Annotated in this window: 162 protein-coding genes, 7 tRNA genes and 1 pseudogene (1 of these 170 running past the window's edge); 89 read left to right on the top strand and 81 right to left on the bottom strand. The window is 52.8% G+C overall.

From position 1 onward, the window contains the following. The 6 genes and pseudogenes from SH668x_RS06430 to SH668x_RS06455 form a co-directional block, all read left to right on the top strand. Positions 1–926, top strand: the final stretch of a protein-coding gene (locus tag SH668x_RS06430) for a glycosyltransferase (protein WP_437187875.1). It extends 2,671 nt beyond the left edge of the window; 926 of the gene's 3,597 nt are visible here — the last part of the coding sequence; its start codon lies off the left edge, out of view; its stop codon occupies positions 924–926. Further along, entirely contained in the window at positions 923–1,282 is a 360-nt protein-coding gene (locus SH668x_RS06435) for an iron-sulfur cluster assembly scaffold protein (RefSeq protein ID WP_437187876.1), read from the top strand. Before SH668x_RS06430 ends, SH668x_RS06435 begins: the two co-directional genes overlap by 4 nt. Next, entirely contained in the window at positions 1,279–1,761 is a 483-nt protein-coding gene (locus SH668x_RS06440; protein WP_437187877.1) for a hypothetical protein, read from the top strand. Before SH668x_RS06435 ends, SH668x_RS06440 begins: the two co-directional genes overlap by 4 nt. A 1,093-nt stretch (positions 1,762–2,854) precedes the next feature. Then, positions 2,855–7,393 carry an RHS repeat-associated core domain-containing protein gene (locus SH668x_RS06445; RefSeq protein WP_437187878.1) on the top strand — a complete coding sequence of 1,513 codons (4,539 nt, stop codon included), beginning with the start codon at positions 2,855–2,857 and terminating at the stop codon, positions 7,391–7,393. Positions 7,394–7,838: 445 nt separating this feature from the next. Further along, positions 7,839–8,045: pseudogene (locus SH668x_RS06450) on the top strand (RHS repeat-associated core domain-containing protein); the annotation flags it as partial. An 18-nt stretch (positions 8,046–8,063) separates the two neighbouring features. Continuing rightward, positions 8,064–8,648 carry a hypothetical protein gene (locus SH668x_RS06455; RefSeq protein ID WP_437187879.1) on the top strand — a complete coding sequence of 195 codons (585 nt, stop codon included), beginning with the start codon at positions 8,064–8,066 and terminating at the stop codon, positions 8,646–8,648. On the opposite strand, the gene SH668x_RS06460 is transcribed toward SH668x_RS06455, so the two are convergent. The 3 genes from SH668x_RS06460 to SH668x_RS06470 form a co-directional block, all read right to left on the bottom strand. After that, the gene (locus SH668x_RS06460) at positions 8,634–10,016 is read right to left on the bottom strand and encodes a transposase (RefSeq protein WP_437187880.1); all 1,383 of its coding nucleotides are present in this window, start codon (positions 10,014–10,016) and stop codon (positions 8,634–8,636) included. The genes SH668x_RS06455 and SH668x_RS06460 overlap by 15 nt on opposite strands. Before the next feature lie 701 nt (positions 10,017–10,717). Beyond that, positions 10,718–11,056 (bottom strand): hypothetical protein, encoded by a 339-nt coding sequence (locus SH668x_RS06465; protein WP_437187881.1) that lies wholly within the window; start codon positions 11,054–11,056, stop codon positions 10,718–10,720. Beyond that, a complete protein-coding gene (locus SH668x_RS06470) occupies positions 11,004–11,813 on the bottom strand; it encodes a transposase (RefSeq protein ID WP_437187882.1) in 810 nt (269 codons plus the stop codon). The genes SH668x_RS06465 and SH668x_RS06470 overlap by 53 nt, the downstream gene beginning before the upstream one ends. Positions 11,814–12,388: 575 nt before the next feature. On the opposite strand from SH668x_RS06470, the gene SH668x_RS06475 reads away from it, so the two are divergent. Next, on the top strand, positions 12,389–12,880 hold the full coding sequence (locus tag SH668x_RS06475; RefSeq protein WP_437187883.1) for a thermonuclease family protein: 492 nt from the start codon (positions 12,389–12,391) through the stop codon (positions 12,878–12,880). Positions 12,881–13,517: 637 nt separating this feature from the next. Continuing rightward, positions 13,518–13,751, top strand: coding sequence for a carbon storage regulator (locus SH668x_RS06480; RefSeq protein ID WP_437187884.1), 234 nt, complete (start codon positions 13,518–13,520; stop codon positions 13,749–13,751). Between the two features lie 53 nt (positions 13,752–13,804). Here SH668x_RS06480 and SH668x_RS06485 read toward each other — a convergent pair whose 3' ends face one another. After that, positions 13,805–14,434: a PH domain-containing protein gene (locus tag SH668x_RS06485; RefSeq protein ID WP_437187885.1), complete on the bottom strand. Its 630-nt coding sequence runs from the start codon at positions 14,432–14,434 to the stop codon at positions 13,805–13,807. Next, positions 14,418–14,651, bottom strand: a complete 234-nt coding sequence (locus SH668x_RS06490) for a hypothetical protein (protein ID WP_437187886.1) — start codon at positions 14,649–14,651, stop codon at positions 14,418–14,420. The genes SH668x_RS06485 and SH668x_RS06490 overlap by 17 nt, the downstream gene beginning before the upstream one ends. A 508-nt stretch (positions 14,652–15,159) precedes the next feature. On the opposite strand from SH668x_RS06490, the gene SH668x_RS06495 reads away from it, so the two are divergent. After that, on the top strand, positions 15,160–15,402 hold the full coding sequence (locus SH668x_RS06495; protein ID WP_437187887.1) for a hypothetical protein: 243 nt from the start codon (positions 15,160–15,162) through the stop codon (positions 15,400–15,402). Between the two features lie 563 nt (positions 15,403–15,965). On the opposite strand, the gene SH668x_RS06500 is transcribed toward SH668x_RS06495, so the two are convergent. Beyond that, a tRNA-Cys gene (locus SH668x_RS06500) sits at positions 15,966–16,040 on the bottom strand. 115 nt (positions 16,041–16,155) lie between these two features. Beyond that, complete coding sequence (locus SH668x_RS06505; protein WP_437187888.1) at positions 16,156–16,299, bottom strand: hypothetical protein; 144 nt, start codon at positions 16,297–16,299, stop codon at positions 16,156–16,158. 1,052 nt (positions 16,300–17,351) lie between these two features. On the opposite strand from SH668x_RS06505, the gene SH668x_RS06510 reads away from it, so the two are divergent. Continuing rightward, entirely contained in the window at positions 17,352–17,978 is a 627-nt protein-coding gene (locus tag SH668x_RS06510) for a non-canonical purine NTP pyrophosphatase (protein WP_437187889.1), read from the top strand. A 489-nt stretch (positions 17,979–18,467) separates the two neighbouring features. Then, positions 18,468–19,955 (top strand): OprO/OprP family phosphate-selective porin, encoded by a 1,488-nt coding sequence (locus SH668x_RS06515; protein ID WP_437187890.1) that lies wholly within the window; start codon positions 18,468–18,470, stop codon positions 19,953–19,955. A 65-nt stretch (positions 19,956–20,020) separates the two neighbouring features. Here the strand turns inward: SH668x_RS06515 and SH668x_RS06520 are convergent, their stop codons facing one another. Beyond that, the gene (locus SH668x_RS06520) at positions 20,021–21,997 is read right to left on the bottom strand and encodes an ATP-dependent DNA helicase (protein WP_437187891.1); all 1,977 of its coding nucleotides are present in this window, start codon (positions 21,995–21,997) and stop codon (positions 20,021–20,023) included. Continuing rightward, positions 21,994–23,742 (bottom strand): SpoIIE family protein phosphatase, encoded by a 1,749-nt coding sequence (locus tag SH668x_RS06525; protein ID WP_437187892.1) that lies wholly within the window; start codon positions 23,740–23,742, stop codon positions 21,994–21,996. Before SH668x_RS06525 ends, SH668x_RS06520 begins: the two co-directional genes overlap by 4 nt. Positions 23,743–24,130: 388 nt before the next feature. Here SH668x_RS06525 and lysA point away from each other — a divergent pair, with 388 nt between their 5' ends. Further along, on the top strand, positions 24,131–25,402 hold the full coding sequence (gene lysA, locus SH668x_RS06530; protein ID WP_437187893.1) for a diaminopimelate decarboxylase: 1,272 nt from the start codon (positions 24,131–24,133) through the stop codon (positions 25,400–25,402). 105 nt (positions 25,403–25,507) lie between these two features. On the opposite strand, the gene SH668x_RS06535 is transcribed toward lysA, so the two are convergent. Next, positions 25,508–25,723, bottom strand: a complete 216-nt coding sequence (locus SH668x_RS06535; RefSeq protein ID WP_437187894.1) for a DNA gyrase inhibitor YacG — start codon at positions 25,721–25,723, stop codon at positions 25,508–25,510. Between the two features lie 311 nt (positions 25,724–26,034). Between SH668x_RS06535 and SH668x_RS06540 the strand changes: the two genes are divergently transcribed. Continuing rightward, on the top strand, positions 26,035–27,711 hold the full coding sequence (locus SH668x_RS06540; protein ID WP_437187895.1) for an NADPH-dependent assimilatory sulfite reductase hemoprotein subunit: 1,677 nt from the start codon (positions 26,035–26,037) through the stop codon (positions 27,709–27,711). A gap of 226 nt (positions 27,712–27,937) precedes the next feature. Here SH668x_RS06540 and purQ read toward each other — a convergent pair whose 3' ends face one another. Both purQ and SH668x_RS06550 read right to left on the bottom strand, forming a co-directional pair. Then, on the bottom strand, positions 27,938–28,747 hold the full coding sequence (purQ, locus tag SH668x_RS06545) for a phosphoribosylformylglycinamidine synthase I (RefSeq protein WP_437187896.1): 810 nt from the start codon (positions 28,745–28,747) through the stop codon (positions 27,938–27,940). Between the two features lie 174 nt (positions 28,748–28,921). Next, positions 28,922–29,362 carry a VOC family protein gene (locus SH668x_RS06550; protein ID WP_437187897.1) on the bottom strand — a complete coding sequence of 147 codons (441 nt, stop codon included), beginning with the start codon at positions 29,360–29,362 and terminating at the stop codon, positions 28,922–28,924. Between the two features lie 203 nt (positions 29,363–29,565). Between SH668x_RS06550 and SH668x_RS06555 the strand changes: the two genes are divergently transcribed. Beyond that, the gene (locus tag SH668x_RS06555; RefSeq protein WP_437187898.1) at positions 29,566–30,270 is read left to right on the top strand and encodes a DUF2293 domain-containing protein; all 705 of its coding nucleotides are present in this window, start codon (positions 29,566–29,568) and stop codon (positions 30,268–30,270) included. Positions 30,271–30,323: 53 nt separating this feature from the next. Here SH668x_RS06555 and SH668x_RS06560 read toward each other — a convergent pair whose 3' ends face one another. Then, positions 30,324–31,163, bottom strand: coding sequence for a phytanoyl-CoA dioxygenase family protein (locus SH668x_RS06560; RefSeq protein WP_437187899.1), 840 nt, complete (start codon positions 31,161–31,163; stop codon positions 30,324–30,326). Positions 31,164–31,381: 218 nt separating this feature from the next. Here SH668x_RS06560 and SH668x_RS06565 point away from each other — a divergent pair, with 218 nt between their 5' ends. Next, positions 31,382–32,476, top strand: a complete 1,095-nt coding sequence (locus tag SH668x_RS06565; RefSeq protein WP_437187900.1) for an SGNH/GDSL hydrolase family protein — start codon at positions 31,382–31,384, stop codon at positions 32,474–32,476. 214 nt (positions 32,477–32,690) lie between these two features. Further along, a complete protein-coding gene (locus SH668x_RS06570) occupies positions 32,691–33,890 on the top strand; it encodes a T6SS phospholipase effector Tle1-like catalytic domain-containing protein (RefSeq protein ID WP_437187901.1) in 1,200 nt (399 codons plus the stop codon). A gap of 37 nt (positions 33,891–33,927) precedes the next feature. Here the strand turns inward: SH668x_RS06570 and SH668x_RS06575 are convergent, their stop codons facing one another. From SH668x_RS06575 to cls, 3 genes are all read right to left on the bottom strand, one after another. Then, entirely contained in the window at positions 33,928–35,394 is a 1,467-nt protein-coding gene (locus tag SH668x_RS06575) for a DUF1501 domain-containing protein (protein ID WP_437187902.1), read from the bottom strand. Between the two features lie 122 nt (positions 35,395–35,516). After that, positions 35,517–38,624 (bottom strand): PSD1 and planctomycete cytochrome C domain-containing protein, encoded by a 3,108-nt coding sequence (locus SH668x_RS06580; protein ID WP_437187903.1) that lies wholly within the window; start codon positions 38,622–38,624, stop codon positions 35,517–35,519. A gap of 248 nt (positions 38,625–38,872) precedes the next feature. Continuing rightward, positions 38,873–40,321 carry a cardiolipin synthase gene (gene cls / locus SH668x_RS06585; RefSeq protein WP_437187904.1) on the bottom strand — a complete coding sequence of 483 codons (1,449 nt, stop codon included), beginning with the start codon at positions 40,319–40,321 and terminating at the stop codon, positions 38,873–38,875. 307 nt (positions 40,322–40,628) lie between these two features. Here cls and SH668x_RS06590 point away from each other — a divergent pair, with 307 nt between their 5' ends. The 3 genes from SH668x_RS06590 (at position 40,629) to SH668x_RS06600 (ending at position 45,838) form a co-directional block, all read left to right on the top strand. Next, positions 40,629–44,396, top strand: a complete 3,768-nt coding sequence (locus SH668x_RS06590; RefSeq protein WP_437187905.1) for a S8 family serine peptidase — start codon at positions 40,629–40,631, stop codon at positions 44,394–44,396. Positions 44,397–44,625: 229 nt separating this feature from the next. Beyond that, the gene (locus SH668x_RS06595) at positions 44,626–44,766 is read left to right on the top strand and encodes a hypothetical protein (RefSeq protein WP_437187906.1); all 141 of its coding nucleotides are present in this window, start codon (positions 44,626–44,628) and stop codon (positions 44,764–44,766) included. 148 nt (positions 44,767–44,914) lie between these two features. Next, a complete protein-coding gene (locus SH668x_RS06600) occupies positions 44,915–45,838 on the top strand; it encodes a sugar phosphate isomerase/epimerase family protein (RefSeq protein WP_437187907.1) in 924 nt (307 codons plus the stop codon). Positions 45,839–45,879: 41 nt separating this feature from the next. Here the strand turns inward: SH668x_RS06600 and SH668x_RS06605 are convergent, their stop codons facing one another. The 3 genes from SH668x_RS06605 to moaC form a co-directional block, all read right to left on the bottom strand. Continuing rightward, positions 45,880–47,283 carry a bifunctional folylpolyglutamate synthase/dihydrofolate synthase gene (locus tag SH668x_RS06605; RefSeq protein WP_437187908.1) on the bottom strand — a complete coding sequence of 468 codons (1,404 nt, stop codon included), beginning with the start codon at positions 47,281–47,283 and terminating at the stop codon, positions 45,880–45,882. Between the two features lie 80 nt (positions 47,284–47,363). Next, a complete protein-coding gene (locus SH668x_RS06610) occupies positions 47,364–48,356 on the bottom strand; it encodes a polyprenyl synthetase family protein (protein WP_437187909.1) in 993 nt (330 codons plus the stop codon). A gap of 36 nt (positions 48,357–48,392) precedes the next feature. Further along, positions 48,393–48,896 (bottom strand): cyclic pyranopterin monophosphate synthase MoaC, encoded by a 504-nt coding sequence (gene moaC / locus SH668x_RS06615; protein ID WP_437187910.1) that lies wholly within the window; start codon positions 48,894–48,896, stop codon positions 48,393–48,395. Positions 48,897–49,280: 384 nt separating this feature from the next. On the opposite strand from moaC, the gene SH668x_RS06620 reads away from it, so the two are divergent. The 3 genes from SH668x_RS06620 (at position 49,281) to SH668x_RS06630 (ending at position 53,378) form a co-directional block, all read left to right on the top strand. Further along, positions 49,281–51,338 (top strand): thioredoxin-like domain-containing protein, encoded by a 2,058-nt coding sequence (locus tag SH668x_RS06620; protein ID WP_437187911.1) that lies wholly within the window; start codon positions 49,281–49,283, stop codon positions 51,336–51,338. Between the two features lie 254 nt (positions 51,339–51,592). Then, a protein-coding gene (gene prfB, locus SH668x_RS06625; protein WP_437187912.1) for a peptide chain release factor 2 occupies positions 51,593–52,706 on the top strand; the annotation gives its coding sequence in 2 pieces (ribosomal slippage) (positions 51,593–51,661 and positions 51,663–52,706; 1,113 coding nt in all). A 108-nt stretch (positions 52,707–52,814) separates the two neighbouring features. Beyond that, complete coding sequence (locus tag SH668x_RS06630) at positions 52,815–53,378, top strand: DUF447 domain-containing protein (protein ID WP_437187913.1); 564 nt, start codon at positions 52,815–52,817, stop codon at positions 53,376–53,378. A 119-nt stretch (positions 53,379–53,497) separates the two neighbouring features. Here SH668x_RS06630 and SH668x_RS06635 read toward each other — a convergent pair whose 3' ends face one another. Then, a complete protein-coding gene (locus SH668x_RS06635) occupies positions 53,498–54,484 on the bottom strand; it encodes a DUF1207 domain-containing protein (RefSeq protein WP_437187914.1) in 987 nt (328 codons plus the stop codon). A gap of 348 nt (positions 54,485–54,832) precedes the next feature. Between SH668x_RS06635 and SH668x_RS06640 the strand changes: the two genes are divergently transcribed. Both SH668x_RS06640 and SH668x_RS06645 read left to right on the top strand, forming a co-directional pair. Further along, the gene (locus SH668x_RS06640; protein WP_437187915.1) at positions 54,833–58,315 is read left to right on the top strand and encodes an FtsX-like permease family protein; all 3,483 of its coding nucleotides are present in this window, start codon (positions 54,833–54,835) and stop codon (positions 58,313–58,315) included. Between the two features lie 82 nt (positions 58,316–58,397). Next, positions 58,398–58,946, top strand: coding sequence for a flavoprotein (locus tag SH668x_RS06645; protein ID WP_437187916.1), 549 nt, complete (start codon positions 58,398–58,400; stop codon positions 58,944–58,946). A gap of 89 nt (positions 58,947–59,035) precedes the next feature. On the opposite strand, the gene SH668x_RS06650 is transcribed toward SH668x_RS06645, so the two are convergent. The 4 genes from SH668x_RS06650 to lpxD form a co-directional block, all read right to left on the bottom strand. Then, the gene (locus tag SH668x_RS06650) at positions 59,036–60,397 is read right to left on the bottom strand and encodes an ABC transporter permease (protein ID WP_437187917.1); all 1,362 of its coding nucleotides are present in this window, start codon (positions 60,395–60,397) and stop codon (positions 59,036–59,038) included. Continuing rightward, a complete protein-coding gene (locus SH668x_RS06655; RefSeq protein WP_437187918.1) occupies positions 60,394–61,065 on the bottom strand; it encodes an ABC transporter ATP-binding protein in 672 nt (223 codons plus the stop codon). The genes SH668x_RS06650 and SH668x_RS06655 overlap by 4 nt, the downstream gene beginning before the upstream one ends. Before the next feature lie 288 nt (positions 61,066–61,353). After that, the gene (locus SH668x_RS06660; RefSeq protein WP_437187919.1) at positions 61,354–62,259 is read right to left on the bottom strand and encodes an LpxI family protein; all 906 of its coding nucleotides are present in this window, start codon (positions 62,257–62,259) and stop codon (positions 61,354–61,356) included. Positions 62,260–62,281: 22 nt separating this feature from the next. After that, on the bottom strand, positions 62,282–63,361 hold the full coding sequence (gene lpxD, locus SH668x_RS06665) for a UDP-3-O-(3-hydroxymyristoyl)glucosamine N-acyltransferase (protein WP_437187920.1): 1,080 nt from the start codon (positions 63,359–63,361) through the stop codon (positions 62,282–62,284). A 284-nt stretch (positions 63,362–63,645) separates the two neighbouring features. On the opposite strand from lpxD, the gene SH668x_RS06670 reads away from it, so the two are divergent. The 3 genes from SH668x_RS06670 to SH668x_RS06680 all read left to right on the top strand — a co-directional run bounded on the left by SH668x_RS06670 (position 63,646) and on the right by SH668x_RS06680 (position 67,774). Then, a complete protein-coding gene (locus SH668x_RS06670; RefSeq protein ID WP_437187921.1) occupies positions 63,646–64,857 on the top strand; it encodes a GNAT family N-acetyltransferase in 1,212 nt (403 codons plus the stop codon). Next, entirely contained in the window at positions 64,854–66,134 is a 1,281-nt protein-coding gene (locus tag SH668x_RS06675) for an acyltransferase family protein (RefSeq protein WP_437187922.1), read from the top strand. Before SH668x_RS06670 ends, SH668x_RS06675 begins: the two co-directional genes overlap by 4 nt. Before the next feature lie 272 nt (positions 66,135–66,406). Continuing rightward, the gene (locus SH668x_RS06680) at positions 66,407–67,774 is read left to right on the top strand and encodes a sigma-54-dependent transcriptional regulator (protein WP_437187923.1); all 1,368 of its coding nucleotides are present in this window, start codon (positions 66,407–66,409) and stop codon (positions 67,772–67,774) included. 74 nt (positions 67,775–67,848) lie between these two features. Here the strand turns inward: SH668x_RS06680 and SH668x_RS06685 are convergent, their stop codons facing one another. The 3 genes from SH668x_RS06685 to SH668x_RS06695 all read right to left on the bottom strand — a co-directional run bounded on the left by SH668x_RS06685 (position 67,849) and on the right by SH668x_RS06695 (position 69,889). Further along, entirely contained in the window at positions 67,849–68,838 is a 990-nt protein-coding gene (locus SH668x_RS06685) for a DUF3592 domain-containing protein (protein WP_437187924.1), read from the bottom strand. Between the two features lie 353 nt (positions 68,839–69,191). Next, entirely contained in the window at positions 69,192–69,470 is a 279-nt protein-coding gene (locus SH668x_RS06690; protein ID WP_437187925.1) for a branched-chain amino acid aminotransferase, read from the bottom strand. 143 nt (positions 69,471–69,613) lie between these two features. Next, on the bottom strand, positions 69,614–69,889 hold the full coding sequence (locus SH668x_RS06695; RefSeq protein ID WP_437187926.1) for a branched-chain amino acid aminotransferase: 276 nt from the start codon (positions 69,887–69,889) through the stop codon (positions 69,614–69,616). A 359-nt stretch (positions 69,890–70,248) separates the two neighbouring features. Between SH668x_RS06695 and SH668x_RS06700 the strand changes: the two genes are divergently transcribed. The 3 genes from SH668x_RS06700 to SH668x_RS06710 all read left to right on the top strand — a co-directional run bounded on the left by SH668x_RS06700 (position 70,249) and on the right by SH668x_RS06710 (position 76,844). Continuing rightward, positions 70,249–71,133 (top strand): homocysteine S-methyltransferase family protein, encoded by an 885-nt coding sequence (locus SH668x_RS06700; protein ID WP_437187927.1) that lies wholly within the window; start codon positions 70,249–70,251, stop codon positions 71,131–71,133. Positions 71,134–71,568: 435 nt separating this feature from the next. Further along, entirely contained in the window at positions 71,569–75,714 is a 4,146-nt protein-coding gene (locus tag SH668x_RS06705; protein WP_437187928.1) for an inverse autotransporter beta domain-containing protein, read from the top strand. Between the two features lie 263 nt (positions 75,715–75,977). After that, a complete protein-coding gene (locus SH668x_RS06710) occupies positions 75,978–76,844 on the top strand; it encodes a DUF1573 domain-containing protein (protein ID WP_437187929.1) in 867 nt (288 codons plus the stop codon). Between the two features lie 141 nt (positions 76,845–76,985). On the opposite strand, the gene SH668x_RS06715 is transcribed toward SH668x_RS06710, so the two are convergent. Further along, positions 76,986–77,294, bottom strand: coding sequence for a transcriptional regulator (locus tag SH668x_RS06715; protein WP_437187930.1), 309 nt, complete (start codon positions 77,292–77,294; stop codon positions 76,986–76,988). A 256-nt stretch (positions 77,295–77,550) separates the two neighbouring features. Between SH668x_RS06715 and SH668x_RS06720 the strand changes: the two genes are divergently transcribed. Continuing rightward, the gene (locus SH668x_RS06720; RefSeq protein ID WP_437187931.1) at positions 77,551–80,346 is read left to right on the top strand and encodes a hypothetical protein; all 2,796 of its coding nucleotides are present in this window, start codon (positions 77,551–77,553) and stop codon (positions 80,344–80,346) included. A gap of 52 nt (positions 80,347–80,398) precedes the next feature. Here SH668x_RS06720 and SH668x_RS06725 read toward each other — a convergent pair whose 3' ends face one another. Further along, positions 80,399–82,144 (bottom strand): amino acid permease, encoded by a 1,746-nt coding sequence (locus tag SH668x_RS06725; RefSeq protein ID WP_437187932.1) that lies wholly within the window; start codon positions 82,142–82,144, stop codon positions 80,399–80,401. 296 nt (positions 82,145–82,440) lie between these two features. Here SH668x_RS06725 and SH668x_RS06730 point away from each other — a divergent pair, with 296 nt between their 5' ends. Continuing rightward, a complete protein-coding gene (locus tag SH668x_RS06730) occupies positions 82,441–83,841 on the top strand; it encodes an alkaline phosphatase family protein (RefSeq protein WP_437187933.1) in 1,401 nt (466 codons plus the stop codon). Positions 83,842–84,128: 287 nt separating this feature from the next. After that, the gene (gene glpQ / locus SH668x_RS06735; RefSeq protein ID WP_437187934.1) at positions 84,129–85,136 is read left to right on the top strand and encodes a glycerophosphodiester phosphodiesterase; all 1,008 of its coding nucleotides are present in this window, start codon (positions 84,129–84,131) and stop codon (positions 85,134–85,136) included. Positions 85,137–85,411: 275 nt separating this feature from the next. Here glpQ and SH668x_RS06740 read toward each other — a convergent pair. Further along, positions 85,412–85,484, bottom strand: a tRNA-Asn gene (locus SH668x_RS06740). 411 nt (positions 85,485–85,895) lie between these two features. Next, positions 85,896–86,597 carry a GntR family transcriptional regulator gene (locus SH668x_RS06745; RefSeq protein WP_437187935.1) on the bottom strand — a complete coding sequence of 234 codons (702 nt, stop codon included), beginning with the start codon at positions 86,595–86,597 and terminating at the stop codon, positions 85,896–85,898. A 363-nt stretch (positions 86,598–86,960) separates the two neighbouring features. On the opposite strand from SH668x_RS06745, the gene SH668x_RS06750 reads away from it, so the two are divergent. The 3 genes from SH668x_RS06750 to SH668x_RS06760 all read left to right on the top strand — a co-directional run bounded on the left by SH668x_RS06750 (position 86,961) and on the right by SH668x_RS06760 (position 94,940). Then, a complete protein-coding gene (locus tag SH668x_RS06750) occupies positions 86,961–90,032 on the top strand; it encodes a c-type cytochrome (protein WP_437187936.1) in 3,072 nt (1,023 codons plus the stop codon). A gap of 103 nt (positions 90,033–90,135) precedes the next feature. Next, entirely contained in the window at positions 90,136–93,462 is a 3,327-nt protein-coding gene (locus SH668x_RS06755) for a PSD1 and planctomycete cytochrome C domain-containing protein (protein ID WP_437187937.1), read from the top strand. 77 nt (positions 93,463–93,539) lie between these two features. Then, a complete protein-coding gene (locus SH668x_RS06760; RefSeq protein ID WP_437187938.1) occupies positions 93,540–94,940 on the top strand; it encodes a DUF1501 domain-containing protein in 1,401 nt (466 codons plus the stop codon). Between the two features lie 9 nt (positions 94,941–94,949). Here the strand turns inward: SH668x_RS06760 and SH668x_RS06765 are convergent, their stop codons facing one another. The 3 genes from SH668x_RS06765 to SH668x_RS06775 form a co-directional block, all read right to left on the bottom strand. Then, positions 94,950–96,005, bottom strand: coding sequence for a hypothetical protein (locus SH668x_RS06765; RefSeq protein WP_437187939.1), 1,056 nt, complete (start codon positions 96,003–96,005; stop codon positions 94,950–94,952). Between the two features lie 228 nt (positions 96,006–96,233). Next, positions 96,234–98,312: a protein kinase domain-containing protein gene (locus tag SH668x_RS06770; RefSeq protein ID WP_437187940.1), complete on the bottom strand. Its 2,079-nt coding sequence runs from the start codon at positions 98,310–98,312 to the stop codon at positions 96,234–96,236. A gap of 251 nt (positions 98,313–98,563) precedes the next feature. Beyond that, complete coding sequence (locus SH668x_RS06775) at positions 98,564–99,988, bottom strand: DUF1501 domain-containing protein (RefSeq protein ID WP_437187941.1); 1,425 nt, start codon at positions 99,986–99,988, stop codon at positions 98,564–98,566. Between the two features lie 900 nt (positions 99,989–100,888). Between SH668x_RS06775 and SH668x_RS06780 the strand changes: the two genes are divergently transcribed. The 4 genes from SH668x_RS06780 to SH668x_RS06795 all read left to right on the top strand — a co-directional run bounded on the left by SH668x_RS06780 (position 100,889) and on the right by SH668x_RS06795 (position 111,257). Then, positions 100,889–103,327 carry a DUF1549 and DUF1553 domain-containing protein gene (locus SH668x_RS06780; RefSeq protein WP_437187942.1) on the top strand — a complete coding sequence of 813 codons (2,439 nt, stop codon included), beginning with the start codon at positions 100,889–100,891 and terminating at the stop codon, positions 103,325–103,327. Positions 103,328–103,467: 140 nt separating this feature from the next. Then, positions 103,468–106,359, top strand: coding sequence for a hypothetical protein (locus tag SH668x_RS06785; protein ID WP_437187943.1), 2,892 nt, complete (start codon positions 103,468–103,470; stop codon positions 106,357–106,359). A gap of 75 nt (positions 106,360–106,434) precedes the next feature. Next, positions 106,435–110,103: a c-type cytochrome domain-containing protein gene (locus SH668x_RS06790; protein ID WP_437187944.1), complete on the top strand. Its 3,669-nt coding sequence runs from the start codon at positions 106,435–106,437 to the stop codon at positions 110,101–110,103. A gap of 128 nt (positions 110,104–110,231) precedes the next feature. Next, complete coding sequence (locus tag SH668x_RS06795) at positions 110,232–111,257, top strand: bile acid:sodium symporter family protein (RefSeq protein WP_437188519.1); 1,026 nt, start codon at positions 110,232–110,234, stop codon at positions 111,255–111,257. Between the two features lie 128 nt (positions 111,258–111,385). Here the strand turns inward: SH668x_RS06795 and SH668x_RS06800 are convergent, their stop codons facing one another. After that, complete coding sequence (locus SH668x_RS06800; protein WP_437187945.1) at positions 111,386–112,555, bottom strand: serine hydrolase domain-containing protein; 1,170 nt, start codon at positions 112,553–112,555, stop codon at positions 111,386–111,388. Between the two features lie 80 nt (positions 112,556–112,635). Further along, positions 112,636–113,160: a hypothetical protein gene (locus SH668x_RS06805; protein WP_437187946.1), complete on the bottom strand. Its 525-nt coding sequence runs from the start codon at positions 113,158–113,160 to the stop codon at positions 112,636–112,638. A gap of 386 nt (positions 113,161–113,546) precedes the next feature. On the opposite strand from SH668x_RS06805, the gene SH668x_RS06810 reads away from it, so the two are divergent. Beyond that, the gene (locus SH668x_RS06810) at positions 113,547–114,998 is read left to right on the top strand and encodes an MDR family MFS transporter (protein WP_437187947.1); all 1,452 of its coding nucleotides are present in this window, start codon (positions 113,547–113,549) and stop codon (positions 114,996–114,998) included. Positions 114,999–115,010: 12 nt separating this feature from the next. Here SH668x_RS06810 and SH668x_RS06815 read toward each other — a convergent pair whose 3' ends face one another. Then, a complete protein-coding gene (locus SH668x_RS06815) occupies positions 115,011–116,819 on the bottom strand; it encodes a hypothetical protein (RefSeq protein ID WP_437187948.1) in 1,809 nt (602 codons plus the stop codon). A gap of 305 nt (positions 116,820–117,124) precedes the next feature. Between SH668x_RS06815 and SH668x_RS06820 the strand changes: the two genes are divergently transcribed. Then, entirely contained in the window at positions 117,125–118,246 is a 1,122-nt protein-coding gene (locus SH668x_RS06820; protein ID WP_437187949.1) for a hypothetical protein, read from the top strand. A 181-nt stretch (positions 118,247–118,427) separates the two neighbouring features. Beyond that, entirely contained in the window at positions 118,428–118,874 is a 447-nt protein-coding gene (locus SH668x_RS06825; protein WP_437187950.1) for a hypothetical protein, read from the top strand. A 26-nt stretch (positions 118,875–118,900) separates the two neighbouring features. Here SH668x_RS06825 and SH668x_RS06830 read toward each other — a convergent pair whose 3' ends face one another. Together SH668x_RS06830 and SH668x_RS06835 are read right to left on the bottom strand one after the other, a co-directional pair. Beyond that, entirely contained in the window at positions 118,901–120,082 is a 1,182-nt protein-coding gene (locus SH668x_RS06830; RefSeq protein WP_437187951.1) for a GNAT family N-acetyltransferase, read from the bottom strand. 311 nt (positions 120,083–120,393) lie between these two features. Next, positions 120,394–120,795 (bottom strand): 6-pyruvoyl trahydropterin synthase family protein, encoded by a 402-nt coding sequence (locus SH668x_RS06835; RefSeq protein WP_437187952.1) that lies wholly within the window; start codon positions 120,793–120,795, stop codon positions 120,394–120,396. Positions 120,796–121,328: 533 nt separating this feature from the next. On the opposite strand from SH668x_RS06835, the gene SH668x_RS06840 reads away from it, so the two are divergent. From SH668x_RS06840 to SH668x_RS06850, 3 genes are all read left to right on the top strand, one after another. Then, on the top strand, positions 121,329–122,903 hold the full coding sequence (locus SH668x_RS06840) for a 2-isopropylmalate synthase (RefSeq protein WP_437187953.1): 1,575 nt from the start codon (positions 121,329–121,331) through the stop codon (positions 122,901–122,903). A 218-nt stretch (positions 122,904–123,121) separates the two neighbouring features. After that, positions 123,122–123,472 carry a hypothetical protein gene (locus SH668x_RS06845; protein ID WP_437187954.1) on the top strand — a complete coding sequence of 117 codons (351 nt, stop codon included), beginning with the start codon at positions 123,122–123,124 and terminating at the stop codon, positions 123,470–123,472. Between the two features lie 64 nt (positions 123,473–123,536). Beyond that, on the top strand, positions 123,537–124,283 hold the full coding sequence (locus SH668x_RS06850) for a hypothetical protein (RefSeq protein WP_437187955.1): 747 nt from the start codon (positions 123,537–123,539) through the stop codon (positions 124,281–124,283). Between the two features lie 22 nt (positions 124,284–124,305). Here the strand turns inward: SH668x_RS06850 and SH668x_RS06855 are convergent, their stop codons facing one another. The 4 genes from SH668x_RS06855 to SH668x_RS06870 form a co-directional block, all read right to left on the bottom strand. Further along, a complete protein-coding gene (locus SH668x_RS06855) occupies positions 124,306–125,643 on the bottom strand; it encodes a M16 family metallopeptidase (RefSeq protein ID WP_437187956.1) in 1,338 nt (445 codons plus the stop codon). Between the two features lie 39 nt (positions 125,644–125,682). Continuing rightward, positions 125,683–128,214, bottom strand: a complete 2,532-nt coding sequence (locus tag SH668x_RS06860) for a DUF1559 domain-containing protein (protein ID WP_437187957.1) — start codon at positions 128,212–128,214, stop codon at positions 125,683–125,685. A 219-nt stretch (positions 128,215–128,433) separates the two neighbouring features. After that, positions 128,434–129,327: a cell division protein FtsQ/DivIB gene (locus tag SH668x_RS06865; RefSeq protein WP_437187958.1), complete on the bottom strand. Its 894-nt coding sequence runs from the start codon at positions 129,325–129,327 to the stop codon at positions 128,434–128,436. Positions 129,328–129,583: 256 nt separating this feature from the next. Beyond that, positions 129,584–130,627, bottom strand: coding sequence for a D-alanine--D-alanine ligase (locus SH668x_RS06870; RefSeq protein ID WP_437187959.1), 1,044 nt, complete (start codon positions 130,625–130,627; stop codon positions 129,584–129,586). Between the two features lie 450 nt (positions 130,628–131,077). Here SH668x_RS06870 and SH668x_RS06875 point away from each other — a divergent pair, with 450 nt between their 5' ends. The 4 genes from SH668x_RS06875 (at position 131,078) to SH668x_RS06890 (ending at position 139,296) form a co-directional block, all read left to right on the top strand. Next, entirely contained in the window at positions 131,078–131,911 is an 834-nt protein-coding gene (locus SH668x_RS06875) for a hypothetical protein (RefSeq protein ID WP_437187960.1), read from the top strand. Positions 131,912–132,036: 125 nt separating this feature from the next. Continuing rightward, the gene (locus tag SH668x_RS06880) at positions 132,037–135,420 is read left to right on the top strand and encodes an outer membrane protein assembly factor BamB family protein (RefSeq protein WP_437187961.1); all 3,384 of its coding nucleotides are present in this window, start codon (positions 132,037–132,039) and stop codon (positions 135,418–135,420) included. Positions 135,421–135,442: 22 nt separating this feature from the next. Next, positions 135,443–137,899, top strand: a complete 2,457-nt coding sequence (locus tag SH668x_RS06885; protein ID WP_437187962.1) for an ABC transporter substrate-binding protein — start codon at positions 135,443–135,445, stop codon at positions 137,897–137,899. Beyond that, positions 137,860–139,296: a hypothetical protein gene (locus SH668x_RS06890; protein ID WP_437187963.1), complete on the top strand. Its 1,437-nt coding sequence runs from the start codon at positions 137,860–137,862 to the stop codon at positions 139,294–139,296. The genes SH668x_RS06885 and SH668x_RS06890 overlap by 40 nt, the downstream gene beginning before the upstream one ends. Positions 139,297–139,327: 31 nt before the next feature. On the opposite strand, the gene larC is transcribed toward SH668x_RS06890, so the two are convergent. Continuing rightward, positions 139,328–140,599 carry a nickel pincer cofactor biosynthesis protein LarC gene (gene larC / locus SH668x_RS06895; protein WP_437187964.1) on the bottom strand — a complete coding sequence of 424 codons (1,272 nt, stop codon included), beginning with the start codon at positions 140,597–140,599 and terminating at the stop codon, positions 139,328–139,330. Positions 140,600–140,646: 47 nt separating this feature from the next. After that, positions 140,647–141,063, bottom strand: a complete 417-nt coding sequence (locus tag SH668x_RS06900; RefSeq protein ID WP_437187965.1) for an acyl-CoA thioesterase — start codon at positions 141,061–141,063, stop codon at positions 140,647–140,649. A gap of 163 nt (positions 141,064–141,226) precedes the next feature. Between SH668x_RS06900 and SH668x_RS06905 the strand changes: the two genes are divergently transcribed. Further along, positions 141,227–141,997, top strand: a complete 771-nt coding sequence (locus SH668x_RS06905; RefSeq protein ID WP_437187966.1) for an endonuclease/exonuclease/phosphatase family protein — start codon at positions 141,227–141,229, stop codon at positions 141,995–141,997. Between the two features lie 41 nt (positions 141,998–142,038). Here SH668x_RS06905 and SH668x_RS06910 read toward each other — a convergent pair whose 3' ends face one another. The 8 genes from SH668x_RS06910 to SH668x_RS06945 all read right to left on the bottom strand — a co-directional run bounded on the left by SH668x_RS06910 (position 142,039) and on the right by SH668x_RS06945 (position 154,727). Further along, positions 142,039–142,782 carry a hypothetical protein gene (locus SH668x_RS06910; RefSeq protein WP_437187967.1) on the bottom strand — a complete coding sequence of 248 codons (744 nt, stop codon included), beginning with the start codon at positions 142,780–142,782 and terminating at the stop codon, positions 142,039–142,041. A 57-nt stretch (positions 142,783–142,839) separates the two neighbouring features. Beyond that, entirely contained in the window at positions 142,840–144,402 is a 1,563-nt protein-coding gene (aroE, locus tag SH668x_RS06915) for a shikimate dehydrogenase (protein ID WP_437187968.1), read from the bottom strand. A 150-nt stretch (positions 144,403–144,552) separates the two neighbouring features. Beyond that, entirely contained in the window at positions 144,553–145,572 is a 1,020-nt protein-coding gene (gene galT / locus SH668x_RS06920) for a galactose-1-phosphate uridylyltransferase (protein ID WP_437187969.1), read from the bottom strand. Positions 145,573–145,855: 283 nt separating this feature from the next. Continuing rightward, the gene (locus SH668x_RS06925) at positions 145,856–146,215 is read right to left on the bottom strand and encodes a hypothetical protein (protein ID WP_437187970.1); all 360 of its coding nucleotides are present in this window, start codon (positions 146,213–146,215) and stop codon (positions 145,856–145,858) included. A 322-nt stretch (positions 146,216–146,537) separates the two neighbouring features. After that, entirely contained in the window at positions 146,538–148,454 is a 1,917-nt protein-coding gene (speA, locus tag SH668x_RS06930; protein ID WP_437187971.1) for a biosynthetic arginine decarboxylase, read from the bottom strand. A 406-nt stretch (positions 148,455–148,860) separates the two neighbouring features. Beyond that, positions 148,861–149,841, bottom strand: a complete 981-nt coding sequence (locus SH668x_RS06935) for a DUF1559 family PulG-like putative transporter (RefSeq protein ID WP_437187972.1) — start codon at positions 149,839–149,841, stop codon at positions 148,861–148,863. Between the two features lie 135 nt (positions 149,842–149,976). Further along, entirely contained in the window at positions 149,977–151,344 is a 1,368-nt protein-coding gene (locus tag SH668x_RS06940) for a cytochrome-c peroxidase (RefSeq protein WP_437187973.1), read from the bottom strand. A 317-nt stretch (positions 151,345–151,661) separates the two neighbouring features. Beyond that, positions 151,662–154,727 (bottom strand): hypothetical protein, encoded by a 3,066-nt coding sequence (locus SH668x_RS06945; RefSeq protein WP_437187974.1) that lies wholly within the window; start codon positions 154,725–154,727, stop codon positions 151,662–151,664. Positions 154,728–154,972: 245 nt separating this feature from the next. Between SH668x_RS06945 and SH668x_RS06950 the strand changes: the two genes are divergently transcribed. The 3 genes from SH668x_RS06950 (at position 154,973) to SH668x_RS06960 (ending at position 157,357) form a co-directional block, all read left to right on the top strand. After that, positions 154,973–155,773 carry a DUF1570 domain-containing protein gene (locus SH668x_RS06950; RefSeq protein WP_437187975.1) on the top strand — a complete coding sequence of 267 codons (801 nt, stop codon included), beginning with the start codon at positions 154,973–154,975 and terminating at the stop codon, positions 155,771–155,773. 2 nt (positions 155,774–155,775) lie between these two features. After that, complete coding sequence (locus SH668x_RS06955; protein WP_437187976.1) at positions 155,776–156,387, top strand: carboxypeptidase-like regulatory domain-containing protein; 612 nt, start codon at positions 155,776–155,778, stop codon at positions 156,385–156,387. Positions 156,388–156,553: 166 nt separating this feature from the next. Next, the gene (locus SH668x_RS06960) at positions 156,554–157,357 is read left to right on the top strand and encodes a DUF1571 domain-containing protein (RefSeq protein WP_437187977.1); all 804 of its coding nucleotides are present in this window, start codon (positions 156,554–156,556) and stop codon (positions 157,355–157,357) included. Here the strand turns inward: SH668x_RS06960 and SH668x_RS06965 are convergent. Next, positions 157,346–158,119 carry a class I SAM-dependent methyltransferase gene (locus SH668x_RS06965; RefSeq protein WP_437187978.1) on the bottom strand — a complete coding sequence of 258 codons (774 nt, stop codon included), beginning with the start codon at positions 158,117–158,119 and terminating at the stop codon, positions 157,346–157,348. The two genes, SH668x_RS06960 and SH668x_RS06965, sit on opposite strands and share 12 nt — an antisense overlap. Positions 158,120–158,217: 98 nt before the next feature. Further along, positions 158,218–158,925, bottom strand: coding sequence for an esterase/lipase family protein (locus tag SH668x_RS06970; RefSeq protein ID WP_437187979.1), 708 nt, complete (start codon positions 158,923–158,925; stop codon positions 158,218–158,220). 417 nt (positions 158,926–159,342) lie between these two features. Here SH668x_RS06970 and SH668x_RS06975 point away from each other — a divergent pair, with 417 nt between their 5' ends. Continuing rightward, positions 159,343–160,503 carry an ROK family protein gene (locus SH668x_RS06975; protein WP_437187980.1) on the top strand — a complete coding sequence of 387 codons (1,161 nt, stop codon included), beginning with the start codon at positions 159,343–159,345 and terminating at the stop codon, positions 160,501–160,503. Positions 160,504–160,621: 118 nt separating this feature from the next. On the opposite strand, the gene SH668x_RS06980 is transcribed toward SH668x_RS06975, so the two are convergent. Beyond that, positions 160,622–161,008, bottom strand: coding sequence for a DUF4440 domain-containing protein (locus tag SH668x_RS06980; RefSeq protein WP_437187981.1), 387 nt, complete (start codon positions 161,006–161,008; stop codon positions 160,622–160,624). Positions 161,009–161,438: 430 nt separating this feature from the next. On the opposite strand from SH668x_RS06980, the gene SH668x_RS06985 reads away from it, so the two are divergent. Then, entirely contained in the window at positions 161,439–161,813 is a 375-nt protein-coding gene (locus tag SH668x_RS06985; protein WP_437187982.1) for an aldolase/citrate lyase family protein, read from the top strand. A gap of 9 nt (positions 161,814–161,822) precedes the next feature. Then, positions 161,823–162,029, top strand: coding sequence for a hypothetical protein (locus SH668x_RS06990; protein ID WP_437187983.1), 207 nt, complete (start codon positions 161,823–161,825; stop codon positions 162,027–162,029). 101 nt (positions 162,030–162,130) lie between these two features. On the opposite strand, the gene SH668x_RS06995 is transcribed toward SH668x_RS06990, so the two are convergent. The 4 genes from SH668x_RS06995 to SH668x_RS07010 all read right to left on the bottom strand — a co-directional run bounded on the left by SH668x_RS06995 (position 162,131) and on the right by SH668x_RS07010 (position 166,016). Beyond that, entirely contained in the window at positions 162,131–162,934 is an 804-nt protein-coding gene (locus SH668x_RS06995; RefSeq protein WP_437187984.1) for a DUF4198 domain-containing protein, read from the bottom strand. A 72-nt stretch (positions 162,935–163,006) separates the two neighbouring features. Then, positions 163,007–163,552 (bottom strand): DUF2271 domain-containing protein, encoded by a 546-nt coding sequence (locus SH668x_RS07000; RefSeq protein ID WP_437187985.1) that lies wholly within the window; start codon positions 163,550–163,552, stop codon positions 163,007–163,009. A gap of 73 nt (positions 163,553–163,625) precedes the next feature. Continuing rightward, the gene (locus SH668x_RS07005) at positions 163,626–164,279 is read right to left on the bottom strand and encodes a PepSY-associated TM helix domain-containing protein (protein ID WP_437187986.1); all 654 of its coding nucleotides are present in this window, start codon (positions 164,277–164,279) and stop codon (positions 163,626–163,628) included. Positions 164,280–164,738: 459 nt separating this feature from the next. Beyond that, positions 164,739–166,016 carry an adenylosuccinate synthase gene (locus SH668x_RS07010; RefSeq protein ID WP_437187987.1) on the bottom strand — a complete coding sequence of 426 codons (1,278 nt, stop codon included), beginning with the start codon at positions 166,014–166,016 and terminating at the stop codon, positions 164,739–164,741. 351 nt (positions 166,017–166,367) lie between these two features. Between SH668x_RS07010 and SH668x_RS07015 the strand changes: the two genes are divergently transcribed. The 3 genes from SH668x_RS07015 (at position 166,368) to SH668x_RS07025 (ending at position 173,157) form a co-directional block, all read left to right on the top strand. Further along, a complete protein-coding gene (locus SH668x_RS07015) occupies positions 166,368–167,429 on the top strand; it encodes a S1C family serine protease (protein WP_437187988.1) in 1,062 nt (353 codons plus the stop codon). 293 nt (positions 167,430–167,722) lie between these two features. Next, the gene (gene metH, locus SH668x_RS07020) at positions 167,723–171,421 is read left to right on the top strand and encodes a methionine synthase (protein ID WP_437187989.1); all 3,699 of its coding nucleotides are present in this window, start codon (positions 167,723–167,725) and stop codon (positions 171,419–171,421) included. Between the two features lie 1,034 nt (positions 171,422–172,455). After that, positions 172,456–173,157: a response regulator transcription factor gene (locus SH668x_RS07025; RefSeq protein WP_437187990.1), complete on the top strand. Its 702-nt coding sequence runs from the start codon at positions 172,456–172,458 to the stop codon at positions 173,155–173,157. An 88-nt stretch (positions 173,158–173,245) separates the two neighbouring features. Here SH668x_RS07025 and SH668x_RS07030 read toward each other — a convergent pair whose 3' ends face one another. The 6 genes from SH668x_RS07030 to SH668x_RS07055 all read right to left on the bottom strand — a co-directional run bounded on the left by SH668x_RS07030 (position 173,246) and on the right by SH668x_RS07055 (position 180,024). Beyond that, a complete protein-coding gene (locus SH668x_RS07030) occupies positions 173,246–174,241 on the bottom strand; it encodes a hypothetical protein (protein ID WP_437187991.1) in 996 nt (331 codons plus the stop codon). 2 nt (positions 174,242–174,243) lie between these two features. After that, a complete protein-coding gene (locus SH668x_RS07035; protein WP_437187992.1) occupies positions 174,244–174,759 on the bottom strand; it encodes an ExbD/TolR family protein in 516 nt (171 codons plus the stop codon). Beyond that, complete coding sequence (locus SH668x_RS07040; RefSeq protein ID WP_437187993.1) at positions 174,756–175,223, bottom strand: ExbD/TolR family protein; 468 nt, start codon at positions 175,221–175,223, stop codon at positions 174,756–174,758. The genes SH668x_RS07035 and SH668x_RS07040 overlap by 4 nt, the downstream gene beginning before the upstream one ends. Before the next feature lie 43 nt (positions 175,224–175,266). Then, complete coding sequence (locus SH668x_RS07045; RefSeq protein WP_437187994.1) at positions 175,267–176,127, bottom strand: MotA/TolQ/ExbB proton channel family protein; 861 nt, start codon at positions 176,125–176,127, stop codon at positions 175,267–175,269. Between the two features lie 496 nt (positions 176,128–176,623). Continuing rightward, on the bottom strand, positions 176,624–178,309 hold the full coding sequence (ilvD, locus tag SH668x_RS07050) for a dihydroxy-acid dehydratase (RefSeq protein ID WP_437187995.1): 1,686 nt from the start codon (positions 178,307–178,309) through the stop codon (positions 176,624–176,626). A 593-nt stretch (positions 178,310–178,902) separates the two neighbouring features. Beyond that, entirely contained in the window at positions 178,903–180,024 is a 1,122-nt protein-coding gene (locus SH668x_RS07055; protein WP_437187996.1) for an HlyD family secretion protein, read from the bottom strand. 511 nt (positions 180,025–180,535) lie between these two features. Between SH668x_RS07055 and leuD the strand changes: the two genes are divergently transcribed. Continuing rightward, positions 180,536–181,132 (top strand): 3-isopropylmalate dehydratase small subunit, encoded by a 597-nt coding sequence (leuD, locus tag SH668x_RS07060; RefSeq protein WP_437187997.1) that lies wholly within the window; start codon positions 180,536–180,538, stop codon positions 181,130–181,132. A gap of 237 nt (positions 181,133–181,369) precedes the next feature. On the opposite strand, the gene SH668x_RS07065 is transcribed toward leuD, so the two are convergent. Continuing rightward, on the bottom strand, positions 181,370–181,702 hold the full coding sequence (locus tag SH668x_RS07065) for a branched-chain amino acid aminotransferase (RefSeq protein WP_437187998.1): 333 nt from the start codon (positions 181,700–181,702) through the stop codon (positions 181,370–181,372). A 546-nt stretch (positions 181,703–182,248) separates the two neighbouring features. On the opposite strand from SH668x_RS07065, the gene SH668x_RS07070 reads away from it, so the two are divergent. From SH668x_RS07070 to SH668x_RS07145, 16 genes are all read left to right on the top strand, one after another. Continuing rightward, a tRNA-Thr gene (locus SH668x_RS07070) sits at positions 182,249–182,320 on the top strand. Positions 182,321–182,368: 48 nt separating this feature from the next. Further along, positions 182,369–182,450: transfer RNA gene (locus SH668x_RS07075), tRNA-Tyr, on the top strand. Between the two features lie 105 nt (positions 182,451–182,555). After that, positions 182,556–182,626 (top strand) — tRNA-Gly (locus SH668x_RS07080). 79 nt (positions 182,627–182,705) lie between these two features. Further along, positions 182,706–182,778 (top strand) — tRNA-Thr (locus tag SH668x_RS07085). Positions 182,779–182,900: 122 nt separating this feature from the next. Next, on the top strand, positions 182,901–184,097 hold the full coding sequence (gene tuf / locus SH668x_RS07090; RefSeq protein ID WP_437187999.1) for an elongation factor Tu: 1,197 nt from the start codon (positions 182,901–182,903) through the stop codon (positions 184,095–184,097). Positions 184,098–184,185: 88 nt separating this feature from the next. Then, positions 184,186–184,374: a 50S ribosomal protein L33 gene (gene rpmG, locus SH668x_RS07095; RefSeq protein ID WP_437188000.1), complete on the top strand. Its 189-nt coding sequence runs from the start codon at positions 184,186–184,188 to the stop codon at positions 184,372–184,374. A 59-nt stretch (positions 184,375–184,433) separates the two neighbouring features. Then, positions 184,434–184,506, top strand: a tRNA-Trp gene (locus SH668x_RS07100). 161 nt (positions 184,507–184,667) lie between these two features. After that, positions 184,668–185,156, top strand: coding sequence for a preprotein translocase subunit SecE (secE, locus tag SH668x_RS07105; RefSeq protein ID WP_437188001.1), 489 nt, complete (start codon positions 184,668–184,670; stop codon positions 185,154–185,156). A 229-nt stretch (positions 185,157–185,385) separates the two neighbouring features. Next, positions 185,386–185,949, top strand: a complete 564-nt coding sequence (gene nusG / locus SH668x_RS07110) for a transcription termination/antitermination protein NusG (protein ID WP_437188002.1) — start codon at positions 185,386–185,388, stop codon at positions 185,947–185,949. Between the two features lie 204 nt (positions 185,950–186,153). After that, complete coding sequence (gene rplK / locus SH668x_RS07115; RefSeq protein WP_437188003.1) at positions 186,154–186,585, top strand: 50S ribosomal protein L11; 432 nt, start codon at positions 186,154–186,156, stop codon at positions 186,583–186,585. A 70-nt stretch (positions 186,586–186,655) separates the two neighbouring features. Beyond that, complete coding sequence (rplA, locus tag SH668x_RS07120) at positions 186,656–187,360, top strand: 50S ribosomal protein L1 (RefSeq protein ID WP_437188004.1); 705 nt, start codon at positions 186,656–186,658, stop codon at positions 187,358–187,360. Between the two features lie 126 nt (positions 187,361–187,486). Beyond that, positions 187,487–188,020, top strand: coding sequence for a 50S ribosomal protein L10 (rplJ, locus tag SH668x_RS07125; protein ID WP_437188005.1), 534 nt, complete (start codon positions 187,487–187,489; stop codon positions 188,018–188,020). A 168-nt stretch (positions 188,021–188,188) separates the two neighbouring features. Then, on the top strand, positions 188,189–188,596 hold the full coding sequence (gene rplL / locus SH668x_RS07130) for a 50S ribosomal protein L7/L12 (protein ID WP_437188006.1): 408 nt from the start codon (positions 188,189–188,191) through the stop codon (positions 188,594–188,596). 723 nt (positions 188,597–189,319) lie between these two features. Beyond that, positions 189,320–193,027, top strand: a complete 3,708-nt coding sequence (gene rpoB / locus SH668x_RS07135; protein ID WP_437188007.1) for a DNA-directed RNA polymerase subunit beta — start codon at positions 189,320–189,322, stop codon at positions 193,025–193,027. A gap of 105 nt (positions 193,028–193,132) precedes the next feature. Further along, on the top strand, positions 193,133–197,482 hold the full coding sequence (rpoC, locus tag SH668x_RS07140) for a DNA-directed RNA polymerase subunit beta' (protein ID WP_437188008.1): 4,350 nt from the start codon (positions 193,133–193,135) through the stop codon (positions 197,480–197,482). Positions 197,483–197,582: 100 nt separating this feature from the next. Continuing rightward, on the top strand, positions 197,583–198,338 hold the full coding sequence (locus SH668x_RS07145) for an MBL fold metallo-hydrolase (RefSeq protein WP_437188009.1): 756 nt from the start codon (positions 197,583–197,585) through the stop codon (positions 198,336–198,338). A gap of 34 nt (positions 198,339–198,372) precedes the next feature. Here the strand turns inward: SH668x_RS07145 and SH668x_RS07150 are convergent, their stop codons facing one another. Further along, a complete protein-coding gene (locus tag SH668x_RS07150; protein ID WP_437188010.1) occupies positions 198,373–199,602 on the bottom strand; it encodes a glycosyltransferase in 1,230 nt (409 codons plus the stop codon). Between the two features lie 294 nt (positions 199,603–199,896). Between SH668x_RS07150 and SH668x_RS07155 the strand changes: the two genes are divergently transcribed. The 3 genes from SH668x_RS07155 (at position 199,897) to metF (ending at position 203,131) form a co-directional block, all read left to right on the top strand. Continuing rightward, on the top strand, positions 199,897–200,625 hold the full coding sequence (locus tag SH668x_RS07155; RefSeq protein WP_437188011.1) for an OB-fold nucleic acid binding domain-containing protein: 729 nt from the start codon (positions 199,897–199,899) through the stop codon (positions 200,623–200,625). A gap of 264 nt (positions 200,626–200,889) precedes the next feature. Then, positions 200,890–202,020 (top strand): cyclic dehypoxanthinyl futalosine synthase, encoded by a 1,131-nt coding sequence (gene mqnC / locus SH668x_RS07160; protein ID WP_437188012.1) that lies wholly within the window; start codon positions 200,890–200,892, stop codon positions 202,018–202,020. Positions 202,021–202,261: 241 nt separating this feature from the next. Further along, the gene (gene metF / locus SH668x_RS07165; RefSeq protein WP_437188013.1) at positions 202,262–203,131 is read left to right on the top strand and encodes a methylenetetrahydrofolate reductase [NAD(P)H]; all 870 of its coding nucleotides are present in this window, start codon (positions 202,262–202,264) and stop codon (positions 203,129–203,131) included. A 107-nt stretch (positions 203,132–203,238) separates the two neighbouring features. On the opposite strand, the gene SH668x_RS07170 is transcribed toward metF, so the two are convergent. After that, on the bottom strand, positions 203,239–204,888 hold the full coding sequence (locus SH668x_RS07170; protein WP_437188014.1) for an NAD+ synthase: 1,650 nt from the start codon (positions 204,886–204,888) through the stop codon (positions 203,239–203,241). Positions 204,889–205,291: 403 nt separating this feature from the next. On the opposite strand from SH668x_RS07170, the gene SH668x_RS07175 reads away from it, so the two are divergent. Then, positions 205,292–206,803, top strand: a complete 1,512-nt coding sequence (locus SH668x_RS07175; RefSeq protein ID WP_437188015.1) for a prenyltransferase/squalene oxidase repeat-containing protein — start codon at positions 205,292–205,294, stop codon at positions 206,801–206,803. A gap of 41 nt (positions 206,804–206,844) precedes the next feature. Here SH668x_RS07175 and SH668x_RS07180 read toward each other — a convergent pair whose 3' ends face one another. After that, on the bottom strand, positions 206,845–207,120 hold the full coding sequence (locus SH668x_RS07180) for a hemin uptake protein HemP (protein ID WP_437188016.1): 276 nt from the start codon (positions 207,118–207,120) through the stop codon (positions 206,845–206,847). Between the two features lie 206 nt (positions 207,121–207,326). After that, a complete protein-coding gene (locus tag SH668x_RS07185; RefSeq protein WP_437188017.1) occupies positions 207,327–209,969 on the bottom strand; it encodes a tetratricopeptide repeat protein in 2,643 nt (880 codons plus the stop codon). A gap of 286 nt (positions 209,970–210,255) precedes the next feature. On the opposite strand from SH668x_RS07185, the gene SH668x_RS07190 reads away from it, so the two are divergent. The 3 genes from SH668x_RS07190 to SH668x_RS07200 all read left to right on the top strand — a co-directional run bounded on the left by SH668x_RS07190 (position 210,256) and on the right by SH668x_RS07200 (position 213,155). Next, entirely contained in the window at positions 210,256–210,744 is a 489-nt protein-coding gene (locus SH668x_RS07190; protein ID WP_437188018.1) for a TadE/TadG family type IV pilus assembly protein, read from the top strand. Positions 210,745–210,755: 11 nt separating this feature from the next. Further along, complete coding sequence (locus SH668x_RS07195) at positions 210,756–211,253, top strand: TadE family protein (RefSeq protein ID WP_437188019.1); 498 nt, start codon at positions 210,756–210,758, stop codon at positions 211,251–211,253. 96 nt (positions 211,254–211,349) lie between these two features. After that, positions 211,350–213,155: a pilus assembly protein TadG-related protein gene (locus SH668x_RS07200; RefSeq protein ID WP_437188020.1), complete on the top strand. Its 1,806-nt coding sequence runs from the start codon at positions 211,350–211,352 to the stop codon at positions 213,153–213,155. A gap of 102 nt (positions 213,156–213,257) precedes the next feature. Here SH668x_RS07200 and SH668x_RS07205 read toward each other — a convergent pair whose 3' ends face one another. Then, the gene (locus tag SH668x_RS07205; protein WP_437188021.1) at positions 213,258–214,298 is read right to left on the bottom strand and encodes a dihydrodipicolinate synthase family protein; all 1,041 of its coding nucleotides are present in this window, start codon (positions 214,296–214,298) and stop codon (positions 213,258–213,260) included. 316 nt (positions 214,299–214,614) lie between these two features. On the opposite strand from SH668x_RS07205, the gene SH668x_RS07210 reads away from it, so the two are divergent. Further along, entirely contained in the window at positions 214,615–217,449 is a 2,835-nt protein-coding gene (locus tag SH668x_RS07210) for a 2-oxoglutarate dehydrogenase E1 component (RefSeq protein ID WP_437188520.1), read from the top strand. Between the two features lie 200 nt (positions 217,450–217,649). Here the strand turns inward: SH668x_RS07210 and SH668x_RS07215 are convergent, their stop codons facing one another. Further along, entirely contained in the window at positions 217,650–218,864 is a 1,215-nt protein-coding gene (locus SH668x_RS07215) for a serine hydrolase domain-containing protein (RefSeq protein WP_437188022.1), read from the bottom strand. Positions 218,865–218,873: 9 nt separating this feature from the next. On the opposite strand from SH668x_RS07215, the gene SH668x_RS07220 reads away from it, so the two are divergent. From SH668x_RS07220 to SH668x_RS07235, 4 genes are all read left to right on the top strand, one after another. Then, positions 218,874–220,472 carry a DUF4153 domain-containing protein gene (locus SH668x_RS07220; protein ID WP_437188023.1) on the top strand — a complete coding sequence of 533 codons (1,599 nt, stop codon included), beginning with the start codon at positions 218,874–218,876 and terminating at the stop codon, positions 220,470–220,472. A 30-nt stretch (positions 220,473–220,502) separates the two neighbouring features. Beyond that, positions 220,503–221,441: a M20/M25/M40 family metallo-hydrolase gene (locus SH668x_RS07225; RefSeq protein ID WP_437188024.1), complete on the top strand. Its 939-nt coding sequence runs from the start codon at positions 220,503–220,505 to the stop codon at positions 221,439–221,441. Between the two features lie 78 nt (positions 221,442–221,519). Then, entirely contained in the window at positions 221,520–222,023 is a 504-nt protein-coding gene (locus tag SH668x_RS07230) for a GAF domain-containing protein (protein WP_437188025.1), read from the top strand. Positions 222,024–222,117: 94 nt separating this feature from the next. Next, complete coding sequence (locus SH668x_RS07235) at positions 222,118–222,909, top strand: SDR family NAD(P)-dependent oxidoreductase (protein WP_437188026.1); 792 nt, start codon at positions 222,118–222,120, stop codon at positions 222,907–222,909. 40 nt (positions 222,910–222,949) lie between these two features. Here SH668x_RS07235 and SH668x_RS07240 read toward each other — a convergent pair whose 3' ends face one another. The 8 genes from SH668x_RS07240 to trpC all read right to left on the bottom strand — a co-directional run bounded on the left by SH668x_RS07240 (position 222,950) and on the right by trpC (position 230,563). Further along, positions 222,950–224,050, bottom strand: coding sequence for an HlyD family secretion protein (locus SH668x_RS07240; protein ID WP_437188027.1), 1,101 nt, complete (start codon positions 224,048–224,050; stop codon positions 222,950–222,952). After that, entirely contained in the window at positions 224,043–224,843 is an 801-nt protein-coding gene (locus SH668x_RS07245; protein WP_437188028.1) for an ABC transporter ATP-binding protein, read from the bottom strand. The genes SH668x_RS07240 and SH668x_RS07245 overlap by 8 nt, the downstream gene beginning before the upstream one ends. Further along, the gene (locus tag SH668x_RS07250) at positions 224,840–225,982 is read right to left on the bottom strand and encodes an ABC transporter permease (protein ID WP_437188029.1); all 1,143 of its coding nucleotides are present in this window, start codon (positions 225,980–225,982) and stop codon (positions 224,840–224,842) included. The genes SH668x_RS07245 and SH668x_RS07250 overlap by 4 nt, the downstream gene beginning before the upstream one ends. Continuing rightward, a complete protein-coding gene (locus SH668x_RS07255) occupies positions 225,979–226,611 on the bottom strand; it encodes a CerR family C-terminal domain-containing protein (protein ID WP_437188030.1) in 633 nt (210 codons plus the stop codon). The genes SH668x_RS07250 and SH668x_RS07255 overlap by 4 nt, the downstream gene beginning before the upstream one ends. A 284-nt stretch (positions 226,612–226,895) precedes the next feature. Beyond that, positions 226,896–227,957 (bottom strand): beta-ketoacyl-ACP synthase III, encoded by a 1,062-nt coding sequence (locus tag SH668x_RS07260; protein WP_437188031.1) that lies wholly within the window; start codon positions 227,955–227,957, stop codon positions 226,896–226,898. A 416-nt stretch (positions 227,958–228,373) separates the two neighbouring features. Continuing rightward, positions 228,374–229,012, bottom strand: coding sequence for a type III secretion system chaperone (locus SH668x_RS07265; RefSeq protein WP_437188032.1), 639 nt, complete (start codon positions 229,010–229,012; stop codon positions 228,374–228,376). A gap of 104 nt (positions 229,013–229,116) precedes the next feature. Further along, positions 229,117–229,713 (bottom strand): phosphoesterase, encoded by a 597-nt coding sequence (locus SH668x_RS07270; protein WP_437188033.1) that lies wholly within the window; start codon positions 229,711–229,713, stop codon positions 229,117–229,119. A gap of 64 nt (positions 229,714–229,777) precedes the next feature. After that, the gene (gene trpC / locus SH668x_RS07275) at positions 229,778–230,563 is read right to left on the bottom strand and encodes an indole-3-glycerol phosphate synthase TrpC (protein WP_437188034.1); all 786 of its coding nucleotides are present in this window, start codon (positions 230,561–230,563) and stop codon (positions 229,778–229,780) included. Positions 230,564–230,686 lie beyond the last annotated feature (123 nt).

Consider the following 230,686-nt stretch of genomic DNA (forward strand, 5'->3'; position numbering starts at 1 on the left):
AGGCCCGGAATGTCTCGCTCAGCTACGCACGAGGCGAGTGGATCTTCTGGATGGATTCTGATGACACACTGCCCGAAGAATGTGGTCGGCAATTGCGGGCACTGGTGGAGGGCCTTCATCCGGACAATGTGCAGGGGTATATCGTGCAGGTCCATTGTCCGGGAGTCACAGAACATGACGTCACTGTTGTGGATCATGTCAAGCTGATCCGCAATCGCCCGGAACTACGGTTTGAATTCCACATTCATGAACAAATCTTGCCTTCTATTCGCCGGGTGAACGGTGATGTCGCGTGGACCGATTTGTACGTTGTCCATTCTGGATCCGATAAAACCCCCGAAGGCCGCGCCCGTAAGCTGGAACGAGATTATCGACTCTTAAAGTTAGACCTGGATGCTCGCCCAGATCATCCATTTGTGCTCTTCAATCTCGGGATGACCTACGCCGACGATCAGCAACATCAGCCCGCAATCCACTATTTAAGACGATGCCTTGAGGTCTCCGGTTCTGAGGAATCACATGTCCGCAAGGCCTACGCACTGCTCATCGGAGTTCTGATGCAGGCGGGACAGATCGAAGAGGCTTCGCACATCTGCCAGACAGGACTGAAGCACTACCCAGACGACAAGGAACTCCTGTTCCGGCAGGCCATGCTTCAGCATGCGACCGGTCAGCTTCAAGCTGCCGCTGAGACCTACCAGCACCTCATACACCACCAGTCTGACCGACATTTCACGAGCGTCGACCAAGGACTCGCGGGCCACAAAGCTCGCCACAACCTCGCTATTGTCTACGAAGATCTTGGCCGATTCGATCAGTCACTGGAGCAGTGGAATGCGATTCTCAACGACTATCCTGACTATGAACCGGCACTCCAGGCAACGCGAAGACTGCAGTCGATGCCCTCCCAGGAGGTACAAGGATGAATCGGTTTTCGGAAGTCGTCATGGAGCATTTTACGGATCCTCAGAATCGCGGAGAATTGCAAGACCCGACTCATGTCGGAGTCTACGGTCTTCCCGGACAAGGACCATTCTTCATCTTACAGTTACAAGTTCTGGATGATGTGATCGAACGGGCAAGGTTTCAGTGCAATGCCTGCGGGGTCACCATTGCCTGCGGCTCAATTGTGACGGAACTTTTGACAGGATCATTGCTCAGTAACTGCCAGGATCTGACACGAGAAGGATTAGAAGCTCAAGCCGGTGGCCTACCACCAGATAAGCAGCACTGTGCGGAAACGGCGATTCAGGCGATTCGAAACCTGATGGAGATAGAATGAGTCGTGATCCTTCCAATGAACAACCACCTCCTCCTGAATGTTCGTTGCGGCAGGCAACAGAGTGGCAGGGAGTGTTCTTCTGTCAGCATCCCCGCATGCACGTAAAAGATGGGCTGGTGAGCCCAACAATTTGTGGACTGTGCAGCGTCCGGGAGATCCCAGTCCAAACACCCCGTTCTCGCGGAGATTTTCAATCGCCTTGCTCACAAGTCCAAACTCCCCCAGACAACGTGGGAACTCCCCTCTCACCTCCGTCGCTGTTGCAGCAGGGATGGAACCTCGCCCAGACGTTGGCAGCGTTCACAGCGGATGGATTTCAAACGGTGAGTAAAGTTGAGTACGAACGAAGACTACGAATCTGTGATTCCTGCGACCGCCGCGTCGGAATGCGTTGCATGCAGTGCGGCTGTGGACTGGCCGCCAAGGCTAGAGGCCGGGCCTTCAGGTGCCCGCTCGAAAAATGGCCCCACCTGAAGTGAACTTCGACAATCGACTAGCAATGTATCGACTTTAGAATTTTAATCACGCTCGCCACCTGGAAGATTGACCATGTCAGACCAATTCCCAATGCCAGCGCATTTCACCGATTTTTCCCACCAACTGATAGTGTCGATCCCCGAGTTCGAACACCCAGACTTTCCTGGAAATAGGCAGTTGGCGGGGGATTATGTATTAGAGACCGAATCATTGGGGGAAATTTACAGAACGTGGAGCATTGAGTTCCCCGAAACCTGCGGGTTCTTTCACATTAGAGCGATCTCTCTGTTTTCTGTACATCAACCGTACATTCAAGTCATACTTACTGGAAGGCAATCGACTGTTTGCTGGTCTGCCCAGGAAAATAGCAACAAAGACACTATCAACCTAGATTTGCATAGAGATGGCGAAGATCACATTTTCTGGCCACCACGAATAACAGTTCGACGAGACGAAGCGTTCTTGCAGTGTGAGCACCAAAGTCATGTAGAAGCTCGAATTATTCCTTCGCCGTACTGTTCATGCTTAGGGTGGATTACATCCGGATTCAAAGTCAAAATAGACGGAATCGAAAACGGATCATGCACAGACTGCGACAATGCCAATATGGAAGTCAATGTCGCCAACTCTAATCCTTGTGAATGGGATCAATTTACATACTTCTCATACTGCAACAGTACGAGCCCCGGAGGAATGAGTCTTTTAGCTACAGGTATAGAATGTGGAATCAGGGTTTCTTTTAGCCTTGGGGTAATTTACCCTCACTGGATGAATTTTACGGCAAGTGGCGATTTTAAGATTTACGAACTGGCCGGGGCAAATGAAGTTAAGTTAACAAATGTATCAGGAATTTCTGGAACTAGCTGCAACCCTTCAAATGCAACAGTAACCGTTACAGGAATTCCCAAAGTGTCGGCAGAAAGTGTTAATGCAATTTGTTTGCAGAACACGCCTGGCACCTGCCCGCCCCCTCAGACTCCTCCGCCGTCTTCGGAGGGCAGTCCTGGCAATATGTTGGAAATCGCCTGTTGCCCTTGTCTCTCAAACGGCTGCGGCACTGGTGATTGCTCAGTCACGGATAACGGGAGCGTGAATATGAACGCTGCTGCCCCAGGCAGCAGCTCAGGGGGAAGTGAAGCGGGGATCAGTAGTGTTTCCAGTAACTCAGGTACCTGCACATCTACGTTGTTGGACGAACACGTCGCTGTTGATGGCCTTGACGCCTCCGTTAACAAATGCGACTGCGGCATTCATCGATACTATTGTAAAGAGGAGATTGCGGACTCTCTGGGTGGCGAGATGACAGGGAGTTTGTCGTCATTCTTTGCCACACCGGTCTACATGTACCACTCCGTCGGAAACAATCTTTGCTCGCTAGTTCAAAATGACGACGGTACGTTCACCGAGACGCAGGCGGATGGGACCCAGCACGACTACAATTCATCCACGGCGCCGTCGCACCCCGGCAAGATCTTTCGCATTCGGAAAACGATCCCTCAGCCGGGCACCTGGACAATTACCCGCAATGTCGGTAACACGACCATCACTAACCCGGTCAGTCAGGTGACCACCTACGCGTACGATGGCAACGGCAACCTCTCCGGCATCACAGATCCCTATGGCAGGACGACAGCCTACGCATTCAGCGCGGGAGGACTACTGCAGTCCGCAACAACTCCCGAACTCTGCCAGACTCAATACCAGTACGACGCCAACAGCCGCATCAAATCCGTTATCGCTCCGGACGGCCTGCGTACTACCTATGGATGGGATGCGAACGGGCTCTGCAACCGTGTCCAGTCGCCTAACGGTGGGATCACCACATACAACTATGTCAGCGGGGCGGTGACGGAGGTCACCAACCCATTGGGGCAGGTGACCACTAAGATCTACGACGCCATGCGCAATCAGGTCGGCGAAATCGAGCCACTCGGAAACCGCACCACATGGACATACGACCGCCAACTACTGACCGCTGAAATTCCGCCATTGGGTGGTCGCACAACTTACACGTACAAGACGTTCTCTCAAAACGTCCGTCGAATCGAAACCATGCGATCCCCGGTCGGTCGCACCACTTATGTTTACGACGTGAACGAGCGACACGTTGCCACTGTGAATCCACTTGGTCAGCGAACGACTCTGGTCCGTGATGGAAATGGAACTGTCATCTCGGAAGTCAATCCGCTGGGGGATCGGACCAGCTACATCTATAATGGCGCAGGACAGACGATCGCCACTGTGAATCCGCTTGGCCAGCGGACGACTATGCTCTACAATGCACTCTCGCAGGTGATTGCCACGGTCGACCCGTTGGGAAACCGCACCAGCTACACCTATGTGAACGGTCAGCGAACTGTTACACAAGATCCGCTCAACCGTCGAACGACCGTGTTGTACGATCTCTCCAATCGCATCTTGGCGAATGTCGCCCCCACTGGAGCGCGTACCAGCTACACGTATGATGCCGGTTGTCGGCAACTTTCCACGATCAACCCTGCGGGGTATCGCACCACCAATATCTACTCACTCGGTCGACAAGTGGCGGCGATCGACCCCTTTGGCCAGCGGACCAGCTTCAGCTATAACCTGGCCAATCAGCGCATCGCGACGAAAGACCCGCTGGGGAACATTAGCACCACAGTCTACGATACCAATGGACGTACCCTCGCTTCGATCAATCCGCTGCTGGCCCGAACGACGCTGGTCTACAATGCGAACAACGATGTGATTGCGTCTATCAATCCTCTGGGCAATCGCAGCACGAACATCTACGACAACGCCAATCGACAGATTGCAACAAGCGATACCTTGGGCCACCGCACGACCACCGTGTACAACGCCCTCAGCCAGCCCATTGCCCGGATCGACCCCCTCAACTACCGGACGACCACGGTCTATAACGCCAATCAGCAGGTTATCGCCAGCATCAATCCGCTTGGCAACCGGACGACAATGGTCTATGACGCTGCCGGTCGAATGACCGCTCAGGTCAATGCCATCGGTGGACGAAGCACGACGGTCTATGATGCCGCTGGAAGGGCAACCGCTCAAATCAGCCCACTGGGAACCCGTTCAACGACCGTTTACAACACCGCCAGCGACGTGGTCGCCAACCTTGCTCCACTGGGGCAGAGAACTACGCTGGTCTATAACGCCGCTGGTCAGCAAGTGGCGATTGTCAATCCTCTCGGGAACCGGAGCACCAATGTCTTCGATGCCGCTGGCCGACCTTTGGCCCAAATCAATCCTCTCGGTGCTCGCACAACGACGGTCTACGACAAATCCCGCACCATAGCGACGATCAATCCCAACGGAAATCGCTCAACGGCCGTCTACGACCTGAACGGACGACAGCAGGCCACGGTCAATGCTCTCAATTTCCGCACAACCAATGTGTTTGATGCCGCTGGGCAGACGATCGCGAAGATCGATGAACGGGGAAACCGGTATACCTCCACCTATGATGTTGCCGGTCAGCAGACTCGTCAGATCGATCCTCTCAATCGGCGGGTAACGTTCACCTACAATGCAGATGGGAACGTGCAGACCCGCACAGACGCCCGAGGGTTCCGAACGACTTACGCCTACGATCCAAATCACCAACTGATCCATCAGCTCTACCCGGATGGTTCCCGCACGACGTTTGTGTATAATGCGATGGGAGCGCGGACGATGAGTGCTAATGCCACCGGACGATACACGACGACGTTTGACACACTGCAACGGAAACGTGCGCAGGTGACACCAGTCGGCAAGCGGGTGACCTATTCGTACGATGCCAACAGTCGCCGGACTCAGCTGAATGTCGCCAGTGGAGGGGTGTTCACTTACTCTTACGATGCCAACAATCAGCTGAAGACCCTCCGCAACCCGCAAAACGGCAGGACATCCTTCAGCTATGACAATGCTGGACGCAGAACGCTGAAGGAACTGGCGAACGGCACCCGGGCGACGTATCTGTACGATGCTGCCAACCAGCAAAAGCGAATCGCGAACCTGAAGTCGGACAATTCAACCATTTCGAAGTTCGACTACACATTCGATGCAGCCGGGAACAGAAAGACGATCACCGAAGCTTCCGGCAGCGTCACGTCCTATTCATATGATGCCATTGATCGACTGACCGGTGAGGATCGAAGTTCTCCCGCTCTCAGCTTGTCTGGCCTCACTCCTGATGATTGGGACACCCTGTCAGCCGATGAATGGAGCACACTCGATGCCGGGATCTCTTACCGGAACACCTACACCTACGACGCCACCGGCAACCGGCTGGTGAAGAACGAAAACGGCACACTCACCACCAGCACGTACGATGCAGCCAATCAGCTGACCGTCAGCGTAAGTCCCTCCGGGCGAACCACCTCAACGTACGACGCCAGTGGAAACCTCACTGTCATGCTGGAGCCAAGCGGTTCGCGGACCACCGGGACTTATGACTATGAAAATCGCCAAACTCTGATCCAGCTTTCTGGCGGCATTCGAAATACCATGGCGTACGATCCCGATGGGCTGCGAGTTCTACTGCAAGACAGTAGCGGTATGACAAAGTTCCTCTGGGATAGTCAGGCGTACCTGTTGGAGACGGACAACAGCAATGTCATCACTGCAGTTTTCACTCAAGAGCCGACAACTTACGGCGGCACGGTGTCTCAATACCGGTATAATGGAAGTGTCTGGGTTCCAAGCTATTTTCAAGACGAGAGTCTCGGCAATACCACTGAGCTGACCGACGCCAGCCAGAATGTCACAGACACCTATCAATACAATGCTTTTGGTGAGCTGCTTGCCAGATCAGGGACGACACGAAATCCCTTCCAGTTCGGCGGATCCTGGGGCTACTTCACCGATTCTGATACCGGCCGGATCTACATCCGCGCCCGTATTTACATGCCTCGAACCGGCCGCTGGACCACAATCGATCCCGCCGGATTCGTCGATGGCATGAACCTGTACCGAGCCTACTTTGTGCCGAATGAGGTGGATTCAAGTGGACTTTCCACAATCCCAATTATCTATATCTATTATAACACAACAAGCTTCTCGTTGAACGATCAAGTAAAAGACGAAGTTCACAGGATTTTCGCCGAGTGTCTCTTAAACTGTGTCGGAACTCAGTGTCAGCCTTGCGTCGAATGTCAAGGACCTGTTGATCCCATCCGAGTCATTTGGATTAAGACAACAGCAACAAAACTAGATGCGTTTCCACTCGGATCAGTCTCAAGTGGATATGGTGTGTACCTGAAAGATACAAATAAAAACTCCCCTGGAGTGACTGGGAGTAAAAATATTGATGTAAATATATCTCCAACTATCATAAAGAATAAATCAGATAACTCCGGGAAAGACTATGATTTGGCTATTGCCGCTACTATTGCACATGAAGTTGGATTGCATGCAATTGGTGGCATCTCGGGTCACTATCACACTCACGGGTACGTTGACGCTGGGACAGGTCCTCTGCAAATGCTACTTGGAATAAAAGCATCTGGCCAGATAGGTGCCAACTTTTCAAGCACTGCATGCGACGCGATTTGCCGATCGTTAGGGAAAGGAGGGGATAAACGTAAGTCGTCGCTCATTGCCCCTGATCCGAGAAGCGAGGCTATTATCGAGGCCCAGTTCTTGAAATAGTGTTCTCCAATAGATCGTCAGTTTTATTGGTCTACCGTGATGGACATGTTAATGAACAAGAAATATTTAATTTGCATTGCCCTGTATGTGATTGTGTATATCTTTCTTTCGCGAGTTGGAATGCATCATTCTGCTGGTTATGAAGTTGAAGGATACTATTTCTTCAATGTATCGAATGGTGCTGGAGCACTTGCACACTACTTGTGTTGCCTTGTTTTTTATCCTCTTGTTCAGATTGATTGGATTTTACTTGAGAGCCCAGTACCGAATTGGAATGTGCCACTGTTTGACTTGAGTTGGACCTGACTGCTCGCGAGTAGAAACAGGAACCAACTCCTATGAAAATCTAATCAGCCAGTACCGGTTCAATGGGGGTCTCTGGCAGCCAAACTACTACCAGCAGGACTATCTGGGAAGTACCGTCCAGCTCACCGATGCCAGCCAGATAGTCACTGACACCTACCAATATAATGCCTGGGGCGAAACCCTTGCCCAGACGGGCAGTTCAGTTAATCCGTTCCAGTGGACCGGCGCCTGGGGGTACTACAAAGACACCGCCACCAGCCTCTACTACATCAGGCCACGGCACTACCAACCGACAACCGGAAGATGGACCAGCTACGATCCACTCGGGTTTGTGGATGGCATGAACTTGTACGGGGCCTACTTCGTGCCAAGTCAACTCGACCCTTCAGGCCTGGAGGCAAATTGCTTTAGCAATCTCCCAGACGGTACTCCAATTTGGGCGGTAGACTGGAGTGCATACCCCACAGGCACCTTAAATGCAAACATAGCTCACCTCAACTTGTATGATTTCTACTTGGGCGGTGATTTTGCAGGCGGAATCAGGCCAGGGTATTATTCCGGCGTTGAAGAAGGCGTAGTTGTGAGCGGGCAGTTATTGCTGGATATTGCAAATGAACCGGGAAGAATTGCAGTGGCAGATGCAATTCGTGGGCAACTAAAGCAGCAAGCGATGGCAATGTCACCTACAAGCACTTGCGACACTTCGACACAATTTAAATCGTGCGGCGCAGAATTAATGCAGCCAATTCGAAATGACGTATTATCCACAAATCTTGGACTTGCGTTTGGTAAATACTATGTCTACTGGAATGCGACCTGTGAATTGTCGCATGAAGTTAAAGGCGAATCAGGATGCTTCAGGTCGTGGAAATGTTCAGTGAAATGGACATTTTACGACTACTACAATCTGTGGGTTGTAATCCCACCGTTTGGCTTAACAGCCCGTTGAAATTAGGTTGATTTTGTTAAACGGCTGGATGGGGTGTGGGCGGGCGGGATTTTTCGTTGCCGGAAGAGTTCGGGGCTCGGGGTGGTCTCTGAACCTGATACGGAAGCTCCAGGCGACCTTCAGAGCCATCAAAATTGCCCAAAAAACAGCCAAAAAACCCTCTATCCCCCCCTGCAGGCTTCGCGGCTTGCCGATCCCGAACACCTTCCGCATCAAGAGACCCAGGTTCCTCGCTGCCGCCACGATCTGGTAACGCTTGTTGATCTTCTCAATGCCTCGCAACCACGTTCGTCTGGCTCCGCCGGTCTCACACACGTGGGCGAAGCTGCGTTCCACTTTTTCGCTCCGCTGCTTCTGCAGGTCTTTCCCTTTGGATCGACTCGTTCGTTGACGGTTGTTCATGACAGCTTGTTTGACGTCATCCGGCTTGTCGGTCCACCTTCGGTCATGCACTAAATTCGGTTCGGGGATGTACGTTCTGAGTCCCAGCTGCGTGGCCTGCGTGATCGTTTCGTTCTTGTGATACCCCTTGTCGGCAGCCACCTCTTCGATCTCTTCGGGACTGCCTGCGAGGATCACGTTTCGCTGAGCATTCACCACACTCTCCAGGAGGGTATGGGGGTCACTCGCTGTCCCGTGACACACTGTGGCTGACAGGATGACTTCATTCTCCAGATCGATCACATGCTCCGCTTTGTAGCCCAGGTGTGTCCGGCCGTCTTTCATCTTCACGATGCGGGCAGCCGGATCGGTGGGAGACTCCCATTCCTCGTTGGAGACCTTCTTCTTCCCCTGTTTGGCCCGGGTTTTGTCGAACTTGCGGAGGTCTTCATCGCTGGGGTTCTCTCCTTCCTCGATGAGTCCCTGTTCCTGCATCAGCCGCTTGAGGTACGACTTCCAGTCTTCTCCGGAGTCCTGGCGGACGATCGTCTTCATGGCCGCGTTGGCTTCCAGCAGCGTCGAATCGACACCGACGGCCTTGAGCTTGAGCAGCCCGTGTTCATCGATGATCGAGAGGACTTGCTCAAAGACCTGCTCATGAATCTCCAGCGGCAGGCGGTCACGAATGCGGGTGAGGCTGCTGTGATCGGGAGTCTCTTTCCCCAGCGGGATGCCAAGAAATCTTCGCAGCGACAACGAGTCTTCACATCGCCAGGCGATACCTCGCTGGGAGTCGATGCCTTCCAGATACCCGATCATGAGCATGCGGAAGTAAACACCCGGCGGGATCGAGGAACGCCCCGTGCTGGCGTAGACGGGCGAGCAGAGCTCTTCGAGGACCTTGTCGAACCCCGCTTTGGCCAGGACCTGATTGAGTTTGTCGTAGAAGACATGCCCCGGCCCTGCAGAGAGGCTGGCTGTGGGCATCCAGAACTCCTGCTGCCGCGACTGTTCCCGCTTCCCCAACGCCATCGACCACCCTCCCAGAACACTCGAAACCGCAACCGTCGGAAGTCTACCAGGCCCGTCAAGCGAAACGACAATTTTCAACGGGCTGCTAGATGTTTATGAAGAAAATCCGAGGATTAGCGGCATGGTAACAAAAGCGTTTAGAGTGTTTTTTGCATTTTTGGTCACAGCTATATTTGTTGCGGTTCCGCTCATATTGTTCAATCCTTATAACCCAAATTCACTGGAGTCTAATCTGTATGTTTATGGACCTTCTGTGTCGTTTGGTGTTATTGTTGCCGCTCTATCCTTAAAACACGCATAGCTGTTTTGGGCGCCTTAGTTGAGGTAGTCGTTTTTGGACGCCACTGGCAGTAATGGTACGGTGCGTCAAGACACATCAAAAGGAACGAGATAGTTCAATTTTCGGCTCCAATGAGACCGAAAATTGATAGTCATGTAGGGTGCGTCTTGACGCACATGGTTGAATCAGTGTCTTGGCCCTCTGCACGTTCTATTCTCACTGATCAAAAAGAAGGAATGGTTAAGGAGATTTCCGTTCATGTCGATGTGTTCATTGCTCATCTGAGATTCCAATGTTCTTAAAACGCTGCCGAGTTTGGCGTGCCTTCCTCCCCCGGCAGCAACCTGTCAGTGCGGGCCAACGCCGACAGGACTTTTCAGGCCGCGATTCCCTGTGATCTCTGGATAATTTTCCGCACCTTCTGCTCGCAGTCGTTGATCGCGTCCATAATCAGGAACAGCGTTTCGGATGCGGCATTTGAAACCTCTGGAGCGTTAATGGCGTGGATCGCATCTGCAATGGCAGTCAACTTCTCGATGTCCGGTCGCACAGCTTCCCGGTGCAGTCGATCCCGCTCGGCCTGCTCAGCAATCTCTTTGTCTTTTTGAGCCTTGGCAGCCTTTGCCTTCTCAGCTTCATCAGCGTCCCGTTTAGCCTTTTCTTCAGCTTCGATCCGGGCCTTTTCCTGTGCCTCCTGGCGTGCTTTTGCGGCCACTCATGTACGATTCCACCAGCCAGCGTCTGCCGTAGCCTTTCTCCTTGAGTGTGTCTGCAGTCATTTCGGAGCGATACATTTCATTGAGCCCACCATCCGTTCGGTGCACAGCAGGGTTGATCACGCTGTCCACCTGCCAATCCTCCCGGCAGAACCAATGGACCCATTCGGCATCGTATCCTGCATCGGCAAAGAGAGTTTTCGGCTGAGAACTCGTGGCCGCCTTGGACAGGACTTCAGCGGCTTCCGCTTTTTCATTGCACGGCCCCCAACTCACCGCCAGTCCGCTGGGAATCAAAGATCCAGCCAGGACACAGACCGAGAGTTTCACGTGTTTCGTCCGCTGTTTTCCGCTGCGGGACTGGAAATGAGCACTGGCTGAACTGGTCTCCATGCCTGTGGAATCGATGGCGGCTTCTTCTGCATCCAGTGCAAACTTCTGGACCAGTTCATGCAGCATGGTATCGACAATCTCCAGCACGCTGGAGCGGTCAGCGAACTTCTTCAGCGTCGAATCATGCGGCAAGGACTTTGGCCCCAGACGGTCACGCAGGTCACTGGAGACTTCCAGAACCTCGATCACACCCCGGTAGGTTGCCTTCAGATACGCCCGCAGAATCAGGCAGGTGAGAAGCTGCTCCTGAGTAAACTTCTGGGGACTGAAGCGGTGCGAATAGGGAGCGACGTACTTGCGGGCGATCCGCATTGAGAGTGAAGTGACTTCCAGCAGGATATTTGTAGGTGATGACGCGCTCATGCAACCTCTTTTAGCGCGACACAATCGAACATTCAAGAGACGTTTTCAACAAGGCAAACGCCTTTTGCTCTGTTGAAAACCCATTGACTTGTCGTGTTTGACTTAACGCCTCAGAGCGTAGAGCCTGTTATGGACTCAGGGCGAGAAATGGAGCATATTTGAGGAGCAGAGCGACCATGGCGACGTGTCGAGCTGCTGCGGGGCGGTGAATGGGGGGGCGGGAAGCGGTCATCCCCGTGACGTTTGCGTTCGATAACGGGTTCTGGTACGCAGCGTCAGCAATGCGTTGCTCAATACTTGATCGGACGGCCTACCCGATTTCACGGCCTGCAACTTATTATTATGAAGTGATGACTCGCCAGAAGCGCATGCCGATGTTTGTCGGAGATCAGATCTGAACTTACTGCTTCTTGGATCCATGCTTACAAACGCAGCTCGTGCCATCAGATTTACAGTGCTTGCATGAACAGAGGTGAGCGTGAATGTCCCTCGTGGGTGACAGCAGCAATTGCATATGCGATTAAAAATGGTTTCAGCAGCTTCATTTGTTGGCCCTTTGAGTTTGGACAAGCGAGATGCGGGCAAAGTTTCTCTTCGTGGCACTGGTCGCTATTCAAACATATACGACTGGATTTGCAGCGGGCGAGATTCCAAGGATCGAGCGGGTTGACCAAGGCAAAGTCGTTGCCGTAACTAATGGCGACACCGTAAATGTTCTGATCGATCGAACCGAAGTCAAAGTGCGACTTGAAGGCATCGACGCACCAGAGAGAAAACAGGCGTTTGGATCGCAGGCTAAGCAACACCTCAGCGACTTGGTTTTTGGTGAGACCGTTCAACTGCACGTGACAGGCAAGGATCGCTATCGCCGGATCTTGGGCACGCTGGTGAGCGATGGAGTCGACATTAACTTGCAGATGATCACGGGCGGAATGGCGTGGCACTACGAGTATTACAACTCAGAGAAGCGGTACGCAGCTGCTCAGGTCGAAGCGAAGGAAGCCAAGAGAGGTTTGTGGGCTGATCCGATGCCGCTGCCGCCGTGGGAGTTTCGTAAGCGGAAGTGAGCGAAACGAAGGTGACCGTGGAGGTTTTTTCAGGAAAATTCCGTCGGAGAGAATTTTTAGTCCAAATTTCACGTAAAAGTCGACGTATCAGTGGGCGGTAATTGTCCCGATATTTTTTTAAGTGACTCTGAAGAATTGAGGTTCCATCGCCAACGATCACACAAGATGTAGTGACGCCAGCAACTGCTCTTGATGAGTGTTCAGTTGTACAGTAATGTTCACCACATGCAAAGGAGCAGTCAACAGCGCAATGAGGTGCGAAAGACGCAACGCACGAAATTGGGCAAGGGCATTCACTCGATGATCATCGACGATCATGTTTTCTTTCAGATTGACCCACGTTTCTGTCGCTCAGAAGCCTCTGCGGCTCGCGACGGGAACGCTCTTCGTTCACGTACTCAGCAGTCGAGATAGGCTGCTTTGAGGCGGCTCATCAGCTTGCTTTGCTGATGACTATGGCAGCTGGCGATGTTCCAGGCTGTGTCGTCACGAAATTCACGTCGTCACACCATCACGTCCCGTGACTTGCGTTTTCGCGTCATGGGATAGCTGGTGTTATCGCTTCGTTCCTGAATCTTCCGGGTCCGTGCATACGCACGCCTATTTCTAACTTCCATCACGAACTAGAGGTTTTCAGATGATCACTACAACAGTCTTCAATGATGAGTTGATTCACATCACGTCCGACATCTCTATCAAAGTCCGCAAGACGAGAAACGGTCGCGTTTCAATCCAGGTCAATGCACCGAAGTCAGTGCCAGTTCTCAGGTGTAACGTGGCTGATTTTCGCGAGAACGTCACAACGACTCAGAGTGTTCTTGGAGTCGGAACTGATCGAAAATTCGAGCTGCGAATTGTTCGCGATGAATGAGGGAAAAGCGTCGAAGATGCCCTGGCTAAGAGTCGTGACCTGGCTGGCAAAACTCACCGACGGCATTTGTCGATTAGGCTTTTTACATGCATGGGATTGTCAATTCCGTTGATCTCAATTTCGAATCCGGATTGGCCAGAAGTGGAGAGCTTAATTCTTCCAGAGTTCGCAAGTCTCTGTCCTAAAGACTGAGTGACTTGAATATTTCTGACGTCGCTATGCCGGACTTCAGTCGTTGAAAACGAAAAGAACGAACGCTGAAGAATGGTCTTTGTGTTGGTGACAGTCAGTGTTGTCCTGGATCTGTCTAGCCAGCAGATGGCCGCAATGAAAATTCCTAACGCCCCTCCCACAATGCAAGCAGAAATTGAATTCGCGATGCCATGTGCAATCAGGCCAGCGGCGAAAGCCATCACAACTGACGAGCCAAAGGGACTCTCTCCCAGTAGTGTCGGGCTTAGCCTAACCAAGACTCGTTCGTCTTTTGGTGCAGTCTCCGGAATGCCGGAGTTACGGCTTTGGCTTGTGAGCGGCAAACTGGTCGCGACATATTCCCTGAAGACTGGAGGGACCACGACGCTCATCGCACAATTGGGGCAGGGGAAGCAGTTGCCAGCTTTTCGCGATGGGGCCTTGAGATTTGACCCGCAACCATCGCACGAGAAGCTAATCTGCCCGTTCATCTGGTTGGCCCTTGGTGAAGATAAGTCGCGGAGATGGCCTATTCAGAAGTCGCTCAGCCTCGGTCCGCAGAAGAACAAGCATCCATTCGCTGGTGTTTGTGAAACCAGCTTTACGTGCTGCTTCGTGGAAGTATTCGCGTTCATCCACCTTCACGTTGAGGCTCATTCCCCCACGATCTTGCGATGTCGTTGTCTTCTTGAGCGGTTTCTTCTTCATTCGATTGTTTTACCAACGGTGACAGCACGCATCCACATTGTGCGAGGTTTGACTAGTGATTCACTAGCTGTTGACTTTTTCAGTCACATTTGTAAAAACTTACTCACGAGCATGGTGGCTCTGGCTGGGCACATGTTCAACTCGTACATCTGTAACCGAGATTCGTCTCGGAATAGCAACCCTGCGAAGCGGTGCAGCCAGACGTTTCGCAGGGTTTGCCTTTTCATAGAAACGAAAAAGCCTCAAACGTCTTGGCGGACGAATGAGGCTTGTATTTGGCGGAAGGCAGTTTTGGGAAACTGCCGCAATTGTCGTTGCTGGTCCATTCTTGGCGGAATGAACCAGCGGCGTTGGGACTCCAAACGGTCTAAGTAAAGGTCCAACACCTATGAACAATATGGTGCCTACCGAAGGTGCGTCAAGTGATTTTTGTCGATTTTTGATTCTGGCTGAACGATTAGTGGTTGCGGTCGAATTAATTGCTGCGTCCAGTAATGTTGGGGCCTTCATGAAAGTCCCCAAGGATGATCTCGACGCATTTGCATGTGCGTTGCTCAATGATCAAGACCCGCTCCACACAAATCTGAGCATCATTGCTGAGCGATGCGGGATCAGCCGAAGGTCACTGACTCGGCTTCCTGACTTCTCGGAAAAGTACGAACAGATCAAGCAGTGGAAGAAGTCTGTGAGGCATGCTCCGAGAAGGGGGCACAAGGGAGATGATCGTAGTATTGAAGCTTACGATGACTGAGGTGTCACTGACACCTCAAGGCGTACGATCTGACACCAAGTTGAGCCATCTCAACACACCAAACCCCCTAAAACACTGCGTTTTCTGAGAATAAAAAACAATCAAAAGTGTTTTAAGTCCTGTGCGTCTGCCTATTCCGCCACTCGGCCGAGTGGAAATTCACTGGGTTTTGTATCTTCGCCTCAGTGAGTTTGGCACCTTGACACCTGAAGTAACACCTCGTCGCTTGGATTTGTGCGTTTGTGACACCAGTCAAGTTCCGCGGCGAAGGGGTCAAGGTGGCGGATGATAGCAAAAAGGGGAGGGTCGAGAAACTGATTTTGAAGTTTCCTCTCATCCCTCAGGTGACGCATCGAGCGTCAATAATTCCCTTCAATCGGACGTGTCGTTGCGAGTGAAATGCGAATTTCTCAGTTGTTGAAAAGTTGAAAACTATCCGCAGCGAAAAAGCTAAGAGAAAAATGTGGGTAGAGCTATTGTGGGGCGACGTTTCCCCTCGTCCGGCATGTCTGCCCGATAGTAAAAGAAAAAGCCCGCAAGTCATTGTGACTCGCGGGCTTAGGAGGCGCAGGTCGGATTTGAACCGACGAAATAACGGATTTGCAATCCGTCGCCTTAGGCCACTTGGCTACTGCGCCCTTGGTGTTGCTAAGAATCGGTTTTCATGGCTGCAAACTTTCGCGAAAATCTGTCTTTTCGCTAGTTTGGCTTGGTTCGGCAAAAGTTGCCTAATCAGCAACGTCGCCGCGACCCTTAACTCTGCTGAAGGGTATCTTGAGGACCACGAAGCGTCAAACGTCCCGCTTCCAGTTCTTGTGATTTCTTGGAGCGTTTGAAAATTCTACTTGTCGCTGCGTCGGTGAGGTCGTAGCATTGCGGCGTGAGAAACGCGTTCACTATCGCTCTGGCATTCATTGTATTTTGTGGGGCCATCCCACAAGGTGCAGCGGCGATGGTGTCGTCGAAGTGTGAGATCACCGAAAACCGGGCACCTGCTGCAACAGAGTCGGCGTGTTGTCAACGCGGCTGCTGTTCTGAGACTGATGCTCCTGCTTCCTCGCGAAAGAAGGGGTGCTGCGGCCAATCCGACCTTCCTGCTCAGGAAGAGTCATCAGATTCAGGCTGCCCCTGTTGTCCGGATGGTTGCCGGGCTCCTTCGACTGCTGTCCCGTTGTGGATCGCTTCAAGTGAAGGTGTCTTTGTGGTTCATCCTGCTGGCTTGTTGAGTCAGGTAGATGAATGCTTTTTCTCACGCTCTGATGAGCCGTCAGTCCCACCTCCAAAGGTCGATTCCGTCTGCTAATTGCTTTTGACGGATTTATTTCTTCGTGGCCGGCGTATGCGTTTATGGCCACGATTCTTTCGACCATTTTCTATTTGGAGTGGATACTCATGGTATTTCGTATGACTGCAGTGGCTCTTGTTCTGGTTGGCCTGGTGGCGTTCGTTGTTTCTTCTCGAGTTTCGCAAGCAAATTCTGCGGTAGTGACCGAAAAGAAATCCTGCTGTGAGACCCAGCCTGGCTGCTGTGTCGAAGGTGCAGAATGTTGCGTTCCTGGGGCATCTTGCTGCGAAGTGAAACCTGCTTGCTGTGATGCTAAGCCAGCGTGCTGCGTCGATGGCGCAGAGTGCTGTGTTGAAGGTGCTGCGTGCTGCGAGGCATTGCCATCTTGCTGCGTTGAAGGAGCGGAATGTTGCGTTCCCGGCGCAGAATGCTGTGTCGCTAAGACAACTTGCTGCCTGTAATGAAACCGGTTTGTTTCGCTGATTATTGAGCGATCAAGCTTCGTTTCGATCTCGTTGAAGATGCTTCGTCCTGTCGAACTTCGGCAGGGCGAAGTTTTTTGTTTCGCCACTGGATGGTTGCGGTTTTCGGGAAGTGGTCCGATCATTCGGTTCTACATCCCACGAACTCATTCAACATCATTCATTCAAAAGGCGACCGAAATATGTCTCGATATCCAACGGTGGTCCTGGCAAGTCGCAATCTGAAGAAAAGTGCTGAGATCCGTGCGTTGCTGGCTCCATTTGGGATCCCGTTGAAACCGGTTTCGGATTTTCCCGAGGCAAAGGACGTCGTCGAAGATGGTGACTCCTTTCGTGCGAACGCAGATAAGAAGTCGACGCAAACCGCGATTCAGACGGGGTGCTGGTCGATCGGTGAAGACAGCGGACTGCGAGTGGATGCACTCAACGGGGCGCCGGGGATTTTTTCGGCACGCTTTAGCGGGGAGAATGCGACTGACGCCGCCAATAATGCCAAGCTCATTGAAGAGTTGCGCTCGACGCCATTGGAGAAGCGTGGTGCGGAGTATGTGTGTCATATTTCCGTATCAGACCCGCAGGGAAACGTGCGTCTGAATATCGAAGCGACCTGTCGAGGGCTTATCGCGGAGCAGCCTGCTGGAGAGAATGGTTTCGGTTATGACCCTCATTTTATGGTTCGTGAGTACCATCGAACTTTTGGGGAATTGAGTCCGCTTGTGAAGCAGCAACTCAGTCACCGTGCACGGGCGTTCTCTCGGTTGATTCCATTGCTTTTAAAAACGCTTTCCGCGGCAAACGCAGGCTCGTGATGGCCGCGAGCAGCGTCGGTTTGTATGGGGATTTAGGTGATTCTGTTGAGGTTTTCACCATCGCCGCAATTCACTGTTGTTTTAAGACTTGAGGGTTTCTCGGGGGTTTAGCTGGATTTAAGGAAAGTTTTGGTTTGAGCCTGGATTATCTGCAGAGTCGGCAGAGTTTTTTCAGATAACCATAGTTGAGGGTTTGGCTTTGCTCTCAATGCACCTCAATTCGACTCATCGCCGTGGCCTCTGATTTGTGATTCGGAAGTCCAGAGTAGTGGAGAGAATTTGGGACATCTCCAAACTCCATCCAACTCACCCGGAAACTCCTATCGCTCTCAGGAATTCCAATGACATCCAAGCATTACCAACCGCCAATTCGATTTCGTCGCTGCAGCCTCTCCTGCATTTCGATCCAGCAGGAAACGTTGAATGACATGGTCGAATTCAATCAGAGAACATCACGTGCCATGCAGGGTGATGATATTAGAGCGGAATATGAACTGGAAAATTCTCTGTCTTGCTAGCTTGGTTGTTTCCTTCTCCATCTCACTCACTTTTGCACAGGAGATTGCTCCCCCTTTAAATCCGCCGCTCGTTCCTCCACCGGGGGTGAACGTCGGCGAAGCGGGAAAAGAACCTTCGCAACCCCTCAATGTCGTGACCGAAGAGGTGTTTTCAGATCCAGCGTTTGTCTCTCCGGATGATCTTTCTGGCCAGGATCCTGTCGGGCAGGGTGATGCACCCCCAGCGATCGGTCACTCGATTCCTGCGATGGTTGCAGCGGTCACCGGCGGTGCGTCGGCTCTTCGATATCCAACAATTGCCCTGACCGGCTTTGCCCAGATTGATGCCATCTGGTTCGATCAGAGTGAGCAGAGCATTCTGAACAATGACGACATTCAGGATTACGCGGGGTTTCGTCGAGCACGTCTCGCCGGCAGAGGCATGATTGCGGAAAACACCGGCTACATGTTGGAGATGGATTTTGCTTTTCTGGGACGTCCCAGCTTTATGGACGTATTCGTCGAGCAACAACAGGTGCCAGTGCTTGGAAACATCCGCATCGGGCAGTTTCGGCAGCCGTTGATGATGGATGCAATGAACAGCGTTCGGGATCTGGTGTTCCTGGAACGTCCTTCGATTTTTGCGTTCATTCCGTTTCGTCAAATCGGTGTGATGGCGTTCAATACGGCGATGGAGGAGTCGATGACGTGGGCTGCCTCGGTCTATCGATTTCCGACAGACATGTATGGCAATGCCTATTCAGACAACGGCTACGGAACCAGTTATCGTGTCACCGTGAACCCCATCAACGACGAGTCGAGTAACGAGAACCTGCATCTGGGGGCTGGGTATAGTTACAACACGTTCGGTCGTTTTGGGAACGGAGCTCATTTTTTTGGATTTCGCGCACTGCCAGAAATTGGCATCAACATGGGTGAAGTCGGAGACGGAGCAATCAACACCCCGGTAATGTCCAGTACGGGCACCGTTACCACAGCGAAGGCAAGCAATATTTTCAGTCTGGAAGCTGCCTATTCCCATGAGTCTTTTCTCGTTCAGAGTGAGTTCATGGATGTCATCGTGCAGGACCCAGTCATGGGTAACCAGAACTATCACGGTGCCTACGCACAAGCGAGTTACGTCCTGACGGGGGAGCGACACAAATACGACAAGCGTTCCGGAACGTTCGGGCGAGTTGTCCCAAAGTCTAATCTCGGAGCCACGGGATGGGGGGCTTGGGAGATCGCTGGTCGGTGGTCCTATATCAATCTCAAAGATACTCCCAACGACTTCGTCGCCGGTCAGCCTCCCAATGGTGTCAGTCCGACGCTGATGACGAATCTGACCGCCGGATTGAACTGGTATTGGAACGCATACGCCAAGATGCAGTTCAACTACATCCATGTTCATCAGGACGTTCGGGGAGCACCCAACGCGAATACTGGAATCTTTGCACTGCGGACACAGTTCGATTTCTGAGTGACACTGGTCCTTGAACCGTTGTATTTCTGAAGAGGTCGGATGTTGAGATTCATTCGGCCTCTTTATTTGTTCCGGCTGGCGATCACCCGTCGGCAGTCGGGAAGACTTTCGAGAAAGATGCGACCATAGGGTTTCGTACGAACCCGGGGATCGAGGATCACGACCTGCCCGGAATCTGTCGCACTGCGGATTAGTCTTCCAAATCCTTGGCGCAGTTTGATTGCCGCTTCGGGGACTTGGTATTTGGTGAATGGATTGTCGCCGTTTTCTTTAATCCGTTCGACGCGAGCCTCGAGTAATGGATGGTCAGGGACGCTGAACGGGAGTTTCGTGATGATCACGTTTTTCAGGGCGTCACCGGGGACATCAACCCCCTGCCAGAATGATTCCGTTCCAAAGAGTACGGCGTTTCCATCTTTACGGAACTGGTTCAGCAACGCACCTCGCTGCAGTCCTGTACCCTGACAAAGCAACAACTGATTTCTGGAACTGAACCAGGAAGAGAGCTTTCGGGAACAGTTCTGTAACATCTTGTAGCTTGTGAACAGAACGAAGACCCCGCCATCAGTGTCGTCCACGTGTTGCTTGATCCGGTCGACGACCGCGTTCTCGTAGTCGAACGGATTTTCTCCGGGGTCAGGCATCTGGTCCGGCAGAACAATCGTCGCCTGCTTTTTGTAATCGAACGGGGAGCCAAGCTTCAGGTCATGAGCTTTGGTCAGGCCGATCCTGCTGCGGAAAAAGCTGAAGTCCCGCTGACCTACTGCGAGTGTGGCACTGGCGAGTACGACGGTCGGCACTTGTCCAAACAGTTCATCCCGCAGCGTTGCTCCAACGTCGATTGGGGACGAAACAAGTTTGATTGTCTGTCGTTTTTGTCCGAGAATTTCGATCCAGTACACGGAGTCTTCGTGGCGTTGTTTCAACCAATTGCCGAGGGAGATTCCCAGTGCATCCAGTCGCTCTGCCGAAGAATTCAGGTCGATCTGGTGACCCTCATCTTTGACATCCGTAGCGAATGTCCGGATGGTGAGCGCGAGGTCGTGCAGGTCGGGAGTGACTTTATTTTGGATGTCGATCGGTTTGCGGACTCGGCCATTTTGCGAAGCGTGCTCGTTCCGCCATTGATCGAGATCGTCGAACAGGTCGTCTACGAGAAATCTGAGTCGCGCGACGAGCTTTTGTGCATCGACGAGATTGTGATGGACGAGCAGCCCTTTTTGTGTTCGATCGTTGTAAAGCTTATTGAACAGGTAGCTGAACTGCCCGTTTGAGACCGTCGTTCCCAAGTGCGAGGCCGCGACATCTTCCAGCGTGTGTGCTTCGTCAAAGATTGCGACATCATAGTCGGGGAGCACGCTCGCACCCTCTCGACGCAGAGCAAGATCTGCGAAGAACATCGCGTGATTAACGATTAAGACGTCAGCGTTCCAGACGCGGCGACGGGCTCGATAATAGAAGCAGTCCTTGTGTGTCGGACACTTCTTCCCCAGACAGTTTCCGTGCTCGCTCCGCACCTCGTCCCAGACCTGTGGCAGCGGGGTAAATCCAAGGTCGGACAAGCTACCGTCGTAAGTGTTTTCAGACCACTGGGCGATTTCGTTTAGCTGAGTTTGTTCTTCACTCTCAAACAGCGAACGCCCTTTTTCCCGGGCCGCCTGAAGTCGTCTCAGGCTGATGTAATTCCCGCGGCCTTTCACGAGCACTGCAGAGAATTCCACTGGGAGAATAGAATTCAGAAATGGAATATCACGGCTGATGAGCTGTTCCTGCAAACTGATTGTGTGCGTGCTGATTACAATCCGACGAGTCTTGTTTTCGGATTGCTGGCGTTCAGCAGCGGCGAGAATGCAGGGGACAAGATACGCGAAGCTCTTTCCGACTCCAGTTCCGGCTTCGACCACGAGATGTGATCTTGAAGAGATCGCTTCGGCCACCGCGGCAGCCATTTCAACTTGCTCAGGCCGCGATTCATACTGCGGCAATCGACGGGCGATCAGCCCCCCGAGTTCAAAGACTTCATTCGACGTGGGAATCATACCTGCGCCCTATGTACTCCAATAATGCAGGTGTCATCGCGTGATGTCATGGTTCCCGTAAATTCTTCGACGTCTTCAATGATCTTTTCGACAGTTTCACTGATGTTTCCGTCACATTTCTCGATGAGCGAAATCAGTTTTTCGTTGCCGTAAATTGTTCTGGCAGAACTCATCGCCTCCGTGACGCCGTCTGTATACGCAATGATGGTGTCGCCGGGGGCGAATGGAACAGTGTCAGACTCAAATGTCAAATCGGCCATGATTCCCAGTGGAAGACTGGAAGTTTCACGAGCAAGTGGCGTGACGGTTCCATCGGCACTGCGGCGCAGTGGAGGGAGGTGTCCTGCGTTGACAATCTGGAGTGTTTGAGTGACGGGGTCAATGATCATCACCAGAAATGTGATGAATCGGTGTCCAAGTCCGCTGGATGAGATTTCTTCATTGAGTCCAGCGACTGCTTCCTCGAGAGTCTTCTTGGTGAGAAGTTGAAGTCGCATCGAGGAGTACAGACGCGCCATGAGAAGTGCGGCCGGCATCCCCTTGCCAGCAACATCTCCAATCGCCATTGCCACACGGCCGTCTGCGAGCGTCAGATAGTCGAAATAGTCGCCGCCGACGCTGAGCGCTGCTTCGTAATAATCGTGGAAAGAGTAGCCTGGCAGGATTGGCCGCGACTTGGGGAGAAACCCCAGTTGGACCTGTGTGGCGAACTCGAGGTCGCGTTCGAGTTCCCGGCGATGGACATCCTCTTCGTGAAGACGTGCGTTTTCGATGGCCATACTTGCCTGCGTCGCGAGACTGGCGAGGAGATCAAGATCTTCCTCAGAGAACGCCCGGTCACCATCGCGGGTCACAATCTGAATGACGCCGAGCCCTTCGTTTTCCTGATTGAGCAGTGGGACGCACATCATGGACGTGATCTGCATTTTCGTAAGAGCAGTGCTCTTTCTGAATCGAGAATCGTCTGAAACGTTTCTGCTGAGAATTGACTCTCGCGTCTGCAGGGCGTGCCTGACGACCGTCATGCTGATCGCCACTGTTTCCGCTTCTGATCCACCGCGTGTGCGACTGGCTTTGACTTTCAGTCGCCCCGTTTCCGGGTCCTTCAGCAGCACGAACCCTTGTTCTGCCTGCGGGAAAATGCTGAACAACGTAACCAGCACTTTCGGGAGAACTTTTTCAACGTGTAGCTCTCTTCCCAGAGCGTATGTCAGCTCAAGAATCGCCTTCAATCGAACATGCGGGTCGACGGTCGATTTGAATGTGCCGTCCTGAGGCATGCGACGAATCGCAGTCCCCTGATCGAAATCGGAAGCGTTGTTGGCAGGTTCTCCAAGAATGCGACTCGCTTCCAGGAGTTCAGACTTGAGGGCATCGAACGTGTGCGAAGAGGGTTTCGCATTCAGCTCGACGTCCGAACTTTTCTGGCCGTCGTTAAGGGCAAAGGCCCCGGAAGGGAATTGATTGAAACTCAGTCGAACGTCACAAAGTTGAATTTCATCGCCATCGTTCAGCTCTGTTCGGCCAGTGATGCGACGCTGATTGACGAGAGTTCCGTTTCGGCTACTGAGATCTTCTATGTAGAACGTGCCGTGGTTTTCCAGAATCTGGGCATGTTGCCGGCTGACAACGTTACTGTTCAGAACGACCTGGCAAGTCGGATGGCGGCCAACGATTGTCCGTTCGGCTACGAGCGGGAATTGAGTTCCCTGAGTGTCACCGGTCATTAACAGCAATACAGCCAAGAGACTACCCTTTTTAGGTGACGTTCAGATCGGGAACTAAAGATCATTTCGAGGGGAGGAAGGATCGATCAACAAGGTGAAGCGAACCCAAAGCTGAGCGTACGAAACCGCCCCGTGATTCGCCTAACTCTTTTGCTGCTGTGCTCTCTGCGATATCGGCGTCGCCAGTCTAGTCCGGTGAATGGCACAGGGCAATTCCATCGATTTCGTTGAATCTCTCGAATGATTGTGGGGGGGGACTCCCGGACCTATGATTTGTCATCGACGAAATACGAGTTTGGGTAACATTTTCAAATATACAAGTTGAATTTGCATCCCCCTGGGGCCAATTTCGATATTTTGTGATCTTACATGTATTTTCTGCCTTTAGTATTCCACGCAAATTCTCATGGATGCATTTCAATATCGCGATGGTGAACTTTACTGTGAAGATGTGCGACTGGCCGATTTGGCGCAGGAGTACGGCACTCCATTGTGGGTGTACTCGAAGGCGAAGCTGACATACGAATTTCAGGCAGTGCGAGAGGCATTTGCTGAAGTCGACCCGGTAATCTGTTACTCGGTCAAAGCAAATTCCAATTTGTCGTTGCTGAAGCTACTGAATGAGCAGGGGAGTAGTTTCGACGTCGTGAGTGGCGGCGAACTCTATCGCGTTCGGGAAGCTGGAGCGGACACAACTCGAGTGGTGTTCGCTGGTGTCGGAAAGACCGACGCTGAGTTGCGAGAAGGTCTCGAGAACAACATCCTGATGTTTAATGTGGAAAGCGAAGCGGAACTCAAAGCCATTTCCCGCGTCGCAGCTTCCATGAACCGCGTTGCCCCGGTTGCCCTGCGTTTGAATCCTGACGTCGACGGGAAGACTCACGCGAAGACGACAACCGGTAAAAAGGGGAACAAGTTCGGGATGGATATCGAGCGGCATAACGCGCTCGCTGCCCTTGTTCTGGCGGATCCCCATCTGGAACTTCGCGGCATTCACATGCACATCGGATCGCCGATCAACACGACCGACCCGTATCGTCAATCTGCTGAAAAAGCACTGGCAGTTGTCAAAGAACTGCGTAAAGCTGGTCACAAAACGAACTGGATCAACCTTGGAGGGGGCTTCGGATTGAACTACCGCGGTTCCGAGGCTGCGACAGCTCAAGAGTATGCTGAAGTGATTGTTCCGTTTGTCAAAGAAGCGGAATGTCGCCTCGCACTGGAGCCAGGTCGCTCCATCGTCGGAAATGCAGGTGTTCTTCTCAGTCGAGTCATCTACACGAAACGAGAAGGCGGTAAGTATTTCGTGATCCAGGACGCTGCGATGAACGACCTCGTTCGGCCGGCAATGTATGATTCCTTCCATAAGATCTGGCCGGTTCAGCCAGCATTGCCTGCTCCAGTTGATTTTGAAGCGGAACTCGAAGGTTGTGAGCCAACAGATGTGGTCGGACCGATTTGCGAATCTTCCGATTACCTCGCCAAACAACGTTGGTTGCCACCTGTTGAGCAGGGTGACCTGTTGTGCACTTTCAGCGCTGGTGCCTACGGGACAGCGATGAGCAGCAATTACAACTCGCGTCCACGTGGCGCAGAACTTCTGGTCGATGGAAGTTCTGTGAAAGTGATTCGTCGTCGGGAAACTTACGACGACATCATCGCAGCGGAACGCGTGTAAGCTGGAGATGTGGCTTAACACATCTGAGATATCAAAAAGCACGCTTCAGGAGTCATTCTGGAGCGTGCTTTCAATACAATCCGTGGCCAGTTGAGCCGAGCGGGATTACTGGGCTTCCTCGGGCGGCAGCTCCTGTTGTGCCAGTTGTTCGAAGAGCTTTTCGGGGGTCAGATCTTCTTTGATTGCGTAGTCGCCTGAAAACCATCGGTGAAGATCGACCTGTTTGCATCTCATGGTGCAAAAAGGAAATAGGGCCGATTCGCTGGTCACTTCCAGCGGCAATTCCTTCTCGCAAATCGGGCAGGTCAGGCGGCGGATCATCGATCGAGTTCCTCTACGGGAGAATTCGGCTCTGGAAGTGTCATCAGACGCCGATTTGTTCCCTTCGTCAACCCTACCGGCAAAGAATGGTCGTATCAATCGACGTTCATTTGGGGAGAGTGGTTGACTCTCGACACCCAACTGCCGATCCTGTTACCCTCGCCTTTTTAGTGCTGCCAGAATCGGGAATTTCCTGAGAACATCTTGTTCAAACCGGGGAATCCGTCGAACAATTCCCCAATCGTGACTGTCTGAGTGTCATCTGGACTCACGCAACACATGTTTTGTTTTGAGAAGTAACGGACGCTGTCATGTCGAACGAAAAGCTCAGTAAGGTCGAAGGTTACAAGTCCGAGAGCAATTTTCTGAAAGGGTCAATCCAGGAAGAATTGCACAACGACGAAGTCGTGAGCTTTAACGATGCGAACATGAACCTGTTGAAGTTTCACGGAACCTATCAGCAGGACAATCGCGATGAACGAGGCGGCGGCCAGAAGCACTATTCATTCATGGTCCGTAGTCGCATTCCCGGCGGTAAAGTGACCGCAGCTCAGATGTTGACCGAACTGGATCTGGGCGACAAATACGCAAACGGAACTGTTCGTGTTACAGATCGTCAGGGGTTTCAGCTTCACGGGGTGTTGAAGGGGGATCTCCAGAAGACAATCCGCGAAATCAATGAGAGCAAGCTGTCGACCATGAATGCGTGCGGGGACGTCTGCCGTAACTTCATGTGCTGCCCGGCTCCCTACAAAAACAATCGAGTTTACGAGCAGATGCAGGCGATGGCCGATTCGATGGCCTACCACTTCCGCCAACACTCGAATTCTTACTGTGAAATCTGGATGAACGATGGCGAGCAGAAAGAGCTTGTCAGCGAAATCAAAGACGAGCCAATTTACGGAAAGACTTATCTTCCCCGTAAATTCAAGATGGCGATCGCGCTTCCGGAAGACAATTGCGTCGACGTCTACACTCAGGACCTCGGCCTGATCGCTGTCGTCGAGAACGATGAAATCATCGGATACAATGTGCTTGTCGGAGGGGGGCAGGGGATGACCCCAGCCAAGAAAGACACCTTTCCTGCACTCGCAAAGCGTTTGACGTTTGTCACGCCGGATCGCGTCCTCGATATCTGCGAAGCGGTTGTCAAAGTGCAGCGTGACTTCGGGAATCGCGAAGATCGCAAATTCGCGCGTATGAAGTATCTCATCCACAATTGGGGAATGGAAAAGTTCTCCGCGAAAGTGGCGGAGTACTACGGCAGCCCACTCGCAGAGCCACATCCAGCGGACATTCACGAAGTGAGCGATCACGTCGGCTGGCACGAGCAGGGTGATGGCAAATGGTTCCTCGGTGTCAACGTCGAGAACGGCCGATTGAAAGACGAAGGGCCTCTGCAGTTGAAAAAAGGACTGCGAACCCTGTTGGCGAAGTATCCTGTGCCACTCCGACTGACAGCGTTGCAGGGAATTATTTTCTGTGACATCGAAACCGAATGGAAAGACGATTTCGAGTCAATTCTCCGAAGCCACGGCTTCCAGTTCCCAGAGGAGATTTCTCTAGTTCGTCGGTACTCGATCGCCTGCCCAGCAATGCCGACATGCGGATTGGCGGTGACAGAGTCTGAGCGAGTCATGCCTCAGATTATCGATGCGATTGAAGTGGCGATGGAAGAACAGGGAATCAAGGGGGAGCGCATTGCGATCCACATGACTGGCTGTCCAAACGGTTGTGCGCGTCCTTATACCCCGGACATCGGTTTGGTCGGGAAGGCTCGCGGCAAATACACGCTGTACTTGGGGGGCAATGCTCAGGGCACCCGATTGGCGTTCCTGTATAAAGACATGGTTCCCGAAGCGGACCTCGGTCCAGTTCTTTCTCCCGTATTCGCTCGCTTCAAGGCAGAGCGGCAAGACAACGAAGCCTTCGGCGATTTCTGTCACCGTATCGGGAAAGAATCCCTTCTCGAGGCAGTTCTCACGTAAGCAAAGCTCACGAGAGTCTTGCGTTCCGGTGATGAGAAGCGGTCGACGAAGTTCAATCAGCTGATGAACTTCGTCGAGGCGGCCAGTCTCAAAGCGGCCGTCCAGAAGTGTTACCTCACGTGAAACAAAAAGATCCCGCTCCATTCAGTGAATCGAGCGGGATCTTTTTTAATCGACTTGGACGAAGTAGCGTTCTCAACGCTGCGTTTCGTCTTTGCTTCGAGTCTTACACTTTGAAGTAATTGATCGCATTCTGGAACAACTTGAAGCCTGCTCCCTCACCTCGGAGGCCAAGGCGGGTCCAGTGTGGATGCTGAGTGGCGAACAGGAATCGTTCCGGGTGGGGCATCAAACCGAGAATGCGGCCGGTGGGGTCACCCAATCCTGCGATGTTGTCGATGGAACCGTTCGGGTTGATTGGGTATGGCAATAGTTCGGATCCGGAGTCAGCTCCATCCGGGGTCGCATACCGCAGTGCGATTTGACCTTGTTCAGCCCACGTTTTGAGGATGGCTGGGTCCTTCACGACCAAACGTCCTTCACCATGAGCGATCGGGCAATCGAGTGTGTCGATCCCTTTCAGGAAGACGTTTTCGCTCGATGCAACCTTCAGCTTCACCCACAGATCGGTATACCGTCCGTTCGAGTTCCATGTCAGTGTGGCGTCTCGATCGGAAGCGGAGGCGATTGGCCAAGTGGTTGAACCACCTGGGAGAATTCCTGATTTGATCAGGACTTGAAAGCCGTTGCAGATCCCCAGTGTCAGCGTGTCTCGTTGAAGAAATTCGCCGATTGCGTCTGTCAGACGACTTTGAAGCTGAGCTCCGAAAACGACTCCGGCTCCAACGTCATCCCCGTAGCTGAATCCGCCGGGAATGCAAAGAACCTGATACTCTTTCAGGAGTTCCGGCTGTTCGAGAATCCGAAAGAGGTGCACCCGATCCGCTGCTCCGCCAGACTGGTCGAAAGCAAATGCTGTTTCGTGATCACAATTGGTGCCCGGAGCTCGCAGCACGCAAACGCGGGGTGTAGCCATGAATTCCTCAATCTCAATCAGGGGTCGTGGGCCAACATCTTAGTCGTATCCTTGCGAATGCGAAAGGACGTGGATTTCGGTTCCACTGTCCCGGAATCGCTCACGATGTCGGTTTCAGTTCGAGGGGGAGGTCGGCGAGGCGAACGCTGATGGGATCTCAAGGAAAGTTGCGGATCAAGGCTTGTCGCCCCCCTCCGTCCGGCGTCGAAGCTCTTCCGGCGTTAGATCTTCGGTTTTCGTGGCAATGTGCCAGATATTGCCAAGTGGATCCCTGACGGAAGCCGAGCGTTCTCCATAAAAGTGGTCTTCCGGTTCGAGCAGTACTTCAGCTCCCGCTTTCACACTCCGCTGGAACGTTTCGTCGATGTCAGAGACATAAATGTGCAGTGAAGCGGGCATCGCATTCCACACCGGGGTTTCGTCAGCCAATTCGAGGGGACTGTCCCCGATGAGTAGCTGAGCGTGGGCAACCCCACCGGAAGGGCTGGGCATCCGCAGGATTTCCTGAGCATCGAATGTCGCTTTCAGGAACTCAATCTGGGTCACAGCATCGGAGACAATCAGATATGGAGTGATCGTATGGAACCCGAGTGGACGATGCAGCGGCTGAGACATAGTTGCCCTTTTCAAAGAGGTGTCTGCTGATGAGAGCATTGTAAGGGATCTGTCGCAGTTGATCTAATCGATTGGTTCACGTTTTCTTAGCACGCCGTTCGATACATCCGTGTAAGAAATGATTTCTAACCAGTTCGAGGGAATCCTGTTTCGAACAATGGCGTGAAGCAGGGGACAACGTCGAAGCAGCTCAGCGATTGAACATGCCTGATCAAAACAGAATCGTTACCCCCGGTCCGAATGATAAAACGGTCATCCTGCCCAATGGGGAATTTCTCGCTGTCCCGGAAGGATGGATTGTTCTCCCCCCGGGTGATGCAGCATTGACTCGCAGAGTGAAAGCCGCGGGACCTACTTGGGCGGCCCAGAAGAAAAAAGGGCGAAAGATTTTCTCACTGGGAATCTGGGCTCCAGTCGAGCGGATTGAAGCAATTCGACAGCAGCTTGAGGCGGAACGATCGACTCCTGCATTTGCAAAACGACAGGCTTCGAATGCAGTTCGGCGAGAGAAAAAGCAGAGTGAGTATGTCGAAGATTTCCGTGGAGCCGTCTTGAGCTTTCTGAACTTTGCTCCTCTCTACCGGGACCAGTGCGAACAACTTGCGACTGCGGTCACGGATCTGGCGACGCCGGTCGGGAGTGGCACAGTGGCCCGCACAGAACGAATTCCGATCGAACAGCGAGCAGAGTCAGCGGTGATCGCCTGGTTGCGTCATCAAACAACTGGGTACGACAATATGCCGATTCCCCGCATCAAAGGGAAACGCCGCGAAGTGCGCCGAATTCTCGCTACTCACTCCAGAACGCTTTTGGAGCGTTACCGGAGTGGAGCAAAAATCGATTTCGAAAATTGTCCGCTACAAATCGCTCTGAAGAGGCTTGCAGCTGAGCAGTCTCAATCTGAATGACAGGCTGAAAGATCGGGGCTGCCGGTAGGTCAGCGCTCACCTGAAACACGTCATTAGTCGGAAGTAGGTCGTGAGATATTCGACCAGTGATTCGCGTTGTCCCCGCCGCGTACCCAGACACCTTTTTTGTTCCAGTCCATAGCTGCTCTTACGTCGGCTGCGGCGTAGCGAATCGTGAGTCCGCAGCGACGTCGATCACTCTCGTTCGCTTCCGAACCGTGGAGGAGCAGGTCCGAGTGCAATGAGATCTGCCCCGCTTTCAATTCGTCGTAGACTACCTCTCCATATTGCTCCGGGTTTTCGACCGTTTGGTTGAGAACGTTGTGTTCTTCTGGAGTGCTTTCCCGAAAGGTCAGATGCCCAACGTGATGTGAGCCGGCGATGAATTTCATGCAGGCGTTTTCGCGGTCAGCGTCATCGACCGCAAGCCAGACTGTTACGTTTTTCGATGGAGAGAGCGGCCAGTAGCTGGCGTCCTGGTGCCAGGCGACAGCCTTTCCATCGTGCGGCATCTTGCAGAAGAAGTGGGAACCCCAACCGATGACATTTTCGCCGAGGAGATCGCTGACGCAGTCGACGATGCGACGGTCGGTCAGGATGTCATGGACCTTGCCATATTTCAGGTGAGCAGAACTGATGGAGTAGCTGTTGCCACCTTCTGCGACAACGCGTTGCAGCAGGTCGTCGAAATAAGAACGAATTTCAGCGATTTCCGTGGGAGTGAAAATCGTGACTGGCTTGACGAATCCCAGCTGATTGAACCCCTCGATCTGCTCACACGTGAGAGCGACAGGACGAGTGTTTTGCGTTGGGTGAAAACGCAAATCTCGCCCGAGTTCGTTCAGAGATGTTTGATCAGGTGTAATTTGGAACTTCGGAGCTGCTGTAGACATCTTATTGGCTCGGCTCAGAATGCGGTGAATCTATTTTCGTATAATAATATGTTTCTGCTTGTCCTGCTATCGAACCTGAAGCCTCGCTCCGTGGTTTGCTCCTGATCAGACCATTGACAACAATGTTCTGGAATTCAGCAGTCCTGCCTCAGTTCACTTCTTGCTCTGAATGGCAGTGATCAACGACTGAGTGTCATGGTTGTCCGGAGGTTGATGAAATGGTTTCAGAAAGATTTTTAGGAGGAATGTGTGCAGCATTCCTTTTCGTATTTTTGGCAAATTCAATTGCGATCGCACAGGATGTTGAATGGCGTCAGGCAGGCGAATTTGAGATTGAAGGGATGGGATGGGCGGACACCTCGAGTCCATTCGTCCGTCTGCCAGATTCCGCTAAGGGAAAAGTGAGTGAATCAGTATGGAATCTCAGCCGCGACAGCGCGGGGATCTGCATCCGGTTCCAGACAGATGCGTCCTCTGTGAAGGTGCGTTGGTCGGTGACCAAAGGTGAACTCGCTATGCCGCACATGCCAGCTACAGGCGTGAGCGGAGTCGACCTGTACACCCGCACGAAAGATGGTAAGTGGAGCTTTGTTGCGAACGGACGTCCGCATGTGGCCGATTCTAATGTCGCGACAATGGATTTTGTGGATGGTGCCCGACCAAATCGGGAATGTCTGCTTTATCTCCCCACATACAATGGGACAAAATCGTTGGAAATTGGGGTCGCTGCGGGATCACAACTTGCGAAACCAAGCCCTCGCCCGGAATCCTTGGCGAAGCCGGTGCTGGTCTATGGGACTTCGATTGTTCAGGGGGGATGTGCATCACGTCCCGGCCTAATTTGGACCTCCATTCTGGGCCGGTTGCTGGATCGCCCGATGATCAACCTCGGGTTCTCAGGGAATGGCCGAATGGAGCCACCGACCGGGGAAATCCTCGCTGAACTCGATCCAGCCCTGTTTGTCGTTGACTGTATCTGGAACATTGGTGACGACCCTCAACAGTACCAGGTGAAGGTCCCACTTTTGGTCAAGGCAATTCGGGGCGCTCATCCTGAGACCCCAATTCTCTTCGTGGGCCAGTCTCACATCCGAAATGAACAGCATCCGACTCGAGCAACGAAATCTCAGGAAGAGGTCGTTCAGTCACTGATCGAAAGCGGCGTGGCTGGACTTCATTTCGTTTCTGGAACTGATCTTCTCGGCGACGACGAAGAAGGAACCGTCGACGGCGTCCATCCAAATGATATCGGCATGGACCGACAGGCACGCGCACTGCAACCGGTCATTGAAAAGTTATTGCAGCAGCAGTAGCAGGTCAGTGCAGCGGAAGGATCCTCTATCTGACGCTGCGCAGTGCCGGATGAGATTCTCTCCGGTTCGGCAGTGGTTGACCTTGTGGAGAACTGGCGGATTTTCGACAAAGGCATCTTGCGAAGAGAAATCGATTCGTAAGATGTCTTGGACTGGAATGAACCTGTTTTGTTTTCATTCTTGCGACTCCCAGTCAATGCCAGCATGGATGTGCATGATGAGCAGAAATCTCGTGGTCTGCTGCGACGGAACGACGAACGAAGTCTCGGGTGACGGTACGAACGTTCTGCGAGCGTACCGGTCGCTTGTCCGGAATGAAACACAGATCTGCTTCTACGACAGCGGTGTCGGCACGATTGCCAGTTCAGGCGGACCATCCAGTCGAGTTCGAAGGTTGTCTCGGTGGCTCGATGCAGCGATCGGTGCGACGGTGGGCGTGAATGTCATCGACGCTTATCAGTTTCTGGTCGAGAACTACCAGGATGGCGATCGGATCTACTTGTTTGGATTCAGTCGAGGCGCCTACACCGTTCGGGCTCTGGCGGGAATGATCCATTTTCTGGGATTGCTTCGCCCCGAACTCCATCACCTGCGTGAACTCGCTTGGGGAATCTACAGCGGGGAGGGAGTTCCCGGCGAAGTCTCCCGACAATTTCAAGGAGGCAAACGATTCCGAAAAGTGTTTTGCAGAGAGGGCCCCGTTCGAGTCCATTTTATCGGAGTCTGGGACACCGTCAGTTCTTTCGGCTGGTTCGGTGACTTAAAAACGGTTCCGCATACAGCGAACAATCCGTCCATCGACCACATTCGTCACGCTGTTGCGATTGATGAACGACGAGGTTTCTTTCGACCGAACCTGTTCAGAACGGATGAAAAACGAGCGTCGAAGGAAGAGGCGGGAGAGCAATCTTTTAAAGAGGTCTGGTTCGCGGGAAGTCACGGCGACGTTGGAGGTGGCTACCCGGAGAAGGATGGAACACTCTCCAAGATCTCGCTTGAGTGGATGCTTCACGAGGCAGTCTCACATCAACTTCTTCTCGATCCGGATCTCGCGAGAGAGCGGTTGACGGGTGCCAAGGGGAAGTTGCCCCCCGATGCGCTTGGCACGCTGCACAATTCTCTCATCGGACGCTGGAAACTCGCTGAGTTCGTCCCGATGCGTCGCTTTCATAAAGCCACTTCCAGTAAAGTTTGGCACTGGCCAAATTTCTTTCGACATCGAGAAGTCAAAAGACTTTGTGTGACCTCGAAGCGTACCGGGGCAGCGGACGGAGCGAAGGAAGAGGAAATCGTTCCCGTTCTTCATCAATCGGTCATTGATCGATTGAACGCGACGACGTTACCCGTTGCATATCGACCGTCGGATTTGCCAACGACATACACGATTGAACCGTACCTCCGGCCGGAGATTTGAAACGGGGACAATCGTGTCATTGGACTGAGGGAACTCATTAGCTCAATCTGCTTGGCTGGTTCAGAATGCCAGTCACGATTTGAGCATCGCGCTTGTTCGTGATCATCTGTTCCTGGCCATTGTACTTGTAAAGGAGTTCGCGGTAATCGAGCCCGAACTGATGGAGGAGCGTCGCCTGGAAATCGTTTGGCGTGACGCGGTCCTTGGCGACGTGGTGGCCGAACTCGTCGGTTTCACCGTAGGTCGCTCCCCCTTTGATTCCGCCTCCAGCCATCCAGATGCTGAAGCCTTGCCCGTTGTGGTCGCGCCCCGGCGTTCCTTGACCATCTTCTTCGGTAACAGGAAGCCGGCCAATTTCTCCGCCCCAGTGAACGATCGTGGAATCGAGCAGTCCACGTTGCTTCAGGTCTTTGACCAGAGCCGCTGATGGTTTGTCTGTTTTTCGGCAGATATTAGGAAGCCCACCCAGGATATTCGTATGGTTATCCCATGGTTGGCCACCGTGGAAGAGTTGAACGAATCGGACTCCTCGTTCAACAAGCCGTCGGGCAATGAGACATCGAGCCCCATAATCGCGAGTTTCGGGCTGATCGAGACCATACATTTCATGAGTCTCTTTGGTCTCTTTGGTCAGATCGAGCGCCTCTTGTGCAGATGTCTGCATGCTGGCTGCGAGTTCATAGCTGGCGATGCGGGCTTCGAGATCAGCTTCGCCCGGGTTTCTTTCCAGATGCCGACGGTTCAGTGTACGGAGGAGTTCCAGATTCTGAGCCTGAAGATTTCCTCTGAGGTGCGATGGTGCGTCCAGATTGAGAATTCGTGGTTCTTTGGGACGCAGGACAGTTCCCTGGAAGAGGGGAGGCATGAATCCATTTGACCAGTTCGTCACCCCGTCGACCGGCAACCCGGATGGGTCGGTCAGCACCATGTAAGCGGGCAGATTCTGGCTCTCGGAACCGAGCCCATAGACAAGCCAGGACCCTAATGTCGGTCGCCCGAGAACACCGGGAATACCGCCGTGGAAATAACGGATGGAAACCTCGTGTCCATTGGCTCCGGTGTGCATGGAACGAACCACGCAGACATCATCAACAATCTCTGCAAGGTGCGGTAGCAGTTCAGAGATCTCAGTGCCGCATTGACCATGCTTCTGAAATTTCCAAGGTGATCCCAACAGCTTCTTGCTCGCCCGATTGACGAAGCTGTAATGAATCTCGCCAGCGTAATCAGTCCCGCTCAGGCGGCTGAGTTCTGGCTTGGGATCCATGAGGTCCATGTGAGATGGTCCGCCATGCTGAAAGAGCGAAATCATCGCCTTCGCTTGAGCGGGAAAGTGCGGTTCGCGTCGGGCGAGAGTCTGATTCTGCGTGTTGTGAGAGAGTTTGCTCGGGTTTGCCAGCAGTTTTTCCTGGCTCAGCAACCATGCCAGAGCAACGCCGCCAACGCCCATGGCACTGTTAGAGAGCAACTGACGTCGATTCAAAATGGGTTCCATGATCCACATCTTTCGTGAAATTCCTGTCGGCTGGACAGGGACGACTCCGCTTACGAAGTCGTAATGAGTTTCCGATTGTTTTCAGATTTGATGGCAGATTTGCTGACAGTGGAAATGAACAGATCGGAGAGCTACTCGATGTACAAAAACTCGTTGGATGTCAGGAGGACCTGACACAAGTCTGCCAGCGCCTGTTGCGTGATTGAGGTTCCTGCTGGGAGCTCACGAGGACGAAGTTGCATTTCGCGAATCTGCTCATTGATGAACTTCACTGATAATTGCAGCTCATCAGTTTTCGGAGGGCGACAATACGCCAGTTCCCACGCCCGTGCGACTTTGTCTGGCTGAATCTGGAATGATTGAGTGTCTGGCCCGCCAAAGGCTTCCTGTGAGTTTGTGGAAATTGTCGATCCATCTTCCATTTGCAACGCGATGGAAACGATCCATGTGAACGAGTCGGTATCGGTCGATTCCCGGCGATCAGTCACCAGATCAATGGTGTCACCCGCCTCGACGATGATTTCAGTCACATTGGTTTCAACTTCCTGATTGTGTGCGATCCATTCACCGGCGACCCCGGAGCGAGAGGAAACGACTCGGGAGTGAACTCCGTCTCCATTCGGACTCGAGTGATTCAGCTTCCCGGTGATGGAGACCTTCCCGCGACTGGCAGCAACCCATCGCCTGATGGGGCTCGTCAGTTGAGTATCGCCAGCATGTCCGCCGAACGCGTTTAATTGTGCCCAGCCGATTGTCGGATCAGGCATATTATCGCTGACTCTCCAGAGACCATCCTTATACAAAGCAAACGGAGTGAATTGGACCTTCCCAGAGTCGTCCAGCCCGCCGTATCCGTATTGCCATGTCGGCTGTGGTGGTGGCAGGATGAGTGGAAGTTCACGGCGAACTTTATCTGTCAGTAGCGGGGGAGTATCGGTCATGATCCGGTTCACCATTGCCACCGACTGGGAGAGTGTGAACGGGCTGTTCATCAGCATCAGTGATTGAGTTGCGACGGTTGAAGAAGGGCGCTTCTCACAGTTCACAGTCATGACCGGCGCATCGAATGCCTGAAGCATCGAGATTGGCATGCTGCGACGTTGCTGGATGTAAATACTGCGTCGTTGCAGGTCGCCATCAACGACGACCTGTCCATCATCGTCTTCACGCACAGGAATCGATGGTCCAAAAATCGTGCGGTCGAGTTGTCCTGTCACGGCAAGGACACGGTCCCTGAGAACCTCAGCGTCGAGTCGAATGACATTCTGGCGTCCATAAAACCGGTTCGAATCATCAATTGCGACTTGAGCCGGGTCACGGCGCGAGGATTGGCGGTACGCCGTGGATAACATGATCTTGCGGTGCAGCTTCTTCAGGTCCCATCCGCTTTCCATGAAGTCGACGGCGAGCCAATCGAGAAGTTCTGGATGTGTTGGTTGAGCGCCGAGTCGACCAAAGTCGGCTGGAGTGTCGACCAAGCCGCGGCCGAAATGGTGCATCCAGATCCGATTGACGAGCACGCGGGCTGTAATGGGGTTTTCTCGACTGGTGAGCCAGTGAGCGAATGCCAGACGGCGACCGCTGGTGGCCACCTTTTCCGGAGGAGTAGTGAATGAAACCAACTCGTTTTCAGGGGTGAGGACCATCGGTGCTGCTGGCTCAACGACCTGCTTCGGCTGTCGATAATCTCCACGATAGAACAGATGTGTGTTGGGGATTTCTCCGGCGGGCTCTGTCAGTGCCTGAAGATAGATTTCAGCTGGTTTGCGAGCCCGAATTTCTTCTGCCTTGGCATCGTCTGCTTTCAGATCGTCGGCGTGAGCCTGGTTGTACTGGTACAAGTTTCCAGCGTTGATGTTGACGCTGGGGTTTTGGCTGAGAATCGCTTTCTGTTCTTCGGTGCGTTCCCCGGCTGGAGTTTTGTATGCGACCCTCAGCGCTTCTCTTAATGGCTCTTCGTACTTGGCGAGTTCAATATCGAGAGCAGCAGCCAGATAGGTTTCGAGCTTCTCGGCTTTCTTCGCAAGAACCGCAGCAGCCTCTTCTTCAATTTTGGCTGCGGCTTCGAAATCGGATTGGGTGTAAAGCAGAACGTTTCGCTGCTGAGGAGTACGCCAATCCTTGTAGTTGAGGGAGGGTTCAAAAACCGCTCGCAACGCAAAGTAATCGGTGTGCGAGATTGGGTCGTATCTGTGGTCGTGGCACTGTGCACATGCCACTGTCAATCCGAGCAAGGAGGTGCTGACGATCTGAAGCGTGTCTGCAATGACGAAGTTGCGAGCTTCTTCGCTGTTGTCGCCGCTACCAGTCCCATCCGCTCCCATTCGAAGAAAGCCTGTGGCAGTCAAAAGCGAGATTTGTTCTGGTGTGTAATCTCCCTGCTTAGGGCCAGCGAGTTCATCCCCGGCCAGTTGTTCATGCAGGAAGCGATCGAAAGGCTTGTTTTCGTTGAACGACTGAATGACATAATCACGGTATTTGTAGGCCCAGGGGCGGACGGCATCAGCAGTTGTGCGTCCATCTGAATCCGCATATCCGGAGACATCCAGCCAGTGGCGTCCCCAGCGTTCGCCGTAATGAGGCGATTCAAGAAGCTCGTTGATCAGCTTTTCATAAGCCCGTTCCGCAGCTTTCTCGGTCGCTGCGGAAGTAAACCGTTGCATTTGTTCTGGCGTCGGTGGAAGGCCTGTCAAATCGAAGCTTGCTCGCAACATCAATTGCCGACGATCTGCGTCAGGCGAGAACTTCAATCCCTGTGGCATCGCTGCCTGAAGGAAGGAGTCGATCGGAGTGCGAATCCGCTTTTTATCCTTTAAGGCTGGAATCGCGGGCTTGTTGAGTGGTTGAAAAGACCACCACTCTCGCTCCTCTGGTGTGAGCGGGAGTCCGGGCCCAATCGTTTCTGGTTCAGGTCGGATTGTAGGTGCGCCTGCTGCGACCCAGGCTTCCAGCTTCTGCAGTTCTTCCGGAGTCAACTTACTTGCACCGGGAGGCATTTCACCAGAGCGGATCCGTTCGAGGATCATCCCCTCATCTAAGTTGCCTTTGACGAGACCCGGGCCACTGTCACCCCCTTTTTCCATCAGGTGGACAAGACGCAGGTCCAAGTTCCCTTCCACGATGTCCGTGGCGCCATGGCAGTCGAAGCAGTGCGCACGAAAGATCGGACGAATGTCCCGTTCGTAGCTCAGCGACGTCTCGTCCGCGCGAGAAATCTTCGTGGTCAAGCAGATGGACAAGAGCCATCCACATATGATCACGGAAAGGAGTCGACCGCAATAGGGACGACGAGACACGTGGTGGGCGAGTGTTGAAGGCATCACTTACCTGCGAGGCATTAAGGTAAGAAGGGCGGGAAAGCAGAGTGAGTCAGGGGCAGGGGCGAAATCGATACATTTTGAAGTAATGAACCGAAAATGCAATGTTAACGACGAGTGGAAGGTTTTTTTGGATAGAATGGTCGTGTTGTTTGATATTGTTTGCTGGCTTAAAGATAGGGTGTTGCCAGCCGAGCGATTCCGTCTCTCAAGCGAATCAGAAAGGGCCGGTTCGTCAGGTCTTCCATCCGGAGACGCTTGGCAGATTCGATTCTCTTCTCGGTGATTTCAAAGAGCTCTGCATTCAATGAGCAGTCGTAACATTCGACATTGAACTCGAAATTCAATCGAAGACTCCTGGGGTCCCAGTTGCTCGAGCCGACGAGTGACCAGCAATCATCGACAAGCATCACCTTCGTGTGATCGAATGGTTCCGGGGTGAGATAGACCCTGCAACCTCGTTTCAATACCCGCATGAGTGGATCTGCCGACGCCCACTGAACCGGTTTGATGTTGTTGACCTCGGGAATCACGATCTGAACTTTGACTCCTCGCATTGCCGCGATGTTCAGTGCGCTGATGATCGTTTCGTCAGGGAGGAAGTAAGGAGTCAGAATTTTGATGCGGTGTCTCGCAACGCTGATTGCTCCCAGCATCGTTAAGCGGATGGAATCTAACGTACTGTCCGGACCGTCAGGAATCCCACGCGCGCGGACGTCGCCGGTTCGTTCCGGAACGCTAAACCATGTCCCGCTGTAGAGCTTCTCCTTGGTCGTAAACAGCCAGTCCGTCACGAAGGCTTCTTGGAGGTGACTGACGACGGGACCTTCGAACCGGAAGTGAACATCTTTGACCTGATGGGAGGTGTCGTAATCGGTACTGCAGGAGGCGCGGATATTCATTCCTCCCGTAAACCCGACCAGGCCATCGACGATCAAGAGCTTTCGATGATTTCGAAGATTGGCATACGTCAGCAATCGAGGTCCGAGCGTTGGGAGGAAACGGGCCGATTGGATCCCAGCTTCAGCTAATGCTGTCATGATCGACGGGCGGGAGTATCTCGCCCCGATGGCGTCGACAAGGACTCGGACTTCCACTCCCCGACTCTTGGCAGCTGAGAGGGCCTTAACGAAATCTCTACCGGCAGCGTCATTGTCGAAAATATAAGACGAGAGAGCCACGGATTTCTGGGCTGTTTCGATGGCTGCGATCATGGAAGGGTAAGCTGTCTCCCCTCCATTTAGCACCGTGACGTTGTTTCCACCGACAAGTGGTTTGCCTGTCGCGCTTGTGACGACCTCGTCGAGCCGCCCTTCGTACGGCAACTCCTTGCGAGTGATGCTCGTGTCGAGAAACTGCCCTTCTTTGAGGAGCTGTCGGAACCGAAGATCCATCTTCCTCTGGATCTTTTCCCCCTTGCGCTGGATACGATTGATTCCGAAACAGAGATACAGAAACGATCCGATGACTGGAGAGAGCCAGATCAGGCCGACCCAACCAATGACGCTTTGAGTTTCTCGTTTCTTCATCACCGCATGCATGACCGCGGCGGCGGCGAACGCGCGCTCCACCACCAGAAAAACAAGAACCACCCAACCGGGGATGTACTGCTGAATCATTGAAAAATCGATCAAGCCGCCGACCTATTTTGATTGAGTGAATTGAACGAGGGGTGAGTCTGTACGGATTGTGTTAATTGAGCTGGATGTGGTCGTCAAATCATAGAAGGAGACGTGCCGAATGGGATCAGCAATACGAAAAAAGTGACCGGAGTTTTGGGTGAATGCGTTGTTTGGGGAGAATTGTTGGATTTTAAGGGGTACATTGTGGCAGGCGTGTGGTGGCTGAGGACTCGTTCCTGAACACATTCGCCGCCTCATGTTCAGTGACGATCGTCCGGATTTCAGTGTTTTCAGAAGCAACTCAATGATCAGTCGAATCGCGTTTCTGTTTGCTTTGTCGTTGTCGACTCTCGTATTAGCCGGCGAACCCCACTGGGAAGTCGAATCGGGATTCCCCACAGAGGGGATTCTTCCCAAATCAGAAACCGGCGCAATGCGTTTTCTTGAATCGCATCCGGAATCTGATGGTCGCGGCATCATTGTTGCGATCTTCGATACCGGTGTTGATCCCGCCGCGCCCGGACTTCAGACGACACCTCAGGGTGAGTTGAAGATTCTCGATCTGGTCGACGCGACCGGGGATGGGGATGTTGCGATGACTCCAAACCATGAGGCGGTCGATGGCGAACTCAAGGGGCTCACCGGGCGCAGTCTGAAGGTGGGGGCGGATTTCAAGAATCCGTCAGGGAATTACTTCCTCGGTATGAAAGCGGGATACGACATCTTCCCAGAGGAACTCGTTTCCCGTCTGAAGAAGGAACGGAAAGATGAAATCACACGAACGCAGCAGGGACGCATCGTCTCGCTTCGTGATCAACTCAAGCGGGGCGAAACCAAGTCTGAAGAAGAGGGCGAAATTTCAAAGGCAGAACTCGAATCCCGTCTGAAAGCCCTTCAAGAGGCTCTCGACTCTTTCGATGATCCTGGCCCGGTTTATGACTGTGTCGTGTTTCACGATGGTGAGCAGTGGCGCGCTGTGATCGATACCAATGAGAACGGGGACCTAGGGGATGAAGTCGTTCTCGGAAATTACTCGATCGAACATCAACATGCTTCTTTCGGGCAGCAGTCGCTGATGAACTTCTCGGTGAACATTTACGAAGAAGGTCACATCCTTTCGATCGTCACGACGAGTGGTGATCACGGAACGCACGTTGCTGGAATTGTGGCAGCCTACGACGAACAGCGACCAGAACGAAATGGACTCGCTCCTGGAGTCCAGATTATCTCCGTCAAAATCGGGGATGGCCGCATGGGGAGTATGGAATCCGGGACGGCATTGGTTCGCGGGTTGCGGGCAACGCTTCAGAATCGATGCGACATGATCAACATGAGCTACGGCGAAGCATCCGGGATCGCGAATCACGGGGCGGTGATTGAGAAATTTAACGAAATTGTTCGTGAACACGGTGTCATCTTTGTCGCAGCGGCAGGAAATAACGGTCCTGCGCTGACCACCGTTGGCTCACCGGGCGGAACCACATCTGCAGTCATCGGCGTGGGAGCGTACGTGTCACCCGCCATGATGGAAGCGGAATACGCGCTGAAAAATCATGGCGAGGGACAGGCTTACACATGGACTTCACGGGGGCCGACAGTCGATGGCGACACGGGAGTCGATCTCTTTGCACCGGGCGGAGCATTTGCTTCCATTCCTAATTACTCTCTGAGCCCGTTCGCTCAAATGAACGGAACATCCATGGCGTCCCCGAATGCCTGCGGAAATATCGCGTTGATGCTCTCTGCTCTCAAACAGTCAGAACAGACTTACTCGCCGATTTCTGTGTTGCGAAGTTTGCAGGCGACCGCCGAAAGACTCGATGGAATTGAGGAACTCGCGCAAGGTCCCGGACTCGTTCAGATTGACCGGGCGTTTGAACACCATTCCGAATGGCAGGCCGCAGCGGCTCAGCACGTCGAACTCGAAGTTTCTGTTTCCGGACCAGTGACCGGGCGAGGTGTTTTGCTTCGAGAGAAGAGTCAGGTGAGTCGAGTGTTGTCTTCGAATGTCAGTATCTCGCCATACTTTGCCCGCAGCGTTTCCACAGAAATCAAGTTAGGATTCGAGCTTCCTGTTCGCCTTGTTTCATCTGCTGACTGGGTTCAATGTGGAGATTTTCTGCTGCTGAATAGCGGGGGTGAGAGTTTTCCGATCACGGTGGACCCCATCGATCTGGAACCGGGTTTGCATGTGGCAGAAATTGTCGGGCTCGATGCCGAGCATCCAGAACGCGGCCCGCTGTTCCGAGTCCCTGTCACAGTAATCAAATCTGAAGATGTAGACGAAGAATTCCGTTTTGAGGCTGAATTTGACTCCTCAATCGGAAGTGTCAATCGTCGTTTCATCTCCGTTCCTGCCGGCGCTACAACCGCGAAGATTCGGCTCAAGCAGAACGGTGGGAGCGCCCCGACGGTCTACAATATACACGCTCTCCAGATTGTCCCCGGACGAGCATTTACGTCGACTGAATCGGAATTCCGGGCGAGCCTCGTCGATGGACGTGAAGTGGATCGCATGATTCCGGTGATTCCCGGTCGGACGCTGGAAGTCTGTGTGGCACAGTGGTGGGAAAGCCGCGGGGAGGCAAGTTTGCAACTCGAAGTGTCGTTCTCAGGAATCCAGTCTGATGCTTCCCGAATTGCTCTCTCCTCTCGTGGAGAAGCGTTTCCGGTCGTCGCATCTGCAAACCTTGGAACAGAACGACTTCAGCCATCCTGCTCACTCACGTCGTGGACTCAGGGGCTTGCTCCCGTTTCCAGTAATTATGAACAGCTTGACGAATTCAGGGATGGTTTGTGGGATTCATTGAGAACAACAGAACTGAGATTGGACTATCGCCTCGAACAGGTCGCAGATGGACAAGTCACTGTTTCCGTTCCCGCTTTTGAGGAGTTGCTGTACGACTCTCCGATTGATTCACTTCAGGTCTTTGTCATCGATCAAAATCAACAGGTGATTCACTCCGACGATTTTCGCCCTGAATCATTTCATCTCAAAAAAGGGACCTACACGGTTGTTGTTCTGTTGCGGGATACGGACCGATCGGAGCTGGAATTGTTCGAAGAGCTCAGCGTGGCTGTCAAACGCAACCTTTCCGAATCGATCAAAATTCCGGTGTCGTCGAATCTCGCCGAGAGTCTGCTCGGGGAATCGGATGTCGGCGAAACGACACTCTTCAATGGAATGATATCCCAGTTTTATTTGCGGTTGCCTCTCGACTCGAACTTCCCGAAAGAGATGGCATCGGGCGATCAGCTTTCGGGAATGCTTTACCTCACCAACTCCAGAGTTACGGGTGTCCCTGTCACAGGTTTCTATTCTGGGGGAACTGGAAGCGAAGCGGAGTCGACCAAGTCTGAACATCATTCGAGCGAGCCGGATTTGGACAAGGCCCAGTTGAATTTCTGGATGTCGACTCTCAAGGCTCAAGTCTGGCCTGCACAGGAGGAGGCCATCAATCAGCTCTACGGAAAAATTCTGGAGCAGGATTCCGAGAATCGAGAAGCACGAGTGACGCGGCTGCATCTGCTCGATAACGATTCTCGTGAAGAACGGCTGGCCGATGTGATTGCCGCTGCCGATGAAGTCATTTCCAGGGTCGATGAAGAACAGCTGGAACGATTCTTTGGCAAGAAGCGAAACGCAACGACGCCGGAAGAAATCGTAGAGAAAAAGGAACGGGAAGCTGAGAAGCGAGATCTCGTCGATGCGCTGTCGCGTAAGGCTCGCGCACTCGCCTATCAGGAATTGCCCGAAGTGGTCGAAAAGCACCCGATCGAGGATCAGGACGCTCTGAATGAAGCGTTCGAGGCCACCTATCAGGCGCTCACATCATGGGGCGATACGAACGCGCCGAGTTACCAACTGCTCAAGATTCGGCATGAGCGACGGCTCAAAAATTATGGTCAGGCACTCTTGGATCTCAACCAATATTTGAAATCCCAGCAAGCGAGCGAAGAAAAACTCGAAAAGCGAAGAGACCTTTATGAACTGCTCGGATGGGAGGATCTTTCCCGCTCTCAGCAGAACTGGATCCTCAGGCAGTTTCCTAAATCCCTTTCACACCTTTGATTGCGGAGTCGAAGATTCATTTTAACTGACCTCTCAGCAAGGGTTTGGAGCCCATGCTGGGAGGTTCTGTTGCTGAGGGTTCAGTAAAGTGGTTTGATTGTGCGGGTTGTTTTTTCGTGAAGAGTTTTTATCAATCGGTGCTTGCCAGTGAGACGATCCTCTGGTGAGGTCTTGCTGAGTTAGGACGACTCCACGCTATTTCGCATCTTCGCAATCAAGGGGCAAGGGAATGCTCGGCCAGAAGCTTAAGTTGCTCGTCATGATTGCGATGCTGAGTGCTGCTTTCTTGCCGAACGCGGGATGCCGAAGTACCAGCGTCGATGAACGAATCGATTACACCTATGAACGTCCTATCTGGACGGACAGTTGAGCCGAACTTCTCTCTCGTCGATATGCCGGCCCCGAAGCCTGTTCCACTTCTGACACTTTGGAAAAGCTCTCGCTGAAAAGCTATTCTGTATCGATTCACTATTTCATCGGACAGTTCCTTCGGGAGCGTAGCCATGGAGACTGAGTCGATGCAACTTGGTTTCGTCAGTTCCATTCTCTTCGATCTGAATCTCGCAGAAACTCTGCAGGCGGCCCGAGAACTCGATTACGATTCCGTCGAACTGATGTGCTGGCCGGTCGGAAAGGCGTCCCGCCGCTATGCCGGTGTCACTCATATTGATGTGACGACCTTGAATGCCGAGTCGATTCAGCAGATTCGCCAGCAAGTCGACGAGAGTGGCGTCCAGATCAGCGGTCTCGGTTATTATGGGAATCCTCTCTCCAATGACGAATCTGAAGCTCATGCAGCGGCCGCACACGTCAAAGTTGTGATTGAAGCCTGCTCCCAATTGGGGATCACCCGCATGAACACGTTCATTGGGCGAGACTGGAAGAAGAGCGTCGACGAGAATTTCGAGAATTTCGAGACGGTCTGGAAGCCAATCGTGAAACTCGCTGAAGAGAACGGGGTGTACATTGGGATTGAAAATTGCCCCATGATCTTCACGAAGGATGAGTGGCCGGGCGGGAAGAACCTTGCTTCCAGTCCTGCGATCTGGCGTCGGATGTTTTCCGAGATTCCCAGCGATCACTTTGGATTGAACTACGATCCGAGCCATCTCGTCTGGATGCAGATGGATGAAGTGACACCGTTAAAAGAGTTTGCAAAGAAGTTGTTTCATGTTCATGCCAAGGACATGTACATCGATCGTCAGGCACTCAACGATGTGGGAGTCATGGGACTGCCGGGGCTATGGTCGCATGGAAAATTACCCGGCCGAGGTGAGGTGAACTGGCAAGGCTTCTTCCAGACACTGACTGAAGTGGGCTACCACGGCCATGTCTGCGTGGAAGTCGAAGATCGTGATTACGAGAACTCGCTCGACGGTCGCCGCCTGGCTCTCAAGGAGAGCTTACAGTTTCTGCGGAGGTTCATTCCCAGAAAACAGTAACGGTCGGAGGCAGCACAAACACGACTCAATCCCGAGGCGAACTACGTCGTCTCGGGATTTTTTGTGAGCAGCGATCGGGCTTCAGCAGCCAGAAAGAATGACCCCGTGATGCAGATCAAGTCTCGGGAGTGGGCGACTCCGCGGGCTGCTTCAATTGCTTCTTCAATCGTCCCAAACAGCCTCCACGGCTTGGTCAGATTTTGGTCGGCAAGCTTCTTTAGCTCTTCGAGTTCAATGGAACGCGGATTGTTCGTGAACCGAGTCAGGTAGATTTCGTCCATTGAGCCATCGAGAATGCGGAGCATCGCATCCGCTTCTTTGTCGCTCGAACTGGCGAAGAGGAGAATCCTTCGCTCGAAATTCACTCCATTAAGTGTGTCGCACAGTGCAGCGATCGATGCTGGGTTGTGAGCGGCATCGACGATCGTCGTCGGGTGCCGGCTGATGACTTCAACTCGCAGCGGCAGTGATGCCTCTCGCAGTCCAGTGCGAATCGCTTCTTCGGTGATCTCGTAGTCGCACCTGCGCAACAAAAGTGAGACCGCTGTCGCGACCGCTGCGTTACGGGTTTGATGCTCGCCAGCCAGCGACAGCTCGACGTTGAAGAAATCTTCTCCGAGGCCATGAAAATCAAAGCTGTAACAGGGAATCTCCGTCGATTCCACTCGCTGGAGTTGGGTTGATCGAATCTGGAATTCGTGTGAAAGACGGTATTGAGTCGCCCCGAATTGAGAGGCGCTCTGAGCGATCGCCTCATTGGCACTTTCATCGATAACTGCCGAGACGACCGGAATCCCCTGTTTAATGATCCCCGCCTTTTCCCTCGCGATTTCAGCGAGCGTTTCTCCAAGCAAGCGGGTGTGATCGCGACTGATGCTGGTGATCGCCGTTACGAGTGGCTGGCAGACATTTGTGGTGTCCAGGCGACCACCGAGTCCCACTTCAATGACAGCTAAATCGACCTGTTGTTCAGCAAAGTGCAGCCAGCCCATCGCGGTGGCGAGTTCGAAGAAGGTGGGATGAAAACCTTCTGGTCTCGCTTTTAACCGATCGCAGACGGATCGTAATTTCTCGAAGAGATCAGCCACCTGCCTGTGAGTCGCAGCATGGCCATTCACGGTGAAACGCTCTTCGAACGCATTGATGTGCGGGGAAGTAAATAACCCGACTCGATAGCCTGCAGATTGTGCAATGCGGGCGACCATTGTCGCCGTCGAGCCTTTCCCTTTCGTGCCAGCGATGTGCACCGTTGGAACAGAAAGCTGCGGCTGGTTCAGTCCCAGTAGCAGATCTTGCATATTGACCAGCCGGAAGTCATTCAGGTTCTTCGCGGAATCTGGAGATCGCTCGTAATTGAGTTGCTGGTAGATTTCCTGAATTGCGTGCTGATACCGCAACCGGTCGGCGTGAGTTGAGTGCAATTCAGATGCGGACAGATTGCTCAAGGGGATGTCTTTAGATCGAACTGAAAGATAAGGCAAGCAGACTGCCGTTGCTGATTTGTCTTAAATTATTTGAATCACGACTAGCAACTGCGGTCAATAGACATGGATGGAAGCTGCATGAGGACTCGCTTGGCTGGCGAGTCAGGAAGCACGCTCAGGTTCTGCTGAGCAGCTTCTGCAAATTCTCGGGCCGTCTGAATTGCGTCATCAATAACACCGCTTTCGCGAGCAATCCTCAGGATTTCCATGCAGTCTTCCTCGCCGCCGCTCTCAAGCAACGCGAGCAAACGTTCTCGCTGCGGAGCCGGGCTGGAGTTCAATAATCGAATGATGGGAAGAGTCAGCTTCTGCTGACTGAGGTCTGATCCGAGAGATTTTCCGATTGATGTTTCGACTCCAATGAGGTCGAGCACATCATCGGCAATCTGAAATGCCTTCCCGAGGTTGCGTCCGTAGCTTTCCAGAGAGGCGACAATCTCGTCACTCCCATCGGCGAAGCGGGCACCGATTTCACAGGACGCAGCACACAGCTCAGCCGTTTTTCCATTGATGATGGTGAAATACTCATCTTCGGTCAGCTGAAGGTTTCCACGGTTGCGTGTCTGCATCAACTCTCCTTCGCAGACTCGATTGGTCGCGCGACCGATGAGTCGGCACGCTTCTGCGCTGTTGGTCGATGCTGCCAGATGAAACGCGTGGGTGAAGAGGTAGTCTCCGTAAAGGACGCTGGTCTGGTTGCTCCAGCGGACATGCACTGTGGCAACATGCCGCCGAATTTCTGCATCATCTAGAATGTCATCGTGAATCAGCGTGGCTGTATGAATCATCTCAAGTACAGCAGCTAGAATGCGATGCGATTCGGTGATATCCCGCACCGCTTTCGCTGTCAGGAGGCAGAGCAGAGGGCGGAGACGTTTACCACGAAACCGTTGTGTGTGTTCGTTGATATCCCGAACAAACGGGTTATCACTGGCAAGTTCCTGTTCAAATCGATGATCGACGTCCTGAAGCGCATCCCCGAGCACAGCGTCTGTCTGCTCAAGAAGTTCACTGACGTTTTGCAACCTTGCCATATCTCGCCTTTGGACTACGCGGGTGTGCTGCAGCACTCAAACCGCGTTCTCGTTTTCAACTTCACGAATAAAATGACCGCTTTTTCCACCAAGTTTCTCGATTAACTTCGTTTCGAGAATTTTCATACCCCGGTCGATCGATTTGCACATGTCGTAAATCGTCAATGCTGCGACGGTTACGGACGTGAGTGCTTCCATTTCCACCCCGGTTTTTGCATCAGTTCGAACGCACGATTCGATGATGAGCAACGTCTCACCGGCGGGAGTGATGGAGACTTCAACCCCATCCAGGCTGATCGGATGACAAAGGGGAATCAGTTCTGCCGTTCGTTTGGTCGCCATGATCCCCGCGAGTCTCGCGATCTCGCAAACGTCTCCTTTAGAGAGTTGGCGCTGGAGAATTCGTTGCAGGGTGGCTGGCTGCATTTGCACGGTTGCTTGAGCCCGTGCCATCCGTGCCGTCACTGGCTTTTCGACCACCGACACCATGCGTGCAGCGCCCGAGGCGTCAAAGTGAGTGAGAGCAACGTCTTGAGACATGGATATTTCAGTAGAAGGCAGAGTGTGCACTCGGGGTGATCAATGGATGCCCGATTTCGTCGATATGATAAAGGAATTGAGGAGCGAATAAAGACACTTCAGCCCGCTACCTGATTCGAATTGTCACTCATGAGAGATCATTTCCACGCCACTCGATGATTTGACTCTCAATACCTCCCGTTGGCGAAGTTGCCGGGATGTGGTGAACTTGCGAGCGTCGTCAGTCCGGCTCCTTCAGCTGTCCAAGTGGGGAGATTACCGGGTGAGTAGTCTCGATGCATTGAGTTTCGTAAGATCTTATCAAGAGATTTTGTTCTCAACGACTGCCAGACCGCATCGTTTCAATGCAGGTGCATGGGCCAGGCAAAACAAGGAGCGTCTTTTATGAGTCGTGTCGAGGTATGGACGGCGTCGTTTTCCCGCGTACTGTGTCTACTTGTCGCATGGTCGGCTTTTCAATTGGCGATTCCTTCAATGGGATTTGCACAAGCCGACAACAAGGAATCAGCGGGCGAGAATCCGTTCCCCGGTCGATTCCCCGCGCCCAGCTTGGATGGTGGGACGGAGTGGCTGAATACTTCCGGGCCTATCAGCCTGCAGGATCTTCGCGGAAAGATCGTGCTTCTCGATTTCTGGACTTACTGCTGTATCAATTGCATCCACGTGTTGCCAGATCTGAAGTATCTGGAACAGAAATATCCCAATGAATTGGTCGTGATCGGCGTTCATTCCGCGAAGTTCGAGAATGAAAAAGAGAGTGAGAACATTCGTGATGCGATTATGAGATATGAGATCGAGCATCCGGTATTGAACGATTCAAACATGGCCGTTGCTCGAAAATATGAGTTCAGTAGCTGGCCATCGTTTGTGGTCATCGATCCGGAAGGGAACTTCGTCGGGAAAGTGGCCGGAGAAGGGAATCGGGAACTTCTGGATCAGGTCTTCACAAAAATGATCGCATTCCATCGTGCTAAGAAGACGCTGGATGAGACCCCGGTCAAATTCAATCTGGAGCGAGCCAAGGTTGATCCCACTCCGCTGCGTTATCCCGGTAAAATTCTGGCAGACGAAGCAGGCGGGCGTTTGTTTATTACGGACAGCAACCACAACCGCATCGTTATCACTTCGCTCGATGGAGAGTTGCAGTCGATCATCGGAAACGGATCGATGGGCCACGACGATGGAACCTACGAGGAGGCGTCGTTTGATCATCCGCAAGGGGTGACTTTGATTGGAGACACCCTTTACGTTGCGGATACTGAAAACCACATGATCCGCACCGTCGATCTGAAGGCTCAGACGGTTTCGACGTTAATGGGTACCGGAAAGCAGATGCAGACACGGGCTCCCAATGGAACACCAATCAATATCAAGTCGGGATCGTTGAACAGTCCCTGGGCGTTGCTTGAGTTCAAAGGCTACCTCTATGTGGCGATGGCAGGGCCGCATCAGATCTGGCGCCATAAGCTTGGCTCCCAGACGATCGTTCCGTTTGTGGGAAGTGGTCGAGAAGACATCATTGACGGTAATCTGAAGAACGCAGCATTGGCTCAGCCATCCGACATCGTCACGGATGGGAAGTTCTTGTACATCGTCGATAGCGAAGGATCTGCCATTCGTAAGATCGACGTAGCTGGCTCCGGCTCTGTCAAAACTGTTGTTGGTCCTCGCGACTTCCCGCAAGGTCGGTCACTGTTTGAATTCGGGGATATCGACGGGAAGAACGAAGAAGTTCGAATGCAGCATCCGATCGGATGCACTTTCCATAATGGCAAGCTGTATGTCGTTGATACGTACAACGACAAAGTGAAGATTGTCGATCCGGTCGAACAGACTTCGGAAACCTGGTTGGGAACCGGGAATGCTGGAGATGGGCTTGATCCGGTGGAAATGAAAGAGCCGGCGGGACTGAGCGCTGCTGGCGAATTCCTGTTCATCGCTGACACCAACAATCATCGGGTTCTGAAGACCAATCTGTCGACCAAAGAAACGGTAGTTCTCGCAATCGCAGGTTTAACTCCGCCGCCGCCTGTCGCTCCGAAGGAGCAGACTTTCGATGGGAAGAGTGAAGAGCTTTCGGGGGTCAAATTGGCCGCCGGTCAACCTGTGACAGTGACAGTCGCATTTGAGCTTCCTGCGGGAGACAAGCTGAATCAACTGGCTCCTGTCATTTACAAGCTGCAGAGTGCCGATGGAAAAGCAGCTTTCGCAGACGGTGTGCTTGATCAGCGTCACAAAGCCGAAAAGGGGGACGATACTGCAACCTTTGAATTCAATTTAAGAGACACTGCCACCGCAGGTAAACTCGTCGTCACAGTGGAGTATCAGTACTGTTCAGATGGAACTGGTGGGCTGTGTCGATTCGGGAGCCAGCAGTTCAAGGTGCCATTTTCGACTGCTGCTGACGGTGTCAGCGTGATCGAGTTGAAGGCAAAACCTTAACACAGATCCTCTTTCCGAGGGGATTTGTAGCAGGCGTTCAACGCGGCCGAGATTTCCTGCCCGGAAGTCTCGGCCGTTTTTATGCGACGTAGTCCGGTTCTTATTCTTGAGTGTTGGACTGATTGGGTTTACAACGTTTCACCCGGCCGAAACCCACATTCGGAAGAGGAAATGACCGGCTCGCCTGCCCATTTCCATTCGGTTTGCTCTAAACTACAACTTTTCCACCCGAAACAACCGCATAAAGTGTTGCCATGGATAGTGAACTTCGCGAACAGTTACAGAATTTGACAGAGCGCATTCTTCAGCTGAAGGACTCTCTTTGACTACGCTGACAAGCAAAAGAGAATCCTTGAAATCGATGAAGTGATGTCTGCGCCGAACTTCTGGGATAACCAGGAGAAGGCACAAGAGCTGATTTCCGAGATGCGTCGCATCAAGGCGGTAATCAAGCCGCTGTCCGACCTATCCTCCGGGATGGAAGATCTGGACGTGTTGATCGAGTTCGCTGCAGAGGATGAATCCGAGGGGACCCTTGGTGAAGTTCGGGCTGCAGTTGAAGATTTGTATAAAAAGCTGGATGCGGCCGAATTGCAGGCCAGCATGAAGAACCCGGAAGATGCCGGGAATGCCTATCTCACAGTGCAGGCTGGAGAAGGGGGCACCGACTCCGCTGACTTCGCTCAGATGCTGATCAACATGTATCTGAAGTGGTGTGAGAAAAATGGATTTGAAGCGGAAGAGATCGACCTTTCCGAGGGTGAAGAAGCCGGAATCCGGAATGCGACCTTACTCGTCAAAGGGGATTACGCATTCGGGTATCTCAAGGGTGAGACCGGGAATCATCGGTTGATTCGCATCAGCCCGTTCGATTCCGCTGGACGACGTCATACTGCATTCGCCGCGGTAGACGTTACTCCCGATGCGGGGGATACCGGCGATATTGAAATCGATTGGGAGTCGGGAAAAGAAGTGCGGGAAGACGTCTTCAGAGCCGGCGGGGCTGGAGGACAGAAGGTCAACAAGACCAGTTCCGCAATTCGGCTGACTCACTTTCCAAGTGGTGTTGTCGTGCAGTGTCAGAATGAGCGAAGTCAGCATCAGAATCGTGCGCTCGCACGGAAAATGTTGCTCGCGAAGCTCTATCAGCTGGCACAGGAGAAAGAGGAGCAGGCAGTCGCTGCTCGCCGTGGTGAGAAGTCAAAGATTGGCTTCGGTGGCCAAACCATCCGCCACTACGTGCTGCAACCTCAGCAGTTTGTCAAAGACGATCGAACCGAACTCAAGCAGAGCAATCCGTTCGAAGTTCTCGATGGGGATCTCAATCCCTTTATCGAGGCTTACCTTCGATGGAGTATCGCAAAGTAGTTTGAGTCAGTAATCCGCATTCGGGAAAAGTCGATCACGTTATGATCACTTTTCCCGAATTGCTTTTGGAGCCAGCTCGATTCCATGAGCTGTGACTGGAGTTCGAAAATGATTCTCGAAGGATTGTGCACTACCAGAAATGCAGATGGGGCGACGAACGTTGCTCCGATGGGGCCGATCGTTGATCGCGAGCTGACATCCTTCCATTTTCGACCGTTTCAGACATCGACGACGTATTCGAATCTCGCTGCGACTCGCTGTGGTGTATTTCACGTCACCGACGATGTGGAGATGATCGCCCGAGCAGCACTCGGAGAGCTGAAAGAGCTTCCGCCATTCCACGTAGCTGAGTGCATTGATGGCAGCGTCATTGTGAACGCATGTCGCTGGTATGAGTTCGAAGTCGTTTCGATTGACGATTCACAAATGCGGACCGAGATTGCGACCCGGGTAGTGAACTCCGGAGTCATTCGCGATTTCTGGGGCTTTAATCGAGCGAAACACGCGGTGCTCGAAGCAGCGATTCTGGCTACTCGGCTGCATCTCGTTGAGGCTGCAAATATCAGACAGGAAATGGCGCGCCTCGCTGTGATCGTTGATAAGACCGCCGGTGAGCAGGAGGAGAGAGCGTTTGCTTTTGTGAACGACTACATTCAACAGCGATTGACGTGACGGCCATCACGTCGGGATTGAATGACAGTGATCACGGTTCAAGGACCGTTTTTTCATCATGAGGTTGAACAATCACTGAGTTTGTCTCAGCCGAATGCCAGATGTTCGCAGGCTTGGAATCAGTAGTCATACCAGAGGCCCCATCCGACAGATTGCTCGTGGTGCTTGTAAAACGAGAATTGAGGACTGCCGCCGTTGTAGTAGTAGGCTCCTGTTCGCAAGAGGCCTGTCGCAAGGCCTTCGCTGCGCCATGCCCACCCCAGTTGCATATTGAACGAGCCGCCGAAGTCGAGTTCCTGCTGTAGATGCCCGTTCATCGCAACAAACGGGGCTCCACGAATTCCGGTCGGATATGCGGGGGCGAGTTCGAATCCAAGCTGGAATTCCCAGGGATCAGAGATATCACAGTTAAACGCCCATCCCGCTTCTCCGTACAGGCGGAGTTCTGGAATCGGGAAGTATGAATAGCCCAGGTAAAGCGAATCTCGAAGCCAGTTCAGGCGATCGTAGTCTGGATTTTTGATTAGGAACTCATCTCCAAGATGAGCACTAATATGATAGTAGCCGAACTTCCAGGCGTGAGCCCCCTTCCGATAGGTCAGGGCGAGGTCATACCGAAACTGGACTGATTCAACGTCCCATTCCGTTTCGGGCGTTTGGCGGAGATTTGCTCCTCCCAGCAGGTCAAACTGAAATCCCTCTGGAGAATCTTGTCGGCCGAAACGAAGAAAGCCAATGCGGCCTCCAATAAAGGAATCGACGAGTGCCCGATCACCGCTATCAGAAAAGACCTGCACTGCGAGTCGAGGTTCAGGCTGACTGGCGAGATAAGTGTGGTACAGGAATCCCTGTGGCATGAACTTCCAGGTCCACTCGTCACTCCCTTCAAACGGACCTGTTCCGTACGATTCGTAGGATGGGACGTAGATGGAGTTTGATTCGGATCCGTAACCGACTGCCTGCGGAAATTCCAATGGGCCGGTGAGCGGAGGGTTCTGAGCGAATGCCACCTGGGTGCACAGAAGTAGAAATGCAATCACTGCGACAACTCTGCCCATTCGGGAGAGCTGATGTTCTTCAGTGTTGTGATGAGTCAATAACGACATGGTGAGGTCACAGGTTTTAAGCTTTTCGCAATTTTGAGTCGACCCGTTTTTCCGGATGCATCGTGTTAGAAGAGTGTTGAGCGGCAATAATTGCCGAAGCCGACTTCGCGGGTCATAACTGTTTTTTGTAACGTAACTTAGAGTAATCGGTACAAGTTCTTCGCGTGCTTCGAAAACCGTTGCTCTGATCAGGCAGCGGCGGGGCGGAGGCATCTTGCAACCAGCCACATAACTGTCGATCATGAATGTTGTTACAATCAGTTGTTCCGGTTGGACGCGGCCAAATCAATCAGGAGGCGTCTGCCATTGGTCGCACTGAATTCCTGAAACGAAACATGGTTCTGCCAGATGACGTTTGCGCAACTTCTCCTCAAAAACGTGAAATTCTATTGGCGAACTCATCTGGCTGTCGTCCTCGGAGTGATCGCAGCAACAGCAGCGATTGTCGGAGCACTCATCGTCGGCGACTCCGTCCGTGACAGTTTGGTCGAGATGTCGAATGTGAGGCTCGGCAAGATCGACAATGCGGTTCTCGGGGGGAGGTTCTTTCGCGAATCGCTGGCTGATGAATTTCAGGCAGTGATTCGAAGTTCGACCGACAGCGACGCGATCGTGGCTCCGGTGCTGGTGATGCAGGGAACTGTTGAAGTCCATAAGAGTGCAGATCAGGTTGCTCGAGCAGGGCAGATCAATGTTTACGGGGTCACGAATTCCGGATGGGAACTGCTCGACCATGCTCAGATTGCAGTTCCTCAGGCCGGGGAGGTCGTGCTGAATGAACGCCTTGCCAGTCAGCTTGATGCAGGGGTCGGGGCCACGGTCTCGCTGGTTGTCGAAATACCGTCAGCCATTCCTCGTGATTCACTGCTGGGAGAACGAAACGAAACCGTCTCCGAGTTGCAGTTAAAGGTGACAGCGATTGCCCCGGATGAATTAGGACTGGCACGGCTGGGGATGAACCCGACGCAGCAACTACCAGCCAATATCTATCTCTCTTTACCCGATCTTCAGTCAGTCATCGGACTGGAGGCTCGGCAACGCTCCCGTACTCAGCCTGTTGCGAAACTCGCCCGGATCAACAGCTTGTTTGTTTCTGTGCCAGGACTTCCTGTTGACGCTGAAGCTGCAGATCGTCTGAATTCAGTGCTGCATTCTCAACTCGCGCTGTCTGATTTGAATCTCAAGGTCGTAGAACATACAGATCGAGGGTACATCGCTCTTGAGAGTGACCAGATGTATCTTGATTCGGTGGTGACCAACTCTTCATTAGAAAGTGCCAGCAAGCTTGGAGCAGAGACCTCTCCTGTTCTGGTTTATCTGCTCAACGAAATCTGGAATCAGGCATCTCCTGAAAAGCACTCGATGTATTCGGTTATTGCTGGTGTCGATCCCAGTAATTCAGCGCCGTTCGGGCCGTTCCAGTTTGTCGGTGAATCCCACCCTTTGGAAGGGAATGCGGTTTATCTGAATGAATGGCTCGCAGAAGATCTCGGTGTGACGGTCGGGGAGACGATCCGCACGAAGTACCATGTCGTCGGCGATCGTGGCGAGCTTCCCGAAGCAGAGCAGGACTTCGTGGTTGCGGGAATTGTGAAGCTCGAGGGGGTTGCCGATGACCGCGGATATACTCCGGATGTCCCCGGGGTGACAGATGCGGAGACGTATGCGGATTGGCGGGAGCCGTTCCCTCTCAAACGCGATCGTATTACGGACCGTGATGATGAATACTGGGAAAACTACCGCACGACACCGAAGATGTTTGTCTCGCTTTCAATGGCGAAATCGCTGTGGCAGAGTCGTTATGGAGAGCTGACAACATTCCGCGTCGCTCCTGCAAAAGGGGAGTCACTCGATGACTTAAAGAGTTCTTTCGAGCGAGAGTTACTCGCTTCGGTTTCTTTACCGTCGACCGGTCTGGCAGTGCAGCCTGTCCGGTTCGTCGGATTGAAGGCGGCACAAGGGACGACAGACTTTACCGGATTGTTTATCGGGTTCAGTTTCTTTTTGATTCTCTCAGCCACGATGTTGGTCGCACTGTTGTTCAGATTGGGGGTTGAGCAACGTTTGAAGGAAATCGGGCTGCTTAACGCGATCGGTTTACAGCCACATTGGGTGCGGCGAATGCTCCTTTCGGAAGGGGCGATTCTCGTTTGCGTTGGTGGGTTGTTTGGCTTGGCTGCCGCCATTGGATATGCCTCGATCATGATCTATGGACTGAAGACCTGGTGGTATGGAGCGATTGGAACCAAATTCCTGTATCTTTCTGTACATCCACTGAGTCTGCTGATTGGGTTCTTGCTCGCAGTGGTCGTCGCGCTCCTGGCGATCTGGTGGGCCCAGAGACAGGCAACCCAACAGTCTTCCCGCAGCCTTCTCGCGGGGGCAATGCCAGAGAACTGGAAGACAAAGTCTCCGTGGATCTCCAAGTTGCTGGCGTTTGGGGGGCTGGGCGGTTCAGCATTGCTACTGGTATTGTCACTGATAGGATTGGTTCCCGACGTCGAAGCCTTCGGCGGGTTCTCATGGAGAATCGTAGTCTTCTTTCTGATTGGCATTGGAATGCTGACTGGAAGTCTGGCTGCTTTGTCTCTCCTGCTGAAGTTGAGCAGCACTTTGCAGATCAAAGGGGGGCAGCCAATCGGGCAAATGCGACTCGGATTCAAGAACGCAGCCCGCAATCGAAGTCGCAGCGTGATGACCGCAAGCCTGATCGCCTGTGCGACATTCGTAATCGTGGCTGTCGCCGCTGGTCAGATGAATCCAATTGGAGATACTCCGCGAAAGCGATCAGGGAACGGTGGATTCACATTAGTGGCTCAGACCAATGTTCCAGTTCTTTACGACCTCAATACTCCAGAGGGGCGAGGAAAAGCAGGGCTGAATGTCAGTGATCCGAAAAGCCAGCAGGTGTTGAATCAGTCGAGGATTTTTCCATTTCGCATGAAACTGGGGGAGAACGCGAGTTGTCTGAATTTGTATCAGACTCAACTCCCGACGATTCTGGGTGTTCCTGAGGATGTGCTGAATCAGCTCATCGAAGAAGATCGGTTTCTCTTCGCCGATACGCATGCGGAGCACCCATGGGAATTGCTTCGCGAGACTCTTCCTGAGCAGAGAATTCCCGTACTGGGTGATATGAACACATTGATGTACTCGATGCATAAGGGGATTGGAGCGACGGTCAATGTGCCAGACGACGATGAGCCACAGCATTCACTTCAGATAGCGGGAATGTTTGCCAATAGCGTCTTTCAGGGAGTGCTGGTGATGTCCGAGAAGAACTTTCTCAAAGTCTTCCCGGAGCAAGCTGGATTTCGTTATTTCCTGATTGATGTCGACCCAAGTGCTGCACCACAGGTCTCCCAAATTCTGGAGTCGCAACTGGGCGATTACGGGTTCGATGTGGACCGAGTGTCTGATCGACTGGCGGATTTCCTTTCCGTACAGAACACATACCTGTCGACCTTCCAGACGCTCGGGGGACTGGGGTTACTGCTGGGAACGATCGGACTGGCAACCGTGATGCTTCGAAACGTACTTGAGCGGGCAGGGGAGTTTGCTCTGCTGAGGGCGGTCGGATTTCAGGCGGGCCAAATTGGCAAGGTCGTGGTTTGGGAGAATGCTTTTCTGTTGGGAAGTGGTCTGCTGTGCGGCGCCATTGCAGCACTCATTTCGATGGCTCCGCATTTGATGACAACAGTCGCCAATGTTCCCTGGGGGAGCTTGGGAGGGCTGTTGATCGGGGTGTTTATCGTGGGAATGCTCGCCGCGATCGTTGCTGTCCGTGTGGCAGTACGTACCCCGATTCTGTCGACATTACGCGGCGAATGAAGTTGAGAAGAAACCGGGGATGGCGCGGAGTCTGTTCTGTATCCCCGTCGTACTGGAAGTGAAGCTCTGAGAGAGAAACGTTATGGCAGGTGTCGAAGGTCGAGAAATCCTTGTGGGTGTGAGTGGCGGAGTTGCTGCCTTCAAAGCTGCGGATCTCGTGAGCAAACTCGTGCAGCGTGGGGCAAAAGTGACCGTCGTCATGACTCGTTCCGCACATCAGTTTATCGGAGAAACGACGTTTCACGCCCTGACTGATCGTCCTGTTTACACGGAGACATTCTCTCCTAAAGAACACTATTACGGCGAGCACATCGCGCTGGCACGACGGGCAGAACTATTCGTCATTACTCCCGCAACAGCCAATGTAATGGGGTGTATCGCTAACGGGATCGCGGGTGATCTGCTGACAACGCTCGCGATGGCGGTGACGTGTCCCGTGTTGATGGCACCTGCGATGAACAACGAAATGTGGTCTAAACCGCCTGTGCAACGAAATCTGGAACAGCTGAAACAGGACGGGATAGAAATCGTTGGTCCCGGGGAAGGCTATCTCAGTTGCGGAGTGATCGGACCGGGGCGCATGGCGGAACCGGTTGACATTCTCGCTGCGATCGAACGTCGCTTTGCCTGAGATCATGTTGTTCGAGAACATGAACCTGCAAACTAAGAAGCCGCACAGTTTGCTGTGCGGCTTCTTTCATTCAATACCAACAATACCGATCAACTCTGAAGAGATTCAGCGACATCGGTTCGGTACGCTGTCAGTCCAGGAATCAGTCCGATCAACGACGCCATTGCAATCAGGCCGGGAATCACTGCGAGTTCCCACGGATCGAAAGCGACTGGATCAATCAGCAATCCGCTGCGTGCTTCGATGATTGGTGATGCCAGATACACCAGACCATGTCCCAGGATGATTCCCAGAATTCCCCCTAGCACACAGAGCAGAATGGACTCGACGAGGATGATTGAAAGGACCGTTGCCCGACGTGCTCCGAGTGCCCGCATGACGGCAATTTCCTTTTTGCGATCAGCCATCGAGTTGTAGATGCTCACAAAGATCCCGATGCCTGAGACCACGATGATCAGGCCGGTCAGGTACAGAAACGCATCGCGAACATTACCGACGAGGTTTGTCATGACACGTTGCATGACACTGACTGTATTCGCTGCTTGCGCTTGAAAACCTTGCTTGAGCTTGTTTTGCAGGGCCATCGCCGCATTGGCTGAACGGAACCCTTCCCCTTTCATGACCAGCAGGACGCTCGTCACTTCCTTCTGGAGATCCGAGGTCGGACCATGATGATGATCATGCGCATGGTCGTGGCCACTATGGTCATGATGTGCATGCTTGGCGATTTCGATCAGGTCGTCTTTGTAGAACTCTTTGATCTCATCTTCTGATTGGCCGTAGAACAGTGCCTCTCGAGCGATTGCCTGTTCGACAGGGTTGTCGTGCCCGGAAATCGCGAAGAACCCGTCAATATGAACAAGGACCGTTCGGTCGTTGGGCGTGCCAGTCGGAGCAAGAATCCCTTTGACTGTGAATTCTTCATCATGAACGTGCCCGTCATCTCCCGCGTGAACCATCTTAAACTTCGACCCGATGGTCCATTTGTTTTGGCGGGCCACTTGGGAACCGATCACTGAGTCCCAGGTGCCGCGCAGCCCATCCCCCTTGATCTGGAATTGTTTCCCGGGAACGTAATCAACCAGCAAATATTGGGGAGTCGTCCCGACGATCGGGAAGTTTCCGACCTCCGTTGTGTCTCCGATGTTGACCGGGATGGCACGTTCCACTGTCGGGTTGGCAGCGAGTTCTTTGTAGAATCGCCACGGAAGATTCTCGATTGGGTTTTCAATGTGGTAAATGGTGCTGAGGACAAGCTGCAGGTCACTTCCTTTCGGACCCACAACCAAGTCGTAACCACTTCCGGACTGATTGAAGATTCGTGTGATGACACCGTTGAGAATCATCACGGCGATCATCAATGCAATACCGAGCGCGACGCTGATGCTGGTCAGCGTCGAAGCGACCCAACGCTGACGAATACTTTTGTAGGCGATGGTGAACAGGTTCATTGGGTCACCCCCACCTGATTGATCTGACCGAGTTGCTCAACACGGTCGAATTGTTCTGAAACTTCCTTCGAGTGCGTGACCAGTAGTAACGAGACACCGTGCTCGCGGCAGCTATCACGCAGAAGGTTAAGAATCGTCGACTGATTGGCTGGATCGACGCTGGCTGTTGGTTCGTCCGCAAGCATCAGCTTGGGGTTGTTGGCCAGAGCGCGCGCGACGGAAACACGTTGCTGCTCTCCAACCGACAGCTGTGAAGGGCGGTGTTGCAGACGTTTTCCGAGTCCGACCTTCTCGAGGAGCTGCTTGGCGAAGGTTCTGTTGGCGCGTCCGGAAAATGCCATGCCGAGGAGTACATTTTCCAGTGCAGTGAACGCGGGCAGCAAGTGGAAGGTCTGGAAGACGATTCCAATTCGTTCCGCACGGAAACGGTCTCGAGACGGTTCGACGAGCTTGGTCAGGTCGGTCCCATCCACAATCACACTGCCCGCATCCGGAAGGGTGATTCCTGCGATAATGTTTAACAGCGTGGTTTTACCGCCACCGCTTTGTCCGAGGAGAACCGCTTGTTCCCCCTGAGAAAGTGCGAATTCAGGAACATTCAACACGGGAAGAACTCCTCCCGCTGGTTCGCGATAACTCTTTTGAATCTGCTTTAGTTCGAGCGACATACCCCCCCCCCATCGTTGCTGCCGACAAAGATCAGCGTTGGCCGATCCCCGCGGAGACTGTTTCCGGTCGCAATTATCACTCATTGATGAGTGCTGGTCTACCACGCAGGAATGGATTGACAGGGATCGGTTTCAAAGAGATCTCTGCGGTGAGCTGAGAGAATCAGCACCGCGATTCTGAAGCCTTCTGCGAATTCAGAGTCTTCGTGGTAACCCCCGATGAGAACCACGGTAGCAGACGGTCGCCTTTAATGCAATTCAATTGCAAAAGCATGTGGTGTGGGGATGCTATCCCGCAGCGCGAAGCATGAGTTCTTCAGCTTTCACTGAAACAATTGCGATTCCCAGCTTGTCCGCAAGTTTGATCACTTCTGCTTCATCGAGCAGAATTGTCATGCCGGCTTCGAGAGCCAGAACCCGGGCACCCGCTTCACGCATCGTTTGAATTGTCTGTACGCCGACAGTTGGGACATCAAATCGCATGTCCTGGCTTGGCTTTGCGACTTTGACAATTGTCATTCCACCACGGCGACAAAGCGTCCCCGCGCGTCGAATACACTCATCAGTTCCTTCGATCGCCTCGACAGCAATGACGGCAGTATCGTTGACGATGATGGTCTGCCCAATATCCAGTCGGCCCATTTCTTTGGCCAGATCCCACCCAAATCGAATGTCTTTCCACTGAGCAGGAGTTGGATGTCGACGTGTTAAAAAGCCATGTTTCACGAGAATCTCCGGGCAGAAATCGAGCGCAGAACGGAAGTGAACTCCATCTCGTTCAAATTCACGGATGACAGCGAGGAGGAGCGTGTCGTCCTTCTTGTTTTCAGTGCAATACCGAAACCACATGTTCAGTGTTCGCCAGTCCGGAAGCATCTTCCAGAAAAGAAACGGATCAAACAGAACCCGTTTCTCGATCTTTCCTGCCATCACTGCATTGAGCACTTCTCGACGTCGGAAATGCCGAATCGCACGTCCGATCTTGCCCAGTGGGATTGGACTGTAATGGTCGCAAATATCGATCAACTCAGGAGAGGCAAGCCCCTCGATCCCCTGGCATTGAACAGAAAACCCCATTTCCTGGGCTGCTTGTGCAAACACGACAGGAAAACGCCCCCAGCCAGCGAGAAGACCAACGCGGTCTCCCGGTCTGGGGGTTATCGGTAGCAGGCGTTCTCGGTAGGAGTCCGACATGATGACTTCGTATCGATCAGATTCAGGCTGCTGAACGCGCCTGTTGAGGTTCTGAAAGGGAGGAGAGTTGTTGTTGCAATTCGGCGAGTTGGGCGGTCAGTGCTTGAACCTGTTTACGCAGGTCAGGAACCTTACGGATATTCAGGTGGTTTTTTAGAGCGTCTTTCTCTGGGATCGCCGGGATGTCATGGTAAGTCCCCGCTTCGGGGATGTGCCCCATCACGCCAGCTTTCCCGCCGAGTTTGACCTTTGTTCCGATGTAGCAATGGTCAGCCACGCCAACCTGGCCGCCCATCTGAACGTAATCACCTGTGACGACCGAACCAGCTAGTCCGACCTGCGAAGCGAAAACGTTATGCTTTCCGATCTGACAGTTGTGGGCGATCATGACCTGATTGTCGATCTTGGTCCCCTCACCAATCACAGTTGCTTCGATCATGCCGCGATCGATGGTGGCACAAGCACCAACTTCAACATCGTCTTCGAGGATGACAGTGCCAGTGTGCGGGATCTTGTGGAACGCTCCGTTCACGAAGCGGTACCCAAAGCCATCTGCGCCGATGACAGTGTTCGCCTGCACGATGACCCGGTTCTTGAGAGTGATGTCGTGATAAAGAACGACTTGAGCATCGATGATGCAATCGTCCCCGAGGACGCAACCTTCGCCGACAATGGCTCGCGGACCGATATGACAACGGTCGCCCATCACAACATCAGCACCAATGACGGCACCAGCAGCGACGTGGCAATCCTTTCCGAATTTTGCGGATGGATGGACGCTGGACTCCGGAGAGATTCCAGTTTGCGGACGTTCTCGCTGCGGGCGGAATAACAGCATCGCGGAGATGAATGCGAGCTGAGGATCTTTCACAACGATAAGTGGAATACGGAAATCAGGCAGAGCAGATGCAAGATCAGCGTTTACAAAGACGGCGCCAGCTTCACTTTTCTGGAGAAGCGGAAGCTGTTTTCGTGCTTCAGCATATGTGACGTGCTTCGCCCCGGCGGTGGGAAGAGGGGCAACATCCTGAAGCTGAGTATCAGTCTGACTTTTAACAATACCGCCGACACGGTCTGCTAAGTCTTTAACTGAAAAGGACATACGGCGCATCCTTGCTGTGTTGAATTCCATCATGGAAGTCTGGGACAGAGCCTTCTAGTGGATTTCGGAATTTCGGGCAAGATTGGATTTTCCGTCAGGAGTGTTTCTGGCTGCCTAATCCGCAGAAAATGCAGAAGTTGAAGTCGCTAGCGCGAATGTTTTTGCACCTCTAGGTGTTTCACGACGTATGGTTCGGGAACACCCTGAGCCGCGGTGTCTATGGAAAACCGCGACAATTGGGCACCGTGTTCACGAGTAAAATCCATTGGCCGTTTGATGTATCAATGAGTGATCGGTTAGATATTCAGGACTCGGGGATACATGAGTCACCGTTTCGCGCCAAAGGCGCCAATGATTGGAAGGTTCGGGTCCGATCTTTGGGCGAAGTCAACCCCTCGTTTCTGCGTCAATGGAAGGATCTCGAACAGGTTGCCAGTTCTCCCAATCCGTTTCTCTCATCCGGATTTGTCATGGCTGCTGCGGCACAGCTTCGGACTGTCGCAGATCCCCTGATTCTGACCGTCGAACACAATCGAGAATTGCAGTTTCTGGGTGTATTCGAAAATCGGTTCGCTTCCCGCAGGATGCCGCTGCGACACCTTCGGTCGTGGAAAACACCGCATACCTACCTCGATGCTCCGCTGTTCCGACAAGGGATGGAAGAGCATGCGGTCGAGCGGTTCTGGGACTTTTTGATTCACGGCCGGCACGAGTGGCATGCAGTCGATTTTCCGAAGTTTCCCAATCAGGAATCGATCTCCAGAATCTTCGATGAAACATCAATCGAACTAAGCGTCGGGTGTGTCAAAGGAACCTGCTGGTCACGCGCCAGCATGAATTTCTCGGAGTCCTCTCAGGCGGACGTTCAGTCTCATCTCTCGCTGAAACGCATTAAGAGCCTCAGAAGAAGTCGGCGTGAGTTGGAGAAGTTCGGGGACGTTCGATACGAAATCGTGCGAGACTTCGACCGGATCGATACTTGTGCATCTGAATTGGTTCGACTGGAAAGCATGGGATGGAAAATGTCCCACGGGACTGCCATCGCCGCATCGTCAGCAGAGCAACAGTTCTTTCTGTCGATGATTTCCAATCTCAATCAAAACCAAAATGTGTTCTTCACTCGACTCCTGGTAGATGAACGAGCGGTCATAAGCGTGGCCCATCTGGTCTCTGGGGACTCTGCTTACGCCTTCAAGTTGGGATGGGATCCTGCAATGGAGCGAGGCGCTCCGGGATTTCTCATCAAATATCTGACTGCAATGGAAGCAACAGAATCGCTTCCTGAGATTCAGATGATCGACAGTTGCTCGATGCCCGGTTCTTTTATTGAGCGAGTTTGGCCACATCGACGGTCGTTTTGCTCCAGAACGTATTTAACAAGCCCGGTTGCCAGCGTGACCGCCTCGATGCTGACGGGCTTACGCTGGATGAAGAACAGAATGGGTGCCGTTTCGTGGAGTCTATTTCACCCAAGAGAGAATCAGGATCAGGAATGAGTCGTGCAGTCGGTTGGCTTCAGAGGCTTTGGCCGAAAGTTGACACTGAACGTCTGGACTTCAATCAGCACTGTGCTCCGCTCGACGGAGTTCGGGGAATCGCTGTGCTGTTGGTCTTGATGTATGACTGCCTGAAGCTGGATCCCTTAGGCAATCCTGTGACTTTTGCAGCTCGAAAGGTCGCTTCTGCAGGATGGTCCGGAGTTGATCTCTTCTTTGTGCTTTCAGGCTTTTTGATTACGGGAGTTCTGCTGGAAACCCGTGGTCATGCCGGCTACTGGAAGAGTTTTTTGCTGCGCCGCGTCGTACGAATTTTTCCCCTGTACTACGCCACTTTAATAACGGTCTTCTGTGTGATTCCCCTTGGACTTTGGATGTGGGGCTCCACGGGAACAATTGCAGCGGATTTTGAGGCGGCGCGCCAGAACCAGATCTGGTATTGGTTCTATGCACAAAATTGGTTCTATGCGTGGCAGCAGGCGTGGCCTTCAGGGGTACCGATCAAACATTTCTGGTCTCTCGCCATTGAAGAACAGTTCTACCTTGTGTGGCCGTTTGCTGTTGCCTATTTCGCAAGGCGATCGTTGGGGTGGCTATGCCTGGGATTGAGCCTCTTCTCACTCGGGCTTCGTCTCGTTCTGATTTCACAAGGTGTTTCTCCGGTGACAGTTTTCGTCATGACGGTCACACGCCTCGATGGACTTTGCATCGGAGCGCTGTTGGCTGTGGCGCTCAGATCTGCGGGAGTGCGAGAGAGGTTGGCTGCCTGGCTTCCATCGCTGGCAGTCTTCTCGTTTTGTGCAGTTGTGGTCATCGATGCTGTCTTCCCTATTTTGAAAAGTGAGTCCTATCCAGCGACTTCATTTGGCCACACCATTCTGGCATTCGCATTCGCCATGCTGATTGGTGCGGCTCAGGTTGTGCCCAAGCAGCATCTCGTTGCTCAGGTCCTTTCTTTCCGGGTGCTCACGCTTCTTGGGAAATACAGCTACGCAATCTACGTCTTCCATCGATTTGTGTACTGGGGAGTGATGGAGTTCGATTGGTCGCTTCTTCCTGATTCACTCCGTGGGTGGAGCATCTTCGGCGTGACCCTCATTGGGACAATTTTGGCAGCCCGGGTAAGCTGGGTTCTTCTGGAGCAACCATGCTTGTCCTTGAAGAAGTTCTTCCCTCGACCTGATGCGAAAACAGGGGATCTTGACCATGGGATAAGTGAGTTTCACCCTGATAATTGCCACACGAAATCAACTTCAACATCTCCTGAAAGTTGTTGATTCTCATGCTGTGTGATGGTGAGATCCGGAATCGTTTTGCAGTCGAATCTTGAATCTTTTACCAAACGACTCTGAAGATTCTAAAAAATCATCTGAAGCCGCATTGACACTTTTCTGCCGATCAAGATATCACCCCGCCTCCTCTCTCAGACCTACCTCATCTCAATTCCAAATCTCAATCACCCCACGCTGATTCAGCAACGGCCGTAGTCGAAACCCTCTCAGTTCGACGTCGATCGGTTCTTGTCTGTATCGGCATCGGCAGGAATCCCATGTCCTCAACTACTCCAGCAACAATCCGTCCTCACGGAAAAGTTGTCGCCTGTGCCAAGAGCGAGGCGTCGAGACAGCATCTCGAACTGGCGATTCGTCGCGCTGGTTACGATTGTGTTTCGGTCGCAACGCTGGCAGAAGTCCGTGTCCTTGTGATGAATGATCTCATTGCAGCCACGGTCATTGATGAGCCGGAATCGGTTGCCGAAGTCGAACTGCTGGATTCAGAAGCTCGACGTGGTGAACGACCAACTCAGTTCATCCTGCTGCCTTCGATTGGAACACGACTCGCTTCTCCGCGAAGTGCGACTTGTGAAGTCCTTGATCCTCCTCTGACACCAGAACGCATCGGCCGAGCTCTGTTCTCTGCTGTTGCTCGTGCTCAGCTGATTACCGAAAACATTCAGCTTCGCCAGAAGCTGGAAGGCCGCATGTTCGATGGACTGATCGGTGTCAGTGATGCAACACGTGAGTTGCGATCTGCGATCCATGCTGCTGCTGAACATGACCTCCCAGTGCTCGTTTCAGGTGAGTCTGGTTCCGGAAAGAGTGAAGTGGCCCGTGCCATTCATCTCACCCGTTCTGGTCCAGGGCAGCCATTACTGGCGATTCGATGCAGCCTGCTCACTTCTTCCGTCGTCGAGCGTGAACTGTTTGGCGATGAAGGTTCAGAAGGTCGATTCGCAGCCGCTGCTGCAGGAACACTGGTCTTCGAAGAAATCGAAGCACTGACAATTGCTCAGCAGCATCAGCTCGCAGAAATTATTCTCAACAACGCGTTCCCGAACGGTGACAACTACGTCCCGTTGCGTGCACGAGTCATTGCGACCAGCTCTGCTGATTTGCGTGAACTGTGCCAGCAGGACAAGTTCTCTCACCAACTGCTGCGAATTCTTGATCGAAACACTGTGACGATCAAATCGCTGCGACATCGTATGGAAGACCTGCCTGTTCTGGCCGAGCACTTCCTGCAGCAGAGCAGCGTGAAGGAAGGGACAACAATTCGTCGTCTTTCAGAAGGTGCGTTGCAGCAACTCCTCAGTTACAACTGGCCAGGCAATGTCCGTGAACTGGAAAACGTGATTTCACGCTGCTGTTCACTGACAACAACTCCAGAGTTGAACGCCGAAGAGATCCAGCCTTGGCTCGACCACAACGAAGAGTCGACCGAGTTGCCAGGGCTCACGCTGCGTGAGATGGAACGAAAACTCATCGAGGCAACCTTTACACGCTTTGGTGGAAATCGTGAACTGACAGCGAAGGCGCTGCAGATCGGAATTCGCACCCTTTCAGGTAAGCTCCGCGAGTACGGCTACCCACCACGTGGGGGCCCAGGTTCAAACCGCATTCAGGAACGCGCAGCGTAATCGCTTCGCGTGACCATTGGGATCACTCCCACGAAGGCCGCTCAGTTGAGCGGCCTTTTTTATTTGAATGTCGCTTAATAGATCGCAAGTGCGATGGCGAACGCGAAGAATCCAATCGCAAACAGCATGACAATGAAGTTTCCGGTCCCGGACGTTTCCAGCACGGCGAGTGCTGGTTGCTCTGGGTTGTAAAAGACATCCACTTCAGATTCGACTGGATATTTCAGGACAAGGCGATTCATCCATCCGAACGGGGCATAGGAGCCCGCACGTCCTCCTGTGCGATCAATAATGTTGACCCCTTCCTCGCGATGAGAGGAACGAATCGCACCGGTCATCCCGCTCCCAAAGTTGATTCGGTCCCCCTGGTATCGTCTTCCGTCAACCTGATATTCGTATTCCACCCGGGGGCGAAATCGAATCGGTTTGATCGAACCGTTTCCTCTGCCAAGCTCCCGGAAGGCTTCAATGCCGGAACTCAGAATCTTCCCTTTGACAGAAGGCCATCTGCGCGAGCGGGTGTGTTCAATCTGCAAGGCTGCGTAGAGCCACAGAAGAAAAACGCCCGCAGCGGCACTGAGTACGACCAGCCAGCCTCGTTCGGGATGTGGCAACTCTGGAGCGATTCGAGACTCGGCGTAATTCAGCATCCACGGGACACCATATGCGATCGCAAGGATGAACAGGATGAGCCCGACGACTCCGTAGCCAAGCCCCGCTGGCCAATCCCGTTCAAGAACTGCTTCCTTCAGATTCGCAGGGTTGTAGTAGACGGTGACGGGGGTACCGACCGGGTAGCGTTCGAGGACGGTCTCCACTTCAGCGTCCGGGACGTGAGGGGTGACGTTGACGGTATTTCCTCGGTGGACGATGCCGTCCACTTCGTACTCATAGACGACGTTCGGGAAATTCCCTGTCCGTTTGTCGGATGGTCCGCGACGATTCTTCAGTCGTCGATTGATGACGTTGGACTGAGTCACTTTCCCTTGAGTGGGGATCCAGTTCCGCGCACGCCAAACTTCCCATGCTTTAATGGCTGTGACCAAGATCACGACGCCAATCATGAACACACCAAATAAGAGACCTGCGTTCCAAAAGAGATCTGCTTTCAATGAAGTGCCCCCGAATTCCAGTGAAGGAATGCATTGCCATGAGCGATGTCAACGCGTCTCGATCAGAATAAACACGTGATTATATAAAACGGAGTGGTGTTATTTTCAACGAGTCGTGAGGTGTGCGGCTATCTCGGGGGGGCAATGGACAGGTGGATGTGGCCGTAACAGGAAGACGTGATCTCGTTGAAAACAAAAAAGGCTCTGATCGATTTCGACCAGAGCCTTTCAAATTCGTCAGGCAGCCACCCCCCAGTGTCACCTGACGAAACGCTTGTTTGCACTTCAGTGGGGGAGCGATAGCTTTAGTTGATGTCGTTCTGTCCGGCACAGAAGTCGACTTCATCATAGAATCGGCTTCCAGCGGTTTGGCCAGCGTGCCCGTTATGGCAGCGAGCTTTGAATCCCTGGTCCATGCTGGCGAATGCAGAGCCAACATCTTCGAGTTCGTTGTTGACGTTGAGAGCGACTTCGCCGAGTCCGACAATCAGCCCGAGGACCGCGATTGTGGCAATCAGTACAAGTTCGGCAGAGACAATGAAACCGGCTTCGTCGTTAATCAGTTGGTTCAGGCAAGCGTTCATGGCAAATGTGATTTCTTGAGTATTGATTTCAGGTCGAGGGTTCGCAGCACGCGATGAGAAGAAAAACGCTACTTGTTGAAATCCGTTTCAGTCTCGTGAGCCCCGTTGTGTTCCAATTTCGGGACGCCGGGTGATTCAGTCGATTAGTTGATGTCGTTCTGTCCGGCACAGAAGTCAACTTCGTCGTAGAATCGGCTTCCAGCTGTCTGGCCACCATGCCCGTTGTGGCAGCGGACTTTGAATCCCTGATCCATGCTGGCGAAGGCAGAGCCAACATCTTCGAGTTCGTTGTTGACGTTGAGAGCAACTTCGCTGAGTCCGACGATCAGTCCAAGGACCGCGATTGTCGAGATCAGAACGAGTTCTGCAGAAACGATGAATCCAGCTTCGTCATTCAGGAGAGCGTTGAGAGTTGTCATGTTGTTTTCTTTCAGTTGGGGGGTGTTGACTTTGATACTGAAAGACAAAGCAGGGGGTGTGCCAGAACTTTGAACAATGTGTAAATCGAGCGTGTCGGCTTTTACTATTTGTTTTCTAAGTGCTTGGTGCTTATCGTGTTGTGTGATGTAAAGAAAAGTTGTCGGTTTGCTTCGGGGGTTCATTGGGACTGGTTGTGATGTTGCTTTGCGGCAACGGGTGTCGTCGGGTTAGAAGTGACTTTATAAGCGGGTACTTCGCGTAAGTTGTTGTCGCGTCATATGCTGCGTGTGGTGTTGCTTGTGGGAAACGTTGGTGGCATTCGGCAGCAACGTTTCTGGCATTGCGAGAGGATGAGGAAATGAGAGTTCCAATTCGTGAACGACTTCAGCAGAGTCGACCTCTCATCCTCGATGGTGCGACAGGGACAGAGCTCACCCGTCGAGGGATTGACCTGAACGTTCCCTCGTGGACGGCGGGGGTCATCGTCGATCAGCCAGAGACGTTGTGGCGGGTTCATCGCGATTATGCCGATGCGGGAGCCGACATGATCACAGCGAATACTTTTCGCACCCACGAACGGAATGTGCGACTGCTGAACCGTGATGTTTCTGGAGAAGAACTGACACGTTTGGCAGTGCAAATTGCGAGAGACGCATCTGGAGAGGATCGGTATGTCGCGGGGTCGGTTGCACCGCTGGGAGATTGCTATTCACCACAGATGGTCCCGAAGGCTGAAGCACTTGAACGCGAACATTCAGTGATGGTGGATTGCCTGGCAGATGCCGGAGTTGACTTCATTTTAATTGAAACTCAGCTCACGATTTGTGAGGCTCTCGCCGCTGCTCGTGCAGCGGCGAGCACAGGCGTTCCGTTTGGAGTCAGCTTTGTGTGTAACTCGGCAGGGCAACTCCTTTCAGGGGAACCGCTGCTCGCTGCTTACGATGCGATTCTCCCATTATCACCGGACCTTTTCATGGTGAATTGCGTTCCAGCGGAAGACGTTCTCACCCTTCTTGCCCCGGTTCTCAACGAGTCAGTGCGAATTTCATTAGGAGCGTACGGAAATACCGGAAGGCTATTGACAAACGGGAGTTGGGAATCAACTCAAGGCGTTTTTTCGGCAGTTTACGCCGAAATTGCGATGCACTGGATTGACGTTGGATTGAAGTTGATTGGTGGGTGCTGTGGCACTACACCGGATCACATATCTGCAATTTATGAAAAGATTTACAGAGCGCGATGAGCTTGTGCTGTTGCCGCTGCTGAGGCATCCCACGAAAGAATTTTCCGAGATTCCTTCGAGACTCCCTCTTCCCGCAGTTTGAACCTTGAATTAGGTTCCGACGATCTACCCTTCCCCCCATCCCATCAGTTCCTCCAACCGTGATGAGTTTCCTCGCGAAGCTCGAACGGTTTCCCTTCCTTGCCGCATGCCGGTTCAGTCCACGCAGTTTCGAACATGAATCGTCGACCATCGAGTTCACGCGTTTCCGACACGTCACTGCATCGACTACCGCAGCGGGGTTCCACTCCTCGTTTTCCGCAACATCCGCCTCTCGATGAGGGCCATGACATGATTTTTGCTTCGGACAATCAAAAAGCGGGACTTCCCATGCCTGTGAGGCGTCCGTTACCCAGAACTCGTGGTTCTCTGTTGGAAACTCGAAAGTCCTCTTTCATGATCATTGTGAAACGCTGGTCTCGGAGTCTGGCAGCTTGCCTGGCGGTATCTGGTATCTGGGGATTTGAGCAAACGCTTTCGGCACAGGAACCTGCTCCGGCAGAGTCTAGTGCTAGTGGTGCCGAGCAATACACGTTGTTCAACAACCAGTTTTCTGGATCTGCTTCCTATCCAGAGAATGGGAACAACGGCATGTTTGGCTATTCCAACTATGCCGATGAACCGCCGGCAGTCGGTGGCTTCGGTGTGAAAGGGCGATTTGCTGCCCAAGCTGGAACAACAGTCGGACAAAGCCAGCCTATTCAGAGTTTCGACCTCTCCCCTTACATCTTCGTCGATGATCTCTACCTGTTCGGGGAAGGCCGAATCATGGTCGGGAACGATGGGAAGACCGGCGGCTCTCTTGGAGCAGGGGCCCGCTACTACATGCCGCGATTGAATTCGATTATCGGCGGTAGCGGCTGGCTCGATATCGACAACACCCGCGGAAAGACATTCCATCAGTGGGGCATCGGTGGGGAGTTGTTGAGCGAGTTCCTCGACATTCGTGGAAACATGTATGTTCCGTACGGTGAAACCACAAAGATCCTCAGTCAGAGATTTGAGCAGGGATCACAACAGTTCTCGGATCGTCCACTCGGTGACGTTGGACCCGGTGAAGCTCAAGGAACCTATCTCTCGTTCCAGCGAAGAATCTTCGCAGCGACCGCTCTCGAAGGGTTCGACACACTCTTCACGATTCCGCTACCTGGTGATTTTGCACAGTCGATCAACCTTGAAGCCTCTGCAGGTTTCTACGGGTATAAGGCCAAAGACGGCACAATTGATGAAACATATGGATGGCGAGCGCGTTTCGACATCGATCTGTTTGAACGGCTGTCACACATGTTCCTTGAGGTGAATGATGACAAGACCTTCAAGACGACAGTCGCCTTCGTCGCAGATATCAACTACTGGGGCAAGCTGGAACATCGTCCGCGGATCGGTCACAGCCAGTACAACCGATTGGCTGAATGGGTCAGAAGAAATCGTACCGTCGTAGCGAAAGAGACCAGCGCTCTGTCTGCTCGCGAGTTCGCCGTGAATCCGGAGACTGGCAACCGCTATGTCATTTATCAGGTCGATACGACAAATGTTGGCGGGACAGATGGAACACTGGCTGATCCATTCCAGAGTCTTCAGGCTGCCATTAACGCGACTGGAGCAAGTTCTTCCGACTTCATCCACTACGTACGTGGAAACAGTGTGATCAATGAGCAGATCAACTTGAATCGCGATGGAATTCGGGTGATCGGAGAGCAGGCGAATCCAAATGTCTCGATTCCGATCGTTGGTCTGCCGGGTGGTGCCTTCCTGCCGACTGTGACAGCGACTCCATTCAATACACCTCTGATTCAGGGTGTCGCGGGCAACGCGGTGACAATCTCAGCGAATAATACCACGTTCGCCGGGTTCAATGTTCAAGGAACAACAGGCGGGAACGGACTCACGATCTCTCCCGGAGCCACGAACGGAACAATCCAGGACGTCAGGATTTCGGACGTCAGCGGCGGAAATGGTGTGGATCTGAACGGAGCACTGGGAACCTTCACGTTCTCAGATGTCTCAATTCAGAACATTGAAGGGAACGCACTGAATGTGACTGGCGGAAGTGCGAACGTCACATTCGTCGGTGGATCGTCACTCGATAACACATCAAATACTCATGCCTCACACGGCTACGCTGTTAACGTTGAAGATACGAATGGCGGAAATATCAACCTCAGTGCGTTGAACGTCAGCGACACTGGTGGTCAGGGGATCCGAGTCTCTGGGTCTGCTCCGGGAGCATCACGTGCGAACGTGACCTTTGGAGCAACAACTCTGACCAACACTGTTGTTCCGGCTCCTGTCGGTACAGAAATCGAAACCGGTGCAGTCTATATTCGAAATCATAGCGGAGCGGTGACGTTCCTCGATGCACTGAATATCAACGGAATTGACGCTGTGCTCGGAGGCGACGCGATTGTCGTCGAACGACTGCAGTCTGCCGGAAGTGTACTGTTCCAGGGCGACGTGAATATCTCAGGTCGTCGTGGGCACGGCGTCTATGTTGTGGACTCAGCGGACGGTGGTACCGGGGCACTTGCAACAAATCTTGTGAACTTCCGAGGAAATGTGAATATCAACGGGCTGGGAGCCGGCCATGCAGGGACGGAATCTGCAGTGCTGTTCCAGTCGAACTCTGGCGGACTCGCATTCTCCAATGCACTCAACATCAACGGGGGATTGGGTGACGGTGTCGAGATTACTTCAGGTCTGGCCGCTCCGGTTGGAACTGATATTGCTCAAGTGACACTGACAAATGCAGTCATCAACGGGATTAGCAATGGAACCTCATTGAACATTCACGACGTGACCAAAGCGGGCTTCCGCGTGGTGACAGCAGGTGTGAACATCAGCAATCGAGGATCGGCAGGGTCAGTCGGGACAGATGGTGCGGGTATTCGAATCTTCGATTACGCTGGCCAGGCTGCTTTTGCTGGAACGACCGTCGTGAACAATCAGCTCGGCTCGTTCGCGAACGGGGTTGATATCCAGGACAATGCAGCGACTGCTGCCATCGGATTTGTCGGGTTGAACGTGAATAACCAGTTAGGAGCTGGGTCATTCGGTGTTCGCGTCAATAATAATCTGAATGCAACATCCGGTGTCTCCTTCAATACATTGAACGTTTCCAGTACCGATGCTGTTGGTGTCTCGTTCACCGACAACGCGTTTGTGGCTGTCAACAACGGTACATTGGATTCAACGGGTGCTCGAGCCATCGAGGCGTTTACAACAGCCTTGGCGACGACCGCTCAGCGACACAACATCGCTCTGACTTCCATCTCCGCCACAGGTTCAGACTTCGGTATCTTTGTGGACAACAGCGTCGGAGCGTTCCGGGTTACAGGATTGAACTCGGTTGCCGGCAGCGGTGGAACGATTTCCGGAATGTCAGGCGCTGGTGCATTCTTCCAGGATACGAATCTGGCGAATCTGGCGTTCATCAATATGACCGGAAACGAACGTGGTGTTGAAGCCCAACGGCTCTTCACCCGCTCCGGGGCGACAACCGGATTGGTCTTGAATGGAGTCGGGATTAGTGACTCGAATTCCGAGGGAGTATTTGCTCAGAACGTGAACAATGTCAGAATCAGCAACTCAACATTGTCTGGAAATGGCATCGGAGCGAATGAAGAGCAGATCGATCTGGTCGCTACTGTCAGTGATCGTGATACCGATGGAAATGGTTCACTTGACCGACTCGCGTATAACTTCGAGATCTCGAATAACAACATCACCGATGGGACAACTGCTGCGACTGCGGATATGATCAATATTCGCACCGGTCCAGGATTGGTGAACCCGGTCGCCTTGACTCTGGACTTCCTGAACAATGGTCCTGCTGGTGTCGCTTCAAGTCCTAACACCGTGGTTTCCAGCCGTACAAACGGCGGGGCTGCTTTGAATGTGAACTGGCAAGGTGCGACAACTGCTAACATCACTGGAAACCAGTTTGTATTGCAGGGTGGACTTGGTCAAATTGGGGTCGATCTGGCCATCAATGGAACTTCGACCATCAATTACACCGGGAACTCAATGAGTGCAGCGGGTGCCACGGCGACAGGAATTCGGGCCAATATGAGTCAGGCATCGACCTTCAATGTCAGTGGAAACAGGTCACTGAATGCTTTGAATCAACCGATCGCAGGAAGCGGTTTTGCATTCGCGGGAGCTCAGTCTACCGGACTTGATCTCACCTTCCTTTCCTCCGGAAATCGAATCACGATTAACAACAACCTGATGGAGTTCTCCGGGCTTGGAAGTCGAGCGATCGTCTTTCCTCGAATCGTAGGCACCGGTGGAGCGACAACTGTCGGAATCGGTGGAAACACGATCACCCGAACTGTGAATATCGACGATGCGATTACAGAGCACGGGATTCTGTTCCAGGTGGTTCAGGGGTCAATTCTCCTGAGCAGCTCAGCTGGCAACAACGAGATTTACTCAAATGGAAATCTCCTGACCGATTTTGTGCCGTTCTTCTACAACTTCGAAATGCCAGGCGGTTCCTCAGGCGGAACTGTGATCCAAGTAAACGGATTCAACTATCCGTAAGGACTCTATAGCTTTGGATGCGGGTTGAATTGGCCTGAGAGAAGCAACTTTGATTATTCGGTGTGACTGAATAACAGAGGGTTTCTCTCAGGCCGATTCCCTTTTCAGGGGGCTCGATGTTCCTAACGACCTCAGCATTCTTTTGACCTGGCTGTCACTGTCCCGAAGATCGACGAAAAGTATCCAGAGAACACGTCTTGTGTAAATCGCCTGAGATGTCGTAAAAGAGGGAGTCAGTCGACGACTCAGAGGGAACTACGTTCATGGATGAACATAAGAAAGTAAAAACGGGGAAGATTGCGCAGCTACTCTTTGCCGCAATCGCCATGACTCCGTTATTTCTGGCACTCCTTGGAACCTCGTCTGTTCCAGTTGGCCGACCGCTCGAACGTACAAAGGAACTTCCGGCGCTCGCTTTTCGTCAGTACTCGGTCAACATGCGAGAACAGCAGGCTACTGCACGCATTGTGGCGCCATTCGCATTCTGGAATCGCAGTGAAAAGCCTCTCGAAATCACCAAGCTGGAACCGAGTTGCGGTTGCTTGGGACCGAAGCTTTTAGGGAACCGTAAAGAGTATCCGCCAAAGGCGCAGGGAATTTTCGAAGTCCAGGTTGAGACCGCGAATGAAACTCCGGGCTCACATCTGTACTCCGTAAAAGTTCACTACCGAGTGGACGGGCAGAATTTTGAAGAGATCGTGACGTTTCGATGTCAGATTCCGGAGCGGACGGTCAGCTTGAATCCGCCGGAGCTGTACTTCTATCAGCTTTCGGATCTTGCAATGTCAGGCGAGGTTCAGGTTAAGGATCATCGTGACAAGCAATTAACTATTCAAAATGCTACGACGTCGAGCCCCTACCTCAAAGTCAGCGTCGGGGATCGCAAACATGATGAAGATGGGACAACTTCCACACCCGTTCAGGTCGAGGTAACGGGGGCTATTCCGGCAGGATCCCACCCGACGTTCGTTCAGATTCACACCAACGACGAAGATTTTCCGCTGCTGAGGGTTCCTGTCTTCTTACAGGGGAAGCCGAAAATCTCCGGTCTCACTTCAGAGACTGCGATCGATCAGAAAGCAGGGGAACGGAGGAACATCGAATCGTCCGCGTCCTCGGAGCAGCCATGAACGCGATCGCGGCTCAACAGAATGGAACGCTCGGGGCTAAGGCTCGTGCTGCCATCGGCCGACAGAGTCGTTGGGCGCTGTGCGTAAAATTGTTGGGGTCACAGCCTTTAGGTAAACTGGAAACTCAGTCAACCAGAAGAGTTACCACGTCGTTTCAGTATCGCCGGGCTCAGATTCCCCAAGCTGCGCGCGGAGTTCATCTCGCTCTGCTCGAGTTACTTCGAGGTCGAACATCAGGTATTTCACATCGAGTCGCAATTGAGAAAGTGCTTCCTGCACAAGGTTTAGGATGCGTCGACGACGTCGTACGCAGTCGACAACCTGTGCGTACGGCTGCTCGAGAGACTGATACTGCTCCTCAGGGAGGGCTGCGATTCGTTTGCCCAGTTCTACCAATTCTCGTGGGAGTTCATCCGAAGAAGAATCAGGGATTCGAAGGGCATTCTGCATGACAATTACCTTGAGCCGGCGTAAGGCATGAAATCCTATGAAGTTAGGTTTGCCTGAATCTCCGGATGGCGTAATGTGTTTGACTCATGAAGCGATTTTTGACCACAGCAGCTGAATTTGTGTATGTTGCCAAATCGCCACAGGTGATCGCAAGTGACTTTAGGAAATGTTGTGAAATCGTGGGGTTGCTTTTGAAATTGGGTCCGGTTGTAGCGAGTTGGGCCGTTGCAGAGTGATCTACGACAGGTTTGATGTCATGAAGTTTCAATTGAAGCGTGGATTTTACGGTTTTGTGGCTGTGGTGACGTTTTTCAACGTCGCTGTTGCCCAACTGTCACCTCAATTGTTGCAACATGGTTTCGAAGACGAACATCTGATCGCAGTCGTTGCGAGTCAAAATCTGACGCAAATTCAGACCAAGCATCTATCTACGCAGACAGATCCACATTCTGGAGAAAAAGCCGAGCAGTTCGTTTTTCAATCTCGGGCATTGCTTCCGGATGAGAGCCGCGTGGTGATTGCACTCCCTCAATCGCGAGTTTTTGGAGAGCTCCGCTGTGGGATCTGGGTGAAGGCAAACTGCCCTAACCTCAGGTTGGGAATGAGGATTAAGTATCCTCGGCAATTGGATCCTCGCACGAACCAGCCATTGGAACTGGACGTCTTCGGTGACCCGTATTCCACCCCCGGGAAGTGGCAACAGCTAGTTTGCCAGGCTTCTGATGACCTGATCCAGAAGCGACTCGTTCGCGTTCGCAGCCAGTTGTCTGACGGGTTGAGAACGGTGACGATCGATGAACGGGAATCGTATGTCGACCAACTCATCCTGCAGTTTCAAGTGCCTGTGGGGCAATCCTATGTGACGATGGACGACCTTGAATTTGGCCCAATCGTACGGCCTAATCAGGTTGTTGGGGAGTCTGCTGATCAGAAGAAGCTCGAATCGATCCTGACGATCGAGAATGATCGGATCCGAAAGAATGGAGAGCCGTTCTTTCCGATTATGACGCTGTACCATGCGGAGCCGTTGGATTTGATTGCAAAGACCGGCGCCAACATGCTTTGGATCAGGAATTACGACGACCAACCACTGCTGGCAGCGTTGGCGGACTTACAGATCGGCGCTGTCGCGTCGCCGCCTCAGCCCGAGCCGACAGAAGCGATTCTGGGACGCACAGGGATTCCTGCGATGCCGGAATGGACCGCTCCGATCTGGGCGTGGATGTTAGGGATCAATCTTCCGGCCGGGGATCGCCCCTTCATCTCTGCCTGGGCCAATCAGGTGCGATCAGCAGATCGTGACATCCACCGACCGATTATCGCGGATGTCGCAGGCGATGAACGAGATTACCATCGGCAGACAGATCTCATTTCGATCAGCCAGCTTCAGATTCATTCTTCACATTCCAGCTTGAATCACTTCGAGGATCTGCGCGGGAAGCGAGCTTTCGCACTCCCCGGGAAGCAAATGATGACGTTTCTGCAGTCTGAGGCGTCAGGACCGATGCTGGATTATCTGGGAGACCGGACGAATGTCCCGATTGTCGAGCCGGAACAGATTCTTCATCAGGGATTCGAGGCGATTGCCGCTGGGTTCAAAGGGGTTGGATTCTGGAAGCAAATCCCCTTTGGAACGGATGTTCCGGGTCTGCAGGAGCGATTGCACGCCATGCGGATCTTTGCCATACAGGTCAAGTTGCTTGAGCCATTCGTCGCGACCAGCCGAATCATCGATGAGCGACCTGTTCAGATCGAGCAATCTCGACCAACTGGAAAGCGATCCGGATTCGCATCGACACCACTGGCGAGTCGTTGGGATCGGCAGGTGACAGCTGACGGGACACTCGGTTTGGCTGCCGGTGAGAAGCCTGAGATTCGAGCCACTGTCTTTCATACCGACAAGGGGCTGTTGATTCTGTTGGTTTGGCATGAAGATGGGGCACAATGTGTTCCCGGGCCGCAGACCGCGACGAACGTGCGTGTTCTTGTTCGCGAGATCGGTGATGTTGCGACAGCGTGGGAAGTCACGCCGACGAGCGTAGGGCAATCGAACCTTTCCATGGAACGAATTTCCGGTGGCACTGAACTCACGCTACGAGAGTTTGATCAATACGCTGCGATCGTGGTGACGGGAACGGCTGAAGAAGCAGAGTCCTTGCAACGTTTGGCCCGCTCAATGCGGCGCGATGCTGCTGAAGCCTATCTTCAGCTCACTGAATCGAAGTTGTCACGAGTGCGACAGATCCAATCTGAGCTTGAGCAAGTTGGCTCTCCTCCGGTTCCGCATGCTCACTCGTTTTTGAATGCTGCCAGCCAATTTCTGCAGGAAGCCAGAAAGAACTTCGATACCAACCGTCCCGACGAAGCTCGCGTCTCCTGTGAAAAGGCACTTCAACAATTACGGACGCTGCAGCGAGCGCATTGGGATTTGGCGGTCGCACCGCTGACCGCTCCGACGACGACAATGGAAGCAACCAACTTTCAGACGCTTCCTGACCATTGGCGGCTGATGTCGTCGCTTTCCAAATCGCAAGGGTTCAGTGAGAACCTATTGCCTTCCGGGAATTTTGAGAGCGAATATGCTCTCTCGCCCTCGCCCTCAATTGGGGCTATCGAGTCATGGTCTGCGGCAGGGCAAGAGAGTCCGCATACTTCATTGAGGCTGATCAGCAGCGGGGCCAATGGAAACACACATCTCTCGATGATCGTTAAACCGGATGCTCCGCCAAAGCAGCGGGCTGTATTGGTAAGTCCTGAAACTCAGGTTCACGCTGGCGACGTGATTATGATCACCGGACAGATACGCATCCCTCATCCTCTGAAAGGGGCGAACCATCAGGTCGAAATCTTTGACACGATTGTCGGCCGTGAAGGAGCACTCTGCATCAAAGAGAAGTCTGAGGTTTGGAAGCCGTTTCGACTCGTTCGTCAGGTCGAATCCGACGGAGTGTTCCGTGTCCGATTCGAATTACTTGGACCCGGGATCGTTGATGTCGACAACGTGGAGATCCGTGTCAAATCGACTTCCGGATCGGCTCGAGCGAGCCGATGACACCTCCCTGCCGCTACAGGCAGGTGTCCTGCGATCCGGCCACTTGATCGATTCAGTCCTGAGCAATTGATGCCGACACGTGAGGGCTGTGTCGCAGTCGACTGTGGCGAATTCCGTAGACGAGATAAATCGTAATTCCGATGATCAGCCAGATGACCAGTCGTGACCACGTTTGAACTGGCAGGCATAGCATCAACATGACATTGATCGCGATTCCCAGCGGAGCCACTACAAACAACAGCGGGGCTTTGAATGGACGGTCTGCATCAGGGTGACGAACTCGAAGAATCATCGCTGCAGCGCAAACGATGGCGAAGGCCATCAACGTACCGATGCTGACCATCTCTTCCAGCAGGCGAATAGGGAGAAAGCCTGCCACGAGAGCGACGACGGTCCCGGTGAGAATGGTTGAACGGTGCGGTGTTTTGAATTTGGGATGGCAGTCAGCAAAGAACTTCTCCGGCAAGAGGCCATCGCGTGCCATCGCCATGAAAATACGGGTCTGACTGAGAAGCATTACGAGCATCACACTGGTTAATCCTGTGACAGCCCCGACAGCGATGGCGCCTGCTGAATAATTCAGAAAGATGTTCTGGTCGATTTCGGCCTTTCGGCTGAATGCGGCAGCGAGTGCCGCGCGGGTGTCGATTTCGTTGTACGGGACCATAGCGGTAATCACGCCAGCGACTGCCATGTACATCAGCGTGCAAACAATCAGTGACAGAACGATTGCCAAAGGAACATCGCGGGTTGGGTTTCGGGCTTCTTCTGCGTGTGTGGAAATCGAGTCAAATCCGATATACGAGAAGAAGACTAATGACGCCCCAATCAGCATTCCTGAGATTCCATAGGGAAGCCAATTGCTGCGGAGTTTGTTGTCGATTGGTTCGAGCCAGCTTCTTACCCCAATCACTTCCAGTAATCCCCATTTGTGGCCGGGGCTTTGCAGCTTGAGCACTTTTTCCTGTTGGTCAGTCGGGAGAGCCTCGAACAGCTTGGGGTTCTCTTCAGCGAACATCTTTCCGGTTGTGTGTCCGGTAATCGTCTTCGGATCGTACTGGTCCGCCAGTTGTGGATTACGTTCGAGGAAGTCGGCGAGATTGACATCGCGACGTTTTTCTTTGGGCACGTTCGTCCAGTTTGAAGTGTCGATGTAAAGGGCTCCCAGCCCAACGACGAAGAGGACGACCGTCACTTTGATGACGACAAACAGAGTGTTCATCGCAGCACTGTGCCGGATACCGCGAACAAGAACGACGGATAAGGCTGCGATGACCAGAATCGCAGGAAGATTGAACAGGGCATAGGTGTCGACACCGTCAACTGAGACTTTGGTGAACGGGTCCGCAGTCAGCCTCGCCGGGATCGTGATATTAAATAACGATTTCAGTGCCACATTGAGATAATTGGCCCAATGCGAGGCCACCACGCTGCACGCCATCGAATATTCGAGGATGAGATCCCAACCGATGATCCATGCGATGAATTCTCCCATCGTCGCATAGGCGTAGGTGTAAGCACTCCCTGCGACCGGAACCATGGCTGCAATTTCAGAGTAACACAGCGCAGCGAGAAGACAGGCAATCCCGGCGACGGCGAAGGAGAGCATTACTGCTGGTCCAGCATCTTCCGCAGCGACACGACCTGTGATCGAGAAAATTCCTGCGCCAATAATTGCTCCTACTCCAAGAGAGGTTAGAGCGACAGGTCCGAGCACCCGATGCAGGCGGGATTCGTCGCGTGCTTCAGCCTGTAATGCACTGACGGATTTGCGCTCAAAAAGTTGTTTCAAAGCCATTTTGATCGTTTTTCTTTGAGTGAAGAATTGCGCAATGCAAAGCAGATCAAGATTGTGGAGAAATCGCAAGACAAATCAGGTGTTGAGTTACGGCACAATGTGATTTTCGCTTAAGACTCGCGAACTTTCGTGCAGGCTTCCTGATGCCTGCGTGGTTGCTGGACTCAGAATGTCTTTGGATGCGATGATATGGCGCAAGAATTCGTCATCGCCTAGGTCTTGGGAGCAGATTGTTGAGCCGCGTTCGTCCACTGGTTGTCGTCAATGCTGTTGGATTGACTCGTCGGATTCTTTCTATGATGCCGAAAACGTCAGCGAGATTTCCGCTGTCGCAAGTGGCTTGTCTGAAGCCGGTTCTTCCGGCCGTCACGATGACTGCACAGGCCAGTATTCTGACAGGGAGAAAGCCCGGGGATGAACTGATCGCTGGCGAGGTCCGACCGGGCCATGGAGTCGTCGCAAACGGCTGGCTGTTTCGGGAGACGATGGAAGTCCGGTTCTGGCAACAGTCGAATCGACTGATTCAGGGAGAGCCGTTGTATGCAGAATTGAAACGGCAATATCGGGACGCGGGGCAGGAGTTCCGGGTCGCTAAACTCTTCTGGTGGTTTAATCAGGGGGCAGATGTCGACCTGGCTGTCACGCCGAAACCTCACTACGGTTCAGATGGGAGCAAGGCGTTTGACATCGACGTTGTCCCACGGGACGTGAAACCTCAATTCCGTTCTCTAGGGGCATTTCCGTTCTCGGCTTTCTGGGGGCCGATGTCTGGAGTCGCATCTTCGGACTGGATCGCGACCATGGCGGCACAGGTCATTGAGCAGGGGAGTTTGCTTCTCGACTCGAAGCAATCTCGCGAACCGTTCGATTTGACTCTCGTCTACATTCCACATCTCGACTACGACCCACAGAGATATGGTCCTTCAGGTTGTGACCTGCAACGGTGTGCGACCGAGATGGATGAAGTACTGGAGAAAATCTATCGCGCTGCCGATGCTTCAGGAGCGGAAGTTTGGTTGGTAAGCGAGTACGGGCACGTTGACGTTGATGAACCCGTGTTCGTGAATCGCTGGCTCCGTGAACGCAAATTGCTTGAAGTGCGTGATGGACCATTTGGTGAAACGCTCGATACCTTTACGAGTCGAGCATTTGCTGTTGTGGATCATCAATTGGCTCATGTCTACGTTCGTGATCCTTCTGACGTTGCACCGTTGGCGAGTGAGTTGGCCAAACTTTCCGGAGTCGCAGAGGTGTTAACCGGAGATTCCCGGGCTCAGGCGGGTCTCGATCATGAACGCTCCGGGGAAATTGTTCTGATTTCCAATCAGAATGCCTGGTTTGCTTATCCATACTGGATCGATGAAAAGCGGGCTCCGGACTTTGCCGGGTCCGTGGATATTCATCGCAAGCCCGGGTTCGATCCATGTGAAATGTTCTTTAACGAGAAGCTATTGTGGCCGAAGGGAAAGGCTGCTTTGCGTCTGCTTCAGAAAACGCTTGGCTTTCGGACGCGGTTTGATGTCATCTCGTTGGACAATCACCTTGTGAAGGGGAGTCATGGCGCGATTCCCGAGAGTCGTGACGACCTTCCGGTTTTGGCAACACCTCAACCGCTCGGAGAAGTGGCACCAACCGAGTTGACCGACGTGCATCGCTTGCTGTTGGATCGACTGAGAGTGCGGAAAGTGAACGGGTGATTCAATAGAAATTCGCTGAGAAGTGTTGGATGTGCCCAGTGCACCGATGCTTGATGAATTTTGAGTGAAGTTCCGGAGAAATGCTGATCAGGCTGTTGCTTGAACTGTTTTGTGAGAGCGTAATTCCTCGCTAGCATGGCGCGACAGTCGCTTGTTCATTGGACTGGAACTCGAAGCGTTTCGTTCGCCCATCATGGTCGCCGGTTGGCGATACTGTTCGCTGGTTCTGACTTAGGCCGGCGTTGGTGATGAATCTGAGAACACTCAAGACAAGGCTCTCATCGAATATGAAACATCTGCTCATGCTGCTCGCGTTGATGGGGAGTTCAGCTTCATTGGCGTTCGCAGATCATCAAGTTTTTGCCCATCGTGGTGCCAGCGGATATCTTCCAGAGCACAGCCTTCCAGCTAAGGCGATGGCATATGCTCAGGGGGCGGATTTTCTGGAACAGGATGTGGTGCTGACAAAAGATCTCGTCCCCATTGTGCTACACGATATTCATCTCGACACAATTACCGATGTCGCGACGCGATTCCCGGAAAGGAAACGCGAAGATGGGCGATTCTATGCCATTGATTTTACGCTCGCTGAAGTTCGGGAATTGAACGCGACGCAGCGGTTTCACGTCAAAACCGGAGAAGCCGTCCTCCCCAATCGATTCCCAGTCGATGGGTATACTTACAAGCTCCATACGCTCGAAGAAGAGATTCAGTTTATTCAGGGGCTTAATCACAGTACCGGCAGGAACGTCGGCTTGTTTACCGAAATCAAGCAGCCAACGTTTCACAGTCGGAATGGAGCAGATATCCCCAAAGTTGTCTCCGAAGTACTGGCGCGCCACGGATACGGCAAAAGCAAGAACGATGCTTGCTGGGTGCAATGCTTTGAGGAGTCCACTTTGCGTCGATTCCGAAATGACTTTCATTGGAATGGACGTCTGATGATGATTCTGTCAGGGAAAGATCGAGGCGCTGACGGGTCTGATTACAACTACTTATCGACTCCAGAAGGCCTTAACGAATTGGCCATGTTTGTCGACGGGGTTTTTCCAAATTCTGGTCGCGTCGTGAAGTTTGACGACAGCGGGAAGCCTGTGGCGAGCGACTTTGTCCGCCAAGCCAAGGCAGCAGGACTGCGGGTTATCTCTGGGGTGATTGATCGGGACGCACTTCCGAAAAACTGCAGGTCAGTAGGCGACCTGCACGAAGCCATGGTCGCGGTCGCAGGCGTCGACGACCTTTGTACTGATTTCCCGGACCTCACGGTGGAATGGCTGAAACGGAATGCCGAATGACCAGCGAGTCTTGGGGGGCCTGTCATGCAATGGATTCAAGTGACGGGCGCTTCATGTGATCGGTTGGCTCTACAGGACCGATACTTTTGGGGCAATTCTGAAAAGAGTGTCGTCGGCCGCTGACGCTCTGGATATCGGCGGGTATTTAGAACAAATAACTTCCGTCTGCTCGTGCACATAATTCCCCAAACGGTCAGGGCAAGAAAAAAGCCCGGCGTGATTTCTCAACGCCGGGCTTTTTGTTTTGCTTGCCGAAAAAATGACTTCGGCGAAAGCTCCTCGACCAGGGCTCGAACCTGGGACCTGCGGATTAACAGTCCGACGCTCTACCGACTGAGCTATCGAGGAATCTTGTGTGGCGGGTAGGTTAAGTCAAAGTTCCGCTGAGTTCAACCCTGAAAGTAGTTCTCTTTTTCACTTCTTAAGACGGCAAACGGGCGATTTTTCATAGTGGATGCGTGTTCACAGGTCTGTGTCCCCGAATTTGCAGGGATGATCGATCAAATACCGGGGAATTGAGCCCGTCTGTTGGAGTCGATGAACGATCGCCGCTGTTTCAGGCACAGTCCTCATCTACTAGAGTCAATACACGTTCCTGTTCGGAATTGAACAACTCGTGGACACTCTCTAGTGGATGTTGGTTCAGGTATTTTTTAACTAGCCCCTGCCTCAGAGGGGGGCGGCGGCGAATGCAGGCAAACTCTCGTTGAATTGGAGTGATTGGTACCGCTGGAATGCGACACTCTCGCGAGCGGTGATCTAGTTTTTCTGATTGGTAGCAGGCTCAAAAAACAAGCTCTCAATTGTTCTGTCGCAGCTTTGGGAAAGATGTGCTGCCATCGCTGCTTTGGCGCCTTCGATGTCACGGTCGACAATGGCATTTAAGAGATTGAGATGTTCGTGGAGGGTTCGCTGACTGAACTCTTCTGATTCCCTGACGATCATGCGGACGACATGGATGAGTCGGTCGTATCTTCCGAGTTCGATTTTCAATCGCGAATTCCCAGCGGCAGTTGCAATTTCCTGATGGGTCCGCTGGTCGAGAGATGCGATCAACATCGTTCGGTTTGGAATTTCAGCCTGTTCAATGAGATGTTGGGTTGGCTCGATCAGGGCAGCAATGGGGCCCAAATCGTCACATTCACACGCACACCGAGCGGATTCCACTTCGAGAAGCGACCGCAGATGATAGATCTCGCGGACTTCCCGAATTCCAAACGGTGCCACGACGGCTCCCCGGTTTGGATAGATTTCCACAACACCCAATCCAGCTAATTCCATGATTGCTTCGCGGACAGGAGTGCTGCTGACCCCGAACTGTGAAGCAAGCTGTAAGGTTTTGAGCCGAGATCCGGGGGTGATCTGCCCGCCAAAAATAGACATCAGCAGCTGGCTGAAGAGGTCCATTCGCAGCGATTGTGGGATGACTTTGGTAGCTGAGATCGAAGTAATCGGCCGCATGGTGTTTAGGTCTCTTCAGGTGAAAATGCTGATTGTATTTTATGTTAGGCGGTTTTTGCGAAAGCTGGGAGAGGAATTCACATCTAGAACTTCATTTTGGCGCTTGATGCATAAAGACGTGCTCGTCGGAGTGACTGTCGTCAGACTAAACAATATTGTTGGATTGAGTTATTGTTATGGGAGACCAACTCCCGCCCAAAAGTTTAGAAAAAGCAAATTAGCTCCCTGATTTTGCGAGAAACTTGAGTAGTGACTGATCGTTCGGCATTCGGTGAAGTCCCTTTAAAAAATTTGCCCCCACCCGATTCCGCTCAAAATCGCCACCAGATTCTGATTAAAAACCTAAAACGACAGGTGACATCCATGAAGCGATGGAGATCTGCATTTTGCAGTCGCGTTGTGTATTTAATGGTCCTGAGCCTTTGTGTTGCTCAGACTTCTTCCGCACAGGAAATCGCACAATGGATCTGGTCCGGCGACACGAAAGACGACGCAAAGGTCGAACTGCGCAAAGTCTTTGAGGTGACAGACGACGTCGCTTCCGCGACGCTTGTCGGGACAGCTGACAATAAATTCACAGCCTGGGTGAACAACCAGGAGGTGTTGTCGGTGAACGAATGGAAGGAACTTCCTGTCGCAGAGGTGTTGCCACATCTGATCAAAGGGAAAAATGTTCTTGCCATTCAAGGACAGAATGAAGGTGGAATCGCTGCTGTGATTGCTGTTCTTCGCCTCAGAATGAAGAACGGTGAGATTGTCGAAATCAAGACCGATGGCAGTTGGAAGGGAACTGAAAACGCCCCTGGGAATTGGCGTGAAGCGGGCTTCGATGACTCTCCGTGGAAGCCTGTCACTGTCATTGACGACGCGAATTCTGGTCCTTGGAAAGGGTCTGTGAACGTCAGTGCGATTCAGGACGCGTTAAATACGGATCCGCAGGCAGCGTTTCGTCCAATCGTTGCAAAAAATGTGACCCAACGCCCGGACTTTGTTGTCGAGCGGGTCGTTCAGGTTCCGCGGAATCTCGGCTCATGGGTTGCATTGACGAAGGATCCTCAAGGACGCCTGATTGCATCTGCTCAGGGAGACGAAGGGCTCTATCTGATTGTCCCGGGAGATGATGAGAACCCATCCAAAGTGGAGAAACTCCCAGTCGATCTGTCGGGAGCACAGGGGCTATGCTGGGCGTTCGATTCGCTGTATGTCGTGATCAACGGTGGGCCAAAGTCTGGCCTGCACCGAGCCCGAGATACAAACGGTGACGGTCTTGTCGATACCTCCGAGCACATCATGCCGATCGCTGGAGGTGGTGAACATGGACCTCATGCCATCATTCTGTCGCCTGATCAAAAGTCGTTGCATGTGCTCGCGGGAAATCATTCAGCGATGCCTGAGGGGATCACTGGCAGTCGAATTCCCCAAAACTGGAGTGAGGATCATCTCCTCCCACGTCGTTGGGATGCGAACGGTCACGCAGCAGGTCTCTTGGCACCGGGTGGTTGGATTCTGAAAATCGATCCGGAAGCGAAGCAACGTGAAGTGATCAGCATGGGATATCGTAACCAGTACGACATCGCATTTAATGCTGACGGCGAGTTGTTCACGTATGATGCAGACATGGAATGGGACCTTGGGGCTCCCTGGTATCGTCCGACTCGAGTGTGCCATGCGACAAGCGGAAGCGAATTCGGCTGGCGCAGCGGAACTGGAAAATGGCCGGCTTATTATGAGGACTCATTGCCAGCGGTTGTCGACATTGGCCCAGGTTCTCCAGTCGGTATCGTCTTTGGTGAAGGTGCAAAGTTCCCTGAGAAATACCAGCGTGCTCTGTTTCTGCTCGATTGGACCTACAGCACCATTTACTCGGTAAATCTCGTTCCGAGCGGTTCGACATATACCGCGGTAAAAGAGGAGTTTCTTGTTGGTGAACCAATGCAGGTGACCGACGCGATTGTCGGGGATGACGGAGCCCTCTATTTCGCAGCGGGCGGTCGAGGAACTGCATCCTCATTGTACCGTGTTCGATACACCGGTTCAGAATCAACTGCTCCGGTCGATCTGAAAGATTCTCGGGATGCTGGTCAGCGTGCCGTTCGCCATCAACTTGAAGCTTTCCATGGAAAGACAGGTGGAGGGGATCTTGATTTGATCTTCAAACATCTTGGAAGTGATGACCGATTTATTCGGTATGCTGCTCGTGTCGCATTGGAATGGCAGCCCGTTGCAGAATGGCGTGACCGGGTACTGAAAGGGGAAGCAGTCAGTCCTCGTGCTGCGATCAATGGTGCCATCGCATTGGCCCATCAGGGAGCATCTACAGATCTGGAATCTGCTCTAGAACTTCTGGAGAAGATCGACTATTCCGCTCTCGATGAGCAAGGAAAGTTGGGACTGTTGCGAGCGTATGAGCTGCTGTTCGTTCGATTGGGAGCACCGTCCGAGAACGTCCGACTCAAGCTGATCGATCGTCTGGATGCTCTCTATCCTGCTCCAACGTATTCAGAGAATGCAGAACTGGTTCAGTTGCTCGTCTATCTCAACGCTCCAACGGTTGTTTCCAAGACACTCGCTCTCATGCGGGAACTTGGCCCAGAACCGCTTCCGGACTGGGGATACCTGACGACTCGCGGGGGTGGATATGGCGGAACAGTTGGAGCGTTGCTCGCGAATCATCCGCCAGCTCGAGCTGTGCACTTTGCCTTTATGTTGAGAAACAAAAAGGGAGACTGGACACTGGCAGAACGTGAAGAGTACTTCAAGTTCTTCATCGACGCTGCGAAGTATCCCGGTGGAAACAGCTTCGCGAAGTTCCTGGATCAGTTCCGGGAAGATGCGTTCCTGAATAGCACTCCTGCTGAACAGGCGATTTTGGCCCCGATCGCTGGTCAGTCGTTGCTGGCTCCACTTCCTCAGTTTGATCCTCCTGTTGGCCCAGGTCGGAAATGGACTCGAGAAGAAGCGCTCGCCACGATCGAGAATCAGCTTCGCGAGCGAAACTTCGAGCGTGGCCGACAGTTGTACTTCACGACTTCCTGCGGCAAGTGCCACCGGCTCAACGGAGAAGGGGGAGCAATCGGCCCGGATCTTTCGACGGCTGGTAAGAAGTTCCCGCTGGCAGACATGCTGGATAACATCCTCGATCCGAGCAAGGTGATTTCGGATCAGTACGCTTCACACCAGTTGGTGACAACCGATGGCGAAGTATTGTCCGGACGAGCAATGCAGGTGGGCGACGAGTACTACGTTTACACCGTCGATGCCGATGCGCGTCCACGTGTGATCAAAGCCTCGGACGTCGATGAGATCGCTCCTTCTCAAATCTCTCAGATGCCTGTTGGATTGGTGGACACCCTCAATCCGGAGGAGCTGAAAGACTTGATGGCGTATCTGATGTCTGGAGGAAATAAAGACTCCGACTACTTCAAGAAGAAGTAAGATCACGAAGAGAGTTACAAGGTGCTGTGAGCGATCGTCACAGCACCTTGTTTTCTAAAACGCCTTCTCTTTGAAGGATTTGCAGGGTTGGTCGATGACTCAAATGCGAAAAAAATCCTGGGTTGAAATCCGGCAGATATTCGTCTTCTGTCTTGCCGTTGGATTTGGAACGGGACTGGCTTTTGCGGACGAGAATCCCGCTGCTGTTGAACACTTCGAAAAACAGATTCGCCCGCTTCTCGTGAAGCATTGCTACGAATGTCATAGCCATCAGGCGAAAAGGCTGGAAGGGAATCTGTTTCTCGATTCCCGCGAGGGCATGCTCAGTGGAGGAGACTCTGGAGCTGCGATTGTACCTGGCGACAGCGAACAGAGCCTGCTGATCGATTCGGTGAACTATGGGGCCTATCAGATGCCTCCTAAGGGGAAGTTGTCTGATGCAGACGTACAGCTTCTGACTGAATGGGTGAAGAGTGGAGCAGTCTGGCCAGATGAAGTGCCCCCGACCGGGAATGCGGTCAGAGAGGTTTTCGATCTCAAGGCGAGACGTGATGGGCATTGGTCCTGGCAACCGATTCAGGATTCGCCGGTTCCCGCTGTGCAGCGGAGTGATTGGCCTCGGAATGCAATTGATCATTTTATTCTTGAGAAATTGGAAGCGGCGAATCTCTCAGTCGCTCCACAAGCCGACCGCTCGACGTGGGTTCGTCGTCTCTATTTCGACTTGATCGGCTTACCACCGTCCGTTGAACAGGTTCAGGCATTCGTCAACGACACTCGACCCGATGCGAAAGAACGGCTTGTCGATGAACTGCTCAACTCACCTCAATTCGGTGAGAAGTGGGCGAGGCATTGGTTGGATCTGGTCCGCTATGGGGAAACCTATGGACACGAGTTCGATTTTTCGATTCCGGATGCATATAAGTACCGCGATTATCTGATCCGGGCGATTAATTCCGACGTTCCCTACGACCAACTGGTGCGGGAGCACATAGCAGGGGACCTGATTCAACAGCCAAGAATGCACCCGGAAAAGGAGACGAATGAGTCCATCATTGGGACAGGATTCTGGTTCTTGGGGGAGGCATTACACGCACCTACTCATGTTCGCGCAGATCTTTCGACTCGGGTAGAGAACCAGATTGATGTGATGAGTCGGGCATTTCAAGGGCTTTCAATTGCGTGTGCCCGTTGCCACGATCATAAGTTCGATGCCATCTCCATCGAGGACTATTACGCTCTCTACGGTGTCATTAACAGTTCGCATCGCGATATTGCCTGGCTTGATCCGCATCATGCAATCCAGAAAGCCATCCAAGAGCTGGATTCTGTTCAGGTGGCGGCTGATCACCAGCTTGCCAAGTCCATCGCCGACAATGAACTACTTCGAGAAGGGCATATTCTTCGATACTTGTTGGCTGCTTCTCAAGTTCGCGAGCAATCGGAGGCAGCCCCCGCTGGAGAGACAACACCCGTTGAAATCAGTGCTCCATTGTCTGGTTTAGCAGACGGTCTGAATGAGGAGCAGCTCAGGCGCTGGACTGTCGCTTTGCAGGATGCTGCGGTTCAGGAGAACTCGCACCCGGCCTCGATTTTCGCTCAGGCGTACAAACTGCCGGTGGATCAAATTCCCTCCGCGAAGCGTGGTTTCCTGAATCACGCTCACGAGGTCCTGAAGCAACGAGAACGTGATCAAGAGCAATGGTCCAGAGTCGATGAATCGCCCTTTGAAGGGTGGCAAACGACAGGGAATTCTCTCGATGTTATCCCTTTAAAAGGTCTCAAGGGAGATTGGTTACATGATGTGAATCGAGTGATTGTCCCGGGCAGTGCATCAACTGCTCGTCGCCCGCCACAAGCTGTCGGGAGCCTCCGCTCGCCGCTATTCACATTGGAGGATAATCACCTCCACTACCGAATCCGAGGTTCAAAGGTCACGGTCCGCGTTGTGATTGAGAACTATTTTATGGACGCTTTCGCTGCGTTGTTGTTTGGCGATTTACGCCGAAATATCGACAACACGAACGGGGAATGGGTCAGCGTCACTCAGTACGGAGACTTTCTGAATCACATCGGGCGACGTGCCTATATTGAGATTCTGGATCACGGGGATGGAGAGTTTGAGATTGAAGATCTCCATCTGGGAAGCAATGGAAGATCGTCAGGGCGTTTGCCGTCACCGATGGCTTTAGAGATTGCTGGTGACGAAAAAGTTGTGACTCTCGAGGATCTCGCATTACAGTGCGAACAGAAATGGGTATCGGCTCTTCAGCGAGTCGCTGCGGATGATGTGGATGTCGATTCGGCGAATCTGCTGAACTGGATGTTGAAGCACAATCTTTTGGGCATTGATGAAACGCTTAAATCGCTGAGAGACACCGCTCTGCAGGCTGCTCAGAAAGTTGGACGTCCAGAATCGGTTCTGGCAATCGTTGACGGTCCGGGGCTGGATGAGCCGATTCACATTCGTGGGAGCGATGAAAACTTTGGCGACGCTGTTCCTCGAGGATTCCTGACGGCGCTCAAGGATGCGAATCCAATATCGATTTCAACCGGGAGCGGTCGACTTGGGGTCGCAGAGCAAGTGACCTCGCCAGAGAACCCTCTTTTCGCTCGAGTGATTGTGAATCGTCTTTGGCACCATCTGTTCGGGAAAGGGATCGTAGTCTCCGTCGACGACTTTGGCGTCATGGGGCAACCTCCCTCCCATCCGGAATTGCTCGACTGGTTGGCGACAGATTTTCAGAATGATGGGTATTCGATAAAGCGGTCGATTCGACAGATGGTCCTTTCGTCGACTTATGGGATGTCTTCCGAACCATTAGGGGAAGAAACAGAAGAGATTGATCCAGAGAACCGGTTGCTCCACCGCATGTCTGTCCGTCGCCTCCCGTCGGAATCAATCCGGGATGCGATGCTGGATCTTTCGAATCGATTGAATCTTGAAATGTATGGTCCGAGTGTTTCTGTGCACCTGACGGACTTCATGGAAGGGCGAGGACGTCCGGGAGCGAGTGGTCCTTTGGACGGCGGCGGGCGAAGAAGTATCTATCAGGAAGTGCGTCGGAATTTCCTCTCGCCAATGATGCTGGCGTTTGATATGCCAAGCCCCTTTAGCTGCATGGGGAGACGCTCGGTTTCGAATGTTCCAGCTCAGTCGCTGATGCTCATGAACGATCCGTTTGTAATGGAACAGGCAGCATTGTGGGCCAAGCAGATTCTGGAAGCGAAATCGGATTCACGCGCACGGATTGAGCTGGCATTTCATCAGGCGTTTTCCAGGGATCCGGATAAGAGCGAGCTTGAAGAGTGTCTGCTGTTCCTGAAGGAGCAATCTGAGTTGTACCAATGCGATGAAGGGGATCCGCAGGTCTGGGGAGATCTCTGTCACATGTTGTTCAACATGAAAGAGTTCATCTTTCTCCAGTAAGTTTCGGTGAGCCAGATCTTAGAGTACGACGGGGATGTTCAATGGCCGGTACGTATTACAATCATGGAATGAATTTCATGCAGAGCCGACGACAGTTTCTGATGCGGAGTGCATGTGGTTTTGGCGGAGTCGCTGCGACAGCGCTCTTGCAGAAGAGTCTTCCCGCTGCTTCTGCGAATCCGCTGGCTCCGAAAGATCCGATGTTCCCCGCCAAGGCGAAGAGCATCGTCTTCCTTTACATGGATGGTGGGCCGTCGCAAGTCGACACCTTTGATTACAAGCCAATGCTTGCAAAACATGATGGAGAAGACCCGCGTCAGGCGATCGGGAAACTGGAAGCGACGCAGTTCAACAACGTTGGGAAAGTGCTGAAGTCTCCCTGGGAATTTCAGCAGCATGGGGAAAGCGGCCAGTGGATCAGTTCGCTGTTTCCACACCTGTATCAACACGCTGATTCGCTTTGTGTCATTAAGTCGATGACGTCGAAGTTTCCTGAACACACTGCTGCCAACTACTTCCTGCATACGGGGTCTGGTCTGCAAGGACGTCCCAGCATGGGGGCATGGGTTGGTTACGGGCTGGGAAGCCTATCGGAAAATCTTCCGGGGTTCGTCGTGTTGAATGGAGGGCTCATCCCTCCGGGCGGGCTAGATAACTTCAATTCGGGGTTTCTGCCAGCTGCCTTTCAAGGGTCTGTGCTGCGAGCAGGTGAGACTCCTCTGGCCAACATTCGTCCGCTGGAACGCTCTGCAGAGTTTCAGAAGCGGAAGCTGGCATTGCTCAATCGGTTGGATCATGCCTCTCTCGACCGTTTAGGGCGCGATGACGAAATGGAAGCGGCGATTTCCAATCAGGAGCTTGCTTTCAGAATGCAGTCTGCTGTTCCGGAACTGATCGACATCAGTCAGGAAACTGCGGAAATGCAGGAGATGTACGGTTTGCAGGCCAGCTATCCGCAAACTCGAATCTTCGGACGCCAGTGCCTGCTGGCCAGAAGAATGGTGGAGCAGGGGATTCGATTTATCGAACTGACTTGTCCCGGAGGAAATGGAGACCGCTGGGATCAACACAGCGCGCTCGTCGATGGGCATAACAAGAATGCGATGACCGTCGATCAGCCGATTGCAGCCCTACTGACAGACCTGAAACAGCGAGGACTTCTGGACGAAACACTCGTGGTTTGGGCTGGCGAATTCGGGAGAACTCCGTTTGCTCAAGGGGGAGATGGGCGAGATCATAACCCGTTTGGTTTCTCCATCTGGATGGCAGGGGGAGGCATTCGAGGGGGAATGAGCTACGGGGCAACGGATGAGTGGGGATACAAGGCCATCGAGAATAAGCTGGAGATTCACGATCTCCACGCCACGATGCTGCACCTGCTTGGGATCGATCACATGAAATCCACATTCCGGTTCAGCTCACGAGAAATGCGTCTGACCGATGTACATGGTCATGTTATCCACGACATTCTCGCGTAACCCGATTTCTTAGCTCTGGGGGTCTATCGCAGAAGGATCGTTCATCGGGATCGGCGAAGTCGCGAGAATTGTCTGAAAGACCGGGAGCGATTCGGGGGGGAATGTCATGTGCGCAAGTGTATATTTGTGCACCGCATCGTTTTTTTGAATTTTCCAGTTTTCTACCAGCACGTCCACGTCTGACTGGTCGGTGCAACTGGGGCAACTGTGTAACGTGATCATTCCGAACTTCTTGGCATCTTCCATTGCGGCAGGAAACGGGCTGAGCTTTCCCTCTTTGATGTCACTGCTGACTGCCTGAGCATCCGCAAATGGGCCGTAAATTCCTGCAGTCTTCCATGTGTCACATTTGGTGCAGTAGGGCTCGCCGGCAGACGAGTTCATCATGGAAAAGGAGATCCCAGCGACAATGAGGGCTTCGAGTAACCAATACGTATAGGTGCCGGTGTATCCCAGATTAAAACCCTTCCCGTTCCGGTTCCCATTTCCCTTTTTGATCTCGACTCCCTGTTTGGCTTGGAAATCAAGAAACTTCGGGAAAGTGTCGGCAGCCAGTATCCCACGCAGGTCGGGATTGCTTTCAAGCTCCTTAATAAACAACTGAATTTCTTCAGGAATTTCAGTGTCCTTGTCCTTTGCATTAATTTGCTCCAGATTTTGAGCAAGCGTTCTCGCCATTGGCAGCCATCCAGGGAAGGCTTTCTTGAGTTCGTTTTGCGTTTGGTAGTAACTGGTGTAGTGCATTGCCACCATCGTAAATGCACCAGCAAGGAAGCCTGCAAGGCCGCACAGTAACGGGTTGCGGAGGTGGAATTTTTTCACGAGATAACTACCGAAGAAGCCGACGATAAAGCCCATGGCTAATGGGAACAGCATGATCAGGTAGAAATAGTTTGAGATGAATCCCGCGATGACGCCCAGAATGATTCCCAGGATCCCAAGAGCCCCGATGACTTGAAGCGCCGGGCCGAGGTAAAGAGTACCGTCCGCCCGATATGCGGTCGCTGGAAACGTGATTGTTTGACTTGAATTCGACGGCGGATAGGAAGGTTTGGAATCGCTCACGGGTCACGTCCAGTCAAGTGCATCAAAGGCCGGTTCACTTGCTAGCAAGAAGTCTCCAACAATAGAACAGGTTTGATGGACGACGTAAATAGATCAATGCCTGTCTAATTGATCCGGGAGAACCTGAACAGGAATTGCTTATTCGCATGGAGCCATGCGACGGTCGTGCTCTCACTCGCTGAACCTGCGATGGGTGTTTAATCTTCGCGAAAGTCACTGTGACCGGGGCTAGGGAGAGCGAATGACCCGCTGCACGAGCCACCATAGTACGGACAGCATCACCCCAAAAATGGCCAGCAGTGCCAGTGCGTAGCGTAAGAAGATCCAATAGAGGTCTTCCATCGGCCGAATAGCATCATCCTTGCGTTCCTGCACAATGGTGATCCAATCGATGTCGGGAAGTTTGGCAACCGCCGCCAGCCATTCTCCAGCGTAATGCGGATTGATCTCCGCAAACGGATCTTTGAACTTTGCGATTCCCTTCCCATCGCGGATTGCCTGATTCAGCTCGAGTTCTGTGTCTGCTGAGAGCTGAAACGATGACGACGTTCTGTCGGTGCCTGCTGGTACAGGCGTCGCGTTTTGAACACGTGGGTTCAGTGATGGATGGTCAAGAATGAGCGGCGGATCTTCCCGCATATCAATGAGAGAAAGAATGCGATCGTGATCCTCAACGTGTGTGTGCTGATCACTGTGTCCGGCGATTCGTTCTTCCCACTGCTTCAGTAGATCTGAGATGTGGATCGTCCGCGCCAGCACTCCGATGACTTTCGTGTTCTCGCTATCCCAGACCGGTGCAGCGATCGCGACCATGTAGTCGTTCGTATTGGTACTTCGAAACGGGGTGGAAATTCCAGACTTCTGGCGAGGCTGAATTTGCGAGACATCGTCATTGATGCCCAGTTCGCGTCCAAGTCCGTGGAAGTAATCGCGGTAGCTGAAAGATTGCCCAATACTCTCTTTCCAGGGAGCACGGTAGATCTGGATTCCGTTGGCATCTGTCAGGAAAAAGCTCTCGTCGATCGTCCGATGCTGTTGGTCCAGCCGCTTCTCATTGTCAGCGCGCCAGCGGTCGAGAATGTCGACATAATCTGATCGAAGCCCCATGAAATGAGGCGTGCTCTCTGGTGCTGCGAGTCTTCGAGCCAGTCTTTCGAGTTCGGACTGACGATCTGAAAGATCCAGTTGCAGGCTGACCGCCAGCAAACGGGTTGTCGCCATATCCCCTGAAAGTGCGCGCATGGAAAGGTGGTTCTCTGCCTGTCCCACCGCGACATGAATGACGCGGTTTCCCAGCCAAAACAGTGTCACCAGAAATAGGATTGGTCCAAGGAATCCGAGCCAGATCAGCGGACGTCGGGCTCGATTGACTTCTCGACGTTCGAGGAGATCCAGCACCACTTGCGGATTGGGGATGCGATCGATCGGGTTTTTCTGCAGGCAGCGATCGATCAGTTCGATCAACGCTTTGTCGACACCAGAAATCTCGCGATGTTCCGATGGGGCGGGAGATTCTTCGATGATGGACTGATAAATTTCCAGTCGTTCATCCAGGGACTTCGCCTCTTTCAGTCGGGCTTCAGATTCATCTGTTCGATAGGGAGGGACTCCCGTCAACATGTTGTAGAGCAACGCGCCGAGTGCATATACATCCCAGCGGACATCCGGAACGGCATTACGGACAGCCTGTTCTGGAGGCATGTAGTAAAATGTTCCGAATGCTGAGCTTTGATCACTCGCAAGTCGCGACTGTCCAAAGTCGCCCAGTCGTGCATCGTCACCTCGATCGAGAAGCACGTTTCCCGGTTTAATGTCGCAGTGCAGAATCCCCGCGCTATGAGCGTGAACGAGTGCGCGGGCGACGGCAGCGGTGATGCTCAGCGATTGCTGAATTGAGATTGGACCTGTCGTGAGCAGGTCTGCAACGGATCGGTGTGGAAGGTACTCCATCACGAAGTACGGAGGGTCGTGATCGACGCCGACGTCGAGAAGTCGGACGACGTCTCTTGATGCATCCAGAACTGCCAGCTTTTCCACTTCCCGTGTCAGCAGTGTCCAGTCGAGACCGCGGCGTGTCGTGAAAAATTTGATCGCGACCTGCTTACCTGTTTTTCGTTCCCGCCCGAGCCAGACCGTGCCGTACGAACCTTCGCCGATGTTTTTGAGGACTTCGTACCCCCCGACAGACATCGGAATCGCCCCTTGACGCAAGCTCTGCTTGCGTGACTCATCCTGTTCGTTCTGACCTTGAACGGGAGTGTTATCGAACTGGGACGATGTAGAATCAGGCTGCTTCGAACGGTCCATATGTATTGAGCTCGGATTCTGGCGACCTGCTGGGTCGTCGCCGAATTGCTACTGGCATCGATCATCCGTGTGGTCGATGTGGGGGTTCCGGTGCAATTGGGTAGGTTACACCATCTGATCATTTGTCTGGGAGAGCAATCTCTAGACAGGATCTCTGTTGGCAGATTGTCTTCCATTATGGGCAAACGACTCAGCGTCTGTGAAGGAGACACTGAGTCGTCGCGATTGGTTCCAGCTAAACTTACCCGAAACTATGCGATGATCGCATCGACCGGTTTACCGTGAACGTCAGTTAATCGGAAGTCGCGGCCTGCAAATCGATAAGTCAGGCGTTCATGATCCAGCCCCAGGAGCTTGAGCACTGTGGCCTGAAGGTCGTGAACGTGGACTTTGTTTTCGACAGCCTGGAATCCGAATTCGTCGGTTGCCCCGTGAACCGTTCCCCCTTTGACGCCGCCTCCCGCGAGCCAGGTGGTGTAGCCCCAGTGATTATGGTCACGACCATTGACTTTCCCCGCGTTTGATCCGGGGGTAGGCAACTCCACCGTGGGAGTGCGCCCAAACTCTCCCCCCCACATCACGAGAGTATCTTCGAGCATTCCTCGTTGTTTCAGGTCCTTCAGCAGTGCCCCGAGTGGCTTGTCGAGTTCGTTTGAGAGATTTCGATGACCGACTTCGATGTCGTCGTGATGATCCCATGGTTGACCTGCGCCATGCCATAGCTGCACAAATCGCACTCCTCGTTCGACGAGGCGACGTGCGATCAGAAGTTGACGTGCATGGATTCCTTCTCCATACATTTCACGAATGTGTTTTGGTTCGTGATTAATATCGAACGCGTCTGAGGCGTCCATCTGCATTCGATACGCGAGTTCGAGGGACTGGATACGTGCTTCCAGAACGGGGTCCGCATCACGTCCCTCCAGATGTTTTCGATTCAACGATTGGACGAGATCAAGCTGTTCTCGCTGCTGTTCGCTCGTCTGTTTATTGTTCCGAATGTTCTCAATCAGCTTTTCGATCGCTGTGTGCTGAGTATCGATGTACGTTCCCTGATAAATTCCGGGCAGGAACGCGGATCGCCAGTTGGCACTTTCCGTAATGGGATATCCATTCGGACACATGGCAATGAAACCGGGGAGATTCTGATTCTCGGTTCCGAGTCCGTAGCTGACCCAGCTTCCCATACTCGGGCGAGGAAGTCTCGCATCCCCGCAGTTCAGAAGCAGCAGTGACGGTTCGTGGTTCGGAACGTCAGCATGCATCCCGCGAATCACGCAAATGTCGTCGATTGATTCCGCTGTGTGGGCGAACAGTTCGCTGACTTCGATTCCGCTTTCGCCGTATTTTTTGAATTTGAAGGGAGAAGGGAAAGCCGCGCCCGTTTTGCGTTCGGTTGGTAGATTGTTGGGGAGTTCCTTGCCAGCGTATTCGAGTAACTTGGGCTTCGGATCGAACGTGTCGACGTGAGAGGGACCCCCATTGCAGAAAATGTGAATGACGTGCTTCGCCTTCGCAGGGAAGTGTGGCATCTTCGGAGCCATCGGGGAGGTGCTGGCGTGAGCCGTGTCACGCAAGGCCTGCTCACCCATCATGGCAGCCAGTCCCAGCATCCCGAGTCCTTGGCCAGTTTGCTGAAGAAATTTTCTGCGATCGAGGTAATTCGACGGGAACATCGGTGTTCATTCTCCGCAAAAGTGTGAGGAAGCGGGTTCCTCGGGGTCTCAAGGAAGGCTGATTCGCAGGCTCCGTTTCGACCTTCAATGAATTCCTCTGAGTGGAATCCATGGGTGACGAGCAGGAACCGGTGTCTTTCAAATGCGGGGCATTTCTTCGATTTCTCATCGACCTGTTGGCATTTCAGGACAGACGACTTCGAAGGGGAGGTCATACCCGGAGGCTCCTGAGGAGCGCCCAGTTGTCAACGAAAAATACTGTACTGAATTGTACTACCTTGCAACCAATACGTCATCAGACGATCCGATGATGCGTACGGATCGGAAGGATTTGGCTGTTTTGTATCAGGTGTGAGTTCTGAGCGGTCGTGAAGAGAGCGACTTCGGAGAATTCTCGCAGCGACTTCATTTTGTAAACAATCTGACGCCTGGTTTGCTCTCATATTTGATGAGATGCGTAGTGCTTGATATGATTCTACGAGAAATGTGCGTTGTCGAAAGCTGACAGACGTGAATTTCAGAAGAACACTCCCGACGAAAATTGTGATGCTGTTTGAATGGTTCGGCCAGTCAACACCATCGCACCCCCCGAACTCCTTCCTTGTGGCCCTCCCAACGGCCTCAGAAGAACAGACGAGTGCGAATCCCAATCGCATTCCGGAGATTGAACTTTGCAACTCAAGCCCGCGAGCCATGAACACCGGAGTGACAACGCACACAGCGTTCGGCAACTTCGGCTTGTCGCTCGCTCGGGGTTCGTTCATTCTGCCGCATCCAACCTGATCAATTACCTGATTTTGCCCAGTGTCCGTAGTCCTCATTGAACAGGTACTCATGATGAGCGCTCGACTCCGCAGTCTATTTCAACACGCACTTGTCTGCGTTGGTGTAGCGTCAGTGATGGCGCTTGCCGCACAGCAAGCTGAGGCAAATCCGGAACCGGCGTCACTCGAAGTGCAGGCGGGTTCATCACAGGGGACGCTGCAGATCCGCGGCAGCGAAGACCTCCGCCAACTCCTGGTGACCGGGAAATCGGAGCAAGGTGCCGCCTCGGATCAAACTCGGGCCGTGACCTACACTGTGCAGGATGAAGGGGTCGCCAAAGTCGACTCTGCCGGAGTCGTTATCCCGACCGGGAGCGGGGCAACCTCCATTCGGGCCTCGTTGCCAAGTGGTGTCGAAGCATTGATCAACGTTGAAGTTTTGGATTTCGAACAGAATCGCCCCGTCAACTTTCCGAATCAGGTGGTGCCTATCCTGACCAAATATGGTTGTAATGGGGGAGGATGTCATGGAGCAGCGAGTGGTCAGAACGGTTTTGCGCTCTCACTGCTGGGTTTCGAGCCATCAGAAGATCACGAGCATTTGGTCAAGGAGTCTCGCGGGCGGCGCATTTCCTTCAATGCCCCCGATGAAAGTCTCTTGTTGAAGAAGGCAATCGGCGCTCTTCCACATGGAGGCGGGGCACGTATGGAGTTCGACTCTCCAGAATACCGCCTGCTCCGACGATGGATCGAGGAAGGTGGACAACCGGGGGACGCAAAGACGGCTCAGGTCGCTTCGATCGAAGTGTTTCCTCGGCATCGCGTTCTGGCGCCACAATCGCAGCAGCAACTGGTCGTGATTGCGACATACACAGACGGAACTCAAGTCGATGTCTCAGCGACAGCGGTATACGAAGCGAACATTGCTGAGATGGCGACCGTCAGCAAGAGGGGTTTGGTAACAACGACCTCAGAACCGGGTGATGTCGCGGTGATGGTGAGATATCAGTCTCAGGTTGCCGTCTTTCAGGCGACCATTCCTTTGGGGATCCCCGTCGACTCCCTCCCTCCGAGTCGCAATTTCATCGACGATTTGGTCTTTCACAAATTGAAGTTGCTGGGGCTTCCTCCCTCAGGTGTGACGGATGATGCGAGTTTCCTGCGACGGGTCACATTGGATATCGCCGGTCGCCTCCCGACGGAACAGGAAACGCTCGACTTCGTTGCTGATCAGGACTCCGCGAAGCGGGATGTGTTGATTGAACGACTGCTTTCCTCCAAAGACTATGCAGAATACTTCACGAACAAATGGTCAATGCTGTTACGCAATCAGCGTTCGGCAGGGGCGATGGATGCTTCGAAACCGGGAACCTATGCATTCCATAGCTGGATTCGACAGGCGATTCAGGAAAACAGGCCCTATGACCAGTTTGTGCGAGAAGTCTTGACCGCATCCGGAGAGGCGTCTGAGAACCCGGCGGTGATCTGGTACCGCCATGAAAACGACGTAAATAAACAGGTTGAAGATGTCGCTCAGCTGTTTCTTGGCCAGCGCATCCAATGTGCGAAATGCCATCACCATCCGTTTGAGCGATGGAGTCAGGCGGACTACTACAGCATGTCTGCATTCTTCACACAGATCGGTCGCAAGCCGGGCGCATTGCCGACTGAGGATCGCATTTTTCATCGATGGGGAGTGGCTGCCGCGTCGCATCCCCGGACCGGAGAACGCCTGATGCCCGGAGGTCTGGGAGCGAGTCCAGTCGAAATTCCACCTGAGCAAGATCCCCGTTTGTATCTCGCAGACTGGATGACATCGCCAGAAAATCCGTACTTCGCCAAGTCTCTTGTGAATCGGTACTGGAAGCACTTTTTGGGGCGAGGCTTGGTTGATCCCGAGGACGATATGCGGGCCACAAATCCCGCTGTGAACCCGGAATTGCTCGCTGCCCTCGAGAGTCACTTTATTCAAAGCGGATTCGACATGAAGGATCTGATTCGTACGATTTGCCAATCGACTTCGTACCAGCTCAGTTCTGAACCGAATCAATACAATGAAGATGATCGCCAGAACTTCTCGCGATTCTATCCGCGTCGCCTGCCAGCCGAAGTCCTGCTCGATTCAGTCGACAGCGTGACGGGGACGGCCACTCGGTTTTCAGGCGTCGCGTCCGGGGCACGGGCTGTGGAACTGCCTGATTCGAATTTTCCTTCGTACTTCCTGTCGGTGTTTGGAAGACCACAAGGAGAGAGTGTTTGCGAATGCGAACGCGAGAATGACTCGAACCTTTCGCAGAGCCTGCACCTGATCAATTCGAACGAAGTCGCAGAAAAGGTTTCCAGCACTTCAGGAAATGCCTTCCGTCTGGCCAACGAAAAAGAGAGCTCATTAGAAGATCGAATTCAGAAGCTCTATTTGATTGCTTACAGCCGAATTCCGACACCTGAAGAAATGTTAGTCGTGTCAGAGTACCTGAAGAGTCGGGTGATGGCTGACGGCGCTGACAATCCGCAGGCATTCGAGGATGTGGTGTGGAGCCTGATGAATACGAAAGAGTTTCTATTCAATCACTGATCGTCTGAAGATCTGTTCGATGAAACCCAGCGTTGCAAGGGGTGATTTCAAACCCCTTGTGAGCATTTCTTTGCGGAGTCGACCGTGACCGGATTCGATCGCAATGAATTACGAGATGTAGCCAGATCAGGGGCGGTTTGATGCAGTGTAATGGACGAAAGTCGTCGCTGGTGGCGTCCGCAAAAACTCGCGGGCAGGTGAGTCGATGCTTCAGTTGGTGCACGGCGATGATGGTCCTGTTGGCGACTTCATCGGTCTACGCTGCCAGGCTGCCGAATCCTCAATTGAACGCTTGTTATCCGTCGGGGGGACAGCAGGGATCAACCTTCGATGTCTCTATTGAAGGAGCCGACCTCGAAGAGGTCTCTGCACTTTCTTTTTCGCATCCTGGGTTCACTGCGGTGCAGAAGACGACTCCTCCTCGCTCTTTTGAATCACAACCGAATCCGGTTCCAAACCAGTTCACAGTCAGCATCGCAGGGGATGTTCCTGTTGGTGTTTATGAAGTGCGTGCCGTCGGACGCCATGGCGTTTCGACATCCTTGCAGTTCAGTGTGAGTGATGTTCCCGAACTCCTGTGTGATCTAAAGAACACGACACTGAAGACAGCGATGCCAGTGGGGCTCAATTCTGTTGTCAATGTTTCGCAGGCGGGAAGCGACGCGGCGCACTATTTTGCATTTGAGGCTCAAACTGGCCAGTCCGTTACGATTCGGTGCCAGACTCGTTCGATCGACTCACGTATGAAGGGGATGCTGGAAGTTCTCAATCAAGACGGAACTCCGATCGCGTTTGGTCGTTCTACTAATTTGCGAGAGGCAGTGGCGACATTCACACCTTCTGCCGGTGGTCCCTACGTCGTCAAAGTGTATGACGCGACATACGCCGGCGGTTCCGCGAACCGATATCGATTGGAAATCAGCACTCGCCCGTGGATCGATTTTGTCTGGCCACCCTGTGGACAAGCAGGGACGACGGGTCGATTCACTGTGTACGGTTACAACCTCCCGGAGGGGGTGCCCGCAGAGGAATTTGATGCCCGCTTTGGATTGCAAAAACAAGCGGTTGATATTGCGATTCCAACAGTCGCCTCTCCTTTGTGCTTGTTGTCGGCAAGCTCGGTTCGTGCAGTCTCTGAAACAGCAGCGACAGGGTTCGACTATCGAATTCCAGGCGGTACTCTCAGTTCCAATCCAGTCTTTATTGGAATCGTTGAGCATCCGGTCGTATTGGAAAAAGAGCCCAATCAACTCTCGACGACCCCATTCGAGATCCCGGTTCCATGTACAGTCGCTGGACAGTTTTACCCGGAGCGGGATATCGACTGGTTTTCGTTCCAGGGAGTGAACGGAGAAGTTTATTCCATCGATCTGCTTTCGGAGCGACTGAATCTCGCGACGGATGCAACGATGGCGCTCTTTCATGTGTCGCGGGACGCCAATGGGAACGAATCCACTCGCATGATCAGAGACGCAGACGACACCCCGACGAATCTCCGAAATCCGCCTTACGATGTGGCGACTTACGATCCGTCGTACACATTTCAGGCGGATGCTGATGGTGAGTACCGGATTCATCTTCGCGATCAGTACGCCGGAACGAACTCTCACCCGAGAAATCGGTACTTGCTGACAGTGAAACGGGCAAACCCTGATTTTCGACTGATTGTGACCACGCGCGAATTGGTTGAATCCATTTCCGATCCGGATCCTCAACGCCGGGCAAATCCAGTGCTGAGAAGAGGAGGGTGTCAGCCGTTGACGATTCAGGTGTCACGCGTTGATGGTTATTCTGGCCCGATCACATTGAATGTTGAGGGCCTTCCTCAGGGAGTGAGCTGTCCGGATGTCGTTGTCCCGGCAGGGCACAATCACGCTTCTCTCGTGCTGACTGCGACGCTCGACGCTCCTGTATGGAGTGGGCCGATTCAGGTGTTCGGAACAGCGACAATTGAAGGATCAGAAGTTCGAAGAATTGCGACTCCTGCTTCGATCGTCCTTGATAAGAATGGTCCGGGAGAGAAGGCAATTGCACGAGCGGTTGGCAACCTGGAGTTGGGAGTGATTCCGGAAACGGTCCCGATGACATTGGCCCCTCGCGAAACAACCGTATGGGAAGTCAGCCGATTCGGGAAATTGAAAATCGTCGCGGACTTCACGCGGCATCTACCGACGACAGGGAATATCCGTCTTGAGGTTCGCGGTCTGCCGACATCCATTTACCCGTTCGAAAAAGTGCCAGCACAGGTACTCGAACCGCAAGTGAACGAGGGAACTGTCGAAGTCGCGATTGATCCGTCTTTGCCGGCAGGAGACTATCCCGCTTATCTGACAGCACAGAATAAAGTCGCCTACTCGAAAAACCCTGAAGCGGTGGCCGCGGCTCAGGAAAAGAAGCAGGTTCTTGACGCGAGGCTCGCCGAACTGACCGCGGAGTCGGCGAAGTCTCAAGAGGCGAAAGCCGCTCTGGAAGTGAAGTTGGCCGAAATGAAGGGGAGCGAGCCCGCCAACGCCGACCCTGCCGTCATTGAGCAGATCGAAACGGAATTGAATCAGGCCAATGCCTCGGCGACTCAAATTGCAGAAGTCATCGCAGCGGTGCAGGCGGAGATCCCCAATCTCGATACTCAAATCGCCACGCTCACCAAGCAGGCAGAAGCAAAAGAGATCGATCTGTTTGTTTCAAGCGTTCCCATCGTGATTCGGGTTCTTGAAATGCCTTTTCGTTTCAACCTCCCCGCTGAAGCAACAGCCGCGGCAGGGACAGATGCTGAAATTCAGTTGAACGTCGAAAGATTATTCGATTTTCAAGATCCCATTACGCTCGTTCCAGAAAGCCCAGCCGGCGTTGCGGGATTCACTACTGCGGAAGCTAGTGTCGCTGCGGGAGAGTCCACCTCAAAGCTGATTTTGAAGACAACGGCTGACACTCCACCGGGGTCTTATCAGCTTCCAGTGCTTGTGAAAGTGACATACAACGGCCAGGAACTCACGACAAAACGCACAGTCACGTTCCATGTGAAATCGCCATAGTTACTGACTTTTTTCAAGTAAATCAGGCCTGCAGATTTGACGTTCACTGTTGATGAAAGAAGTAAAGGGAGAGGAATGAACAGGACCACGTCGATTCAGAAGGTCGCATTGGCGCCGGGGTGGAGCCTGTGGCAGGCGGCGTTGGTCGCATCGATCATGGGGGTTGTCAGCCAGACTTCTGCAGCTGAACTGGAAGTGGCAGTTCCACAGCGTACGGAGTCTGTTGATTTCGAAACCGAAGTTCTTCCGATTCTCTCAAAAAGTTGCCTGGCGTGTCATAGCTCTACAAAACCCGAGAGTGACCTGATTCTTGAAACGCCTCAATCGATTTTGAAAGGTGGTCTATCCGGACCGGGGCTGATTCCGGGGAATCCGGAAGAAAGTTACATTCTTCAGGTTGCCAGACATCGCGAGGAACCCGTGATGCCGCCGGAGGGAAACGCTGCCAATGCGAAAAATCTGACACCGGAGCAACTTGGTTTATTGCACTTGTGGATTCAACAAGGAGCGACGGGAGAGGTCACTGGAACGAGTAAGATGATTCAGTGGGAACCTCTTGCAGCGGGGGTTCATCCGATTTATTCAGTTGCCATCACGCCTGACGGTCGCGATGTGGCAGCGGGGCGTGCAAATCAGATTTCAGTGTACAACGTCCCGGGGAATCGACGGGTTTCGCGTTTAATTGATCACGAGCTCAACTCGGTTGCAGGATTTGAGAATCAACCACGTGCTCATCAGGACATGGTGGAGTCACTGGCGATCAGCCCCTCCGGAGAATTGCTTGCGTCGGGCAGTTTTCGGGAGGTGAAATTCTGGCAGCGTCCTACGCAATGGAAGCGTCATGAATTGAAGACAGTCGGACAATCGCCCATAGACTTTGCCTTTTCTGCTGACGGTCAATGGGTCGCTTCGCTCGACAAAAATGGAATTCTCCAGGTCGTTTCATTCTCGAATCCGGAGCAGACAATCCGGATTGATCTCTCCGGTCAATCCATTCAATTTCTCGCGCTCAATGCAGATGGTTCGATGGTGGTGACGGGAGATGCTCTGGGTTCGGTTCAGCTGTATCAGTTGGCGACTCAGCAACTCGTTCGAAAAGCGACTTTCCCGGTTGGCGTGAGTTCTGTTCTTGTGAGTGAATCACTTCAGCAGATTGTTGCAGGTTGTGTGGATGGAACCATTCGTCAGTTCCCTATCGCCGCTTCCGGGGGGGAGAATGTTGTTGAGGTTGACCCTGCAGAAATCAAAGTGTTCGCAGGGAACGGCAGACCCATTTTACGGATGATTTCCGGAGACCCGCTGGGGGCAACCATGCTCGTGGCGTTGTCAAACGGAGTGGTGCAGCATGTTGAGTTGGGAACCGGAAATCTTCTGAAAGAATTCAATCACGGTTCTTCTGTCAGCGTTTTAGCTGTTAGCAATGATGCGAAACAACTCGCGACAGGTTCGGATGACGGCAGCGCAAAACTCTGGAATTTGGCGACTGGTGAACTACAGAAAGAGCTCACACGACACGCGCAGTTAGAGGCTGAAATAGCGGCTCTCAAGTTGAGAGCCGCTGTCGATCAACGAAACGTCGGCGCAATTTTGAATGATTATCAGCGGTCCTTGGGCAAAGCAAAAGAGGAGCAGCAGGGGGTCTATACCGCTGCGTTGGATCTTTCGAAGGCGGAAGTGGATTTGAAGGTGAAGATGTCAGCAGTTGCGAAGCCGGCGGAAGAGAAGGCAACCGCCGATCAGGCCGTGGCTAATATCAATGTTTCGTTGGGCGAAGCTGATGCGAAACTCAAACAGCTTGAGTTGATGCCGCCTGCTGCTGAGGATGCTGCGAGTCTGGAGCAACATGCGGAAGCTGTGAAGCAGCAACAGGCTGCCATCGCAAGTCTCAAAGAACAGTTGGTCGCTGCTGAGAAAGAGGCGACCTCAAAACAGGCGGCCCTCAAGAAAGCGAATGACGCAGTCGCGGCCGGTCAACAGGCGATTACAGCAGCACAACGCGCTCTTAAGGAAACGACCGAATCTTCAGCGAAAGCAGATGCTCAAACAACACAGCTGAAAGAGGTTGTGATCAACACTGAGGCAGTTCTTCATGTTTCTCAGCTGGCATTGTTCCGTGCTGAACAGACGCTTCGTCTGAAAAAGCAGGCTGTGATTGAAGCTCGCGGCGAGCTTGGCTCCGTGATGAATCAGTTTGAAACACTCTCCGCTCGTCGGGTAGAGGGGGCAGCAAAGGGCCTTCAATTGGCGGCACTCTCTCCAGAAGCGGAAGCCGCGACCTCTCATTTAATCCAGACAGAAACGAAGAGACGAACGGCACTGGTTGAACGGAGTCGTTTGAACGAAGATGCACTCTATACACGACATGAATTGCAGATTCGCATGTCCTCAACAGAAAATCGGATCGCTGCTGCGTCACGATTGGTGGAAGAGTCGTCGGCTGCCAGAGATGCCGCCGCGATGAACCAGACTGAGCTGGAAAAGAAAGTGGCAGAAGCCGCGGATGACTCTGCGAAAACGTTGGCCTCGACGGAGGTCCGAAATGCTGAACACCGCCGCCAACGAGCAGAGCAGGAACGTTTGAGCTGGCAACAGTTGCTCGAAGAAGAAACCGCGAAAAAGGCTGAGATCGCGGGCCGCCTCGCTGAATTCGAAGAGCAGCATCTCAAACGTATTGAGTCCGCTCAACAGTCGTTTGCTGTTGCTCATGGAGATTTTGAATCCGCGGTTCGACGAACGGAGAATCTTGCTGAGGTCGTAGCGGATCCGGATCAATTGGCAGCTATTCTCGTTAAACGCAAACAGGCCATTCTTGAAGCGTTAAATGGCTTGGAAAGTCCCGTGAGGTCGCTCGTGTTCAGTCCAGAAGGAAATCGACTTCTGCTGGGTGATCCACAAGTCGTGTGGGAGTATGGAACGACCGCAGGAGACCCCGCGGAATCACGCCCGGTCGATCAATCCGGTCTACTTGCTGGCCGCTTTGTCTCAGCGAATGAAATGATTGGTGTGTCGGTGCAAGGTGTTGTTCAGAGAGTCGACACGCAGCCAGAATGGAACCTCATTCGAAAGATCGGGAACGGTCTGGATGGGGACATTCTTGAAGGATCGGTCACGGCGCTTGATTTCAGTTCGGATGGAATTTTGGTCGCTACCGGGAGCGGAGAGGCTTCTCGTGATGGAGAAGTCAAAATCTGGAATGCAAGCACTGGGGAACTGGTACGGAGTTTTGAGCATATTCATAGTGATCAAGTGTTGTCGGTGAGGTTTTCTCCGGATGGCAAGCACATCGCAACAGGAGGGGCAGATCGCCTTGTCAAGGTGTTTGATGTCTCGACTGGGGCTTTGGTGCGAACCTTTGAAGGGCATTCAAATCATGTTCTCAGCGTGAGCTGGCGTTGCGATGGACGAGAAATTGTCTCGGGCGGAGCAGATAAGAGCGTCAAGATGTGGGATTTCTCAAAAGGGGAAGTTGTTCGCAACGTCCCCGGGTTCCCGAAAGATGTCTCAGCAGTGCAATATCTCGGATCTGGAGACACATTCATCATCGGGACTGGGGCAGCCAATCAGGTGATGATTCGCAATGTGGACGGTGGGGCAGGAACAGTCTTTCCTGGCCCGACGGACTTTATTTACTCCGTGAGAGCGTGCCGGGATGGATCTGTCGTTGTCGCCGGAGGCCAGCAGGGAGTTCTTCACGTCTGGAATGGTCAGGGCACGCCCTTGGCAACCTTTGTTCCCGAAGAGTAACGCATCAGCATCTGCGAACATGCTGCTCGATCGAGTGGCGGGTGACTCAATACGGACTATGATTGGCGAACATTGCTTCTGAGCACAGCAGCGATGAACTTCACACGTCTCTGTTGAGTGAGTCGATTTTGGCTGCGAACGCTACTTCACCCCAAAAGAAAAAACGTGACTGGTTTCTTCCCGGAATGCTGGTGGCGGTTGTCTTGGCCTGGTTGTATCCGATACCGGGAGCAAGAGGAGGATGGCTCTACCCAGAACTTCTCACCAAGGGGGGAGTCGCACTGATCTTCTTCCTGCATGGTCTGGCGCTTTCATTTTCAGCGTTGCGGGCGGGAATCTTTCAGTGGCGGTTGCATTTGGTTGTTCAGCTTTGCTGTTTCCTGCTCTTTCCAATGATTGGATTGTTGGTCTACTTCGGTTCTGCAGGGGTGATGCCTGATGAACTGCGACTCGGATTCTTCTACTTGTGTGCGTTGCCATCGACAGTCTCTTCGTCAGTCGCGATGACCGCAGCAGCCCGTGGGAACGTGCCGGCTGCAGTGTTTAATGCCACAATCTCGAGCCTGATTGGCGTCGTGGTCACGCCCCTGTGGATGAGTATGGTCCGGAGCGCTGCGGAGTCCGGAAGTTCGATAGGACGCGTGATTCTGGATCTGGTAATCTGGCTGGTGCTCCCGCTCGTCGTGGGGCAACTCCTGAGACCATTGTTCGGCGAGTGGGCCTCGAGAAATAAGGCGAAGATCAACGTCGTCGACCGATTGACGATACTCTTGCTCGTCTACACGTCATTTTGCGATTCAATGGTTCTGGGAGTTTGGACCAAGTACGGGGTGACGTCGGTACTCGTCACAGGTGCCGCTTCAATTGTCCTGTTTTACATGGTCAAGTTTTGTGTCGGCTTTACGTGTGATCGACTCCATTTCAATTGGCCTGATCGTGTGGCAGCGGTCTTTTGCGGATCGAAAAAATCGCTCGCCTCCGGAGTTCCAATGGCACAGATCATGTTTCGCGGTGATCCCGCGTTGGGGCTGATTCTTCTCCCAATCATGATCTATCACTCGGCTCAATTAGTCATTTGCGGATTTCTCGCAGCGAAGTGGGCGCAGCGAAGCGAACAGGCATCGACTTCAGTCAAAGAAACCGCCGACGCATGAGTCAGATCGACGCCTGACGGAATTGGACGTTCCAGCACCGAGAATCTTGGCGGTAGAGCAAGTAGAGCCCTCACGTCTCGGCACGAACAATTCAGGCCGAAACGGAGAGTGCGTCGTTGTGGCGAAAGTCAGTTTGCGGACGATGGCTGGTTAAATTTTCGGATCGCCGCCTGATTGAACACGTTTTGAGCTTCTCCACCATCGAGAGGAAATCCAGCGTGCTGAATCATGTAGATGGTGATGCGACCATTCTGGCGGTCGATGGTCATGTTGGTGGAATGTGCTCCTCCATGCCCAGCTGAACTGCCGAACGTCTGCCATCCAAGTCCATAATTCTCCTTGATTCCTTCCGGTGTCTGACGGGTTGTCATGGCTCGAACCGACTCTGCGGAGAGGTATCGCTTTCCATTGAACTCGCCATCATTGAGTATCATTTGGCAGAATCGAGCGACATCTTTCGCTGTCGAGAAGAGTCCACCAGCGGGCATCGGAAATCGATGAGCGCGATCTGTCAGCGGGTAATGCAACTGGCCGATCTGGAATGGTACCAGATTGTTCTTCTCTTCGTTTGGATGATACGACTTCGCCAGCCGGGAGACCTGTTCTTCGTTCGGCCAGAACGTGGTGTCGTGCATTTCGAGAGGGGTGAACAACTCGTCTTGTAGAAACTCCTCGTATGGTTTTCCGCTGACCACTTCGATGATGCGACCAGCGATGTTGATGCCAATATTGGAGTACTGATACCGGGTGCCCGGTTCAGCGACCAAGGGAATCATCGTGTAGCTGGCAACCGCTCTGGACAATGGAAGACCGTCCAGAGTGGGGGACTCGACCGCTGTTGCGAAGGGGAGTCCACTGACGTGAGCGAGTACATCGTGGACTGTGATTGCCCGAGTGGGACGCTTAAGAAGTTGATGTTCTTCATCCTGCTCGACGATGAGCCAGCGACCTTTGAATTCCGGGAGGTACTTTTCGATCGGGGCATTCAGATCGACTTTCCCTTGATCGACGAGAATCATCAGCGCGGCCGCTGTGATGGGCTTGGACTGCGAAGCAATCCAAAACATGGAATTCTCTTCCATCGCTTTTCGTGCTTCGATATCTGCCCAGCCAACGGTGTCGATATCGAGTATTGCATCTTTGGTGGCGACCAATGTCACAGCACCAGCGAGTGCTTGTCGATCAACAAACGATTGTAAGTCGTTCGCTGTTTCGTGTGTCTGCGCGATTGCAATTGATGCAGTCATGCAGTGAATGAAAAACAGAGACGCAGCGAATGCGGACGAAATACGATCCATGTCGAGGCTCAATCTGAATCACGAGGGAAAGTCGACTGCTTGGCGGTATAGTCCCGCGAGCGGGGCGTGTTCGCCGATCTTCAGTGCTGGTTGATTTGTGGTGATGCCGTGTCTGTTGCAGCCGCCGCCGGTTTAGCTGGTGCTGGACCGTGCGAGGCATTCATCTGAATCAAAACTACACCCAGGATGACAAGGATAAATCCGACGATTTGAGCGGGTGGAGTATGACGGTGTTCCGACATGAGTGTTCCGACAATCGCAGAGACAGCTGTTGCCCCTCCGAAGACGACAGGCATGACCAGTCGAGCATCTTTCGCGGAGAACATGGCGTAGGTCAACGTCAACGCGCCGAAAGCACCAAGAGTTCCAGCGATGAATCCCCAGCGGGCGATTTCCGGTTTGAATGACAGCGACTGTCCGGACATTTTGACAGCGATCACCCCCCCAACGATTCCCCACAGGAGATATGCCAGACCGATCAAGATGTACGGCTTGAATGGAGACTCTCCGAGCACGCGGGATTTGCCGAGAGCAGGTCCGTACATTCCCCAAAAAAAGGCAGTCGCAATCGCGAACATGAGGCCAATGAGTTTTTCTTTGGGCATAGTCGTCAACCTGAAATTTCAATTAAGAGAGCGATATCGACGTCCGCATTTCATAGTGCTGGTCGATGTGCATGCTAGAACGCTGATGGAATTCAGGAAAGTGAACACTCGAGTTGTGTCGTCGGGGAGAAAACAGAATCTCTATGCGACGCGATTTCGAGAGATTTCAAAGGTCAAGACTCGACGTTTGCAAACCGGGCACAACAATGGATCGGGCAGGGCTGAAAAGAGGGCTTCCAATGACAAATTGCGAGTTGACTGCTTAATAATATAGAAAATTACATGAAGAATTCAGATGACAATGCGATGCTGGTCGACGTCAATGAGTCGGCGCCTGCATCGCATCGACAGATCATGATTATTTTCTGGGTTTAATGCTGGCCTTAATGTTGGCAGCACTTGATTCCACAATCGTGTCGACCGCACTGCCGACGATTATGGGGGAGCTGGGCGGGGTTGATCACCTGTCATGGGTGGTGACTGCCTATCTACTGGCTCAAACAATCGTCACTCCGATTTATGGGAAGCTCGGCGACCTGTATGGACGTAAGATCGTTCTACAGGTGGGGATCGTGATCTTTCTGATCGGCTCCGTGCTGTGTGGACTCAGTCAGTCGATGCTGCAACTGATTGTCTTCCGCTTCATTCAGGGGCTGGGAGGCGGCGGATTGATGGTCACCACGCAGGCTGCTGTGGGGGACGTTGTCTCGCCACGAGATCGCGGAAAGTATCAGGGGTTGTTCGGGGCAGTCTTCGGTGTCGCCAGCGTAGTGGGCCCTTTGGTCGGAGGATACATCACCAATCACTGGAGCTGGCAGTGGATCTTTTACATCAACCTTCCGATCGGAATTGTCGCGATGTTCGTCCTTGCGACAACATTACCATCACGATCGATCAAAGTACGACACTCAATTGATTTCGTGGGTGCGGCACTCTTTTCCGTCTTCCTCTGCACGCTGATTCTCGCGACAGATTTAGGCGGGACAATGTATGCGTGGAATTCACCGATGATCACCAGCATGGCAGCTGTCATCGTCGTGACGTTCATCCTCTTTATTGTCACAGAACGGTTCGCGGTCGAACCGGTGTTGCCATTGCGCCTCTTCCTGAACAGAACCTTCACGATCAGTTCGGTGCTCGGAATGATTGTCGGGTTTTCGCTGTGGGGATCGGTGACGTACTTACCTGTTTACCTGCAAATTGTGAATGGGGCCACTCCGATTGAATCCGGGATGCAGATGCTTCCACTCATGGGGGGAGTCCTGACAATGTCGATCACCTCAGGGCGAATCATCAGCGCCACGGGCCGATACCGTATCTTTCCCATCATCGGAATGGCGGTTATGGGTAGTGGCCTGTGGATTCTCTCTGGGATGAAGCCAGATGTGAGCCCCTTCGTTGCGTCGCTGTATTTCTTATGGATCGGCCTGGGGCTCGGGATGATTATGCAGGTGCTGGTGATCGCGATTCAGAATGCGGTTCCTTACCGGGACCTGGGTGTCTCAACGAGCGGAGCCATTCTGTTTCGGTTGATGGGCGGTTCAATCGGGACAGCAGCATTGGGAACTGTTTTCAAATCACAGCTCCATGCTCAGCTGTCGAAGCTCTTGCCCGCGGGAGAGAATGTCGCGGAACATGTCGTCCGGATCAGCCCGCAAGTGATGCAGACGCTTCCAGAAGATCTCCGTGCGATTTACACGAACGCATTCGTCAATTCAATCAGTACGGTCTTCACGGTGGCAGCGACGATCGCAACATTTGGCTTCGTGCTGGCTCTGATGTTGCCAGAACATCCGTTGAAGCGGAATTCTTCGGAATCAGCGGCAGCGGTTGAGTAACGCTGAAGTCGGCTACTTTGCTGCGGGTGCGACTGGCTGGAGAACCGGTCCGTCCGAGTCATTCGAATCATTCGAGAACAGGAATTGCACTGGAACGATTCCTGTTCCATTTGCGAGCGGAATTTCCTGAAAGGACTCTCGTAATGAAACGAAAGACTGTAGCGCAGCGTCGCCCAGTTCCTCTCCATTGTCCGACGTCCATCCGAGCTTTGAGACGATCATCGGGTCGTGTGGATTGCGGATCACATCTTCGACATCCGGATTCGTGCGGACTTCCTGCAACTGATGATAGGCTGTTGCAACGACGTTTTTCCAAGGCTCGTCGAAAGCGACAATTCCGTTTTCTGTTCCATCAGGGAGTTGTTCGGAGTAGGGAGAAGCTGCGTAATAAATGCTCTCCCCATTTACTGGGACAGAACCGTGAAATCCTCCGAGTCCATTGATTGAATCGATACGAGAATCGGATGCAGCGGCAGACATGAGCCCTGCGCGTTCATCGTCGTCGATGAGCACTGTTCCTTGCGGAAGAAGAAAGTTCAAAACGGTTGTGTCCGGATCGAATTCTTCCAGAAATCCTTGATTCAGCAGTGATTCAACGTAGTACCGAATGTCACCTCGAGTCACTTCTTTGGGCACATCACCGATCAGTGGGTGTGACGGATGGACGATTGTCGAGACCGGATGAGAATCGAAATATTGCTGAACGACATTGTTCAAGGAGGAATCTTGCATTGCCGCTTTGAGCGCGTCGTCAATTTGTTGGATCGTTGTTTGATTGAACTTATCTTCTCCACCCACATAAATATTGACGTAGGCCATTTGCGGGAGAGTTTTTCCTCCGCGGTATCGAAGCTGACTCGAAGCACTCTGGATTTTGGCTGCGGGGACAGGTTCATCGGCAAAGGGATTCGCGAAATTTTCGAGATCATCGCTCTTCGGCTGAATGGCGGCTGAGGCCATCGCTGTCGTCAGCGAAGCTTGCTCTCGAGCCAATTGTGCTGCCGGTGAGTTGGGTCGGGTGGCAACGCTCAGATGGCGGTGTCGACCTCGTTCTTTGGGGGGTGCAGATGCAGGGGCAACTGGAATCGATGACGCTGTGGCAGCATTGGCGGCCGGAGGAAGCGGCCAGGGAGTCCAGGTGAGCGAATTTGACTCGCCTGGGAATGGATCGATCGATGAAACTGGTGGAATTTCGGCAGAAGGTGGTTCGAACTCGGGAATGTCAGCAGCGGGAGCTTCTGCTGGGGCTGGCGACACTTCCGGTGTCATTGCAGGGATCGGTTGGGCGTCTACCTCCTGCATCGGAGCAGGTTGCGGTGGCATCGGCTGAGGTGGGCTGGCAGGAGGTTGAGGGGTTGTGACCGAAGGTGGTGATGTCACAGGGGATTGAGAACGCGGAGCTGAACTGAGTGGAAGTGGAGAATCCTTGGCTTCCGCTTGAGAAATCGCGACAGGAGGAACCTGTGCTTCTGGGGGAGAGGCTTTGGGGACTGAATACGGAGAAGAGACTGGAGGAGTGGATGCAGAACGTTGAATGGGGGGGACGTAATTCGCTCCAGCGACGGGGGATGGAACATAGGGCGTTCCAATGGGGAAGGAGTTTGAAGCGACACCAGCTGAAGAGTGAGATGGGGCAACAGCGGTGATGACCGTAGCTGTGGGAGCGAAGGGCGGGTAGGTGGGGTGAGCGGAGCCAATTGATGCGAATCCTGTCTGAAACGCGACTGGCCCGCTTGGCTGGACTTGTGGAGTGAACGTTCGTTGCTGAAAGTTGCCTGAAGCACCTTGAGGATAGGAGTTATAAAGGGCGGGAGAGGTCATTTGCGCGGATGAATAGTATCCGGCATTGTTTTGGAGGGACGATGCGCAGCCCACTGACCAACAGCTGATGAACAGGCTGAAGATCGTGATAGTGGGATGTGATCGGACTACTGGCATGACATCAACTCCGTGGCTTCGCATCGGTGTCCATCGTGGGACCGACTCATGGCGGGAGGAGATTACTAGGATCTTCACCGGCAGGAATAGCCGATTCTTTTGGATCGACACCGGCAGAATCTGCAGATTGCAAGATTTTCAATAGAATGACGTGGTACAAGAATGCTCCTTTGGGGAGAAACAGTCTGATGTCGCGAGTTTCATATCAGTTTTGGACCCAACTCGGCTTAATCATCGTGGCGTCTTTGTGTTCCTCTTCCGTGGGGGCGGGGGAGGTTGTGACGGTTGCTGGAACAGGTGTTCAGGGGAACAGCCCCAATGGGACAGTCGGGACTTCGGCTCAGATTGGCGAACCATACGGGCTGACGGGGGGGCCGGACGGGGCTCTCTACGTTTGTGAAATCGGGAATCATCTGATTCGTCGCATCGACTTGTCGACCGGTGAGACTCAGGTCGTCGCAGGGACAGGCAAGAAGGGCTACACAGGGGATGGCGGTCCAGCGAGCGAAGCGACGATGTTCGAGCCGTATGAAGTTCGTTTCGATTCCAAGGGAAACATGCTGGTCGTCGAAATGAAAAACGCTGTGGTGCGTCGTGTCGACATGAAGTCGAATATCATTTTCACTGTCGCGGGGACTGGCACACCGGGCTTCTCTGGCGATGGTGGAAGCGCGTTGATGGCCCAGTTCAACCAGCCTCATTCGTTGGTGTGTGATGCGAACGATAACATCTACATTTGTGATATCATGAATCAACGTGTTCGGCGAGTGGATGCCGCGACCGGCATCGTGACAACACTGATCGGCGGTGGGGAGCAGCCATTAGATGACAATGAGGTTCCATTCGAAAGTCGCCATGCAATCGGACCGAGAGCGATGGACTTCGTTGGTGAAAACGTCTTCGTGCTTGCGTTGAGAGAGGGGAATTCAATTTATCGCGGAACACTTGATCCGCAATCACTGACAAAAATCGCGGGGAACGGGAAAAAGGGTCTGTCGGTAGGAAGTCTCCCGGGGAATGAAGTTCCATTGTCAGGTCCGAAAGGCGTGGCTGTCGCACCGAACGGGGATATTTACTTCGCCGATACGGAGAGCCATACCGTCCGCGTCATTCGTGTTGACGGTGGGCATGTTGAGACTGTTGTCGGTGACGGTGAACGGGGCGATGGCCCCGATGGGGATCCTCTCCAGTGCAGGCTCGCTCGTCCACATGGGGTCTACGTCGATGCACAAGGAGTCCTCTACATCGGCGACAGTGAAAATCATCGAGTGCGATGCTTTCAGACCGACAGTGTGCGGACGAGCCCATGAAAAGTTCAAATACTCCTGAATTTCGTGATCCCGCTTCTGTGACGCAACGTTCGGCACAAGGACATCTGGGTGATCGTGGCAGTGTGAAAATCAAACCAACGAAATGTGAATCGGGTGGGCCATGTGGGGATTGGGCTGGAGAAATTTCGATCGGAGTCCTGAGACGCTGAAATTCGAAGCCATGCTATTCGGGATGGTCTTTTTTCTGGTTTCTGCAGTGTTCACATTCAGCGAAGTGAAGTATTTCATCTGGGGCAAAACCGCCGAATGCAGCATCCTCGGCGTTGAGCAAGTCGAATCCACGCACCGGAGAGGACGAATTTTTTCGTCGCCCAAGCAGCGAGTTCGTTACAGCTTCGTCGATGCCAGCGGAGCTTCAAGAACTGGAACCGATGAGGTTGGACTTGGATTCCATGTCCCTGCCGGGCGGGGAGAAGTCGTCTATTTGAAAAATATGTCGCAACTCTCGGGCAATAGCAATGTACTGATGGTCTGTTACTTCTTCGGGTCTCTTGCGTTCGTCATTGGAACGTTGATCTCATACGGGATCGAAGCGAAACGTCCGTTTAAACCGACAGTGTCGAGGAGAAAGCCTCGTCAGAACCGCCGTTCTCTGGCTTCCCGATGAAACCGTTGTCCGAGACAATAGACCAGTCAGCGAGACTCAGTTTCTGAATCTGAGTGACTCATGGCCGGTGAGGAACCCGAAGAGGGCCAGATCTTCTGTTTTGCAATGCGTAGAGTGTTGCGAACACCTTTATAAAGCTCCGCCCGCTGCGACTGCGTGAGGAGGATTGCGCCCATCGGGATGCGGTGCGGCCAGAGTCGGTCCAAATAGGACCCGGCTGAAGAGCAACTATTGATCATTGTGATTTCCGGCCGGTGCCTCATCAGATAGTTGGCGAGATAGATCTCAGCCCAGATACCGGGACTTCCGTCGCGATATTCTTGATTCCAGCCAATCTTGAAGGCGAATACGGTATCCCCCTCGACAAAATTGCAGGTTGATGCAATGACCTGATCGTCGATGAGCAGTTCACCGAAAAGAATTTTGCGTTCTGTGGAGAAGTCGTTCGCGACTTTCTCGAAAAAGGCGCGATGGCTTTCATTGCAGGCAATGGCCGTTCCGAGGTTCGATTTCCATCCGAGTTGTTCGAGCTTCAGAAATCGCTCTGTTGCGTGCTTCACTTCCGCCGCGGAATCGATACATCTGAAGGAGACCGTCCCTTTCTTCTGTAACTTTGCCAAGGCTCCTTTTAGAGACTTCCGACGGGACTTCGACAACGATGCTTCGAACGATTGCGTCGTGTCGATCTGTGACAGATCGAGAGCAGCGCGGAGCCAGTTGTTCTGTAGCTGAACCGAGAATCCGATCAGAGCAGCAGCAGTATAGATTCTCTCCGCAGTTCTGGATTCGACGCAGATCGAGTCGAGTATCAGGCCGTGGCGATATCGAGAAGTTTTCAGATGCGTAAGAAAGGCGAAGACAGCCTCGCGTTCGTATTCCCGCCGAACAAGAATCCCCGTCTGAAACTGATAGGGGGACGAGACGCTGATTAAGTGTGGAAACGGAAGGACGCTGGACGCTTCGACCGCTTGGAAAAGACCGAGAAGCATCAGCTTGCCAGCTTCATCTTTGACATACCAGAGATCTGGCCGTGTCCCTGACTTCACGTGTTGGTGTTGCGAGAGAACGAACTCCGGTTCAAGAAACGGATTCGGATCGACGGCGGATTGAGCGAGCTGACGCCAATCCTCAATGAATTCCGGAGTCACCTCGGTGATCGGAACCTGCTTTGCGAATCGCGTAGGATAGTTGGCAGTGGCAGTTTTCATAACTAGAATTGAATGCGTTCTTCGTGACTTCGAAGTCAGCGAATGAAACAGCACGTCTTTTCAACAGTCAGTGAGGTTGGTGCGAACCGAACGCCTGAGGGATTCGTAATGTGAAGGTTAGAAACACTACATCCGGAGAGGTTCAACCGTCTGGCCAACTTGCCGGGCTTGAACGAATCCCGCATTTTTCTCACGCGGGATTGCGATTGTTTGGATTATGAGGCTCACGTGTCGGCTGACACCGCGATCGATTCGATCGTGTACGTGCGACAATTGGCAGGGTAATTACGTATGTACGCGAGACGAATCGGCTATTGTTGATATGTTGCGAATGCGTGTGAAGTTTCCCAGAGGTGCACTTCGAGAATCGGGAGGTTCCGGGTCAACGCATGCTCGTAAATGAGGCGGGCAATGTTTTCCGCTGTCGGATTGCAATCGATGATAAACAGAGGTTCGCCCATCGCTTCGAGTGCGGGCAGGGCTGGGTCGTCTTTGTTCAGGATCATGCGGTGATCGAGATTTTCGTCGATCCAGGTACGGACTTCCCGCTTAATGTCGTTGAAGTCCAGCAGCATGCCACGGTCGTCGAGTGTTTCACCTTCTAGGACGATGACAGCTTTCCCGTTGTGGCCATGCAGGTGGCGACATTTTCCAGCATAATTCAGCAGGCGGTGGCCGTAACAGAACTCGATTTCCTGACTGACTCGGTACATGGACGGGGAACTTTATGGCAATGTGTGGGAGTTGCTGAATTCGCCATTGCATATGGCGGCGAGAACCCATTGGGAAACGTCAGCATATGATGTCGGAACTGGAACGGCGAGTGATGTGGATGAATCGAACCCGGAGAGAATCAAATCAACCGGTGATTGAACGATTCAAACTGTGTTTTCACAAGAAGTCTCGCTGAATTAGAAAGAAAATCCTCACTCCGCTTGACGAATCGTGGAATTTCGCTTTAAGTTTAGAGACTCGGGAGTGAAATCGTCAGTATCGTTGACGGTTTGTTCCTGACCAAAACCTAAATGAATCAAAATGAACGTCGTAAATTTTCACTTCATTCTAGCAAGCCTACTACTCCCATCCCGGGAGTCTTAGGACGGTGCGCTGAGTTTGAAGCGTGAATCACACCACCCTGAGGCTTTTGCGGAAGTCTCAGGGTGGTTTTGTTTTGAGACTTCCGTGTTTTAGATTTCGTCTGTATCAATCTTCGAGAGATCGACACGTTTTAAATCGAGTAAACGCCATGGCTGACGACAGCATTATCATCTTCGACACGACACTCCGCGATGGAGAGCAATCTCCTGGCTGCAGCATGGATACAGCTGAAAAGCTGGAAGTGGCACGTGCACTTGTCGAGCTGGGTGTTGACGTCATTGAAGCAGGGTTTCCAATTGCTTCACCCGGCGACTTCGACGCAGTGCAGAAAATCGCACGGACATTTGGTGATCAAGCGACCATCTGCGGTCTCGCTCGATGTCGAAAAGAGGACATCGATCGCTCCTGGGAAGCCTTGAAAGAGGCGAAGAATGCCCGGATCCATTTGTTTCTGGCGACCAGTGCGATTCATCGCGAATTCAAACTGAAAATGGCCAAAGAGCAGATCCTCAAGAATGCGGTCGAGATGGTGAAGTACACCCGCGACCTGATGGCGACCCGCTCTGATATTACGGTTCCGAATCTGGAGTTCTCACCGGAAGATGCCTCGCGTACCGAACTCGATTTCCTCTGTGAAGTCGTTGAAAAGACGATCGATGCCGGGGCGACGACTGTCAATATCCCAGACACCGTCGGTTACGCCACGCCGAATCATTATTACAAGGTGATTCGTTATCTGAAGGAGAACGTCTCCAACATCGACAAGGCAGTGATCAGCACGCATTGCCATAACGATTTGGGTCTCGCGGTTGCGAATAGCTTGTCTGCCATCGAAGCAGGGGCCAGACAAGTTGAGTGCACCATTAACGGACTGGGAGAGCGGGCCGGAAATGCAGCGTTGGAAGAGATCGTGATGGCGCTTCATACCCGCCGCGACTTCTACCAAGTCCAGACAAAGATCAACACTCCGAAGCTCTATCCAACAAGTCGCCTTGTCTCCAGCATTACCGGAATGGCGGTTCAGCGGAATAAAGCGATCGTCGGACAGAATGCATTCGCTCATGAGTCGGGAATTCATCAGCACGGGATGCTGCAAGAACGCTCGACGTACGAAATTATGCGTCCTGAAGATGTCGGGATTCTCGGTACCAATCTGGTGCTGGGGAAACATAGCGGTCGTCACGCATTGAGAGACCGTGTGGCATCGCTCGGGTATACGCTCGATGGCGATCAGTTTCAGCGTGTTTTCGACGACTTCATCGCATTGGCCGACAAGAAGAAAGAGATTTTCGACGCAGACATCGTTGCGTTGATTGAGAATCGTTCAGGCGACGTCGTTCAGGCGTGGTCGATCAAGAGTTTCCAGACGATTGGAGGATCGAGCACGATTCCAACAGCGACCATCGAACTGGTGCATCAGGATGGAACTGTTCAGCAGGACGCTTCAACAGGAGATGGTCCTGTCGATGCAGCCTTTCGCTGTCTTGAGCGAATCGTCGGTTTGACCGCGAAGTTGGAAGAGTACACCGTTCGAAGCGTCTCGGAAGGGAAAGATGCGCAAGGGGAAGTGACCTTGGAAATCGTTGTCGACGATCGTTCGTTCCACGGAAAAGGAGTCAGTACGGACGTGATCGAAGCGAGCGTTCAGGCGTACTTGCAAGCGTTGAACAAAGCTCTTTCTTCCGAACGCGGGCGTGGCACAAAACGCGAGAAAGGGGTCTGAGGTCGATCGATCGGCTCTTTGAAACCTGATCCGAAGTCTAAATTCGAATCACTGTCTGAATCTTTCGGGCAGTGATTTTTTTGTGGCTGATTCCGTTCGAATCGCGAGCAGGGGATGTGATTTCAATCTGAAGATTGAAGTTTCACAAATTGTCGGACCAGCAAGGCGACGGCGGTGTAGAATGAAAGAAACGCATTGCCATTGATGGGAGTGTCTCGATGGTCCCTCTGAAAAGTGCAGTCTTTTCCAGTCTTTTGGTGATTGTCATCGCGTCATCAGCGGAGGCCCGAATTCGCATCTTCGGCGGCCCTGTCGAGTCGGCAGGGTCTGGGATTTACTACCCGCCCGGAGGATCGGCTTCTCTGAGTACGCAACCCCATCGGAACACTCCGAAAGTGAATCCCGCCGAAAGTGAGATCCCACTGATTGATGGCGAGCGGATTGACCTGAATCCCGGATTCGTGCCGGGCGAGACATTTCGCACACCGACGTACGTTCCGCCATTCTTTCCAAGGACGATCTACTTTCCTGATTACACGCAGCAGGGGCAACGCGGAAGTCCTGCTTGACAGGAATAAGACCCATGACTTCGAAGTGGAATAAGTCTGCCTTCAGAGTGTTCTGGTGCTCCACATGAATGCCTATCCATACACGGTGAAGCCGCAAGAACCCGCGATCTTCGTGGAGTTGTATCTCCCTCGGAAGGCTGCGTTTCAGGGAGTATTGTACGACACTCTGACCGCGGGATTTCGGCTCGACAAGGTGAAAGAGCACTTTCTCCTCGCTGATGCCGTGAAGAAACAACAGATCCAGGCATTGCTAGGGAAGAGTTGGACCGTCGTCGATTACAAGCAGTCTGACATTGAATCGTTTCGGCGAGTCTTTTACGGGTACTCGCTGTACGACGTGAACGGAGTCTTTTTGAAGTCCCAGTCACCTTCCGGAGACGCGGCCGATGATGCGGATGAAAACTATCGGATCGCTGAGGAGCCCAGCCAGGTTGTTCGGATGGTATTCAAATATCCCAGTGCGGATGAGCCCTCTGCCGCGACCGATTTCTTAATGCTGGCCCTGCAACGGCCACTGGCAGAAATGGCTCAATTTGCACAATTGCATCGTGATGAAATTCAGAACGTGGCCGGCAACGATGCGGAACGAGTCTTCGAGTTGCTCGCAGATCTGGAACGTTGGCAGATGTACGTCGGACTCTTCGTCTTCGGTTATCTGGTCTATAACATCTGCGAGAGGATTCTCGAACTGGGAGAAACCTCTCGCCCTCCGTTGCACCCGGCTGACCTGTTGCAGGACGAGATCTGGGTCACTTCATCATGGAGTATGAGTATGAACGTAGTTGACTGGGCTCACCGCCACCAGCAATGAGCCACACGGTTGCCGATCTGTCTTACACACCAGGGCGGCCAGCAATTGGGCCGAGGCCGACTGAAGTCGTTTGCCTGAGTGGATAAACATCGAGCAACTCGCGAATCTCTTTGAGCGTAATGGCATTGATCGCTGCTAGATCGTCGTCGACCGAGCGAAATTCCTTGCGATAGACCCAATTGCCTCCCAAGCTGGAGAGACGACCCATGGGACGTTCGCTGGAGAGAACAACTCGCGAGGCTACTTTATTGCGGGCCTGTTCGAGTTCTTCTTCAGTCGGGCCAGTGCGGTTGAATTCGTCGTAGATCTTCTGAATCAGTTCGAGGTTGGAAAAGGTGTCTTCTGGCTGGCAGGACAGGTAAGTTCCCCAGGCGCCGGAACCATCGAAATCGTTGTAACCCAGGTCGGCCGTCTCTGCGAGTCCGGTCTCGACCAGTTCCCAGTACAGGCGGCCAGCACCTTCGTCTCCAACAATCGTCGCGACGAGTTCAGCAGCGAATCGTAAATTGCTCTGAGCAGAAGGAGCAGCAGCCATCTGCATGACATGCTGCTGGTGCATTTGATCTTTCAGTTTCCAGACTTCCTGGGGCACAGGCTTCGCTTCGTCGCGAACCCGACCAGGAAGTCCGGCTTGCCAATCCCCGCAATGCTTCGTCGCGAGTGCGACGAGGTGATCCCAGTCGATATTTCCAGCCGCTGCCAGAACGAGATTCGCTGCCCCGTATCGGCTCTGGTGATAAGCCCGCATCTGTTCTGCGGTGAGGGCTGCGATGCTCTCGTTTGACCCAAGCACACTCTGGCCAAGGGGGTGACCTGCGAAGTGCAATCCCATCGCCTGCTCATAGACATTAAACGCGGGCATGTCCTCGTACATTCCGATTTCTTCGAGAATGACCTGCTTCTCCATGTTGAAATCGTCTTCACGCAGGCTCGGCCGCATCATGCTCGCAAGGAGTTCGAATGTCTGATCGATGTACTCGGGAAGAATTGCAGCGTAGTAAACCGTAATTTCTTCACTTGTACTTGCGTTATAGCTTGCTCCCACCTCATCGAAGATGCGGTTGACATCTTCTGCAGTGAATTGTTCATCCCCTTTGAACGCCATATGTTCCAGGAAATGGCTGACTCCAGCTACCTCTGGTTGTTCATCACGGGCTCCGGTTTTTACGAAAAAGCCAATGGCTGCACTGTGAGCGGCAGGTTTGACTTCAGCGACAATTTCGAGACCGTTAGGAAGGACAGTGTGGTGGAACAGCATGGAGTTGCGATCGTCCGAATATGGGAAAATCCGTATTGAAGCCACTCGATGAGAAAACCGCAATCCCGACGCCGAAGCATCCGGATTGCGGTCTGTTTTCATCAACTTTCTCTGCCTGGAATTCCTGGCGACGGGCGAACGCTAGAATTCGCCGATCACCTCTCCCCCATTAATCGTCGTCAACGCTTCCATCGTTTTTGCATCAATGTTTTCGCTAATGAATCTGACTGCTCCATCAGCGAAGGCGAAATTCGCCCCTCCTTTGTGAGGGGAGCCGATTCCATCGGGACCGTTGATGTAGGGTTGTTGCGTGAATGGGCGAATGGTTGCTGCGCCTCCTTCGCCCCAGCGACTAGGTGTGCTGGTATCGCTGACCATGACGGTGTTTGAGCTTCCATCGCGTATGTCTGAAAGCTTTGTGACGCGATTGTATCCAAAGATGCCGGCTTTCTTACTGGTGACAGGCTCATTCGGACCATCTTCACCCAATCCTGCGATTCCAATGTAACTGGTCGTTCCGTATTTGTCTTTGGCGGGAATTGCATGGCTCGGGTTAGTTAAAACCGGAATACTGTTTGCGAGAGGAGCCTCATTTTCATCAGAGTCCCAGCTCTCGCTCTGATCAATCCTGTTGTAGACGTTCGATTGCTCTATGAAAGGGAGAATTAAGACGAGCCAACTCAACCGCTCTTCGGGGTCCAAGTCATCGTTTGGAATGGTGCCTTGGGGAAACCAACCGTGGGTGTCGTGATAGAGGTGGAGTGCGAGGCCGATCTGCTTGAGGTTGTTCTTCGACTGCGATCGCCGGGCAGCCTCGCGTGCCTGCTGTACTGCCGGGAGAAGGAGTGCCACGAGGACTCCTGTCGACCCCACTCCAATTGCTGGGTTGCTGGAACCCGGAAATGGAATAGCAGGGAGTGACTGTCGCGAGTAAAGATGAGTTCCGTTTTCATCCAAGGTGGTGACAGACACATTGTGGAACAATGACTGAGTGACAACCTCTGACGGAGGGATGTCAGAGATGTTGATCGGGAATGTCCAATCGGGTGGCACTGACCGTGAACTCTTCAGGCCTAGTTCACTGATGTTGAAGATGGATGGCAATGAGCCGAGCAACGTGTTGTAAATCGGCTTGGGATCGACCACAGAGATAGAGGTAAATTCACCTGGAAGTAATTCCATCGTCTCGCTGAGATCTTCTTCGATGTCCCAACTTGGGAGAGAATCATTCAGTCGCAGCACTTGGGCATTCACGGACTGAGGATTCAGGCCGATGATCAACCAATCTTCTCCAACAGAAAACGTCGGAGAGAAGACCGGCAGTTCGGGGAGAGACAATCGGAGTGTCGTTCGTTCGTCTTCTTCCGAGACGACAGTGCTCATTGGGAATCGACTTTGTCGATTGACTTCCCTTTCGATAAGGGAGAAGAGAGTCTTCAACGAGCTTGAGACTGTTTCACTGTCCTCCACCTGTAGCAGCACGATTGAACCCAGTCCGAATGGACCTTGAGCGGAGTCGGAATACAGGCAGTGCAACGAACCGAACGAGTGGAACAGCCCAGCGATATCAATTGAAGTTTGATTGCTCAGATCAGCGAGAAGCTGATCAACATCTTCAGGATCACCGTCTGGAGCGATTTCGGTGATCTTTTTCGCGACATCGACCGCTGTGTCGAATGCCGAGCCCAAATTGAAGGAGGCTGCGTAAACTCCCGCATTGTGCAGCGGAATGGGTGGGAGGTCGTTTAGGGTGAACGACTTTTGGTTCATCAGAGACAACAACCCGGTCCGCTCGCCCGGAGCATCAATGATGACTTCCGACCAGAGTGCTTCGCCTCGAGAACCGTTGATTGCGACGATTGAATCAAGTGACTGCAACCCGAGGATTTCCAGAATTTCATCGAGCGTGTGTGGGTCACCACCCTCTTTTGGAGGAATCGGAAGCGGAGAGTTGCCAAATTTTTCACGCAAGGCAGAGACGTCGATCCAACCAGCTTGAGTGACTTCGAAGTCTCCCTCATAATTTCCATATTTTGCCCACAAATCGGTTGTTGTCAGATTGGGCACATTTCCATCGACGACTTCCATCGTTTTGGCGATGGCATTGATTCCACCGACCAGAATCAGATCTTTCCCTTCTTGCCACCATCCAAGTTCAATGGTTGGGTTGGGAAGCTTGACGTACTTCACAAGCCGTTTCTTGACCGTTGCTTGTTTGACCTCGATCTCGCGATTCGAAATGTTCGTCAGTGTCTCAGCCAAGAGGTCGACTCCTTCGCCGCCCAATGGAACCACGATAGTGGCCCAGGCAGAAAGCGGCTTCCCTTCAGGAGCGTCGACTGCGATTCCGACGGAGCAGCCTTGATCGACCAGATGGTTGAAAATCTCTTCAATACCAGCGGTCTCTTCTGTCTCGTTAAGCTTCTGAAATAGTTGGCGACCAGCATCTGCGAGGCCACTCTCGAAAATTGCCTGATAGGCAACTGTCTGCTTTGCAGACTCTTCGTGTAATTTGAATCCATCAATCCGCGAGTAGAGCACTGTATTTGCCGAGAGAAATTCGGCGGCGGACTTTTCCTGTGTGTTCTTCTGGGCGAAGCTCAATCCTGCGAACGCCGCAACGACGACGGATGTGAGCGCGCAAATTTCAATAGGGATGGCTCTGTTTCTCATACATCACTCCAGTGGCGGGGGCAGAGAGAATCTGATTTTTGTTCATACACAGAGATGAGCATTGATCGGTAAAACGATCATAATTGGAATAAGTCGACTTGTATATAGTCGGCGCAGAGGATTGCGCTACCGGTTCCAAGGAGCTCGATGCACAAGTCGATTCGCGAGAGGTCACTACGCAATGGGAATGACCGCGGTGAGAAGAGAATCACCGAATGACTAGCGGTACTTCACGTCGTCTAATGGCTGAAGCGAATAAACGTCAAATAGGCGGATATCAATGCGGTGACGTCCGCTGACTCCATCGAGCGAGCCGTTTTTCGATTGAAAATCGTTCAGGCGGGCAATCTTTTCGTCAGGAGTTGGTTCAAGAGCATCGAAACCGGGAGATTTTCCCCAGACGATTCGGTTTCCCCCTTTTGTTTCAATTTCAAATGTTAGTTGACTCGGGTCGGTGTCCGGGGAATTTGTTGGCGGAATGATGATCGCTTTGAACCCCAAGCGGTTCCAATGGACCGCTGTATCGCCTGATGGAGCGAGTGCGGCCGCTAAAGAAGCGGCAGCAGTCACCGTAGCGTTTCCCCATGGTTCGCCGACTCTTCCTTGAGGATCTGAGTCGGAATCGAGGACGATCGGAAGTGTCTGTTTGGAAGGATGGGAGAAATCTGCTGACGGCAGGAGATTGCCCTCTGTATCGACAGGATAAAACGCGTTGCGACTTTCGATAAAGGCTGCAGGAATGCGGTACTCAACATCGACAACGATTCCCGGAGCCGGAGTGATCTCGACGGAATTGACCTGCTTGACCCAGGGGTGCTTTTGCCAGGCGAGTGCCAATTGCTCGCTCAGTCCGGGCTGAAGGAGAGAGACCGTTTCGGGAAGCTGCGAGAGTTCTCGAACCTCATCAATGATGGTCGAGGGTATCCACGGGTGCGGGGGAGTTAACCGCAGTTGCTGCAACCCGAACTGATATTCAGGTCGGTTGGAGACGTCAGGAATAATTCGGGCAATTCCAATTCCCAGCCCACATACCGCCACCAGAAAAGCCAACGTGACGAGGAATCTCCATTTGCTCCGTGAAGGTTGAACGACAGCAGGCTCAGGATTCACCACAATGGGTGTCTCCTGTTTTGCTGATTTTGAGGTTTTGGGTGCCTTTGCCATATCGCTTTACCGACGCTTCGCTCAGAGAATCAAAGCTGGAATCGGCATTCAGCGTCACGCCACGACGGCATTTTCGGGTTGCAAATGATGTCCTGCAAAATCGTTTCAAGCGGGCAGGGCGGGGAGAAACTTCTTGATTCGCAGCAGATAGTGACGCTGGAAGTCTCCTGCCGATCTGGAATAACGGCATCAATTGCGTACGGAGTCAGTGGTGAGATTCGTTGGTCGGTTCCTTAGATCGAAGTAGCGCGGAGCGAATGATCACTTCACATAAATCGCTCATTGACCATCCCCAGACGGCTGCGGATTTGGGCACGAGACTCTGCTCGGTCATCCCGGGAAGGGTATTAACTTCCAGCAGCCAGGGAGATCCGTACGCGTCCACTCGAATATCGACTCGACTGATCCCTGTGCACCCGAGTGTCCTGCTCGCCTGCAGGCCCAGTTCCTGTAGCTTCAATACAACCGAATCGGAGAGATCTGAAGTCACCACATAGTCGGTCTTGCGATCATGATACTTGGCTTCGAAATCATAAAACTGCTGTGATGGTTTGATCTGAATCGGAAATAGAGCCTGATCGTTACAGACGGGAACGGTCCATTCCTGACCAGCGATCGCTTTTTCGATCAGGATTGTGTGATCGAACAGAAATGCACATTTGCAGGCAGCGATCAGTCCAAATTCATCCTGTAAAATCGTGACTCCCAGACTCGACCCCTGAGCCTCCGGTTTGACAACAACGGGATAGCCAATCCGATCTGCAAGTTCAGCAAGCTGATTGGGCGAACAGTCACTTGTGGCGACACCGTATCGCGGAGTCGGCAGTCCTGCTTTTAGAAACTCGACCTTCGCAGCGTGCTTATGGAATGCAATCTCAGACGCGTGCGCATCGCTCCCGGTGTAGATGACATTGAGTGCATCAAGCTCCCGCTGAAGCTGACCATCTTCCCCGTAGGTTCCATGAAGAGCGAGGAATGCGAGATCGAACCGACTCCAATTCACCTGTCTGATCGGAGTCATGGCTGGATCGATGCACTCGACGTGCGCGCCGGAGATTCGCAGGGCATTGGCAATCGCTTCGCCAGATTTCAGGCTGACGTCTCGTTCTGCAGAAGTCCCCCCCTGAAGCACTGCAATTCTTCGCTTCGATGATTGCTGAAGGAAGTGAGGTGGTCTTGGAAAATGGGAGAATTTCTGATCCAACGCGTTGGAAACGAGGGCGCTGGGGAGGTGTGGTCGGGCACTCATAATGACTTCACAGTTGAGAACGGAAAGCCACCCAAGGAAATTCTTCCGGTGCCCAGTGGTTGACGGCGCTTTGCAGATTCAAAATCTTCAGTCGGCACTTCTTGCCTTCGCGGATCAATGCCTGGTGGATTATTTCGGTTCTAACGAGACCAGCAGAGTCGGCATCGGAACCTGATGAAATTGATTCAAGTTTCGCCGGTAACAAGTGATCCGAGGAGGTTCACGCTCGTTGACAGTGCGAAATGGGAGGTCTAGCATGAACCTGCTCGAGTGTGTCACCTGGAGAGACGGCAAGTGTTGGACAGAGCCTTCTGATATTCCTTTCATGTTCAACCTGACATGAATTTCACTCCTCCTCATCAAAGCGGGCGATACTCTCGGATCACGAGAGAAGAGAAACATGCGCCTGTGATGCATGTGACGTTGTACGATCGAGTGAGTGCTTCGCTGATGGCGCTTCTGATTGCGATCAGCTTCTGTGTCGTTTTGATTGTCGCTTGGTGGTATTCGACCAGACCTCCGCGACAGGATTTTCTTGTTCCGCTGGAGATGATTCATTCGCCGGGCGGTTTTGAGGACGGTGTGTTGGGGGAGACGTTGCGCGTGGAGTCCCCTGACGATCCCGCCTCTGATGCAGCGGTCGGAAGTGACGAGGATTCTGGAGCAGGAGCCGAAGGGGAACACTCTGTCTCACAAAATCTCGCGTCATTCGTTGCGAATGTCGGAGTAGGGCTGACTCAGGTGGATCAGGTCATCGCCATGTCCGGACAGGGGCCATCGCGTCCCGGGAGTGCATACGGAACAGGTGGTCGCCCGCTCGGATCAGGGAATGGAGACGGAGGTTTTCCAGCGGAACAACGTTGGTTTATTCGCTTCGCTGATGAAGTGTCATTGACCGAGTATCGCAAGCAACTCGATTTTTTCGGAATTGAACTGGGAGCCTTACTGCCGGATGGGCAGCTCGTATACATCAGCCGATTCACACAGCCGAACGTTGAAAAGCGGATTACCAAATCCGGGCGTGATGAAAAGCGGCTGTATTTGACGTGGCAGGGGGAGGGGCGAAAGTCAGCGGATGTTCAACTGTTTTCAGACGCTGGAGTCAATGCGTCGCGAGCAGTTCTGTTCCACTTCTACCCGCCGGAGGTCGAACAAAAACTGTTGAGCAAAGAAATCGCCTTTGCGAACCGGCTTCCCAGTGAGATTCGAAGAACCTATTTTTCAGTATCGAAAGAGGGGGATCGTTACGATTTCGTCGTCGATCGACAGACGTACCTTCGCTGAAGGAGATGCAGATTTGTTGCTCGCGTTGAGATTCGTCGAGTCGAATCAGCGTTTATCTTGAATTGATCAAGGAACTGGTTCGACTTTTCAGGACACGTTCATTTCCTCCGACCATTGATGATGACATGCCTTTTCTGGAAATCGTAACTTCCAATGGCGAGAGAGAGCGATGTGAACTGAAGAAGCAGTCTCCAGTCGCAATTGGAAGGCATGCCTCGAACGACATTCAGATCGATGAACCGGAAGTGGCGATCCTGCATTGCCGTATTAGTTGGAGCAACGGAGGGTTTGAAGCGGTTTCAGCGACGCAGGAACCGCTCGATATCAACGGCACGCTCAAAGGTAAGTCAATTCTCTCCCCGGGAGATCTGCTCCGATTTGGAACCGTCGATATCTATTTTCGAGACGAGTCTTCGCAAGCGACGGCCGCGTCATCGTCACGGCGGGTAGCAGAGATTCTGGAATTGCCTCCCGTCGCTTCTACGCCAGCCCCGGTCGAAACCAAGGTTCCTTCACCGGTCCCTGTTCCTCCTCGGATTGCTCCCAGGCAGAAGCCCGTTCCAGTTGAAGAAGTCGTCGTCTCCCCGCAGGAAATCGTCGTTCCGCTCGAGCAATCCCAGCATATCCGAGACAGGCTGCGCTCGAACCAAAGTCGTCCCGGCGAAGAAGACTTGCTGCAATCGCCACTGATTCTCAGTCTCGTCATTGGCGCCTGCCTTTTATTACTTGCGGGCGGGATCTTCTATTTCATTGCGTTGCGTCAAACGAGCCAACAGGCTTTCGAGCAGGCGCGGAAACACTTTGATGATGGAAACTATCGTGGAAGCATCGAAGCTCTGGAACGGTATCTGATCGACTACCCAGGACAATCCTCTGCGGACGATGCGAGAAGATTGCTGGGGCAGGCGAAGGTCAGACAGCTCATCGAAGGCGGTGCGCCGAACTATGCGGAGGGCCTGAAACAGCTGCAGCTATTCATCGAAGACGAACGAGATCGAGGGCAGTTCGAATCGCTCTTTGCGGAGTTGATGGACATGTCGAAGACGATCGCTCTAGGCGCAGGAATCGCGGCAGGGAAGCAACTCGATCCACAGCAGCTCGATGTCTCGAAGCAAGCGGTCGTCGTGTTGAAGACGTATTCTCCCAAGGATGTTCCGCCGACAGAGACATTTTCGCAAATCGACCAGGTCCAGCGGGCATCTCAGCGCCAGATTCTTCAGGACAACGTCTACCGCGAAGAACTTCTGCGGATCGATCAGGCAATCAGGGAAAATCAGCCTCTGGCTGCCTTGCAGATTCGACGCAGTCTCCTGAATCGATATCCCGTCTTCGAAGTGGATCAGAAACTTACTGATCGTCTGAAAACAAGTCTCGAGCAGGAGCTTCTCAAATCGAACTCTGCCAGTCTGGAGAGACCCGCGGTGCAGTCGGACCACAATTGGGTGGACGGTGTTCTCACTCTCTGTTTTCAGACACGAACGAAAACCGATGAAGTGCCAGCTGGACAAACGATTCCCGTTCTCGCTCAGGATTGCTGTTACGGGATTGATCTTGTGACGGGTGAGCCAGTATGGCGCCGGGTGATCGGGTTTCAGTCACATCCGTTTCAGCTTTCAGAAGTCGGATCTCCGGGAGTGGTTCTGTTTGATGCGAACCATTTGGAAGTTGTTCGTTTGAATCGTAGCAATGGATCACTTGTCTGGAGGCAGTCAACAGGCTCGGCGCTCGGGGGCGTTCCGCTGTTGCATGAAAACGCGTTGTACGTTCCCACAGCAGATCATCGATTGTTATGTCTCGATCTGGAAACAGGCACCTTGCGAGACAGTCTGAACTTCTCACAACCGGTTGGAACCCCTGTCGTTTCGGGAGATGGAAGCCGGATCATCGTTCCCGGTCACGAAGAAGTTCTTTATGTCGTCGATAAAAACACGTTCCAACTCAGTGGAGTGTTCGATCTCGGTCATTCCGCTGGCGCTCTGGCAGCCCCAATGCTCAGTGTTTCGAATTACCTGATCGTTGCAGTCAATGGGCAAGGGACAGCCTCGGTGAAATTACTGGTAACGAAGAATGGGGCTGGAAGTTATCAGTTGACAGCGGCCCAGACCGTGGAAGGGATTGTCGTCGATCCGCCGGTGCTGCGAGGGCGAGATTTGTTCGTTCCATCGCTGGGAAATCGGGTGACGAGTTTCACCATCTCAGATGATCCAGATCAGCCACCGCTGACCGTAGGACCGGTCTATGTCGGCGAGAGCAAACTCGTCGGATCCGCATATCTTCTTCCCGGTCCAGACCGTCAACTTTGGGTGGCGACAGATTCTCTGAATCGATTGCGGCTCACCGCGGAATCATTGCAGTTGGATGGACCAGTGACAGGAGCGGGAATCACTTCACAGCCTCTTTCATTCCTGAATGGTTCGTTATACCACGCCCGTCGGCGACCCTTTGCTGAAGCAGTCACACTCACTCGAACTGATCGCGAAGAAATGAAAAGCGATTGGCAGGCAGTTGTCGGAGCGAAATTGATCGCAATTTCCGGGGGAGCGGATGCCGGGAAATCGGTCGTTGCCGTGAACGACATGGGGCAGGTGTTTCAGGTGACTCTCGATGAGATTGCTTCAAAGACTTTCCACTCGGTCCCGGTCACGCGACTTCCCGTTCCAGTCGATCTCACAACTCCACTGTTGGCGGCAGATCTTCGGACAGGGCATGTCGCAGTGGCTGCAGGTGGAAGTGCTCCCCGCCTGTGGATACTCAATTCAAAAGGCCAGGTAGAACGGAATCTTCAGCTATCAAAACCATTTCAGGCATTGCCGGTCGACTTTGGAGACAGCGTGCTGCTTCCGTTAGCGAGCGAAATTCAAATTGTTTCCACTCCTGAATCCGCTGCAATCCAGCCGTTCAGATTACCGACTGGCGAAACACTCAAATGGAGTAGTGTGATTGCTCTCGGTCAGAACCGGGCAGCGGCGGCTACGGACACCGGACGGCTCTATTTGCTCGAACTCAATCAAGACCCCGTTCCTTATCTGGGAGAGGTCCAACGAGTCGATCTCGGCGCAGAAATTGAAATCCCCATCGTCGGGTCACAGCTGTGGATTGTCGTCGCTGATCGTTCCAATCGAGTATCGCTCTTCGCCTCTGAACGATTGGAGAAGCTCGGGGAACGTCAGTTTGAGAAGCCTGTCACAAGCCCGATGCAACTGCTAGATGAACAGCTCTATGTGGAGATCGGATCCGATGAACTGCATTGCCTTCAGGCATCTGCAGAACTAAAGACACTCTGGCAGATTCCGATCGACAAGTCATCCGTTGTTGGCGTCGTGCTGCTCGATTCCCGGTTGGTCGTTGCACTTCAGAATGGCAACGTCTGGTTCGTCGATCCGCAGGATGGAACGAAGATTCGTGAGTTCGATGTCCAGTGCGAGATCGCTTTGGGGCCGTTCGTGGTTGATCAGAATGTCGTCGTGGGGACCGCGGATGGATCGTTGATCATTGTTCCTCAGGAGTAAACAGGATCTTGGCGTGCTCGAGATGAAACCTCTTCTGCACTTATTGATGTTCTCTTTCGTTGTGGCGGGAGTAGTCACGGGGGATGTCGCTGCGCAGGAAGAAACAGAGCAAATCGTCGAGCGGGAGGACTTCTCGTCAGAGTCACTTCCGCTTCTGGAAGACCTTGCGGTCCCTGAGGCGGAGGATTTGCTGGTCAATGGATCGCGAGACTGGATGGTGCTCGATACCGAAGAAGTGATTGTCATCCAGCCGGTTGTGAATCGACCAAATGCCCTCGAACGTCGTCGGAGCGAAATCGCAGAAGCACAAGCAAAACGCGGTCAGAATTTCGGGGCCGCGAGAGATGCGCTCGAACAGGAAATTCGAGCACTGAATGATTTTCAGATCACCTTGTTTCAGAATCCTGATCGAAGAGAATTTCAGATCCCGGTTCGTCGAGTCAAAGAGATCCTTTACTACGAAACGCTTTGCCTGAAACGAATTGAACTGCTCACAGATCCCGCAGATCTCAATCACCAACGATTACAGCAGGCTGATGAACTGCTGATGCGCGTTCAACGCCTTCAAAGCGGTTGGCCCGGATTGTCGGATGTTGCCATTCAGTTACTGTCACTCAACGTCAGTCAGAGGATGGCTGATGGGCAGTATGAGATGGCACTCGCTTTACTGAAGGAATGGCGCAGCAGGGTGCCGAACTCCCCGCAAATTCGAGAGTTGACCGGGACGGTGGTGCGAGAGATTGCAATCAAGGCGATTGAGAGATCGGACTTTATTCGAGCCCAATATCACCTGAGGCAATTGAACGCGATTTATCCTGATCATCCGGTGTTTACCGAGTTGGCGAGTTCCCTGACTCAGCAAGCCGTCACGAAGATGCAGCAGGCAATTGAAGCGTACTCAAGGAATGAGTTTCGGGCCGCGTCAATCAGCGCCGAAAACGCGATCACTGTCTGGCCTCCAGCACAGGAACTCAAGGGAGCCCATGGACGGATCACCTCACGGTATCAGCGATTGCATGTCGGTGTGACAGAGTTGCCCGGTGAGTGCATCGCGTACCCGATTCCGTCGGCGGCAGACTTGCGAGTTGACGAGTTGACGACGTTGCGACTTTTCGAGTTTCAGGGACTTCGAGACGGAACTTCCTATTACGGGACCCGCTTCTTAGACGCATGGGAACCGCGGGACCTCGGGCGAAAAGTGCACTTTACGCTGCGGCAGTTGCGTCAGCCCTCAGATAGCCATGGGGTGATCACCTCTGCGGAGGTGATTTCTCCGTTGCTTCGTCGACTCGATCCGGAGGACCCGGCGTTCGACGAGCGTCTCGCGTCCATCATTCAATCTGTTGACGTTCATTCGCCGATCGATTTCACGCTCGCCTTTCACCGTGTCCCGGATCGCATCGAATCTCTACTTGCAACGATCTCGCTGGACAATGACGCGGCACAGGGTGATCCGCTTTCTGGCTTAAAAGACCCGGGAGGCTTTCGCATTGAATCGAGTACGCCTGGAATGATGGAGTACGTGCGAAAACTCCCCGAACCTGATAGCACAAAGAAATATCATATTGCTGAAGTGGTCGAACATCGATTCGATTCTCCGCAAAAGGCTGTTCAAGCGTTCCGCCGCGGGGAAGTGTCGATGCTTGTCGGCTTACCGGACGTGGAGGTTCGTACTCTTCAAGCCGATCGCGAACTTTCGCGAGACCTGTTCTTTCAAAAGTCGATTCTCCCGGAAACTCATTTTCTTCTCTTCAATTCCAGAAGCGAAATTCTCAGGCACATCGAACTTCGTAAAGCGCTTACCTACTCGATCGACTCAGAGCGAATTCTTAAGGAAATTGTCCTTGAAGATCCGAAGCTTCAACATGGCCGGTTGGTCACGACTCCTTTTTATTCAGGTCATCTCGCAGTCAATCGGCAACTGATTCGACCACCATTTGATATCTCCAGAGGTTTCGCCTTGACACTCGCAGCCAGGCAGAAGCTGAATCAGGACGTTCCTCCGTTAACGATGATCGTTGCACCGGGAGTTGTTGCGCAATCTGCTGCTGCGGAAATCGTCAACGGATGGCGACGAATCGGCATCGAAGTCAACATCGTGGCAGCGAATGCTCCGCTGCCAAAAAGTTGGGATATCCTGTATCGAACTGCTCAAATCACTGAGCCGACGCTTGAAATGTGGCCTTTGCTGACAGCCAGCAGCAACGCACGGATCTCGGATTTGAGTGTCCATCCGGACTGGCTGAAGCAGGAACTTGTTCAGATTGAGCGGACTGGTGATCACACTCGGTCGATCGAGCTGTTCAATGGACTGCAGCAGCATTTGCAGGAGCACGCCTCGTTCATTCCTCTTTGGGAAGTTGATCAGTATTTTGTGTTACGGAAATCCATTCGGAACATGCCGGAAGTCTTTTCACATCCGTACGACAACATCGATCAATGGACGATCGATCCCTGGTATCAGGAGTCGTTGCCTTGATCGTCCTTCGCCGAAATCGAATGGTAGGGTTTCTCTGTCTGATCGGGATGCTTGTGGCATTGTTTGGACATTCAGTTGTCCTCTATGCGGAGGGCGAACCACTCCCGGAATGGCGTCTGCGGCCCTACGAAATTCAGATTCAGCTGGACACTGCATTCAATACGACGGTTTCAGCAACGCTGCAGGAGAAATGGAAATCACAATTTCACGAGCTGATCACTTCCAGATTCCGAAATCAGTGGAAGGTTGAATTCCTTGATGGCGAGGCCCCGAACTCAAACCGGTTCGATAAAGTCTTTCGAATCCATCTATCTCAGCAAGGGGGAGTACTGGAACTCAGTGGAAGTGAGTGGGACCGTTGTTCCGATACTTCACTGTCAGTACCAACGAAAAGAGTCCTCGAACAGCGGGCCGTCCCGTTTGAAATGGCGGACTTGTTGATGGAGGCGTTCCGACCACTTGTAAGATTGGACTCGGCGGATGGAACTCGAATCACAGGCGAGTTACGTGCTGGCGAGTTCGGGAACGTGGAGCGATTCGGTTCATCTGAACTGGAATCTGCCGTCTTTGTCCCCTTTGCTCGAGTCCTGAACAAGCGGGGGGAACTTCACGTACTTTCGCGAATCCCGTGGTCTTATCTGGAATGTCAGCAAATTGAGCGGGCTGATTGTACGTTTCAACTGGTCTCCTCCTTTCAGCAGCCGATCCCCATCGGACGACGGCGTGTGGAAGCGTACGCTCTGTTGCAGCCTCCGCAGCAAGTTGCTCTGGAAATTCTCGTTTACCCTCGCGGGAGTCGTCAAAATTCGTTGATCGGGCTTCGCTGTCTATTAACGAGTCCTCCCACAGAAAACTCTGAAGAGGTACTTTCACCAATTGAGCTTGCAACGGATCGTCGCGGCATCGTCACGATTCCTGCTGACGGAACTCATTCCATTCGGCAATTAACTTTGTATAGCGGTGCTGCAGTGTTGGCGAGAGTTCCGGTGTTTCCGACCGGGGCATCGAGAGTCGATCTGGAAGTCCCTGACGATTCAGCCCGCTTGAATATCGAAGGAGCAGTCAGTCGACTCGAAGGGGAATTGGTCGACCTCGTGGCAACACGTGAAGTTCTGATTACCCGCGCTCAAGCTGCGATGGAGCAGAAGCGATGGGAAGCGGTAGAAGAATTTGCGGAGCAGCTTAAAAAGATCCCAACGCAGGAACAGTTTCTTTACGCCATTGATCAGTTGGAGTTGCAAGGGACACAGGCTGCCAAAGATGCAAAAGATCGCGTTGCCGAGCAGAGGATCAGAAAATTGTGTCTCTCAATCCGAGAGTCCGCCGTTCGCTTTCTTGAGACATCCCGCATTCCAGACGTCCTGGATGAAATCAATAAAGAACGGTCTCAGCAATAGTCGCTGGTGATTCCGTTCCGTTAAGTCGGCATCAGTGGTCGTGTGGATGACCATGATCATGGTCATGATCGTGGCTGAAAGAGAATTTAGGGAGAGTGGGAGCAGCAGGGGGGAAGCTCTCCGCAGTCACCTGAGATGCGTCGAACGCAATGGTTGCCGCTCGGTATACATCCCGCAGTGAAGTCTGCGTTCGCTTAGCGACTCGGGCGCAATCTTCGAACTCCGGAGCGAACTCTGCGACTCCGCCCGATTGCCAGCCGATCTTTCCCTGTACCGGTCCAAATTCAGTGTGAACCGTATGCGGTTGGCGCGGGCGAATTGATCGTGAAAGCGTCTGGCGCCGGATTCCAAGTGTTCCGGTTTCACGGAAGAGAATCTCTTCAAACGCGTCGACTTGATCCTGTCTACAGAGGACGGAAAAAAGAGTTCCCGGACGGTTCTTCTTCATCTGAGCAGCGATGGTAAACACGTCCAGCGCACCTGAATCCATCAGGCACTGCTGAGTATAGCCAATGATCTCTCCGCTGATGTTGTCGAGATTGGTTTCAAGCAGCACAACTTCGTCGCGGTCTGTCGAGGCTGCTGCCTCACCGATGAAAAGCCGCAGGATGTTCGCTCGATCAGGGAGATTTTTCTGACCGGCACCGTGACCGATCGACTGGATCGACATGGAGGGGAGCTTACCGAAACGGTCGGCGACCACTCGCACAATTGCGGCACCGGTGGGGGTTGTTAACTCTCCCTGAACAGGAATCTCTCGGAGCGGAATTCCTTTGAGAAGTTCCGCTGTTCCCGGAGTGGGAACGTTGCAAATTCCATGTTCGATCCGAATTTCACCAGACCCGGTTGGAATCGGCCCGAAAACGATCTGGTCGGCGCCGAGCAGGTCGATGCCAATCGCAGCCCCCACGATGTCAACGATGGAATCGATCGCGCCCACTTCATGGAAATGGACCGACTCCAAAGGCATTCCGTGGACTTTGGCTTCTGCTTCTCCGAGCGCCAGAAAGATCTGCGAAGCGAGTTCCCGTTGGTGTTGAGTGAGCTTCGTTGCTGAGCTCAATAAGTTCAGGATCTCCGCAAGATGTCTGTGAGCTTGCTGCTCCGGATGGACAATCTTGACTGACTTTGCTCGAAAACAGGACTTTGTTACTTCGCTGACATGAATCTCCACCCCCGGCAGATCAAGCGAGGCAACTCCATCGCGAATTGTGTTCAAGTCGACACCAGCGTCGATCAGTGCAGCGAGAGTCATATCTCCGCTGATTCCGGTGGCACATTCAAAGTAAGCGATTTTCATCATGCACGCAGTTGAAACTCATACGCATATGGGACTGAATGGTGAGACGGTTATGATGGAATCTGTTCTGGTGGAATTGCTCCGGGAAAGAGAAGTTCATGTGAAAGACGCTGCACTTCGCCAGCAGCATTGACGCATGCGAGTGTCGACTTCCCGGTCGCGAGGAGTTCCTCTTCGCGAACAACTTCATATTCGTGTAACAACTTGGCGCCAGTCATGCTGGCGACTCGCACACGGAGAGTCAGTTGATCGTCATATCTCGCGGGGCGTTTGTATTTGCACTCGATGTTGACAACCACCAGAAAGAACCCGCGTTCTTCCATCGCCCGATAATCTCCCCCAGTAGCACGAAACAGCTCAGTGCGTGCAATTTCGAAGTAGCAGATATAGTTTGCATGGTGCAGAAGGCCCATGGCGTCAGTCTCGGAATAGCGAACGCGGAGCGGAAACTCGTACCAGTCGGACATAAACATTCAATCGATTGAGGTGGGTTGAAATGGACTTTCAGCGGGACGATTATACTGCAATACGATGGATTCGCGTCAATTTTCAGCGAACGAATTGTCACTACGTTCACGTTCTCAATCTGAGTCATCAGAGTGGTCACATCAGAATTGGAAGGATGAATCAATGAAACATGTCATCGTGGTGCTACTCGGACTGGTTGTGAGTCTTTGCCCAGCCTTAAAGGCCGAAGCGGAAGAAACCATTCGCGTCATGACGTACAACATCCATCACGGCGAAGGATTGGATGAGAAGTTAGACCTCTCGCGGATCGCCCGCATCATCAAGGAAGCAAAGGCGGATCTGATTTTGTTGCAGGAAGTCGATTCACGGGCCAAGCGATCTCATTCTGTCGATCAGGTTGCTGAACTGGCGAAAATGACTGGACTTCATGGTCAGTTCTCCAAAGCCATTGCCCTGCAGGGAGGAGAATACGGACAGGCGATTCTGTCACGATACCCCATCGAAGCCCATCAGATTCACAAACTCACCGGGAAGCCGAAGTCCGAACAGCGTATTGCGGCCGAGCACGTTGTTGAGATCAATGGTCGGAATGTCCGCGTTGTGACGGTTCATCTCGACTTCTCAAGTCCGGAATCGACCCAGCAGCAGGCGAAAGAAGTTTTGAATATCCTTTCCGAATCAGTGGAGCCTGTGATCCTCGGCGGTGACTTCAACGCGACTCCTGATAGTCCTGCGTTGTCGCTCTTCAAAGAAAACTGGGAAGGTGTGGAATCACCAAAAGAAAACACATTTCCAGCGGATCAGCCTCGAACCCAGATCGATTTTATCCTTGTCCTAAAAGGGAAAGGGCTCTCAATCCAATCTGGGAAAGTGATTGAAGAATCAGTCGCTTCGGACCACCGCCCCGTCCTGACGGAGATGATTCTGCAGTAATTGAGGTTGCTATACACCATCGTCGCGACGGTGCGTGGCCCTTATGAAGCCGGCTCTTGAGGAGGAGTCGGCTTCTTGGCAGCACCTTGCTGACGCGCCAACTCAAGCGGAGAGAGCTTCTTTGCCGGCTCCTCAGTTTGTGGAGCTTCGGTTGCTGCCTTCTTAGCTGCTCCCTGTTGTCTTGCGAGTTCGAGTGGCGACAACTTCTTCTCAGGGGCAGCTTCTTGCGTTGCGGGCGGAGCGTCCGCTTTCTTGGCACCACCTTGCTGACGTGCCAGCTCAAGCGGCGAGAGCTTCTTTACCGGCTCCTCAGTTTGTGGAGTTTCGGTTGCCGCCTTCTTGGCCGCTCCCTGTTGTCTTGCGAGTTCGAGTGGCGACAACTTCTTCGCGGGAGCTGCTTCTTGTGTTGCGGGCGGAGCGTCCGCTTTCTTGGCAGCACCTTGCTGACGAGCCAACTCAAGCGGCGAGAGCTTCTTTGCTGGGGCAGCTGTCGCATCCTCAGCTTTTGCGGCGGAGGGGAGGGGAGATGCGGGCGCAGTCTCCGTTTTGACAGCGTCCTGCGTCGGCAGAGGGGGAGCCACAACTGTTAAAAATGCGGGCGAGATGTCGTACCAGCTGATGTCCACAGTCTCCATGAACTGAACGAGAGCTCGCCCGTTCATATTGACGGTCTTGACTTGCCCCGTGAGTCCGCGAAAACGCCGGAGTTCGGGAACTTCATCCCGGACAACGACAAACTTGTCCGTCAGTTCCAGTTTCAGGGTTTCAGCTTCTGCAATCGACATGACTCAATCTCTGGGCAATTCAACGTCAACGAGTTCGGGATCCTGTGAGGAGGAATGCTATTTTTGTTCGGTCGCGGATTCTCCGGACGAAGTGGTATCGGTTGCTTCAGTCGGAGAAGCATGCCCCGCTTCGGTCCGGACGCGAACAGGCGAAATGCCGCGACGCAATGTCGTGCGCATGTCGTCGAGCGAGACTTCTTTCTGAGTGAAGTACTTGAACTGGGCGGCAGCCTGTCGAACAAACATTTCGATTCCGCTGACAGTCACGCAGTCATGTTCTCTCGCTTCCTTCAGGAACAAGGTGTTTTCTGGATTGTAAACGGTGTCGAAAACAACCATCCCATCTCGGAACCAGAACTGTTCGTAAGGACTCGCGTTCATCTCAGGGGACATGCCGATGGGGGTGCAGTTCACGATGACATCAGCCGAGACAGAACCGCGGTTCGCCCAAGTGACGTACTGACACTTCAGTTCTTCCGCCAGTTTCGAACCGCGATCTTTTGATCGGTTTGTAATCATGAGAACGGCACCGGTTTTCGATACACCCAAACCGATGGCACGGGCTGCTCCGCCTGCTCCGAGAATCAGGACACGCTTTCCGCTCAGCGAGTTCTCCCCTTTTTTCTCCAGCCCCAGATGAATGGCGTCCATGGCTGCCTGGTAATCAGTGTTGGCAGCACACCACTCTCCGGCTGAGTTTTTGAACAGCGTGTTGGCAGCACCAATGCTTTGAGACGCTTGATCCGCCTTTTGCGCGAATTTCAAGGCAGCCTGTTTATGTGGAATGGTGACGCTGTACCCGCGAATTCCCAGCGTTTCGTAGGCTTTCAGCGTCTCCTGGAATTCTTCTGGTGGAACTCGAAGCGGGAGATAGACAGCGTTCATTCCCATTCGTTTGAAGGCGACGTTGTGGAGCAGGGGGCTCCAGCTATGTCCGATCGGATCACCCAGAACACCAAACACAGCGGTTTCAGCATCGATACTGTCGAAGCGATACAGCTTCTTCATCTCTTCATAGGGTAATTGTCCGGGAGCCATTACACGTTCTTTACTGAATGTACAGTACGTGAAAGGAGCCCCGAATTTCCCGCAGAGGATTCGGCTGACGATGCCGTATTCTCCCATGCAAAAGGCGATCGTTGGGATCTTCGCTCCCTTGATCAAATTGAGCAGGCGCACATTGTCGATGGGCGAATTGGCCATCGTCACCACTTTGACGATGTCTGCATCCAACTCACACATTCTTGCATGAATCTCTTCGATATCGTCAGGGGTTTCCTGAAAGTTGTGGTAGCTGACGATGCGTTTCGTCTTGCCAAATCGAGGAATGACTTTGGCGAGGTCCTCTTCGATATCGACATACTCGACGCCAGCTCCGATTGCCTGACGTAGAAGAATTCGTCGTTCTTCTTCTGTACCGCTGAAGCGACCGCCATCTTCAGGACGTCGGCAGGTGACAACGGTTGCGGTAGGACGATTTTTAAGAAGTTCACCGAGTCGCGGCGAACGTGCGATCCAGTCGAGACGAAGCTCAACGAGTTCCGCTCCGCGTTGTGCGAGCGTCTGATGCTCGACCAGCATCATCTTGTTTCGAGTACGGCCTAATGTCACGCAAATCATAATCTTTTCCGGGCCCGTATCGGGACACAAATCCGCATTAGTAGATTGTCAACGACCTCGTTCAGGTGCAGCTTCAATGCGAGAGAGATCGAAACAGGCTCTCGTACTCTTCTCCTGATACGTCAGAACGACAATGAGTTTTTCTGGAATTTAATTTTCGTCGATGGTCGTTTCTCGTAGAAACTTAGCTGCATCTTCCGGCGGAACCGGATTGATGTAGAATCCGCTTCCCCACTCGAACCCTGCCACGCGACTCAGCCGTGGAATGATCTCGATATGCCACAAGTAATGTGGCAAGTCCTGACTCGAAAACGGTGCAGAGTGAAGTACGAAATTGTAAGCCGGATCATCCAGCCCGATTTCGAGCTTCAGAAGAACTGTTTTCAGGACCGTCCCGAGATCTTCGATCATCGGCTTGCTGATGTTTTCATAATGGCTCGAATGATGGCGTGGGAGAATCCAGGTTTCAAACGGGAAACGACTCGCGTACGGGCAGAAGACAACGAAGTATTCCGTTTCCAGAACAATACGTTTCTCTGTTGCAAGCTCCTGCTGAATCATGTCTTCGTAGATGCAACGACCGCGATAGTCGAAGAACTCGCGTGCCCCCTCAAGTTCCTCCTGAATCGCGATCGGTACGATCGGGGTGACGATCAGTTGAGAGTGGCTGTGATCTAGAGATGCGCCAGCTCTGCTTCCCTTGTTCTTAAAGATCAGGCCGTGAACCAGGCGGCGGTCTCGCTTCAGGTCGACGAGCCGGTCGCGATATACCCAGAGGACTTCCCGAATGTTGTCGACACTCAGGCGAGACATGTTTGTCTCGCGGTGTGGACATTCCACGATGACTTCATGTGCCCCGATGGCATTCATCTTGTCGTAAATGCCGTCTCCACGTTTCTCCAAATCCCCTTCGATTCTGACGGCAGGGAATTTGTTCGGGATTACGCGGACCCGCCAACCTGGCCCATTAGGAACGCCGCCATCGCGATACGCAAGGATCTCAGGCGTGGTGGCGTCTTCATTCCCTTCAAGAAACGGATCGAATGCATCGCATGTCGCTGCCGTCTCTTCGAAATTCTGTGGGCGTGTCAGACGGTCTGGAGCAATGATGACCCAACGCCCGACAATCGGATCCTTACGCAATTCCTGTGTGGTACGGCCAGTAGTCATTTACGGCTTTCATCTCTTGTCGGTTCCGAAACTTGCAATCCGCAAGCTTCCGGGTGCCTCGATTCTACCTTGCGATTGATAGCGAGACGCCATGGCGATCAATTGTTGATAGAATTTTAGGAATCCGTGTCAAAGATATTCGCTTTGCCGTACACGATAAAGGAATTCAGGGAGTCGACTCAAGACGCGCAAAAGAAAACGTGGAGCGAACTTCAATATTCGCTCCACGCATCAGTTTGATTACAAGTGACATCGTTTAGAAGCCACTTTGTCTGACTTAGTATTACTTGGCTGCTGCTGGCAATGTACCTTCTTTGAGCAGGTCACCAAAGGTCTTGCCGTCGCCAGCATCGCCTTCAGCTGCTTTGTCGAGTGCTTTCGCGAGAGCTTCTTCGCCCTTCACGTTCTTTTCGCCGAGTGCTGAACCGAGAGCCTTGCCGTAATCGCTGACGGTCTTCTTGTTCTTGCCCCCTTCACCGTGGCAGACACCGCACTTGAGTTCGTTCGCCTTTTCAGCGACTTTCTCGTACTTCTCGGTCAATGCCTTCAGGTATTGCGGCCGGGCTTCAGCATTCTTCGAGGTTGCCAGGACAACCACTGCCCCACAAACCAACATGGCCACAAACAGATTCAGTTTCTTCATCCAATTTTCTCCCAGGCTCTACGGTGAAAACCTGACGTTTCCGTGCTTCAATGACCTCACTCAAGGAAATATGAAGCGGTCTTACTTTGGCACAGCTCGATCAAACGGATTGGTCAGGGGCGTTCCATTAGAATTTTCATATTTGAGACTGTCAACGCAGCATATTGTATGACATGTCCAAGTGAAGAATTCTGCTGATGTTACAGGATGAGCAATTCAAGTGCCGAAGATTGCGAGAACGGCGTGGATTCGTACACATTGAGCGGGAAGAGTCGCCGCAAGACTCCTCTGTATGAAGTCTTGCGGCATCTCGGGGATTCCCTTAGGCGTCGCGAGCCCCTTCAAGGTAGGTGTAACCCATCAGGCTCTCTTCATAGCATTTTACAAACTGTCCTGCCTGAACATTGTTGATCAGACCCTGTCGGACAGCATTCTCGACATGGACCTGAATCTTTGCCATCAGGTCCTTGCCCTTGTACTGCACGTAATCGAGCACTTCATCAATGGTTTCCCCTTTGATGATGTTCTCAAGAATGACTTCACCATTCTTCAGGTCAACGTGCACGGTATTGGTGTCGCCGAACAGGTTGTGCAGGTCCCCAAGAATCTCCTGATAAGCGCCAATCAGAAATGCCCCGAGGTAGTACGGTTCATTGTTGTACTCGTGCAGCATCAGCGTTTTCTTGACGTCTCGACGATCGATAAACGTGTCGATCTTTCCGTCAGAGTCACAAGTGATATCGCACAGCACCGCGTGGCGGGTGGGTTGCTCAGTCAGGCGATGAATTGGCATCACCGGGAACAACTGCTTGATCGCCCAACTGTCTGGCATGGACTGGAAGAGCGAGAAGTTGCAGAAGAACAGGTCCGAGAGAAGTCTGTCGAGGCCCTGCAATTCGTCCGGAACGTAGTCGACTTCTTCGTTGATCTTGCGGATCTTGTGACAGATCGCAAAGAACAGATTCTCCGCCAGAACTCGCTGGTCGAGTGGCAGATAACCTGTACTGAACAGGTTCATTGTCATGTCGAGCGCTTGCTGCGCATCGTGGAAACTCTCAAGGACGTTTCGTGGAGTGACTCCCTGATACGTTCCCCACAAGTCATGAAGTGGCTGCTCGAATGACTCCGGAATCGTCTTCGGCAACTCGGAGAGTTCACCTTGATGAGTCACCCCCAGGGTTCCAAACACCAATACGCTGTGGAATGCAGCCACGGCGCGACCACTCTCCGAAATCAAATTCGGGTGTGGAACGCCAGCTTCTTCGCAAACAGTATACGTGTGGTAAACGACGTCGTTGGCGTATTCCTGTAGCGAGTAATTCATACTCGACTGGAAATTCGTCTGAGATCCGTCGTAATCGACTCCGAGTCCGCCCCCGACGTCGAGGTACTCCAACCCCGCACCACGTCGATGCAGGTCGACGTAAACACGAATCGCTTCGTTGATCGCCGCTTTGACCTGTCGAATGTTGGTGATTTGGCTTCCGAGGTGGAAGTGCAGAAGCTTGAAGCAATCCGCCATTCCCTGACTCTCGAGAAGCTCAAGAGCTCGCAGAATCTCGCTGACAGTCAGGCCGAACTTCGAACGATATCCACCTGATGATTGCCAGCGACCCGCGCCTCGGGCAGCGAGTTTCACTCGCATTCCAATCTGTGGGCGTACGCCCAGCTTCTTCGCGAATACGAGGATGCGCTCTAGCTCGGAGAATTTTTCGACAACCGGAATCACGGTGCGGCCGATTTTCTGACCAAGCAACGCCATCTCAATGAATTCATCATCTTTGAATCCATTGCACACGATCGGCATGTGTGGTTCTGTCATCGCCAGAACAGCCAGCAATTCCGGCTTGCTTCCTGCTTCCAGTCCAAAGCCGAAATCACGCCCGTACTCGATGATCTTTTCGACCACTTCACGCTGCTGATTGACCTTGATCGGATAAACGCAGGCGTACTTCCCCTGGTAATCGTGATCCTTGATCGCTTTTGCGAAAACGTCGTGGAGTTCCTGGAGGCGCTCTTTGAGGATTCCGTTGAAGCGGAGCAGGATCGGGAGATCAAGCCCGCGAGCCTGGAGTCTGTCGACCAGATCTTTAAGGTCGATGGAATAATTGGGGTTTCGGTCCGGGTGCACCTGCACCTGGCCATTCTTCCCGACAGAGAAAAATCCGTTCCCCCAGCGGCCGATTTCATACTGATCAATCGAATCCGCCAGTGTCCAGGCGCTATTAGGATCCAGCATCGCGACAAGTCACTTCAAGTAAGAGCAATCTTGACAACAACGGTCAGCCAAAGGGAATTCAATCTCTGTTAGCAACATCGCTAACCAGTCGATGAACATGAATTCCTCTGTCAGCCGCCCCGACCTTCACGGCACCAAAGCCGTGAAACTCAAGGGAATCGAACATTGTTTACGAAGTGCGGTCGTTAAGAAAGGATTCACTCCAGATTTTCACAAAAATTCCCGGAAGAGGTGTACAGATACCCATTTCGGGAATTTTTCCAGGATTTCCCTCATCGGTGCAAAGTTCCCGATTCTCGAGCGATTCTCGATATTCGGTTTTAGCAGATGTTTTCGCAGAACTTCACAGAGCGGCGAACTGATGGGTGTCAACCTGTTGCGGTACCCGCAGCGAAGGAACTCGAGACTAAAATTCTCCGACGACTTCGCCACTCATCGCGGTGAGGAGTGATGCCAGAACTCCTAGATCGATATTTTGCGAGACTCCACGTGCCGATCCGTCTCCGAGAGCGCAATGAGCCATCCCGACGTGGTGGCTATAGATCGAATACTTGTTGTTGCAGTTGATTGCGCAGGTCCCCTTGTTGGCAGCGGTGCCATCTGCAGTGCCGTCGAAAGTGTAAGATCCAACAGCCGAAGCATTTCCTTCCGCCCATCCGCACAGGCTGATGTAACCTGAAGTCGCAGAATCGACCAATCCAGAGTTCGGAACCTTATTGTTGGATTGATAGACGGCCGGGCGTCCTGAGCATTCGAAAATCATAATCGTGTTGCTCAAGCCGTCCGTGATGCTGGCGAATTTTCTCGGTGCGGTCCCTTTGAAAAACGCTTCACGAACGGAAGGGGCAGTCTCCCCGCGTGAAAGCCACAAGGTTGTCGATGTGTTTGAGGGGATCGAATAATCCGAGACCGCTGCTGGCCATTTCACCGCTGCTGATTTCGTTGGAAACTGCACATTGACGGACGATCCCTCTGGGTCGCTGGGGCATTGGTGGAAGGGGAGTTGGTATCCGACGGCATCTCGGTTCTCAATTTTGTTCCACGAGATCTTGTAGTTGTACATTTCAGAAAGAGGATTGTTGTCGATGTACGGAAGCAGGAACGCTCCCCAGTTGTTCGTCGCATTCACTCCGTCATATTTTTCGGTCAGAGCGCCAATGACGTAACCGTAACTCGCCTCGAAGTTATGAAATGACAAAGCAATCTGCTTGAGATTGTTCTTGCACTGGGTTCGGCGTGCTGCCTCGCGGGCTTGCTGGACCGCAGGGAGGAGCAGGGCGATTAACACCGCGATGATCGCGATCACGACCAGCAGTTCAATCAGGGTGAACCCGGAACGTCGTTTACTCAATAGAGGTCGTTTAGGTGAACGTGAGCGAAGGTGCACGGTAATACTCTCCAGGCAATAATTCCAATTGATGCTGGCTGGAGACTGGACGAACGTGATCCAAATTCACATGTGACATGCAAATGGTCCGTTACGCGCAGGCTTTGGCTTGCTGTTCGCGAGATAGAATGAACGTTATTCGTCTTCTGGAGCATCTTGCTCGACAGGGGCGGTCGCTGGCATGAGATCTCCGGGTTGTGGGAGAACTGGTGGCCGATGGCGGAATCGTGGTTCCTCCAGCGAAATCAAAAATTCCTCAAGATCATCTAGGTCTTGAGCGTTGAGGCCAAGTGGTCGCAGGTGTGGAGACTTCTTGGGGAACAGAGGATCGTCTTTCTGCTCCTCCTTCGCCACAAGAGTGGGCATCCCCGCGTTGTACATCCGGAGAACGTTGGGAAGATCGAATAATCCGTTGTGCATGTAAGGGCGAGTCCGGCTGACATTCCGCAACGTCGGAGTGCGGAATCGTCCGACATCTTCCTTGTCATTCGAAATGAGATACCGCCCGAGGTCTTCGTATTTGCGACCGTAGTAGCTCAGCCCGATATCGTGGAACTTGTGGTCGGTGAGCATCGGACCGGAGTGGCAGTTCATGCAGCGACCAGTGGTGCGGAAGACATCGAGTCCTCGAATGGCACTGTCTGAAAATCGTTGATGCTTCCCTTGGAGGAATGTGTCAAAGGGGCTTCGACCGCCAACAAGTGTTCGCTCAAAACAGGCAATCGCCATCGCGACACGACTGATATTGATCGAAGGGTCACCAAAAACCTGTTCGAACGCAGCACGATAGGCAGGAAGTTGGGAAAGCCTTTCAAGAATCAGCTCTTCGGAGCAGTTCATCTCCTGAGGATTCATCAGCACTTGTTCGGCCTGATCTTCGAGAGACGCGGCTCGGCCATCCCAGAAAAAGGTGTGATTGAACCCGACATTCAGAATGGACGGAGCGTTTCGTTTGAGTTCGAACCGGCTGAGGCCGAAGGAGACTGTGCGACCATCTGCCCAGGCAAGGTCAGGGTCATGACAGGATGCACATGCCATCTCGGAAGATTGAGAGAGTCGTGGATCAAAGAAAAGGACCCGGCCGAGCGCCGCTTTTTGTTTTGTGAATGGATTCGATTCCGGATGAACCGCTTCCGGCAATAACCCAAGTTCTTCCCACTGCACACCTTCATCGACTGTCGGAGCCGGCCATTCTGAAGAAGGCTTTGTGTAGATTTCTTTCAAACTTTTCGTGCGGGCTTCCAGCTCTTCCGGTGTTTCGAGTGGTCGTGGAGCGATCCGCTCGAAGAAGCCGCTCCGTCCGACGGTTCGACTGACAACCGGAGGTGTCGCCTCTGTATTCTCAGGCTGAGGTTGAGTCGGTGTGTCGGGACTCGTTGCGACTTGAGCGGTTGACGGAGCAACACCATCGCTCGGACCCTCGTCAGCCGAGACGCCGGTCAAAAGAGCGTATGCGAGAGCAGCGGACGCTAGCAGTGCTGTGAGGACGCGTGATGCAGGCAATTTTGTAGCCTTGGATTTAGTAGAAAGAGTTGTGTTTATTTTGGTGAGACTGAGTCTCAACGTCAATGCTGGCGGCGATCCGACCGCCGTTTTCCCCAATTGAAGAAACCCGAGCAATCGGCAGAACACCGAACAGGTCACGTTAATTCTCGCGGCGTTTGCACATCAAAACGAAACAGCGGTCATCGATCGGCAATGAGATCAGCAGGAGAGGGGACTGCTCACATGATGATGCCGTCGAGCATTGGTTCGTCCGTGCGCAGGCAATCCGGAGATCCAGTTTACGGTCCTGTCGATGCTGCGAGCGGAGCGAACGGTCAGCGGATACCGAGCAGGTTGTTCAGCTGAACAGAACTGTTGCTGAAGTTCCCGAACTTCGGCTCCAGCGAGAGAGCCACTCCGACATTGTTGCGGCTTCGGTCGTAGCCGAGTCCCAGGTGCAGCAGAAAGTTTTCGCCGATGCGAGTCACGGTGACCGATTCTCCACGGTCGATTCCTTCAGCAATGTCAAATTGCGCTGCGGCAGTCATGACGTAAAGGTTCGGGCTCATCACATAGGAGAAACTTCCGGTGATTAGCTTGCTGTCGATTGGACCGACTTCGACATTGCGGTAGCCAAGATAGGCACTTCCTCGACCGCCCCGCTGATGCAGAACACCGACATCCCAGACATTTTGACCTCCCGAGAAGAAATCGGTAATTCCATTGGCAAGGAACGTTGTCCTTGGGCTGACGTGCAGAGCATAACGCCCATTGACCAGACCGAACGTTTCTCCAAAGTTGTCTCGATCTGCTTCCGGGAAAATCGTGGCGCCCAGATCAAGTTCCATCCAGTCCACGATCCGTTCAGCCTCCGGAGGGCCAACTTTCGTTTGCCATCGATGGTGCATTCCTAACCAGAGCGAATGCATATTCCCGACCAGTTCATGGTACGGCGCGGTCACCGTACTTCCCGCTCCTGTTCGGACAGCGTAGTAACGAGGATCAAATTGTGCTGGCAATGCCGGGAGACCGAATTCCACAGGGAGCAACCGTTCGCGGAACCGCTCCTGAGCGTTTTCATCGAACTGGTTGTATTGAGCGATTTCATCCAGATCGCCATCAGCCCGGGCGTAAGAGTAATCCAGATCGTACGTCACTTTGTGAGCCAAACCGTTGAGTCCGAGGAGTCGGCTCTGTACTTCCGGCATGTATTTGGCAAACTCGACGCTGGCTCGAATCCCTGCTTTTCCATAGACGCGGCTCATGGCGTCGCCGTTCAGGTTTTCCTCCCAATGGGCGACCTCTCCAAGTGCATAGGGGACAAAATTCACCGGGCCGACCGCGAAGGGGATGCTCAACTCATGGCGCGTTTGCATGACTGCCCCTTCCACGTCCGCGAAATAAGGAAGCGGAGTGAACGGGTCTTGAGCAGGATTCGGTGGAGGAGCAGCCTGATTGAGAATTCCGTATCCTATCGAAGAGTGCTGGCTCCAAATTACTGGTGATCCGAACAGCGGTTGTCCGAGCAATGTCAGGTCCGCTTTGGGAAGCCAGCTGGTCTGGTCATTAAAGTCGTTCGAGACCACTGACCCTTGCAGGCTCGCGGTCAAGTTATCCACCTGATGATTCAGGACGATGACATTCTCGAGGTCTTTCTGGGTGTCCCACGCACGCTCGAAATACTGCTCGTAGAAGTTGCGGTCATCGTTGAAGACATGACCCGCTTCAAACTGCAACCATGTGTTTTCGCCAATGTCCGTGCGATCACGGAACACGATCATCCCTCGATTGTCATTGAAAATCGGGAGATCACGTCGTTGGTATCCCAGATTGTCACGACCATGATCGTTGGTGTAATAGAGCTCACCCCAGCCAACGTGGCGGGTCGGCATTCCGAAGAGATCTGTTTCCAGCTCGAAGAGTCCACGGCTTCCCACCCCCGGACCTCGCGCGGAACGCCAGTCGGCGAGAAGTTGCCAGTCCACAGAAGGAGGAAGATCGGTTCCCAGGATCGTTTTCAAATCCCAGGCCGATTCAATCGTGGCCCCGAACATTCCACTATAACCAACATCCAGTTTCCGGATTGGAATATGCGGGTCTTCTGCTGGTCCAGCCAGATAGGGGGCTGCAAACACAGGAACGTCACCCAGATAGATGACGTTGTTCAGGCTGGTCGCGAAGAACATTCCCCCTTCGGGCTTCCCTGTGACCGGGTTGATTTGATTTTCGTTTCCGAAATACCGCTTGTCGATGTAAACGTCGCTGGCCTGAGCCCTCCACTGCGGCTTGCCAAACTCACTGGTGGTCAGGAATGCATCTTTGGCGTGAAAGCTGTTTTCGGAATTTTGCCGGACTTCAGCTGCCCGCAGGCGAAGTGTTCCCTGCAGATCTGGGAGTACGGAACGAATCTCGGTGTTCATGCTCAAACCACGATGATTCTTCAAGTCGTAGTAAGCGTGACTTGCCCGAATGTCGTTTCCACCTTGTCGGATAACGATGCTTCCTTCCAGGTAAACCTGAAACGGCGTCTCTTGATCGATATCGAATTCCCCTTGGTCTCCCACGTGATTCGCATCGGTCCAAATGACGGCTCGATCCGCTGTGAGGTCGACCAGCGATAAGACTGTTTGTCCGTTTCCAATTTGCAATGGAACATTGTCGACGACGATGTTCACTCCGCCTGTAATCGTGATGACGTACTCTGCGGGGACCGATCCTTCGTTGACTTCACCCTTGGCTTCGATGTGCCCTCCGAGAAACTTGGGGGAGATCCGGACGTGTTGTCGAATCCGCTCCTGAGGGGCAGGAAGCATCGGGAGAGATTGCCCCGGGACCTCTAGAGTGTATTGAGCTTGCCGAATCGGCCTGCTTTCAGCGTTTCGTTTGTCCGATGCACGCAGGTAGACCGGATCTTGTGAAGCACCGGGCAGGATCGTCGGTTCGGGGCCAAGATGTTCGAGCCCCATGTTCGATTCAAGGTCAATCAGAAGCAACGGTTCGTGGGTCCGTCGAGCTGCAGTTTCGGCTGTGACGGAGTACTCCGAGCTGGCTTCCAGATACACCTGATACTGTTTCTGCGATGACCCGGAGTCCGGCAACTCCCAGAGTACCGCCGCCGGTGCCATCCATCGTTTGCTCCCTTGAACGATCTGGCAGTTCCCCCGAAGGAGTCGAACAGTCTCGTTGCCATGCTGGAACTTTGCTGAGTAGTCCGCCTGGATCTGAATGGCTTGAAGCTGAGGATCGACAGACGCAAATGGAGTCGGTCGATTGGCTTTTCCATCACCGAAGCTGTGCCCTGATTCACTCGCGGATTGCGCAGCGAGAGTACCAGTCATGATGACGAATAACGTCAACACGAGCAGCACGCTTCTTGCGTCATGCGGTCGTGGAGTCGACACGCGGAGTCCGTTCGGCGAGGAGGTTGTCGTGGGTGGAAACTGTAGGGATGCCATCGAATGAGGCGGCGGAGTATAGGCCGGACTTAAAAAATGAGTCAATAAGTGTAAAAATACTCAAGTTTTGGGTGATCCTTGCGAGGTGCTGCAAAAAGCGCCGTTGACCAGAATTCAGGGTTTCGCGATAACCCCCACGTTCGTGACCGGCAATTCCTGCCGGAAATTTCTGCCAGTCTTTGTTGAATCACATGCGCTATCCTCAGACAAATCGCGTGCGACTGATGTGCGTGATCGCATTCGCGATTCTGGGAGGCGGACTCTTTTGGGCGACCTCAAGGGGAAATGCCCATTCAAATGAGCGGGTGGGTGCGTTTCGCATCCGCTCAGAGGTTCCACTCGGCAAAGAACTCGGGCAGTCGCTTCTGCTGTCGATGGCTCAACTTCGCTGCGATGTGGAACAGACACTCGGCCTGACCGGCCCTGTCGCCCCCATTCAAGTGAACCTGTTTCAATCAAAAGAGACGTATCTGGAGTTTCTTCAGGAGAAGATTCCAGCAGCGGTGAATCGCACTGCACTCTTTGTGGGAGGAACAGATTCGCCTCAGATTTACGTCACTCACCATCAAGGTTATGAGATTGATATCCGGCACGAATGCACGCACGCGGTCTTGCATCAGTCGCTGCCACATATTCCGCTCTGGTTGGATGAAGGTTTGGCGGAGTACTTCGAGGTCCCTGAGGAATTACGAGAATACGGAAACCCGTATCTTGAAGAATTTCGATCCCAGGGACGGGAGTGCAAAATTTCTTCCATCCGCAAGCTCGAAGAACTCATCGACGTCGATCAGATGCATCGCGATGACTACCGTGACTCATGGGCATGGGTTCATTTTCTGTTGCACGGGCGGCACCCCGGGAGAACCGAACTTCTGCGGTATCTCGATTCGCTCAAAGCGGGGGAGAATAGCGAGAGTTTGAGTGATCAACTGCAGGTCGCCTACCCCCATCTTGACGAGTTGCTTCTTGACCATTTGCAGCAGGGGTGGTGACGGTGTCCGCTAAAGGGTTCGTGATGAATGGAGTCGATGATTGTGATTCCGCGGAGCCTTCAACCCGACTGGCGTTCTGCGTCGAGCGATTGATGCATCAGTTCGGCTTGCTGTTGATGTCGCTGTTCTGCGGTTGCTTTGGCCTGGAATTACTGAGCGATCAGCTTCAGGCAGGGCCGCCACGATTGAGAAACCAGCAGCGACCAGCGGAAAACATCGCGGATGTGTCCTTGAATGCAGATGCAGTCTTGGCGGGTGCGTTTGTGGATCCGGCGGGAGGTGCGGTCAAAGATGCTCAGGTGATTCTGACGCAGAACCGAAAAGTGATTTGGAGTGGTCGAACAAATAACGAGGGACTATTCGAAGCAAGCGGGATTGCGACCGGAGTATATCGTGTTGATTGTGGCAAATCGTCACTGAATTGCCGCGTGTGGACACCAGAGAGCGCACCTCCGAAGGCGTCCGGCGTTCTCATCCTCACTCGCAATATCGCGACAGGGACTGAGCAGCGTTTCGGTAATGAAGAAGACTGGTCGTTACGGTTTTCCGGATTTCATACACTGGCATTTCCGCGTCTCCCATTTCGGGAGGTCCGGAAGCCTGTTCAGCCATGATCCCACGGGCCGATATGAGTTAATGTCCGAATCATGGAGTTTGATTGGAATTCGGAACCGCTCTCGATTTGTTATATTTTTTAATTGATGGCGGTCGGCTGAACGGCAGTGATAAGCTTCTGGGAAGAACTTCTGGACGGCGGGCATCAGAAGCGGAGTGAGTAAGATGAATATGAATTCTCCCACAAATCCCATGCGTCGACGTACTTTTCTTTGGTGGAATGCCTGTCTGCTCGGAGCCGCTTGGGGGGCAAGGTCTGCATCAGCTCAAGACCAGCCCCAGGAACACCCACTGGTTCCTGCAATTCAGCTTCTCAAGCAGTCCTACGAAGTCGTACAGAAGGTGCAGGACTACGAAGCGACTCTGATCAAGCGAGAGATGGTTAACGGAAAGCTGCTCCACCAGCGGATTCGGCTCCGGATCAGGGAAGCTCCATTCAGCGTGTATATGTTTTTCGAAGACCCCAATCCGGGCCGTCAGGTGCTGTTCGTGAATGGCCAGTACAACAACGAACTATTGGTCCGGGACGCCAGCGGAATTACCGCTCTCGCGGGAACAATGAATCTTGCCATCGATAGCCCGCAGGTGATGGCGGAAAATCGCCATGTCATTACAGACATGGGGATGAAGCGAATGCTGGAATTGCTCGCTGTCCAATGGCAGGAGGAATCGAAGTACGGGGAATGCAATGTGAAGTTCTACCCTGGAGCGAAAATGGGGAACGCAGAGTGTGAAGTCATCGAATGTTCACACCCGCGACCACGCCGGCAGTTTCCATATCACATGACCCGCGTTTTCCTCGAGAAGCAGTCGAGGCTCCCGATTCGCGTCGAGAACTACGGTTTTCCTCCTGAGCCAAATCAGCAGGCTCCGTTGCTTGAGGAATATACGTACGTCAACGTGAAGACGAACGTCGGTCTGAAGGATGCCGATTTCGATCGACGAAATCCGAACTACTCATTTCAATGATTGAGTGGACTCGTCGTCAGGCGAGATTTTCTCGAACAGGATGATGTGTTGTCGGGGAAGTGTCTCAAGAGTTTCAACCCACTTCAGGTTGAGTTCCGGGAGGCCTGCTTCCTTCTTCACCTGAGCTTCACTCATCTTGTGGATTTCCTTGATCGGAATCCGCGGGTCTTCCTTGCGGTACTCGACAAAGGCGACTCTACCGCCCGGTTTCAGCGACTCAGAAATCGACTTCAGCATTTCGTACGGGAAATCGAATTCGTGGTAAACGTCGACCATAATGACGAGATCGACGCTCCCGCCATCCAGGTTGGGGGACTTCGTCGTGCCGAGCACTCCCTGAACGTTCGTGACGCCCAGTCCTTTACATTTGATTTCCAGTGCCTGCAGCATCTCCTTCTGGATATCAACAGCAAGCACCTGTCCAGACTGGCCGACTTTCTCTGCCATCAAGACGCTGATCACTCCGGAACCCGCACCAATGTCGGCCACCGTCATGCCCGGTTCTAATTGAAGTGAATCAACCAGGAGTGTCAGCCGTTCCTCTTCTTCGCGTTCTGGCCGTTCGAGCCAGGAGATTCCTTGATGTCCCATCACCATGGCAATCTCACGGCCCATGTAGAATTTTCCAATTCCATTAGGATCGTGAATCGCGCGGACGGAATAGCGATTCTTTGGTTTGGCCGCTTTCTTTGTGGGCTCATCGGCAGAAACCGTCGCAATCCCGACGAGAACCAAGCCGAACATCACAAGCAGTGTTTTCATCGAATCGCCCAGCCCTGTTGAGGAAATGAAACACGATCAACCAGACAGGCGTTTATCAGTGGTGTCTGAATCCGCCTGCCGTCCGTCCGACAAGTATATCAAAGATTCGATGCGGGAGGCGAGCTTTGCAATTCGGTCGCGGAGTTGTTGACTTCTCTGTTGAAGCCGCCGTGGGAGAGAAAGTGAATAATCTGCTGGGCGGCAGAGTTTCGCAGTACCAGTCCGCTGTGGCGACTGGGGACGATGATGTGGTCTGTTTCGAAATCGAGGTGGGTTGTCTTCTCGGTCAGGACGTAATCCCATTCAGCAGCAATGATACCGACCCGAGTTTTGGGGATGCCCGCCATCGGCAATTGATTCACATAGCTGTCGTCCCGGTCTGAGAGTTCATCAATCAGAGGAGAGAGCCATCGCAGGTACGGACCGACCCAACGGGCGAAAAACGACCCGCGATTGGGGGGAGACAGCAGCACAACATTTTGCAGATTCGGAATACGGACTTCCGACAGCACGGCACGGGCAATGATCGACCCCATGCTGTGTGCGACAATGTGAACGGGATGTTCGACGTTGTTCGTCTTAAGGAAGTCTTCAAACCGCGACCGGAATTCCGGAATCAGATTCGAGAGAGATTGCCAGACGCTGCGGTACCCCCAGTTGACGACAGAATATCCCTGGAGCCGCAGTCGATAGGCAAGAAGAGTCATCAACCAACTACTAGCGCCCAGTCCGTGAATCAGGATCACTGTTCCCTTATTTTCTTGATCCGTCTTGGGGGGCGTCGTTGTTCGGTTTTGTGTGAACATGACAACATCTCCCTTCTGATTCTCTCAGCCCCGCAGCTAAATTATTGTAGGTTGATCAAGATATCGGGCGAGTTTTTTTACTGATTTCTTCGCTGGCCTCGTAAGTTGCATGTCTACAATAAGATAGGCAAATCGCCAGTTGAAAGCCGGGCTGACGAGTGTTGGGTGAAGGAGTGACTGCGTGTTCAATTCCTAACGACTCTCATCTGATAGTGAGACGATGTTACGGAAACTCTAACACACTTGAGAATTCGAGATAAATTTAGGTTGGCATCTCCAACAACTGGTTTGTATCGTTTGATCCAAGTCGATGGTTTTATTGAGAATTCCCAGAAAAATTTGTGTCCGGGCGTCGATGGCTTCTTGCGATTTTCGTGCAATGGAAACGAATGCTGTTGGGAAAGAGGTTGAAATCCAATGTCTGCCCGAGTTGAACCAACACTACTCCGCAAGCTGAACGAGAGACGTGTTCTGGAACTGATTCAGCAGCAAGGACCCGTTTCTCGGGCAACCGTAACACGAATTTCAGGGCTTAGCGCTCCCACTGTCTCGAAAGCTGTGGCGTCACTTCTGGACGTCGGTTTGCTTGAAGAAATCGATGCACCCTCGACATCATTCGGGCGGCCTGCGAAGTTGGTCAAGCTCGCAGTGAACAGTACGTCGGTAATGGGTGTGGTCATCGATCCACAGGAATGCTGGGTGGTGGCGAGTGGACTGGATGGTCAGCTTCGAACCGACCGAATGAAGTCGTTCGATACACCGCACACCTATCAGGAGTTGATTCTCAAAGTTACCGAATCCATCAGGCAGCTGAAGGAGGAGGGAACGTCCGAGATTCTGGGGGTCGGGATCAGTGTTCCAGGGTTGAAGCACAAGCATCTCAATAAAGTCGTCTTTTCGCCAAACTTGCATCTTCTGGATGGACAGTCCCCGGGTAGGGACATTGAAACGCTCACCAAGCTGAAATGCCACGTTGTTCAGGAAACACACGGTCTCTGCATCGGAGAAGCGATGTTCGGCGGTGCTCAGGGGCGGAGCGATTTCGCGATGCTCGATATCAGCACCGGACTCGGATTGGGAGTCATGAGCGGCGGGCGCCTGCTTTCCGGAAACAGCGGAATGGCCGGGGAGCTAGGGCACATTACCGTCGATCGAAATGGGCCTGAATGCGGTTGTGGAAACCGAGGCTGTCTTGAAACCTTGGCTACGGATGCAGCTCTCGCCCGAATGATCTCGGCAAAATTAGGGCGACAGATTGGGATTCTTGAAGTGGTCCAAGGTGTCAGGGCAAACGAATTTGATGCAACTCAAGAACTGGAGTTCGTCGCGGAGTACATTGCCATCGCGTTCGCTGCTGTGATTAACATCTTTAATCCAACCGCTCTTTTCGTCCATGGGGCACTGTTTCAGGCGTCGGACGATCTCTTCCGGAAAGCGGTGGAACAAGCGGCAGTTCGGGCCCTTTCTCCCTCGTTGTCTGATTGCAAGATTATTCAGGCGCGGGGAAGTAAGCGACAAGCGGCAATCGCAGCGATCATCCAGCATCTAACGCAATCCTGGGCTCCAACTCTCTCCTGATCCCAGCGAGTCGCAGTGCTTTTAAATATGATCAAACAAAAAAGCGGATGGAAATCTTCACGCGATTCCCATCCGCTCTGTATTCAACTCGCTACTGCTTCTTTTGTGGGAGCAGTGACTACCGTGGGGTACGGTGGAAGTGGACGTGCTTCCATGCTCCATTGATCTTCTGCCAGACGCGGGTTTCGTCTGCCGTCACAGTGACTGGACTTCCGCTTCCGTCCAGCTTCTGAACGACTCGGGCGTAACAAACCAGCCCAACGTCTCCCATGATCTTCACGGTTGGTGAGCTGATGCTGGAGAGGCGAGGTGTGCCGCTGCCTGGAAGATCGAAATAGAACTTGTGGAATGGCAGTCCACTGACGAGGTGACCTTCTGTCTCAGGCTCGAAACAGGTGATCTGCTCATCGCAGAGATCGGTGTAGGTTTTCCAGTCGCCAGCGTCGATCGATTTGAGTAACTGAGCGGACAGGTTCAGCAATTCTGTTTCAGCAGGTGTTGGCATGAGCGTTGTGTTTAGGGATTTCTAAAAGGATTGGTCCATTGAGCGCCGCGATAGCTTAACCATTCTTGCGAGCGGTTGCGATGGATTCGCGGAATCCTGTGTGTTGCCAGCTTTGTGCAATCTCGTTCAATCGTTCACAATATTGGTCGTTGATGGAACCTTTTCCGGAATGCGATTGGGTTTGATGACGCGAAAAAAACTCGGTGAAAGCTGCATTGCAGGCAGGGAAGCCGGTTGTGGGAACATGGTTGTCACTCGGCGATTTGAACGCAACCTGAATGCTGGCGAGGGCAGGATTTCAGTACCTCACCGTTGATCTGGAACATTCAGCGATCGACTGGGCACAAGCAAGTGCGCTGTTTCGATCGATCGCGGATGCTGGCTGCGTTCCTCTGGCGCATGTCCCGGAAGGACGACATGATCACATCAAGTGAGTGTTGGACGCGGGGCGAACGGGATTATCGTCCCGATGGTCGACACGGTCGAGCACGCTCGTCTCTGTATCGCAGCGGCCAAGTATCCACCCGTTGGAAATCGTTCCGTCGGGGGATCGATGAATGCGATTAAGTTTGGTGCATCGCCTGCGGGCTATTATCTCCATGCCAATAGTGAGACCATCGTCATTCTGCAGACGGAATCTCCGCGAGGAGTGGACAACGCTGACGAGATCTATCGGCTCCTCGGAGGCGATGTCATATTTGTTGGTCCCAACGATCTACGCGCCCAGATGAGGAGTCCAGATGGGAGCGATCCAGTTCCGGAAGAGTTTGAGGAGATTCTCAACCGGGTGCTGGCCACGGGATGAAAACATGGCATGCCGGTTGGCCTGCATGTGATGTCTGACGAAGATGCTCAATTGCGGATCGGGCAGGGGGGGCAGTTCATCGCGATGGGAAGTGACTTTTCATTGCTGGCAACCGAAGCGACCCACGTCGTTAATATGCTCGGAATTTCAGCGTCGACCGCACCGCTCGTAATAATACTGAGAGACGATCGCTCTTCTGTGACACCGAAGCAGTGATGGAATGCAAAAAGACTCCCGAATCATCTCGTAGTGAGCGGTTCGGGAGTCTTTTCAGGATGCTGCATGCTGCGTCTGCAGTGCAATCCAGTGTTTCTGGATTACTGTGGCAGAACTTCGAGTGTGGCGATGTAGCGCAGTGAACGCTGGGTTGCTTGTGGAACGGAGACCTTCTTGTCGGTTGAAGTCGCTTCCATCCAGTACATGCCAGCTTCTGGCCAGGTGACGGTGAAGACGCCGTCGCTGTCTGTGGTTGCCTTGATCTCGCTTTGATCGTTGCGGTAACGGGTTCCACCCTGGATCAGCGTCACTTCCAGACCTGAAGCGGGGGCACCGTCGATCAGCAAGCGGAACTTGCTTTCCTCACCGGCAAACAGATCATTCGGGTGAGTGATTGGAGAGAGTGTGATCCCAGCGACTTCCTTGCTGGGAAGATCAGATGGTTTGCCGAAAGTGACGAAAGACTCGCAGCGGCCAACTGATTCTGAAACGCGGAGATTCTGAGCATCTGCAGGGACCTGCTTTGCGAAATCTTCAGCGTTTCCACGGAATCGCATCGGTTCGCCATCTTCAACCCAGCTCGCCATCAGACCGCCGGATGGAAGAGTGATTTGGTAAGTTCCTTTTTCCTGCAACGGGAAGTCGAAAACGCTTCTGTAATTTCCGGAAGCTTGGTTGATTGTTTCGACCTTCTCCCCGCTCGGGCTGGTGACAACAACGTTCTGAATGTTCAGTGGACGATGGTCAAAGTAAAACAGGTCGTTTGAAACGGCCCCGTCAACGGTAATAAAAGCGTTTTCTCCGGAGACGACTGTTTTGGAGGGGAGCAGCCAGAGCTTGTGAGCGCTGGCTGTCAGCGGAAATGCGAGAACCAGAGCTACCGTTGCCAGAAAAATACGTGGCATTGAATCTCTCCTGAAGAGTTTTCTGTGAGTCTGTTGAATGGCGATTGCAGGGGATAACGCAAGCGTCTGATGTTATGGTTTGAGAATCAGTTTGACTTTGCCGATTTCTTTGGTCCCTTGGGCTTCCTGGCTGGACTCTTTTTCACTTGGCCATGAGAAGGGGATTTCGACGATCTCGCGACCACCAACTTCCCGAACACCTTCCACCATGAGCCTGTATTTTCCGGGAGTCAGTTTCGAAAGTTTCTTTTGGTCAAATGTCAGGGTGTGGTCGCCCGCTGGTCGTGTGGCACTTGTGACGCCATCGATTGGAAATTCGAGGTCGCGACCCGATCGGCGCCACCACTGACGCAGGTCTGGAAGCCATTTCTCTCCTGCTCCCTCAGCGTTAGGACGTTGCTGGTACCAGACTGCGAGATTGACAACCGCTTCCTGCTTTTCGTTCTGAATCCAGATTGCAACATAGGGGCGGTGGTATTCCGAGACATTCAGTCGAGGAACCTCCACTGTCACTTCCATTTGAGCCGATTTCATTTCCAATTCGTCTGCAGCGAAGACAGTCGCAGGAATCAACAGCCCAAGGAGTGCTAGCGTTTTGAGAGCTTTGAGTGACATCATTCAGTCAGACCCTTTGAGAGTGAACTCGATAAAAGCAGTGAAAAGGAGAATGATCGATTTCCCAGCCTGTCGGCTACGGGAAGTGGCTCATGATCGTTGCTAACACAAACGGAATGAGCAGTCCCAATCCCACAACTGGCCACGTCATCTTTCGATGCTTGGCGTGGAAGTACAGCAAGTAGAGGCCCGTCAAGCAGAAGATGAGAGTGCCAATCGAGAAAATGTCGATGAACCACTTCCAGAGAGGGCCTGTATTGCGACCTTTGTGAAGATCGTTGAAATACGCGATCCACCCCCGATTGGTGTTTTCGAATTCCGTGTCACCTGAAACCCGGTCAATCACCAACCATGAATCTGCTCCAGCGGTGGGCATTGACAGATAAATTTCGTCGTCTGACCACTCAGCCAATCGCTTTCCAATGGGATGGGCAAGTTCCTGGGAGAGCCAGTTCGCGACTGAATCGGGGAGCGGGGCATTCTCGAGGTCAGTCTGAAGCGATAGTTCCGCTAATTGTTGCTCAGGAAGCTGGACGGTCTTCTTGGTGATGACAGGAGACGTTTCAATCTCGCTGGCATGGTTGAGTGTGATTCCGGTGATGGCAAACATCACCATACCAACCAGACAGATGGCAGAACTGATCCAGTGCCATTGAATCATCGTCCTCAGCCAGTACCCACGCTTGCTCTTAGCCTTTGATTTTGGCCGGTGTTTCTTGGGCTGGGACATCGTCGAGGTTTCTAGGCTGCGGTGTCACTCAGACAATACTGACTGATCCGAAAATCTGGCAGGTTGCACGACTTCGTGCGTTGCGGGGGCACCGTCACACACCCAAAACAGAGTTGGGTGAATCAACATGTCATGTTTTCTTAAGTTGAAACTGAGATTCAGTGTCAAGTTGTCGCCTAATGGTCGGGGATTCCTCGTGAGAAGTCAAGCCTTCGAGAAGTTCTGATGCGATTAACCCCTCTCTCAAGAGTGTGTGGCGCCGGGTGGTGGCAAAAACTCTCGCAAACGCAGCGTTTATCGCCGACGGAACGCCACACTCTCGTGAGAGATGATGCAGAGAAAGGCGACGGCAACTTTTCGGACCAACGCGGCGTCGGTTCCAGTCACAAAGAAAAAGCCACGCTTCAGTGGATGAAGCGTGGCTTGAGGATCAATTCAATTCGCGTTGTTGAAACTCGATTAGAGGATCACGGTCTGTTCGCGGTCTGGACCGATCGAGATGAATCCGACTGGAGATTCCAGCAGTTCGGAAATCGTGTCGATGTACTCGCGGGCCTCTTTCGGGAAGTCCTCGAGTTTTCGAATTCCCGTGATGTCCTTCTTCCAGCCTTTGACTGTGCGATAAATCGGCTTGGCCGCCGCGAGATCGTCGATGTGGCTTGGGAAATTGGTCGTTCGTTCGCCATTGATTTCGTAGGCTTCGCAGATCTGGAGTTCATCCAGCTTGCTGAGCACATCCAGCAGCATGACTGCGATGCAGTCGATCCCGGAGATGCGAGCGCCGTGGCCGGTTGCCACTGCATCGAACCAACCGCAGCGACGAGGACGCCCGGTGACTGTGCCGAATTCATTTCCTTCCTTGCGGATGTGGTCACCGATTTCATTGACCAACTCTGTGGGGCATGGACCTCCACCAACGCGGGTGGTGTACGCTTTCACGACCCCGATCATGCGGTCGATTCTGCGTGCGGGGACGCCGCTTCCAACAGAAATTCCAACGCCGGAGCTATTGGAAGATGTGACGTATGGGAATGTCCCGTGGTCGACGTCGAGAAGGCTTCCCTGTGCTCCTTCGAACAGCAGGTTCTTCTTCTCTTTGAGCACTTGGTGCAGGTAAGCGGTCGTGTCGATGACAGTTCCTTTGAACTGTTCCGCAAGCTGCATGTATTCGTCGTAGATTTCATCCACGCTTGGAATTTCCGCGGATGGATCGAGTGCCTGGATGATCAGCTTCTTCTGCGGGACGACTTCTTCGAGTCGTTGGCGGAAGAACTCTGGTCGATACAGATCGCCCATGCGAATTGCGTGAGTTCGGCCGGTTTTGTCCCGGTAAGCGGTTCCGATGCCGCGCCCTGTGGTACCGATCGCGTTTTTGCCGCGAGCTTTTTCCAGACCTGCTTCTTCAATGATGTGATAGGGGAAGATCACGTGGGCGCGGTCGCTGATCAGGAGGTTGTCCCCAGCGACACCCTGTTCGCGGATGGTTGCCAGTTCTTTGAGGAGCGCCTTGGGGTTGATGACAACCCCGTTCCCGATGACGGAAGTCACACCTGGTCGGAGAATACCAGCTGGGAGAAGCGAGAGTTTATAGGTTTTGCCGTCGAATTTAACGGTATGGCCAGCATTATTGCCGCCCAGATAGCGACAGACCACTTCGTGTTGATCGGTCAAAAGATCGACGATTTTTCCTTTGGCCTCATCACCCCACTGTAGGCCCACCACCGCCGTTACCGACATCGCAAATTCCCGAACTCGTAGCAAAAACGATCATCCGCCTCACTGTTATCCGCGCAGGCGCAGACCGGAGGTACGGGGTCCGAGTGTAGCAGCAGGTCGGACTAATGTAGAGCGCCGCTGGGAATTTGCCGGAAATCGCTGATATTCGGTTGTTCCAGGGAGGCTGTTGAGTTCTGGATTCGCTGGAAGTGGAAATGCTGTTTGTGGTTGCGAATTGATGCCGGAGGCGGCGACGTCGAAAATCTATGGGATTTGGAGAAGCCTGTTCCAGAATCTGCGAGACTTAAATCCCGGGAAGAGGTTACAATTCACGAACCCATTTTTTTAATGCTTTCAGGTGGACGGTTGCCGATGCAGTTTTCTGATCGCCATTTTCGCAGCGGTTTTCGCCGAATTTCTCTGTTTTTGGGCCTGATGGGGGCGTTTTCCGGCATCGCTCTCGTGTCGCAATATGCTTTTTCACAAGAAGATGCGTCGAGTGCGCCTTCTACTCCATCTGAGATAAGCCAGCTCCCGGAAGTTTTTACCCGAGCGGTGCCAGCATCGCTGGATGAGCTTCGCGCGATTCAGGCTCATGTGACAAAACTGGTGCCAGGCCTCAAGGAATGCACCGTTAATGTGAGAATAGGCAATTCCCAAGGGACCGGTGTGATCGTCACAGGAGATGGGCTCATTCTTTCAGCGGCTCACGTGACCGGAACCCCCGGCAGCCACGTTGTCATCTTGATGGACGATGGAAGCACGGTCGAAGGGGTGACGTTAGGGCGGAACACAACTTTGGATGCCTCGATGGTGAAAATTACCTCTGTTGAGCGAACGGACTGGCCGCACCGTCCTCTCGCTACGGAAACTGTCGTCCCCGGAAACTGGTGTCTCACGCTGGGGCATCCCGGAGGCTATCGCAAAGAACGAGGTCTGGTTCTCCGACTCGGGCGAATCATCGAGCGAAATTCTTGGGTATTGCGGTCCGATTGTGAACTTGTTGGGGGCGATTCTGGTGGACCACTCTTCGATATGCGAGGTGAAGTGATTGGCATCAACACGCGAATTGGAGAGAGCACAACTGTCAATTTTCATGTTCCCGGTACAGCGTTTCAGCGAGATTGGGATCGATTGGTCGCTGGCGAGGACTTTAAAACGCACAGCGGAGCGTATCTCGGGGTCGGAGGGCAGGCTGCGGAAGGTAATGGGTTCTTGATCGAGATTGTAGAGCCCGATTCTCCCGCTGATCGACAAGGATTGAAAGTTGGGGATGTCATTAAAACCTTCCAGGGGCAGGAGGTTCCCAACATCGATCGTTTAATCGAACTGGTTGGAGAAGAAACTCCGGGGCGCACCGTGCGCTTGTCGATTCTTCGTGGTGAGGAAACGAAGACAGTTTCCGTTCGACTGGCGATGCGTTGGAATCGCTAGGATAACATTTCCCCAGTGACCAGGTGGTGCGCGAACTAATTCCTGCAGTGCTCGTCTCTTCTCTAGAGAGAGATGGAATCAGGATGATTGGCGCAATCGTCTTCCAGCTCATGGAGCTCAGCGTTCTCAGAACTGGTATCCATTTCGAGGATCAGCCGGAATTGCTAGCTTCTGTTGGTGTTAGGGAAGAGGATGTGGCAAGTCTGAGTTTGCGTATTTGATGTTCGGTTTGTCGCTGGGAGAGTCGTTTTCTCCACGAATCAAGCTGAGCGTGTAGATCTGGTAATCCAATTATGAATTCAACTGAAGTCCAGCTGCGGGAGATTCTGTCCCAACGTATTTTACTTCTGGATGGCGCCATGGGATCGATGATTCATGGCTACAATCCCACTGAAGCAGACTATCGAGGCTCGCTGTTCGCAAATCACCACATCGATTTGAAGAATGCGAGCGACGTGCTTTCGCTCACACAGCCCAAGATCATTCAAGAGATCCACGCCAAATATCTTGAAGCGGGTTCGGACATTATTGAAACGAACACGTTCGGCGCCACGTCCTTGATGCTCGAGGAATTTTCACTCGCAGAGTACACACGCGAGATGAATGTGAAATCCGTCGAGCTCGCCAAAGAGGTGGCTGATAAATTCACGAAGAAAGATCCTTCGAAGCCAAGGTTCGTTGCTGGAAGTATTGGACCAACAAAGTTTCAGTTGTCGTTCAATGCGGATCAGCCCGGCTTCCGCCCGGTCACTTTCGATCAAATGGCGGAATCTTATGCGGAGCAGGTCCGAGCCATGTTGGATGCCGGAGTTGATCTGCTGCTGCCTGAGACATCGTTCGATACGTTGAACATGAAGGCCTGCCTCTTCGCTATCGAGCAGGTCTTCAATGAACGACAGACGACTGTACCGGTCATCTGCTCAGGGACGATCTTTACCGGTGGCGTGACGCTGACTGGACAGACGCTGGAAGCCTTTCTTACATCGGTCGAGCACTTCCCGCTATTCGCTGTGGGGTTGAACTGTGCGCTCGGTCCCAAAGAAATGCGAAATTACCTTCAAACGGTGAGTGAGCGAGCAGACTGCTATGTCAGTTGCTATCCGAATGCAGGGATGCCTGACGGAATGGGAGGGTTCAATTCGACTCCCGACGAGTTTGGCAAAGTCATTCACGGGTTTGCGAAAGAAGGCTGGCTCAACATCGTTGGCGGATGCTGCGGCACAAATCCGGATTTCATTCGCAAGGCGGCCGAAGCCACTGCCGGTCTGAAGCCTCGACAGCAAACAAAGCGGTCCCGGAACTCCACATATAGCGGTGCAAAGCTGTTCGAACTTCGTCCGGACGCCAACTTCATGATGATTGGAGAGCGAACCAACGTGACCGGATCACGAAAGTTTGCTCGCCTGATTAAGGAGAAAAAGTACGAAGATGCTTTGGAAATCGCCATTTCCCAGGTAGACGGCGGGGCGAACGTCATCGACGTCAATATGGACGAAGGAATGTTGGACAGCAAGTTGGAGATGGTTCACTTCCTGAACCTTCTTGCTGACGAACCGAATGTCAACTCCGTCCCGGTGATGGTCGATAGTTCCAAATTCGACGTCATCGAAGCCGGGCTGAAATGTCTCAGCGGGAAGGGAATCGTCAACTCGATCAGCCTCAAGGAAGGTGAAGAAGCCTTCCTGCGTCATGCCCGACTCGTTCGTCAGTACGGCGCAGCAGTGGTCGTCATGGCCTTCGACGAAGAAGGACAGGCTGTCTTGGCCGACGACAAAGTTCGCATTTGCAAGCGAGCATTTAAACTGCTGACTGAAGAAGTTGGGTTTCCAGCTGAAGACATCATCTTCGACCCCAATATTCTGACCGTCGCAACAGGAATGGAAGAGCACAACAACTACGCTGTTGAGTTCTTCGACGCCGTTCGAAGAATCAAGGCGGAGTGTCCCGGCGCACGGACTTCAGGAGGAGTCAGTAACGTTTCCTTCTCGTTCCGCGGGAATGATGTTGTCCGTGAAGCGATGAACGCCTGCTTCCTGTACCACGCAATCGCCGCTGGTCTGGATATGGGAATTGTGAATGCCGGGCAGCTAGAGGTATACGACGAAGTCGAGCCGACTTTGCGAAAGTACATTGAAGACGTGCTGCTGAACCGCGATCCAGACGCGACCGATCGGCTCATTACGTACGCTGAGGAGATCAAAAATCGAGCCATCTCGGGCGGCGGGGACGTAGCAGATTCCACAGTAGCAGCGTGGCGCAACGAGAGTGTTGAAGAACGCCTGAGCCATTCTTTGCTCAAGGGGATTACTGAGTTTATTGAAGTGGATACCGAAGAGGCTCGCGTGAAATACGGGCGGCCCCTGAATGTGATCCAAGGTCCACTGATGGACGGCATGAAAATCGTCGGTGAGTTATTCGGCGCCGGGAAGATGTTCCTGCCGCAAGTGGTGAAGTCTGCCCGCGTGATGAAGAAGGCGGTTGCCTATCTGGAACCGTTCATGGAGGCAGAACGACTCGCTTCGGGTGAGCAAGCCTCTGTCAAGAGCACACGCGGAACGATCGTTCTGGCGACAGTCAAAGGTGACGTTCACGACATTGGGAAGAACATTGTCGGTGTCGTGTTGCGGTGTAATAACTTTGAGGTGATCGATCTGGGGGTGATGGTCTCCTGTGAGAACATTCTCAAGGCAGCCACAGAGCACAATGCCGATTTGATTGGTCTGTCGGGGCTGATTACCCCGTCTCTTGAAGAAATGATTTTCGTCGCGAAGGAAATGAGTCGCGAAGGTTTTCAGGTTCCGTTGTTGATCGGCGGAGCAACGACCAGTGCTCGACACACAGCGGTGAAGATCGCTCCACATTACAGCGAGCCGACGATTCATGTTATTGACGCATCGTTGACTGTTCCAGCAGTTGAGTCGCTCCTCGATCCTGATTCTAAACCTGCTTATGTTGAGAAAATTCGTACTCAACAGGACGGTGAACGCGAACGGTTTGCAGGACGCCAGGCCAGAGAACTGGTCACATTCGCTCAGGCCTGTGAGAGACGTTTTCAGACGGATTGGACGACGCTCGACTTGCCAAAAGTGAAGGGGATCGGGACGAAGACTCTCAGCAACTTCCCGATTGAAAAACTGATTCCATATATCGATTGGTCGCCGTTCTTCATGACCTGGGAACTCCGAGGGAAGTATCCGAAGATCTTTGATGATGCGGAAGTCGGGGTGGAAGCGAAGAAATTGTTTGACGATGCTCAGGTCATTCTGAAGCAATGTCTTCGCGATCAAACGCTGGTCGCCAACGGGGTCTATGGCTTCTGGCCGGCGAATTCGGACGGGGAAGACATCATCGTCTGGGAAGATGAAAGTCGTCAAAAAGAAGTGGCCCGGTTCCCAATGCTGCGACAGCAATGGGAACGAGTTGGACAGAAGGATTTCCGTTCTCTGGCAGACTACATCGCCCCTTTGGATTCCGGTCGCATTGATTCGATTGGTGCGTTCGCTGTTTCGACGGGCTTTGGATGCGATGAGCTGGCAGCGAAGTTTGAAGCAGAGCATGATGAATATAATTCCATCATGGTGAAGTCAGTCGCGGATCGACTCGCGGAGGCGTTCGCAGAATATCTGCATGCATTCGTGCGACAGGAAGTCTGGAACTACGAAAAAACTGATGAGTTGTCTGCAGAAGAATTGATTTCCGAAAAGTATCGCGGGATTCGTCCAGCGTTCGGGTATCCAGCTTGTCCAGACCATCTCCCGAAGAGGGACCTGTTCAAACTGCTGAATGCCACCGAACTAACGGGGATCAAGTTGACCGACTCATTGGCGATGTGGCCGGCAGCGTCTGTGAGTGGGTTATACTTCTCTCATCCGCAGTCTCGTTACTTCAGTGTTGATCGGTTGACTAAGGACCAAGTCGAAGATTACGCAGCACGTATGAAGCTCAGCGTGCCCGAAATTGAACGCTGGTTAGCCCCGAACTTAGGGTACTAAAGTCATTTTATAAAAATGAGCTTAATAAAATCGTCGCGATCGCTAATGAGATAGAAGAGTGCTCTTTAGTCGCGGCTGATTGAGGTTCATGCTTCTTACTTGTAACACCCCGCTGGACATTGTTCAGCGGGGTGTTTCGCTTTCTTGGCACCCGCGTCTCATCCATTTGTCACCGCCGAAAGATCAGGAGAAGACTTCTCCTCATTTCTGGTCGAACACCCGAAGGACACCGTGCAGCAATTCAATACACGACGAACTGAGAGGCTGCTGCAATATTGCGTGGCTCTCATTCAGCCTTCAGGTGTAGTCGGTTCCCTTAATCAGGATTCATGATAGGACAGGATGGGGAGAGTTCGTTATTGAACGTGGGGAGCGTAATGCCGACGAGATGGAGTCTCGTGGAAATCGAGTCTGTCAGCATTATATTCGACTCCGTGCCGCTCGCACGGACTTAGTCGTTCGTGGGGGGCACGGAACCTGCCTTGGCATCGCATCCGTTCTCAGTGGTGAACTCGAGTAAGACGTGCACACGTTGGTACTCTCGCCAGTCTGCATTTACCGACAATTGTGGAAATGGGAGCGTGTGGACAAATTGTTTGCTGGATCTATCTATAGAAATTAGTTTGTCCATTGCGAAGGAGTGTCTATTGGATAGGGAAATACCTGTTGATTGCCGCGTTTGTCGAGGGGATTTCCCGATCGATAAGAGGGGGGATTGCGAGTTTTGGAATTGTTCCCAAAAGTTACTGGATTTTTTCGAAGACGCATCTAGACGGGTTAACAAAGCTGCTCAAGAATGGCGCAAATTCTAGGCCACCTTATCGGGAGATTCCTTTCTTTGCTGGGCAGAGCACTGAATGTTGTCGGTCTTCATATCTACATAACGTGCGCACTTCCCTGCTTGCAAAGGCTTTTTTCGGCGTGATTCGCGAGTCGAATTCCGTTGCTGAAAACCCCATATTCGCATTCTTGAGAGGAGTGTGCATGACTAGCTGCAACGGGCTGCAGCTGAGTTTTTGAAAGAGAGTTCATAAATGGGTTTTACGTCTGCTGCCACAGGCACTGAATTGAATCATCGCCCTCAGCCTCAAGCACCTTGGACGATTCTAATCGTCGACGATCATCCCCTTGTCCGAAAAGGGATGACCACACTGATCGGTGTTGAAAGCGATTTGCAGGTTGTTGGTGAATGTGCAGAGATGCAGGAAGCCATTCGCTTGGTAGGAGAGCTTCATCCATCGCTGGTCATCGTCGACATCTCCCTGAAATCCGGGAACGGATTGGAGCTGATCAAACACCTCATCAACAACTATCCGCAGGTCAAGATGCTGGTCTGCTCGATGCACGATGAGTCGCTTTTTGCTGAGCGATGCTTGCGGGCTGGTGCTGGTGGATATCTGAACAAAGATGCGGCCGCCAGTTATCTCGTAACGGCCATACGCTCGATCCGCGAAGGCCGCGCATTTGTCAGCCCTGCGATGTCAGAGAAACTGCTGAGCCGCATTGTTGGGGGAGGGGCTTCCAACCAAGCTCCAATCGAAACATTGACCGACCGCGAACTCGAAGTATTCGGACTGATCGGGAATGGGCTCACGACTCGACAGATCTCCGAGCGATTGGGGCTGAGCTACAAAACAATCGAAAGCTATCGTGAAAACATCAAGGCGAAGCTGACTCTCAAGAACGCTGCCGAATTAAACAGGCACGCGGTGCAATGGGTTCTTGAAAGCTGCTGATTCAATAGCTGCAGTCATATGAGCCTGGCAGCGAAATAAAAAGGGTGCCTCACAGACGAGGCACCCTTTTTCGTTTCTTGGGGGTGAATCAGCTGGGGTGAATTTCGTCTGGTTTGGGCTTTGCTTCGCTCTCGTGGATCGGCTTCCGTTCAGGTTGCATCGCTTTATCTGCCCACCACTCAGCAGCTTCGGCATCCAGTTCGGCTTCCATGCGTTCACGGCTGACGGACCGCTGGCTCTTGACGAAAAATCGGTATCCGACGAACAGCGACAGGAAAATACCCCCCGTCAGAATGCCGAGCCAGAATTGGGTTCGAGAGGTCGCTGGATCCGCCTGAAGTGAGGGAGGAGGAGGGAGCGCTCGGACTCGTCCAATCAGAAGTGGCGCTCCACGTCGATTGTCGACCGCCTCATACCCCAGCAGCTTCAGGAAGTAGCCAGTGAAGTAAACGTCAGCACGAACGCTGGCACCTTCTGGGAAATTGGGCGGGATCTCGTCAGTGATGATCACATACGGCTTACCGCGAGATTCATCTGTGAATCCCCAGAGTTCGTAAACCTTAGTTACGCCAGCACTGTTTTCAGGTGTATCGTGCGACAGAACGCGTCGAACATGGAGCCGAAATGCAAACGGCTTTCCACGAGACTTGTCGGTCTGTTCCCAGAATTGCGTGAGAAATGGAGATTTGTGAGATCGGGATTCGACTTGCTCAAAGGATTGAGATCGAGCCCATTTGAAGAGACGCCAGTAAACCTGCATCTCTTCGATTTGCATCGCTGCTTTGTCGGAAATGTTACGAAACAGTTCGACTGTCGCGTTCCACTCCTCGGGATCGAGATCCGACGGGTTGTCGACGATTGCTTCAGTGCCGCGCGACACAAAGCTGGTCTGATCAGTGGAGGTGTTCCCGTCAGCCAGCGCTTTATTCTCGACAAGCCAGACCCATGATTCCGGGCGTGACGTGTGAGAAAGCATCAGCCCCACAAGCACGAGGAGAGCCGCCATTGACCCCAAGCGTCTCGCCTCGCGAGTACTCGGGATATAGGCCCGCGCCAACCTCTGGGAAATTCTGTTCCGCGACATGCTTATTTCAATTCAACAAAGCTCAATTTCTCAAGAGGTGTTCCCTCTGGAGTCTTCTGCTTTGAACAAACTGTCATGACAGACAAGAACGTTTCATAGTCGAGTTTTGGATCAACATGGAGCTGAACCGAATCGAATGCACCTGCCGGACTGGCAAGTACATTTTCCAGCTCTGAATTCAGAAGTGCAAGGCTTCCGTTGTCAATTGCTCCTCTCAGAAGAGGACGAGCACCAAAGACGAGTGAATCGAGCCGCCCGTTTGGCTGGGCCCGAAGCGTGAGGACGAGCGTTCCAGTTCCTGGGACGATACTACTTTCACCCCCACTGGTTCCCACGGCCGCTTGTTGTTGCACATTCGTGACAGCGACTGCTGGAGGGAGGTTGAGTGCAATCTGCCCTTCAATCGGTGAGGGGCGAAATGTCAGGATGAAGAACGTCAGCAGCTGGAATGCCATGTCCAGCATGGCTGCCATGTTCAGTTCAACTTCCTCATGACCCTTTTTTCTTCGACGTCTCATGCTTTTTTCACTTCCGCCGCGCTCATGGCTTTTAAGGAGAACTTACGGAAGCCACGTTTCTGGCACTCTGTGAAGACGTTGTTGATGTCCTTGAAGGAAACACCTTTGTCTGCCCGGATCACCACTGTGGTTGGTAATTCAGCATTGGGGTCCGCCTGGGCTGCTTTTGGAAGTTTCAATCGCGAGGCTCGTGCCTCGCGAACCAAAAACGGCTCCAGCTCGGTGACCTTTCCATAAATGATGAGCTGTCCCTGAGAGTCGATGTTGACGACAAGTACATCTTCTTCTCCCTTGGTGTCGATGGGTTGAGCTGAACCGATCACCGGAAGTTGTAGCGAAAGATCTAGCGCGGCCGCTTTGAAATTGATCACGAGCATAAAGAACGTGATCAGCTGGAACACCATATCCAGCATCGGCGTCAAATTTGGCTCGGCGGTTCGATCGTTGCCGACGCTGCCGCTCATGTCTATGTCCCGTTAGAGGAGAAGGAGTCAGTGAAAGTGACGCTTACTCAGCAGCAGCTTCTTGGCTGGATCCTTTTCCACGGTACATCGCATTCATTCGGCGAACGAAGACGTCGGCCATCAACATCGCTTCGCTGGTCAGAACAGAAATTCTGTTGCGGAACATGGCATAGAAGAAAATCGCGGGAATGGACAACGCCACCCCTTCGAAGGTCAGCAGCAACGCTTCGGAAATGGCGTCCGCAACCTCACCCGGATCGAGCGATTCCCCGGACAACGCAATCACGGAGAACGCGGAAATCATTCCTTTGAGGGTTCCCAAAAGTCCGATCATCGGTCCGAGTGTTCCCAGAACCGCCATCATGCTGATGCCCGCTTCGTACTTGGCAACCTTCACTTCAGCGGATCTGTCCATTGCTTCTCGAGCTTCGGGAAGTCCGTACTGCAATTCTGACATTCCCGTTGCCAACAGCGAGGCGAGCATGGATTCATCTGCTTTGGCGACACGGTAAATCCCCTGGAAGTCCCCGGCCTTCAGGAGCGTTTCGCACTCTTCCAGCAATGCTGGGGGAGCGATTGTTTGTGGACGCAACTCCATGTATTGCCGGAACACCATCGCGACGAAATAGATGGAGAGGAGGAGGATGATCGCCCCGATCCAACCTGACGAGTGAATCACCCAGGCAAGGTAGCTCTTTTGGGGGTGTGCTTTCGAATCCGGAGCGGCCGCTTCACCCGCTGCTTCAGGTGCAGCAGCAGGCGCCGCTTCTGCCGCAGGCGCCGCTGCGGGGGCTTCACCTTCAGCCTGGGCGTAGGCAATTTTGCTGCCAGTCAAGCAGGTGAACGCCAGCAAAGCAAAAGTGAAGCAAGCGATGACTGCGAATTTCGACGAATGGCGAAACATATTTCCACTTTCCGAAGGCGACGGATGCACACGAAAGGAGATGGGAGTTCTGACAAAGATCCGCTGTCATTGCGGAACGAATTTGGCCTCAAGTCCCCACGCTCGCAACGATTGTAGAAAACCGGTCGCGATCTCGGGAACTCCTCTTTACCTCACTGAGCGAACAGTAAGTTCGACTCACATTTCAAATTTTCCCTATGAATTTGAAACTTAGGTGAGTCGTTTCGCAACTCATCCGAATCATTCCGCCCGAATATTTTGTACAAAGAATGCCGCTGTCACTACGAATGTCAGCTTCAGTGAAAGTTGAACTGGCTGTTGCAACGTGGTTCGATAGACAAAAAGGCGTGATCTGAAACTGCTCCAGTCACGCCTTTTTCCAATTTTCTTTGATCAATTAAATTCAGCAATCAGTCTGGAATCTGAGATCCCGGAATGAGAGTGCACAGAATTGATTGTCAGGTCGAACTGATTTTTGCCAATTCGGAGCTTCCGATCACTCGTCCGTGACGCAACCTTCAGAAGCGCTCTTCACGTTCTTAATATACTTGTAAAGTGTTCCGCGAGTTGCTGGCAAAGGCGGAGCGACCCACGCTGCGCGCCGCTTCTGCATTTCTTCGTCCGAAATCGCCACGTTCACTTCGTTCGATTCCGCGTCGATGGTGATGACGTCGCCGTTCTGGACCAGTCCAATTGCTCCGCCGACCTGTGCTTCAGGTGTGACGTGCCCAATGATGAACCCGTGTGAACCGCCTGAGAAGCGACCGTCAGTGATCAGAGCGACTTTGTCTCCCAGTCCTGCACCCATCAATGCGCTTGTTGGTGTGAGCATTTCTGGCATCCCTGGACCTCCTTGAGGTCCTTCATAGCGGATGATGACCACTTCACCACCCTTGATCTCTTTGTTTTCCAGGCCGCGAAGCATGTCTTCTTCACGCTCGTAACAAAGGGCTGGGCCTGTGAAAATCAGTCCTTCTTTGCCAGTGATCTTGGCGACCGCTCCTTCTGGAGCGAGGTTGCCCCGCATGACTCGCAAGTGACCGGTCTTCTTGATCGGGTGCTCCAGATCGTGAACCACTTCCTGGCCACGCTTGAGTCCGACGACATTTTCCAGATTTTCGCCGAGAGTCTTGCCGGTGACAGTCAGGCAGTCGCCGTTGATGAAACCTGCGTCCAGTAGGTATTTCAGCACAGCGGGTGTTCCCCCGACGTCGTGGAGATCTTCCATGACGAACCGACCCGATGGCTTCAAGTCGGCGAGGAATGGAACCCTGTCAGAAACGCTCTGGAAATCGTCGATTGTGAGCTGAACGTTGACACTGCGAGCAATTGCAATCAGGTGCAACACCGCATTGGTCGACCCACCGAGAGCCATGGTGATGACCATCGCGTTCTCGAGGGCAGCCCGTGTGATGATATCAGTCGGCTTGATGTCTTTTTCGAGCAGGTTCCGAATCGCTGCCCCGGCATCGAAGCACTCTTGGTATTTGCCGGGATCAGTCGCTGGCGTGGACGAAGAGTAGGGAAGTGACATTCCCATCGCTTCGATCGCACTGGACATTGTGTTTGCTGTGTACATTCCCCCGCAGGCGCCAGCCCCCGGGCAGGCATTGCGGATGACATCCTGGCGCTCTTCATCAGTGATCGAACCGGAGAGGTATTCCCCGTAAGCCTGAAAAGCGGAGACGATATCGAGCTTGGAATTTCGAGACTTTTTGCCGCAGCCGGGCTTGATTGTTCCCCCGTATACCATCAGCGATGGACGGTTCACTCGTCCCATGGCCATAATGCAGCCTGGCATGTTCTTGTCACAACCGGGCAGCGTAATCAAGCCGTCGTACCACTGGGCCCCCATGACAGTTTCGATGGAGTCGGCAATGAGGTCTCGGGACTGCAGGGAGTAGCTCATCCCTTCGGTACCCATGGAAATTCCGTCGCTCACACCGATTGTGTTGAATCGCATTCCGACGAGATCAGCAGCCACGACTCCTTCTTTGACCTTGCTGGCCAGGTCGAGCAAGTGCATGTTGCACGAGTTCCCTTCGTACCAGCAGCTGGCGATCCCGACTTGCCCGCGATTCATGTCTTCTTCGGTCATCCCGGTGCCGTACAACATCGCTTGTGATGCACCTTGCGAGCGAGGTTGGGTAATTCGGGACGATACTTTGTTGAGCTGTGTCATGGCTGGCTTTAATCGATCAATAAGAATGGAAGCGTGGCAGACATTTTATCGGCGCACCCAGCGTCGATCGTTTCCTGCATGCAACGCCATCGGGTTGCCTGAAGGTGAGGCGACGAAGGATTTAGTTTGACGAATCGCTAATATCCCGTCGAGCGCTCAGCGGAAAGAAATTGTATGGAGACATGGTGACCGAATCAGGTTTGGTGCGTAACCGGTTACACTGAATGCTCAGTGGGTCGCAACCGATTTCGTCACAGAGTCTTAAGTGAGTTTTGGATTAAGCTTGAGTCGGAATTGGTGCCCCCTGTTCGGGAACTTTGAAGGCGACACACTCCAATTGATATGAATTGCGTGATCGCAACGAATACACCCGTGGCTGGCTGGGTGAGGAATCAGAAAACGACCGGGCTTTACCTACGAATGCAAAAAGAGTCGTGGAAAGCCGACGGCATTTCGTTCTGGCGCAAGGCTCGCGAAGGTCAAACAACGAGTACACGACTGTCGTGCGAGGCGACGAATTGCCGGCGTGAATTATCTGCAGAAGAGGACACGCATCGGGGGGCGTCAAGTCAAATCGGCATCGACTATATCGACTATTTTGTGGAAGGCCGGGCTTTCACGAGTGCACCGATGGGAACTTCTGGCCAGACGGCCCCACGTTGCTCAACCTGAACCAGAACGACATTGTCGAACTCCCCGGACTTGAGTGATTCGGTTTGCGGAGCGACTCGAGTGACTTCTCCGGCCCGCGTTACATTGCCTGGGAATGTGAGCGTCACTGGTGTGCCGACCTGAAATTCGGGTGTCGACTGAGAGGGAACATGTACGACGAGGTACCGCTTCGACGAATCCAGCAGTTCAACGATGTCGTCACCCGGCTTTAGGCGGTCACCCGGTTGAACTTTAAAGACGCCGACCAGGCCAATTGCTGGTGAACTGACTGTCATTCCGCTGGTCTGTGCTTCCAGTTGCTTCAATTCAGCCTCGGCGCTTGAAAGCTGGCCGCGAGCCACGTCCACTCCGACTTTTTGCTGAATCTTCTGCGGCAATTCTGCCTTGAGGGCAACGAGACTTGTTTCACGCTCACCGCAGATTTCAACCTGAGCTGCAGAAACCTCTGCGGCGTTCGCAGCGGCTTCCAGCTGAGCAACGGTCTGCAGTCGATCTGGAGTCGAAATGTCCTGTGTCAGCGAGACTTCTTCGAGTGACGCAGACTGAGTGCCGGGAGGGACGGTCGACTTTTGAGCCAAAGTCTCTGTCAGCATTGTTCGTTGCAACTCAAAGTCGTACTTCTCTTTCAGGTACGAAGCCGACTTCAGCTGAATTTCACAGATTTCAGCTTCCAGTCCCTGAATTCGCCACTTCAACTCGAGTTCAGCTTCTGCTTCCGCACGGGAGAGCTCGGATTGAAGGACCGAAATCCGATTCCGTTTTTCTTCCAACTGGCGATGGAGCAAGTCGTCTCTCAGGACGAGCAACACATCGCCAATTCGGACAGGGGCTCCCTCTTTGATAGTCAGTGAGTCGACAGTGCTTTCCGTGTGAGCTTTGATGAACGTACTGCGAACCGCAAGGTAACCAGCACATTCCGGTCCTCGCGGCCTCTCAACCCACCATGAAAGTGCCGCACCTGCAGCCAGAGCCATGCCAGCGAAAAGCGCGATTCGGCTAGGTTTGGCGGGAAGTTCAGGGCAGTGATTTGAATGATGAGACATATGCGATCAAACATGGCGAGAAGTGGTGGCGGATCTCAGGCCAGCCAATATTCGATCGGTTCGTTTGCGATCGCGAAATCGCGGCGAGTCGCAAGTTTGGACGCAATCCGACTCGGAACTCGATTTTCAGTCCTACGAACCACAGGAACATTGAACGTGGAGCAGCCCGAAAACTCTTCCTCAATTGCCTCGTGCGACTAGCTGAGTCAAATTAGAGCGTGGGAACCGAGAGAAAAGCCAACTTCGAATCTGCCATGACTTTTCAGAAAGCTTTTGAAATGACGTCGATTTTCGCATGAATTCACGACCGATTCCGTTATTTGCCTAACATGACCGGCTCTCTCCTGACAATTGATTTTCAACTGCTTAGAATTCATTCTCGAATTGAGTCTACTTTTCGTTTTCAATTGACTTGTTCCGTGTCGCGAATGCCTCCGTTGAACCCATGAACGAGGCCACTGGACAAGAACAGCATAACTTGCACTGAACGTTTTATTGATACGGGGAATCCATGCAAAAAGTTGAACTTGTGACCGGTCCAGGAGTCCCGCTCGTTTTGGACGATATCGACACCGATCGGATCATTCCTGCTCGATTCCTCCGCTGCGTGACATTTGAGGGCATTGGCGAACACGCTTTCGAAGACGATCGCGAACAGGACCCGGCGCATCCCTTTAATCAGGAACAGTTTCGGCAAGGGAAAGTGTTGGTTTCCGGACGCAACTTTGGCTGCGGATCCAGCCGCGAGCACGCACCTCAGTCTCTCATGAGATGGGGGATTCAAGCTGTTATCGCAGAGTCGTTCGCCGAGATTTTCTTCGGAAACTGCGTCGCACTCGGCGTTCCGCCAGTTTGTGCCTCCCGAGGCGATCTGGAAAAGCTCTCCGCTGCCATTACAGCGGACCCGACTCTCGAAATTGCGGTCGACCTCAACGCCAAGCAAGTACGCTATGGAAGTGAATCTTTTTCAGTTGAGATCCCGGAGAGTGCACGAGATGCGTTTGTTACCGGGCAATGGGATTTCTTGGGGCAACTGCTTGAGAATCGTCCGAAGATTGAATCGAAAATGCAGCAACTCCCGTATTTGCAAGGCTTTGGCGCTGTCTAGCGAGCACAATCCTTGGTAAAGGATTGTGCTCGCTTCGAGGCGGTCCGCTGCCGCGGGGCAATTGCTCGAGCGGGCAATTGCGTTCTGGTGAAATAAGAAAATCCTCGCGGGTCAATGTGACCGGCGAGGATTTTTGTTTTGAGCTGTGGGCGAGGCTGTTGCAGCGAGAAGAAACATTAAGGATTCTAGTCGCTGCGTAACTCGTCGCCGGTAATGTCATTTTCGGAGACAGTTTCGTTAGTTGTTGTAGCTGACACGGTTTGCGCCTGCTTCAGGAGTTGCGCCGCGATCACAGGTGATGTCGTTTTGCCCATCACAATAGTCGGCTGCATCTTGGAAGCATGATCCCGCACTGGAGCCTTTGTGGCCACAGAATCCGCTGAATACAAACGACTGATTCATGCTTCCGAAGGCGGAGCCGACATCTTCAAGTTCGTTGTTGATGCCGTTTGCGACTTCGGCCAGTCCAACGATGACTCCGATTACGAGAATTGTCGAGATCAGGACAAGTTCTGCGGAGACGATGAAACCGGCTTCGTCATCTAAGAGATGGTTTAGGGTAGTGGACATCTTGTGGCTTTCTGCTGTGTAGAGATTTGAGAGTTCTGCAGCCACGTGCTTTGGTGGAAGCTGGATGTGGCGATTCTCTGTAAAGCAGCACTGATGCCAAGAATGTTGTACAGGCTGTTAGGAGCTGTATGGACATAGATGTAAGCTGTTTATTTGTCGAGGATTAGATGAGTTTTAGAATTGAATAGAATACGGGGTAGTGTCACTGGGCTAATAGAGGTTTTGTTGCTGTTTGGCTACGTGGGGCAGCGGTTGATACTTTCGAGGTTCTGTAACATGTGGTGTTGTCGTGTGTTGCGCCGTGTTGATTTAAGGCAGCGTGGAAGAGGGGGTTTTGGAAACCTTGGGGTGCCGGTTGAGAGGTGGGTAAAAGGGTAGGGTTAATGGGTCGAGCGGGACGGCAGTTCATTCGGGGGCGTTTAGAGGCAAAGCTCTGTGGTGAAAAACGGGGAAAGACTTTTCGAATTCAATCTTGAGGCAGAAACCGTTTGAACTTGCACGAGGAGAACCCTTCGCTATACTTCGCCGCTTACATCCAACAAGCAAGCTAGTGTAGCTCAACGGCAGAGCACCGGTTTTGTAAACCGGCGGTTGTGGGTTCAAATCCCTCCACTAGCTCTCTGGGTGTAGATTGGCCAGCTTCGGTTGGTCGTGTGATGTGGATTTGGGGGTGTGCCCGAGCGGCCAATGGGGTCAGACTGTAAATCTGATGGCTCTGCCTTCGAAGGTTCGAATCCTTCCGCCCCCACTTTCTCAGGTGATGTGGTTGAAAAGCCATGAGGCTCACTAGCCGAATGAGTCTCGAAATATTAGATTTGGTGGTCACCCTAGGTTTGGGGTGGCAATCGCATGTGCGGGTGTAGCTCAATGGTAGAGCTCCAGCCTTCCAAGCTGGTGGTGAGGGTTCGATTCCCTTCACCCGCTTTTATGATCTGAGGAAACTGTTTGTTGAGGCTGGTGCAGATCTAACTCTGTGTAGCCACGCGGGCAATTTCGAGTGTTTGCTGCTGTGGCTCAGTCGGTAGAGTGCGTCCTTGGTAAGGACGAGGTCGTGGGTTCAAGTCCCACCAGCAGCTTACCGGCCAGACCGGTTTTGTCGTAGGGATCAGCGGGTGTACCGCGACCCTGAATTAAAGTGCGGGGTCTATGGCCGCACATGATATGAAGTGAAGTCACTGGGAGTTTTGGAGCGCTAGTCATGGCGAAGGAACAGTTTCAAAGGACAAAACCGCACGTCAACGTCGGCACCATCGGTCACATTGACCACGGTAAGACCACATTGACTGCTTCCATTCTGGCTGTGCAGGCAGTGAAGGGGCTCGCTAAGCCTATCGCTTACTCGGAAGTCGCGAAGGGCGGTACCGTCCGCGACGACACCAAGACTGTGACAATCGCTGTTTCGCACGTCGAGTACGAGTCGCCAAACCGCCACTACGCACACATCGACTGCCCAGGACACGCAGACTATATTAAGAACATGATCACCGGTGCCGCTCAGATGGACGGCGCGATTCTGGTGGTTTCCGCAGCTGACGGCCCAATGCCTCAGACTCGCGAGCACATTCTTCTGGCTCGCCAGGTGAACGTTCCTGCTCTGGTTGTCTTCCTGAACAAGTGTGACCTTGTTGAAGACGAAGAATTGCTCGAACTGGTTGAGATGGAAGTTCGCGACCTCCTCAACAAGAACGGCTTCCCAGGGGATGACGTTTCGATCATTCGCGGTTCAGCAAAGCCAGCTTTGGACTTCCCAGGCGACGCCGACAAGAATGCTTGTATCGGCAAGTTGATGGATGCTCTGGACGCTGACATCCCAGAACCAGCACGTGAAATCGACAAGCCATTCATGATGGCGATCGAAGACGTGTTCTCAATCGAAGGTCGCGGTACAGTGGTTACCGGCCGTATTGAACGCGGTAAGATCAAGGTTGGCGAAAAGGTTCAGATTATCGGTCTCCGCGATATGCAAGAGACTACCTGCACCGGCGTTGAAATGTTCCGTAAGTTGATGGACGAAGGTGTTGCTGGCGATAACGTCGGTATCCTTCTCCGCGGAACAAAGAAGGAAGACGTCGAACGTGGACAGGTTCTCGCTGCACCAAACAGCATTAAGCCTCACACTAAATTTGAAGCTGAAGTGTACGTGTTGAGCAAAGAAGAAGGTGGTCGTAAGACTCCATTCTTCAGCGGCTACCGCCCACAGTTCTACTTCCGTACAACTGACGTGACCGGTGCTGTGAAGCTGCTCGGCGGAGCTGAAATGTGTATGCCTGGCGACAACGTGTCGCTCGAAATCGAAATGGGCAAGCCAGTCGCTTTGGTTGACGGTAGCCGATTCGCGATTCGTGAAGGGGGCCGAACAGTCGGTTCCGGAATCGTGACAAAGATTCTCCAGTAGTAAATGATCATTTAGCTTCGCGTCGCAATGTGGCGCGAAGTTTAATGTAATACCGATTCTGGCATGCCCGGCATTTCGCATCGACGTGATGCCGGTCTTGCTGTTTTACAAGGGACGAGGAATGGCTCGCGAATACGTCTGGCTCGAATGCACAGAGAGCGGCTCACGTAACTACCGTGTTGAAAAGGAAATGCGCGGGACGGAGCGACTCGAATTGAAAAAATATTGTCCGAAGTTGCGTAAGCACACGGTTCATAAAGAGTCCCGCAAGAAGTAGTTTCAGGTCGGCATTCCCTGAAGTTCGCTTCATGGCTTGCAGATTGTGAATGGACAAATACGGGTGTAGCTCAATTGGCAGAGCAGCGGATTCCAAATCCGCAGGTTGGGGGTTCAAGTCCCTCCGCCCGTGCTATTTTGTGTCGCGGTAACTCTGAGTGACGTAGGGTTTAAATCCGTTGAGGCTGGCTCGAAATCGAGACGTAGCAATCGAATTCAAGAGGGTGGTCAAGGTAGTCTCAGGAAATCGCCCACAAGGCAGTGGGAAACTTTTGATATCAGAGGACGGCCTGGATGGCGAAGGCAAAAGCAGAAGCATCGTTAGTAGGTGAGCTCTTTCAGGGTCGACTGTTCAAGCCAACTCAGGGGCGAATTGTAAGACAGATCACCGCACTTGCTGTTGCCGGCTTCTTCGTGGCAATTGCGTGGCGGATGCACGTCACGATTCTGTCAGACATTCAGGATGTGTTTCGACTTGGGGTACCCGGAACAGCATTGGGCTTTGATATTCCGGGGTGGATTGTTCGGAACGGGCTTCCTGGTGTGATTGCAGCTGCCGGATGCTGGTTTGCGTTTCGCTTGGTCAATTGGCCAGAATTTGCGAATTTTCTCATCTCCGTGGAAGCGGAGATGGATAAAGTGACTTGGGCCACGTGGGAGTATTTGTACCGAGCAACGATTGTTGTTCTGGTTGTGATGCTTTTCTTGGGCGGCTATTTGTTTCTGTGTGACATTCTCTGGCAGCAATTGTTCGCGTTTGTTGGATTCCTGGACTTGCAGTAACAATCGTTACCTCGTGGTTCGGTAAAAATTGTTGTCAATTGAACTTCCGGCGCATTCGGTCGACAAAATCGAGCGATTGTTGCCGGCTCGCTTGAAAAATATCGAGCGATCAACAAAGATGCGTGGCTCGCCCATGGACAATGGAAAAAAAACCTCTGGATCAAAGTCGACACCGGCTTCCGGTCGTGTGATGAGTTCGGTGAACTTGCACGGCGTTGAGAATACAAACATGCAATGGTTTGTACTCAAGGTTCAGAGCAATCGCGAGCGTTCTATTCGAGAGTCGATTTTGCGTCGAATTCGAATGGAAGGGATGGAAGAATCGTTTGGTCAGATCTTCATCCCGACTGAGAAGGTTGTTGAGACAAAAGGTGGCGGAAGACGCGTTCGAGAGCAAAAGACGCTTCCAGGCTACATGATGATTCAGATGGAGTTTAACGACGAGACTTGGCATCTCGTTCGTTCAACGAGCGGTGTTGGCGATTTTACCGGCGCAGCGGGAAAGCCCACTGCAATGGAAGAGGTTGAAGTTCGACGCTGGCTTGGGTTGGACGTCGTTACTGAGGTGAAGGGCGCTGATGTTGCTGCCCCGGTCGAGAAGTCAAATCGACCTGTCGTGAAGTTTGATGTCGGGGTTGGAGATCACGTCAAAGTTAAAGAAGGTGCATTCGAGAGCTTCGAAGGTACCGTCGACTCGATGGATGAGACTACCGGTAAGGTTAAGATCATCGTCGAGATCTTTGGGCGTCCGACAGAAGTCGAACTGGAACACTGGCAGGTTGAGAAGATGTAAATGGTGGTCGTGCTGAAAAGTGCATCATCAGTATTGGCGAGATCGCCAGTGTCGTGGAAACAATTGGCTCTAAGTTTAAGGCGTAATCGGTAAGCATTCACGGAGTTGTAAAGGAGAGATCTTTCGATCTCGACAAGGCGAGCTCGTCGCACGCAGTTCATTTACTTTCGCTTCTGTTGATGGTCTTGGCGATTTGAATTTGCAATGGGCAAGAAAAAAGTAGTCAATGCGGTTATTAAAGTTCAGATCACTGGTGGCCAGGCGACGCCGGCGCCTCCAGTCGGTACAGCTTTGGGACCCCAAGGTGTGAACATTGGACAGTTCGTCCAACAGTTCAACGAACGTACTCGCGATATGATGGGGACAACAATCCCTGTTATCATCACGGTCTACAATGACCGTTCGTTCGAGTTTGTGCTGAAGACTCCTCCTGCCGCGGTGTTGCTGAAGCAAGCTGCCCAGGTTGCTAAGGGAGCATCTAACCCACGCACTACAAAGGTTGGCGTTGTTACCCAGGCTCAAGTTCGTGATATTGCGACCAAGAAGTTCGCAGATATGAACTCGTCCAGCGTTGAGCAGGCAATGAAAGTTATTGCTGGTACCGCTCGTAGCATGGGAATTTCAATCGTTGACTAACCAGCCTCGGAAGTGTTCGAGTCAGTTGGTGATCTCATAGTGTTGTGCCGGTTAGTTGAAAGAGCGATTCATGAAAGTTTCAAAGCGTCAAAAGGCCCTAAGCGAAGCTGCCAGCAAGTTGGGTGTATTGCCAGTGGCAAGCGCCGTCGCCGCCCTCAAGGGTTTGGAAGAGAAGCTTCCTAAAGGTATTAAGCCATGCAAGTTCGACCAGTCGGTAGCAATTGCTGTTCGACTTGGTGTTGATCCAAAGCATGCTGATCAGATCGTCCGTGGCAGCATTGTTCTCCCGCACGGTATCGGAAAGGTCCAGCGAGTCGTTGTGTTCTGTAAAGATCAGAACGTTGCTAAAGCGACTGAAGCCGGTGCTGACTTCGCGGGTGGAAAAGAGCTGGCTGACAAGATTAAAGATGGCTGGATGGACTTCGACGTAGCGATCGCAACACCTGATATGATGGGTGTGGTTGGTCCTCTCGGTAAGGTCCTCGGTCCACGTGGTTTGATGCCGTCTCCGAAGGCTGGAACCGTGACTCAGGATGTGGCTACAGCTGTCAAAGAGTATAAGGCTGGTAAAGTTGAGTTCCGTGTTGATGACGGCGGCAACGTTCACTGCGTTGTTGGTAAGATGTCATTCAGCGAGCAGAGCTTGACAGAGAACATTCAAGCCTTGCTTGCGTTGATTGTTCAATTGAAGCCACAGGCTGCTCGCGGACAGTACGTGCGTTCGATCACTGTGACTGCAACACAGATGCCTGGTATTCAGGTTTCTGCAGCTTAGTGCTCCGTTGACCATCCAAGAGGTGGTTGTATACGACACGTTTTGCATCAAACACGAGACGGCAAACTTTCAAAAGATTTGTGGACGCAGATTGCTGCGACGTAAATTTAGATTGAATACGAAATCATGAGTAAGCCTATTAAAGAAATGATCATCCGGGATATCCGTGCCGGACTCGGTGATCGCAAGGATCTGTTGATCCTTGATGTTTCGCAGATGACTGCGTTTTCTCAGAATCAATTGCGACTGGATATGGCCAAGAAGGGCTACACCTTTCTTGGTGTCAAGAATTCCCTCGCTCGTTTGGCATTGAAAGAATCCGGATTTCATTCTCTTGATGGAATTCTGGAAGGCCCGACCACACTGGTTTGGGGCGGTGAAGACATTGTTGGCCTGTCGCGGGAAATTTCCGCTTGGGCAAGTAAAGTTGACAAGGCGTCCATCAAGGGCGGAGTGGTAGACGGGGAGGGCGTTGGCCCTGATGCCGTCGAAACGATTTCCAAGGGTCCAAGCCGTTTGGAATTGATTGGTCAAATTGCTGGGTTGGTGCTCAGCCCAGGAGCTCGACTGGCGGGAGCATTGCTCGGGCCAGGAGGGAAGGTTGCTGGTGCGATTACGACCTTGTCAGAGAAGTCAGAAGAAGGCGGCGACGCGGCGTAGCGTCCCGGTTCGGCCGAGTGAAGCGGCCGAGAATTACAGCCCGCAGTGAGGACACCACGGTTCACTGCGAGTCGACTCAGCTTGGATTGGAATCTCTGATCGAGCTGGGAGTTCACTCAACCGAGCCGGTCGGTAATCGCCGGTGTATTAGTTTTGGAGAAATTGGAAATGTCAGAAGTAGCCGAAAAGTCGTTCGACGCCAGCACAATTGAAATCGGCGATAAGCTCGTCGGCCTGACGTTGTTGCAGGCTAAGGCTTTGGCCGATTACCTCAAGGAAGTTCACGGCATCGAGCCTGCAGGCGGCGGAATGGTTGTTGCTGCTCCAGCTGCTGGTGGCGGTGCTGCTCCAGTTGCTGAAGAGAAGACCGAATTTGACGTCGTCTTGACCAAGTTCGGTGATAACAAGATCAACGTGATTAAAGCTGTTCGCAGCATCACTGGTCTCGGTCTCAAGGAAGCTAAAGACCTCGTCGAAGGCGCTCCAAAGTCTCTGAAGGCTGGAGTTTCCAAGGAAGACGCAGAGAAGATCAAGAAGGAAGTGGAAGAAGCTGGCGGAACTGTCGAGCTCAAGTAGTTTGACGACCGTCTTGCGAGTTTCGAGTGGGCTCTCATGGAAGCCTCGAGCTTCGGTGAGTTTTCGAAACTTCCTAGATTATCGATGTTGATAAAGTCATCGGGGCGTTGGGACCAAATTCTGGTTGCTTCGCCCCGGTCTTTTGTCATTATGTAGCATCGCCTGTGCCGAGTGGTTGCAATCTTTGCAAAGACTGCATATCCTGCGATATTGTAGTTCTGCAGCTATTACACCGAGAAAGTGATTTTTTGGACGTTCGGCAAGTCAAGAATCCGGTCGACCGGCAGTGCCTTGGTCAGGGGTCGCTGTTCCGGGATTTGACGGTTCAGTCCTTTTATAGTAGATGGCGGCGCGCAGAGTATTTACGCTCAGTGGCGCCGTCTTCGTCAGTTTCCGGAGGGGGGTCCGGGTTGATGGTTGGTTTTCAGGTGCCATCAATCATTGTTCCCGCGAAGGGCATGGTTCTTATTAGGGATTTCTCTTTCCGCTATGTCAGCGGGTGGCAGTTGAATCCATGCTTCGGCCATTGCGTTCAGCAAGTGCAGGCCATTGATCACAATCCTTCGGCGTTCTCGGTGCCGATTCTATCAGGTCGAGCTACGCGTCTTCGGCGACGTCGATTGCTATGGCCGGGCCTGGTTTCGTGATTTTCTGGCGAAGTCCCTGCGTTTTAAGTGTTCAACCTGAAGTCGTTCTCCTCGCGCGAAATAAAAAGATCCTCGCATGCCAATTCCAAAACAGCGAATTCTTCCAATTACGTCTGTCCGCCACTTTGGAAAGATTGAGGCCAATCATGAGTTGTCCGATTTAACTCGGATTCAAACCGAATCTTATCATCGGTTCCTGCAGCTTGAGCGCAAACCCGAGGAGCGTCGGGATGAAGGTCTCGAAGCGATTCTGCGAGAAGTTTTTCCCGTCGACAGCTATGACGGTCAGTACAAGCTTGAGTATGTGAAGTACGAACTCGGGAAACCGCGTTATTCACACACCGAATGTCGACAGCTGCGTTTGACTTACGGGCGTCCATTCCGCGTGACGCTGAAGTTGATGAAAGAGCAGCCGATCGAAGAAGAGGTCTATCTCGGCGATATGCCGATTATGATCGGTGGCGGTGAGTTCATAATTAACGGGGCCGAGCGAGTCATCGTCAGCCAGTTGCATCGATCCCCGGGGGTAGATTTCGTCGTTTCAGCTGAGCCTGGTGAGCGTAAGACGTTCTCCTGCCGCGTGATTCCTGAACGTGGTAGCTGGATTGAGTTCATGATTTCGAAGAAGGACGCACTGGGCGTCCGAATCGACCAGAGCGGTCGTTTCTCAGCAATGACGTTGCTGCGTGCGATGAGCCCGGATTACAGCACTGATACCAACCTATTGCGACTCTTTTATCCTGTGAAAGAGGTTAAGGTTGGATCTGACGGGTCTTCATTGGCTGGTAAGTACGCTGCAGAAGACATTGTCTACCCAAGCGGTGATCGAGTCGGGGAAATCATTTGTGGTGTGGGGCAGGTCATCGCAGCAAATCTCGCTGCAGAGATCAGTGAAGCCGGCATCAAGAAGGTTCAGCTGATTGAAGAAGTCACCGATCAACTCATGCTCAACAGCGTGATCGAGGACGGTACTTGCAGCCACCAGGAGGCTTTGCTGAAGATTTATCAGCGACTTCGTCCCGGTAACCCACCGGCACTCGAAAAAGCGATGGATCTGTTCCGCGAAAAGTTTTCGGACGCGAATCGGTATCGCTTGGGACGTGTTGGTCGATTCCGAATCAATCGGAAGTTCGATCAGGACATTCCAGATGACGAAATGACTCTGCGTCCAGAGGATATTATCAACGCTGTTCGCTATCTGGTTCGTCTCCGCGAGGGGGATCAGACTGCCTACGTCGACGATATCGATAACCTTGGAAATCGTCGTCTCCGTACGATCGATGAATTGGCGATGGACGAAATCCGCAAAGGATTTTTGAAATTGCGACGAACCGTTCAGGAGCGTATGAGCCTGAAGGACGTCGAAGAGATGTCGCCACGTACGCTCGTCAATCCAAAGAGTGTTTCGGCTGCAATCGAGTATTTCTTTGGTCGTAGCGAATTGTCTCAGGTTGTCGACCAGACGAACCCGTTGGCAATGATCACTCACGAACGTCGTTTGAGTGCGTTGGGGCCTGGTGGTTTGAATCGTAAACGTGCGGGCTTCGAGGTTCGCGACGTTCACATTTCCCATTACGGCCGTATCTGTCCGATTGAGACACCTGAAGGTACGAACATCGGTCTGATCTCCAGCCTGAGTATCTTTGCGAAGGTGGATGATTACGGCTTCTTGATCACCCCTTACCGTAGGGTTGAAGGGGGTCGGGTTACCGATGAAATCGAATGGCTGCGTGCGGATGAAGAGGCGAACGTCTTCGTTGCTCCCGCCGATACGAAAGTCGAAAAGGGTCGCATCACAGACGAACGTGTTCTTGCACGTTACCGAAATGACGTGCACTGGATGGAAGCAAAAGCAGTTCAGTACATCGACGTTGCCCCAGTGCAGATGGTCGGTGTTTCTGCAGCGTTGATTCCGTTCCTCGAGCACGACGACGCGAACCGTGCGTTGATGGGTTCCAACATGCAGCGGCAAGGGGTTCCTTTGCTGGTCGCTGAAGCCCCGATCGTCGGTACCGGGATGGAATTCGAAATCCCTCAGTACTCCGGGATGGTCGTTCGCTCTGACCGTGACGGCAAGGTGACGTACGTCGACGCCAACGTGATCGAAGTGGAAGGGAAGAGATTCCCGCTGCGTAAGTTCACAGGTTTGAACGAACGGACCTGTTTGAACCAGAAGCCACTCGTGGCTCTTGGCCAAGAGGTCAAGAAGGATCAGATTCTGGCAGACAGTGCTGCGACTCAGAATGGTATCCTGGCTCTGGGGCGTAACGTTCTTGTCGCGTTCATGTCTTGGGAAGGATTCAATTACGAAGACGCCATCATTCTGTCTGAGCGTCTCGTGAAGGACGACGTTTACACATCGATTCATATCGACGAATTTGATGTTGAAATTCGCGAAACGAAACTCGGACGTGAAGAGTTCACCCGGGATATTCCAAACGTCAGCGAGAAAGCACTCCGTCATCTCGACGAAGGCGGAATCGTGGCTGTCGGTACCCGCGTGAAGCAGGGCGATATTCTGGTCGGTAAAGTCGTGCCAAAGGCGAAGGCTGAACTGACACCGGAAGAGAAACTCCTGCATGCGATTTTCGGTAAGGCAGGGGAAGACGTTAAAAACGAGTCTCTCGAAGTACCAAGCGGTGTCGAAGGGATCGTGATTCACACCGAGAAGTTCTCTCGCCGAATGAGTCTGTCGGAAGCTGATCGAAAGCTTTTCGATCAGGAACTCAAGCAGGTTGAAATCGACGGTCACGAACGCATTGCAGCCAAGTTCCAGGAGTTCCTCGTCGAATACGAACGGGCTCTGGGTAAGCATCTCACCAATGACGACGGTGCGGAAATTCGCAATCTGACCGATGCGAAAACCATCGCACAATTCGCTCGTGAGTTTGTGAATCGACAGGATCAACTGGATATTCGCAGCCCACAGAAGCAAGCGGATCTGCGCAAGCTCATGCACGATCAGTGGCCGTTCGTCGAAGACATCATCGACGAAGCCGACCAGAAGCTGAACAGCATGAAGCGTGGGGATGAACTCCCGAACGGCGTTCTGCAGATGGTCAAAGTCTATGTTTCGTCCAAGCGACAGATTTCTGTCGGGGACAAGATGGCGGGGCGCCACGGAAACAAAGGGGTGATCTCGAAGGTTCTGCCAGTTGAGGATATGCCTTACCTCGAAGACGGAACACCTGTCGACATCATTCTGAACCCGCTGGGGGTTCCAAGTCGTATGAACGTGGGACAGATTTTGGAAACTCACCTTGGCTGGGCAGCAGCGAAGTTGGGCTTCCGAGCGATCTGCCCGGTGTTCGACGGTGCGACCGAAGAAGCAATTCATGATTGCCTCGAAGAGGCGGGATTGCCGAAGGAAGCGAAGATTCAGCTTCACGATGGTCGAACCGGTGAGAAGTTCGAGCAGAAGACGACCGTTGGTTACATCTACATGCTCAAACTGCACCACCTTGTTGATGACAAGGTTCATGCTCGAGCGACAGGACCATACTCTCTCATTACCCAACAGCCGTTGGGAGGGAAAGCACGGTTCGGGGGACAACGATTCGGGGAAATGGAAGTGTGGGCTCTCGAAGCCTACGGAGCAGCTTACATCCTTCAGGAGTTGCTCACCGTTAAGAGTGACGACGTCGAAGGCCGTACGAAAATTTACGAATCGATGGTGAAGGGGGAGAACACTTTGGAGGCGGGGACACCTGCGAGTTTCGACGTGTTGAACAACGAAATTCGTGGTCTGTGTCTCAATATGCAGCTGGAAAAGGCTCACGGCTAGTTGGGTGAAGTGAATGATGAGGCGAATGGCACTCGTTCGTCTCATCGAAACCCAAACAGAGTCTCTTCATCCCATACCAAATAGGCATTCATTCAGGAGTCACTTGTGAGCGTTGGTGAAGGCATTTACGATCGCGTAAACGACTACGGGGCCATCAAGATTTCGTTGGCAAGTCCGCATGACATCCGTAGCTGGTCTTTCGGTGAAGTTAAAAAGCCCGAAACGATCAACTACCGTACTTACCGTCCAGAACGCGACGGTTTGTTCTGCGAACGAATCTTCGGGCCTGAAAAGGACTGGGAATGTGCTTGCGGAAAATACCGCGGCATGAAGTACAAAGGGATGATCTGCGATCGATGCGGTGTGAAAGTCACACATAGCCGTGTTCGTCGTAAGCGAATGGGGCACATTGAGCTTGCAGCGCCCGTCGTCCATATCTGGTTCTTCAAGAGCATGCCCAGCCGATTAGGTGCACTGCTCAGCATGAAGACAACCAGTCTTGAGAAAGTTATTTACTTTCAGGAATACGTTGTCACCGATCCCGGCGATACTCCACTCCGTCGTTGCCAGCTTCTGACTGAAGAAGAGGCGCGCGAAGCACGTGAGAAGTACGGCGATTCTGAATTCAAGATCGAGATGGGGGCGGAAGCCGTCTTCTCGTTGTTGAGCAGCTTGAATCTGGCAGAAGAATCCACACGGCTCCGTAAAGAGCTGAAAGAGACTGGTAGCCAGCAGAAGACGAAAGATCTGATCAAGCGTCTGAAGATCGTTGAAGCTCTTCGCGACAGTGATAACCGTCCGGAGTGGATGGTGCTGCACTGCGTTCCAGTGATTCCACCAGACCTGCGTCCATTGGTGATGTTGGAGTCTGGAAATTTCGCGACAAGCGATTTGAACGATCTTTATCGCCGAATCATTAACCGAAATAACCGGTTGAAGAAGCTCGTCGATCTGAACGCACCAGAAGTGATCGTTCGAAACGAAAAACGCATGCTGCAGCAGTCTGTCGACGCCTTGTTCGACAACGGCCGCTGTAAGCGACCTGTGCTGGGTTCATCGAACCGTCCGCTGAAGTCCTTGACTGACATGATCAAGGGTAAGCAGGGGCGTTTCCGTGAAAACCTTCTGGGTAAACGCGTCGACTACTCCGCACGATCCGTGATCGTCGTGGGTCCAAACCTGCATCTGCACCAATGCGGTCTTCCCAAGAAGATTGCCTTGGAGCTGTTCCAGCCATTCATTATCCGCCGTCTGAAAGAACTCGGACACGCAGATACAATCAAGTCGGCCAAGCGTATGCTGGAACGACGTGATGAAGAGGTCTGGGATATTCTCGACGAAGTGATTACCAACCATCCGGTGCTGCTCAACCGAGCTCCGACCCTGCACCGTATGGGAATTCAGGCGTTCGAGCCTGTGCTGGTGGAAGGTCACGCGATTCGCGTTCATCCTCTCGTCTGTAAAGGCTTCAATGCAGACTTCGACGGCGACCAGATGGCAGTTCACTTGCCATTGTCGATCGAAGCTCAGGTTGAAGCGACGACGCTGATGATGTCGACGAACAATATTTTCAGCCCGGCGAACGGTGCCCCGATTATTTCCCCGTCGCAAGACATCGTCATGGGTTGCTACTACTGCACCCTGCGACGTATGGGACGTCCCGGTGAAGGGATGGTTTTCTCCTCGATTCAGGAATGCCTCACAGCATACCAGCAAGGGAAAGTCTCTCGTCACGCGACAATCAAGGTACGTCTGCCGAAGGACAAGAAGGTCAAAGGCGAAGGTGCAGATACTTACCGTCCAGGCGGTTTGATCGAAACCTCCGCTGGTCGTGTCGTCTTCAATGATGCACTCGATTCTCGCATGCCGTTCTACAACCTCGCTCTCAAGAGCAAGGACTTGGCGAACGTGATTTCTGACTGCCACTTGCTGCTCGGCCAGCGGATCACGATTGAGCTTCTCGATAAGATGAAGGCAATCGGATTCCAGGAATCGACACGCAGCGGTCTCTCGTTCGGAAGTAGCGACCTCGTGGTTGCTCCGAACAAAGAAGAGGTGATTGCAGATTCCGAGAAGCAGGTTCTGACACAGCAGAAGCTGTACGATCGCGGTGTGATCACAGGGCAGGAACGCTACAACAAGGTCATCGACATCTGGACGCACGCTCGCGAAAAGATCACCGAGGCCATGAAGCGAGACCTCGAAGCGGATATTCGCGACGACGGTGCCTATGTGAACCCGATTTACCTGATGGCGGACTCGGGTGCTCGAGGGGGTCTGGAACAGATTCGACAGCTCGCGGGGATGCGTGGTCTGATGGCCAAGCCAAGCGGCGAAATCATCGAGACCCCGATTAAGTCGAACTTCCGAGAAGGTCTGACTGTGCTGGAGTACTTCTCCTCCACACACGGTGCTCGTAAGGGATTGGCGGATACCGCACTCAAGACTGCGGACTCCGGTTACCTGACTCGTAAGCTCGCGGATATTTGCCAGAACCTCGTCATCACCATGGATGACTGTGGAACCACAAAGGGTGTCACCCGTGGAACCCAGTACCGTGGAGAAAAGGTCGAAGTTTCTCTGGCAGATGCGATTCGTGGTCGCGTCAGCCGTACGAACATCGTCGACCCGATTACCGACGAAGTGATTGTTCGTGAAGACGAGTTGATCACTCACGCAATCGCACGTCGTATTGAGGATATGGGACTGGAGCGAATCCAGGTTCGTAGCCCGATGACTTGCGAAGCTGAACTGGGTATCTGCAAGCTGTGCTACGGAATGGACTTGTCCACCGGACAGCTCGTGGAAGAAGGTCTGGCAGCGGGGATTATCGCGGCTCAGAGTATCGGAGAGCCGGGAACCCAGCTCACGATGCGTACGTTCCACATCGGTGGTGCGGCCCAGTCTGACGTTGAGAAATCTGACTTGCGTGCCCGTAAGGCAGGACGTGCGAAGTTTGCTCGAATTCGGAGTGTGGTGAACGCTGAAGGTCAGGCGATTGTTCTGGCTCGTCAGGGGGAAATCATCATCATCGACCCGAAAGATCGCGAACTCGAACGCTATCCGATTCCAGCGGGTGCTGTGTTGATGGTGAAGGAAGACGATCCGGTTGCAGCCGGCCAGGTGCTCTGCCAGTGGGATCCGCACGCGGTTCCAATTCTTGCAGAAACCGGCGGACGTGTTCGGTTCGAAGACCTGATCGAAGGTCGTTCGTTAAAGTCCGAGAAAGATCCGAGCGGTCACCTTCGACGCACTGTTATTGAACATAAGGGTGACCTGCATCCGCAGATTATCCTCGAAGATAGCACCGGAAGAATTCTGGATTACTACTACATTCCAGAACGTGCAAACCTGGAAGCCAAAGAAGGTGATCAGGTTGCGGCGGGAGCGATTCTTGCGAAGCAGCCACGAGAAGCTGCCGGTACACAGGATATTACCGGGGGTCTTCCACGAGTTACTGAATTGTTCGAAGCTCGTAAGCCGAAAGATCCAGCGATCATGGCTGAGATCGACGGGGAAGTTGAGCACGTTGCCGAGCGTAAACGCGGTAAACGCGTGATCGTCGTTCACGGTGCTGATGGAACCGATGTCGAACACGTCATTCCTCACGGTAAAGACGTGCTCGTGCACTCAGGCGACCTCGTCAAGGCTGGGGACGCACTCGTTCGCGGCCCTCTTGTTCCCCACGACATTCTGCGTGTCAGCGGGGAAGAAGCGGTCGAGCAGTACTTGCTGCACGAAATTCAGAGCGTTTACCGTGCACAGCGAGTGGGTATCGACGACAAGCACATCGAGCTCGTTGTTTCCCAGATGTTGCGTAAGGTTCGTGTTGACGACGTCGGTGACACCGAGTTGCTGCCGGGCGTTGTGATCGATAAGTGGGAATTCCGCCGCGTCAACCGTCGTTTGGCGGAGAGCGTCCGGGTGACAGATCCTGGCGAATCCGAGTTCCAAGTCGGCGATGTCGTTCCTCTCGAAACAATTGAGGAAGTGAACGAGCACATCGAAGCTGCTGGCGGAAATCCGATCAAGTACGGCAAGCCACAGCCAGCGAGTGCAAGCACCCAGTTGTTGGGAATTACAAAGGCGGCGGTTCAAAGCGAGAGCTTTATCTCTGCTGCGTCATTCCAGGAAACAACCAAGGTGTTGACAGAAGCAGCGTTGGCTGGAAAGACAGACGGTCTCGTCGGTCTGAAGGAAAACGTGATTCTCGGTCACTTGATCCCAGCTGGTACCGGGTTCCACTCACACCAAGGTGCTGAAGTTCGAATTCGTCCAGAAGCTCAGCAGGAACTGCGTGAGGAGCATGCCCGAATCCTGGCAGCTCGTCGTGAACTCCTGAGCGAGGGAGAAGAAGGGGCAGCTCATGGCGGTGGATACACCCCAAGCCATAGTCCAATCAATCAAAATCTGGGTGATGTTCCATCACTCTCAGACTTGTCTCCGGACAACTGAAAATGATTTGAGTTGAGAAACAGAAAGCCCACGATCTGCTTTGCGGTCGTGGGCTTTTTTCAGGGCTGGGAGAAGTCATGCCATTTGAGGAGGGGCGCAGATGTGGGATCGTCATTGTTTTCAAGTGACCGATTCGATCTGGTGCGTTCGGCAGCCCTCCTATCTGACGTGTACCTACGGAATCGCATGTGACGCGGGAGTCGTTTTCATCGATGCCGGAATGGACTCCACTGGAAGTGATCTATTGGCCCTTCTAGAGGCGATGAACCGGAAACCAGAGGAGGTTCACTGCATCCTGTTGACGCATTGGCATAATGATCACGCAGCGGGGGCCAGGGCCTTTCAACAAAAGACAGGCTGCTCCGTCTTTTTTCATCAGCTGGAGGAACCTTGGCTGACTCGTGAGACAGCACACCAAGGTGTGAGAGGGTGGTTGGCAAAACGAATTCCAGAATGGGGGATCGGAATCCTGTTGATTGGCCTCCTTGGAGAAGCTGTCCCCGAGGCTGTGACAGCGACTCGGTACATTTCCGATGGAGATGTGATCGCAGGGGACTTTGAGGTGATTGCGACACCGGGACATACTCCGGGGCACGTCAGTTTCTATTATCGCCCAGAAAAGGCTCTGATTGCAGGAGATGCGTTAGCTGTCATTAATGGGCAGGTACGATTCATGGCGCGACCGGTGACAATGGATCTGGAGGCAGCGAGAGCATCGATGATCAAATGTCTTGATCGCGATATTCAGGTGCTGTGTCCAGGGCACCGTGAACCGCTGACGACGGGCGTCGGCGCGACCTGTGACAGGATGCGAGCGCATCTCGCTCGGCAGGGAAACTGGCCTCTGTTCGGTTAATCTCTCCCTCCCATTTCTCGATGTCTCATTGCATTCACACAAATCGGGCTTCAATCTCATTTGCCGATCGAATGAGTCCATCTCTAGGAGCCACTTTCTGCTGTGCCTGATGGCAGGAATCCGCGACTTCTTTGGAGTTCAGCAGGGAGTTGAGCGCTGTCGTCACGTTTCGAGGTGTGAACCGTTTGACGGGAATCCCCTTTCCAGCGTTCATGACTTCGACACGATGAGCATTGTCGAACTGGTCATGTGCCAGCGGCATCACGAGCTGTGGAATTCCTGCGAGAAATCCTTGGGATGTCGAGCCGATTCCTCCGTGATGAATAAAAGCCGCGGACCGAGCAAGTACGTCATCCAGCGGTGCATAGTTGATGTGACAGATCGAATCCGGGAGTTGTTGCGGGAGTTGCTCTGGATGTCTGGTGAGCAGAATTCCTCGGCGTTTTAACGTCTTGCAGGTTGCGACAGCGGTTTCGAAAAAGCTCTTTCCGTGAATGTTTGCGGTTCCGGGAGTGAACACCAACGGAGGATCGTCTTTGTCGAGGAAGGCCTGAGTAGTGTCATCAAGTTGCACGTCGGTGGAGTCATTCCAAAGTGGAAAGTCCGATTGCATCAGGGGGCGTGGCCAGTCTGCTTGTGAAGGCGCAAACCACTCCGGAAACATGCACAGGATGCCGTCTGGGGAGTTCCACCAGTCGAATAGGTGGCGCCGCGGAGCGAGTCCGAATTCTGCTCGCCAAGGATTCAGGAAGGGCCAGACGACGGAATCAACGGCGAACCGCTCTGCGACACGAAACATCAGATTCTTGAACCAGCGTGGTCCACCAAGCCCGCCAATGGTTGGGGGAGCAACATCGCTCCAGATGACAGCGGGTTGAAGGTGGACAGTCACCAGCGGGATGTTGTGGGTTTCTCGGGCGACTCTGGCGCCAAACCCCAGGCAACTGGAAATGACGGTCATGGGGCCTTTGGCTGCCTCATTGACAATGAATCGATGTTGGTCTCGTAAATGACCTTTGAAGGTATTGAAAACGTGGTTGAATGCTTTGTGAGGAATCCAGAGGTCGGGGTTCTGGATCGCCTTCATGTAGAGTTCTTTGGACCCTAATGCTTCAAACGGAATTTCATGTCGTTGTGCGAGTGGCTTGAAATACTCGTTGGTCATGAGATGGACATCGTGGCCACGACGCTTGAGTTCGAGTGCCAATCCGACCATCGGGAAAACATCACCTGCGCTGCCAACTGTTGTGATGACGAACTTCATGGACTCACCTTGTGACACGCTTTAAGTCAGGGACTTTCCGTAACGAGACTTCCATCGCCCAATTTCATAGGGGATTGTCCGATTGGTGTGTATGAGACTTTGGCTGTTTTTTGAAAAACATTTGAAAATGGGAAAGTTCGCGCCCGAGTGGGAAATGGATGTGAACTGCGTCGAAATTTGCGGTCTTCCTCTTTGTGATTCAGGTCATAGGATTGATGTCGTGTTGATGAGCGATCGATTGTATTTCACAGCCTTGGGTTAAGTTGTCTCAACGAGATTTCGGAAGAATCGAGAATGAAACAGACTGGACAAATCAAAGCCTTCGTGACAAATCACCATGGCGACGTCGACGGATTCACGCTGAAAGGGGGAGTTCAGGTTCATTTTCCTCCCCACAATTCGGAACGCGTTCTGAACATCGCCAAACGTGGTGAAGAGGTCACTGTGATTGGTGATCTTGAAGAGCGGGCGGATGGGGGCGAAAGGCTTCGTGCAAGGCAGATTGAATCGGCCAGTGGGGTGGTCCAAATTTCCCCACCGAAGAAAAAGAAGAAAGGGAAATTGAAGGGGAAACTGAAAGGAAAGGGGCGTCATCCCGGCGACGAAGCGATGGAGGCCATTGGCCACGTCCAGGATTTTGGTTATCACCCAGAAGGTGATATTGATGGTCTCATTCTTCAAGACGACACCGTCATTAAATTTCCCAAGCACCTCGGGGACGCTTTGCAGCAACTCGTTCAGATTGGTGACGAAGTCCAGGTAATTGGATGGCGGCACGAGACTCCGAAGGGAGACATCCACCTCCACGCAGATCGCATCGTCGCAACAGGATCGGGAGAAGAACTGTATCGACGCGACAAGGAGGCACGGTTCGATCTCAATTCCGAGTCTCCAACGAATCGAGAGATTCTTGACGAACTGAAGTCACTTCGATTGCTCGTCGAGCAGTTGATGAAGAACGCGGGAATCGCGCCCCCCACAAAACACCCTTTGAAAAAGAAACCCTCGGCGAAAAAACGCTAGAGGGGAACTCACGAGAGTGTGGCGCTCCGTAGGCGATAAACTCAGCGGTTGAAGGAGTTTTAGCCTGCATGCGCCGCCACACTCCCCTGAGGCAGGGGCCAGCCAAGATTGCCAATTTGTGTCTCTGCGAGCACTCCGGTGCGGGTGGATCACGCTCGAATCTCTGGAACTGTTTCGTTAACCTCTAGTCCTGAAAGCGGTTCGAACTGAAACAGGAGATCCCTGTTTCAGTTTCCAACGATCCTTCACTGCGGTATGGCACTCATGATTTCCTCCCCCACGTCTGACGTCCGTTCAATTCTCGAGAAGGCAGTCGCTGGCGAGCGACTTTCGCGAGAAGAGGGTGTTGCCCTGTTGCGAACGCACGATCTGACGGCCCTCGGGTGGGCAGCAAATGCCGTCACGCAGCGACTCCATCCGGAAAACTACCGGACTTACAACATCGATCGGAATATCAACTATTCCAACGTCTGCGCTGCGGTGTGTGATTTTTGTGCGTTCTATCGACCGGTGGGGCACGAAGAAGCCTATGTGCTGACAGAAGAGGCACTGTTTCAGAAAATTCAAGAGACGGTTGACCTCGGCGGTGATCAAATTCTGATGCAGGGGGGGCTTCATCCCAAGCTGCCGTTGGAGTGGTATGAGAATCTGTTGCGATCGATGCGAGCCAAATTTCCGCAAGTGAATATTCACGGGTTCAGTCCCCCGGAACTATGGCACTTTCACAAAATCAGCAAACTCCCATTGGAGACCGTGCTCCGTCGACTGAAGGACGCTGGTCTGGGGAGCCTTCCCGGGGGAGGCGGTGAGATTCTTGTCGATCGCGTACGCTCGCAGATCACTCGGGGGAAGGTCCTGACTGATGGCTGGCTGGAAGTGAACAAAGTCTGGCATGAGATCGGTGGGAAAAGCACCTGCACGATGATGTTCGGGCACGTCGAAACTCTGGAAGAGCGGATCGAGCATCTTGATCGCCTCCGTACGCAGCAGGACGAAACCGGTGGGTTCACCGCATTCATTTGCTGGACACATCAGGCACCTCACAAGGCTCCATGGTTCGGGCGCGATGCAGAGCATGGTCGCAAGGGTGGGGTCGATATGTCGGTTCTTCCTGAAGCGGGAGCGTTCGAGTACCTGAAAACACAGGCTGTCGCTCGGTTGTTCCTCGACAATATTCCCAACATTCAGTCGTCCTGGGTCACTCAGGGGGAGAAAATTGGACAAATGGCACTCTTTTTCGGTGCCAACGACATGGGAAGCCTCATGATTGAAGAGAACGTCGTTTCACAAGCAGGGACGACGTTTCATCTGACTCTGGAACAGATTCGTCGCTGCATCTCAGATGCAGGGTTTTCGCCTCGGCAGCGAAATGTGTATTACGAATTGATTGATTGATTGAATTTCTCCCGCATCAGCCGATCGGGCAGACCGCCGCAGCTGAATTCGTGTTGTTTCGACGGTGATTTATCCCTCAACGGAACTTGCTTCAATCAGATTGGCTTCAGAGGCTGCATTTCAGTAAAACACTGGTTTCCTGATTGAGTCTTCGTCGGACTTTCAGGATGCGCTCGAAGGGCTCGCGCTGAGTGCGCTGATGTCGTGTGTGCGGTTTTCTAAAGCTTACAAGTGGATTGAAATGCGAATTCAGCAAGTTTACTCCAATGGATTCGGGCTATCCTTCGAGATCTTTCCACCCAAGACCGAACAAGGTGACGCATCTCTGTTCGAGCATCTTGAAGAACTTCGGAAGCACAATCCGGCATTTATCTCATGCACCTATGGCGCAGGGGGAAGTACCCGCAATCGTACGATTGACTTGTGCCGCGTGCTGCAAGACCGATTTGGTCAGGTGGCGACTGCTCACTTCACCTGTGTCGGATCGACTCGCGAAGAGTTGTTGAGCTGGTTGCGTGATGTCTGGTCGCTGGGCATCCATAACATTATGGCACTTCGGGGAGATCCTCCTGCCGGCGAGACCGAGTTCAAAGCGGTTGAAGGGGGACTGAACAATGCGAACGAACTCGTCACTCTGATCCGTGAGAGTTTTCCGGAAATGGGGATCGGCGTAGCCGGTTATCCGGAAAAGCATCTTGAAGCCCCGAGTATGGCGGTCGACCTTCAGAATCTGAAGCGGAAAGTTGATGCTGGAGCGGATGCGATTTTCACGCAGCTCTTCTTCGTCAATGACCACTATTTCAAATTCTGCTCAGAGGCGAAATCACTCGGGATTAATGTCCCCATCGTTCCCGGAATCATGCCTGTTACAGAGTTCAGCCGTATTCAACGCATCGTCAAAATGTGCGGGACTGACTTCCCTCCGGAACTGTACAACGATCTGGAAGCTGCACAGAACGACAAACAGGCACAGTTCGATATCGGTATCAACTTTGCGATCAAGCAATGTCAGGAACTGATTGACCGAGGTGTTCCCGGAATTCACTTCTATGTGATGAATAAATCCGACGCTATCGAACGGATCCTCAGCCAGACCAAGTACAACAAGTAGTACAGATCTCTTTCGAGGATGGCGTTCTTGGCCATCCGGTGAAATTTCAAACGCTGCCACTCATCCAGTTTGAGCGGCAGCGTTTTTTTGGTCGCGGCCGATTCTGGTTATTCGAATCCAATGAATCCGCGGGCGGCCATTGGAATGCGGCGGCCTGTTCCAAATGCTCTTGGTGAGAGCTTCACACCCGGGGCGGCCTGGCGGCGTTTGAATTCATTACGGTCCAGACGCACCACGACCCATTTCACTGTCTCAGCGGGAAACTCGCCGACCAGATCACTCGGGGAGCGTTCGTGATCGATGAGGGCTTCGAGAATCGCGTCGAGGACGGGGTACGGGGGAAGTGTATCTTGATCAAACTGGTTCGGTGCTAATTCTGCGCTTGGTGCCTTCTCGATCACGCTGACAGGAATGATCTCCCGCCCAGCTTGCTCGTTCACGAGTTTGGAAAGTGCGTAGACATCACGTTTGTAGAGATCGCTCAGCACTGCGAATCCTCCGCACATATCCCCGTACAATGTGCAATACCCGACAGCCAGTTCGCTCTTGTTTCCTGTCGCGAGTGCAATCCAGTTATGGCGATTGCTGCGGGTCATGACGATGCCGCCACGGATTCTCGCTTGCAGGTTTTGCTCAGCGAGCCCTCCGGGCTGAGAGGAGAGATCCTCACGGATGTCCGGAAGTTGTTCGAACGCTGAGTGAATGGTGTCGATAGGAACGATCGACCAATTCATTCCTAACTGCTTGGCGAGTGAAATGGAGTCGTCGATGCTGTGCTGGCTGCTATACCGACTGGGCATCAGAATGCCGTGGACATTCTCTGCCCCGATTGCACGTGCTGCTATGCAGGCTGCCAATGCACTGTCGATCCCTCCAGAAAGACCCAGAACACACTCTTTGAATCCTGACTTCCGCATGTAGTCCGCAAGTCCCAGAGTCAATGCATTCAGCAGGTCTGTCTCGCGTTTGTAGACCGGTATGATGGCTGGCTGCGCGGTTGATTCCGTGTCGATGACGATGAGGTCTTCGCTGAACCCTTTCGCTACGGCGATGAGTTCCCCCTTGCTGTTCATTGCGAAGCTGTTGCCATCGAAGACGAGATCGTCATTCGCGCCGACTTGATTCACGAAGAGAAACTGCTTGTGATGCTCTTGGGTATGTCTTCGAACCAAGCGGTGACGACGTTCAAGTTTCCCTGCTTCAAAAGGACTCGCAGACAAATTGATGAGGATTTCCGCCCCCTGGTCAACAAGTGTTTGAATCGGATTCGGAAGCTGTCGATCGGTTTCTGGTTCTCCCCACCAGGCGTCTTCGCAAATGTGAACTCCGAGTTTGACGCCTTGAAATTCAATCGGACGAATCGAAGAGGCAGGGTGGAAGTATCTCTTCTCGTCGAAAACGTCATAGTTCGGAAGAAGAGATTTCTGAGTCGTGGCGACAACTTTTCCTTGATGCAGCAGCGTGGCACTGTTTGAAAAGAGTGCATTACGTTTCTGAAGCTGGCTTGGGTGCCCGACCAGAATTCCGAAGGAGTCATCCGTGAGAGCTGCCAGTTGGTCGACGACCGCATCGCACGCTGCGACAAAGCCATCTCGCTGGAGATAGTCTCTCGGGGTATAGCCGGAGATGGCGAGTTCGGAAGTGATGAGGAGCTGCGCGCCGAATTCACGTGCTCTGAGAGCAGCCTGTTCAATTAGCTGAAAGTTGCCCTGTACGTTTCCAACGATGGGGTTGAGCTGGGCGAGGGCAATCTTCATGAGACGAATTCCGCTGGATGTCTTCTGGCAGTTCGAGCAAAAGTGTTTGAAGCAAAAACTGATGGATGCAACATGTTACAACCTCAGTCAAATTGCAGACAGTATTCCACGCAAACTGGGGTGTTTTGATAATCAGTTTTTTCCTGAACTGAAATCGGACAGGGTGAGCTATGCCGCAGCCGGACAAAGTGACTCGATGATTTCGCGAGAATATTCCCTGAATTCAGGCAGCATGGTGCAAACTCACCAAAAACTTTGATTGAATATGGGGTGGGTTTCCATAATTTTGACTGAAAGGCGAGGATTGAACGCGGTGTTAAACAGGTAACATCCGTTGATGTCGAGGAAAGAGGGAAGTTGAGGGCAGGGAGCTCCGAGAGCTTGTGACTTCAGTAGAGAAGAGATGAATACAGAATCTCAAACTAGTTCAGAGGGGACGTCGCCTGAAAACGAGGAGTCGCCTCTCTGGCTGCAATTGGTTCAGCGATATCAGGTTTATCTGATGAGTGGGCTGATCCATTTTGCAATCCTATTGACGATGGCGTTGGTTGTCGTGCCGGGTCTGGACCCCAAAGAGGGGGCCATCCTCGTTGTCGATAACGCTGTCGATCCGTTCCCTGTCGTGGAACTCGAAGAACATTTTGAGATCACTCCACAGCTGCGGGAATCGATGGATCCCGGAGTTGCTGATATGGCGCTCCCATCAGAAAAAATTGTTGACACACCGAGTCCCGTCGATGTGAATGTCAACGACAAGGAACTGGCCTTTGCCGCTGAGAACGCCGTGTTTCTGGAAGGGCTTCCAACGGCAGGGGCCTATAGCGGTCGCACTGAAAAAGGGCGGTCTATCCTTGCGAGTGCGTACGGGGGAACAGCAGGAAGTGAGGCTGCCGTTGCGAACGGGCTGGAATGGTTGAAGCGACATCAAAAGAACGATGGTGGCTGGAGTTTTGATCACCGTTGCCCGGATTGCGATGGCACCTGTTCCAACCCCGGTAACGAAGCTGCTGCAACGGCAGCGGCCACGTCGATGGCTTTGCTCTGCTTCATCGGAGCAGGGCATACGCATGAAGAAGGCAAGTACAAAGAGGAAGTGAAGAAAGGGCTGAATTTCCTGAAGACTGCCGTTCGCACTGCCTCGACGACCGGAGACGCCAGACAGATCACTTCTGGCGGGGCAGGTGCGTATACGCAGGGTTTCGTCACAATCATGTACTGTGAACTGTTTGGTTTGACGCGAGATCGGAGTATTGGTCACGCGGCCGAGCGATGCATCAAATTCATTATTGATGCGCAGCATCCACGAAATGGAGGATGGCGCTATCAGCCCGGTGATCCGACTGGTGACACCTCGGTCGTAGGGTGGATGATCATGGCCCAGACCAGCGCCAAAATGTCGAGAATCAGTGTTTCGCAGAAGTCGCAACGATTGGCGTCGAAGTTTCTGGACTCTGTCGAGATGGAAGGGGCGTACTACGGGTATACCGGGCCCTCAAAGAATCCCTCGACAACTGCGATTGGGCTGCTGTGTCGAATGTATGAGGGGCGGAAAAAGACGGATGCAGGTCTCGCCAAAGGGGTCGCCTATCTGAGCGAGATCGGCCCCATGCGCGACAACATGTATTACAACTACTACGCCACCCAGGTTCTGCATCATTGGGGCGGTGAAGATTGGAATCGCTGGAATGCTGTGATGCGGGAAATTCTGGTGCAAACACAGGATCAGGAAGGGCATGGGAAGGGGAGTTGGGCGCCGCGCGATCCTCATGGATCATCTGGCGGACGACACTACATGACGTGCCTGTCGATTCTGACATTGGAAGTTTATTACCGGCACCTTCCGATTTTTCAGGCACGTTCTGTTGGCGATAGCGACGCGAAGAACGAACAGGAATCAAGGAAGACATCGAAGTGAGGGAAGTCGCTCCGGTTGTAGACTGCGTTTGAGATGCAGATTTACTTGTGCAGAATCAGTTTTCCGCTTTTCGTCAGGCGGAGTCTGTAGGTCTCTTCGCCATGCTTAATGAGAACCTCACGGCCATTTTTGAAAATTGCTGACGAATCGATGCAATCCAACCCTGTTTGCTTGTGGACAGGCTGGTCGATGCGTGAGTGATTTGGATGCGGTGACGGTTCGTTCACGATGGTGTCAATGCGGCATAAAGATTCGTTGCCCTGATCGAGCCGATTTCCTAAGGATTTGGCGGTCGGGCGGTGGTCATAACACGCCATTAGACGAGTTTTTGACCACTTTTCTTTCCCACAAAGCCCTCAGGCGTGGCTCGCTGATTGTAGTGAAACTGAGACTCAATGTCAATTGCGACTGGCGTCGAGGTAGAATGGAGTATGACGGTGGTTGCGGTGGAGCGATTCTCCAACGCCATCGGGCAGGTCCCTGCTTCAGTTTTACTGGAGAGAAGACGTCCCCGAGCCTTTGATCAGTCCTCGACGGCTGGCGGCTCAGTATCCTGTTCCGCGTTAAGCATGTTTGGAACAGGTTCGGGAGTTCCGCCTCCCGCGTGCGGGGAGTCCGGCTCTTCCTGAAGTGACAGAAGCAATTGCATCGCCTCACGATAGCGAGGGGCGATCTCTAGCGCCTGCAACACGTGTCTACGGGCCTCAGCAAAATCGCCTTGCTTCTGCAGCAGCTTGGCCAGTCGAAAATGCAACTCACCCGGGTCATGCGGGCTGAGTTGTAGGAGGATTTTGAGTGCTGAAATCCCTTCAGTAGGTCGATCTTCCTGTTCCGCCGTGCGTGCGAGAATGCTGTAGGGGAGTGGAAGGAGTGGATTGATTTCCAGCAACCTGAACGCATCACTCCTCAACTGTGCGGAGTCCGGGCCGTTTTCGTCGAGCGTCAACAGTCGGATTAACGCCAGACCCGGGTCGTCGTTGAGATCGATCATTTCCCGAAGTCGTCGCCGTTCTTCAGGTGTGTTGTTGAGTTTCCGGTGCATCTCTGCCAGCAGCGACAAGGAACTGCTGGTTCCTGGTTCTGTTGGGAAGCACTCTACTGCCATCTCCAGGACAGTGGCCGCCTGAATGTACTTTTCCAGTTTGATCAGTATCTGTGCGCATTCTTTCAGTCCCAGGTACTGTCTGGGGTGTGCCGCAGCCCAGTCCATGACTGCCTCTGGGATGGTCTCAGGATCCTGATTCAACAGGTCAGAGAAGTCTTCAGTTTCCCAGATCACATTCGGTCCGAATTGCATGGCAGCGTTCGTTGCGAACTGTTCGAACTCTTCTTCGAGCTGCTGCATGGGTGCTGTATGACGTTCGATCGCTTCGTTGATGTGCATGCCGATCGCAAGATCGTTCAGGATATCGATCAACGCCTCGACGCCATAGGTGTTGATAATGTGTTCGACAACCAGCGACGACTCGAAATAGGCGAACATCAAGTGTTCGGGGGTTTTAGGCTGCATGAACGATCCGCTCAGTTCGCTGATCGGGGCGAGTTCTCCTCCGAGAATCATTCTTCGATAAGAAGGGGTCATTTGTTCGCCCCAGCGAGGATCTTTCTGGCGTTCTTCGTACACCGAAATTCCTTCGCTCAACCAGCGGGGCATGAGATTGTGCGTCTTGTTCAACGTGACGACATGGACAAATTCGTGCCATAGCACGGACTTCCAATTCACCATTAAGGGGGCTCGGGCCACAGGGCTGGTGGCGGTGATGACGTCGCCGAAGCAGACGCCAAGGAAACTCCCAGCACCGGGGAGCCCGAATGTTCGGACTGCGAAGTCGCTTGGGTTGGGAAAGATCTCGACAAAAATGGTCTCGGGAAGTTCGAGTTGATACTTCTCGCAAAGAATCGCTTTTGCTTCATGCAGGAGTTGAACAACCTGATCTCCATAAATCGCAGCTTCCTTCTTTTCCATCCGGATTTGGAAGCCGGGTGACGTCAGAATTGTGAATCCACGAAGTTCATCACGAAGTGTCACGAGATTAAAGCTAGTGACATCATAGGGATCGATTGAATTTGCCAGCCTGGCCCGCTCCCAACCTTCCTCTTCCTGTCCGAGTCGGAGCAGGTCCATGGCCAATTGCTTCATGGCGGGGTGGTATCGATTGTTCAACGCCAGTGACAGCCGTTGTCGGTTAGCACCCGCCTCGAATCGGTATTTCTCAGAGAGAATGCGTCCGATCTGGTGGTCAACCGCAGGGTTGGACTTCCAGGTCGAGAGTGCCAGACTTCGCAGTTCGTCTCCTTGAGCGTCGTTGTTTTGTAGAAAGTGAATCGCCGCCGAGTAGGCGAGGGCTTCGGGATGAACAGCGTTGACGGAGAGAATGGAATCGAGAGTTTCAAGGGCCTGCTCGTATTGTTCGGCGTTGATCCAGTTTTGAACGTTCATGAGGAGTGCACCGGAGTGCTGCGGATTCACCTTCAGGATCTTTTCGATGAGTTCAGTCGACAGGTCGGCGTCGGACCCGGCGACTGCACGGGCGAGTCCATACATCGCTGCGACGTGATTCTCCTGAAGCGTCAGCGCTTTGCGGAACGACTCCGCGGCGAGCGAGTAGTCCCGTTTTTCAAGAGCGAGTTCCCCGGTGGCGACAAAGGGTTCAGGAGAGTTCGGAGCGATCTTCTCGGCGGATTTTAGAAGAACCGTCTGCACGCTTTTGGGATCTGCATTCGCCCTGAGCATCGCTTTCGCAGCCAGTAGGAGATCGGAGAGCTCCGCTCCTCTGCGTGAGAGATTTTGCTGGAGCACATCTCGAGCAATTCGGTAGTGGAGCGGACTGATCTCCTCTTTTCCGACGTACGGAGCAACTTCTGCGAGCTCGAAGTTGAGCTGCGGAGAAACCCTTCGGAAGGTGAGTGCCTCGAGCAGCGTTTCGTACGCTTCCTGATATTTCCCCGTAGCGACTTCGGAGCGGGACTTCAGCAGGACGAACTGCTCGTAGCTCAGTGTATTCGGATCCAGGTTCTCCGCTGCAAGCTCAATGGCCTTCTCGTATTGGCCCGTCATCCAATGCTGTTGGCAATCTTCCAGCGGACCAGCGCAGGATTCTCTCGCTGACATCGCGCTCAGCAGTGAGGCGATTAGGACGAAACAAAGTCCATTTTGAAATGTCATGGCTCGTTCCCATTCACGGAGATTGAATTGAATGATTGTAATGAATTTTCAATTCGGTTTGCTTCTGGGAACCGAGTTTTCCGGGTTACGGCGGTGGAATAATCCGCAAATGAGTTGTAACCGTGATGACTGCCGGAAACGTCCAGCGGGGGGATGTGTTGTTAGTGCATCAGAGTATGAATTCCAGAAAATTGAGGGATTTCCTGTTTGCTTTTGAACGTAAGGTATTTCGAAGAAGAGAGTGGTTCTCTTCGGAATCGAAAGAAAACTCTCCAAGCACATTCCAATGCTGAATAGAAAACCCTCCATTCGAACTCAATCCACGCGAACATCCCGATCCGGGTTGGTTTTGGTGGAGACTGCCGTCGTTGCAGCAGTGTTCGGCGTGTTTCTTGCCGGCATTCTGGAAGTGAGTCACGCCTATATGGTGACAAGCGCCATGAATGCAGCTGCAAAGCGGGCTGCACGATTTGGCTCGGTTGATGGGGTGACGACAGCGGAAGCGACGAATTTCGCCCGGTCCATGCTCAAGTCTTCGATACGACCCGAGCTGGCGACGATCGTCGTTAAGAATGCAACTTCGTTTGAATCCCCGACGTTCAACCCTGCAACGGTCAATTACAACTCGTTGCCAAATTATGAACTGAGCACAGGGAAACGGTCTGAGATGTTCATCGTTCGGATTACGGTTCCTTATCGAAACATCTCCCTGCTTCCACCGTTCTGGTTAAAGAACGCCACGTTGAAAGCACAAGCAGCGACTCGCCACGAATAGGAATGGAACAGATGTTACGCAGAACGGTTCGCGATGAAATTCCAGCAGCATGTGAAGAACGAAGCGGTATCGCGATTGTCGAGCTTGCTGTCGTCCTTCCCGTGTTCATGCTCATCGTGATGGGGATCGCTGAAATGTCCAGAGCTCTGGAAGTTTCAGAAAAGATCTCCAGCGCGATCCGCCAGGGCGCAAGGACTGCTGCTGCTGAGATTATGGACGTCCTCCCCACGGGGTGGACTGCAAACCAAAAGGTTGACAAGGACATTCGCAATTTGTTGATCGCAAGCGGAGTCGATGCTTCGAAGATCGATATCAAAATCACACATGCTGACGGGCCAGATGTGGGGAAGACTTTCGATCTGCAAGACAGAGCAAACTACCTCAAGTACTACCGGATTACAGCATCGGTGGATTACAAGGATGTCGGCTTGTTTGCGAAATTTATGGCAGGGAAGAGAATTTATTCGACTGTCGTGTTCCGATTGGGACGCACATCTCTTTCGAGTTAATTTACATTTATCGGAATTAAAATGAAAACCAGAAGTTTGGTTACATTGGGCGGGCCGAGCCATTTTTCAAGAACCTCGGACCGACGCGGAAGCATCATGGTCCTGGCAGTCGTCCTGATGATTGGACTACTGGCTGCTGCCGCGGTGAGCGTAGACGTTGGATTTTTGCAGGTGCAAAAAACACGCATGCAGAACGCTGTCGACGCGGCAGCGTTAGCGGCTGCACAGGAAATTACTGAGGCTGTGATGAAGGCGCCCGCGGGAACTGCTGATCCTGCGGGATATGCGCTCGAATCCGCCAGGCAAACAGCGAAGTACGTCGCAGGCCTGAGTGGTATCACAGTTGACCCTGTCAACGGAGTGGAATTCGGGCAGCGCGTCTATAACTCGTCCACTAAGCAGTGGGTCACGACTTGGGGGGCGCGTCCTGCCAACACGGTCAAAGTGACAGCACGGCGAAGTAATGGAGACGATGATGGCCGTGGCGGTCGCGTTCGGTTCTTCTTCGGTCAGGCTGTTGGGGTGGGCTTCAAGTCGATCGAAACCAATGCCATCGCTTACGTTCAGGCTCGCGATATTGTCGTCTGTCACGACTTCTCACGTTCGATGAACTTCGATAGTCATTTTTCAGATGACGATGGTTCGACCAAGCTGGCCAAGTCACTGATCGTCGAGAATCTTCGCACCGCGTGGGATGATTTGACGGTGAAGCCGTCCGGGTTTTCATTCGAACCTCAGTATCTGACTGTTGTTGACAATACTTCAAATTCAACGACAGATGCGACATTCCGCGGCAAAGAGGTCGACATTACTTCCACGACGAATATCAGCAGAATTGTTCTCTCGTCGGGAAGTGGATCGAAGACTTACAACTATTCCGGGACAACCCGAAGTGCGACGGTTTCTGCCAATTCCGATGCGACAAGTGTCACAATAACGGTGTTGAACCCGTCGACAAATCGAACCGTGAGCAAGACGCTCTCGGACAACGTGACAAACTTTCGAGCTGCATTCAATCTCCCTTCGTCGTATCCATATCCAGGTGGAAGTTGGACCGACTACTACAATCACTGCAAGAACAACTCCGAGCTTGCAGATGCTGGATATCGGAAGATGTACGGTGGTTTGACGTTCTTGAACTACACCATCTTCACCAACTCGTCTTACAGTTCAACACCGTACTTGATTCGCAGCCGGCTGTATCCGTTTGCCGCCATCAAACTCGGGCACCAGATTCTCTGTGATTTTCTGGAAGACCTGTCCTTTGATGACCGGATTGGAATGGTGAGTTACGACTCGAGTCACCGCGTCGAGAGCGTTCTCAACGATCGGTACGATTCATCGATTCCCAAAGTCGACATCACTTCATCACCGGTGAGTAGAAATTACCAGGCGGTGAATAACCTGATGAAGTTTAAGCAGTGTAATTACTACTCTGCAGCAACGAACATGGGAGGAGGACTCGGGACGTCGACCAGCCTTCTCGAGCGGGAGTTAAGAGGAGGAGCACAGCCAACGATTCTCCTCATGACCGATGGTCAAAGTAATACGATGGATGTCGGCCTTGGATTTATATTTCCTGCCCTTTGGGATTGGAACGGGCTGTTCGACTATGATGGCGACGGGGCTCGGGACTACTACACGACCGATGTTCAGAAGCGGTACGTGCTCTTCAAGGCCAAGGAAGCTGCAGACAAAGGGTTCGTACTCCATACGATCGGTGTGGGAGCAGGTGCCGATGTGGAATTGCTGCGGGCGATTTCATGGATCGGAAGAGGAACCACGTTGTACGTTCCCGGTGGGACCAGTGCTGAAGTAATGGAAGCAGAGATGCTCAAGGCATTCCGTGACATTGCATCGAAAGTTCCCCCAGCGAAGTTGCTCAATGAAGAAGGAAGCTGATTAATCGGAGACGTGGCGATCCTTGCATCGCTCGTTGACGACAGTGCAAACAAAAAGAGCCGTACATTCAAATGTACGGCTCTTTTCAATTCTGGATCACGTTTAGTTGATCATCCCGCGTCGCTTCAGTTCAGTGACGACGCTCTTGACGATGTGATTGACATCGCCACCTTGCCCATTTCGGGACTGTGGAAGCGGGCAACCGCTGACTGGTTGATCTGCAAACCCGTGTTCCGAAAGCAGGCATTGCAGTGTCTTGCTCAGATTGGACAGGTCCGAAATCTGTTCGTCGGACATCGGTTGGCGTCCGCGTCCCATGTTGAATCCACGGAGATTCACCGCAGCGCGGAAGCCTTCCGGGAATTCAGCCTGATAAATCATCGTGTCGAAGAGCTTGATCAGGTCGTACTGAACAGTACGCGCCTCATCAATGCGGTTTGAGACGGTTAATTCGTAGAGTCGGCGGGTCACTTCGGGGACGACACCGCTACTGGCGTTCGTTCCACCATCGCAGCCGACGAGCAACATCGGCATCAGCGCGGAATCCCAACCCGTCAGGAAGCTGAAATCTGGGCGATTCGGACGAACTGCCTGAATCATCCGGATCATGTGGGAAAGATCTCCCGAAGAGTCTTTGATCGCGACGATTCTCTCGCACTCTTCGCTCAGACGTTGCAGCGTTGGTACGTCGATTGGGCTCGCGAACATCGGGATGTTGTAGAGAGTTACGTCGATTGGGGTGTTGCGTCCGATCTCGCGGAAGTACGCGTAGACACTTTGTGGACTGAGCTTGTAGTAGAAGGGGGCAACGATCGCGACCGCCCGTAGACCGAGGTCTGCGTAGAATTCACAGGCTGCGAGGGTTTCACGGACGTTTGCCTCTGCAGCACCAGCGAGAATGGGGACTCGCCCCTTGACTTGGTCTGCAATGATCTGGGCAATTCGGCGTCGTTCTTCCATTGTGAATCGAGTAAACTCGCCAGTGGAACCGTTCGGGTAGAGCCCGTGGACACCGCGTTCGATCAGCCATTCGACGTACCGCCGAAGCTCTGCTTCGTTAATTTCGCCGCGCGAGTCCAATGGGACGAGATTTGGTGTGAAGACTCCTCGCAATTTGCGAGAATCAATATTCTGGTTGGTCATTTTTCGATTCACTTAGGGGAACTGGACACAATTAAATGTCGGCATTGCCAATCAAGAAGCTGTGATACAAGTTTTCACTGGCAGGTTTTGCGGGCGATGTGGGAGCTATGGGATTATTTTTGCGCATTTCATTGCAGATTTTTGGATATCGTGAAACTGTACGTTCCGAAAATCTGCGGATTGCCTAATATTCCTAGGCTGTATGTGTGTGTTGGCTTTCAATGGCATGTGTTCGAAGCCGGACTTGGTAAAGCCGTCTTGCGAACGGACTGCATCTGAATCTGGAGTTATTGCTGTGTCGGTTGAATCTGATCCGTTGTCGAGCCAAAACCTCGAGTTTGTTGAAGGGTTGTACGCCAAATATCTCGAACAGCCAGGGAGCGTCTCAGCTGAGTGGAGACAGTACTTCGACAACTTCGAGACGAAGGGACCGCAGGGAACGACTGATTGGACAGGGGGAGTCCCATTTCCTGCTTACAGTATTTTCAATCCCCCAAGTTTGACGGTCAGTGAAACTCCTCAGCTTGCAATTCCGAATCGTGTACCCGAACAGCCACAAAATGCTGCGCTGCAAGAGCGTTTGGAACAGGTGATTCGAAATTATCGAGTCCGTGGACACATCTTGGCGGAAATTGATCCACTTGGGAAGCAACGCCCCAGTCCCCCAGAACTCGATTCCGCATATTGCGGATTTGAAGAGGCAGACCTCGATCGCAAGCTTCCGAATGCTTGGGTTGGGGGTGAAGAAACCACAACCGTTCGCGAAGTGATCGACTGGTTGAAGAAGACCTATTGCCGGTCAATCGGCGCTCAGTTTATGCATATTGACAGCTTGCAGGTTCGTCTGTGGCTGGCACAGCGCATGGAAGAGACCGCAAACCGCATTCGCCTTGAGCGAGATGAGCAACTTCGTATTCTCAAACGACTTGCGGATTCGGTTGTCTTCGAGGAATTCCTTGCACGCAAGTTCCCCGGAGCAAAGAGCTTTTCACTCGAAGGGGCGGAAAGTCTGATCCCGCTTCTTGATATGGCAATCGAGAAGCTTGGAAACGAGGGGACCAAGGAAGTCATCATCGGGATGGCACATCGTGGTCGCCTGAACGTTCTTGCGAACATTATGGGGAAAAATCCGCGAGCGATTTTTCGAGAATTTGACGAAACCGATAGCCAGCACATATTGGGCGGTGGTGACGTCAAATACCACTTGGGATACAGCTGGGATTGGAGCACTTCCAAGGGGAACACTGTTCACCTCTCGTTGTGCTTTAACCCATCCCATCTTGAGTATGTGAACACAGTTGCAATGGGCCGCGTTCGCGCAAAGATGGACCGGTTCAAAGATTACCGCCGCGAACACGGTGCGTGTCTGCTCATTCACGGGGACGCAGCGTTTGCTGGAGAAGGAATCGTTCAGGAAACGCTGAACCTCAGCGAACTGGAAGGGTACTCCGTCGGTGGAACGATCCACGTGATCGTGAACAACCAGATTGGTTTTACGACCTCTCCGGAAGAGTCCCGCTCAACGCAGTACGCGACCGACATTGCCAAGTTGCTGCAAATTCCAATTTTCCATGTGAATGGAGAAGATCCGGAAGCTGTCGCGCAGGTGCTGCATCTGGCGCTCGATTTCCGAAAGCGATTCCAGCGTGACGCGGTGATCGACATGTACTGCTACCGCCGCCGTGGACACAACGAAGGGGATGAGCCAGCGTTCACACAGCCTGTCATGTACAACGAAATTCGCAAACGCGCGAACGTGTACTCAGGATACCTTGAACGTCTGGAAACTCTGCATGAAGTGACCCGCGAGGAAGCTGAAAATCTGGTCGAAGAGCGTCGCCAGAAACTGGAAAACGAGCTGACAGAAGCTCGTCGCGATGATTACATCCGCTGCCTTGAGCAGTGGGGTGGAGTCTGGTCGGGGTACCAGGGTGGTCCTGCAACTGAGGCCGATCACCCGGAATCAGGCTTGCCGATTGAGAAAGTGTCGGACCTTCTCCGGTCACTCACAAAGGTTCCGGAAGGGTTCACGCCGCATCCGAAGATTGTGAGATTGCTCGAACTTCGACAGGCCATGGCCGACGGGAAAGAGCCTTTGGATTGGGGTGCTGCCGAGGCGATTGCCTTTGGAAGCGTTGTGAACCAGGGGCGACCACTCCGATTCAGCGGGCAGGATGTTCGACGCGGAACATTCAGTCATCGACACGCCTTCCTGTACGACGCCAGCACCGGCGAGCCGTTCAACACCATGTTGAACGTGGCGACAGATCCAAGTCTTGTCCGAATCTTCAACAGCCCGCTTTCCGAGGCTGGTGTCCTTGGATTCGAATACGGTTACAGCCTCGATTGCCCTGAAGGCCTCGTGATCTGGGAAGCCCAGTTCGGAGACTTCTTCAACGTGGCGCAGCCGATCATGGATCAGTTCATCGCCAGTGCAGAAGACAAGTGGAATCGCCTGAGCGGACTGATCATGATGTTGCCTCACGGATTCGAAGGGCAGGGACCAGAGCACTCCAGTGCTCGACTCGAACGGTTCCTCCTCTCGGCTGCTGAAGACAACATGCAGATTTGTCAGCCGACCACTCCAGCTCAGATGTTCCATCTGTTGCGTCGGCAGTTGCTTCGCAAGTGGAAGAAGCCGCTTGTGATTCTGACACCGAAGAGTCTGCTGCGGTCCAAGGACTGTGTCTCCAGCCTGGAAGAGCTTGCAGGCGGAGAATTCCAGCGATTCATCCCTGACAACACTTTCGAGTCGTTCGAAGGGGTCAAGCAGGTGATCGTCTGTAGTGGAAAGATTTACTACGACCTGATCGAGCGTCGTCGTGAAGGAAATTACAAGGGAGTGATGATCATCCGGATCGAAGAACTCTATCCGTTCCCATCAGCCACCCTGAAGAAATTCTTCGCTGACCTCGACAGCAAGACTCCATTCATGTGGGTTCAGGATGAGCCATCCAATATGGGTGCTTGGCCGTATATCCGTGCCCGCTTCGGCGATCGCTTCCTGAAGCGGTTCCATATCGAGCGGTTCAGTCGAGATCGATCTGCAAGTCCTGCGACTGGATCGAACAAGGCGCATCGACGCGAACAGGAACGTCTTCTGGAAGAGGTGTTCAGCCAGTGTGAAAAGGGAGTTGAAGTCACTGTCTGAACAAGGATCGTGACCAACACCGTAGAATGATGAAGAGCGGCACAATCTGTTGTGCCGCTCTTTTTTTGATCGCGATGATTGTTCGCGTGACTCCGGATCCGGAAAGCACACGGGTCTCGCGGGGAACGTCAATCCAACCACTGCTGTTGCAGCGACCCAAAGTGGTCTCCGCTGATCATGATCGCTGTCGGTACTCAGATCTATTTGGAGTGCTGAAATACGAGATCGCCGATGCTGATGGCAATCTTCTCTGTATTCACTCCGACCCGGTTGACGAGGACGATGACGGTGACTTGATCATCGGGATACTTCAGGAACGTCGTTGAGAATCCCGTGCTGTGCATGCCACTGTGAGTAACGATCCGTTTCTCTTGGACGTCTGCGATAACCCAGCCAAAGCCGTATCTGGACTGTGTTCCGTCATTGAGTGTTCCGCGGGTCCACATTCTTTCCAGTGATTCAGGTTTCAAAATCGTTCCCGAGTCGAGCCCCTGATTCCATTTTACAAGATCGACGACGTTGGACATGAGTCCTCCGCCCCCGTAGCCCAGAACCGATTCCGCATAGAACGGGCCGTTCTGGAATTGTTCTTCAGTCCACTCATAGCCGGCTGCACGCTGCGAAATCAGTTTCGATAAACTGAGTACGCATGTGTCGTCCATCTTCAATGGAGCAAAAACACGTTCCTGAAGAAATTCGCTATACGTCTTAGTCGTGAGTTTTCGGATCAACATCGCAAGCAAATGGTAGTTCGTGTTGCTGTACTCATACCTCTCGCCGGGCTGAAAGTTCAGCGAACGCTTGGCGGCGGCTTGATAGACTTCTTCGTCAGTCACCTCGAGTCGCAGGCTCTGAGTGGGGTCGTTAATGTAGTCTTTCAAGCCTGAAGTATGCTGCAGGAGATGAATGATTTTGATTTCCCGCCAACTCTCTGGCGTGTCTGCGAAATGCTCGCTGATAAGCTGATCGGGAGAGAGTTTTCCTTCCTCGATCAACATCATGATCGCAGTCGCGGTGAATGACTTTGTGACAGATTGCAGCTGATAAACGGTTTCGACTGTGGCTGGGACGTTGAGTTCAAGGTTCGCCATCCCCTGCGCCCCGCGAAATATCGTCGCACCATTTTGCACGACCGCGACCGATACGCTCGGTAGATGATCTTCTTCGCACTTCGACTTCAGGAGTGATTCAATTTTTTCTGTGAGGTTGAGTTCCGGTTCTGGCCGGTCCTCAGCAAAGGTGAAGGTCGCAAAGCATACGTGAAGGAACAAAATCGCAATAAACTGGAAATAAAGAAACCGCTGCAGTTGAATCACTGGGTTCACTTTCGTTTCAGGGTTATAACGGAGTGGCTTCTCGACCGTGGCCGGAGCGAAGGTTCCCTGAACGATTAGAATGGCACAATCGTGGATCAAAATCCAATCATGAGTTCGGTGCCTAAGAATCCTGAACCGGTAGGCGAAGAATTCGTGTATGCCCCGTCCAGCGTTTATCCGCGGGTGCGACTGGAAGAATTCATTTCACTGTTTCTGATAACGGCGATCGCTGACTTTTCGTTATGGCAAATGAACGGCTATGCCGGCGTCGCTATTGGCATTTTTCTAGCGTCATTAGTGATCGTGTTCGGAACGTTTCGCAAGAGATTAGGTGAGTTCAGACGGTCAGCTTTGATTCTTGTGATGGCCGTCTTCATTGCGATGAGATTGCTGTGGTGCGGACACCTGTTAGCGGTTGTTTGCGGCCTCACACTTCTTGCTGCACTTTCGCTGAGTATGGCAGGAGTCGGAGTATCAGCTGGAAACCTCTGGTATTACCTGTTCACCCTGATTCCATCAGGGACTCGTGCGACGCTGGAGTATGAGAAAAATGTTCGAGTCTCAGTGGGGAAATTGGTTCGTGTCCCGAGAATGGCTGTCGTCCTGCAGTGGGTGCTTCCCCTGTTCGCAGCAATCCTCTTTGGGGTCATCTTTGTGATGGCAAATCCGGATATCGTGAATTGGTTGAGCGAAAATCTGCGTCAACTTGTTGAACGCGTCAATCGCTGGCTCAGTGAAATTATTGATACTCCAATGAGACTGGCTTTCTGGATTGCCATGTTCTGGATTGCAGCGGCAATGTTGCGACCCTGGGTATCGAGCCGCTTTCTGATTCCCGCACCGATCGATCCGACCGTTGGGAATGAAACAATGCGTACGGCCTTTTATCCTGCATATCGAAACACGTTCATGACGTTGATCGCACTGTTTGCAGGCTACCTTTGTTTTGAATTCTGGACGATGTGGACACGCACCTTCCCTGAAGGGTTTTACTATGCGGGATACGCACACGAGGGTGCCTTCTGGCTGACGGTAGCGTTAGGAGTAGCGACGCTGACCTTTTCTGCGATCTTTCAGGGACCAACATTTCAGGATCCAAGATTACCATACTTGCGTCGGCTTGGGATGATCTGGTGGGGGCTCAACTTGTTGCTGGTGGTCGCTGTCGTGAATCGAATGTTTATTTACATCGACTTCAATGGCATGACCCGAATGCGTGTCTTCGGGCTGCTGGGGATTGCTGCCGTGGCTGCAGGGCTGATTCTCGTCGCAGTGAAAATCTGGAAGCGTTACAGTTTTGGATGGCTTGTGAGAAATCAACTTCTGGCGTTGCTGTTTGCGATTTATTCGTATGCTGTTCTGCCGGTGGATGCGTTTGTGATGAACTACGATGTTCGGCAGGTACTTGCAGGAAATCCCAAGCCAAGTGTGCAGATCGCCCACCACTTAACCTCCGTGGAAGGAAAGTTGATGCTCTTTCCGCTCCTGAAATGCGACAATCAGGTGATTCGGGATGGCATTCGGGTGTTATTGGCTCAGACTCGATTGGAGCTTTCTAGCGAGTCTAATGAGACGTTGCGAGATTTTCAGATTGCCGAACGGAGATTTCGCGAGGTCGCTCAGCAGTATGCTGATGAACTCGATTCGGCAGATATGTCAGGTTCGAAATGGTCCGATTTTGCACGCTATTCATTTCAGTGGTACTAGGAATTCACGATCACTCAGTTCGAGGCGAACATGGTCAGCATTTCGGATCAGGAGCTCCAACAACGCCTGTTTCAGCATGTTGACTATTTGGCAGGTGTCATCGGATCCAGGCATTTGAAGAAGGCGGGGAGTATTCCTGCAACCCGGGGGCTGATCGAAAAAATCCTCGAAGAAGCTGGCTGTCGATTCGAACATGAAGAGTACGAAGCGAGTGGCCACAAAGTCGCGAACATCATCGTAGAACGCTTGGGGACAACTCGACCAGAGCAAGTGCTGATTGTCGGTGCGCATTACGACACGGTTCCGACAACCCCCGGTGCTGACGACAATGCGTCTGCTGTCGCGGTTCTACTTGAACTCACAAAAGAACTTGTCGGAAACGACTTTGATCGGACAGTGCGGTTCGTCTTTTTTCCTTGTGAAGAACCGCCTCACTACGATTTAGGTGAGATGGGGAGTCAGCTGAATGCAAAACGGTGTCGCATTCAGGATGAAAAGATCGTAGGAATGCTTTGTCTGGAAATGCTTGGCTATTACACCGATGAACCCAACAGCCAGCGACTCCCTCCGGGAATACCAAAATGGTTGGAATGGGCCTTCCCTAAAAAAGGCAATTTTCTCGCTTCAGTTTCCAATCTGGAATCGATGTGGTTACTCATGAAGTTTCGGCTTGGTTTCAAACGGGCCTGCCGGTTTCCGTTGTTTTCGATTCCGCTTCCTGAAAAAATCTCGGACATTCGGCGATCGGATCATGCGAGTTACTGGGACCAGCAATTCCCGGCCATCATGTTGACCGACACCAGTTATTTAAGAAACGCCAACTATCATCGGGAAACTGACACTCCCGAGACACTTGATTACCCGAGAATGGTGCAGGTCACTCGGGGAATTAGCGGAGCAATCCGGTTTCTGGCGGGCGAGCGAAAGCAGCGTGCGGGTAAGTCCGAAAACGTCGAGCCGCCTCTGTGAAACTCTCTTTTGATGACGATGAGTTGAGGCGAAACGGGCTCTCAATATTGGGGCATTTAACAGTGTGAGGGATTGGCTGTGTCATTTCGATTGGACGACTCGACTGTGCATGCTTCCAAAGAGGAGCTCTACGCCTCTGTGCATGTTGCGTTAGAAGGATTGGTCGACGGCGAGTCCGATTGGATCTCGAATTCAGCTAATTGCTCTGCGTTGATTTTCCAGATGCTGCCGCAACTAAACTGGGCCGGATTTTATTTTCTCAAAGGGGACGAACTCGTCTTAGGGCCGTTTCAGGGGAAGCCTGCCTGTGTGCGTATTGCGGTCGGACGAGGAGTTTGCGGAACCGCGGTTCTTCGCCGCGAAACGATCCTGGTCCCGGATGTTCACGCATTTCCGGGGCACATTGCGTGCGATTCCGCATCCCGCTCGGAAATTGTTGTCCCGCTTCTTCTCAACGGGGAATGCGTCGGAGTGCTGGATCTCGACAGTCCAGTTCTCAATCGATTCGATGACGTTGATGCCGATGGGCTGGCGGAGATCGTTCGAATCTTTCTGGCGAGTTCAGATTTGAACTGCATCTGAATCTGTGGGAATGTCGCGTTGTGAGAAACCCTGCGGTTCGTCACCATACGTAATCCAGATCAGTTCCATTCGCGATTCATTGGAAAGGAATTCAATGTTCCCTTATCACGGCAGCACAGCACTCATTACCGGAGCCTCATCTGGAATTGGGGCAGCGTTCGCGCACGCCTTGGCTGCTCGTGGAACCGCATTGATTTTGGTCGCTCGATCTGGCGACATCCTTGAAGAACTCGCCCAGCAGCTTTCTGACAAACATGGTGTTCGGATTGACGTGATCGTTGCCGATCTCAGCAGCCCGAACGCATCGACTGACCTCGCTCAGGCCGTTGCTCAGAAGGGGCTTCAAGTAGACCTGCTCGTGAATAACGCCGGAATCATGACACACGGCCCCTTTGAAGAGATTGATCCGAATCAGGATCAGGCTGAAATCATGGTGAATGTTGTTTCTCTGGTTGGGCTGTCGCATGCGTTTCTCCCTGGAATGCTGCAACGGAAGAAAGGAGGAGTGATCAACATCGCTTCCGTTGCTGGATTCCAGCCGATTCCTTTCTTATCGGTTTATGCTGCGACTAAGGCATTCGTGATTAATTTCTCTGTTGCCCTTTGGGAAGAATGTCGCGGTCGGAATGTCGTTGTGATGGGAATGTGCCCCGGGACAACGTCGACACAACTTTTCGATCGGGCTTCTGCGCCAGAAGCAGCACTGGGACCTGCAAGAAGTCCGGAGCAGGTGGTCGCGACGGCACTCAATGGGCTCGATAAAAAACGCAGCCTGATCGTCGATGGAGTCAAGAATTCGTTACTGACACACGGCCCGCGTCTGATTCCTCGCTGGTTTGCAGCGAAATGTGCAGGGCAGGCTGTGCGACCTAGACGACTGAAGTGACTTACTCGACGCCGCCTTAATCGCAGATGGTCTTGAAAGCTCAATCCGTTGTTGAGTTTTCCTGCGACTCGGATTCCACGTCTACGAAAACATCCATCTGCTGACCTACGTAAACGGTGTGCGCAGCGGGGTCATCCTGAATTTCATAGATGACCTGCAGGACTCGCGTATCCACTCGTTCCCTGTTGTCTCCCGTGAGCGATCGTTTGGGGATGACATACGGTTCGACCCGCACAAAGGCGAGTTGGAATCGATGATTGTTTTCTCCACGAACAATGGCAGTTGCCGGGTATTTGGGATTAAAGCGAGGGATGTCGTGTTCATCGATATCGACCCGGATGTATTTCTTGCTCGTGTCACCGAGAACCATGATGCCATTCCCGGTAGTCGATGTGATGTATTCGCCCGGTCGCACATTGACCTGCAGGACTTCCAATAGTTTGGATTCCTTCCCTTGAACCGAGATCCGTGGGGCGGTCGTTGTACTCCGTTTTAATTCTGTGTCGAGTTGATCAACTTCACTCTGGGCACTGCGAATCTTGGCCTGCGCGACCGCTTTTTCTGCGTCCCATGCGCCAGCGAGTACTTTCTTCTCTTCGGCAATTCGGTATTCCAACGCAGCCTGAGCGTTGGCAAGTTTGGTTTGGCTGCTGACTACCTGTTCCTCTGTTGATGCTCCAGATGCACGTAATTTGCGGAAGCGTTCTGCCTGATCGTACATTTCAGCGACAAATGCTTCCGCTTGTTTTCGTTGAGCGACGACAGGAGGGATTTCTTCCGGTCTTGGCATCAGATTCAATCGATTCAATTCAGATTCGGCAGCGATCAGAGCAGCCTTCTTGACCGCGATGTCTGCTTCAATCTGCCGCGGGTCGAGTTCGAAGAGAGGTGTCTCCGGTGCGACCTGTTGACCAACACGAACAAACACCCGATGAACAACTCCTGTCAGATTTGAACCGATGAGGATGTTCTCGGAGCAAGGTTCGACGATCCCCGCTCCGGCGACGACTTCACCACTGGATGATGCGGGTGGAGGATTTGGGGGTGTTCCTTGTTGAATGGGTACCTGTCGGGACAACACATGCTTTGCCGCAAACGCGATCATCAGGACGGCAATGACGGGGAGAATATAACTACGCATGAGTCACCGATTCAGAATCCGGGTTCGATTTGTTGGATTGGGGTGATTGCGAAACAATCTTTTCGATTCTGCCATCGGTCATGGAAACGATTCTGTCTCCGAAGTCATAAACTCGGTTGTCGTGGGTGACGACGATGACCGCTCGATCGGGGTGGACTGTGGTCTTGCGAAGAAGTTCCATCACATTTCGGCCAGACCGGGCGTCCAGCGCAGCGGTCGGTTCATCACAGACCAGCAAGCGGGGCTCGTTGATGAGCGCACGAGCGATCGCAACTCGTTGTTGCTGTCCCCCGGAAAGTTGGTTGGAATAGCTCTCGGTTCGTTCGCCGAGTCCGACGGCATCCAGCAATTCACGTGCTTTCGACACCGCCTTCAGTCTGTTCACACCACGGATGATCAGTGGGACAGCGACATTTTCTGAAGCGGTCAGGGAAGGGAGCAGATTGTACTGTTGAAAAACGAAACCAATGTTTTCTGCTCGAAATTTCACTAATCGGTTCCCACGAAGTTCCTTCCTTGAACGTCCAAGTAACGTCACCTCACCGTCTGTCGGATCAAGAAGTCCCGCCATGATGGAAATGAGCGTGGTTTTGCCGCATCCGCTGGGACCGACCAGCAACGTCAAACATCCATATTCGATCTCGAGATCGATCCCCGCAAGCGCGCGAGCCCGAGCCTCCCCAGTGCCGAATTCCTTGGTGACGCCTTGGCAGATCACGGCGTATTCCTGAGGCGACGCGAGAGACTCTTTGATCGAGGGGCGGTTTTGGCCTGACGTCGGAAGATCGCTCATTTGAACACCATCGCTGGTTCCAGAAAGAGCACCTTTCGCATACTGAGCAGGGCAGAGATGGACACGATCAGAGCGACCGCTCCTCCACTGAGTGCGATGACCTGCCACGGGACATACATCCCTCGTAAGTCGGCCTGGCCGGACAATTCCATGATTTCGAAAAACGAGGATGCGAGCCCAATTCCGATGCCGAACCCCATCAACCCAACGACTGCTGCCTGAAAGAAAATCATGCCGACCAGATGGAGATTGTCGACTCCCATCGCTTTGAGGCTGCCGAACTGCTTCAGGTTTTCAATTGTAAACAGGTAGAACGTCTGCCCCGCGATGGCAGCACCAACGACGAAGCCTAGAGTGACCGTGATTCCAAAGTTCACGGGGATTCCGGTGTTGGTCAGATAGTAATTCACGTTGTACCAGAAGAACTCGTCCCAGGTCATGGATTTCAGGCCAGTTCGCTGAGTGATCTTGTCGGAGAGTTGGTCCAGTTTCACTCCGGGTCTGGCTTTCGCGAGTATGAATGACAACGAGTTCCGTTCAGGCGGAATGAACAACGTCGCTTGGCTGTATCTCGTGTAAATGACCGGAAAGGTCTGAAACGGGGGCGTGACGTCACAGATGCCGACTACGATGGCGCGGCGGTCGTTCATATCGAGAGTTCTTCCCGTTTCCAGTGGTTGTCCGGGGAATAACAAACGATAGCCCGCTTGATCGACAATGACGCCGTCTGGCCGTCGCAACGCCTGAATGTCACCCATGATCATTTTGCGGGGAGCACCCACCAGTGAGGTGTCGTCTACCCCAACAAGAATGGATTGCCGGAAATTCCCGTCTGTTGTCCGGCAGCGAACCAGCCCCTTGTAGAGTCGCACGGCCCATTCCACTCCGGGAACTCCGCGGACTTGATGAAGTCGCGTTTCCGGCATCGGACGGATCTCATCGATATTCTGCTGTGCTTGATCCATGACCCAGAGATCGGCTTCGGTGACATCGATGATCTGGCTGGAGGTTCTTCGCATGAGTCCAACGAAGATGGACGATTGCTGTGCAATCAGCAGAGAACCGAACGCGACTCCGAAAACGATCCCGAGATACTTCGTCGGATCTCCAGTCAACATTTTCCAAGCGAGCCAGTTCATCTGAGTGACTCCGTAGTTCGAGCCACGTAGCCTCTGATTCCAGCAATACTGAATTGAAAGATGTGCTTAACCAGCAAGTCGAGATTGAGAAGTTCGTTGTAGTCGTCAGTGCCAATCAAAATTCGAGATATCACTTGGTGATAGCGGTAGTGCAGGCATTGAGAAACAATGCTGAATGTCATCAGATGGATATCTCGCTGCGGGGTTTGATCCGGAAGCAGTTCCCGGACAACTTCGACCGCTTGAGAAAAGATTGCTCGGATGTAGTTCTCGACAAGTTCGACACAGGCATTCGATGGAGTGATCATCTCCTGCATCATCAACTTGAGATGCCACTCCGGACGATTTTTGTCGAGCATAAGCGTAATGAAGTGTCGCAGAATGCCCTGCATTTTGTCTTCGGGTGGTGTTCCTGAAGGCCACTCAAAATGAGGTGGAGAACCACTCTCGCATGCTGCGAGTTGCAGTGTCGCGACATACAGCCGCTCCTTATCCCCGAAGTGGTAATTCACAGCTGCGATGTTCGCGCCGGCTCTCGCACAGATGTCGCGAATCGTCGCTGATTCGAAGCCGCGCTCGGCAAAAGTCACTCCAGCGGAGTTCAAGAGGCGTAGTCGCGTGTCATCCACAGCGGACTCCCCAGCCGGCTGATTAAAACAAACGTTTGTTTTAATTGGTTCTATATAAAGTGGGTGTCGAGTGTCAACTCGAATCACTTAAGTCGAGTCGCTGCCCATGTGGAAAATGCCGGGTGAGAGGGGGTATTCCAGAAAATATGAGTACCGGAACCGACGAGGCAGAGGAGAAATTGATCACTCATACGACGGCATTCGCGGCGAATCTCCGTGTATCACGGGGAATTGCTTGACCTGCGGTCACTTCAATTTGGAGTCACTGAGATTGGAAGAGAGCATTACCAGCGGAACAGACCCGTTCCCCAAGTGAGGCCGCCACCGAAACCGCACATCAGAATCGTGTCACCACGGTGAATCTTCCCTGCCTGTGACGCTTCGTCCAGAACGAGAGGGATGGACGCCCCTGACGTGTTCCCGTACTTATGCAGGTTATTGAAAAGCTTCTCGGGAGGAATTCCAAGTTGCTCAGCAGCGGCGTTAATGATGCGGATGTTGGCTTGATGGAGTACGAACAGAGATACGTCCTGAACCGTCGTTCCGCTCTTCTCAAGCACCAGTTCAATGGTATCTGTCAGCATGCGGACAGCCCATTTGAAGACGTTTCGACCGTCCATTCGCAGGAAGTGTGCTCCAGAGGCGAGATCTTCCGGGCGGATTGGATTCTTGGTTCCACCTGCCGGACGATCAAGTAACGGGCCACCGCTTCCATCAGAACCAAGCTGATAGCAGATCAGCCCCTGTTCTGCAGAACCACGAGTAATCAACACGGCTCCGGCGCCGTCTCCGAAAAGTGGAAACGTCTTTTGGTCAGCTGGGTTCACAATACGGCTGTTGACATCAGCACCAATTGCCAATGCGTATTTTGCGTTTCCGGTGGCGACATACTGGGCTGCAGTCACCATGGCATACATGAACCCGGCACATGCGGCCGCCGTATCAAACGCAGGGCAGTCCAACCCCAGTCGATCCTGAACCAAGCATGCAGTGGAAGGGCAGTTGTAGTCTGGAGAGAATGTGCCGACGACAAGCAAATCGACTTGTTGCGGGTCGATTTTCGCGGCTTGAATTGCTCGTCGAGCAGCTTCGACGCAGAGATCGCTTGTTGCAATTTCAGGGGGTGCGTGTCGTCTTTCGAGAATCCCTGTTCGCTGCACAATCCATTCTGCATCGCACCCGTACTGCTGATTCAGCATTTCGTTGGTGACGATTTGCTCAGGGAGATAGGAGCCAACGCCAGCAATCTGGATGCCAAGCAATGAACTGGTACGCCGCGTAAACAAGGTGCGATTGGTCCCTGGGTCAGTCGATGTTGCCAAGTTGCGATCTGCAATTGTCGCCACGCCAAAAATCCCCCGGTTGGCGAACGATCGAAATGAAAATGGTGCCTGACCCACAAGCCCAGTCTTCAGGATATCGCGTCCCGGATTGAAGAGCTAGTCTGGAATAAAGCGACCGGCGATGCTGGAATCGCATTTGCCTCGCGTGACTTGGAGGTGATGTTTGCTGCGAATTCCCAGAACCTTGAAAATGCTAACTATTTCAACAGTCGAGCCGCAACTCCCGCGGACTGTCCTTTTTACAAGGAAATCAATCAGTGGAGGTTGCGGCTGCGAACCGAGGCATCGCCCCCGGCAATCAGATCCGATCGGTGTTGATGCGTTCTCAGGCGGAGTCCTGCTTTGATCCCGTCTGCTCAGAGACGGTGTCCCTCCGGAAGGGGACTTTCAAAGCGAGGATCGGCGGAACTGCGGATCAACTAGCGTCGAATTGATTGTTCGAACTTTGAGTCATTTGTTGCTGATTTTGTTGATGAGGCCGCTGGGACTTTTGCAGATGCATCCGATCCGCCAGTGATAGGTGCAGACGGGGTGCCGCCCCAATTGCCGGTGTGCCAGATCGGATAGTTCTCAACGACGCTGTTCCCCAAATCCTGAAGCAACAAGCGGAGCCTCGCAGAGTTCAGATTTTGATTCTCGACGGTACGCTGCAACACGAATCGGCGATTTGCTGGGATGTAAGCAAAGAACTTGCCGTCGCCAAGCTGATCGTTCTGAGCCAGCAGGCGGAGCAGGGCTGTCCGTGGGACATCGTTGGAGGCTTGTGGCAGCTCATCCAGCCATGCCATCAACCAGACTGAACTTTCGTCATGGCTGAGAACAGCCGACATCGAGAGTTCCCATTGCTGTTCCTGAACATCAGCCTGAAACGCAAAGTCGTATCGCTTTTGCTTCTTGGTTGGCTGAAGTCCCAGTGCGCCGATCAACTGGCCGAGCTGATCTTCATTGAGGCGTGCTGCAGCTGCATCCTGTGCCATGACGGTTGAGTTTGCGAGAGCAACTGGTGCAGCTCCGGCAAGTGCGCTCAAAATCATTGTCCGGCGATTCAAGAGTTCCATAGCTGACACTCCATTGTCAATCATTGCTTGGTGGCAGGTCGCTCGTCGCGATCCAGTACTTCGATCTCTCGAAGCGACTCGCGACCTGTCGTTGTGATTTCGAATTACAGGAATTCGAAGCAGATCTGCGACCACGTCTCAAACTGATCGCTCGATTTGGCAAGCTGTGCCGGTGATTCGAATCCTGAACCTATGATCGTCGTTTCGCGGGGAAGAACTTTGGGCTCTTCTAAGTCAAATATGTGAACTATTCCTAAATGGACCTTGCCGACTTCATTGAGGTCGTCGTTGATCAGTGCGACGCATTTTTCTGTAAACGCCGATGCTAAAAAGACTTCCTCTTCAATTTCTCGCCGCATCGCCTCTCTGTAAACCGAAGTTCCGGAAAACTGGTCTTCCGCTGAAATGTGGCCGCCAATTCCGATAGATCTTTTACTGTTTAGCCGAGCTTCCCCACCTTTGTTTCTTGTGTAGGAGAAAATTTTTCCATCGTGTCGGAAAATGCAGTAAGGAATCAGCTGTTTGAAGCTGGGGTCCTGCTCAACTTCATTGCGAGGGCGATAGCTGACGTGCTCGGGATTGAAGAGGTTGTTCAGGTATCGGTCAATGTCTGTGCTGAAACCCTGGAAATACCCCAGTTCATGGAATAATGAAGTCGGGACGCATAAAACATGTTCGACGGTCGTTTCGTCAGCGCTCATGAAGTTTCTCTTGTGGTGATAGAGGATTCGGATGTGGTAGTGAGCTTCTGGTGACTGGGGAACCTTATTCTTTTCCCAATAGGGTCCGGACGCTTTTCCCAATGTCAGCAGATCGCATGAGTGATTCCCCGACGAGGATTCCATGCACGCGTGATGATTGAAGCATTTCCACATCGGACCGCGTGTGAATACCGCTCTCACCGATTACGAGTACCTCTGCCGGGATCGCTTCTCGAAGACGGACTGTGTGTTGGAGGTCCGTCACAAATGAACGAAGGTCGCGGTTGTTGACACCAATTAACGGTGGCTGAAGGCGAAGAACTCGCTGGACGTTTTCTGGGTCGTAAACTTCGATCAGAGCCTGCATGCCGAGTTCGAGAGCGAGTCGGTAAAGCGACTCCATTTGTTGGTCGTCGAGGCATTCTGCGATCAGCAAAATTGCATCCGCACCGCTCGCACGGGCTTCCCAGACCTGGTACGGATCAATGATGAAGTCCTTTCGAAGTACGGGGATCCCAACGTTCTTCCGGATTGCTTCGAGGTAGCTCAGGTGTCCCTGAAAAAAGTGCTCCTCGGTAAGGATGCTGATACAGGCTGCGCCATTTTCTTCGTAGGTTCTGGCGATCTCGACCGGATTGAAGTCTTCCCGGATCAAGCCAGCGGAAGGGGAGGCCTTTTTGACTTCAGCGATCATCCCCATTGGGTGATGTTTCAGCAGTGAACCGGTGAAATCGCGGGGGGCCGGGGCGGTCGCGAGAGCCTCCTGGACTTCATGCAAGGGCCGGGCTGCAATTGCAGTGGCAACGTCCTTTTGCTTCTGAGCAATAATTTTATCGAGAACAGTGCTCACTTCGGTGTCGTTTCTGATTGCGGTGTCTGGCGAATGAAGCCGGAAGGAGTTGTCTAGTGATGCCAGGTTTTAGAACCGATTTTAGTTGGCTTCTCTGCCGATGTGGAGCAATGGAGGCAGTGC

The organism is Planctomicrobium mucosum, assembly GCF_051466335.1.
Classification (GTDB): Bacteria; Planctomycetota; Planctomycetia; order Planctomycetales; family Planctomycetaceae; genus Planctomicrobium.

Bases quoted from the DNA above. Each gene is read 5' to 3' on its own strand.
- SH668x_RS06435 (WP_437187876.1), top strand. From the start codon at position 923: ATGAATCGGTTTTCGGAAGTCGTCATGGAGCATTTTACGGATCCTCAG.
- SH668x_RS06440 (WP_437187877.1), top strand. From the start codon at position 1,279: ATGAGTCGTGATCCTTCCAATGAACAACCACCTCCTCCTGAATGTTCG.
- SH668x_RS06445 (WP_437187878.1), top strand. From the start codon at position 2,855: ATGAACGCTGCTGCCCCAGGCAGCAGCTCAGGGGGAAGTGAAGCGGGG.
- SH668x_RS06460 (WP_437187880.1), bottom strand. From the start codon at position 10,016: ATGCCCACAGCCAGCCTCTCTGCAGGGCCGGGGCATGTCTTCTACGAC.
- SH668x_RS06470 (WP_437187882.1), bottom strand. From the start codon at position 11,813: ATGAGCGCGTCATCACCTACAAATATCCTGCTGGAAGTCACTTCACTC.
- SH668x_RS06475 (WP_437187883.1), top strand. From the start codon at position 12,389: ATGCGGGCAAAGTTTCTCTTCGTGGCACTGGTCGCTATTCAAACATAT.
- SH668x_RS06480 (WP_437187884.1), top strand. From the start codon at position 13,518: ATGATCACTACAACAGTCTTCAATGATGAGTTGATTCACATCACGTCC.
- SH668x_RS06485 (WP_437187885.1), bottom strand. From the start codon at position 14,434: ATGAACGGGCAGATTAGCTTCTCGTGCGATGGTTGCGGGTCAAATCTC.
- SH668x_RS06490 (WP_437187886.1), bottom strand. From the start codon at position 14,651: ATGAAGAAGAAACCGCTCAAGAAGACAACGACATCGCAAGATCGTGGG.
- SH668x_RS06495 (WP_437187887.1), top strand. From the start codon at position 15,160: ATGAAAGTCCCCAAGGATGATCTCGACGCATTTGCATGTGCGTTGCTC.
- SH668x_RS06510 (WP_437187889.1), top strand. From the start codon at position 17,352: ATGTCTCGATATCCAACGGTGGTCCTGGCAAGTCGCAATCTGAAGAAA.
- SH668x_RS06515 (WP_437187890.1), top strand. From the start codon at position 18,468: ATGAACTGGAAAATTCTCTGTCTTGCTAGCTTGGTTGTTTCCTTCTCC.
- SH668x_RS06520 (WP_437187891.1), bottom strand. From the start codon at position 21,997: ATGATTCCCACGTCGAATGAAGTCTTTGAACTCGGGGGGCTGATCGCC.
- lysA (WP_437187893.1), top strand. From the start codon at position 24,131: ATGGATGCATTTCAATATCGCGATGGTGAACTTTACTGTGAAGATGTG.
- SH668x_RS06535 (WP_437187894.1), bottom strand. From the start codon at position 25,723: ATGATCCGCCGCCTGACCTGCCCGATTTGCGAGAAGGAATTGCCGCTG.
- SH668x_RS06540 (WP_437187895.1), top strand. From the start codon at position 26,035: ATGTCGAACGAAAAGCTCAGTAAGGTCGAAGGTTACAAGTCCGAGAGC.
- purQ (WP_437187896.1), bottom strand. From the start codon at position 28,747: ATGGCTACACCCCGCGTTTGCGTGCTGCGAGCTCCGGGCACCAATTGT.
- SH668x_RS06550 (WP_437187897.1), bottom strand. From the start codon at position 29,362: ATGTCTCAGCCGCTGCATCGTCCACTCGGGTTCCATACGATCACTCCA.
- SH668x_RS06555 (WP_437187898.1), top strand. From the start codon at position 29,566: ATGCCTGATCAAAACAGAATCGTTACCCCCGGTCCGAATGATAAAACG.
- SH668x_RS06560 (WP_437187899.1), bottom strand. From the start codon at position 31,163: ATGTCTACAGCAGCTCCGAAGTTCCAAATTACACCTGATCAAACATCT.
- SH668x_RS06565 (WP_437187900.1), top strand. From the start codon at position 31,382: ATGGTTTCAGAAAGATTTTTAGGAGGAATGTGTGCAGCATTCCTTTTC.
- SH668x_RS06570 (WP_437187901.1), top strand. From the start codon at position 32,691: ATGATGAGCAGAAATCTCGTGGTCTGCTGCGACGGAACGACGAACGAA.
- SH668x_RS06575 (WP_437187902.1), bottom strand. From the start codon at position 35,394: ATGTGGATCATGGAACCCATTTTGAATCGACGTCAGTTGCTCTCTAAC.
- cls (WP_437187904.1), bottom strand. From the start codon at position 40,321: ATGATTCAGCAGTACATCCCCGGTTGGGTGGTTCTTGTTTTTCTGGTG.
- SH668x_RS06590 (WP_437187905.1), top strand. From the start codon at position 40,629: ATGATCAGTCGAATCGCGTTTCTGTTTGCTTTGTCGTTGTCGACTCTC.
- SH668x_RS06595 (WP_437187906.1), top strand. From the start codon at position 44,626: ATGCTCGGCCAGAAGCTTAAGTTGCTCGTCATGATTGCGATGCTGAGT.
- SH668x_RS06600 (WP_437187907.1), top strand. From the start codon at position 44,915: ATGCAACTTGGTTTCGTCAGTTCCATTCTCTTCGATCTGAATCTCGCA.
- SH668x_RS06610 (WP_437187909.1), bottom strand. From the start codon at position 48,356: ATGGCAAGGTTGCAAAACGTCAGTGAACTTCTTGAGCAGACAGACGCT.
- moaC (WP_437187910.1), bottom strand. From the start codon at position 48,896: ATGTCTCAAGACGTTGCTCTCACTCACTTTGACGCCTCGGGCGCTGCA.
- SH668x_RS06620 (WP_437187911.1), top strand. From the start codon at position 49,281: ATGAGTCGTGTCGAGGTATGGACGGCGTCGTTTTCCCGCGTACTGTGT.
- SH668x_RS06630 (WP_437187913.1), top strand. From the start codon at position 52,815: ATGATTCTCGAAGGATTGTGCACTACCAGAAATGCAGATGGGGCGACG.
- SH668x_RS06635 (WP_437187914.1), bottom strand. From the start codon at position 54,484: ATGTCGTTATTGACTCATCACAACACTGAAGAACATCAGCTCTCCCGA.
- SH668x_RS06640 (WP_437187915.1), top strand. From the start codon at position 54,833: ATGACGTTTGCGCAACTTCTCCTCAAAAACGTGAAATTCTATTGGCGA.
- SH668x_RS06645 (WP_437187916.1), top strand. From the start codon at position 58,398: ATGGCAGGTGTCGAAGGTCGAGAAATCCTTGTGGGTGTGAGTGGCGGA.
- SH668x_RS06650 (WP_437187917.1), bottom strand. From the start codon at position 60,397: ATGAACCTGTTCACCATCGCCTACAAAAGTATTCGTCAGCGTTGGGTC.
- SH668x_RS06655 (WP_437187918.1), bottom strand. From the start codon at position 61,065: ATGTCGCTCGAACTAAAGCAGATTCAAAAGAGTTATCGCGAACCAGCG.
- SH668x_RS06660 (WP_437187919.1), bottom strand. From the start codon at position 62,259: ATGTCGGACTCCTACCGAGAACGCCTGCTACCGATAACCCCCAGACCG.
- lpxD (WP_437187920.1), bottom strand. From the start codon at position 63,361: ATGTCCTTTTCAGTTAAAGACTTAGCAGACCGTGTCGGCGGTATTGTT.
- SH668x_RS06670 (WP_437187921.1), top strand. From the start codon at position 63,646: ATGAGTGATCGGTTAGATATTCAGGACTCGGGGATACATGAGTCACCG.
- SH668x_RS06675 (WP_437187922.1), top strand. From the start codon at position 64,854: ATGAGTCGTGCAGTCGGTTGGCTTCAGAGGCTTTGGCCGAAAGTTGAC.
- SH668x_RS06680 (WP_437187923.1), top strand. From the start codon at position 66,407: ATGTCCTCAACTACTCCAGCAACAATCCGTCCTCACGGAAAAGTTGTC.
- SH668x_RS06685 (WP_437187924.1), bottom strand. From the start codon at position 68,838: ATGATTGGCGTCGTGATCTTGGTCACAGCCATTAAAGCATGGGAAGTT.
- SH668x_RS06690 (WP_437187925.1), bottom strand. From the start codon at position 69,470: ATGAACGCTTGCCTGAACCAACTGATTAACGACGAAGCCGGTTTCATT.
- SH668x_RS06695 (WP_437187926.1), bottom strand. From the start codon at position 69,889: ATGACAACTCTCAACGCTCTCCTGAATGACGAAGCTGGATTCATCGTT.
- SH668x_RS06700 (WP_437187927.1), top strand. From the start codon at position 70,249: ATGAGAGTTCCAATTCGTGAACGACTTCAGCAGAGTCGACCTCTCATC.
- SH668x_RS06705 (WP_437187928.1), top strand. From the start codon at position 71,569: ATGATCATTGTGAAACGCTGGTCTCGGAGTCTGGCAGCTTGCCTGGCG.
- SH668x_RS06710 (WP_437187929.1), top strand. From the start codon at position 75,978: ATGGATGAACATAAGAAAGTAAAAACGGGGAAGATTGCGCAGCTACTC.
- SH668x_RS06715 (WP_437187930.1), bottom strand. From the start codon at position 77,294: ATGCAGAATGCCCTTCGAATCCCTGATTCTTCTTCGGATGAACTCCCA.
- SH668x_RS06720 (WP_437187931.1), top strand. From the start codon at position 77,551: ATGAAGTTTCAATTGAAGCGTGGATTTTACGGTTTTGTGGCTGTGGTG.
- SH668x_RS06725 (WP_437187932.1), bottom strand. From the start codon at position 82,144: ATGGCTTTGAAACAACTTTTTGAGCGCAAATCCGTCAGTGCATTACAG.
- SH668x_RS06730 (WP_437187933.1), top strand. From the start codon at position 82,441: ATGATGCCGAAAACGTCAGCGAGATTTCCGCTGTCGCAAGTGGCTTGT.
- glpQ (WP_437187934.1), top strand. From the start codon at position 84,129: ATGAAACATCTGCTCATGCTGCTCGCGTTGATGGGGAGTTCAGCTTCA.
- SH668x_RS06745 (WP_437187935.1), bottom strand. From the start codon at position 86,597: ATGCGGCCGATTACTTCGATCTCAGCTACCAAAGTCATCCCACAATCG.
- SH668x_RS06750 (WP_437187936.1), top strand. From the start codon at position 86,961: ATGAAGCGATGGAGATCTGCATTTTGCAGTCGCGTTGTGTATTTAATG.
- SH668x_RS06755 (WP_437187937.1), top strand. From the start codon at position 90,136: ATGCGAAAAAAATCCTGGGTTGAAATCCGGCAGATATTCGTCTTCTGT.
- SH668x_RS06760 (WP_437187938.1), top strand. From the start codon at position 93,540: ATGCAGAGCCGACGACAGTTTCTGATGCGGAGTGCATGTGGTTTTGGC.
- SH668x_RS06770 (WP_437187940.1), bottom strand. From the start codon at position 98,312: ATGGACCGTTCGAAGCAGCCTGATTCTACATCGTCCCAGTTCGATAAC.
- SH668x_RS06775 (WP_437187941.1), bottom strand. From the start codon at position 99,988: ATGTTCCCGTCGAATTACCTCGATCGCAGAAAATTTCTTCAGCAAACT.
- SH668x_RS06780 (WP_437187942.1), top strand. From the start codon at position 100,889: ATGGCGCTTGCCGCACAGCAAGCTGAGGCAAATCCGGAACCGGCGTCA.
- SH668x_RS06785 (WP_437187943.1), top strand. From the start codon at position 103,468: ATGCAGTGTAATGGACGAAAGTCGTCGCTGGTGGCGTCCGCAAAAACT.
- SH668x_RS06790 (WP_437187944.1), top strand. From the start codon at position 106,435: ATGAACAGGACCACGTCGATTCAGAAGGTCGCATTGGCGCCGGGGTGG.
- SH668x_RS06800 (WP_437187945.1), bottom strand. From the start codon at position 112,555: ATGGATCGTATTTCGTCCGCATTCGCTGCGTCTCTGTTTTTCATTCAC.
- SH668x_RS06805 (WP_437187946.1), bottom strand. From the start codon at position 113,160: ATGCCCAAAGAAAAACTCATTGGCCTCATGTTCGCGATTGCGACTGCC.
- SH668x_RS06810 (WP_437187947.1), top strand. From the start codon at position 113,547: ATGTTGGCAGCACTTGATTCCACAATCGTGTCGACCGCACTGCCGACG.
- SH668x_RS06815 (WP_437187948.1), bottom strand. From the start codon at position 116,819: ATGACCTCTCCCGCCCTTTATAACTCCTATCCTCAAGGTGCTTCAGGC.
- SH668x_RS06820 (WP_437187949.1), top strand. From the start codon at position 117,125: ATGTCGCGAGTTTCATATCAGTTTTGGACCCAACTCGGCTTAATCATC.
- SH668x_RS06825 (WP_437187950.1), top strand. From the start codon at position 118,428: ATGCTATTCGGGATGGTCTTTTTTCTGGTTTCTGCAGTGTTCACATTC.
- SH668x_RS06830 (WP_437187951.1), bottom strand. From the start codon at position 120,082: ATGAAAACTGCCACTGCCAACTATCCTACGCGATTCGCAAAGCAGGTT.
- SH668x_RS06835 (WP_437187952.1), bottom strand. From the start codon at position 120,795: ATGTACCGAGTCAGTCAGGAAATCGAGTTCTGTTACGGCCACCGCCTG.
- SH668x_RS06840 (WP_437187953.1), top strand. From the start codon at position 121,329: ATGGCTGACGACAGCATTATCATCTTCGACACGACACTCCGCGATGGA.
- SH668x_RS06845 (WP_437187954.1), top strand. From the start codon at position 123,122: ATGGTCCCTCTGAAAAGTGCAGTCTTTTCCAGTCTTTTGGTGATTGTC.
- SH668x_RS06850 (WP_437187955.1), top strand. From the start codon at position 123,537: ATGAATGCCTATCCATACACGGTGAAGCCGCAAGAACCCGCGATCTTC.
- SH668x_RS06855 (WP_437187956.1), bottom strand. From the start codon at position 125,643: ATGAAAACAGACCGCAATCCGGATGCTTCGGCGTCGGGATTGCGGTTT.
- SH668x_RS06860 (WP_437187957.1), bottom strand. From the start codon at position 128,214: ATGAGAAACAGAGCCATCCCTATTGAAATTTGCGCGCTCACATCCGTC.
- SH668x_RS06870 (WP_437187959.1), bottom strand. From the start codon at position 130,627: ATGAGTGCCCGACCACACCTCCCCAGCGCCCTCGTTTCCAACGCGTTG.
- SH668x_RS06875 (WP_437187960.1), top strand. From the start codon at position 131,078: ATGGCGCTTCTGATTGCGATCAGCTTCTGTGTCGTTTTGATTGTCGCT.
- SH668x_RS06880 (WP_437187961.1), top strand. From the start codon at position 132,037: ATGCCTTTTCTGGAAATCGTAACTTCCAATGGCGAGAGAGAGCGATGT.
- SH668x_RS06885 (WP_437187962.1), top strand. From the start codon at position 135,443: ATGAAACCTCTTCTGCACTTATTGATGTTCTCTTTCGTTGTGGCGGGA.
- SH668x_RS06890 (WP_437187963.1), top strand. From the start codon at position 137,860: ATGGACGATCGATCCCTGGTATCAGGAGTCGTTGCCTTGATCGTCCTT.
- larC (WP_437187964.1), bottom strand. From the start codon at position 140,599: ATGATGAAAATCGCTTACTTTGAATGTGCCACCGGAATCAGCGGAGAT.
- SH668x_RS06900 (WP_437187965.1), bottom strand. From the start codon at position 141,063: ATGTCCGACTGGTACGAGTTTCCGCTCCGCGTTCGCTATTCCGAGACT.
- SH668x_RS06905 (WP_437187966.1), top strand. From the start codon at position 141,227: ATGAAACATGTCATCGTGGTGCTACTCGGACTGGTTGTGAGTCTTTGC.
- SH668x_RS06910 (WP_437187967.1), bottom strand. From the start codon at position 142,782: ATGTCGATTGCAGAAGCTGAAACCCTGAAACTGGAACTGACGGACAAG.
- aroE (WP_437187968.1), bottom strand. From the start codon at position 144,402: ATGATTTGCGTGACATTAGGCCGTACTCGAAACAAGATGATGCTGGTC.
- galT (WP_437187969.1), bottom strand. From the start codon at position 145,572: ATGACTACTGGCCGTACCACACAGGAATTGCGTAAGGATCCGATTGTC.
- SH668x_RS06925 (WP_437187970.1), bottom strand. From the start codon at position 146,215: ATGAAGAAACTGAATCTGTTTGTGGCCATGTTGGTTTGTGGGGCAGTG.
- speA (WP_437187971.1), bottom strand. From the start codon at position 148,454: ATGCTGGATCCTAATAGCGCCTGGACACTGGCGGATTCGATTGATCAG.
- SH668x_RS06950 (WP_437187975.1), top strand. From the start codon at position 154,973: ATGCGCTATCCTCAGACAAATCGCGTGCGACTGATGTGCGTGATCGCA.
- SH668x_RS06960 (WP_437187977.1), top strand. From the start codon at position 156,554: ATGAATATGAATTCTCCCACAAATCCCATGCGTCGACGTACTTTTCTT.
- SH668x_RS06965 (WP_437187978.1), bottom strand. From the start codon at position 158,119: ATGAAAACACTGCTTGTGATGTTCGGCTTGGTTCTCGTCGGGATTGCG.
- SH668x_RS06970 (WP_437187979.1), bottom strand. From the start codon at position 158,925: ATGTTCACACAAAACCGAACAACGACGCCCCCCAAGACGGATCAAGAA.
- SH668x_RS06975 (WP_437187980.1), top strand. From the start codon at position 159,343: ATGTCTGCCCGAGTTGAACCAACACTACTCCGCAAGCTGAACGAGAGA.
- SH668x_RS06980 (WP_437187981.1), bottom strand. From the start codon at position 161,008: ATGCCAACACCTGCTGAAACAGAATTGCTGAACCTGTCCGCTCAGTTA.
- SH668x_RS06990 (WP_437187983.1), top strand. From the start codon at position 161,823: ATGCCGGTTGGCCTGCATGTGATGTCTGACGAAGATGCTCAATTGCGG.
- SH668x_RS06995 (WP_437187984.1), bottom strand. From the start codon at position 162,934: ATGCCACGTATTTTTCTGGCAACGGTAGCTCTGGTTCTCGCATTTCCG.
- SH668x_RS07000 (WP_437187985.1), bottom strand. From the start codon at position 163,552: ATGATGTCACTCAAAGCTCTCAAAACGCTAGCACTCCTTGGGCTGTTG.
- SH668x_RS07005 (WP_437187986.1), bottom strand. From the start codon at position 164,279: ATGTCCCAGCCCAAGAAACACCGGCCAAAATCAAAGGCTAAGAGCAAG.
- SH668x_RS07010 (WP_437187987.1), bottom strand. From the start codon at position 166,016: ATGTCGGTAACGGCGGTGGTGGGCCTACAGTGGGGTGATGAGGCCAAA.
- SH668x_RS07015 (WP_437187988.1), top strand. From the start codon at position 166,368: ATGCAGTTTTCTGATCGCCATTTTCGCAGCGGTTTTCGCCGAATTTCT.
- metH (WP_437187989.1), top strand. From the start codon at position 167,723: ATGAATTCAACTGAAGTCCAGCTGCGGGAGATTCTGTCCCAACGTATT.
- SH668x_RS07025 (WP_437187990.1), top strand. From the start codon at position 172,456: ATGGGTTTTACGTCTGCTGCCACAGGCACTGAATTGAATCATCGCCCT.
- SH668x_RS07030 (WP_437187991.1), bottom strand. From the start codon at position 174,241: ATGTCGCGGAACAGAATTTCCCAGAGGTTGGCGCGGGCCTATATCCCG.
- SH668x_RS07035 (WP_437187992.1), bottom strand. From the start codon at position 174,759: ATGAGACGTCGAAGAAAAAAGGGTCATGAGGAAGTTGAACTGAACATG.
- SH668x_RS07040 (WP_437187993.1), bottom strand. From the start codon at position 175,223: ATGAGCGGCAGCGTCGGCAACGATCGAACCGCCGAGCCAAATTTGACG.
- SH668x_RS07045 (WP_437187994.1), bottom strand. From the start codon at position 176,127: ATGTTTCGCCATTCGTCGAAATTCGCAGTCATCGCTTGCTTCACTTTT.
- ilvD (WP_437187995.1), bottom strand. From the start codon at position 178,309: ATGACACAGCTCAACAAAGTATCGTCCCGAATTACCCAACCTCGCTCG.
- SH668x_RS07055 (WP_437187996.1), bottom strand. From the start codon at position 180,024: ATGTCTCATCATTCAAATCACTGCCCTGAACTTCCCGCCAAACCTAGC.
- leuD (WP_437187997.1), top strand. From the start codon at position 180,536: ATGCAAAAAGTTGAACTTGTGACCGGTCCAGGAGTCCCGCTCGTTTTG.
- SH668x_RS07065 (WP_437187998.1), bottom strand. From the start codon at position 181,702: ATGTCCACTACCCTAAACCATCTCTTAGATGACGAAGCCGGTTTCATC.
- tuf (WP_437187999.1), top strand. From the start codon at position 182,901: ATGGCGAAGGAACAGTTTCAAAGGACAAAACCGCACGTCAACGTCGGC.
- rpmG (WP_437188000.1), top strand. From the start codon at position 184,186: ATGCCGGTCTTGCTGTTTTACAAGGGACGAGGAATGGCTCGCGAATAC.
- secE (WP_437188001.1), top strand. From the start codon at position 184,668: ATGGCGAAGGCAAAAGCAGAAGCATCGTTAGTAGGTGAGCTCTTTCAG.
- nusG (WP_437188002.1), top strand. From the start codon at position 185,386: ATGCAATGGTTTGTACTCAAGGTTCAGAGCAATCGCGAGCGTTCTATT.
- rplK (WP_437188003.1), top strand. From the start codon at position 186,154: ATGGGCAAGAAAAAAGTAGTCAATGCGGTTATTAAAGTTCAGATCACT.
- rplA (WP_437188004.1), top strand. From the start codon at position 186,656: ATGAAAGTTTCAAAGCGTCAAAAGGCCCTAAGCGAAGCTGCCAGCAAG.
- rplJ (WP_437188005.1), top strand. From the start codon at position 187,487: ATGAGTAAGCCTATTAAAGAAATGATCATCCGGGATATCCGTGCCGGA.
- rplL (WP_437188006.1), top strand. From the start codon at position 188,189: ATGTCAGAAGTAGCCGAAAAGTCGTTCGACGCCAGCACAATTGAAATC.
- rpoB (WP_437188007.1), top strand. From the start codon at position 189,320: ATGCCAATTCCAAAACAGCGAATTCTTCCAATTACGTCTGTCCGCCAC.
- SH668x_RS07145 (WP_437188009.1), top strand. From the start codon at position 197,583: ATGTGGGATCGTCATTGTTTTCAAGTGACCGATTCGATCTGGTGCGTT.
- SH668x_RS07150 (WP_437188010.1), bottom strand. From the start codon at position 199,602: ATGAAGTTCGTCATCACAACAGTTGGCAGCGCAGGTGATGTTTTCCCG.
- SH668x_RS07155 (WP_437188011.1), top strand. From the start codon at position 199,897: ATGAAACAGACTGGACAAATCAAAGCCTTCGTGACAAATCACCATGGC.
- mqnC (WP_437188012.1), top strand. From the start codon at position 200,890: ATGATTTCCTCCCCCACGTCTGACGTCCGTTCAATTCTCGAGAAGGCA.
- metF (WP_437188013.1), top strand. From the start codon at position 202,262: ATGCGAATTCAGCAAGTTTACTCCAATGGATTCGGGCTATCCTTCGAG.
- SH668x_RS07170 (WP_437188014.1), bottom strand. From the start codon at position 204,888: ATGAAGATTGCCCTCGCCCAGCTCAACCCCATCGTTGGAAACGTACAG.
- SH668x_RS07175 (WP_437188015.1), top strand. From the start codon at position 205,292: ATGAATACAGAATCTCAAACTAGTTCAGAGGGGACGTCGCCTGAAAAC.
- SH668x_RS07180 (WP_437188016.1), bottom strand. From the start codon at position 207,120: ATGGCGTGTTATGACCACCGCCCGACCGCCAAATCCTTAGGAAATCGG.
- SH668x_RS07185 (WP_437188017.1), bottom strand. From the start codon at position 209,969: ATGACATTTCAAAATGGACTTTGTTTCGTCCTAATCGCCTCACTGCTG.
- SH668x_RS07190 (WP_437188018.1), top strand. From the start codon at position 210,256: ATGCTGAATAGAAAACCCTCCATTCGAACTCAATCCACGCGAACATCC.
- SH668x_RS07195 (WP_437188019.1), top strand. From the start codon at position 210,756: ATGTTACGCAGAACGGTTCGCGATGAAATTCCAGCAGCATGTGAAGAA.
- SH668x_RS07200 (WP_437188020.1), top strand. From the start codon at position 211,350: ATGGTCCTGGCAGTCGTCCTGATGATTGGACTACTGGCTGCTGCCGCG.
- SH668x_RS07205 (WP_437188021.1), bottom strand. From the start codon at position 214,298: ATGACCAACCAGAATATTGATTCTCGCAAATTGCGAGGAGTCTTCACA.
- SH668x_RS07220 (WP_437188023.1), top strand. From the start codon at position 218,874: ATGAGTTCGGTGCCTAAGAATCCTGAACCGGTAGGCGAAGAATTCGTG.
- SH668x_RS07225 (WP_437188024.1), top strand. From the start codon at position 220,503: ATGGTCAGCATTTCGGATCAGGAGCTCCAACAACGCCTGTTTCAGCAT.
- SH668x_RS07235 (WP_437188026.1), top strand. From the start codon at position 222,118: ATGTTCCCTTATCACGGCAGCACAGCACTCATTACCGGAGCCTCATCT.
- SH668x_RS07240 (WP_437188027.1), bottom strand. From the start codon at position 224,050: ATGCGTAGTTATATTCTCCCCGTCATTGCCGTCCTGATGATCGCGTTT.
- SH668x_RS07245 (WP_437188028.1), bottom strand. From the start codon at position 224,843: ATGAGCGATCTTCCGACGTCAGGCCAAAACCGCCCCTCGATCAAAGAG.
- SH668x_RS07250 (WP_437188029.1), bottom strand. From the start codon at position 225,982: ATGAACTGGCTCGCTTGGAAAATGTTGACTGGAGATCCGACGAAGTAT.
- SH668x_RS07265 (WP_437188032.1), bottom strand. From the start codon at position 229,012: ATGGAACTCTTGAATCGCCGGACAATGATTTTGAGCGCACTTGCCGGA.
- SH668x_RS07270 (WP_437188033.1), bottom strand. From the start codon at position 229,713: ATGAGCGCTGACGAAACGACCGTCGAACATGTTTTATGCGTCCCGACT.